Consider the following 230686-nt stretch of genomic DNA (forward strand, 5'->3'; position numbering starts at 1 on the left):
CAGCTTATAGCTTGATTCTGTTTTAGCTAGCTTCCGTAATTTTCATTAGTTTCTTATTTTAAATTTTAATGGTGATGAAGAGTACTTCAGCTTATTAGTTATCATTATTTTAGTTCTCCCTTATGCCCTCCAAACGGGTATACTTTCATACACAGGACCAAATTCAGTATTGAAATCACACTACTGAAATTCACCTATGAAAATTCATCAAAAAAGGAACACAGGATAGATTAAATAGAGTTTCTGAACCTGCGTTTCTCATATATTTTGAAATTTTCTTGATTTATTAAAGTATCTTCGGCGAAGATAACAAATAAAGATTCAAAATGCTTTGGCTTTATAATTTTGGTATTTTCTTTTATAGTCTTATAATTAAAGTCTTAGCGAATTTTAATCCCAAGGCAAAACTCTTCATCCAGGGAAGACAAAAATTATTCCAAAGGATCAGTCAGGAAGTTTCTCCTGAACATAAACACATCTGGTTCCATTTTGCATCCCTGGGGGAATTTGAACAAGGCAGACCCGTTCTGGAAAAGGTAAAGGAAAAATATAAAGAAAAAAAAATCATTATAACTTTTTTTTCTCCCTCGGGTTACGAAGTCCGCAAAAATTATCCCGGAGTTGATGGGATTTTTTATTTGCCCCTGGACACTGCCAGCAATGCTGAATTATTTATCTCTTTGATTAACCCTGAAATTGCCATTTTCACTAAATATGAATTTTGGTACCATTATTTTCACCTTCTTCAAAAAAAAGACATCCCCCTTTTTTTAATCTCGGGAATATTCAGACCTGATCAGATCTTTTTTAAGTGGTACGGGGGTTTTCAGCGAAAAATATTAAAATGTATTACACACCTCTTTGTTCAAAATGAAACCAGCCTTCATTTATTGGAAAAGATCCACCTAAAAAACATAAGCCTTAGTGGAGATACCCGCTTCGACAGGGTTTTTGAAAATGCATCCTCTGTAAAAGGAGTCCCTCTTGTCGAAGCTTTTGTTGGTAAAAATCCCGTATTTATTGCTGGGAGTACCTGGCCACAGGATGAGTTTTTACTCCAGTCACTCATTGCTCAATATCCCGATTGGAAAGTCATCATTGCCCCTCATGAAATTGGCAAATCACATCTCTCCCAGCTGGAACAATTATTTCCATCTGCTATAAAATATTCCCAATTGCAGAACGCTTCTGTGACGAGCAATATTCTGATCATAGACAATATCGGTTTATTATCGGGATTATACCAATATGGTAAAATTGCGTACATCGGTGGAGGCTTTGGCGCAGGCATACACAACACACTGGAAGCTGCTGCATTCGGTTTACCCGTTATATTTGGGCCCGAATATCATAAATTTCAGGAAGCAAAAGACCTCATTTCCTTAAAAGCAGCCATTAGCATTCGCAACGAGTATGACCTGGTCAAAGCTTTCGAAAATTTCAACAGCAGTAATCAATACGGTAAAACAGCAAAAGCCTATGTGGAACAAAAAAAAGGCGCCACAATGGGAATCATGCTGGAAATGGAAAAATACCTGAGCTAGTTTTTGGAAAGCTCTACCATAGCCTCTATCCATTTGGGATGGTCATTAAGACTGGCCACCAGTTGAACCTGTTCACCACCAAGTGCCTTAAACTCCTCATGATATTCCACACTAACTTCATAAAGCGTTTCCAGGCAATCGGCCACAAAAGCAGGACAAAATACCAGCAGCCTTTTTTTACCCTGGGCAGCCAGCTCTTTCAGCACTTCACTGGTATACGGTTGCACCCAGGGCTCTTTGCCAAGCCTTGACTGGAAACAAACTGAATATTTTTCGGCAGGAATGTCCAGTTCTGCAGCGATTAAACGGGCAGTATCATGACATTGAGCAGAATAGCAAAATTTATTCACATCTGTCAGACTCGCGCAACAATTTTCTTTTTTCAAGCAATGCTGACCTGAATGATCACATTTGATGAGTTGCCGCTCAGGAAGTCCATGAAAACTAAATAAAATCTGATCATAATTTTCCGGATGGTATTTCCTTGCATTATCAGCAAAGGTTTCAATCATCAGCTTATTATCATGAAAAGAATTCACAAAACTCACAGGAGGAATTGTTGGCCATTTACCCACAATTTCCATCACGTTCTGAATAACTGAACCTGTACTGGCAGAAGCATACTGAGGAAACAAAGGCACAACATGAACACTTTCAACCAGGGCAGATTTCATTCTTTCCAGGGCAGCAGGAATGGATGGTCTCTGATAACGCATTGCCAGCTCGACATGATAGTCATCCCCCAGCTTCTGCTGCACCATTGCAGCCTGAATTTTACTAAAATAAAGGAGTGGTGAACCATTTTCATCCCAGATTTCCTTATATAGCTTAGAGGTTTTAGGGCTTCTGAAAGGAACAATAATTCCTTTAACCAACAGGGTTCTGTTAAAGGCGGGAATATCGATTACCCGTTCGTCCATTAAAAACTGATCTAAATACCTTCTAACATCAGCCACTTCCGGACTATCAGGTGTCCCTAAATTAACTAGCAAAATCCCCTTTTTACCCATATATTAACGTATTCAATTGAGCGTCAAATATCGTGTTTTTATTATTTTTTACCTACCCAAATACAGGGACAACAGAACATTTTTTAGTAAAATTTTAGGCAAGATCACTACTAGAAGCTTTCCAGTTTGGTTTTTACCTGTTCCATCAACCACATTGGCGTAGAGGTTGCCCCACAGATTCCAACCTTATCAATTGGATTAAACCAGGAAATATCCAGTTCTTCTATATTGGAGATGAAATAAGAATGTTCATTATATTTTTTACATACATCGTACAGCACTTTACCATTTGAAGATTTTTTCCCCGATACAAAAATGATCTTATCAAAGTTCGCAACAAATTTCTCCAGGTCATCATAACGGTTGGATACCTGACGGCAAATCGTGTCATTTGCTTTCACCTGGTAACCCCGGCTCAATAATTCTTCTTTAATGTGATAAAACTTATCTGTGCTTTTGGTCGTCTGACTGTACAAGGTAAATTTTGAAGGCAACTCAACCTGGTCAAGCTCTGCCAGGTCCTGAAAAACAATAGCCTTTCCATCGGTCTGTCCCTGCAAACCAATAACCTCTGCATGGCCATGTTTACCAAAAATCAGAATCTGTTCCTGGTCATCATGTGAATTTTTGATCCGATTTTGCAGCTTAAGAACAACCGGACAGGAAGCATCTATCAGGGTCAGGTTATTTTTCAATGCCAGTTCATAAGTAGAAGGCGCTTCACCATGGGCCCGGATCAACACCTTTTCACCATGCAACTCATTTAACTCCTCATGACCAATAATTCTTAAACCCTTGCTTTTTAAACGCTTGACTTCTTCATCATTGTGAACAATATCACCAAGGCAATACAGATACTCTTCCTGATCCAAAATATCTTCCGCCATTTCAATGGCATAAACCACTCCAAAACAAAATCCGGAATCCTTATCTATCGTTACGGCTAAATTATATTTCATATCATGCTCTTCAGACATTCTCTTATTGGACCTGACACTTAAAATCAGATCATTTACAAAAATACACAAAAACGATTGCTCTGATCACTGTGTATTGTAAAAATAAATTCCTGTTCAGGCGGTAATTTTAGCTTGGGTTTTCAGGGCCTGCTCATAATGTTTATTGTACTCACTTTTCAACAACTGAAGACTCACATACTCTTCTGCCTGCCAATTACTCAAATAGCTATTTGCCCGAGGTTTTTTACGGTCAAAATAATCACTTAAGGTAGCTGAAAATATAATCTGAAATTTTTTCCCCGAAGCATTAATCAATTGCAGCAGTCCTTTCTCAAAAGCTATTTTCCCAACATAACTCGAATATAGTTTTCCCTGAGGAAAAACCAGCACCAGGTTCAATGGATCATCCAAGAGTCCCCCTGCATACAACAATGTTTCCACCACATCTTTACCTGCCGGACCAGGCGCAAAGGCGCCCAGGTATTTTAAAAACCAGTGTTTTCGGTAATCTTCCTCAGTGACTAAAACATGGAACTGTCTTTTAAACAAACGCTTATTCAACTGGAACATGAAAAAACCATCCCACCAGCTAAAATGGTTCGCTAAAAGTAAAATCGCTTCTTCTCTTTTCAAATCAACATCAGAATGAGAATAAGAGAAAAAGCCCCGTTTCAGCATATAATCAATATACCAGGAAAAAATCTGATGTATTACTGAGTTCTTACGGGACAGGTGCATTCCCTAAAATGAGAAAAAATCAGGTCAAAAGCAAATGACTAACTCAAATAAACACAGTCCTGTTTTCCATCCACATCTAAAACAACATCAACATGCTCTTTCAGCACAGTAGCCATCTGTAGTCCTACAAAATCAGTTGCTATGGGAAATATTTTATGACTCCGGTCTACCAGGACAACTGTCCGTATTTTTTTATGTGGTGTATTTAAAAAAACGCCCAATCCGTAGGCAAGAGTTTTACCACTGTTCAGCACGTCATCGACCAGAATAATTACCTTGTTTTTCCATTTACTCTCCTCCAGATCAGTGCTGGCCACCAACCGGCTGTTGTCTTTTTCCAGATCTATCCGCAGCATAGTAACCTTCAATTCTGAGATATCAGACAAGACCGCTTTTAACCTGAGGGCCAGTTTATACCCTCTGTCCCAGATTCCGGCAAGTACAATTTCCTTTTCACCCAGGTTATCCTCCAGGATCTGGTAGGCCATACGGTTAATTTTTTGCTGTATTTGTACTTTATCAAGAATTATCAATTGAGAATCCGCCATCTGTATAGTTTATTTGAGCTACAAAAAGAACCATTTTAAGATTCATAATCAAATATTTAAAAAATATTTTCTGATTGTTGCAACGTTTTCCTTTTCCAGGAGTCTAATATTAACAAAACCTATAATCAAATGAAACAATTTATACAAAGACCGGTATTTTTATTACTTGTGCTGCTCTCTTTTGGCAGCCTGGCCGCAGTGGCACAACCCAGTAAAAACTTTAATATCAGCGACTTCAATGAAATTGTCGTATCCAGTGGAATAGATCTGTATCTTACCCAGGCCGGCTCAGAAAACATTAAACTTGTAGGCGATGAAGAACTGATCCAAAATATAGAGGTTGAAAAAAAAGGCAATACCCTAAGCATTAAATATAAAGAAGGCATGACCTGGCGTAGAGTTTTTAAAGGAAAAAGTGCAAAAGCCTATGTTAGCTTCAAAAATTTAAATTCTCTGGTTGCCAGTGGAGGCAGTGATGTTTTTACTCAAAATGAGATCAAATCGGATAAACTCAACCTGAGGGCTTCTGGAGGTTCCGATCTGAAATTAAAAGTAACAGTCCGAGACCTTGACCTAAGGGCTAGCGGAGGTTCTGATGTCAATTTAAGTGGTTCTGCCACCAATATGCAAATCAGCTCCAGTGGCGGAAGCGATATTAATGCTTTTGACTTGATTGCCGAAAATGCAAAGGTTACCTCCAGTGGAGGTTCCGATGCAAACGTACACGTAACCAAAGCTTTAGAAGCCACCGCAAGTGGTGGTAGTGATATTCATTATAAAGGAGATCCTTCTGTTCGAAACAACTCTCCTAAATATAGTGGAAGTGTGAAGAGAATAAGATAAAAGTTTGTTTAAAATCCTGTAAATTGTTCAGCGAATTAAATAGTTTCAGGGTGATTTCAAACAGGCTATTTTTTTTAGTTTTGATCCCTGCTGAGGACCCCCTCCCTGGCAGGGATTTTTTTAATGTCTTTTCTGATAAGGGTAATATACAAAATTAGCCCCCTGTGGAACAACAACAAACAGACACATATAATCCTCAGGTTTCTTATAACTTTTCAGGAACAATTCTTTCCTATCAGGGTGTATAATTCCTTTTTGCACAAACTCTTCAAGCGTAGAGGCCTGTATCGTCCAGTCTGTATTGAGCTCCTCCCTGTTCAGAATCATTTCTCCGATACTGACAGTATGCTGATGGGCAACAAATATAGGATGTGCAGAAATGCCTTCTACCATGATTTCAACAGCAACCTCCTTGATGGACTCGGTGTACAATTCAAGATCTTTTTCCAGACTAATTAAGGGGCTTTTTTTCTCTTCATTTTTTTGCCCTTCGGGTTGCTGGGGCATTAATTCTTCTAAATCCATTTTAAACTACTTGATCAGTTTCAATAAAACCACATTTTCAACATGTTGTGTATGAGGGAACATGTCCACAGGTTTAATTCTTAACACTTCATATTTTTCCTTTAACAGAAAAAGGTCTCTTGCCTGTGTCGCCGCATTACAACTCACATAAACAATCTTATCCGCTTCCATCTCCATTAAACGCTCTACAACATCAGCATGCATGCCAGCTCTGGGAGGGTCTGTAATGACCACATCAGGTTTGCCATGCGCAACAATAAACTCCCTTGTGAGGATATCCTTCATATCGCCTGCATAAAAGATGGTATTATCAATTCCATTCAGTGCAGAATTGAACTTTGCATCCTCAATGGCAGTTGGGACATACTCGATTCCAACAACCTGTTTTGCATTCCGGGCCACAAAATTGGCAATTGTTCCTGCCCCGGTATATAAATCATAAACCAGTTCCCCTCCTGAAAGACCTGCAAATTCACTTGTAATTTTATACAGTTCATGCGCCTGCGCAGAATTGGTTTGATAAAAAGATTTTACCCCAATTTTAAACTGCAAACCATCCATCTCTTCAAAAATATGGTCCCTTCCGGAATACAGCACGACCTCTTGGTCAAAAATGGTGTCATTCTTTTTCTGGTTGACGATATACAGCAAAGAAGCAATCTTAAAGTTTTCTTTAAGGTATTCCATTAAACCATCAATTTGATGCTGTTCTGCATAAGCAAAAACCACAGCGACCATCACTTCTCCTGTCGAGGAAGTCCTGATGATCAGATTACGCAGATTTCCTTCATGCATGCGAAGGTCATAAAAACTCAAACCTGCTCTGATGGCATATTCCCTAACACCGTTCCTAATGCTATTGGACGGTTCTGCCTGAAGGTAACAATGCTCAATATCAAGAATCTTATCAAAGCGGGAAGGCACATGAAAACCAAGCGCATTCAATTCCAGGTCGTCCCGGTCTGTCATATCCTCTTTTTCCAGCCAGCGTTTATTGGAAAAAGTATATTCCAGTTTGTTGCGATAATAAGTATCTGCTACAGAACCAAGAATCGGTTCCATTGCACCAGTATCTATTTTTGCCAGCCGTTGTAAAGCCGCTTCCACATTTTTCGCTTTAAATTTCAGTTGGGCATCATATTGCATATGCTGCCATTTACAACCACCGCAGGTTCCAAAATGTTTACAAAAAGGGTCTGTTCTATACTCAGAGGCGGTGTGCAGTTCTTGTATAACCGCTTCAGCAAAGTTTTTTTTCTTTTTGGTCAGACGGACGTCCACAACATCCCCAGGCACTGCCTTATCCACAAAAACCACCAACTCGTCAGCTTTTCCAACACCTTTACCTTCTTCGGCAATATCAACGATATGCAAACTGGGAAGTATGGTTACCGTCCCTGATTTTCTCTTTCTACTCATTATCCGGCAAATTTACAGATTTTCGGCAAGTATTTTCGACAATTGAACGGGAATGAAAAGCTTTCACTTTAAGACACATGGTAAACAGAGACGATTTGACACAGATCAGCCCCGAAATTTGCCAAATCAAAAATAAACAGATGGCTTTATCTGCCGAAAATTTTCAGGATCCAACCCAGCAACCCTTCCACCAGGTTAAAATTCACATCAAATTTTTCTTCTACCAATACAGAAAATTCTAAAACTTCTTTACTCATTGTAGTAGACCTTATACAAACAAATATAAAGGTTTTTGTACCGAATAACAAAACGGTATAGATTAAGAAATTATAAACTCTGTACGATCCCTCAGCGGGTTATAAAGCAGCCTTTACCAAAAAAGGCAACAATTCTTTTTGAAAACTAACAAAGTTTTTTCGAACATCCGCATCACTTACCGAAGTAAAGGCAAAAGAGAAAACAATACTTTTACTCGCCTTCAAGAGAAAGGCCAGACCTTCCTTACGGGAAGGATTATTCTTAAAATGATCCAGCTCAAGATAGGCAGCAAGCAGCAGTGATTCCAGCTGATCAGAAAGGTGTTTTAAAAACTCCTGAGAATTTGCGTTTTCCCTAACAAAATCCCACCCAATAAATTCATTGCAAACTGTAAATGTCAGCCTGCAGGTTTTCATAACCAGAGCCTTAAGGTGTTCTTCTTCGTCGGCAAACTGCGCTTTATTTTTCAATATCTCTCTTAGATTCAAATCCAGATAATCCATTAAGATGGCATCCAGAACATGTTCTTTACTGTCAAAATATTTATAAATCGTCGCTTTGGCAATCCGGGCTTTTTTGGCAATTTCATTTACGCTGGTTTTATGATAACCATACTTTCTGAACAGTTCCTTAGCCGCTTTGAGAATACTATCTTTAATTTTTTCTGGCTCCATTAATTCGTTATGTGTAAAATCTGACCACCTTGAATGGACACATTATAAGATCTTAAATTGCGTACTGCAGGTGCTTTTACCGGACTCCCGTCTAAAAGGGAAAATTTCGCGCCGGTGCAGGGATCAGTAGCGCTTACCCCGCTTTCATCTGGGGTCACCTGACACCTGTTTTCCGGATTAACAGAGCTGCAACGGTCATAGGCCATATAGGAGCCATTAAAAGGAGAATATACGATGAGGATCCCGGCAACCCCCTGGTTAGGCACAATCAATACATTGTTTACCGCATAAATTTTAAACTCAGCTACACTCTTGATTAAGTCTACAGGGACATTGGGAACGTAAACACTTTCCTTCCCGCAACTCGCAAAAACCGATAAGGTGAGTAATAAAAGAGCTATTTTCTTCATCGTTTCAACACTTAGAATACCTATATCAATGAGGACTTGTACTGTTTAAGGAAACGCACATCATTTTCCGAAAATAAACGCAGGTCCTTGATTTCAAATTTCAAATTGGCAATTCTTTCAATTCCCATTCCGAAAGCAAAACCACTGTATTTTTTGGAATCTATTCCGCAATTTTCCAGCACATTGGGATCTACCATTCCACAACCCAGAATCTCTACCCAGCCGCTGTACTTACAAAGCTGACAACCTGCACCTTTACAAATCGTACAGGAAATATCCATTTCTGCAGAAGGCTCCGTAAAAGGAAAATAGGAAGGACGGAAACGCACCTTTGTGCCTTCTCCATACAACTCCTGGACAAAATAAAACAAAGTTTGTTTCAGGTCTGCGAAAGAAACATTTTCATCCACATATAAGCCTTCTACCTGATGAAAGAAACAATGTGCCCGGGCAGAAATGGCTTCATTACGGTATACCCTTCCTGGCATAATCGCTCTGAAAGGTGGTTTACCCGCTTCCATCATTCTCACCTGCACAGAAGAAGTGTGCGTACGTAAAGCAATATCTCCCTTTTCCCCTCCTTTTTTGATAAAGAAAGTATCCTGCATATCCCTTGCAGGATGTTCTTCAGGGAAATTAAGTGCGGAGAAATTATGCCAGTCGTCCTCAATTTCAGGCCCCTCTGCTACGACGAAACCAAGTTTATTGAAAATTTCTACAATTTCTCTGCGCACCAGCGCCAGTGGATGACGGGCCCCGATTTCAAAACCTTCTCCAGGCAGGCTCAGGTCCATATCCTTATCTTTAGATACGGATTCTGTCGCTGTCTGTTCTTTTATGGACTGATATTTATTTTCAGCCAGTTGTTTAAACTCATTTAAAACTTTACCCAGCGTCCTTTTTTCCTCTGGTGAAACAGCCTTAAACTCATCAAAAATATCTTTAATAATGCCTTTTGTACCTAAAAATCTGATCCTGAACTGCTCCAGTTCTTCGGCATTTTCCGTTAAAAACGCATTAATCTCTTCCGTGTATTGTGTTATCTTATCTTGTAACATATGCAAATATACAGCTATTTCGGTAATATTGCTTATCACCTAAACTTCCAAAAACAAGCCTTCTGCCTATTTCCTTAATGAAAATGAACCCGGTCAGGCAAAAAAAGAGGGTAATCTTTAGATTACCCCGAGTGTTTTTCCAACTTTGGTGAAAGCCGCAATTGCTTTATCCAAATGGTGTTGTTCATGCCCTGCAGAGAGCTGCACGCGAATCCTGGCTTTACCTTGAGGGACCACAGGATAATAGAATCCAATTACATAAATTCCTTCATCCAGCATTTTTGCTGCAAATTCCTGTGCAAGTTTTGCGTCATAAAGCATCACCGGAACAATCGGATGCACCCCTTCCTTAATGTCAAAGCCAGCGGCCGTCATTTTTTCGCGAAAATACCTGGTATTACTTTCAAGCTTATCTCTCAGTTCAGTGGTTTCACTCAGCATATCCAATACAGCAACTGAGGCCCCTGCTATAGCTGGTGCCAGTGTATTGGAGAACAAATAAGGTCTGGACCGCTGGCGCAACATATCGATGATTTCTTTTTTACCAGAAGTAAATCCTCCTGAAGCCCCACCCAATGCTTTGCCCAGTGTGCCAGTAATGATATCAATTCTGTCGATTACATTAAAATGTTCATGTGTCCCACGACCTGTTTTACCAATAAATCCCGTACAATGTGATTCATCGATCATGACTAAGGCCTCGTACTTATCAGCCAGATCGCATATTTTATCCAGTGGTGCCACTACTCCATCCATAGAGAATGCACCATCTGTTACAATAATCCGGTGTCTGGAATCTTTGGCTGCAATAAGTTGCTGCTCCAGGTCTTGCATATCTGCATTTTTATATCTGAAACGTTTTGCTTTACATAAACGCACACCATCAATAATGGAGGCATGGTTCAGCTCATCGGATATAATTGCGTCCTGATCGTTAAATAAAGGTTCGAAAACACCACCGTTCGCATCAAAAGCAGCCGCATACAAAATGGTATCTTCTGTGCCCAGAAATTGGGATATTTTGGCTTCCAGTTCTTTATGCACGTCCTGCGTTCCACAAATGAAACGAACAGAAGACATCCCATAACCATATTGGTCAATAGCCTTTTTTGCGGCTTCTGTAACCTTTGGATGAGAAGATAAGCCAAGATAATTGTTTGCACAGAAATTCAGGACTTCCTGTCCAGTGCTTACCTTAATGTCAGCTCCCTGAGGGGTAACAATGATCCTTTCTTTTTTATATAATCCGTCTTTTTCTATTTGTTCAAGTTCTTGCTGAAGAACAGGCTGCAGTGTTTTATACATTTTATTTTAAATTGATGCAATCAAAGTTAGGAAAATATCGGCGCTCAGAGGTAGTGCATTAAGGGAACATTTTATAAAATGTAAGACGAAATGGACATTTCACTGCCTTTCCAGCAATCTGAGCAAAAAATCGAAAGCTTATCTTTACCGTTCTAAGAAAAGTTTTCCTTTCTCGTAATCCGATAGGCGCATCTTCTTGCCCCTGCAATGATGTGGTCTACGCGGTCAACCTGAACCTCATTTCCCAGTACAGACCGAAATGTGTTTAACTCAGAAACGCAAAGTCCCTGGCAGGTTTTTGCTGCGGCACAAATCGGGCAATGGTTTTCGACCAGCAGATAACCATCAGATTCTTTTATATACTCTGCCATATAGCCCTCTCTGGTCCTGATTCCGGCAAGTCCCGAAATTCTTTCTTCTAAAGTTACTGCAGCCTCGAGTTCAGCCAGATACTTTACCTTTCCTGATTGCTCTGCAGCATCAATAACTTTTTGAAGTGCATCCTCACCCAAGGTGTTTTTGACCAACCCGATCAATTTTACAGTCAACTCTGCATGGGTATCCGGAAAACCAGCATGTCCAAGCTCGGTAAGGCTAAATAATTGCTTAGGCCTGCCTACCCCATTGGATTCATGAGCAGAACTGACCAGTCCATCTTCCATAAACTTGATCAGCTGTAGCCTTGCCCCCTCACTGGTGATACCCAGTTCCTTTGCAATTTCTGCAGCAGTCAGGGTTCCCCTTGTTTTCAGCAGCATTAAGAATCTGTTTGTCTTCATAATCTAATAAAACAAGTCAAAAGTTGTTTTATTAACAAAAGTACTAACTTTGCTAAACTTCTAACAACAATCCGCACAAAATCTTCCTTGCAAGGAAGTATTTAGTTCTATAAAAAATTTCAAAAAATGGAAGAAATCAAAAACAGAGTAAAATTAAGCGGTATACTGACCCTTGACCTGATGCAGTATAAACCGACAAAAGATCAATACCTGACTTTTGATCTTGTACCCTTTTTATTCCATGAATACCTTCTGCAGGAAAAAAACTTCCGGGCAGAAATGTTAGCCATAGACTGGAGCAGATACAGTAACAAAGAGGTCATTTTGTGTTGTTCAAATGACGCCATTGTCCCTTATTGGGCCTATGTTTATGTGGCTTCTTTACTGTCCCTCTATACGGACACTGTTCTATATGCCGATCAGCGGGATCACCAGGAGCTCTTGTGGGCCGAAAGGATCAAAAAAATAAATTATACATTTTTTAAAGACAAAAAAGTGGTTCTTAAAGCCAGCTCTATGGTACCTCCGGACTTATTTGTTCTGGTAACCTCCCATCTGATGCAACAAGTGCAAAGCCTGATGTGGGGCGAAGCAGGTGCTCCTGTGATGATCTACAAAAGAAATCATTAAACATAAAAATCTTACTCCAACTCTAGAGCTTGTGCTCACCTAGTGCACACCTGGGTCACACTTTGTTCACAAAAAGATACCCATTTGTGACTTAGGTGTGAACAAGGTGTGAGCCAGGTGTGAAGAAGCCCTCTTTTTGTGAAGCGCTTCATTGCCCCTGTGGATATTGAAATTTCTTTCGTATTTTTGCAAAAAACATTAAACGCCGTATGCAACGGTATCAATGCATTATGAAAAAATTCCAGACATTACTTTACTATTGTTATAGTCCAATAGCTAATGCAGAACAATTTGCTGCAGACCACCTTGCTTTTTGTAAATCCCTGAACCTTGTGGGCAGGATTATTGTTGCCGACGAAGGACTGAACGGTACCGTATCCGGAAGCCGGGAATCCTGTGAAACTTATATGGCCTCGATTAAAGCTGATGAACGTTTCGCCAAAACAGATTTCAAGATCGATGATGTAGAAGAACCTTCTTTTATTAAGATGCATTGTCGTTACAAATCGGAAATTGTGCATTCGGGCTTAAGAGACCCGAAGATCATTGATCCGAATAGACAAACCGGAAAACATCTTGAACCGGCCGAATTCCAGAAAATGATAGATCAGGATGATGTAGTGATCCTTGATGTGCGCTCCAATTATGAACATAACCTTGGGCGTTTTAAAAATGCAGTTACCCTGGACATTGAGAATTTCAGGGATTTTCCTGAAAAGATCAACGAGCTTGCCCAATACAAAAATAAAAAAGTTCTTACCTATTGTACCGGAGGAATAAAATGTGAAAAAGCCTCTGCTTTGTTGCTTCATCATGGGTTTAATGATGTCTACCAGTTACATGGCGGTATCATTAAATACGGAAAAGAGGCCGGCGGCGAAGACTTTGAAGGCAAATGTTATGTATTCGACAACCGTATTGCAGTTGATGTCAACACGGTTAATCCCAAGGTAATTTCCACTTGCTACAATTGTGGGAAAGTTACCCCTAAAATGATCAATTGTGCCAATCCGGAGTGTAATGAACATATTACGCAATGCGATGAGTGCGGACATGAATTACAGGGCTGCTGTTCAACGGCTTGTATTTCCAATCCCCGTAGACGTCCCTACGATGGCACAGGTTATTATGTAAAAGTCCCTCAACCGGTTAATAAGGTTTCATGATCAAAGGAACCCTGAAGTATTTTCTGTTATTTGTTCTGTTCTTAGGAGCTTTGAGCACCCAGGCAGACGACATCAAAAGCATCGGGGTACCTTATATACAAAACTATCCTAAATCGGTCTATTTATCCGGAAACCAGAACTGGTCAGTCGCCAAGGATAAAAATGGCATGATGTACTTTGGCAATACCGAAGGTTTGCTTGTTTTTGACGGCAAGTACTGGCAACAGTATAAAATGCCAAATGGGCAAATTGTTCGTTCTGTGGCCACAGATTCTAAAGGAAATGTTTATACAGGCGGTTTTGGGGAGTTCGGCTTCTGGAGAATGGAAGGTAAGCACCTTAAATACACATCTCTGACCGGACTGATCCCCGGCAAATCAAAAATTACGGATGAGATCTGGAAAATCTATGTGGACGGAAACAGAATTATATTCCAGTCTTTTAAAGCTGTTTACATTTACCAGGACAACAAAATCAGCATCATAAAGAATTCATCAGATTTTTTATTCCTCTATAAAATTGACAAAAGATTTATCATAGAAGCCCTTGGTAAAGGACTCTTTGAACTGAGCGGTAATAAATTAATCGCCCTCAAAAACACAGGGGCACCCCTTCCTGGCAATGTGTTGTCCATTTTACCTTACAAAGAAGGGAAACTACTTATCGGAACCAGCAAATTTGGGCTATTTGTTTACGATGGTGAAAAATACAGCCCTTTTATTAGTCCTGCAAACGCCTTTTTACAAACCTATCAACTCAATAACGGAACACAAGTCTCCGGAAAATATTATGCCTTTGGAACAATTCTAAACGGGGTCATTATCATAGACGAAAATGGTGTAATTGTTCAACAGATCAATAAATCCAGTGGCCTGCAGAACAATACCGTGCTTAGTATCTTTGCAGACAATGAAAAAAACCTTTGGGCAGGCCTCGATAATGGAATTGACCGGATTGAGCTCAATTCTTCCCTTTATTTTTATTTTGACAAAACAGGTTTATTCGGGACAGTATATTCCAGCTTGATTTATGGTGGTAATATTTACCTGGGTACCAACCAGGGTCTTTTTTACAGTCCCTGGGCAGCTGGACACTCCTTCAGTTCTTTTGATTTTAAACTCGTTCCAAAATCACAAGGACAGGTCTGGGAGCTCAACGAAATTGATGGGCAATTGCTCAGCGGTCACAATGATGGCACATTTAGTGTAAAGGGAAATGCCATTGAAAAAATTTCAGGTCTGAGCGGTGGATGGACCATCAAAAAGCTAAATGACGACTACCTCATTCAAGGGGCATACAACGGACTTGTGCTCTTTAAAAAAGATGTTACGGGTAAATGGAAGTTTGATGCTAAAGTGGCCAATTTTGCGCAACCCTCCCGTTATGTAGAAAGAGATGCCAAAGGAGACATCTGGGTAAGCCATGCCTATAAAGGCCTTTACAAACTAACCTTAAGCCCGGATTTTAAAACAGTAACCAGCACCAAATACTACGATGAACACAACGGCCTGCCAAGCAGCTACAACATCAACTTGTTTATGCTGGAAAAAACCCTGTTGTTTTCCTCGGACCAGGGTTTTCTCACCTATGACGAGATCAGCAACCGTTTTACAAAATACCAGTCGCTCAATAAAGCCCTTGGCTCTTTTTCTAGGTCCAATAAAATCATCAATGCCGGACAAAAAAAATACTGGTTCATTAACCATGGGAAAATGGCCCTGGTCAATTTTAACCAGCCCGGTAAAATCGAAATAGACTCCAATCGCTTCAGTGTCCTGGATGGCAGGATGGTACAGTATTATGAAAACATCAGCAAAATCAGTGACCAAATGTACCTGATCAGTGTGGATGATGGCTTCGTAATTTACAACAGCTCACAGCAAAACGACCGTAAAAAAACCACATTACCTGCGGTACTTATCAGAAAAATTGATGACATTACCGACACTTACCAAACCATCAGTGAAGCAGGCAGTACAGCCCAAGGTATAGAAATCCCTTTCAGCAGAAATAACATCAGGATTTCTTACGCTCTTCCCTATTACAGACAAGCAAAGATCAAATTTCAATATTATCTGGAAGGCTATTCCAGAATCTGGTCAGACTGGAGTGCGGCCTCTCAAAAAGATTTCACCAACCTTGGAAGGGGCAATTATAAATTTCTTGTCCGGGCAAAAATAAACGACCAGACCATCAGTGAAATTACTTCTTTCGAATTTACCATACTTCCTCCTTTCTATGCCAGCAACTGGGCCCTTGCTTTTTATTTCATTCTGATTATTGCCTTGTTGATTTTAGGGAAAAAACTCTACGAGAAAAAACTGCTTAAAGACCAGACTTCCATTACTGAAAAACTCCAGGCAGAAAAAGAAGCCTATCTTAAAAAGGAAGCTGAAGCAACTGAAAAGCAAATCATCAAATTACAAACTGAAAAATTACATGCAGAACTGGCTGGTAAAAACAGGGAACTGGCAAATTCTGCCATGAGCCTGGTTTACAAAAATGAATTGCTGCAAAAGATCAGTGAAGAGATTCTGAAATTAAAAGATGAAAATGGAAAAAAGCTTTCGGAAGACCAGTTGCGAAAAATTCAAAAAGTTATAGATGAAGGTATGAATGATGAGCGGGACTGGAACTTGTTTGAAAGTAGCTTCAATGAAGCTCACGAGAGTTTCTTTAAAAAGCTAAAAGCAAACCATCCGGACCTGGTACCAAATGACCTTAAACTCTGTGCCTACCTGCACATGAACATGAGTAGTAAAGAAATGGCGTCACTGTTGAATATTTCCTTGCGGGGGGTCGAAATCAGGCGTTACAGGCTGAGAAAAAAGCTCAATGTCCCACATGATAAAAACCTTGTAGAGTTCCTTATGGAGCTCTAAGTACTACTACATTACCTCTCATAGATCAAAAAAAACATCAAAAAAATTCTTGATTTTCCCTTGGCCTGATGTAGTCTCAATATTCTGCAATACAAGTCAAAACATGTGTTTTTGAACTAAAAACGACGATTGTATACCAGCATGAGATAGTTCTTTTTTTGTCTTTGATGTATTAATGTTGAGGTGGCCAGACTTGTAATAGCAAATAATCTAATAGAGATTTAACAAACAATTAAACAAAACTTATACGAGCATGAAAAGAATCTTTACAAAATTTTCTGTTTTAACTTTTCTTTGTTTGCTTTTTATCAACGCTGCCTTTGCACAGAATATTACTGTGAAAGGAGTAGTTACCGATGGTCAGGATAAATCCACGATCCCCTCGGTAAGTGTGATGGTAAAAGGCACAACAACCGGCGCGCAGACAGACGTCGCCGGAAGGTACACGATCAGTGCACCTGCCAATGCAACCCTTGTATTTACCTATGTAGGGTACATTACCAAAGAGGTTCCTGTAAATAATCAAAGCACCATCAATGTCGTTCTGAACTCCTCATCCCAGGATCTGGAACAAGTTGTTGTTGTAGGATACGGAACCCAGAGAAAAATTGATGTAACTGGTGCAGTTGCAACAGTTAAGGGGGAGGATATTTCAAAACAAGCATCAACAAACCCGGTGAGTGCTTTACAGGGTAAAGTTGCAGGTGTATCGATTTCTAATAACGGTGCCCCTGGTTCTGCCCCGCAAATTACCATTCGTGGTACGGGTACGGTTTATGGAAATACAAGCGTATTATATGTTGTTGATGGTGTCTGGTTTGATGACATCAATTTCTTAAATCCTGCAGATATTGAAAGTATCAGTATCCTTAAAGACGCATCGAGTTTATCAATCTATGGTATCCGCGCAGCAAATGGGGTTGTTCTTGTCACAACCAGTAAGGGTAAAAAAGGAGATCCGGTAATCAACTATAACGGAAGCATCGGTTTTCAAAGCGTCACAAATGCTGTTAAAATGGCTAATGGAACCGAATTCGCAACAATGATCAATGAATTGAGTACATCTGCTGGGAATGCCCCTTTGTTCAAAGATCCTTCCATTTATGGCAAAGGCACAGACTGGTATGGACAAGTTCTTCGTAATGCAATGGTTACCAATCATCAGTTATCTATAAACGGGGGTACGGAAAAAAGTAGTTATAACTTTTCCCTGGGTTACCTAAATCAGGACGGGATCGTTAAAAACAATAATTACAAAAGATATACAGCAAGATTATCCAATGACTTTCAATTGTATAAATTTTTAAAAATTGGATACAATGTTGCCGGAACAGCAAGCAAATCAAATGACATTAATAATAGCATATTTCATCAGATCTATGCTGCCGGACCGATTGTTCCTGTATATTATGCAGATGGAACCTATGGCGACCCTAATGATTTTGGTTTAGGTGGAGGTAATAACTTCAACCCACAGGTTACCCTTGATTTTTATAATAACGTTACTAAAAACTATCGTTTAACTGGTAATGTATACGCAGAGTTAAACATTCTGAAAAATTTAACTTTCAAAACCAGCGCTGGTGGCGATTTCGGTCAGCTAGAGGCAAGGGGTTATTCTCCGGTATATAAAGCTACTCAGGGGCAACAAAACGATATAAGTTTATTAAATATCGATCGCACAGAAGATAGAAACTGGATTATTGAAAATACCTTAACTTATAAAAACACTTTTGGTGACCACAACCTGACTGTTCTAGCCGGGCAAACCGCTCAGCGTTACAAGCAAAATTACATTAACGGGACAGCAAGAAATGTACCTTTCTCCAGTGAAGGCGATCTTTATCTGGCTTTGGGAGACGCAGGAACCCGTACGGTAACCAATACAGGTTCATTGAGAACTGCAACCTCCTACTTTGGAAGAGTTAACTATTCCTTCAAAGACAGGTACCTGTTAAACGCCTCCTTCCGTGCAGATGCTGCCTCGCAATTCTATGGAGGAGGTGAATTATGGGGTTATTTTCCATCCATCGGAGCCGGCTGGGTGATTTCGAATGAACCCTTCATGAAAGATCAGACTGTATTTAGCAATTTAAAATTAAGGGGAAGCTGGGGTAAAATTGGAAATGCAGGTGTCCCTTCAAATCCAACAACTCTTACTGTTTCGCAACCTGGAGGCTATGTAATTGTTTTTAATGGTGTTGCTTACACTGGAAAAAGTATTGATACAGCGGTCCCTACTTTCCTAAACTGGGAACGCGGTGTAGGTACAGATATCGGTCTGGAAGCTGGTTTTCTGAACAACAGATTAAATATCGAAGCAGATTATTACATCAAAAAAACCCAAAATGCAATTTTTGGAATTCCGGTCCGCCAGGATATTGGCTTAAAAGACTCTAAACTAATTGGTAATCAAGCTGATTTTGAAAACAAGGGTTTTGAATTGCTAGCCACCTGGAAGGACAAAACTGATGGCGGTTTGACCTATTCTATCAGTGGTAACTTTGGTTACAACAAGAACAAAGTAACTTCTGTCGTCACTGGTTTGAATCCTATATATGGCGGTGGTGATGGATTAACAAACGGTGCTTTAGCAACCCGGACTGTTCTGGGTGGTTCAATAGGAGAATTCTACGGCTATAAAGTTGCTGGTGTTTTTCAAAACACAGCAGAAATTGCCAAGTCTGCACAACCTAATGCAATTCCGGGTGATTTTAAATATGTTGATCAAAACGGAGATGGTGTAATTGATGGAAAAGACCGCGTAAGCCTGGGCAGTCCAAATCCTAAATTCAGCTACGGATTAAACACGAATTTTGCCTATAAAAATTTCGACCTGACAATTGATATCCAAGGTGTTGCTGGTGTCGATGTCTATAATGCGAATCTGGGCTTAAGATATGGAAACGAGAATTTCACCAAGGATTTCTATGACCACAGATGGCACGGTGAAGGCACATCCAATACTTATCCGTCAACAAACATCGGATCAGGTGCAAATTCAGCACCAAACTCATTCTTCGTAGAAAGCGGTGCCTATATAAGGGTCAGAAACCTACAATTGGGCTACACCTTGCCTAAAGCATTAATGGGTAAATGGAAAATGCAAAGAATCAGGGTATTTGCCAATGCGCAAAATCCTATTAACCTTTTTGGGTACAAAGGCTTCAGTCCTGAAATCGGAAAACCAACCGTTGGAACGTATTCACCTCTCAGCAGAGGCATAGATGCCAATGTATATCCGCTTTATGCAACTTATAATTTAGGTGTTAACGTTACTTTTTAATTGATACGACGATGAAAATTTATAAAAATATAAACCTGAAGAGTATAAGCACCGTAGTTTTAACAGGGGCCCTTTTGTGTACTACTTCATGTAAAAAAAGCTTTCTGAATGTACCACCTCAAGCTCAGCAACCTAGTGTAACTTTCTGGAAAACGCAAGACGATGCAACAGCCGCTGTAAATGCCATTTATGGAAATCTGCGCAGCTGGGCAAATACAGCATTTCCAGCTATAGCAATAGAGAGCATGGGTGGAGACGATGCTGAAAAAGGAAGCTCTGCCAATGACTCAAGTTATATGAATTCTTACGATGGTTTTACAGTAACCTCCACAGAAGGACAATTGCAGGGATTTTGGCAGGGACAATATCAAAACATTAACTTATGTAACCAGGTGTTAGATAATGTACCGAATATCAGCATGGACCAGAACCTGAAAACCAGATATCTGGCAGAGGCCAAATTTGTAAGGGCTTACTCTTACTTCAGATTAGTTCGTGCCTTTGGGGATGTTCCACTTCGTTTAACCGTACCCAAAGATGCTTCTGCATTTAACATTCCAAGGACCCCTAAAGCTCAGGTTTGGGCAGCAATAGAAAAAGATCTTGCGGATGCCGAGGCTGTACTACCTCAGACCTATCCAGCCTCAGATGTTGGCCGGGCGACAAAAGGTTCTGCACTTGCTTTGCATGCTAAAGTAGCTATGTACCAGAAAAAATGGGATCAGGTGCTTTCTTTAACCAATTCAGTAATGACATTAGGTTACAGCTTAGTTTCTGATTTTGAGGCTCTTTTCCGCTTAAATAACGAAAACAGTAAAGAATCGGTTTTTGAAATCCAATGTGATTACCGTCCAGACATCAAAGATGCCAGTAACAGTCAATACGCGCAAGTACAAGGCGTAAGGGCCCAACAAGGGTATTGGGGTTTTAACGTTCCGACTCAGGCTTTGGTAAATGCTTTTGAAGCTGGCGACCCACGTAAGGATGCAACTATTCTTTTTGTCGGAACAACGACGATCCAGGGTGATGCGATTACTTCAGTTGCGGGAGATCCGACTATGTACAACCACAAAGCTTATGTGCCTTTCAACACGCCCTACGACAATAACAATCCGAGAGGATCACAACAAAATGTTAGGGTCTTAAGGTATGCTGATGTTTTGTTAATGAATGCTGAAGCCGCAAATGAACTCGGCAATTCTGCTCAGGCCATTTCTTCATTGGAGGTCGTAAGAGCAAGAGCGAGACAGGGAAATGCAGCAATTCTTCCCAAAGTAACTTCTACCGACCAGGGTGTACTAAGAACGGCAATCTACCACGAAAGACAAGTTGAGCTTGCAATGGAGTATGATCGTTATTTTGATGTCATCCGTCAGGGACGGGGAACAGCTGTTTTTGGGCCAAAAGGCTGGAAAGCAGGAAAAAATGAAGTTTGGCCGATTCCACAGTCAGAAATTGACTTATCAGTGGGTGTTCTTACTCAAAACCCAGGTTATTAATTGATTTAACTGACATAAAAATGAAAACAAAAATATCATATATATTGACGTTGGCAGCAGCGATTTTAGCTGTTTCTTCCTGCACCAAGAAATTTGATCCTTCAAGTTATGCTCCGGCATTAAGCATTGGTGGGTACACCAGTGCAAAGCAAATCGCGCCAGGCAACCTGGTTGCCTACTGGTCTTTTGACGGCAGTATGGTAGACAGCATATCCAAAACATCCGGTACCAATGTAGGTACAACTTTTGGTGCCGGAGTTAAAGGGCAGGCGCTGCAGGGTGCTTTGAATTCTTATGTGACTTCTGCAACGCCCGCAGCTGTTCAGAACCTAAAAAGTTTTACCCTAACTTGTTGGATCAATATGCCTCTGAACGACAAGGGTATCGTTGGTCTGGTCGATGTTGCCAACAGTACTGATTTTTGGGGAAATCTGACCATCTTCATGGAAAACAATGGCGATGCCACAACAGCAAGAATTGTAGCACGCACTTATGCAGGTGTCGTTAATAATGGGGGAGATAATTTCGTTAAAGCAACCAATATCTGGAACAAATGGACCCAGGTTGGATACAGTTACGATCAGACGACCTCCACATTTAGCGTTTTTATTAACGGATCAAAAATTGGCGGAAAAACCATTGCAAACCTTGGTGCATTAACTTTTACCAATGCGAGCCAAATGGTTTTCGGAACAGTACAGTTTCAAACGACTCCAAGTCTTACTTCAGGTACTGGTAAACAGGACTGGGCAAGTTATTTAACCGGAAAACTGGATGAAGTCCGAATTTACAACAAAGCATTGAGTTCAGCAGAAATCAGCGCCCTTGCCATACTGGAAGGCAGAGGAAAATAACAAATTGCATTTTTAAATGCTTTACAGAGGTTGCTTGTGCAAGCAGGCAACCTCTTTTACTTTAACCAGAATAAAGTCAATGCAATGATTAAAAAAAATCTCTCCCTATTGTTTCTGCTAACCGTGCTGGTATCGGCCTGTTCTAAAAACGAATCCGGTACACCAGATCCGATAAAACCACCTCCTGGAAACTCGTCTTTTAGTTTCACCCAATTAAAGGTTAATGATACTTTTAATGGTTTTAGCTATTATGGTCTAAACTACAAACCTGTTTTTAAAGTTTCCTTTTCTGCTCCTGTAGATAAAAATTCTATTGCTGCAGCAGTCTTTGTTAAAGATAAGGACGGCAAGGCTGCTGACTTGACCATTAGCTACCAGGACAGTGACAACACCATTATCATCACACCTACGACCAACCTAAACCCGCTGACAAAATATTTTCTGGATGTTCAGTCCAATCTAAAAACGGTAAGCGGAGGAAATCTACTTTCTCCTATTACATTAAATTTCATTACACAATATGATCCGGCAGATAAGTTCCCGGTCATCTCGGATGATGCTTTACTTACGCTGATCCAGAAACAAACTTTTAAATACTTCTGGGACTTTGCCCACCCGGCCAGCGGCATGGCCAGAGAAAGAAATACCTCCGGCAATACGGTAACCACAGGTGGTTCCGGATTTGGTCTGATGGCCATTGTTACAGGCATCAACAGGAATTTTATTTCCAGGGCTGACGGTCTTACCAGAACACAAAAAATTGTAGGTTTTTTAAAGAATGCCGACCGGTTTCATGGTGCTTATCCACACTGGTTGGACGGAAACACAGGAAAAGTGCTTCCTTTTAGCACCAAAGACAATGGTGGAGATCTGGTAGAAACCTCTCTTCTGTTTGAAGGGCTTATTACGGCAAGACAATTTTTTAATAGTGCTGATCCTGCCGAAGCTGCCCTAAGAAACGATATTACCGCCCTTTACAACTCCGTGGAATGGAGCTGGTATCAGAAAAACAATTCTAACACCTTATACTGGCACTGGAGTCCAAATTACAATTGGGATATGAATATGCCAGTTAAAGGCTGGAATGAAGCCCTGATCACTTATGTACTGGCGGCCTCCTCTCCAAATTACGGCATCCCAAAAACAGTTTACGACAATGGTTGGGCGGGCAATGGAAACATGAAGAACGGAGCAAGTTATTACAATGTTCAATTACCGCTTGGTCCCGCCAATGGCGGTCCTTTGTTTTTTGAACACTATTCCTTTCTGGGAATCAATCCTATCGGTTTAAATGATGCCTATGCAAACTATGAAACACAAACCAAGGCGCATACGCAGATCCAGTACAATTATGCCAAAGCAAATCCTAAAAACTTTTATGGTTATGGTGAAAATTGCTGGGGATTAACAGCCAGTGATGACATTAATGGCTATATGGCCCACGAAATCAATAACGATAACGGTGTAATTTCTCCCACAGCGGCATTGTCTTCTTTTCCCTATACTCCAACAGAATCCATGCAAGCCCTTAAATTCTTTTATTACAAACTTGGTGATAAAATTTTCACAGATTATGGCTTTGTAGACGCCTTTTCTTTACATGATGCCTGGTTTGCAAACTCCACACTGGCTATTGACCAGGGCCCTATTATCATCATGATTGAAAATTACAGGACTAAACTGCTCTGGAATTTATTTATGAGTGCACCTGAAGTAAAGTCCGGCATGCAGAAACTGGGCTTTAGCAGCCCTAATTTATAAACACGAAAAATAAACCGGGCCAGACATGGCCCACCATATAAAATACATTTTAATGAGAACTACTTTTTTTACCTGTTTGCTAATAACTATTGCCTGTACTGCTACAATAAGTTATGCACAGCAAAAAACAATGGGCACCGCCCCAGCTATGAAAACCAAAAAAAAGCTTAGCGATCAGCAGTTGCTCGACCTGGTGCAAAAACAAACCTTCCGTTATTTCTGGGAAGGCGCAGAACCTGTTTCAGGAGCAGCCAGGGAACGTTTTCATGCAGATAACATCTATCCCGAAAATGACAAAAACACGGTAGCAACGGGTGCCACCGGATTTGGACTGATGGCCATCTTATCGGGAATAGACCGGGGTTATGTGACCAAAAAAGAAGGCTTTAACAGGTTGAACAAAATTTTGGATTTCCTGGCAAAGGCAGATCGTTTTCATGGCGCCTGGTCGCATTGGATCGTTGGTGAAACCGGAAAAGTTAAACCTTTCGGACAAAAAGACAATGGAGGCGACCTGGTTGAAAGTTCATTTGTTGCACAGGCCTTGGTCTGCATTAAGGAGTACTACAAAAATGGAAGCCTGGCAGAAAAACAACTGGCAAAAAAAGCAGACGGATTGTGGAAAGGAATAGATTTTAACTGGTACCGCAATGGACAAAATGTATTGTACTGGCACTGGTCCCCGGAATACCAATGGGAAATGAATTTCCCTGTTAAAGGCTATAATGAATGTCTAATCATGTATGTGATGGGCGCAGCCTCACCTACACACAGCATTCCCGCAGCTGCCTATCATGAGGGTTGGGCCAGAAACGGAGCCATCAAAACCGATATAAAAGTAGAAGGCCATCCCATCCATCTGGATTACCAGGGCGCCAAAGGCTCTGTAGGTCCTTTATTCTGGGCACATTATTCCTACCTGGGCTTAAATCCAAAAGGCCTGAAAGACAAATATGCCGATTATTGGGAAAACAATGTCAACCAGACCCTGGCCATCAGAGATTACTGTATAGCCAATCCAAAAGGTTTTAAAGGCTATGGAGCAAACAACTGGGGACTTACCGCCAGCTATTCAGTAAATGGTTATGCTGCCCACAGTATTCAGGAAGATCTCGGGGTCATTTCACCTACCGCAGCGATCTCCTCCATCCCATACACGCCTAAAGAATCCATGCAGTTGATCCGGCATTTATATGAAAACCTGGGTGATCGTGTATGGGGAAAATATGGTTTCTATGATGCTTTCTCCGAAACTGCAAACTGGTATCCCAAAAGATATTTAGGTATAGACCAAGGTCCTATTGTGGTTATGATAGAAAACTACAGAAGTGCTTTATTATGGAAACTATTTATGCAGAACAAAGACGTACAAAATGGATTAAAAAAACTGGGGTTTCAATACCCTGAAAAGTAAGGCCTGCAGCATTGCAGAAGTTGACTATAAAAATGTTTAGCCATAATTATATTATTTAATCTTAAATCTTACATTATGAAAAAAATCATCTCCACGCTGACAGTACTATTGCTAATTGTGCTGATCAGTCCTGCGAATCAATCTTCTGCAATGAATGCAAATCCGGTAAAAGCTGGAAAACCAAAAAACAATAAAAAATTTGCAACCATTCCACTCCGGGCCACCAATTCTACAAGCGATGGTGTGTATGTGGCATTGGAAAACAACAGTGGCGGGCCAAGTTACAATTTCTTTATTCCACCAAATACTCCATCCAATACAACAATCGGACAGATTGTTGAAAGCAGTGACAGCTATACAGTTAAATTAAGTTCTACTGGTGGCGCCCATGACATGTGGGTCTATTGGGAGCACCGGCAGCATGTTACCGGCCTGAGCGTTTCAGGTATGTCTATCGCTTGTGGCAGCTGCGCGGTAATTAATATCTTCAACTAGAACCTTATGGCTAAGCATTTTACAAAAATATTCATTATCCTTCTGTTTTGCGGCACCCTTAGCTTCGCCCAAAACAAACAACTGACCTATTGTAATCCAGTCAACCTCGATTATGGTTATGCCCCTATTCCAAATTTTACCTTACAGGGAAAACACCGCGCTACTGCCGACCCTGTTATTGTAACTTATAAAGGTGACTATTATTTGTTTTCCACCAACCAGTGGGGCTACTGGTGGAGCAGCGACCTCTACAACTGGAACTTTGTTTCCAAATCCTTTCTCCGGCCGGAGCATAAAGTGTACGATGATCTTTGTGCCCCTTCTGTATGGATCCAGGGAGACACCATGCTTGTTTTCGGCTCCACCTATTCCAGAAATTTCCCCATCTGGATGAGTACAAACCCAAAAGGTAATGACTGGAAAGAAGCGGTCCACAACTTTGAAATCGGCGGCTGGGACCCTGCCCACTTCCTAGATGAAGATGGTAAATTATACATGTATAATGGTAGCAGCAATGTCTATCCTTTGTATGGCGTAGAACTCAACAGGAAAACATTTCAGCCCATTGGAACCAGAAAAGAGCTATTGCTGCTTAACCCCCAGCGCTTTGGCTGGCAACGTTTCGGAGAACATCTGGACGACACTTTTCTGGATCCTTTTATGGAAGGCGCCTGGATGACCAAATACAAAGGAAAATATTATCTGCAATATGGTGCACCTGCCACAGAATTTAGCGGTTATGCCGATGGGGTCGCAGTAGCAAACTCTCCACTGGGTCCATTTGAACATCAATCCCTGCCTTTCTCCTACAAACCCGGAGGTTTTGCCAGGGGTGCCGGGCATGGCGCAACCTTCCAGGACAAATGGAACAATTACTGGCATGTATCCACCATGGTCATTTCTGTTAAAAATAATTTTGAAAGGCGCATTGGCATTTGGCCCGCCGGTTTTGACCAAGATGACCTGCTCTATATGGATGCCGCCTTTGGAGATTACCCTCATTATCTGCCTTCTGAAAAAACCGATCATTTAAAAAGTGGTTTTACAGGCTGGATGCTGCTCAATTACAATAAACCGGTGCAGGTTTCTTCCGTATACGGCGGCTATCAGTCGAACAATGCCGTAGATGAGAACATCAGAACCTACTGGAGTGCTGCTACAGCACAAAAGGGAGAATGGATCCAATCAGATCTGGGCGCACTTTCCAATGTACATGCCGTTCAAATCAATTATGCCGATCAGGATGCTGAATTCCTGGGCAAACAACAGGGAATCTATCATCAATACAAACTCTGGTATTCTGCCAATGGGCACAACTGGAAAATTTTAAAAGACAAAAGTGCCAACAAAACGGATGTTCCTCACGATTATATAGAACTGGAACAACCTGTCAAAGCCCGCTTCATTAAATTGGAAAACATTCATATGCCGACCGGTAAATTTGCCATCAGTGGGTTAAGGGTATTTGGAAACGCCGGTGGATTAAAACCGGAAAAAGTAAAAGACTTTATTGTCCTGAGAACGGAAAAAGACAAAAGAAGTTCCTGGATCAAATGGCAGACGGTTAATGGTGCTTATGCCTATAACATTTATCTGGGTACAGAGCCGGATAAACTATACAACAGCATTATGGTCTACAATGCAAATGAATATTGGTATAAAGGCATGGACAAAGACAAACCTTATTATTTCAGCATAGAAGCACTTAATGAAAACGGGGTATCCGAAAGAACGCCGGTCATCAAGGTTAATTAATACACATATGAAGCGATTTTATTATTTATTTTTCCTGCTCTGTACAATTGTCTTCGCAGGATATGCTCAACAAAGGCCAGCTTACTGGAAAGAAATCCAGGATTTTAAACATAAAGACAGCATCTCCATGCCCGCAAAAAACGGGATCCTTTTTGTGGGCAGCTCTTCTTTCACCAAATGGACCGATCTGGAAACTGTTTTTAAAGAATATGGCGCTATAAACAGAGGCTTTGGAGGCTCTACCCTCGCCCAGGCCAATGGCTACATTGCGGATCTGGTTTATCCTTATCAGCCCAGACAAATCGTCATCTATAGCGGCGAAAATGATATTGCAACCGATGGAGTGAGCGCGTTGGAAACCTTAAACCGTTTTGCTACTTTCTTTACCAACATCCGCAATAGGTTTCAGGATGTACCAGTGATGTATATTTCCATCAAAAATAGTCCCTCCAGAGTTAAATACGCGGAAGCCATGACCCATACCAACAAACTGATCCGGGAGTATCTGAGCAATTATAAAAACACCCGTTTTGTTGATGTCAACACTAAAATGTTAAAAGATAAACAGCTTAGACCAGAACTTTTTCTGGAGGATATGCTGCATATGAAACCTGCAGGTTATGACATCTGGATAAAAGAAATTAAACCTTTCCTGATCCCTCCTTCAAAGGACAAATAGTTATTGAACACACAAAACAAATCATACACTAATGAAACCATCAAGAGTTTACCCATATAAAATACAATGCCCAAACTCATGATTGCTTCATAACCATTTAAAAACAATACACAAATGAAAAAAGCGACTTCCTTATTTTTAGTAGCTGTACTTTTTAGTTCCGGTACCGTACTGGCACAAAAGAAAAAAACAGCTGTCAGTGCCGATCAAAAAATGAACACCTATATCAGCAACCTGATGTCAAAAATGACATTGGATGAAAAGATCGGTCAATTGAACCTGCCATCAGTGGGTTTTGACATTACAGGACCTATATTGAGTCAGGGAGTGGAGGAGAAAATAGAAAAAGGACTCGTTGGCGGCGTATTTAATACTTATACACCTGCTGCAGTAAAAAAATTGCAGGACCTGGCCCTTAAAAAGTCCCGTTTAAAAATACCTTTGTTATTTGGTTATGACGTTGTGCATGGTCATAAAACCATTTTCCCTATTCCGCTCGGCTTAAGTGCAACCTGGGACATGAGCCTTATTGAAAAAAGCGCCCGTATTGCAGCAAGAGAAGCTAGTGCAGATGGTCTGAACTGGACCTTTTCACCTATGGTCGACATTGCCAGGGATCCAAGGTGGGGGCGCATGTCAGAAGGCTCTGGAGAAGACCCCTATCTGGGTTCTTTAATTGCCAAAGCCATGGTCAGGGGATATCAGACTAATAACCTGTCCAGCAGGGATGCCATTCTTGCTTGTGTAAAACACTTTGCACTATACGGTGCGGCTGAGGCCGGAAGGGATTACAACACCACTGACATGAGTCCAAACAGAATGTACAATGAATATTTTGCTCCATACAAGGCTGCTGTAGATGCCGGAGCAGCTTCAGTGATGGCTTCCTTTAATGACATCAATGGTACACCAGCTACAGCCAACAAATGGTTAATGACAGATGTGCTTAGAAAACAATGGGGCTTTAATGGATTCGTGGTAACAGACTATACCGGAATTCCGGAACTGATTGCACATGGTTTAGGCGACCTGAAAACAGTAAGTGCCCTTGCCCTGAATGCGGGTGTGGATATGGATATGGTTGGAGAAGGTTTTTTAACAACCCTGAAAGAATCCCTGAAAGAAAACAAGGTTAGCATGGCGACCATCGATCAGGCCTGCCGCAGGATCCTGGAAGCAAAATATAAACTGGGCCTGTTTGAAAACCCTTATCGTTACATCAGTGAAGAACGTGCTGCAAAAGAAATTTTAAGTGACGGAAACAGACTTGATGCAAAAGCCATTACCCGTGCATCCCTGGTTTTACTGAAAAACAACAACCAGGTTTTACCCCTTAAGGGAAATGCAAAAATTGCATTAATTGGCCCTTTGGCAGATAATAAAAGAGATATGATTGGCAACTGGAGTGCAGCGGGCGACTGGAGAAAATCGGTAAGTGTATTGGAGGGTTTAAAAAGATATGCACCTCAAATGGAAATCACTTATGCCAAAGGTGCAAACCTTGTAGATGATGCCCATATTTTGAAACAAATTAACAATAACGGTGCGGATATCGTAGCAGATGAAAAATCACCGGAGCGTCTGATTGAGGAAGCGGTTTCGGCAGCAAAAAAATCCGATGTTGCGGTAGTGGTATTAGGAGAAAGTGCTATTATGGGTGGTGAGGCGACCAGCCGGACCAATCTGGACTTGCTGCCGAATCAAAAAGCATTATTAAAAGCCATAACTGCGACAGGAAAACCTGTGGTATTGTTGCTCATGAACAGTCGTCCACTTACTCTTGAATGGGAAGATGCAAATGTGACCGCTATTCTGGAAACCTGGTTCGGTGGCACAGAGGCAGGAAATGCGATTGCTGAAGTACTGGTCGGCAATTACAATCCGGCAGGAAAACTGACAGCAACTTTCCCGCGCAACATAGGTCAAATTCCAATTTACTACAACCATAAAAATACAGGCCGTCCCTTTGATGGCAATGAGCTCGATAAATTTAAATCCCGCTACATTGACAGCCCTAATGATCCGCTGTACCCTTTTGGCTATGGCTTAAGTTACACTACTTTCAGCTACTCTCCCCTTAGCCTTAATGCCAAAGTGATGAGCCCGGCAGGCAAATTACAAGCATCCGTACAGGTAAGCAACACCGGCAATTATGATGGTGAAGAAGTTGTACAATTATACATACAGGATATTTATGGTTCTATTACCAGGCCAGTGAAAGAATTAAAAGGTTTTCAAAAAATCTTCCTAAAAAAGGGAGAAAGCAAAACCGTTACCTTTTCTATCGGAATCAACGATCTTAAGTTTTACAATGCTGATCTTAAACATGTTGCAGAACCGGGTGATTTTAAAGTCTATATTGGAACAAACTCAAGAGATGTGGTCGGATCTACATTCACTTTAGTTAAATAGTTTCGGTATTTGTTTAAATTGGTTGATAAACTGCCGGTATTCCCGGCAGTTTTTTCTATTTTTAGACCTGTGAAATCATGGTGATTAAAATAAATATAAACAGATGAAAACAATCCCTATTGTTCTCCTGATTCTTTTCGGTTTAACCGGACTCCAAACTAAAGCACAGGACTTTAGCAAATATGACAAAGGAAGTTACATTAAAGACAAAGACAGTATTTATTATAGAATCCTGTTCCCGGAAAATTTTGATGCCAAACAAAAATACCCCGTTCTGTTTTTTTTGCATGGAAGTGGGGAAAGGGGCTCCGACAACCAAAAGCAATTGGCCCATGGCGGAAGTTTGTTTTTGAATAAAGACAATCGAAAAAAATTCCCTGCTATTGTTATTTTCCCACAATGTCCGGAAAATGACCGCTGGGCAAATGTTCGTTTTGTAGATGGAAAAACAGGTAAAGAACGGTTTGTTTTTACCAAAGGGGGTAAGCCAACCAAAACCATGCATGCTTTGCTGGCCATGATTGATAATATTTTGGACAAACCTTATGCAGATAAAAACCAGGTGTATATTGGGGGCTTATCCATGGGGGGTATGGGTACTTTCGAGTTGCTCAGAAGACAACCTAAAACCTTTGCAGCAGCATTTTCCATCTGTGGGGCAGATACCATAGCAAATGTCAATAAATATAAAAAAGTCCCCATCTGGATCTTTCATGGTGGTAAAGACGATGTCGTGCCACCCGACTTTTCCAAAGAAATTGCAGATCATTTGAAGATCATCGGACGTGAAGTTAAATATACCCTTTATGCCGATGCCAACCACAATAGCTGGGACCCGGCTTTTGCAGAGCCTCAACTTCTGCCCTGGTTGTTTTCCCACAGGAAAAATTAGAGCTAAAAAAAGGGTTTATGCAAATGCATAAACCCTTTTTTTAGCTTATTGACCGCCCTCTTATTCTTCCATATTGTGATAAACCGCCTGCACATCATCATCCTCTTCCAGTTTATCAATCAACTTAAATACATCAGCAGCCTGTTCTTCAGAAACAGCCGTATGTGATAAAGCGATTCTTTCCAATTTCGCACTTTTCATTTCCATGCCCAAATCTTCCAGGGCCTTCTGCATTTTTCCAAAATCTTCAAAAGCAGTTTGCACAACAGCAATATCGTTTCCTTCTTCATCCGCTTCCAGGTATAATTCTTCAAGACCCGAATCAATCAATTCAAATTCCAGCTCTTCCAAATCTTTTTCTCCTGGTAAAAAGCGGAAAATAGATTTTCTATTGAAAATGAAATCTAAAGATCCAGTTTTTCCCAGGGTACCTCCCGTTTTGTTAAAATAACTGCGCACATTTGCAACGGTCCTGTTGGTATTGTCTGTAGCCGTTTCAATCAATACAGCTACCCCATGCTGGGCATATCCTTCGTAAACATACTCCTCATACCCATTCTCATCTTTATTTGAAGCCCTTTTAATCGCAGCATCTACCCTATCCTTTGGCATATTCACTGCCTTTGCATTTTGAATAGCTGTCCGCAAGCGGGAATTGGTATCCGGACTTGGACCGCCATCTTTAACGGCCATTACAATCTCTTTACCAATACGGGTAAACTGAACGGCCATTTTCGCCCAGCGCTTAAATTTTCTTTCTTTTCTAAACTCGAATGCTCTTCCCATTGTAAGCCTTATTTGTTTTTTAAGTTATCCAACATGTCTGTGGTCATTTTCGCCAGATCAAACTCTGGTTTCCAAGCCCAGTCTTTAACAGCAAAGCTGTCATCTATAGAATGCGGCCAGCTGTTTGCAATGTGCTGGCGCGGATCATTTTCAGTGTAAGTTAATTTAAATTCCGGAATATGTTTCCTGATTTCTGCTGCAAGTACCTCTGGTGTAAAACTCACTCCGGTAAAATTGTAGCTTGAACGTATAGATATCTTACTGGCCTGAGCATCCATCAGTTCTATTGTTCCCCGGATAGCATCATCCATATACATCATTGGTAATTCTGTTTCTGCATTCAGAAAGGATGCATAACTTCCTTTTTTCAATGCATCATGAAAAATATGGATGGCATAGTCCGTGGTCCCCCCTCCTGGCGCGGCCTTCCAACTGATCAGCCCCGGATAACGGATGCTACGTACATCCAAACCATATTTCTGGTGATAATATTCACACCATCTTTCTCCCGCAAGTTTACTGATTCCATATACGGTATTCGGATCCATAACACAAAACTGCGGAGTCATGTCTTTAGGAGAGTTTGGTCCAAAAACAGCTATAGAACTTGGCCAGTATACTTTTGCCGTCTTATAAATCAGCGCCAGATCAAGAATATTAAGCAAACCGTTCATGTTCAGGTCCCAGGCCAACTTAGGATTCTGTTCCCCTGTCGCCGATAACAATGCGGCCAGTAAATAAACCTGTGTAGGTTTATATTTCTGAAAAATACTGTTCAGCGTATCTTTCTCCAACACATTTACGAACTCAAAAGGTCCGGCATTCTTGATGTCGTAATCGGGCCGGCGAATGTCGCAGGCAACCACATTACTTTCGCCATAGGTCTTTCTCAAAGCAGTGACCAGTTCAGTACCGATCTGTCCGTTTGAACCTAATACAACTATTTTTTCACTCATTAAAATACGGTTTTGGCAAAGGTAAAAAAATGGAGCATATTTTATTTATACCCCGGCCTGTCTTTTATCAATCCCTTAAAACACATCTCTTTTAAAGCACTAAGCAGCACCCCGATGAACTTAAAAAATCAAGTTTAAAACGACAAATTATTTAGAACAATTCTATTAAGTAACAAAATCATTATATAAAAAATGATTTGGTGTAAATAATACACTTTCTGTTCAATTTTCTTATTTTAGAAGGACTAAAAGACATTTAGCACCTATATTTTAAAACCAAATTTAAATCAAATGGATAGAAGAGACGCAGTCAAAAGTGTAGCTTTTTTACTCGGGGGCGCACTTTCTGCAACCACCATCGGTGTATTTCTGGAGGGTTGCCATTCATCCGGCACAAAAAACAGTGCAAACCTGTTCTCTGCTGAACAGGAAAAGCTCATTACCGAAATCGCAGATATCATTATCCCTACCACTTCCACACCAGGCGCTAAAGCAGCAGGTGTTGGGCCTTTCATTTCCATGATGCTCAAAGACTGTTATCCGGAAGAAGCCCAGAAAGCATTCGTTAAAGGGCTTGAAGATGTGGAAGCCCGGTCAAAAAAAGAATTCAACAAGTCTTTTCTTGACATAGATGCTAAGGAGCGTAGTAAAATATTAGGTGTCATCAGGGATGAAACAGTAGCTGCGCAAAAAGCAGAAAGCGACAAAACAGAAGCCGAAAGAAAAGCAAAAGAGAACACCATTTCTAAAAAATCCGAAAAAGAAGAGGCAGGCAAACCAATGGCAGCCAAAGAACGTGGGAAAAAACCAGCTTACTTTTTTGCAATTGCACGTGACCTGACCCTTCTGGGCTATTTTACTTCCGAAATTGGCGCTACCCAGGCCTATGCCTATCTGGATATTCCGGGGCGCTATGATGGTTGCGTGGACCTGAAACCAGGTCAGAAAGTTTGGGCTACATAATCCTCTAAATGAAAAAACAATGAGTAATTTAAATACTAAAGCTACTGCACAAAATACATATGATGCCATCGTTGTCGGATCTGGCATCAGTGGCGGATGGGCCGCCAAGGAACTCACAGAAAAGGGATTAAAAGTCCTGATGCTGGAAAGAGGGCGTAACATCGAGCACATCAAGGATTACACAACGGCCATGAAAAAACCCTGGGAGTTTGAACACCGGGGCTGGCTTACCGAAGAACAGAAAAGGACGCACCCCGTACAGAAAAGGGATTATCCTTATCAGGAATACAATGAAAGTTTTTGGGTAAATGACCTGGAATGCCCTTATACCGAGGTGAAACGTTTTGATTGGTACAGGGGATTTCATGTTGGTGGGAAATCTTTAATGTGGGGCCGTCAGAGTTACCGTTTAAGTGACCTGAATTTTGAAGACAATTTAAAAGATGGCCATGGAAATGACTGGCCGATCCGCTATAAGGATATTGCACCATGGTACGATTATGTAGAAAAATTTGCCGGGATCAGCGGACAGGCCGAAAACTACCCTCATTTTCCAGACGGGCAGTTTTTGCCTCCTATGGAAATGAACTGTGTAGAAAAATCTGTCAAAAAAAGAATTGAAGACCACTGGAAAAAAGCCAGGATCATGACCATAGGAAGGACAGCAAATCTGACTGTTGAACATGGGGGCCGTGGCAAATGCCAGTACCGTAATCTTTGCAGCAGGGGTTGCCCTTTCGGGGCCTATTTCAGTACCCAATCCTCTACCCTGCCTGCAGCCGTAGCGACCGGGAACCTCACTGTACGGCCTTATTCCCTGGTTAATCAAATCCTTTACGATAAAGAGAGTCAGAAAGCAAAAGGCGTTCTGGTTATTGACTCCGAAAGCATGGAGCATATTGAATACTATGCAAAGATCATTTTTGTAAACGGTTCCACTTTAGGTTCTACATTCCTGCTCCTTAATTCTGTTTCCAACGAATTTCCTAATGGCTTGGGCAATGGCAGCGGACAACTGGGCCATAACTTAATGGACCATCATTTTCGCTGCGGGGCTTCCGGCAGGGCTGAAGGCTTTGATGACAAATACACCTATGGCCGAAGGGCCAACGGAATTTATATTCCCAGGTACCGTAATGTGGGCGGTGACAAACGTGACTATGTGCGTGGATTTGGTTATCAGGGTGGTGCCGGAAGAGGCAACTGGCATGCTGAGGTTGCTGAAATGGCTTTCGGAGGAGAATTTAAGGATCAGATGACCGTTCCAGGTGCCTGGAATATGGGACTGGGTGGCTTTGGAGAATCACTTCCTTATTATGAAAACCGGGTGTACATTGACAAAACAAAAAAAGACAAATGGGGTCAAAATGTTCTGGCCATTGATTGTGAGTTTAAAGAAAACGAGCAAAAAATGCGCATTGACATGATGAACGATGCAGCTGAAATGCTGGAAGCAGCGGGTATGAAAGATGTCAAGACCTTTGACAACGGTTCTTCACCAGGTATGGCCATTCATGAAATGGGTACTGCCCGCATGGGAAATGACCCGAAAAACTCTGTTTTAAACAAGTGGAACCAGATGCACGAGGTGAAAAATGTCTTTGTTACAGATGGCTCCTGCATGCCTTCAGCAGCTTGCCAAAATCCATCTCTGACGTATATGGCACTGACCGCAAGGGCTGCAGATTACGCAGTAAGTGAATTGAAAAAAAATAATATTTAATGATTCAGGAAAAAATCAGAATGGGTATGATCGGTGGTGGAAAAAATGCCTTTATCGGGGCGATCCACCGCATTGCTGCACACATGGATGGCTTAATTGAGCTGTGCTGCGGGGCACTGAGTTCAAACCCGGAAACCGCTAAAGCTTCTGGTAGGGACCTATTCCTACCGGAAAACCGAAATTACGGCAGTTATAAAGAAATGATCGAAGCAGAAAGCCGGCTTCCGCAGCACATCCGTATGCAGTTTGTGAGCATTGTGACGCCAAACTTTGCGCATTTCGAACCTGCCATGCTGGCCCTGGATCATGGTTTTCATGTGTTGATTGACAAACCCATTACTTTTACCCTCGAAGAAGCAAAACTACTGGAACGCAAAGTAAAGGAAACCGGGCTTCAGCTGTGTCTGACGCATACATACTCTGGCTACCCTATGGTAAAACAGGCCAGACAAATGGTTAAAGAAGGACAATTTGGAACCATCCGTAAAATATGTGTGGAATATCCCCAGGGCTGGCTGAGCAGTGCATCGGAAAAAGAGGGCAACCAGCAGGCTGCCTGGCGGACCGATCCGGCCAAAAGCGGAAAGAGTGGCTGTATGGGTGATATTGGTACCCATGCCGCCCAACTCGCTGAATACATCTCTGATCTTCAGATCAGTAGAATCTGCGCAGACCTGAACTGGGTGGTGAAAGACCGCCTGCTCGATGATGACGGGAACGTCCTGTTGAAATTCAACAACGGGGCCAATGGAATCCTTATGGCTTCGCAAATCGCAGCAGGAGAAGAAAATGCCCTATCTATAAAGATTTATGGAGAAAAAGGAGGCCTTGAATGGCATCAGGAAGAACCCAACACCCTAAAGGTAAAATGGCTGGATGCCCCTGCGCAGTTGTACAGAACAGGCCATCCCTATTTATCCTCTTTTGCAAAGCACAACAGCAGAACCCCGGCAGGTCACCCCGAAGGCTATCTGGAGGCCTTCGCAAATATTTACAGAAATTTTGTCCTTACCCTAAGTACCCTTCACATTGGCGGCTCACCAAGTCCTGAAATGCTCGATTTTCCGACAGCTGCAGACGGGGTAAGAGGAATGGCTTTCATAGAAAATGTAGTTGCTTCAGCTCACTCCGATCAGAAGTGGCATGACTTTAAAATATAATACATGAAAACAATTAAAGGACCCGCTGTTTTTTTAGCCCAGTTTATTGGAGACAAAGCCCCTTTTGATACTCTGGAAGGCATATGCCAATGGGCGGCCGGACTGGGTTTTAAAGGGATACAAATGCCGACGCTTGACAGTCGCTTTATTGACCTGCAAAAAGCTGCCGAAAGTAAAACCTATGCAGATGAACTGAAAGGAAAAGTTGCTGAATATGGATTGGAGATTACTGAACTCTCTACACATTTACAGGGCCAGCTGGTTGCTGTAAACCCAGCATACGACCTTTCTTTTGACGCTTTTGCACCGGAAGCATATAAAAACAACCCGGCTGCTAGGACTGCCTGGGCTGTGCAGCAGCTCAAATATGCTGCAAAAGCTTCAAAAAACCTGGGGCTAGCAGCGCATGCCACTTTCAGCGGCTCGCTGCTCTGGCATATGTTCCACCCCTGGCCACAACGTCCCGAAGGTCTGGTCGATGCTGCCTTTACAGAACTTGCCAAACGATGGCTACCCATTCTAAATGAATTTGACCAGCAGGGTGTAGATGTTTGTTATGAAATCCACCCCGGCGAAGATCTTTTTGACGGCATTACTTACGAAATGTTCCTGGATAAAGTAAAACAGCACCCGAGGGCCTGTCTGCTCTACGATCCCTCTCATTTTGTCTTACAGCAACTGGATTACATTCAGTATATCGATTTTTATCACGAAAGAATTAAAGCCTTCCATGTTAAAGATGCGGAATTTAATGCCACAGGAAAACAGGGAACATTTGGAGGCTATCAAAGCTGGGCCAACCGGGCCGGACGCTATCGTTCTCCTGGGGACGGGCAGGTGGATTTCAAAACCATTTTCAGCAAACTGGCCCAATATGATTTTACAGGCTGGGCGGTAATGGAATGGGAATGCTGTATTAAAGATGCTCAAACCGGGGCCAGAGAAGGTGCACAGTTTATCAAAAACCATATTATTCCGGTAACGGACAGGGCTTTTGATGATTTTGCAGCTTCGGGAGGAAATGACGATTTTAACAAAAAAATTCTGGGTATAAGCTAAAACAACCCGGGCACACGAAAACAACAACATCAAATGAAACCGAAATTACCACTTGTGGTCATCCGAGGTTCCATTTGGCCAACACAAAAACAACAACATCAAATGAAACGGACACTTTTTATTTTAAGCTGCATTAGTCTTGCGCTAGCTTCATGCGGAGGAAACGACACTTCCAAAACCAACGAAGAAAATTCCACGGCAACAACACCCAGCACCACGGCAACCGCCCCAACTACTGCCACCGGACCGGCATTACCCGGCGAGAAATTAATTGCAAAAGCCGACTGCATTGGCTGTCACAACAAAACCCAAAAAGTAATTGGCCCATCCTATGTAGATATTGCTGCAAAATACCCTTCAAATGACGCCAATATTGCTTTGCTGGCAGACAAGATCATAAAAGGAGGCAAAGGCGTATGGGGAGAAATTCCAATGACCCCGCATGCCTCCATGAGTCAGGATGATGCCAAAGAAATGGCCAAATATATTTTATCTCTGAAAAATTAATCTCCTTAATCCCCCAGCCCATGGAAGAGAAAGTTAAAGCCCAGGAAACCACAGACAGAAGAGCATTTATAAAAACGGCTGCCATCGCTTCGGCAGCATTTATGATCGTACCCCGTCATGTACTTGGCGGTAAAGGCTTTCTTGCACCAAGCGACCGCCTGCTGATTGCAGGTGTAGGTGTTGGGGGTAAAGGTCAGTCCGATATCAGCAGTTTTGATAAAAGCGGAAAAGCAGGTATTGCTTTTCTTTGCGATGTAGACAGCAGAAGAGCTGCAAATTCAGTTAAAGCCTTTCCCAAAGCCAAATTTTACAAAGACTGGCGGGAAATGTTTGACAAAGAGCATAAAAACTTTGACGCTGTCTCTGTCTCTACCCCTGACCATAACCATGCCATCCAAACTCTGGCGGCTATGCAATTGGGCAAACATGTGTATGTACAAAAGCCTTTAACACATGACATTTATGAGGCCAGAATGCTCACCGCCGCTGCAAAAAAATATAAAGTAGTAACTCAAATGGGTAATCAGGGGGCTTCCAATGATGGTCCGAGACAAATGAGGGAATGGTACGATGCAGGTTTGATTGGGGATGTGCATACCGTTTATGCCTGGACAGACCGTCCAGTGTGGCCTCAGGGTATACAATGGCCCCAGGCCAAAGCAGAGGTACCAAAAGAGCTCGACTGGGACCTCTGGCTGGGCACAGCGCCTTATAAAGACTTTGTGGAAAAGCTAGTACCTTTCAACTGGCGGGGTTGGTGGGATTACGGCACGGGCGCACTCGGAGATATGGGTTGTCACTTACTGGAAGCCCCTTTTAGTGTATTAAACCTTAAATATGCCAGTGAAGTACAAGCCAGCGTAGGCTCTGTCTATGTAGATGAATTTAAGCGGGGTTATTTCCCCGACAGCTGCCCACCTTCCAGTCACGTGACTTTAAAATTCCCTAAAACAGATAAAACTAGGGGACCGGTTACCGTTCACTGGATGGACGGGGGAATACAACCGGAAAGACCTGAAGAACTACAGGCCAATGAAACTTTTGGAGATGGTGGAAATGGAACCCTATTTATTGGAACCAAAGGAAAAATGATGAGCAGTACCTATAGTGCAAACCCTCGTCTGCTTCCTTTGAGCCGCAATAAAGACATCCAGGTACCTGAAAAGTTTGCCCGCGTAAAAGATGGTGCAAATGGTCATTATGCCCAATGGGTAGAGGCCAGTATTGCCGGATACGGCAAACAGGCCGTCAGCTCTCCTTTTGAAATTGCCGGCCCGCTGACAGAAGCCTTGTTAATGGCAAATTTAGCCATTAGAGGGGTAGACATTCAGCGGAAAAATGCAGAGGGTAAAGCCTATTTCCCGGGAAGGAATATTAAACTGCTCTGGGACAATGACAACATGAAGATCACCAATTTTGATGATGTCAATCAATATGTAAAACGTGAATACCGTAAAGGCTGGACATTAGGCCTGTAACTTAACCTAAAAACACATACAATGAAAAAGCAAATTCTCTCCGCAATAGTATTCACCGCCCTTTTCGGCGGAAATGTAGCCATGGCACAAAAAAGCAATAAAGGCTGGGTAAAATTATTTGATGGAAAAACAACCCAGGGATGGCATACTTATGGGAAAACCACAGTTGGCCAGGGATGGAAAGCCGAAAACGGTGTACTTCATTTTGATCCCAAAGCTAAAAACAATGACGGAGGCGATATCGTAACCGATAAAGAATACAGTAATTTTCATTTGAAGCTGGAATGGAAAGTTGCACCAAAGAGCAACAGCGGTATTCTTTTTTATGTGCATGAAGAACCTGCCAAATACAAACAAACCTATAGCACCGGGCCCGAAATGCAGGTTTTGGACAACGATGGCCATCCTGACGGAAAGATCACCAAACACCGGGCAGGGGATTTATATGACCTGGTCAAAAGCAGCTCAGAACCCGTAAAACAGGTCGGGGAATGGAACCTTGCAGAAATCATCAGCAATAACGGAAAACTGGAGTTCAAACTCAATGGGGTAAAAGTCGTATCGACCACCCTTTGGGACGACAACTGGAAAAAACTGATTGCAGGCAGCAAATTTGCCAACTGGGAAAATTTTGGAACTTTTAAGTCAGGTAAAATTGCACTTCAGGACCATGGTGATGAAGTCTGGTACCGCAACATTTCCATCAAAGAACTTTAAACCTCTAATCAAGACCTGATCAAATATGAACCTAAACAACCGTATTAAATTATCCGGCATGATGTTCCTGGAATTTTTTATCTGGGGCTCCTGGTTTGTGACCCTGGGTACTTTTCTGGGCAACAATCTAAAGGCATCTGAATCGGAAAGTGCAGCTGTATTCTCTACCCAATCCTGGGGTGCCATTATCGCGCCCTTTATTATCGGATTAATTGCCGACCGGTATTTTAATGCAGAAAAAATTCTTGCTGTTTTACACCTGATCGGCGCTGTGCTGATGTACCAGATGTATACCGCAACAAATGTTTCCGTATTTTATCCTTATGTGCTGGGTTACATGATTTTATTTATGCCAACCCTGGCCCTGGTCAATTCCGTTTCTTTTAACCAGATGAAAGACCCGGAAAAAGAATTCTCTTCTATCCGGGTATGGGGCACCATCGGATGGATCGTAGCGGGCTTGCTGATCAGCTATGTTTTCTTCTGGGATGCGAAAGAAGCTGCAAATGCAGGACTGCTAAAAAACACCTTTCTAATGGGAAGTATTGCATCTTTGGTCCTTGGACTTTTTAGCCTTACGCTGCCTAAAACACCGCCAAAAGGCGCCGGAGAAGAAAAAGTTAAAATCGGGGAAATCCTTGGGTTAGATGCACTTAAACTACTGAAAGACAAGAATTTTGCCGTATTTTTTATTTCAGCCATATTGATTTGCATTCCACTGGCCTTCTACTATCAGAATGCACATAAATTTTTGTCGAATATAGGTGTAGAGGGACCTACCGGAAAAATGGCTATAGGACAAATTTCCGAAGCCTTGTTTCTCTTGCTGATCCCCTTCTTTTTCAAAAAATACGGATTTAAAAAAACCATCCTGGTGGGCATGCTCGCCTGGGTAATCCGTTATCTTTTATTTGCTTACGGAAACGCTGGGAACCTAAGCTTTATGCTGATTGTTGGCATTGCCTTACATGGAATCTGTTACGACTTTTTCTTTGTTTCCGGACAAATTTATACCAATTCCAAGGCTGGTGAAAAATATAAAAGTTCAGCACAGGGCCTCATTACCCTGGCTACTTATGGGGTTGGTATGCTGATTGGTTTTGAAGTTGCAGGAATAATTACCGAAAGCTATAAAGTGGCCGATGGTTCATTCGATTGGAAAATGATTTGGATGATCCCATCAGGAATCGCCGCTATTGTCTTTTTATTATTTACCCTTTTCTTTAACGATAAAGACAAAGTACAAGAAACCGCAATTTAAATTCCAGTCATGAAAACAGAAAACGGCAGAAGAAATGCACTTAAAAATATCGTTGTGGGCAGCATGGCTTTAGGGGTCTCCGGAAGCCTGCAAAGCTTCGCGGCTACATCCGAAAAAAAAAGCGCAGCGCTAAAAGGAAACATCAATCATTCGGTATGCAGGTGGTGCTTTGGCAGTATGGACCTAGATAGCCTTTGCCTGGAGGCGAAAAAAATTGGCATTAAGGCCATTGATCTGGTAGGCCCTAAAGACTGGCCTGTACTGCAAAAACATGGTTTATTCTCCTCTATGTGTAATGGTGCCGAAATCAATCTGGTGGATGGCTGGAATGATCCGGCTTTTCATGAAACCCTGGTCAAAAACTATACGGACATGATTCCAAAAGTGGCAGCCGCAGGTTACAAGAACCTCATTTGCTTTAGCGGCAACCGTAGGGGTAAAGACGATGAAACTGGCTTAAACAATTGCGTAGAGGGCCTGAAAAAGGTTATTGGCCTGGCTGAAAAACACAATGTTACTTTGGTTATGGAACTGCTCAACAGCAAAGTCAACCATAAAGACTATCAGTGTGACCATACTTCCTGGGGCGTGGAGCTGGCAAAAAGACTGGGTTCTGAGAATTTTAAACTCTTATATGACATCTACCACATGCAAATTGACGAAGGTAATGTAATCAGCACTATAAAAGACAACCACAATTATATTGCCCATTACCATACCGCAGGTGTTCCGGGAAGAAATGAAATTGACGACACCCAGGAACTTTATTATCCTGCGATTATGAAAGCCATCTATGAAACAGGCTTTAAAGGTTATGTAGCACAGGAATTTATCCCATTACGTAAAGACAAAATTGAATCCTTAAAAAAAGCAGTGCAGATCTGCGATATCTAAGCTTATGAAATCAAGAAGAATCTTCATCAAACAGGCAGGCCTGGCGGCTGCAGGAGTCTTTTTAATGCCTTCACTGGCTTTTAAACCTTCCAAAAAGAAAATAGGCATCCAATTGTATACTTTAAGGGAACAACTCCCTAAAGATGTAAAAGGAGTGATCCGCAAAGTGGCCGATGCAGGTTATACGGAGGTGGAAACTTATGGTTACTCGCTCAAAGATAAATTCTGGGGCCTGGACGCCCCTGCTTTTAAAGCTTTGCTGAGCGAAAATGGGCTTAAAGCGCCTAGTGGCCATTATGGAATAGACCATTTTATTCAAACCGGCAACACGGAAGAATTAAAAAGCTATATTGAGGCCGCGAACATTACCGGAGGCAGCTACATCACCGTTCCATGGCTGGGCGAAGAATTAAGAAAAAATCTGGATGACTTTAAAAAGATTGCAGCAAAACTAAACCAGGCGGCAGAATTGTGTAAAGCTTCGGGCTTGAAGCTAGCGTATCATAACCACGATTTTGAATTTAAGGCTTATGGAGACACCCATGGATATAACATTCTGCTGAAAGAAACAGATCCTAAGCTGGTCCGCTTTGAACTGGACCTTTACTGGGTGGTCCGTTCGGGCCAGGACCCGGTTAAGCTCTTCGAAGCCCATCCGGGACGTTTTCCAATGTGGCATGTAAAGGACATGGATAAAGTCAATCCAAAAACCAATACTGAAGTTGGAAATGGCAGCATCGACTTTAAAAAGATTTTTGCACAGTCAAAACTGGCCGGACTGAAGCATGCCTTCCTGGAACAAGAAAACAATTATGTACCGGATGCTTTTGGGAGCATTAAAAAGAGCTATGATTACATCAGCAGGGAATTAATCCCGAAAGACTAATTAAAATCACATAATTTTTCGCCATATTTGGAACCTTAAGACAGATCAAATCAATTAATTAATTAAAAAACCAAGAACAGAATTTATTCAATGAAAGTCGCAGTAGTAGGTGCCACAGGCTTAGTAGGCACTGTTATGTTAAAAGTGTTAGAAGAACGTAATTTCCCATTAACCGAATTAATCCCGGTTGCATCAGAGAAGAGTGTTGGCAAGGAAATCACTTTTAAGGGTAAGAAGTACGCTGTGGTGAATATGGATACTGCTATTGGTATGAAACCAGATATTGCTTTATTTTCTGCCGGTGGAAGTACTTCGTTGGAAAGTGCACCCCGTTTTGCTGAAGCCGGAACAACAGTAATTGACAATTCTTCCGCATGGCGGATGGATCCTTCCAAAAAACTGGTGGTTCCCGAAGTGAATGCAAATACCCTGTCTATTGACGATAAAATTATTGCCAACCCGAATTGCTCCACCATACAGATGGTCGTGGCTTTAAAACCATTACACGATAAATACAAAATTAAACGTGTGGTTGTATCCACTTACCAAAGCGTAACCGGTACAGGCGTTAAAGCGGTGGAACAACTGATGAATGAACGTAAAGGCATTACAAACGGACCAATGGCCTATGCCTACCCGATTGACCTGAATGTTATTCCCCAGATTGATGTATTCCAGGAAAATGGCTATACCAAGGAAGAAATGAAAATGATTTTGGAAACCCGTAAAATTATGGGCGATGACAACATCAGGGTGACCGCAACAACGGTACGCATTCCTGTTATGGGTGGCCATTCCGAATCTGTAAACATTGAGTTTGAGAACGATTTTGACCTGAAAGAGGTCAGGGACTTGCTGGAAAAAACGGAAGGTATCATTGTTGTAGACGATATTGCAAACCTGAAATACCCAATGCCAAAGGATGCTCATGAAAAAGATGAAGTATTTGTAGGCCGGATCAGACGCGATGAGTCTCTGCCAAATACACTGAATATGTGGATCGTTGCCGACAACCTTCGCAAAGGCGCTGCAACAAATGCTGTTCAGATTGCAGAATACTTATTGAAGTCGGAACTTATTTAATGACCATACCTGATCAGGTGTGATGTTCCGGCAAGAGAATTGCCTGAACATCACACTTTTTTTTTAATCTTTTTACCATGAGCTTTAAGCATGTTTCGTTCTTTTTTTTCTTCATGTTGCTTCGCAGCATCAGTTTTGCACAAAGCCCCGTTCAGAAACTCGAAAGGGCCTACCAGGAACTGACAAGCGATCCGCAGGCAAAATATGCCATTACCTCTTTGTGCGTCCTTGATGCAGAAACAGGAAAGACCCTGTTCGGCAGAAATGAACATATAGGCCTTGCGACCGCCTCTACCCTCAAAACAATTACCTCTGCTACGGCTTTTGGTTTATTGGGAAAGGATTTCCGTTATCAAACCATACTGGCTTACAGCGGTACCATCACTGCAGGCGTATTACAGGGAGACCTGATCATTGTGGGGGGAGGAGATCCTTCGCTGGCCTCCTGGAGATATGAAGGCAGTAAAGAAAAACAGGTGCTCAATGAATGGGTTACAGCCGTTAAAAACGCAGGGATCAGTAGAATTGAAGGCCGGATTATTGGTGATGACAGCGCCTGGGGTAGCTCAACAACACCTGAAGGCTGGATTTGGCAGGACATTGGAAACTATTACGGTGCAGCACCTTCTGCCTTAACCTGGCGGGAAAATCAATTTGATATTCATTTAAAAGCCAGTCCTTCCCAGCAAAATCCGGTGACCATCCAGGAAATTGTCCCTTCTATGCCCTATGTTAAAATTGTAAATGAGCTGCGCGCCGGAGCGGAAGGTAGCGGCGATAATGCTTATGCCTTTTTACCACCCTTATCCAATATAGCTTATTTAAGGGGCAGCTGGGCACTGGGTATCCGCAAAGCGGGTATAGCGGTCGCCCTTCCTGACCCTGCTTACGAAGCTGCCTATCGCTTGCAGGATACTTTAAAACGTCTTGGCATTCCAACCTCAGCAGAAGTGACTACAGCCAGACAGCTATTGGCAGACCACAAGCCCCTTCCCCAGCCCTCCGTGAAACTGAGCACCCACAATTCCCCGGCTTTATCTGAGTTGGTGTACTGGTTTAATAAAAAAAGCATTAACCTTTATGGAGAACACCTGATCCGGACCCTGGCCTGGAAAGCCGGTAAAGCGGCAACTACCCGCAATGGTGTAAGTGTAGAACTCAGCTACTGGGCTGCCAAAGGTTTTGACACCGCAGCGATGAACATCATTGATGGCAGTGGACTTTCCCCAGGAACCAGGGTGACCACTGGCGCCATGGCCCAGGTTTTATTTCTGGCGCAGAAAGAAAGCTGGTTTGCGGACTATTACAAATCCCTGCCGGAAAACAATGGAATGCAGCTAAAAAGTGGCACCATTAACGATGTTTCTGCCTATGCCGGTTATTATACCGATCCAAGAGGAAAAAAATATATTATTGTCATTAACATCAATAATTATTCAGGTTCTGGCATCAGTAAAAAACTTTTCCGGGTACTGGATGCTTTAAAGTAACTTGCCAGGACCTGCGAAACCATTTATTTTTTTATTAATAAATTGCGCCTTTTACAATAAAACTCCAATGAAAAGAATTTTTCCAGTCTTCTTGTGTTTGTTCCTTTTCCAACAGGCAACTGCCCAGAATATGTCTGCTGCACCAACTTCCGCTACTTCAGCAGAAGGCACAGCAAATATACCGGTGCCTGAAATTTCCATTATTCCCGAACCTGTGTCTATGATCAAAAACGGTGGTTATTTTACCCTACCGGAGAATGTGACCATACAGGCTGTTGCTACGCCTGAAATGAAAGCAGTGGTAGACCACTTACAGGAAAGGCTTTCCACACCAACCGGAAGTTTTGTGGCCACATCGGGGATGAACAACCATCCGGCCACCATAAAATTAATTTTGAATGACAGACAAAATCCACAACTGGGTAAAGAAGGTTACCAGCTTTCGGTCAGTCCAAGTCAGATCCTGATCAGAGCCAACCAGGAATCAGGCCTGTTTTACGGTGTACAAAGCCTGATCCAGCTTTTCCCTAAAGAAATTGAAGCCAAAGAACTGGCCAGAGGCGTACAGTGGAAGGTTCCCTGTGTTGAAATTACCGATTATCCCAGGGTGGGTTGGAGGGGCTTAATGTTTGATGTGGCCCGTCATTTTTTCACCAAAAATGAAGTCAAACAATACATAGATGCCATGGTGCGCTACAAATACAATGTGCTGCACCTGCATTTAACAGATGATGAAGGCTGGAGACTGGAGATTAAAGGTTTACCCAAGCTGACTGAAGTCGGTGCCTGGAACGTAAAAAAAACAGGGACTTTCGGGGACTTTATCCCTCCTACAGCAGATGAACCCCGAAACTATGGTGGCTTTTATACCCAGGATGATCTGAAAGAAATTATTAAATATGCCAAAGAAAGGTTCGTTAACATTTTACCAGAAATAGATGTTCCGGGACATAGTCTTGCTATTATTGCTTCTTATCCGGAACTGTCCTGCACCCCTGGTGCGGAGAACTATAAAGTCCGTTCCGGAGAAAAAATCATGGACTGGTCCAGGGGAGCCCCTCCTTTGGCACTGGTAGACAATACCCTTTGTCCGGCCAACGAAAAAGTATACCAGTTTCTGGATACCGTTATTACCCAGGTGGCGGCTTTATTCCCCTTTGAATACATCCATATGGGCGGAGATGAAGCGCCTAAAAACTTTTGGGAAAAGAATCCTGCTGTACTGGACCTGATGAAAAGAGAAGGGTTGAAAAACATGCAACAGGTACAAGGTTATTTTGAAAAGAGGGTACAAAAAATTGTAGAATCTAAAGGCAAGAAATTTATGGGCTGGGACGAAATCATGGAAGACGACCTTTCGGAAAACGCAGCTGTAATGAGCTGGAGAACGGTCAATGCCGGTATCCAGGCCTCTAATAAAAAGCACGAGGTGGTGATGAGCCCATCGGCTTATGCCTACATTGATTATATGCAAAGTGATGTCATTGCAGAACCTAAAGTTTATGCCAGCCTGCGCTTAAGCAAAGCTTACGAATTTGACCCCATTCCTGTGGGAGCTGACCCTAAATACATTAAAGGGGGCCAGGCCAACCTCTGGACAGAACAGGTCTACAACATCAGACAGGCAGAATATATGACCTGGCCAAGGGCCATGGCCATTTCCGAATCTGTCTGGTCACCAAAGGAAAAGAAAAACTGGAACAGTTTTTTTGCAAAAGTAGAGCAGCATTTTAAGCGTTTTGACCTTTCCGAAACCAAATATGCCCCAAGTGCCTATGACCCTATATTTAAAGCCAGTAGAACGGCCGACAGGCAGCTTTTGATTGACCTGAGTACTGAAGTGGAGGGTTTGGACATTTATTATAGTTTTGACAATTCTTATCCCGACCGCTTTTATCCAAAATACACCGAAAAACTCGTTCCGCCAAAAGACGCGACCTTGCTTAGGGTCATCACCTATAAAGGCAAGGAGCCTGTTGGGCGTATGCTAAGTATGCCCATAGATGAACTAAATAAAAGAGCAGGTAAAAGATAAGACATTGAGGTATTTTGTTCATATAGGTTATCATGGGCTCCATTATGGAGGCTGGCAAAAACAACCTGGTGTGTTAAATGTGCAGGGTGTTCTTGAAAAGGCACTGACCCAAATTTTTAAATGCCCTGTATTTATCAATGGATGTGGGCGAACAGATGCCCAGGTGCATGCCAGCCAATTTTTTTTTCATATGGACCTGGAACAAAACTGGGACTTTGACCTGTTGTTCAGGCTCAATAAATTACTGCCTTACAACATTGCCGTTTTTGACATTATCCCTATGGAAGGACTGCCTCATGCCCGTTTTGATGCCGTCATGAGGTCCTATGATTACTTTATTCACACCTATAAAAATCCCTTTTTACACGGATTGAGTTCTTACTACCTGTTAAAAGACCTTGACCTGGATCAGATGAAAAAAGCTGTGGACCTGCTCCCCAGGTACAAGGACTACCGGGCGTTTTGTACCAGCCCGGATAAATACGAACACACCATTTGTAACGTCATGTCTGCAGGCTTGCTGGTAGATCAACACGGAGACCGCATCCGTTTTCAGATCTCCTCTAACCGCTTTTTAAGTAAAATGATCCGGATCATCATGGGCCAGCTTTTAAAGATTGGAAGAGGGGTACTTAGTGTAGATGAGTTTGAGCATAATCTTTCCAGCAGGCAAACTCCCGAACTCATTACACCTGCCCACCCCCAGGGGCTTTATTTGTCCAGGGTAGTTTATCCTTATCTGAACCTGCAGCCCAGGGCAGAGTTTTCAGCGGTCCCCCAAAACCAATCCGACAAACTCTGGAAACTACTTTAGAAAACTGTTTTTCAACAAATTAGCACTTGATTTTATTCTTTTTATTGCTTAACTTTAATAGAGGACTTCGCTAAAATGAAGGAATTCCATGAACGTTATTCATAAAATTGAACAATGGGGAGATGTACACCGCGCCAAATGGCTGGACATTGTAAGAATTGCACTCGGACTACTCATCTTTTTTAAAGGCATTGCCCTGATCAGCAATACCGCTGCCTCCCAGGACCTGTTGCTGGAACACAACGTCTTTGGATTTTCGGGAATGATGGCAAGTCTGGCCATACACATTGTAGCCTTTGTGCATTTGGTAGGCGGGATTTTAATCACCATAGGCCTGGTTACCCGTTTTGCGGTCGTCATACAAATCCCAATCCTTCTTTGCGCCATATTCTTTGTCAACATTTCCAAAGGTTTCAGCATGCTGAATTCAGAGCTCTGGTTATCTGTCCTGGTATTACTGCTGCTGATCCTGTTTTGGGTGGTGGGCTCAGGGCCTTTCTCTGCCGACCAGTCTATGAAGAGAAAAACCAGATAAAGTCTTATTATTACCCTGGCGTGAGATGGACTGACTGCAAAATCCATAATTTTGCCTTAAAAATAAATTATGAATTTTCACACCAGAAAATGGGTTAAGCCAGAAGACCTGAATCCTAACGGAACATTGTTTGGCGGCAGTCTGCTCCGGTGGATTGACGAGGAAGCAGCCATCTATGCCATCGTGCAACTAGAAAACCCACATGTGGTCACCAAATATATTTCAGAAATCAATTTTGTGAGTTCTGCAAAACAAGGGGATATTATTGAAATGGGCATCACGGCCACCGATTTTGGAAATACATCCTTAACCATGCGCTGTGAGGTCAGAAACAAAATTACCAGAAAAAGTATTCTGACCATTGATAAAATGGTTTTTGTCAATGTAGACCGGGATGGTAACCCTGCTCCGCATGGAAAAACCCAAATTAAATTTATAGAGGAGCAATTTCAGAACGAGGACCACTGAGTTTTTCACGGATCAGCTTTTCCATAGAGGCTGCATCAAGGTTTACGCCGCTGACGATCAATTGCGCCTGATGGTACCAGAGCTTTCTTTCCTGGAGCTTTTGCCCAATAAAATGCAGGATCCCTGCCTGGTCCAGATCTTTTAAAAGCGGACGTTTGGCTTTTCCTTTCTCCAGTCTTCTGGCCAGTGCTGCAGGAGCCATTTCCATATAAATGGTTAATCCCTGCTGGTTCATCCATTCCATATTGTCGAAATGACAGGGCGCACCGCCTCCAGTGGCAATAACTGCATCAGCCATATAATCCATGGTTTTAAGGGTTTCGCTTTCCAACAGCCGAAAGGCATCTTCCCCATGAGCAGCAAAATAAGCACCTATAGGCATGCCTGCTCTTTTTTCTATTTCCAGGTCCAGGTCCAGCAGCTGATAAGACAGCCTGGATGCCAGCTTTTTGGCCAGTGTAGTCTTCCCACAGCCCATAAACCCAATTAAAAATATCTTCATCTTTTAAGCCAGTTTAACCCTCGGATCTACAAAAGCATATAATATATCCACTAAAATATTAATCAGTACAAATATAAGGGCAATAAACAGGATCGAGCCCATGACCACCGGAAAATCTGACATTTCCAGCGCATTGACCGTTGCTCTCCCCAGGCCATTATACCCAAACACATATTCCACAAAAAAGGAACCCGCAAGCAAAGAGGCAAACCATCCTGAAACAGCCGTAATAATGGGGTTTAAGGCATTTTTAAGAGCGTGCTTATAAATGATCGACCCACGGGACAAGCCCTTCGCCCTGGCCGTACGAATATAGTCCTGGGAAAGGACCTCCAGCATAGCACTGCGGGTAAGCTGTACAATAACCGCCAGGGGGCGGAGCCCTAAAGTGAACATGGGCAGCCATAAATTCTTCCAGGTCATTACTTCCCCCTTAAAAGGATCGTAATTATACAAACTCCCCGACATATTTAAACCTGTATACTCACTGAGTACAAAACCAAAAAACCAGGCAATAATAATCCCTGCAAAAAATGCAGGTGCCGATATTCCCAGGATGGCAAAAGCATTGGCTGTTCTATCGATCCAGGTATCTTTATTGACCGCAGAAATCACGCCCAGAAATACACCGGTAACCGTAGCAAAAATCATAGCTGTCAGGGCCAGTACAAAAGTATTTGGTACCGTTTCCCAAAGGATGGTTGTAACATTTCTTTTTGTCTGGTAAGACCTGCGCAGGTAAGGCCATTTCAAAACAAAGGCCTGTTTGCCAAAAGAAAAGACTTGCAGAAAATGGTACTTCTCCTTGTTTTCACTGTTATTTTCATAAAAACTTAAGGGAGAAAGGTCATTCAGGTATAAAAAAAACTGTACAGTTTTGGGTTTGTCCAGTCCAAATTCTTTTCTGACCGCTTCCAGTGACTGCAAATCTGAACGCTGTCCCATGGTCATCCTCGCCGGATCACCAGGCAGGATATTAAACAATACAAATACGACGATCACCACCCCGCCCATGACGGCAAGCCCATATAAAAATTTTCTGAGGGCATAGCGGAACATTTTTATTTGCTGAAATATTTTTCCGACAAGCTGTCAAAAGAAGGTACCGCATGGTAATGCCATTTGCCGATCACTACTCCATTTTTAAGAAGCAAAACCCCCGGATTCGCACGGACCATACTTTTTAGAGGTATCGCATCCGCATAAAAGATCTCCGTAAACAATTTCATTTTTTTACTGAAGGCCTCTGCATCCTGGGCAGAATTTGAGGTCAGTAAAACCGTTCTGATGTTGAACTGTTCAGTCGCATTTAAAGCCAGGGCATTCAGTTTTGAAATGGCATCCTGATTGGTATCTTCCAGATTATAGGCGACAATAACCAGGTTATAATAAGGGTTCTCCATCAGTTCTTTGGTATAGTCCGTACCAGAGGCATCTTTGATCACCAGGTCCTTGATTTTTGGTTCATATCCTTTTTTGATCAACCGGCTTTCTGTATCCTTTCCAACTTCCCAGTTGGGGTCTTCCCAGATTTCTTTCGCTTTCAGATAATCCTTATCAGACATATCCTTCTTCTCTTTCGTCTTTTTATTATACAGATGATAAATGATTTCGTACTGATCCGGCATGGCTCCTGGTGGAATCCGCATTTCCCCTGGAAGATCCGCTCCAATTTTATAAGGCAAAAAATCCATTACAGGAAGATAATTATAGGTATACAACGGAAAAATCAAAGTCGCAATTGTCACAAAAACAGCAGTGCGCTGCTGCATTTTAAGACTGCTAAAAAGCGGCTCTATGTATGCCCTGTACCTAAACAGGTAAATGATAAAGGCCAGCAGGACTAAATCCTTGCTAAAGGACTGCCAGGGCGTTAAAGGAATAGCGTCCCCAAAACAGCCACAGGAAGTGACCACTTTAAAAACCGCAGAAACAAAAGTCAGGAAGGTAAAAAAAACGATGATGCCCAATAACCCCGCAGCAACCTTTTTACCCCAGAAACCCAACAACAGCAAAACGCCCAGCAATACTTCCAGTACACATAAAAATATGGCAATACCCGTTGCTATCCCATTTAGAAAAGGGATATGAAAAACCTCAAAATACTCCTGCAGCTTATAACCAAATCCAAGAGGGTCATTGGCCTTAATTAATCCGGAGAAGATAAACAGGATCCCGACAAATAAACGGGAAAAGTTCAGTAAAGTTCTTTGTTTCATCTGTAGTTATTTTTTCGGGGTGACCAAAGGTGATTTTATTCCTTTTAAATTTTCAAACAGCCTTATTTTAAACCCATTTTAATCAATGCAAAAACAGAATAATTAAGCATATCCTGGTAGTTTGCCTGGATGCCTTCGGAAACAAGGGTCTCTCCCTGGTTATCCTCTATTTGTTTTACCCGGAGAATTTTCATCAGGATCAAATCGGTAAGGGAACTGATTCTCATTTCCCTCCAGGCCTCCCCATAGTCATGATTTTTCGCAAACATCAGTTCCTTGGTATGATTAACCTCTGTATCAAATAAAGCCTCCACCTTTTCAACATCCAATTCATAAGGATCTTCCGGGCTCAGAGCCAGTTGCATGTTGGCAATGACGCAATAATTAACAATCCCAATATATTCAGAGGTAATGTCCTCTCCTACCTTAGAGACCTTTTTTTCTTCAAGGGTCCTGATGCGCTGGGCTTTGATAAAAATCTGATCTGTAATCGACGAAGGCCGCAGGATTCGCCATGCTGTACCATAATCTTTCGTTTTCTTTATAAAAAGCGATTTGCAAACCGCTATAACTGAATCGTATTCCTGTGATGTATTTGCTGCCAAAACAATTAAAATATTTAGGGTCTGTTTAAAGCTGTTTTAATACCTTATTTTTGCATTAAAACAATGGCTAAAGATACATTTTTAAACCGAAACCCCACACCCACCCTAAAGCTTGGTACCGGATTACTGGATCTGAGCAAGGCTGCTGTGATGGGCATTATAAACATCACCCCGGATTCCTTTTTTGAAGCAAGCCGGCATACAGAACTGGACGCTGTTCTGAAAAAAACGGAACATTTTCTCAAAGAAGGCGCAAAATTTATAGATATCGGAGGTTATTCTTCAAGACCAGGTGCCAGAAATATAACTGGTGATGAGGAATTGCAGCGCGTTGTTCCGGTTATAGAAGCCATCAGTAAAAATTTTCCGGAAGCCTTTTTATCCGTTGACACTTTCAGGGCTAAAGTTGCCCGGTACAGCGTCCAGGCCGGGGCACACCTGATCAACGATATTTCCGGTGGCGAACTGGATCCTGAAATGTTCCCCACTGTCGCTGAGCTCAATGTTCCCTATGTACTGATGCACATGAAGGGTACGCCTCAGAATATGCAGGATGCCCCGTCTTATGAAAATATTACCCTGGAGGTGACCGACTACTTTCAGAAAAAAGTACATCAGTTGCGGGAAATGGGCGTAAAGGACCTGATCCTGGATCCTGGCTTTGGTTTTTCAAAAAACCTGGAGCACAACTACAAGCTGTTGCAGGAAATGGAAGACCTTCATATTTTTGAACTGCCCCTGTTGGTGGGGTTTTCCAGAAAATCCATGATTTACAAAAGCTTGAATAGTAGTCCCGATCAATCCCTAAACGGCAGTTCTGTTCTCAATACTATAGCCCTGTTAAAGGGTGCAAAAATTTTAAGGGTGCACGACGTAAAAGAAGCTGTCGAATGTATCACATTGATTGAAAAGATGCAATCGGCTTAATCTATTTTAAAATTTCCTAACTTGGCAGAGATGAAAAGTTTTGACTTCGATTTCTTAAAACTAACGGTAACAGATGTGGTGGACATTATTTTTGTCGCACTGCTGATTTATTATATCTACAGCCTGATCAAAAACACCCTTGCTGTAAACTTATTGCTGGGTATGTTCATTATCCTGCTGATTTATTATGTAGTGGATGCCCTACACATGACCCTGCTCTCCACCATCATCAATAAGTTCATGAGTGTAGGAATCATTGCCCTGATTGTCATTTTCCAGCCCGAAATCAGGCGTTTCCTGCTGCTGATCGGTAAAAATACTTTCCTTCAAAAAAACAAAGCCTGGTGGGGCTACCTCTTTGGAAGTAAAGAAATTGAAAGAGATAACCTGGTCCGCATCAAACCCATTATTGATGCCTGCAAAAGCATGAAAAAATCAAGAACGGGAGCACTCATAGTTTTTGTTAAATTTTATGACGACCAGCTTTTCGCCAATAGCTGTGAGGTGATAGACTCTAAAATATCGAAACGACTACTGGAAAGTATCTTTCAAAAAAACAGTCCGCTTCATGACGGCGCAGTGGTTATTGCAGAAAACAAAATCAAAAGTGCCAGCTGTATCCTTCCCCTTACAGACAATGACAACCTTCCGCCGCAGTTTGGTTTAAGGCACCGTGCGGGCATTGGTATTTCAGAAAATACAGATGCAGTAGCCGTCATTGTATCTGAAGAAACCGGGGAAATTGCTTATGCCAAACAAGGACGTGTACGCATGAATGTTTCTTTTGGCGAGCTGGAAAAATTATTAAATAAGGACTTTTAAACTTATTTTTCGTCTCCATACCAGCCTGAAAAATAGCCCTGAATTATTGAGAAATCTTTATTAACTTGGGTATACAAACAAACCAACACAAAAAAACAAAAATTATGAAGATCTTAAAAGGAATTCTGTTCCTGGTCCTGGGACTCATTGTCCTGGCCCTGATTGTGGCCCTGTTCGTTAAAAAAGAGTACAGCGTAGAACGGGAAATTACCATCAACAAACCCAAACAAGAGGTTTATGATTACATCAAATACCTAAAAAATCAGAATAACTTCAGTAAATGGGCAAAAATGGACCCTGCTATGAAAACAGAGTTTAAAGGCACTGATGGTACCGTTGGCTTTATTTCTGCCTGGGAAAGCAATCAGAAGGATGTGGGCAAGGGCGAACAGGAAATTAAAAAATTAACCGAAGGGCAGCGGCTGGACACGGAGATCAGATTTATCAAACCGTTCGAGTCTACCTGCACCGCCTATATGACTACAGAAGATGCTGGCCCGGCTGCCACAAAAGTAAAATGGGTTTTTAATGGTAAAATGAATTATCCGATGAACCTGATGGCACTTTGCATGAATATGGATAAAATGATCGGAGGCGATTTACAAATCGGACTGGAAAATCTGAAAGGCATTATGGAAAAAATGTAAAACCGAGTAAAAAAAGAAGGGCCGATAAATTATCGGCCCTTCTTTTTTTACAGCTGCTCCCTAGCAATATTGCTCAAAAGCACCAATCAGACTGTCTGCGATCATTTGTGCCGGACGGCCTTCAATCTGATGACGCTCGATCATATGAACCAGCTTACCATCTTTAAACAAAGCCATAGAAGGCGATGATGGTGGGAAAGGCATCATATAACCTCTGGCCCTGTCTACGGCTTCTTTTTCCATTCCTGCAAAAACAGTCACCAGTTTATCTGGATGTTTTTCATTTGCCGCAGCCATTCTTGCTGCAGGACGCGCATTGGCAGCCGCACAGCCGCAAACAGAATTGACAACAACAAACACTGTTCCTTCAGTTTTGATGGCATTATCAACCTCTTCTGCGGTTTTCATCTCTTCAAAGCCAACTTTGGTGAGTTCAGCACGCATCGGTTCAACTAAATATTCAGGATACATATTTTTATATTTTTGGTTATTTTAATCTTAATATTATACAAAGGTACTCTACTGCTGCTTAGCATCAAAACAGCGGCCCAGTTTTTACCTTCAAATTACTTAGCATATCCAGTCCATAAATTTAAGCCGGGACCGATAAATTTAATTTTTTCCTTTTTTTAATGAAAGAGATTCCCTAATATTGCAGCCGCAAAAAGGGATAGCCCCTTTTTAACCGTAGAATCCCGAATAGCTCAGCCGGTTAGAGCATCTGACTGTTAATCAGAGGGTCGCTGGTTCGAGCCCAGCTTCGGGAGCAAAAGCCTCACAGAAATGCGGGGCTTTTTTTACGTCTTTTATTTTTGGGTCAAGGCCTGAAAACCAACACAGCAGGACTCCCCGCTTAAAGTTTTGCACAAAATCACTTTAACTAGTTTCCACTGTTTAAAACAATCCTAACTTTATTTGTATCTTAGCCAAAAGCGATTAAACAGCACAGAATTCTACACATTAATGCATGTTGAACATGAAAAAATACATCCTATCCTTCCTTCTTTTGATTTCCTTTTCGGGATTTGCCCAGAATACCATTAACAATTACAAATATGTAATCGTGCCCGAAAAGTTTAGTTTCCTCAAACAAAAGGATCAATACAGGCTCAATACACTGCTAAAAATTTTCCTTCAGGAAAAAGGATTTACCAGTTATTTTGACAATTCAGAATTACCAGCAGAGCTTGCGGGCAACAGGTGTAATGCCTTAAATGCAGATGTATTAGAAAAAAACGGCATGTTTACCACAAATGTTACTGTTGTATTAAAAGATTGCAAGGGCAATATTCTTTTTACGAGCAAAGAAGGAAAAAGCAGGGAAAAAGAATACAACACCTCTTACAACCTGGCTTTAAGAGATGCGCTCAGTTCCTTTAATGAGATTCAGTATGCCTATAGCGGACCCGCTACGGTACAAACGGCTGCCGCATCAACTACTTCAACAATACCAGCTGGCCCAGCAGTAAGCACCCCCATGGCAACTACGGCTTCTGTTCCGGCAAAAGTGGCTACCCCAGAACTTAAACAGCCTGAAGGCACCCTGTATGCCCAGCCAACCACTAAAGGTTATCAGTTGATAGATACGACACCAAAAATTATTTTAACCTTGCTTACAACTTCTTCGCAGGACTATTTTATAGCAGAAAACAGCAACTCTCATGGAATCGTTTTCAAGAAAAACGGCACCTGGTTTTATGAATATTATCAGAATGGCAATTTAATTGCTGAAAAACTATCCATTAAATTTTAAAAGTATTCCAATGCCCGGCAGAGCCGGGCATTGGAATACTAAAAAGGTATTTCCGCTTCGTTAAAGCCCTTTCCTTCCAACTGAAGGGTTGTATGTACCACATTAAAATTGTCTTTAATTTCCTTTTGAAGGGCTTCCAGAACCCTGTTGTAAACCGCAGCCTCTTTTACCACCACATGGGCACTCATGGCATTTACCCCCGAGGTCAGGGTCCAGACATGCAGGTCATGAACAGACTCCACCTCATCGAGTTCCAGCATTGCTTTTTCAAGCGCAGCAATGTCCACATCCTTAGGGGTGCCTTCCAGTAAAACATGGATCGACTCCTTCATCAGGATCCAGGTCCTGGGTAAAATCAGTAAACCGATTCCTGCCGAAAGTAAAGGGTCGGCATAATACCAGCCCGTAGTCAGCATAATAACCCCTGCAACAATCACCCCAATAGAGGTCAGCATGTCAGAAAGTACTTCAAAATAAGCGCCTTTCATGTTCAGACTGTCTTTGGAGCTTTTTCTTAAAATCATCATACCCGCCACATTTACCAGCAGACCAATCGCGGCCACGACCAGCATTTCTTTACTTTCCACCTCCGGAGGGTTCAAAAAACGCAGATAGGCTTCATAAAGAATGTAAACAGAAATACCAATCAACACCACCGCATTGGTCAATGCCGCAAGTATTTCTGCACGGTAGTAGCCATAGGTACGCTGAGGGGAGGCTTTTCGCTCTGCCAGGCTGATGGCAATCAGAGAAAGGGCAAGTCCGCCCACATCTGTCATCATGTGTCCGGCATCGGCCAGCAAAGCCAGACTTTTGGTCCAGATCCCACCAATGACTTCAACGATCAGGTACAAAGAGGTAAAACCCAGTACCAGTTTTAAACGGCCCTTATGCAGGGCCGATTGCGAAACAACGGTTTGTGTTGCCATAGGATGAATATTAATTATTCTTCTTCACTATTTTTCATTTTTGAGATCAGGTCATAAGCCCCCTTTGTTACAATCTGAGCTTTGGAAAGGTCAATTCCATCAGGCAATTCAATTTCAACATAACCCGCTTCTGCTGCACCTGTTTTAACCGCAATCTTCTGAAAATGATAAGAAGCCGGCTGGCCGGCTGGTATATTCTTTTCTGACCTGTTTGCTGCAGTTTGGATGAAAATATACTTTTTCCCTTCGAAGTCAACCACTGCACTTTCGGGTAAGGCATCCACCTTATTGCTGCCTGTTTCTATAAAAGCCTGCAGGTAGGCCCCAGGCAAAAGGCTTCCACTGCGCGAATTGGAAATACAATGCACGGTAACGGTTTTGTCCTGGTTAATTTCCCTTCCCACAAGGGTTACCGTTGCCATTCTTTCTTCGGGATCATTAGACAAAGAAAAACGGACCTTCTGTCCTTTTTTCACCAGTTCTGCATCCTTTTGGAAAACTTTAAGCTCCACATGCAGGTTTGCACTGTTCACAATTTCAAACATCACATCGTTGGGTGTTACGAATTTACCAGTATTTACATTAACTTTTGTCACATAACCAGTTACGGGTGCATAAATATTAATGGTACTGCGGATATTACCGGCCGTTAGTCCCGCCGGACTGATGTTGATCAGCTGCAGCCTCTGCTGCAAAGCACTTGATCTGGCCAGCATGGTCTGGTATTGCGACCGGGCCTGCTGCAATACTTTCTGGGCATTGATGTTTTGCCTGGACAGCTCCTGCTGACGTTTGTATTCCGCATCGGCCAGTTCCAGCTGGCTTCTGTTTTCCAGGTAATCCTGCTGCAGCTGTACATAATCCTGATTTTGCAAAACGGCAATCACCTGGCCTTTACTCACCAGACTGCCCTGAAGCAGGGGTGTTGACTTTACAATTCCCCCCATCTGGGTGGTGATGCTGATCAGGTTTTCAGGCGGTACATCTATAAACCCATTAACCTTCAACACGCCGCTAATGGGTTTCTTTTCCAGGATGCCCAGGGTGATCCCTGAAGTTTTATACTGACCGGCACTGAGCTCTACTGCATTGTCATCTTCTTTGACGGGAACCGCTGCTGTTTCTGTCTTGCTTTCCTTTTTCTCCCCACCGCAGGAACTCAGCAGCACCGTTAACGGAAACAGCACATAAAGGAAGGAACTAAATTGAATCTTTTTCATCATTTTATTATTTTAAACCAATGAGGTATTGAAGCGTGTAAATAGATTGATTGTATTGATTAAGTGCCTGCAGGTAACTGAAGCGAATGTCCGAATAGGTCCGCAGGGCCTGTGAAAACTCCAGATAGCCAATGTCCCCGCTTTGAAAAGCAATTTGTGATTGTTTTAAAATGAGGTTGACATTTGGAAGGGCACTTTTTTCATAGTATTCAATACTTTTTGAATTTTTAAGCTGCCCCTGCCAGGCCTGCTGATATTGCGCCTGAAGATTGTTTTCGAACAAACTGAACTGTGTCTGTGCAATTTGCTGCTGGACCTTGGCCGCTTTGATCCGGCTGGAAAAAGGCTTGAAGAACAAAGGAAGCGAAATTCCCGCCTGCACCCCCTGGAAACGTTTCGTAGCTCCAAAAGACAGTTCCTGACCATTGACCGTCTGACTGCCTATGATGGACTGGTTAAAATAACCCAGGGAAAAATCCGGACCAGCTTTGGAACGTTCCAACTCTACAGATCTTTTTGCAATCTCAATCTGCTGTTGCTGCAAGGCCAGTAACGGATTGCTTTTCAGGCTATCGGTCAGGCCCTGGGTCCACTCCTCTTTATGCAGGTCTTCCTGAATAACGGTAATGGCTTCGCGTGTATTTAAAAGCCGTTGAAGTTCGGAAGTATAAATGGCCACATCCGAGCGGTTTTTTTCCAGCTGGTTGCGCACTTCATTGAGTTGGGTTTCGGCAGTAGTCCTTTCCAGCATATTGGTCTCTCCGGTCTGATACCGCAGCGAGGAGGCTTTCAAAAAGTTACTAAAAATAGAATCCTGGCTCTGATACAATTTCTGCAGGGCATTAAAATAACCCAACTGGGCATAAGTGCTCCTCACCTGGTAAATCAGTTCATTCTGACTAACGGAAAGGTTCAGTTCCGAGCCCCGTACCTGCGCCTGGTAAAGCTGCTTTTGTTTGACCATCAGACCAGGATAAGGGATACTTTGCTGAACTGAAATATTGTTGTCCCTTTTAATGCTGTTCATCTGCCCGTACTGGATGCTGAAACTGGTTTTGCCCAGGTCCATTGCCGACCCCTTTAAAGCATTTTGCTGGTCTATTTGCAGCTGCGAAGTTTTAACCATTTGATTATTGGCTAAAGCCATGTCCACAGCCTGCTGCAAAGTAAGGGACTTTACAGCAGCGCGACTTTGTGCCTGGACCGGGGCTGGCATAAAGGAAAGACCAGCTAAAAAAACAAGTACGGCAGCTGCAATACTTTTTTTAACCCGCTTAAAGCTTTCAAAATAAGTGTACAACACCGGAAGAACGAGTAAAGTTAAAATGGTAGAAGTAATCAATCCGCCAATCACAACTGTGGCCAGCGGTTTTTGCACCTCAGCACCTGCCGCCGAAGAAAGGGCCATAGGCAAAAAACCCAAAGAGGCAACAGTTGCCGTCATTAAAACCGGCCTTAAACGCAGGGCTGTTCCTTTCAACACAATTTCTTTCAGGTCGGAGATCCCGCTTTCTTTTAAACGGTTGAACTCTGTAATGAGCACAATACCATTTAAAACGGCTACACCAAACAGGGCTATAAAACCGACCCCTGCCGAAATGCTAAAAGGCATTCCCCTGAGCAGCAAAGCAAATACCCCTCCTATGGCCGCCATAGGAATGGCAGAAAAAATAAGCACAGATTGTTTCACCGATCCGAAAGAAAAATACAACAACAGTAAAATCAACAGTAAGGCAATCGGAACCGCGACAGACAAACGCTGTGTCGCTGCCTTTAAATTTTCAAACTGTCCACCATAGGTAATGTAATACCCTGCCGGAAATTTGATCTGCTGCGCAATTTTTTCTTCTATTTCGGTCACCACGCTGGCAATATCCCTGCCCCTGACGTTCAACCCGACAATGATCCTGCGCTTGGTATCTTCCCGCTGGATCTGATTGGGCCCAACCTGGAATTCCACAGAAGCCAGCTGCGACAATGGAATTTTACTGCCATCTGCAGCGGAAATGTAAATGTTTCTGACATCATCAATGCCCTGACGGTTTTCTTCGGAAAGTCTGACCACCATATCATATCTTCTTTCCCCTTCATAAACCAATCCGGCAGACTGGCCTGCAAAAGCTGCATTAATGGCCTGGTTCACGGCTTCAATATCCAGACCGTAACGGGCAATCTGGTCCCTGTTAATTTTCACCACAATTTGTGGCAAACCTGTAGCCTGCTCCAGATACAGGTCTTTTGCACCAGAAACCGTGTTTACAATTTTTCCAACTTTTTGAGAAAGGTCAGTCAGTGTCTGCAGGTCATCTCCAAAAATTTTAATCCCGATGTCCTGTCTTACCCCCGAAATCAACTCATTGGAACGAAGTTGTATGGGCTGCGAAAAACCAAAGGTCACCCCCGGAATATCGGCCAGGGCTTCTGCCATTTTATTGGCCAGCTCTTCCCGGCTTGCTGCGCTGACCCACTCTTTTTTATTCTTCAAAAGAATCGTCAAATCACAGGATTCCATCGGCATAGGATCTGTAGGAATTTCTGCTGCGCCGATCTTTCCGATGACTTCTTTAACTTCCGGAAATTTTTTCATCAATATAGAAGAAGCCTGATTGACCTTATCTATGGTCTGGCTTAAAGAACTTCCGGTGAGCAAACGGGTTTCTACCGCAAAATCACCTTCTTCCAGCGTAGGAATAAACTCTCCCCCCATTCTCATAAAAAGAAAAACACTGATCACCAACAGAACAACCGACAGTAATACTACTGTTACACGTTTGCGCAGGGCCCCATTGATCATCGGACTGTAGTACTTCTGGAAAAAATCCATCATACGGTCCGAAAAATTCTTTTTGTGTGCAATTTTCTTGCTGAGCAGTAAGGAAGACATCATAGGCACATAGGTCAGGGACAACAGGAAAGCACCCAGAATTGCAAAAGACACCGTTTGGGCCATTGGTCCAAACATTTTGCCCTCAATACCGACTAAAGCCAGAATAGGTAAATAAACAATCAGGATAATGATTTGACCAAAAGCGGCCGCACTCATCATTTTTGTAGCCGATTGTTCTACCTGCTCATCCATTTCTGTCTGGGTCAGCCTTTCTTTTCCTTTGTTCATGCCCAAAAGGTGCATCGTCGCCTCCACAATAATGACAGCGCCATCGACAATTAAGCCAAAATCAATGGCCCCCAGGCTCATTAGGTTTCCCGAAACGCCAAAGACCTTCATCAGGGCAATGGCAAACAACATAGACAAAGGAATTACGGAGGCCACCACCAGTCCGGCCCGGAAATTACCCAGGAAAAGCACCAGCACAAAAATAACAATTAGGGCCCCTTCGATTAGGTTTTTGGCCACTGTGCCAATGGCCCGGTCTACTAAGGCGCTCCGGTCCAGAAAAGGTTCCACCTCCACACCTTCGGGTAAGGTTTTATTGATTCTGGCAATTTTTTCCTTAACCAAAGCAACGACATTATTGGCATTGGAGCCTTTAAGCATCATCACAATCCCGCCTACGGCCTCCCCTTTTCCATTTCTTGTCAGCGCGCCATAACGGATAGAATTTCCGATCTGTACCGTGGCAATGTCCCGCACCAGCACGGGCAGGCCATTACTCCCGTTTTTTACGACAATTTTATTAATGTCGTCTATATTTCCAACCAAACCTTCACTTCTGATGAAGTAGGCATTTGGTTTTTTATCGATATAAGCCCCTCCTGTATTCTGATTGTTCTTTTCCAGCGCAGTAAAGACATCACTGATGCTTAAATTAAAACTGTTCAGTTTGTCGGGGTTAATGGCAATTTCATATTGTTTGAGCAAGCCACCAAAGCTATTGACCTCGGCAATGCCAGGTGTACCCAACAGCTGACGACGGACAATCCAGTCTTGTATGCTCCGCAGTTCCCTGGCATCATATTTTTTTTCAAAGCCAGGTTTAGCGTGAATGACGTATTGATAAATTTCACCAAGACCTGTGGAAATAGGTGAAATCTCGGGATTTCCAATTCCCGGAGGGATGTTGTTTTTGGCTTCTGATAATTTTTCATTGACTTGTTGTCTGGCCCAGTAGATGTCTACATTGTCGTGAAAAACAATTGTGACCACCGAAAGACCAAAACGGGAAATAGAACGGACCTGTTCAATTTTAGGAATGGTCGACATGGTCTGTTCAACAGGAAAAGTTATTAAACGTTCTACTTCCTGCGTGGCAAGGGAAGGGCTCAGGGTAATGACCTGCACCTGGTTATTGGTAATGTCAGGAACGGCATCAATAGGCAGTTCCTTCAACGAATATAAGCCCCAGGCAATCAATGCAAGGGTAAATAAACCAATCACAAGTTTATTGTGAATGGAGAATCTGATGATCTTATTTAACATTTTTTTTGTTTAAAATGAACAGTTTAAGCATCCCTTTGCAGCGGCAGACAGGAGACCAGGACAGACCTGGTGTACTCTGGGCAAAGGGGTAATCATGAAACTTCAGCAGTATTTTTTTTCAAAGCCAGAACACAAGGCTTTAAAAGCCTGCGGCCGACCAGTGCGTTAAAAAAACACAGGAAGCAACGAAAAGATTAATGCAACTGAGGGGGCTGCCAGACCGGAAGACTGACATCGATAAATTTTTCTGTGCTTTGAGGCCTGTATGCCTGCCCCTGATCAGAAAAAGGAACCAGTTTCAATGTTGAAAATACAATCAGTGAAGAAGCAGAACAGCAGCTGCAGTGACAGAAAGGACTGCAGGCATCGGCTGACTTTTCTGCATGTTGATCTGCTGAACGAAGTTCTGTTTTAAACGGGGCATTCATAGCCACCACATCAGAGCAAGGCACCATATTCAGTGCCAGTACAAAAATGATTGCTATGATGGATGCCAGTTTCATCTGTTTAATAATTGATGTCCGATGGATTTTCCCGAAGGATTCATCTTCCGGAAACAAAAGTAAAAAGAATTCACGGAACTCTCCTTTATTTTAAAAGAATGCAATCCGATTGCAAGGCAGATTTTTAACCGCCCCCAGAGTATGCCTTTAGTTGTTGGAAAATGAATCCGATATTGATGAAATATGCTTGCCTTATGAGTCCCGTTTTTTAGATAAAAATCCGCAGTCAAACTGCATTCATATCGGACTCATCCCGGACTCATCCTATAGTTGACCAACCGGCAACTTTCAATTTGACCTGTCTTTTTCTGCGGCGGATCAGAAGGAAAAGAAATCTTCAAAACTATTAATGAGGGAACCCAGTCCGGACTGCCGGGCTCCTTTCAGAGTTTCATCTGGAAAAAGGGGGCTGTTTTCACCGAAACATACATCCCGTTTTCTTTATCAACGGGTTTACTGGTAAAAACTATAGATCAGGTCTTTAAAAAGCTCACGAGCGGGCCTTCTTCCCGATGGAATTTCAGCATCTTCAAACCAATTGCTGTCCGCTTCCGCATGGGGGCCGGTCAAAATGACAAGTCCACTCCCGTAGGAATACCGTGCGGCGGCCAGATCTCCATTTTCATAGGTCGCAATTTTTGAGAACTTCGGATCATTACTTTTGGAAAACAGATAGGGTCCATCCTGAAAAAAAATGTTTTCCTTATGACCTTTCCAATACACAACAACTGATGCGTCTTTATCGGTAGTGACCGGAAAGCCCGGACGTCCCACTTCTCCATCAAGGTCACCATCAATCAGGCCCAAATAGGATTCTCCGGCAAGATATGCCCCCATGCATAAACCAAGATAATAGCCCCCGCTCAAAACATATTTACGAATCGCTTCGACACGTTTGTTGCCCAAACTCTTAAATGCACCAGGGATATCCTGTCCTCCTCCAGGTTGGACATAGATATCATAACGGCTTAGCGTTTTAGTCGTTATGTCAATCTGTTCATTTGGCCCAACAAAATCAATCCGGAATTTGACACCCATTTTCTCGATCGCTGATTTTACAGTTCTGCTGCAGCGATCACAGGAAGCAGCACCTCTATAGACGGCCACACGGAGCGTATCACCTTTCTTTAAGTCCTTACTTTCGAAAGGAACGGGTGTTTCGGAGTGGCTTTTGCTGCAACTGGCTAAAGTAATTGCGACCAGTAAGGATAAAAGGAGTTTAATACGATGCATCAGCTTTTTATTTATTGTTCATAATAATGAACTGGTCGGTTACCAGAAGTTATTTAACCCTTTTTAAAATAAGACAAATGAAAATCTGAAACGTCCTATCTATTCGGTTGTAAAAAGTAATTGAAACGTATAATTTTGAGTATGCATTGATACATATCATGTTTGCATTTATTATTCACATCTATTTTATGTATTTTTGTGGCACATTGGAAGTGTCTGCAAATTTGTTTACAAAAGCAACATGGAAAATCGTTAGAATATTGAAAAACAAATAATTAAAAAAAACAATATGTCATCAGTAGAGACAACTTTCGTTCCTTACAAAGTTAAGGACATTTCACTGGCAGAATGGGGCCGTAAAGAAATTGAACTTGCAGAGGCTGAAATGCCCGGTTTAATGTCCCTTCGTGCAGAATTCGGACCTTCAAAACCTTTAAAAGGTGCCCGTATTGCCGGATGCCTTCACATGACCATTCAGACAGCCGTTCTAATTGAAACTTTAGTTGAACTGGGTGCAGAAGTAACCTGGTCTTCCTGCAATATTTTTTCTACCCAAGACCATGCTGCTGCGGCAATTGCTGCAGCCGGTATTCAGGTTTATGCATGGAAAGGTTTAAATGAAGTTGATTTTGACTGGTGTATTGAACAAACTTTACACTTCGGACCAGAACGTCAGCCATTAAACATGATCCTGGATGATGGTGGTGATTTGACCAATATGGTTTTTGACAAATACCCTGAACTGATTGCAGGTATTAAAGGTCTTTCTGAAGAAACGACGACTGGTGTTCACCGCCTGTATGAGCGCATGAAAAACGGAACATTGCATTTACCGGCAATTAACGTAAACGATTCAGTGACCAAATCTAAATTTGACAACAAATATGGCTGCCGTGAGTCATTGGTGGATGCGATCCGTCGTGCAACCGATGTGATGATGGCGGGTAAAGTCGCTGTTGTTGCAGGTTACGGTGATGTGGGTAAAGGTTCTGCCGAATCTTTAAGTTCACAAGGCGTGAGGGTAATCGTTTCTGAAATTGATCCGATCTGTGCCCTGCAGGCTGCAATGGAAGGTTATGAAGTTAAAAAATTCGCTACAGCGGTAAAAGAAGCTGATATTGTGGTCACCACTACAGGTAACTGCAACATCGTTCGTCCGGAACACTTCAAAGTGATGAAAGACAAAACCATCGTTTGTAACATTGGTCACTTTGACAATGAAATTGATGTCGCCTGGTTAAACAAAAACTATGGCGATACCAAAGTAGAGATCAAACCTCAGGTAGATAAATATACCATCGACGGAAAAGACATCATCCTGCTGGCCGAAGGCCGCCTGGTGAACTTAGGTTGTGCAACCGGACACCCAAGTTTTGTCATGTCGAATTCTTTCACCAACCAGACTTTGGCACAGCTTGAACTGTGGACAAATCCGGAGAAATATGAGAATAAAGTATATGTACTTCCAAAACACCTGGATGAAAAAGTAGCACGTTTACACCTGGCTAAAATTGGTGTGGAGCTTGATGTTTTAGATCAGGATCAGGCAGATTACATTGGTGTTCCTGTAGAAGGCCCGTTCAAACCGGAAACCTACAGATATTAAAATAAAACTCCCTATAAAAAAAGCCGGATGATCATCCGGCTTTTTTTATACCCTTACTTTTGCCCGAATTCTTCCTCAACACTTTCCCGCAGGTCATACATCAGCCAGGTTTTGCCAGTAACCGCTTTTTGCTGGGTTTGCAGTAGTTTTATAAAATCTTTTACGCCAAGGGGCTCATTTCCGTTCCCGTGGATCAGCACAATACTCCCGGAGGCAGCCTTTTGACCTTTGGCCAGCCAGGCATCACTACCCACCGGTATTATTCCGTAGGTTAACAGTTTGTCTACCACCTGCTGGTCCGAAACCAGTCCTGGGAAGCGGAAAAACAGCGAAGGCAGAAGCCCGTGCTGCAACATGGCCAGTTCGGTGCCCAATATTTCAAAATTAAGATCTGTTCCGGGTTCCAGTAAAAAATTGGTTTTTAAAGGTGCCGATGCGCTGACCCTATGGTTATAGGAATGGTTAACCCAGGTCACCGTAATTTCACCGTTTTTAACCAGGTTTTTTAACCAGTTCAAATCATCTGTATGACTCAGCATCCAGCGGCCTGTAATGGACACTGCAACGGGAACAGGTTGCTCAATCTTTTTAAATTCTGCAATCAGGGATGTAAAAATAATCCGGTCCAGTGCTTTATGCGAAGGACAAAGATCTATGGTCAGGGTCACTCCTTTTTCTTTTGGAAAACCATGAATAATCCCTGCATCCTGTAACGCAGCAGCCCGCTGCCGCACTGCATTAATGGCATTCATGTAAGGACTTTCCTTAAACTCATCCAGGCTGGCAGCCAACCCTTTGTTTTTAACAACAAGCCCCTGCGAAGGAAGCAGGAGCGTAGTCATTTCCTGCGGATCGGCAGCCAGATAATTCAATTTTCCATTTTGCTCAAAACTTCTCAGCAGCAGCAGCTCTTTGTCCTGATACCGGATGGTCCCAAAAAACTGCCGGTAATTGCTGATGCCCTCCTGGGCCAGGCATGACAGGCTCGGGACCGTTAAAAAACAACAGCTAAAAAACAACTGCCGGAGAAAAATAGCAAGACCTTTCATTAACATATAATTTTATATTTGTACATGGCAAAACTATCTGTAAATATCAATAAAATCGCCACGCTTCGCAACAGCCGCGGCGGCAATAACCCCGACCTGGTCAAAGTCGCACTGGATTGTGAACGTTTTGGCGCTGAAGGGATCACCGTACACCCAAGACCTGATGAAAGACACATCCGTTATCAGGATGTTTTTGACCTGAAGGCCGTTATTGCAACAGAGTTTAACATTGAAGGCAATTGCCGGGAACAAAAATTCATAGACCTGGTGCTGGCCAATAAACCCGCACAGGTTACCCTGGTCCCTGATGCCCAGGGACAGCTGACCTCCAACCATGGCTGGGACACCCTTAAACACAGGGATTATCTCCGGGAAATGGTGGCTTTGTTTAAAAAAGAAGGCATCAGGGTATCGATTTTCGTAGATCCCGTAGAAGAAATGATCACCGCAGCAGCAGATACAGGAACAGACCGCATTGAACTGTATACAGAAGCATATGCAACAGAATATGCACAGGATAAAGCCAAAGCGGTTGCTCCTTATGTTGAGGCAGCTAAAAGAGCTCAGGAACTGGGATTGGGCATTAATGCCGGACACGACCTGGACCTGCACAACTTAAGTTATTTTGCCGCTCAGGTCCCTGCTTTGCTGGAAGTCAGTATTGGCCATGCCCTGATCAGTGACGCCCTGTATTTAGGACTGGAGAATACCGTCCAAATGTACCTCAGACAATTGAAAAATTAAACCTTTACCTCCACCATGAAAAAATCTGTTTTGTTCTCTCTTGCTGCCTTGTTTCTTTTTTGCCTGGGCAGTTGTAAAAATGCAGCTGTTTTAGATGAAAGCACTGCCGCTGAGGTCGTTTCAGCATACCTGAAATCCAACCCGGAGTATGAAAGCGTTAATGTAGACCTGGGTGAAGTCAAATTCAGGACTAAAAGCGACCTGGCGGAGCTGGCCAAATATAAAATTCTGGCACAGAAAGGTCTTATTGAGTTGAACCTGGACCATCAGAAAAAGAAATTCCTTTCCAGGGACAGTGTTTATATTTACCTGATCAGCCTAACCGACAAGGCCAAGACATTTGTACTGAAACAGGATGAACACAAAGCAACGGTAAAAGCAATGGATTATGCTTTGGATGAAGAAAAACCGGTTAACCTGATTAAAGCCAACGGGAGAATTGCCAAAGTTACCGTTACCTTGAAAAAACAGTTGAATGATTTTTCCGTCTTTTTGAAAAATACTGCCAGCAAAAGTAATTTCATTACTAAAACCTATAAATTAAAATTCAAAAAAGAAGAGGGCTGGACAATGGTTGGAGAATCGTAAAATCTACAGCGATAATCGTTTTAGCCAACCACCAGTAAGGGTATTTTTATTACCTTTGCGAAAAATTATTCATAAGATTTCATGAGCTTAAATATTCATTACAAAGAAGAGTTTAAAGACCGCCACATTGCACCCAATTCTGAGGATACAAAAGCAATGCTGAACACCCTTGGTCTGGGTTCTGTTGACGAATTGATTGCACAAACGGTTCCACAGGGCATCCGGTTAAAACAGGCTTTAAATTTGCCAAAGGCGAAGTCTGAAAAAGATTACCTGAGCAGTTTAAAACAAACGGCTTCTTTAAATAAAGTTTTCAAATCTTACATTGGTCAGGGTTATTACGACACCATTACCCCGGGGGTAATTTTACGCAACGTGATGGAGAACCCAGGATGGTATACCCAATATACACCATACCAGGCAGAAATTGCCCAGGGCCGTTTACAGGCCCTGCTGAATTTCCAAACCATGGTCATTGACCTGACAGGTATGGAAATTGCAAATGCCTCTCTGCTCGACGAAGGTACTGCTGCAGCAGAAGCCATGTTCATGCAGTTTAGTCTGCGTAAAAATCAGCAGGCTAAAAAGTTTTTTGTATCAGAATTGCTGTTCCCTCAAACTATTGATATTTTAAAAACACGCGCCAACCCTTTTGGCATTGAACTCAGTATCGGTGACCACCATACAGCCGAATTGAATGAAGAGTTCTTTGGTGCCATTATTCAATACCCTGCCGGTAACGGAGAGGTATTTGATTATACTGCTTTTGCGGCTAAGGCACACCAGCAAAATGTAAAGGTAACCGTTGTCGCAGATTTACTAAGTTTAACCTTACTGACGCCTCCGGGTGAATGGGGCGCCGATATCGTAGTGGGTACGACACAGCGTTTTGGTATCCCAATGGGATTCGGTGGCCCACATGCTGCTTTTTTTGCCACTAAAGAAGAATATAAAAGATCTATTCCCGGTCGGATCATTGGGGTAACCATTGACAGCCATGACAATTATGCGCTTCGTATGGCCCTTCAGACCAGGGAACAGCACATCCGCAGGGATAAAGCTACATCCAACATTTGTACCGCACAAGCCCTTCTGGCTATTATGGCTGGTTTCTATGCGGTATACCATGGCCCTAAAGGCTTAAAACTGATTGCAGAACGCACCCATGGACTGACCGTTACCCTGGCAAAATCACTTGAAAAAATTGGTTATAAACAATTGAACAAGGTTTATTTTGACACCATACAGCTGGATCTGGCCGATTTGACAGATTCCATCCACAGGGAATGTATTGACAACGAAATCAACCTGAATTATAACGGAAAAACGGTAACCATTTCCCTGGATGAAACCGTTTCTGCAGAAGATGTAAAACTTTTGGTAAAAATCTTTGCTAAGGTAAAAGCCATTGCCGCCGATCAGGTAGAACTGGAAGACCAGCAGGTGGAAACTGTAATTCCGGCAGAACTTCAGCGGACTTCTTCCTACCTGAGCCATTCGGTGTTTAATGCGCACCATTCTGAACATGAAATGCTGCGTTACATCAAATCCCTGGAAGCAAAAGATCTTTCTCTTTGCCATTCTATGATTGCTTTAGGATCATGCACCATGAAGTTAAATGCAACCACAGAGATGATCCCGGTCACCTGGCCGGAATTTGGAAAAATCCATCCATTTGCACCTGCTGATCAGGTTGCAGGTTACTATACTGTATTTAATGAACTGGATAAATGGCTTAGCGAAATTACTGGTTTTGCCGCCATGAGCCTGCAACCAAATGCGGGTGCACAAGGTGAATATGCTGGTTTAATGGTCATCCGGGCTTACCATCAGGACCGTGGTGATCACCACCGTAACATCGCGCTGATCCCTTCATCTGCTCATGGAACCAATCCGGCTTCTGCAGCAATGGCCGGAATGAAAATTGTTATTGTTAAATCTCTTGAAAACGGAAATATAGATGTAGAGGACCTTAAAGCTAAAGCCCAGGAGCACAAAAATGAGCTTTCCTGTTTAATGGTCACTTACCCTTCTACCCATGGTGTATTCGAAGAAAGCATTATTGACATCTGTAACATCATCCATGAAAATGGAGGACAGGTTTATATGGATGGTGCAAATATGAATGCACAAGTAGGTTTAACCAGTCCCGGACACATCGGTGCTGACGTTTGTCACCTGAACCTGCACAAAACTTTTTGCATTCCACATGGTGGTGGTGGTCCTGGCATGGGTCCTATCGGTGTTGCAAAACACCTGGTTCCTTATTTACCCGGACACGCTGTAGTTGACATCAGTAAAGGCAAATCCATCCATGCCGTTTCTTCTGCACCCTGGGGATCTGCCTCTATCCTGGTGATCTCTCATGCTTATATCGCCATGATGGGTTCAGAGGGCCTGACCAATGCGACCCGTTATGCCATCCTGAACGCCAACTATATGAAAGCACGCCTGGAACAACATTACCCGGTCTTGTACTCGGGTGCAAATGGCCGCTGTGCGCATGAAATGATCCTGGACTGCCGTGCTTTTAAAAATGCAGGTATAGAGGTCGTGGATATTGCCAAACGTCTGATGGATTATGGCTTCCACGCCCCAACGGTTTCTTTCCCGGTCGCAGGCACCCTAATGGTTGAGCCAACCGAGAGCGAGCCGAAGCATGAACTGGATCGGTTCTGCGATGCCTTAATCGCAATTAGAAAAGAGATCAGTGCTGTGGAAAACGGAACATCGGACAAAACAGACAATCCTTTAAAAAATGCACCACATACTGCAGCAGTTGTAACTGGCAACGACTGGAAACATGGTTACAGCAGACAAACTGCAGCCTTTCCTTTACCTTATGTTGCTGCTTATAAATTCTGGCCTTCAGTCGGCAGGGTAAATGATTCTTACGGAGACCGGTCACTGGTTTGTGCCTGCCCCCCAATAGAAAGTTATATGGAAGAAACCACAGTCTAAATCATAAACCAATTAATCAACACAAAGAATGAAATTAAAAATTGCTTCCCTGGCTTTACTGTTTATTGCAGCAGCAGCCACTGCCTTCAAGGCCCCTTCATTTAAAGGAGACACCTATAAGGTAGATGTTCAAAAGTCCTCCATTACCTGGACTGGTAAAAAATTTGCAGGATCCCATAATGGAACAATCGATCTAAAATCCGGGTCACTTGGATTTAATGGTAAAAAACTTGCAGAAGGTAATTTTACCATCGATATGACCAGTCTGAAGGATGCCGACAAAAGCGCGAATCTGGAGAACCATTTGAAGTCCGATGATTTCTTTGGCTCCTCTAAATTTCCAACTTCAACTTTTGTGATTAAAAAGGTAACTGGCGGCAGCGGGAACACTGTAAACGTGAGCGGAGACTTAACTATCAAAGGTGTTACACAAGCAATTTCTTTCCCGGCTACCCTGGCATGGAACGGCAATACCGTTACTGCCACAGCAGATAAGATTGTTGTTGACAGGACCAAATATGGCATCAAATTCAAGTCTAAAACCGTTTTTACTGATATCGGTGACAAATTCATCTATGACGAATTTGAACTATCAGTTAAACTGACTGCCACCAAATAATAAAAAAGAGATAAAAAAAAGGCCATTTTACTATAAATGGCCTTTTTTTATTTTAAAGGTCGGGCATCTATATTCCATATCTATTTTATATCTTTAATGTAAAATAAGGCTCTCTTTACTTAACCAAGATGGATTCTAAAATAAATTTACTTGTTATTGATGATGATGACATCAATATATTCATCATAAGAAAAATTGTAGAGAAGACGGGTTTTGCAGTAAATATGATTGCAAAAACCAACGGACAACTGGCCATCGATTTTCTCCTGGAAAACAGGGAAAATGCTGAAGTATTTCCTCACCTTATGCTTATAGACATCAATATGCCGGTCCTGAATGGCTGGGAGTTTATTGAGGCTTACGAAAAAATGGACATCAGCCAGAAAGTGGACATGTACATGCTTTCTTCTTCCGTTTATGAAAACGACATTGAAAAAGCCAAAACCTATAAAATAGTAAAAGGATTTATTTCTAAACCCCTTTCCATAGAACGCTTAATCGAGCTTTTTAAAGGGCTCGAAGAACAACCTTAAATAATATTAAAAGTACCATCGGTATAGGTTACATGACCTGTAGCTTTGGTTTTTGCATGGTAAAACAGGCAGTTCCAATTTTCCAGGGCTGCTTTTTTACCATATTCTTCCCGGAGCTCCATAGCCTTTCTTCCATCATAATCGTATTTTGCAATAAACCTCCGGATCAATTCTTCCGGTTCAGGGAGAACATCACCTCCAAAAAAAGCTTTTTCTGTTCCATCTGTTAAAAGAAAAACCTGGTGATACGGGGTATGCGCACCCGTAAGTTCATAATCTATACCCTCCAGGAACTGACCGTTCCCCTCAATAAAATTCAGTTGGGCATTGCGTTGTAAAAATTCGAATATTTCTGTTTTGTAAGAAGAGGAAGTATTGGTGAAAGCACTTTCCCATTCGCCTCTCTGGACTACATAGGTTGCATTTGGGAAGCTCAGTTCCATTTGGTCATTGTAATGGTGCACCATTCCTCCGGAGTGATCAAAATGTAAATGTGACATCAGTACATAGTCTACATCTTCAGGTTGAAACCCAGCTTTTTTGATGTTTTGATGAAGGATGAGCGCCCCTTTGTCATCACTGTAACCCAGACCTGTATCCAGCAGCAGCAGCAAATTATTCATTTTGACCAGAAAAGGTTGTACATGGATAAATAAAGATGCTGGTCTGTCTTTTGCCTGGTGCACAGCCGGATCAAAGGGTATAAATTTCTTGCTGGCGTCTACAGAATAAGAACCTTCGTATAAAGTAAAAACTTGTAATGACATAGGTGTTTTAAGAAGAATAATTAAATGATATCTTTACGAATTGCTAGGCAAAGATAGGGAACCTATTTCAACTTAGCACCAACAAAGCAGTCCGGAAAAGTGCAGCAGCATTAGGCCTGCATTGCAGATCAAACAAAACAGATAAAAGCCGGAAAGCGCTAAACGAATTAAATATTAATGGAAAAAAGATGGGTACAGGCCGGGTGGGCTGATCGGAAAACAACAGATTTGCTTGTACAACAATTAAATATAGATGAAAGTTTAGCACAGATACTCGTTCAGCGGGGAATCACTTCTTTTGATGCAGCACGCGATTTTTTTCGTCCTGACATGAAACATTTACACGATCCTTTTTTAATGAAGGATATGGATACAGCAATCCGGCGGATAGATCTGGCCCTGGAACATCAGGAAAAAATACTGATCTACGGAGATTACGATGTAGACGGCACCACTTCTGTTGCACTGGCTTACAGCTTCTTCAAACAATTGACAAACCGGCTGGAATATTATATCCCGGACCGGCATAAGGAAGGTTATGGCATTTCCACTGAAGGTATCGATTATGCGAAATCTGCAGGATGTACACTGATCATTGCGCTGGATTGTGGCATTAAATCCAATGATAAAATTGATTACGCCCTTTCAATGGGCATTGACTTTATTATTTGTGACCATCACTTGCCTGGAGAAACCCTACCTGCTGCCGTTGCTGTACTGGATCCCAAACGCGCGGATTGCCCCTATCCCTTTAAAGAGCTTGCGGGCTGCGGCATAGGTTTCAAACTGGCACAAGCCTATGCCCTTACACATAATATGGCCAAAGAAAGCTATGAACAATACCTGGATCTGGTGATGATCAGCGTGGCAGCCGATATTGTGCCTGTATTGGATGAAAACCGGATTTTTGCTTATCACGGCCTGCTCAAACTCAACACTAGTCCTTCTCTGGGCTTAAAAGCTTTAATGCGCAGCACAGGAAGAGATAAAGATTTTACCTTAACAGACATTGTATTTTCTATTGCGCCCAGAATCAATGCGGCAGGTCGTATGGATCATGCCAGTGAGGCTGTTAAAATGTTGCTTTGTGATGAAGACCTTTCGGCAGATGAACAAAGTTCTTTTATCAATTTACAAAATACGGAACGCAAAACATCAGATCAGCAGACCACAGCTGAAGCACTGGCCATTATCGGCGATTGTGAAATACTGATCAACAGAAAAACAACGGTTGTATTTAATGAACACTGGAATAAAGGGGTGATCGGTATTGTGGCTTCCAGACTCACAGAAAAGTATTATAGGCCGACAGTGGTTTTAACTGCATCAAATGGCTTATTGACGGGATCTGCCCGTTCTGTTGCCGGTTTTGACCTTTATGAGGCTTTAGCAGACTGTGCAGATCTGTTGCTGCAGTTTGGCGGGCATAAATTTGCAGCCGGCCTAACCATGGATCCTAAAAATTTTGATTCCTTTTCCCAGCGTTTTGAACAAGTGGTCGCCCGGAGCATTCCCGAAGAATTATTGTGTCCTGAACTTCAGATCGACACAGAAATTTCTTTTCAACAAATCAATGCAAAATTTCAGCGCATCGTTGCCCAGATGGCGCCTTTTGGTCCCGGAAATCCTGCCCCAGTCTTCGTCAGTCATAACGTATTTTGTGTGGGAAATCCATATATTGTTGGAACAAAACACTTAAAATTGAATATAAAACAACAAAATTCCGCTACTTTTGACGGCATTGGTTTTGGGCTGGCCGATTTACAACAGGCAATCGTTCCGCATAAACCCTTTTCCATGTGTTACACGGTAGAAGAAAATATATGGAAAGAGCAAAAACGCCTGCAGCTGAACATTAAGTCTATCAGGATGGATAATTGATATAATCAATGATATTAAGAGCAGAAAATCTAATCAAAAAATACAAACAGCGTACAGTTGTTAATGACGTCTCCTTTAATGTAAGCCAGGGTGAAATTGTCGGTCTGCTGGGGCCCAACGGAGCAGGTAAAACCACTTCTTTTTATATGATCGTAGGTCTGATCAAACCCAATGAAGGCAATATTTACCTGGACGATCAGGAGATCACAACTGATCCCATGTACAAAAGGGCCCAAAAGGGAATTGGTTATCTGGCTCAGGAAGCCTCAGTTTTCAGAAAATTAACGGTGGAAGACAACATTATGGCCATCCTGGAGATGACTAAAATGAACAAGGAAGAGCGTCATGAAAAACTGGAAGAGCTGATCAACGAGTTTAGTTTACATAAAGTGCGTAAAAACAGGGGGGATTTACTTTCGGGGGGCGAAAGAAGGAGAACCGAAATTGCAAGGGCCCTTGCCGCAAGCCCAAACTTCATTTTACTGGATGAACCTTTTGCAGGGGTAGATCCGATTGCTGTTGAAGAAATCCAGACCATTGTCGCCAAACTCAGAAATAAAAACATTGGCATTTTGATTACAGACCACAATGTTCAGGAAACCCTTTCCATTACCGACCGTGCTTACCTGCTTTTTGAAGGGAAAATACTGGAGTCGGGCACGCCTGAAGTACTCGCTGCAAATGAAATGGTCAGAAAAGTATATTTAGGTTCTAATTTTGTATTGCGAAGTAAAAATTTATAATTCATATAGAGGATCATGGCAATTGTAAATTCTATTTTCACCTGGTATATGAAAAAAAGAGTTCATCAAATAGAACTTTTTATAAAATATCCCTTTGATGTGCAAGATGAATGGTTTCATACCCTAATATCGAGTGCTGAAAACACCGAGTGGGGAAAAAAATATGATTATAAATCGATAGAAACTCAGGAGCAGTTCAAAGAACGGGTTCCGCTACAAAATTACGATACTTTAAAACCTTATATTGAAAGAATGCTGAAGGGGGAACAGAACATCCTCTGGCCTTCAGAAATCAAATGGTTTGCCAAATCATCCGGTACCACCAGTGACCGGAGTAAGTTCATCCCGGTATCAGAAGAATCTTTGCAGGAATGTCATTTTAAAGGTGGCAAAGACCTGCTTTCCATATTTTGTAACAACAGACCAGGCAACCAGATCCTGACTGGTAAAGGCCTGGTTCTTGGTGGTAGTCACCAGATCAACCAGTTGAACGAAGACTCTTTTTATGGAGACCTTTCAGCAGTGCTGATCAAAAATCTTCCCCTTTGGGCAGAATATTACCGGACACCCGCCATTTCCATTGCCCTGATGGATAATTATGAGCAAAAAATGGAGAAAATGGCAGAAGCAACCATCCGTGAAAATGTCACAAACATATCCGGGGTACCCACATGGACAATTGTTCTGGCTAAAAAAGTCCTGGAGATTACCGGTAAAAAGAACTTGCTAGAAGTATGGCCGAATCTGGAACTCTACTTCCATGGGGCTGTAAATTTTAAGCCTTACCGGGAACAGTTCAAAGAACTGATTCCGAGCGAGGATATGTATTATCTGGAAACCTACAATGCTTCTGAAGGTTTTTTTGGAATACAAGATCAGGTGAATTCCGAAGAACTTCTGCTCATGCTGGATTATGGCATTTATTATGAGTTCCTCCCTCTGGAACTCCTGGAAGAAGAAAACCCAAAAACACTTTCCCTGGAGGAAGTAGAGCTGCATAAAAATTACGCCATTATTATCTCTACCAATGGCGGGCTCTGGAGGTATATGATCGGAGATACCATTCAATTTACTTCCCTACACCCCTTCCGCATTAAAATCACTGGCAGGACCAAACACTTCATTAATGCTTTTGGAGAAGAGGTCATCATTGATAATGCCGAACAAGCCATCAGCGAGGCCTGTAAAGCCACCAACGCCGTTTTTACTGACTATACCGCCTGCCCAATTTATTTTAAAGGCGAAAAAGCGGGGGGGCATGAATGGATTATAGAGTTTGACCAGCAGCCCAATGATTTTGAAAAATTTATTGACGTCCTGGACCAGACCCTGAGAAAGATCAATTCTGACTATGATGCCAAGCGTTTTATGGATATGGCTTTATGTCGTCCAAAGGTGCATAACGCACCTAAAAACACCTTTTATGAATGGTTAAAATCCAAAGGTAAACTGGGTGGCCAACATAAAGTACCCCGCCTGGCCAACGACAGAAAATACGTCGAGGAAATCCTTAAAATCATGTAATTCAAGCGATCGCAAAAAAAACATTTGCGAATATGACATTCAAAATATAATTTTGTCTACTTATCCCATAGACTATAAATTATATGACTAGAATTTTACCTTCTTTAACTGCTCTTCCATTGCCGAACCTGTGTAAAGAACAAAGTTGTTGTTGTCCCCTGCAGTCTTATAAAAGACCCGCCCTGTTGACAAATCCTCTTTACAACTTTCACAGTTTCACTATTCCAACATGAAGAATCCAAGCCAAAACAGCAAACTATTTCTATTTACATTATTTTTATTTTTCACACTACAAAAAGTACAAGCACAGGAAAACCAGCTCATCGAAATTAGCGGACAGGTCACCAGCCAGGAAAGCAAAGAGCCACTGGCCGGTGTCAGCGTTTCGGTCAAAGGAACCATCAATGGCACCACTTCAGATCAAAACGGAAAATTCAAACTCCGCTCCCGCCTGAAATTTCCTTTTAAACTTTATTTTACCAGCATCGGGTTTCAACCACAGGAATTTGAGGTCAAAGAACCAGGTGCACAGCTGAACATCGCTTTGGCCACCCAAACGATTTTAGGCAATGAGGTCGTAATTACGGCCTCCCGGGTCGAAGAAAGCATTTTAAAATCACCAGTAGCGATTGAAAAACTCGACATCAGGGCCATCCGGGAATCTCCTGCCCCAAGTTTCTATGATGCCCTTGAAAACGTGAAAGGGGTACAAATGACCACTTCCAGTTTAACTTTTAAAATTCCCAACACCAGGGGTTTCAACATCCCAAGCAATTACAGGTTTATGCAATTGGTTGATGGCGTGGACATGCAGGCCGCCACACTGGGTGTGCCGCTGGGCAACGCTATTGGCCCTACCGAACTGGATATTGCCAGTGTCGAGATTACCCCTGGAGCCGCTTCGGCTTTATATGGAATGAATGCCATTAACGGGATGTCCAACCTGCTGACTAAAAGCCCATTTCTTTACCAGGGCTTAAGTGTTTATCAAAAAACCGGTTTAAACCATGTAGGAGGAACTGGTCGGGAGCTCAGTAACCTCACTGAAACCGCTGTCCGGTATGCCAGGGCTTTTAACAATAAATTTGCTTTTAAGGTCAACCTCAGCTACCTGAGGGGAACAGACTGGCTTGCAGATACAAGAACGGACCAGAATCCCAACAACTTAAAAAGTGCAAATCCTTCCTTTCCCTCTTTAAACGGAGAGAACAATGTTGCATTTGATGGCTGGAATAAATATGGTGATGATGTACTTGCGGGGAGCAACACCGTTTCTGTAAGTGGGTTAAGCATCAATGGCAAAGCAAATCAGACCCTAAATGTAGCCCGTACAGGTTATTGGGAAAAGGACCTGGTGAACCCTAATGTAGACAACCTGAAGTTCGACGCCTCCCTGCATTATCGATTTAATGATTTTCTGGAATTATCTTATGATTACCGTGTTGGAAAAATGGATGGCGTATTTCAGCGTGGGAATAAAATCCAGCTCAACAATGTGGTCATTCAAAATCACAAAATAGAGCTTAAAGGGAGTAATTTTTTAATCCGTGCCTATGCCTCTCTGGAAAATTCCGGGGACTCTTATAATGTAAAACCTCTGGCAGACAATCTGGACCTGGCCAGCGGTGGCAGCAACTCAGCATGGGGAACAAAGTTTAAAAATGCCCTTGGTGCTTATGCAACAGCAAACGGTGCTTTAACCGATGCCAATCTGGCGGCGGCAACAAAATACGCCAGGCAACAAGCAGATGCGGGCAGGGTTGAACCTGGGACACAGGCCTTTCAGGACCTAAAAAACACCATTATTGGCATTAACAATTGGGACATCAAATCTTCCACCATTCCCGATGCACCGGTAACTGGCGGCGCTGCCCTGGTTCAGAAAAGCCATATGTACCACGCAGAAGGCCAATGGGATTTATCCAAACCGGTTAAATATTTTGACTTACTTGTTGGAGGGGATGCACGCATCTATGAAATTATTCCCGATGGCAACAGTTTTGTCGATTTCAGCAGGCCCATTGCAGACCGGGGTAAACAGCTCCCCGACGGAACTTATGGTAAAAATGTATACTATAAAAAATTCGGGGGCTTTGCACAGGCCACCAAAACCTTTTTTGACGAAAAGTTAAAGATTTTTGCCTCACTGCGTTTTGACTACAATCCAGAATTCGACCCTAAATTTACGCCAAGACTGGCTGCGGTATATTCTCCGGATGAACACAATAATTTCAGGATCACTTATCAGCAGGGCTATCGTTTCCCCGGCTTATTTGAAGCATTATCCTATGTCAACAACGGGCGGGTAAAAAGAGTAGGTAGTCTTTCTTACATCAATGAAGGTTTAGGTTATCTGGACAACAGTTATACCCGTGCTTCCGGGGTTATCTTTAACTCAGCGGTTAACGCTGCTGTAGCCGCTGGTGCAGACCGCAATACCGCAGCGCTGGCCAACCGGGATTTACTGGTAAAAGCAGACCTTCCCAAAGCACGTCCTGAACAAATCAATTCCCTGGAAGTGGGTTACAAAAGTGTCTTTTTGGACAATCGTTTAATTCTGGATATTGACGCCTATACCAATACTTACAATGGCTTTCTGGGTCAGGTCCAGGTTGACGTCCCCAAAGGGGCAACGGTGGGCTCGGATGCGGCTGTTTTAAATATGCTTGATGCCAATCGTGACGCTGGACAAGACCGTTACAGAGTCTACACCAATGCCAAGAATAAATACCGCAACTATGGCTCTGCTTTTGGACTGACCTATAATTTTTATAAAAAATACACCATAGCAGGAAACGTGAGCTTCAACAAAATCAAATCCAATGAAAATACAGATTTGTTTGTCACCGGTTTCAACACACCCGAATGGGCAACCAACCTGACCTTTGGAAACCGGGAAATTGTAAAAAACCTGGGTTTTAGTGTGGTGTACAAATGGCAGGATGCCTTTTTGTGGGAAAGCCCTCTGGTTACCGGACGGGTAGAACCCATTCACACCTTTGACGCTCAGGTGAGCTATAAAGTTCCCCAGGTCAAATCAACTATAAAAATCGGGGGCACCAATATTTTTAATACCCCTTATATCCAATATGCCGGGGGGCCTACCCTCGGCGCGCTTTATTACGTGGCCATTACTTTTGAAGGCCTGCTCAATAAATAAAAAAAGCCGGAGGAAATTTCCTCCGGCTTTTTTTACAATGGTTTCAATAAAAGCTTATCTATTTTATTCATCACATGAGCGATGTCAAAAGGCTTTCCAATATAGTCATCCGCGCAAGCCTGCACGCTCATTTGTTTACTTCTTGCATTTGCAGACATCACAATGACCGGAATATTCCTGGTGGCAGACTGGGCTTTCAAATCTTTGCAGACGTCAATTCCATTGGCATCGGGCAGCATCACATCAATCACAAAAAGGTCAGGGACCGATTTTTTCAGCAGTTCTTTCAACTCACTAAATGATGAAGATAACTCGAGTTCATAACCTTCTTCCTTAAGAAGGAGCTCAAAAACGTCCCTGATGTCGTGATCATCTTCAAGTACAAATATTCTTTTTGCCATATGAAATATGCCCTTAATAATATCTTATTTAAAGAGCAAACATTATTCCATAGGCGATTAAAAAAATAAAATATAATGAAATAATGACATACCGCTAAGGACTTAACTTAATTTTAAAGATCAGCTAACCTTAATCCGCTGAATACGCACCGCATTGAGTATAGCCAGCAAAGCAACACCAACATCTGCAATTACAGCTTCCCAAAGTGTAGCTACTCCACCAGCCCCAAGAATCAGCACAATTATTTTAACCCCCATCGCCAGTGCAATATTTTGCCACACCACACTTCTGGTCAGTTTACCTATTTTTATCGCCGTAACGATTTTCATGGGCTGATCATTCTGGATAACGATATCAGCGGTTTCTATTGTGGCATCACTGCCCAGCCCGCCCATGGCAATGCCTGCATCAGCCAAGGCAACAACCGGTGCATCGTTCACTCCGTCACCCACAAAAGCAATCCGTCTTTCTTTGGCCTTCAAGCCTTCTACTTTTTCCACTTTACCTTCCGGCAATAAGCCCCCGAAAGCCTGGTCCATTCCCAACAATTTCGCCACCCGGTCTACGACACTCTGTTTGTCTCCACTCAACATCACCGTTTTAATATCCAGCTCGTGCAAAGCCTTAATTGTTGCTCCTGCATCTTCTTTAATTTCATCAGCAATGGTAAAATAACCGGCATACTGTCCTTCTACCGCAACCATCACAATTGTATCTTCTTCCTGCTCTGCCACAGGATCATAAGTGATATTGTACTTTTTAAGCAGTCCGGCATTGCCCGCCAGGACTGTTTTTCCTTCCACTTTTCCTTTTAATCCCATCCCGGCAACCTCTTCCACATTTTCTATTTTCAGGCCTTCTGTTTGATTTCCTGCATACTGGCTAATGGCAAGGGCAATAGGATGTGTCGATTTACTTTCCAGGCCGGCAGTTAAACGGATCAGCTCCTGCTTATCAAACGATCCTGTAACAACTTTTTGAACATTAAAGACACCTTTGGTCAGCGTTCCGGTTTTGTCCATTACAATTGTATCAATTTTGGTCATGACGTCCAGAAAATTAGATCCCTTAAAAAGAATTCCATTTTTGGACGCCAGGCCAATCCCTCCGAAATAGCCCAAAGGAATGGAAACCACCAGCGCGCAAGGACAACTGATGACCAGAAAAACCAGCCCCCTGTAAAACCAATCCTGAAAAACGTAGTTCTGTACAAAAAAGTAAGGCAGCACAACAACCATCAGCGCCAGCAGAAAAACGATTGGGGTGTATACTTTTGCAAAACGGGAAATAAACAACTGGGTCTGCGACTTTCTGGCAGTTGCATCCTGCACCATCTCCAGTATTTTACTCAGTTTGCTATCCTGAAAAAGAGACTTTACTCTAATTTCTGTCAGGGTATTGAGGTTAATCATTCCGGCCAGCACCTGCTCTCCTTTCAATTTGGTATCGGGTTTACTTTCACCCGTCATGGCTGCCGTATTGTACACGCCTTTATCGGAAAGAAGAATACCATCCAGAGCTACCTTCTCTCCTGGTTTGACTTGTATAACCTCTTCAATCTCTACTTCAGCGGGCTTAACATGGATTGCTTTTCCTTCTCTTAACACAGTCACCGTGTCTGGTCTAATGTCAAGTAATGCTTTAATGTTGCGTTTTGCACGGTTTACCGCCGCATCCTGAAACCATTCACCTATGGAATAGAACACCATTACCGCTACCCCTTCACTGTAAGAGCCAATGGCAAAAGCGCCGATGGTCGCTACGCTCATTAAAAAAAACTCATTAAAAAAGTCGAGACGAATTGCTTTTCTGAAAGCCAGTGCGAGCACATTATAACCGGCAAGCAAATAAGCAATTCCAAAAATGATCAGCTCTGTAAGGTTACCGAATTTAATTTTAAAGCCGTAATCCAGACTAAGCATTATAAAAAGAATAAGCAATGCAGAAAGCAAAGGCCAGTGCGATGTCCAGCCCTGTTGTTCACCATCACCATGGTTATGTCCGTCATCATCAGAATGAACGGATATAGCATCATGGTCATGACCACAGCAATGTGACGCTGTATGAGGTTTATGTGCTTTAATTACGGGTTCTTTTATTGTTGTATTTTCCATAGTACCAGTTTCTTTGAAAACAAAAATAAGGTACACGGCCTTGCAATGCTATTGCAAAGTTTTTATTTCGCACTGGTCACAGATGCCTTTGACCACAACGTTGATTTCTTCGGAACGAAAATGGACAGGCAGCGTGATTTCAGGAATAGGTGTTTTTGAAAGGCAGTAGGTTGCCTGGCATTGATTGCAAAAAAAATGGAGGTGTACATCATGATGGCTGCCCTCTTCACATTGCTCTTTACATAATGCGTACTTGGCAGCGCCGGTACCATCTTCAATCTGATGCACCAGCCCCTTTTCTTCAAACACTTTTAAAGTCCTGTACAGGGTGATCCGGTCGGCCGGTTCCATGCCTTTTTCCAGATCATTCAGACTGATTGCTGAAATTTGTTTCAACAAAAAATCCAAGACCAGCAGTCGCATGGCTGTTGGGTTAATGTTCTTTTTAACCAGCCGCGATTCTAATTCTTCTGTCCTCATTATATGTTACAGCCTCCTGAGCCTTTCTATTTTTCCGGATGTTTAAAGATACGGTTTTTATCTTTAAGCCATTGGGTCAGCCCACCTGCAGAAAGTACACATTTAGGTAATTTTTCTTTCGTCAAGACACTACAGCAATAAACAAGATATTGTCTAATAAAAAGGTTCATCTGAATTTTTGTGATAGACGCTTACGGGGAAAAATATATCCATAACATTCAAAAACAAAAAAAGCCTTGCAACAAATGTTACAAGGCTTTTCCTTAATGCTCCCGAAGCTGGGCTCGAACCAGCGACCCTCTGATTAACAGTCAGATGCTCTAACCGGCTGAGCTATTCGGGATTCCGGCTATCCTAAAAACGCTTCTGGATTTATTTAAGAACACAAATCCTTGTTCGTTTTGGGAATGCAATATTAGGGGTTTTAATTTATTTATGCAATATTTGCAGTGAAAAAAATTATAAAAAAAACAAGATTCAACGTATGAGCCTGATAATCATAGGAACTGTAGCATTCGATGCCATTGAAACTCCTTTTGGAAAAACGGATAAAATAGTAGGGGGAGCAGCAACTTACGCTGGCCTGGCCGCATCTTATTTCTATAATAAAGTCAAAATTGTTGCCGTTGTGGGTGATGATTTTCACAAAGAAGACATTGAAACATTCGAGCAACATGGGATTGATACAGAAGGATTGCAAATAAAAGCGGGTGAAAAGTCTTTTTTCTGGTCAGGAAAATACCACAATGACATGAACAGCCGGGATACTTTGGTTACAGACCTTAACGTGCTTGCAGACTTTGATCCGGTTATTCCAGAAAATTACCAGGATTGTGAATACCTGATGTTGGGCAACCTGACTCCTCAGGTGCAGCAAACGGTTATTAAGAGACTTAAAAACCGCCCGAAACTTATTGTTATGGACACCATGAACTTCTGGATGGACATTGCAATGGACGACCTGCTTGAAACCATAAAATTGGTAGATGTACTGACCATCAACGATGCTGAAGCCCGTCAGCTCTCCGGAGAATATTCGCTGGTAAAAGCAGCAAAGAAAATTTTAACAATGGGACCAAAATATCTGATCATAAAAAAAGGAGAACATGGTGCCTTATTATTTGATGAGAACCAGATCTTCTCCGCTCCTGCCCTACCGCTGGCAGAAGTATTCGATCCAACGGGTGCAGGCGATACATTTGCAGGTGGATTTATAGGCTATATGGCTAAAGTTGGCACTGTTAATTTCAACAACATGAAAAATGCAATTATTTATGGTTCCGCCCTGGCTTCCTTCTGTGTTGAAAAGTTTGGCACTGAAAAAATCCTCAATTTACAAGAGGAAGACATCGCAGAACGTGTAAAAGAATTCGTCAACCTGAGCTCTTTTACCATATAGTTGATATAGGCAACAAAAAACATCAAGTTTATCTAATAAAAAAACAAGCCTGGGTATTTGCCCAGGCTTGTTTTTTTATACACTCAATTTTCCCACCACACAAAACCGTTCAAAAACCGCTTCTGTATGAGGCGCATCAGAGAGCTCATCGGTCAGGTCCTGCCCTGCCCAGTGCTCATAATGCTTGCCATTTCTCCATAACCGGCTTTCTGTAACCTCATAAATCAAACCTCTGTAAGCGACCCAGATTTCGGGTTTGTCTTGTCCGTTACGAAGTGCAAGCTGTTGTCTGCTATATAGGGGAAGGTCTATCATTCATTCAAGATAAGTTTCAAAAATAGGTTTTTGATTTTGCTTCCCTAATGCTTTGAAAATAAAAAAGCGCGTTGATGATTGATCAACGCGCTTTATAAAATTTAGAACAACTAGGCCATTTCTGCACCCAATATATCTTTTGAATATGTTTTTAAATATTTTTTTAAAATCTGACGTGCCACATGAATTCTGGTTTTCACTGTACCAATCGGAATCTCCAGCATATCTGCAATCTCATGGTATTTATATCCTTCAAAATATTTAATAAAAGGCACATAATATTCCGGTTGTAAAGTAGCCAATGCCTTATTGATGTCACCTATAACGAATTTACTGTCGCTGGTATTTTTAGTTGCACTGTAATGCAGATTTGCAGAAGAAATATCTTCAGATTTTGTAATCAGTGCATTGGTTTTAACCAGGCGCCGATAATTATTAATGAAAGTATTTTTCATTATCGTAAACAGCCAGCCTTTAAGATTGGTCCCCTCTTTAAACTTACTGTAATAGGTTACGGCCTTTAACATCGTATCCTGTACCAGGTCGTTTGCATCTTCAAGATCTTTGGTAAAATTTAAAGCGAATGACTGTAAAGAAACTGAATGATCATGCAGCTGGAGGTTGAATTCATTTTTTGTCATAATGTTTTAAGTTTTAAGTAGTTAAAAAAGCAAACAAACAGGATCTTAAACGTGGCGCTATCGAGTTTGTTTAATATTACATACTAAAGCTTATACAACATATGTACCAAAAAATAAAGTAAAATTTAATTAAAAATAATTATGATGCTAAAATGTTCAAATCAAGGCCTGTCACAGTATATTTACCTCACGTTCCAGTTTTAGGCCAAATTTTTGGCAAACGGCATTGATGATCTGTTCTGAAAAACTATACACTTCCTGTCCTGTTGCATGTCCAAGATTAACAAGTACAAGTGCTTGATTTTTCCAGGTACCTGTTTGCCCTTCCGTTTTTCCTTTAAACCCACAACTTTCAATCAGCCATCCTGCCGCAAGTTTTACCTGCCCCTCTCCAGCCGGATAATGCACGATATCCGGAAAAGATTTATAAAGCTCATCAAACTGTTGTCTTGGAATTACGGGGTTTTTAAAAAAACTTCCTGCATTACCAATGGTTGAAGGGTCCGGAAGTTTACTCACCCGGATCTGCGAAACGACTTTAGAAACATCCTGTATGGTAGGCTGGGCAATTTCCCTTTTTGAAAGTTCAGTTTGAATTGCTCCATAAGTCACATTTAGCGCTGCAGAAGTGTGCAAGCGGAAACATACGGAACTAATGATATATTGTCCCTTGAATTTGCTTTTAAACACACTGTCCCTGTAACCAAATTCACATTCTTCTTTATCAAAAATTTTCTTGAGCCCCGTTTTTATTTCGAAAGCTGTACAACTGTGAAAAACATCTTTAAGTTCGACACCATAAGCCCCAATATTTTGTATCGGTGAGGCGCCCACCGTTCCAGGTATCAGACTTAGATTTTCCACACCCGATAATCCGGAGTTTACACAAAATTGTACAAAATCATTCCATACCACCCCTGCACCTGCAGTAACGAATAGATCATCGCCACGGACTTCGGTTTTTAGCCCGCCTATATTCATTTTAACCACAACTCCCGGAAAGTCTTTAGTAAACAAAACATTACTCCCTCCTCCCAGAATGAGCAATTCTTTTTCATTTAGAAAACCAGAAGACAACAGTAACTCTAGGTCCGATTCACTAAAAATTTCAACAAAATACCTTGCATTTACTGAAATGGCAAAAGTATTGAATGGTCTTAAAGAGATGTTTTCCTGGATAACGGGCATGCAATTTTTTTTATATATGCTGCAAATGTAGTTGTTAACACGTGTAATAAATATGTTAAAGTTAATATTTAAAAAAAATGCATAATTTACATCTCAATTTTTCAATTCTGTGCACAGCACAAAAACAGAAACAAGGGGATTAATTTAACATGGATAATCAGGATAAGAAAAGAATTTTAATTATAAACGCCGCCCTAAAAAGATTTGCCCATTATGGCTTGGCCAAAACAACTATGACCGAGATCGCGAAAGACATTTCTTTTTCTAAAGCCCTTTTATATTATTATTTCCCTGACAAACTTAGCCTATATGTGAGCGTTATAGAGCACCTGATGCACTCTATAAGCAAAGACCTCATTAAGTCTGTAGAAAAAACAGCCAATTCTTCTGAAGGTATTATGATGCTGCTTCAAAAACGACAAGGCTATATCCAGAAGTACTATAATCTGATGGAATTTTCAAAAATGATTGGCCCGGAATTACCTGCTGACTTATTTGAGAAATTCAGTAAGGCAAAAGATTTTGAACTTAAAATTATCACCTCTCTACTCAATCGCGGAGTAGCCAACGGAGAATTTAACCTGGAAGACACCTCTTATGTTACCGAAATATTTGTTGAGGCCATGGCGGGAATCCATTTTAATATTTTAAATAAGGACAGGAAGATTTTCCCTAGTAAAGAACAGTTTAAAGAAATTTTCGTGAAAGAAAAACGATTTGCTGAAATCTTCTTACTAGGATTAAAGCCAAATAAAGTGTCATAAAAAAGTCATTTTAAATCAATTTTACCGTTAATTTTTTATATCCCACAACTGCGCTGTACTTTTGACCTTATTAATAAAAAAGTCAGAAAGTAAAAGAGTAGAATGTTAGAGACAGACAAAAAAAGAGAATTGATCATTGAAGGGGCTATTAAGCGCTTTACTCATTTTGGAATTAATAAAACTACAATGAATGAAATCGCAGATGACCTCTCGGTTTCAAAACCATCGCTTTATTATTACTTCCCAGATAAAAGCAGCCTCATACTTGGCGTTATCAATAAGATTTTCGATGACTATTTTGAAATTCTTGGAAAAGAAAAACCTTCTTCCAGTTCTCTTGAAGATACCCTTGCCGGATTTATAGAAGTTAAACACCGGTTTTTCCAGAAATATTATATGCTGCACCTTTCTTCGGGCAGCAATGATGCTTCCCTAAATTCCGAACAACTCAGAAACCACGTATTGCAAATGAAAGCAAAAGACGTGGCTTTCCATTCTGTTATATTTCAGCAGGCAATTGATCGCGGGGAAGTTGAAGTCAGTGACCTGAACAAGATTACAGAACTTTATCTGGAAAGTCTTGCCGGCATCACTTCTTTATGCGTCATGCATGGCAACAAAGAACTCATGCCCAGCAAAAAAGACATGAAGGTCATGCTGGAAAAACAACTCAACCTTTCAAAAATATTTATTAAAGGATTAAAAAAGTAAAAACCTCAAATACGAGAAAATGAACCAGAACCATAAAAGCATAAAATTAATCCCGCTGCTGCTGCTTGGCCTTTGTTTAAGCAGTTCCCTAAAGGCCCAGCAGGTCCTTACATTGAAAGAAACCTTGAATTACGCCATTCAAAACAGTGTCAAAGTACGCAAAGCAAAACTCGACATAGATGGTGGAAAATACAAAACACAAGAAGTAAGGGCGCAGGCCTTGCCCCAGATTACAGGTAATGCCGGTTTAACCTATAACCCGATTATAGGTCAGTTGGTTGCTAATTTTGGAGGGACCACACAAGCCATTAAATTAGGCCAGAACTGGAATTCAACTGCAGGTATACAACTTTCCCAACAACTGTTCAATCAACAGGTTTTTACCGGATTACAGGCGGCAAAATCCAGTGAAGAATATTACAACCTCACTGCTCAATTGACAGAAGAACAAATCATTGAGCTGGTTGCCAACAACTATTATCAGGTTTTGGTCAATAGGCAACAGTTAAATGTGGTAGACAACAACATCAAAAATGTAAAGGTTACTGAAAAAGTCATATCTAATCAATATGAAAATGGCTTGGCAAAAAAAATTGATGTAGACCGGATTAAAGTAAAACTTACCAATTTATTGACCCAACGCGAGCAAACTTCCAATGCAATAACCCAGTTGGAAAACCAATTGAAATTTGCAATGGGTATGCCCGTAAGCACGCAGATTACCTTACCTAAAACGGAACTTACCGAAGTCACCAGCTTACCGCAGTTTACAGATTCCCTTTCTCTGGACAACAGAACGGAAATCAAATTGTTAAATAGCCAGGATAAACTTTTATCGCTCCAACGTAAAGCTTATGTAGCAGAATACTATCCAAGCTTAGCGTTAACTGGTAACTATACCTATTCAAGCCAGAGTGGTGGATTTGACTTCTTAAGCTCCAATGCCGCCGCTATAGGTTATGGCGCATCGGCCGTAGGTCTGACCTTAAAAGTACCAATCTTTAACGGCTTCTTAACCCGCTCAAAAATCCGTCAGGCGGACATTGACATCAGAAAAGCCAAAGAAGATAGAAGAGAATCTATAAATTCATTGAATATGGCCTATGAAAATGCCAAAATTCAATTAAGAAACAGCTTAACAACGATCATCTCCCAAAAGCAAAACGCAGAACTGGCAGATGAAATTTATAAAAGCACTCAAAACAATTACAACAATGGTTTGGCAACCTTAACTGATCTTCTGGATACTGAAACCGCATTAACTGAGGCACAGAACAGTTATACACAAGCATTGCTGAATTATAAAATCGCCGAAATACAACTTATAAAATCAAACGGAAATATAAAATCACTATTAAAATGAAAAGAGGAATTATTGTAGCTATCGTTATCATACTTGCTATTGCGGGAATAGCTTTTGTACTCAACAGCAATAAAAAGAAGAATGAAGCCGTAACTTCTTTTATTGCCCAGGGCAGTGGTGCCGTCAGTGTTCGTGTTGCAACGATAAAAAAAGACACTGTAAACCTTGATTTTACTGCAAACGGAAATTTTATTCCTGTTGCAGAACTCAACCTGCTGAATGAAAACTCCGGACGTGTGAGCAAAATTTATGTAAAAGAAGGCGATCACGTCAGCAAAGGCCAGGTCCTTGCCCGCATCGATGCAGAAATTCTCAATACCGACAAAGAAACTGCCGAAGCTACGCTTCAAAATGCATTAAGGGACGAAGCCAGATACAGCAGCTCATTTAAAACCGGAGGTGTTACCCAGCAGCAATTGGACCAGGCAAAACTCGCCGTAGAAAATGCAAAACTAAGGTTACAAGCTTCCCAGCGTAAGGTTAGTGATGCCAATATTAAATCCCCAATCAATGGTGTGGTGAACAAAAAATACATAGAGGTTGGGGCCTTTGTAAACGCCCAGGGCACTCAATTGTTTGAGCTGGTTGATGTAAGTAAACTGAAATTGAAAGTAAATGCAAATGAAAGTCAGGTAGCCAACCTGAAACTTGGAAATACGGTTCAGATTAAGTCCAATGTTTTTCCTACAGATACCTTCATTGGAAAAATCACATTCATCGCCTCTAAAGCAGATAACGCGTTAAACTTTCCTGTAGAAATCCTTGTGGAAAACAATAAGGCTAATACCATAAAAGCAGGGATGTATGGAACAGCCGTTTTTCAATTTCCTAAACAGGCGCCAGCCATTACCATTCCCAGAACTGCTTTTGTGGGCAGTGTAAGCAGCAATCAGATTTTTGTTCTCGAAGATGGTAAAGCCAAACTTCGTCATGTAATTGCCGGCAGAATATTGGGTGATAGCGTAGAAATTCTGGACGGTCTGAAAGAAGGAGAAATTGCAATTATAAGCGGACAAATCAACCTCACAGATGGCACACCTGTAACCACTGTAAAATAAGATAAAAATGAAGATTACAGAAATTTCCATAAAGCGTCCAACCCTTGTTATTGTGGTTTTTACCGCATTAACACTCATGGGCTTACTGAGCTACTTTTCGTTGGGATATGAGTTATTGCCTAAGTTTTCCAACAACACCATATCCATCTCTACTATATATCCAGGGGCCTCTCCAAATGAGGTAGAAAATACGGTAACCAAAAAAATTGAGGACGCGGTTTCTTCTTTGGAGAACATCAAAAAACTAAACGCAGTCTCTTTTGAAGGACTTTCCACAGTTACCATTACCCTTACAGATAAAGCAAATATTGATTTGTCTTTAAATGATGCGCAGCGTAAAGTAAATGCCATCCTGGCAAATTTACCTACGGATGTAAAACCACCTTCCTTAAATAAGTTCTCTCTTGACGACTTACCCGTAATCACCATGTCTGCCTCTGCCAGTATGGATGATGCCACATTTTATGACCTGATGGACAAACGGATTGCTCCAATCCTCTCCCGGGTAAATGGCGTTGCCCAGGTGAATCTTATTGGCGGTCAGGAACGAGAAATTCAAGTCGGTCTTGATGCAGATAAAATCCAGGGATACGGATTATCTGTTCCCCAGATTCAGCAGGCGATCCTAACTTCAAATCTTGACTTTCCTACCGGAAGCGTGAAAACAAACAAACAGGAAATCCTGATCCGTTTATCCGGTAAATACAGAAATGTTGAAGAACTGAGAAATCTTGTTGTGGCAACCAGCAAAAGTGGTGCACAGGTTAGGCTGAAGGACGTTGGTGATGTACAGGATTCCCAAAAAGATGCAAAAAAAATAGCCCGTATTGACAGGAAGGGCGCTATTGCCGTGCAAATCATTAAACAAACTGACGCCAATGCGGTAGAAGTGAGTAAACAGATGCATAAAGTTATCGAGACACTTCAGAAGGATTACCAGCCAAATAACCTCAAAATAAAAATTGTCAACGACAGCTCTATTTTCACCTTAGAATCTGCTGATGCGGTAATCCACGATTTGATCCTTGCGATTATCCTGGTGGCCTTTGTCATGTTGTTCTTCCTGCACAGTTTACGTAATGCCGCTATTGTAATGGTGTCTATTCCGGCTTCACTGATTGCCACCTTTATTGGCATAAGTCTGTTTGGCTATACCCTGAACCTGATGTCTTTATTGGGCCTTTCCCTTGTGGTTGGGATCCTGGTGGATGATGCCATCGTGGTTTTGGAAAACATCTACAGGCATATGGAAATGGGTAAAAACAAGGTTCGTGCAGCATTTGATGCCACAAAAGAAATTGGTTTTACTGTTGTTTCCATCACTTTTGTTATTGTGGTCGTGTTCTTTCCAATCACAGTAAGTACCGGACTGGTATCTAACATTCTACGCCAATTCTGCGTGGTGGTTATCATTGCAACCCTACTATCCCTTGTTGCATCATTTACCATTGTACCTTTATTGTCTTCCAGGTTTGGTAAACTCGAAAAAATAGAAGGTAAAAATATCTTCGGGCGTTTTATCCTATGGTTTGAAAAACAACTGCACACCTTTACCAACTGGATTACCGGTATTTTGACCTGGACTCTAAAACATAAAGCAATAACCATTGGAGGCGTTTTCTTACTACTTATTAGTTCTTGTGGATTAACCAAATATGGTTTTATTGGGACAGAGTTTTTCCCTAAAAGCGATAAAGGGGAGTTCCTGGTCCAGATTGAACTGCCAAAAGATGCTTCCCTGGAAGCGACCAATCAGATTACTCAAAAAGCAGAGGCATTTTTATCAAAAAAACCTGAAATCGTGCAGACCATCACTACGGTTGGACAAGCTTCAGGGGATTTTGGAGGAACGCAGGCAACAGCCTATAAATCAGAGATTGACGTCATGCTTGTAGACCGTTCAAAACGTAAAGATCCATCCAATATCTTTGCGACTAAGCTGAGCAGGGAGCTTTCGCATTACCTGGTTGGGGCAAAAGTAAAAACGGTTCCGATCAGTATTTTGGGTATTGCCGAGAATGCACCGATTCAACTTGTGGTAATGGGTCCGGACCTGGAAAGTGCCATGAAATATGCAGAGGGCGCTAAAAGTGTGCTTGCCGGAATTAAAGGATCTGCGGAGTTAAAATTATCGGTTGAGAAAGGAAGCCCGGAAATCAACGTTCAGGTAGACCGGGATAAGATGTCCGCTTTGGGCCTTACCCTTCAAACGGTAGGTACCACCATGCAAACGGCTTTCAGCGGAAATACAGATGGTAAATTCCGTCAGGGGGAATATGAGTATGATATTAATATCCGTTATCAGACTTTCAACCGTAAGAATATAGATGATGTCCGGAACCTGATCTTTATCAATAATGCCGGAGAACAAATTAAACTCTCGCAGTTTGCAGACATTAAAGAAGGTTCAGGGCCAAGTCAATTGGAGCGAAGAGACAAAAGTACTTCTGTGACCGTACAAGCCCAATCTATTGGACGGCCAACCGGTACCATTGTTTCCGACTTTAGAAACAAGCTGGATGAACTTGAAAAGAACGGAAAACTTAAAAAACCAACCGGCGTAAGTTATAAATGGGGCGGGGACGAAGAAAATCAGGGTGAAGGTTTCGGAACCCTGGGTATTGCCTTACTGGCTTCCATTATTTTGGTTTACCTGATTATGGTGGCCTTATATGATAGCTTCATTTATCCACTAGTGGTTATGTTTTCTATCCCGCTTTCTGTCATCGGAGCTCTGCTTGCGCTCGCGCTTGCCAACCAGTCCCTGGGTATCTTTACGATATTGGGTCTGATCATGCTCATTGGTTTGGTGGCTAAAAATGCGATCATCCTGGTTGACTTTACCAACCAGATGAAGGCAGAAGGAAAAACCACTCATGAAGCGTTGATTCTGGCCAACCATGCACGTTTACGTCCAATTTTGATGACCACCATCGCCATGGTGATCGGTATGCTTCCAATCGCATTGGCGAGTGGTGCCGGAGCAGAATGGAAAAATGGTCTGGCCTGGGTAATTATCGGAGGTCTAACTAGTTCCCTGTTCCTTACACTGATTGTTGTTCCGGTCATGTACCAGGTATTTGACAACATCCTGGAACGTTTAGGTTTCAACAAAAAAGGAAAAACCATTGAGGAACTCATGGTCGAACCATACACTCATAAAGATGTAAAAGAATACGACCTGGACCATTAACATCCAGGTTCAATAAAAAAGAAGCCCCCGGAAAAATTTCCGGGGGCTTCTTTTTTATTATAATTTATAAAGAAATTACATGTGAATGGCCCTATTATCGGTAGCGGCCATCGCTGCTTCCTTAATGGCTTCTGTATAGGTTGGATGGGCATGACAAATTCTCGCAATATCCTCAGCCGAGGCACGGAATTCCATTGCCACCACAGCCTCAGCAATCATATCTGCTGCACGTGGACCAATCATGTGCACCCCAAGAATTTCATCGGTTTTAGCATCGGCCAGTACTTTGACAAAACCATCTGTATCCATGCTGGCTTTTGCACGTCCGCTGGCTTTAAAAGGAAAAGAACCCGCTTTATAGGCTACACCCTTCTCTTTCAACTGTTCTTCCGTATAACCCACCGATGCCACTTCCGGCCAGGTATAGACCACACCCGGAATCAGGTTATAATTGATATGTGGCTTCTGTCCTGCCAAACGCTCGGCAACATAAACACCCTCGTCTTCCGCTTTATGTGCAAGCATAGCACCTTTGATGACATCTCCAATTGCATACACACCTGGTACAGCCGTTTCCAGATGTTCATTTACCGGAATTTTATTTCCTCTTTCTTCGGTTTTAATTCCGATGTTCTCCAGCCCCAGTCCGTCGGTATAAGCCACACGGCCAACAGCCACAATGCAATAATCTGCGTCCAGTTTTACCTGCTCGCCTTTTGCATTGTCAGCAGTTACGGTTACGGTTTTCCCTTTTACACTTGCCCCGGTTACTTTATGGCTCATGTAAAACTCCATGCCCAAAGATTTTTTCAATACACGCTGTAATTCCTTACCCAATCCTGCATCCATAGTACCGATAATAGAGGGCATGAATTCTACTACAGAAACCTTCGTTCCCAGGCGTGCATAAACCGATCCCAATTCCAGGCCGATCACGCCACCACCAATCACCACCATTGTTTTTGGAACCTCGGTAATATTTAAGGCTTCCGTTGAGGTAATGATTCTTTTTTTATCAATAGGAAGAAATGGAAGTGCTGTAGGCTTGGAACCTGACGCAATGATCACATTCTTTGCAGTAATCTGTTCTGAGGAACCATCTGCTTTGGTTATTTTAATCGTATTTTTATCGACAAAAGAACCTACTCCTTCGAAAGAATCAATTTTATTCTTTTTGAAAAGATAGGTTATTCCCGCCGTATTTTGTGCAACAACATCATTTTTGCGCGCAATCATCTGCGGCATATTCACTTTTAAATCTTTAAGATCTATACCGTGGGTACCAAAAGTATGTGCTGCATTATGAAAATGTTCTGAAGAATCCAGTAAGGCTTTTGAAGGAATGCAGCCTACATTAAGGCAGGTTCCACCAAAAGTTTTGTATTTTTCTATAACTGCGGTTTTCATACCCAGCTGGGCACATCTGATGGCGCCTACATAACCGCCGGGACCAGAACCTATAACAACTACATCGTATTGCATATATTAAAAGTTTTTTATGTTAAGCAAAGTTAATCATTCGATTATAAATCCAGCATAGGCTATGGCTTATTCTCTATTTTATGAGTATCACCTGACTTGTGGTCAAAGCCCCTTCTCTGGTATGATGGTTCAAAAATTTACCTTTTAATTTGGTAATGTGGTAACCTTTAAAATTTTTAAGTACCTGTCCCTTGATTCCTTCATTTTCCAACAAAGGAACAACGTCGGCTTCCGTATAAATCAAATAAGGCCTGGCGGGAAGTTTATTTTGTTCGCCCAATCTGTAATGATAAATTTCATCATTTGAATAAAACTCCACGGCATAGGCAAGGCCGTTAAGCACCCGGACTACGGGCAGATTTTCTTTATTATTGACATTCATCCAAAAAGCGGCTTCACTATCCGACTGATAAGTCAGTAACTTTGGATAAAAAGCAATATTAAAATACAGTTGTACAAAAAAAGCAATTGCGGCCGACTGCATCCATACCTTAAATTTCCCGGCAGAAGGCATCCTCCATACAGCGACAATCAGTATAAAGGAACCGGCCAGCAGCAGCAATGCCAAAACAGAAAGATCAGGTCTGAAGTAAAACTGCAAAAGGCCAACCGCCACAAGCATTAAAACAAGGATTGCCTGTTGCATAACACGAATTCGCGTAAAGATTTTTCCAGCTTCCAGTTGTACAATATAACCCGCCGTCAAAATGGAAAAAAAAGGAAAAATGATCGTAATGTAAAAAGGCAACTGGAATTTTGATGCCGAAAAAATCAAAAAAGTTAACCCTGCCCCACACAGGTTAAACCACTCCACATTACGCACCTTTTTATACCCCTTTCGGATGTACTGTACCACAGCAATATAAAACAGAAAAGACCAGGGCAGATAAGCCCAAAGAATGGTATGCAAAAAGAATGTAGGATCCCCTGGAGATTTTTTAATCGGCCCGCTGTTAAAAAAACGTCCAAACTGGCTGTCCCAGAAAAAGAATTTCACACCGGAAACCCCATGCTTTCCGAAAACAAGTTTTTCCGGGTGCAGGTCAAATTGTTGGTACAAACACCAAAGTTCGGGAAGGATAAAAACCAAAATCAGTAAGGCAGCCACCAGCCAGCGCAGGTTAAACAACAGTTTCCATTGACGGGTCAAGATAAGATGGCCAGCAATAGCCCCCCCTACAGGAATTAATGCAAATATTCCTTTGGTCATTACAGCACAAGCTGCAAAAAGGGCACCAACAAGTACCTGAACAAACCAGCCCTTCCCCAGTCCCTTATAAAAGTGATATACCGCCGCCATAATAAACCCCGTCAGGTAAGGCTCGGCCCTGACATCCATATTAGAAATCACTGTATGTTGTGCCGTTAGCAGGATCAATGCTGCCCAAAGTCCGGTTTCTTTAGTGTACAGATCTTTTGCAAAACGATAAGTATATGCCGTTCCCATAAACATCACCAGCAAAGCTGGCAGTTTATATGACCAGGTATGCACGCCAAATATTTTAAAAGCAATTGCAGCAGCCCAAAAAGGGAAATGTGGTTTGTCCAGCCAGTCCCTTCCCTCCACAAACAACTCCGAAAAGTTATTTCTGAGCAGCATGTTTTTGGCTATGGATGCATAAAGTGCACCGTCTGGTTCCATAATGGTCACAAACAGGCCGCTAAGATTAACCAAAACAGCTATAGCTATAAAAAAATACAGCCACTGAATTCTTTTTTCCGGAGAGCTTTGTTCCATGGTTTCCAAACTGGTCAGCGTATATTAAGTTTTCGAAGTTTTAAACACAAAGAAATAATTTGCACTGAAATTCCAGAAAAACACCAGAACAACAGCGATTGCCTTGCTAAGGTAAAAATTAAGCAACAATTGACTGTTAAACAAATAGATAAAGAAGGAGTTCAGCATCAGACCAATTAGCGAAACCAAAATAAATGCAGCCAGTTGTTTGCCTATTTTATCTTTGTTTTTAAAGGTCCACAACTTGTTGATAAAATAATTACTGATCACCGCAGCTGTAAAGCCAATACCATTAGCCAGAAATTTATTAAAATGTAAAACGTCCTTAAAAAACCAGGTCAGGGAGAAATCAATCACCAAACCAGATGCTCCGGTTATCCCAAATTTGATCAGGGACAAAAGCCGTTCCGGTACAAGGGATAAAAGATAAGAAAAACTGAATTTTTGTCCAGGCATTTGCGCTGTTTACATATTAATTTCTAAAGGTACAACGATTTTACATTGCACCATAGGCTTTGAGCCCTATTTTTTGTAGGTTTATGTTTTGAACCATACCTTCATCATGACTCCTTTAAAATCTCTTTATGCTGCTGTCCTGCTTGTGATTTGTACAGTAAGCACTTACGCTCAGCAAAGCGACTCTGCTTATGTCCGCGAAAACTACACTAAAATAGAACGCCTGATCCCCATGCGGGACGGAGTAAAATTGTTTACCTCCATTTATATTCCGAAGGATAAGAACCGGAAGTATCCCTTCATGATCAGCCGCACCCCCTACACCGTTTCTCCCTATGGAGAAAACAATTACAAAACCTCTTTGGGCCCCTCTGCTCTTTTCCTGAGGGAAGGTTTTATTTTTGTATACCAGGATGTAAGAGGAAAATGGATGAGTGAGGGAGAATATGAAGACATCAGGCCCCAGATCAGCAATAAAAAGGGGAAAAAAGATATTGACGAAAGTTCCGACACTTATGATACCATCGACTGGCTACTCAAAAACATTCCGGGAAACAACGGAAAGGCAGGAATTTCCGGTATATCCTACCCTGGATTCTATTCCACCACTTCTTTACCAGATGCGCACCCGGCATTAAAAGCGGTATCTCCTCAGGCCCCGGTAACCGACTGGTTTCGTGGAGATGATTTCCATCACAACGGCGTGCTTTTTCTTGCAGATGCTTTTAGCTTTTATTCTACTTTTGGCGTCCCACGTCCTAAACCCATTACCCCCGATAAAGGCCCAAAAGGATTCCAATTTCCAATTAAAGACAATTACAGGTTTTTCCTGAATTTAGGAGCACTAAAAAATGTAAAACAAAAATACTTTGGCGACAGCATCAAATTCTGGAACGACCTGATGGCCCACGGTACCTATGACAACTTTTGGAAAGCAAGGGACATTCTGCCACACCTGACCAATATCAAGCCTGCTGTTTTAGTGGTTGGGGGTTTCTTTGATGCAGAAGACGCCTTTGGAGCCCTGCACACCTACAAAGCAATAGAAAAACAAAATCCGGACACCAAAAACAACCTGGTGATGGGCCCCTGGTTTCATGGAGGATGGGCAAGAAGTACAGGGCAAAGTTTTGGTGACATTCAGTTTGGACAGCCCACCAGTACCTGGTACCAAAAAGAAATTGAATTTCCTTTCTTTATGCATTATTTGAAAGACAGCCCCGAAAGCAAACTGGCAGAAGCCACTATTTTTCTGACTGGCAGCAACCAATGGAAACATTTTGAAACCTGGCCTCCCAAAGACACCGAATTAAAAACACTGTATTTTCAACCGGATGGTGGTTTAAGTTTCACAAAACCCGCTGCGACCAACAGCTATGATGAGTATGAAAGTGATCCCTCCAAACCTGTGCCTTATCAGGATGGAATACAAAGCAAAAGGACAAGGGAATACATGATCGACGACCAAAGATTTGCAGCAAGAAGACCAGACGTGAAAGTATACCAATCGGAAGTCCTTTCAGACGACATTACCCTTACCGGACCACTAACTGCTGACCTGGTGGTTTCCACCACTGGAACTGATGCAGATTATGTGCTGAAATTAATTGATGTTTACCCTGAAAATGAAGCAGATCCAAAACCAAATCCTAAAGGGTTGATTATGGGCGGTTACCAAATGCTGGTCCGCGGAGAAATTATGCGTGGAAAATTCCGCAACAGCTTTGAAAAACCTGAACCCTTTGTACCTGGACAGGTTACCGAAGTAAAATACAATATCCCGGATGTGGGCCATACCTTCAAAAAAGGACACCGCATTATGATCCAGGTACAGAATACCTGGTTCCCTATTGCAGACCGTAATCCCCAAAAGTTCATGGACATCTATACCGCAGAAGATAAAGATTTTCAAAAAGCAACCCACCGGATTTACCATGACAGCAAACAGGCTTCAGGATTGGTGGTTACGGTACTAAAACCATAAACCAGGAGGCCTCATGAAAAGATTTCTGTACTGCTTAAGTCTGTTGCTGTGCTCTTATACCCTTTGTATTGCCCAGCCCCTGCACAAAGCACAGGGTTTAAGCAGGGCAGATACCTTAAGGGGAATGTTAAGCCCTTTAAGAAGCTGTTATGATGTCAATTATTATCATTTGGATGTTAAAGTAGATATTGATCAAAAATCCATTAGTGGCAGTAACCAGTTTAGCTTTACAGCCACAAAAGATTTCAATAAACTTCAATTTGACCTGTTTGCCAATCTTAAAGTAGACAAAATTGTTTACATGGATCTAGAGCTTCCTTTTACAAGGGAATTTAATGCAGTTTTTGTGACTTTTCCCCGAACCATAAAAAAGGGGGCAAAAGATCATTTTAAGGTTTTTTATTCCGGAAATCCAGTCGTCGCAAAAAGGGCGCCCTGGGACGGAGGATTTATATTCAGTAAAGATAAAAATGGAAAACCTTGGGTTTCGGTAGCCTGCCAGGGCCTGGGTGCAAGCTCCTGGTGGCCAACCAAAGACCACCAGAGTGACAAAGCCGACAGCGTACTGATCAGTATAAGTGTTCCGGCAGGCTTAAAAGAAATTTCAAATGGACGCCTGAGAAATACAGTACAACTACCGGATGGTTATACCCAGTTTAATTGGTTTGTCAGTAATCCGATCAACAATTACAATGTTACCTTTTATATTGGCGACTATGCACACTGGACCGATGAATATCCTGGTGAAAATGGCCCGCTGTCCATTGACTACTGGGCATTAAAACAGGACAGCCTGCTGGCCAGGCCGCATTGGGACGCAGACGTAAAGCCCATGCTGAAATGTTTTGAATTCTGGTTTGGCCCCTATCCCTTTTATAAAGATGGCTATAAACTTGTACAAGCCCCTCATCTGGGTATGGAGCATCAAAGTGCCGTGGCTTATGGAAACCAGTTTAAAATGGGGTATCTGGGGAAAGATCTGTCTGGTACAGGCTGGGGCTTAAAATTCGATTTTATTACCGTTCATGAAAGCGGACATGAGTGGTTTGGCAATAACATCACCTCCAAAGACATCGCAGATATGTGGATCCATGAAAGTTTTACAAATTATTCTGAAGCTCTTTTTACAGAATGCCAACAAGGAAAAACAGCCAGCTCTGCATATGTAGCCGGGATACGGAAGAACATTGCCAACGATATTCCTATTATAGGCCCTTACAATGTAAATAAAGAAGGCTCTGGTGACATGTATTATAAAGGCGCAAATATGATCCACCTGATCCGCCAGTTGCTGGACAATGACGAAAAATTCCGGATGATCTTAAGAGGCCTGAACAAAAAGTTCCATCACCAAACAGTAAGTACTGCCCAGGTAGAGCACTACATCAGCACCCAGAGCGGCCTTAAACTGGATAAAATTTTTGACCAGTATCTTAGAAACAGTCAAGTCCCGGTTTTGGAATATAAAATCCTCAGAAACCAACTGATTTACCGCTGGAAGTCAGCAGTCAAAAAATTTGATATGCCGGTAAAAGTAAGCCTGAATAAAAACAATTTTAGCTATATTTATCCTTCAGACACCTGGAAATCAACTACAATTGGTTCCGAAATTCAAGAAGACACGTTCAGAGCAGATCCTAATTTTTACGTCCTTGTACAAAAGGTTAAATAATTCCAGGCCAGGTGCAACTTTAAGGAAGAAAAAGAGTCTATTTATAAAAAGCTAAACATATGAAAAGATCCCATACCATTTTTTTTGCAGCAGTCCTTTTGGCCACTTCAGCTGCAAACCTTGCTTTCAGCACTAAAAATGTACATCCTGTAACTAAAATGACCCGTTTTCAGGTCAGTGGTTATGATGGTGTTGCTATAGGCGGCCCGCTTAAGGCTTATATTAAAATAGGAAACCAGGAGAGCATTCGTTTTGAGGGAGATCAGGATGCCATTGCAGAACTGACTACTGAAGTCAAAAATGGTGTACTGGAAATTAAACCAAAAACCAAATGGAATGAATGGAACAAACTTTTCCGCAATGCAAAAGTTCAGGTTTACATTACAGCAAAAAAGATCAATAAACTCGTCATGAGCGGTTCGGGCTCCATTGATATGGAAAGTCCGGTAAACGGCACAGATCTTAATGTGATTTTAAGCGGCTCAGGACACATTAAAGCAAATGCAAATGTCAATGAATTAAAAGCAGTCATTAGTGGCTCAGGCGACATTTCTATGAGTGGAAAAACAGACCATTCCAACGTGGTGGTCACCGGCTCCGGGAATTTTGGCGGAAAAGGAATTTCCGCAGAATCCCTTAAGGCGGTCATTAGCGGTTCCGGAGAAATCGCCATGAGCGTGAGTAAAACCCTCACTGCAACCATTACCGGATCGGGAACGGTTCATTACAGCGGAAATCCCGAAATTCATAAAGTCATTGTCGGTTCGGGAAGTATAACCAAAGACTAAGAGATCAGATTTAAGCATAAAAAAAGCCCTTTCAAAAGAAAGGGCTTTTTTTATGCAGATTTTCTTAAAACTGGTAACCTAAAACCAGGTAATTTTCAAGATAAGTTATTTTCTGACTTGCACTATCGTATTCATTTCTTCCGGTCGTATGAATCCTGGTCAAATTGATCCAGCCTACTTTATTGCTGTTTTGCAAATAAAGTCCCTTAGTTACATAAAATTTAAATCCAAGTTTGGCAGAGACTCCATATCCGGCAAGATTCCAGTAATTGTTCTCTCCAACATTAAACAAATAAACTTCGCTTCTGGGAATAACCGCACCCACACCAATCCCCGTTTCCATGGTCAGGGAAGTTTGTTGTGACCGGGGTACCCAAATGTCATCGTGACGTTCTATCTCCACGCTGGCATAGTTCAAACCATCGGTATGCTCAAAGCGCAGCATATCCGGATTAACGGTAAGCATTTGACCATTGTATTTTCCTGCATAAGGACCAGTCGGAATACCAGGATTTGAAACTGTAGGATCAATATAACCATCTATCTTTACGGTCTGCGGAATGTCCATTACATATTTCATGTGGTCCCAACCAATGGAAATGCTATAATTGTCCTTAATAAAATAACCAAAATGAAAATTAAACTGTGGGATAGTCAGTTCGCTTGGTTTAAGATACTTCCAGGTCAGTTCTGTCTGGCGGTCATGGGCAACAACATCTCTTAAGGTAAAATTATAACCAGGCCCTTTAAAATTGATATCACTTTTATTATACCAGGAATGGTTATAGCCCCAATGAACAAAAAAGTTTCCCTTTCTGGAGAAATTTCTCTTCACTTCATTGGAGAAAATACTTTTGCCGATTTTAGGCGTTTCCTCCTGGCCAGCAGGAATCTGCTGTGCATTTAATTTTCTAGAAAAAATTAACAAAAAAAATAGTAAGTATTGTTTTTTCACGGTCCAAAATAATTAATGTAATTCACTCTGAATGAGCAGCGTAAAATTATGACTTATAAACGGATTTATTCAAAAAAAGAAAGACCTGCCAAAGCAGGCAGGTCTTTCTTTATATATTCCTGACATTAAACCCCCAGCAACAAACGAGCAGGGTCTTCCAGTAATTGTTTTACACGAACAAGAAAACCAACCGACTCTCTTCCATCGATAATCCGGTGGTCATAAGAAAGGGCCAGGTACATCATTGGACGAACTACAACCTCCCCTTTTTCAGCAATAGGGCGCTCAATAATATTGTGCATACCTAAAATTGCCGATTGAGGTGAATTGATAATCGGGGTTGACATCATCGAACCAAATACACCACCATTGGTAATGGTAAAGGTACCACCGGTCATTTCCTCCAGCGACAATTTACTGTCACGGGCTTTAGTGGCCAGTTCAATCACTGTTTTTTCAATCTGTGCAAGGCTCATGCTTTCTGCATTACGAATAATTGGCACAACCAGTCCCTTAGGCGCAGAAACCGCAATAGATACATCCACGAAGTCATTATAGACCAATTCCTCTCCTTCGATACGTGCATTTACAGCAGGGAAATCTTTTAAGGCCTCACATACCGCTTTTGTAAAGAAACTCATAAAGCCTAAGCCAACACCAAATTTTTCTTTAAACTGGTCTTTGTATTTGGCGCGTAGGTCCATGATTGGCTTCATGTTCACTTCATTAAATGTAGTTAGCATCGCCGTTTCGTTTTTAACTGCAACCAAACGTTTGGCAACAGTTTTACGCAATGGGGTCATTTTTTGTCTGCGCTCATTTCTAGAACCCGCAGGGGCTGCAGGAGCCGGGGTTGAAGGAGCCGTACTCGCAGGAGCAGGCTTAGCTGGTGATTTCTGCGCATTTAAAGCATCCTCTTTTGTAATCCGGCCGTCAACGCCAGTACCTTTAACTGAGGCTGCATCCACACCTTTTTCTGCAAGGATTTTACCTGCTGCAGGAGAAGGTGTTCCTGTTGCATAATTTTCAGAACCTTTTTCAGCTACAGGGGAAACCGATTTTTCTTCGATCACCACTTTTTCAGCCGCTGGTGCTTCTTCTTTAGCTTTTGGCGCTGGGGCTGTACCTGAATCCTCTATTTTACAAACAACAGCACCAATGGCTAAGGTATCACCTTCACTGGCAACTGTTCTCAAAGTTCCTGCCTGCTCAGCGGTCAATTCGAAAGTTGCTTTATCTGATTCCAGTTCAGCAATAACCTCATCCATTTCAACTGCTTCACCATCGTTTTTTACCCAACGGGATAAAACAACCTCAGTGATTGATTCACCAACCGGCGGAACTTTTATTTCTATACTCATAACTGATGTATTATATTTCTAATCTACCTTAAATACTTTATCTACTGATTTTTTCGCAATGCTTTTTTCCTTTTCTGTTACAGGGACTTCAAATGCTTTTGCCAAAATATAAGCCTGTTGATCTGCATGTTGTTTTGCAAATCCAGAAGCGGTACTGCTGCTTTCTTTTCTGGAAATCAGTTCAATCTCACTAAAGATTGTCCTTCTCAGTTTACGGAGCAGATAAGGCCATGCACCCATATTTTCTGGTTCTTCCTGTACCCATATTGCCTCTTTGGCATTTTTATAGCCTTTATAAACACTCTCCATCTGCTCAAGTGGCAATGGATACAATTGTTCCAAACGGACAATCGCTACATTTTTAATTTTATCTGTTTGTTGTTTTTCCAGCAGTTCATAATAGATTTTTCCACTGCAGAAGACGACCCGGGTTACATCTGATGCCTTAACATTGACATCATTGATTACCTCATGAAATTTACCTTCTGTAAATTCTTCTAATTTAGAAACACATAAAGGATGGCGCAATAGGCTCTTAGGTGTAAAAACAACCAAAGGCTTTCTGAAATCACGTTTAAATTGTCTGCGCAAAACGTGGAAAAAGTTAGCCGGAGTGGTACAATTGGTCACCTGCATATTGTAATCTGCGCAAAGTTCCATAAAACGCTCAATTCTTGCAGAAGAGTGTTCCGGTCCCTGTCCTTCATAACCATGTGGCAATAACATCACCAACCCGTTTTCTCTTTGCCATTTCGTTTCTGCACTGGCAATATACTGGTCAACTACAATTTGGGCACCGTTAAAGAAATCACCAAACTGCGCTTCCCAAATGGTCAATGCATTCGGATTGGCCATCGCATAACCATATTCAAAACCCAGCACACCATATTCGGATAAATGCGAGTTATAAATATCAAATGGAGCCTGTTTACTGGAAATATTGGCCAGTGGGATGTATTCTTCTTCTGAATCTTCCAGGGTCAACACCGCATGGCGATGAGAGAAAGTACCACGTTCCACATCCTGTCCACTCAAACGTACCCGTTTGCCTTCTTCCAGTAAAGTTCCATAGGCAAGTTGTTCACCCATGGCCCAGTCAAAGACATGGGTGGTGTTGGCCATTTTACTACGCTCCTCGAAAAGTTTTTCAATTTTTTTGAAGAAACGTTTATCTGAAGGTAGGGTGCTGATCTTTTTAGCAATCTCCAGCAAGGTAGATTTTTTAACAGCCGTATCCGGAGAGGCGTCAAAATCTTTGGCTGTCGCAATGCGCATATCTGCCCAGGCTCCTCCAAATTTCACATCCTGATAAGTTGAAGTCAGTTCTTTGGCTTCGTTTAAACGTTCTTGTAAAATGCCCCTGAACTCCTTTTCCATTTCCTTGGCAAGACTGGCTTCCAATTTGCCTTCACTGATCAGTTGCTTGATATAAATATCGCGTGGATTTGAATGTTTTTCAATTGCTTTATACAATAAAGGCTGCGTAAATTTAGGTTCATCAGACTCATTGTGTCCAAACCTGCGGTAACATAGAATGTCTATAAATACATCGTTCCTATATCTTTGACGATACTCCATAGCCAGGTTAATGGCATAAACCAGGGCTTCCACATCATCTCCGTTCACATGGAACACCGGTGAAAGGGTAACCTTTGCAATATCTGTACAATAGGTACTGGTACGGCCGTCCTTATAATTGGTAGTAAAGCCAATCTGGTTATTGATCACCAGGTGGATTGTTCCTCCGGTTTTATACCCATCCAGACCAGCCATCTGGATCACTTCATAAACAATACCCTGTCCAGCCACTGAAGCATCACCATGCAACAGAATTGGTGCAATCCGGGAGTTATCACCCCCATATTTAAAATCAATTTTGGAACGGGTCATCCCTTCGACCACACCATTTACGGTTTCCAGGTGAGAAGGGTTAGGACAAAGGCTTAGGTGGACACTTTTTCCGTCGTTTGTTGTTACATCTGTAGAATAACCTAAATGGTATTTCACATCACCTCCAAAAGGAGATGCTGCACTATAGCCCTTACCTTCAAATTCTGCAAAAATATCTTTATAGGTTTTTTGCATGATATTGGCCAGCACGTTTAAACGGCCACGATGTGCCATACCAATTACAAATTCTTCAATTCCGAGTTCCGACCCTTTTTCAATAACAGAATCAAGAGCAGGGATCAGGGCTTCGGCACCCTCCAGAGAAAAGCGTTTCTGGCCCAGAAATTTCGTTCCCAGGAAGTTTTCAAAACTGACTGCCTCATTTAGTTTTTTAAGGATGCGGCGTTTTTCTTCAATAGAAAAACTGGCCGTATTACGGGCACGCTCCATTTTATTCTCAATCCAGCTCAACACCTCTGGCGTGCGGACAAATTTATACTCAGCACCAATAGAACGGCAATAGGTTTGTTCTAAGAAAGCGACAATATCGCTCAACTTAGCTGCTCCAATACCAATTTCCACACCCGAATTAAAAACAGTATCCAGATCAGCCTTACTTAAACCGAAATTTTCAAGGTCCAGAGTAGGCAAGTGTTTACGCCTTTCCCTTACCGGATTTGTTTTGGTAAAAAGGTGTCCCCTTGTGCGATAACCGTTGATCAGGTTCAGCACATTTACTTCTTTCAAAAAATGCTCCGGGGTTTCTTCTGTAACAGAAGAACCTGAGGCTGTTCTTCCAAAATCAAAACCCTCAAAAAATTTCTGCCATCCGAATTCAACCGAACCGGGATCTTGTTTATAAGCTTGGTATTGGGAATCTATGTATTCGGCATTTTCGCCGCTGAGATAAGATAAATTATCCATTATATATGAATTTGCTATAAGTGTAGCAAAATTAGGATTTTACCTAATAAAACAGGCAAATTTCTTTATATTTCTTCGAGAAATTCAACCATATCACAAACATTCTTCAAGGGGACCAAATGGTCCTTGACCAGAATGTCAAATTCCGAGATCAGACTGCCTGCAACCAGCAAAGGTACATCCAGACAATCCATCACCTTTTCAATAATTTTATTCACATCCTTACCCAGGTTCAGCGAGGTTAATACAATAAAAGCATAGTCGGGTTGGTAAGAACCAATCACTTTTTTTATGTCATTATAGGGAATTTCCTGTCCCAGATACAATGTGTCATGGCCGCATTTCTTCAACAGATAGCGGGTAAAAAGCAAGCCTGTCTCATGCATTTCGGCCTCAGGGAGAAAAAGCAGAAATCTTTTGGGTTCTTCTTTATGCGGCTTTTTGACTTTATCGATGCAAACAATAATCTGGTCCCGGATCAGATTTGATGCAAAATGTTCATGAGAAGGATCGATTGTCCCGGTTTGCCACAACATCCCCACCCGCTTCATAAAAGGAAACAAAACAACATCCATCGTTTTAATCAATCCCATTTCTTTAATGCAGCCAGAAAGGATTTTAGAAAAATTTTCCTCATCATATTTCAGGGTTGCATCCGCCAGGTTCAATACCTGCACCTGATCATTGTTCCAGTCTGTTTTTAGCTGGGTAACCAGATCGCTGATCTGCTTCAGGCTCATTTTGGCAATTTTGCTGATCTTATAGCCATTTTCATTAAGAGCTACAATATTCAGAAGCATTTTAAGATCTTCTTCATCGTAGAACCGGATATTGGTTACAGTTCTCTTCGGGGGCACCAGGTTATACCTTGTTTCCCATGCCCTTATGGTATGCGCTTTAATACCGATCAGGCCCTCTATGTCGCTAATTGAAAATCTTCTCACTTTAGTATTTACAACAAATGTTAAACAACTTTGTTTAAAATACAATTATTGTTGAACATTTATTAAAAACATGGCCACACATGCCCCTAAAGTGGGCTAATTAAAGGATCAGGAAAAATATTCTGCAGATCAGTTTACCAAAGGAGAATCTTCCGGATCCAGATTCAACAATTTAAACTGTTTCTCCAGATCAAAAGCATTTTTCCCCGAGCGTTGGTCTTTACCCCCGCCGGCCACAATAGCCCAGTTACACCAATTACTGGCCGGGGCATAATCGATCAGTTTATCCTGAAAGTACGCAGCGCCCCTTACCCAGCTGATCTTTAAGATATAAATCAAAAAAGTAGCCGTAAGCAATCTTGCAGGATAAGGAATAAAACCCGTTTCGTTGAGTTCCTTCATGTAATTGTCTACCACCGGATGCCCGGTACGTCCCTGCTTCCACTGATCCAGCAAATCTTTTTCTTCTTGCTCAGGACTGGATTGCTCAAAATCCAACTGGGCATCATTAAAGAAATCGAGTCCATGTTTTTTAAACATAAACCTGAAGTAATCCCGCCAAAGCAAGCCTAAAAGAATCTGGTTAAAATTTTGATTAGTTCCGAATTTATCTTCCGCATCTTTCACCAACCAGTACACCATTCTTGGGGAAAGACAGCCATGGGCCAGCCAGGCTGAAAGTTTTGAAGAGAATGCTGGTAAACCAGCCGCTGCCTTGCCTTGTATTTTTTGATAAACCAAAGAACCTTCTTCCAGCAAAGCATTCAGATGTAGCAAACCTTCCCGCTCTCCGCCCCTTAAAAAAGGATCTTCGCCACCAGCATCATTCAGCAAAGGCAGTTCACCCCAATCTTCCAGTTCGGTAAAATTAATTACTTCAGGAGCAAGGAAACATGCTTTTACGATGGCATCCCGCTCGGTTTTCTTTTTAAACTGGGTAAAAACATCAGGAATGTCCTTAATTGGAAAAGGCAGGTCCTCTTTATTGTATAAAGTATGACCAATAAAATGTCTCAGATTAATTCTCAATTTCCAGAGCTGGTCTTCCACATGAGCAGAAATCTCTGTTTCCTCAGGTCCAACCTCCCGATGGTGATAAACCTCGGCGATGTCGTAGCGTTCCACAAGTTCAGGTAACAATTCCTCGGGCCTACCTTCAAGAACCAACAGGTTTCCTCCAAGCTTTTGAAAAGAAGATCTCAAATCAGCAATACTTTCCCTTAAAAACTTTTGACGAAGCAGGCCTGATTTCAATGTCCCATGTGTGGTCTGTTCTACGTAACGGGGATCAAAAACATAAACCGGCAAAATACTATCCGATTTAGCAATTGCCTCCACCAGCATTTCATTGTCATGCAAACGGAGGTCGTTTCTAAACCATACCAATATTTTCTTGAGTTTAATCAAAGCAGGAACTTCTTATCAGGTAACTCACAAAAATAAAGTATTCCATCTCCTAAAACTAACGGCAAGCGTAATATTTACACTAGTAAAACAAATTTTCAGTTATAAAAAACAAAAAACCTATTCATTGGTTATCCATGCACATAAAACCATGCATGTCCGGATGATTATATTTACAAAAATATTCAATGGTCTAAAATGGACGATCTCACGAGTTTCGCGTACCAGTGATCATAGCCTTATTCGCTGAACGCTAAAAAAAATGTCATGGAAAAACATATTTTAATAACAGGTTCGACTGGAATGGTCGGAAAGGCGCTTTTAAAGACTTTGTTAAAAAGAGGGCACCGTGTTTCCGTACTTTCCAGAAAACCCTTAAAAATAAAAGGGGTCACTGTTTACCTTTGGGATGTTTATGAAGAAAAAATAGACAAAAACTGCTTGAACGGTATCGATACCATAGTGCATCTGGCAGGTGAAAATATCGCAGAAAAAAAATGGACAAAGGAACGAAAAAGGCAAATTATAGAAAGCAGGACCAAATCGGCCGCCCTTCTTTACAAAACCATACTTGAACAACCCAATCAGGTTAAAAGTTTCATTTCCGCTTCTGCGGTAGGTTACTATGGAGACTGCGGCGAAGAGATCCTGACAGAAGAAAGCGATAATGGCTATGGCTTTTTAGCATCCTGCTGCAGAGAATGGGAAAATGCTGTAGATAAGGGAAAAACATTGAGTTTAAGAATTGTGAAACTAAGAACAGGTTTCGTCCTTCAGAAAAATCAGGGCGGATTAGCCGCTATGGAAAAACCCATTCGTTTTTTTGCGGGCGCTGCCCTTGGAAACGGTCAACAATGGGTTCCCTGGATCCATATTATAGATATGGTGCGCATTTATTGTTATGCCATAGAGCAGAACCTGATGATGGGCAGTTACAATGCCTGTGCACCTTATCCGGTCACAAATAAAACCCTGACCAAAAGCATTGCTAAAAATCTTCACCGTCCTGTTTGGCCATTTAATGTCCCTGAAAGCCTCCTTAAAACCATTCTTGGAGAAATGAGTATTGTTGCACTGATGAGCACGAATACTTCAGCCCAAAAATTGCTGGACTCGGGATTTACATTTAACTTTACCCAACTGGACACCGCTTTAAAAGACATTTATCATTCCTGACCCATTTTTGGCTTCGTCGATATTGGCCAACCCATAAGTATGAAAAAACAAATCAGCATCTGCTGGCTGCGAAGAGATCTTAGACTACACGACCATGCCGCTTTATATCATGCCTTAAAAGATAAACAGCCGGTACTGCTCCTGTTCATTTTTGACACAAAAATTTTAGACCGCCTGGGACAGAAAGATGATCCCAGAATCAGTTTCATTCATCGGACACTGGAAACGATCCACCAGGAGCTTGGAAGCCTGGGCTCTTCCTTGTTAGTAAAATACGGCAAGCCTGAAAAGATTTGGGCAGAGGTCCTTGAAGAATATGAGGTTAAAAAAGTTTTTACAAATAAAGACTATGAACCCTATGCAAGGGAAAGAGATGAGCTGCTAGCCGAATACCTGAGGTCGGAAAATATCCCTTTTGAAACTTTCAAAGACCAGGTCCTGTTTGAAAACAAAGAGATCCTCAAAGAGGACCAAAAGCCCTATACTGTTTTCACACCCTATTTCAAAAGATGGCGGCAAAAACTTGATCCATTTTATCTGAAAGCCTACCCGGTTAAAAAATACCTGAAAAACCTTGTCCAGATCGAAAAACTACCTTTTCCCAGCCTGAAAGAAATTGGCTTTCAAAAATCCGATTACAGCTTTCCCAATATTAATTTCGAGCATAAACTTTCCGGATATGAACAAAGAAGGGATTTTCCGGCAGACGACGCCACTACCCATATTGGTTTGCACCTTCGCTTCGGAACCCTGAGTATACGCCATGCTGCAAAAACAGCCATCCAGCAGGGGGCTGAAAAATGGCTTTCAGAACTGGCCTGGAGAGACTTCTACATGATGATCCTCTGGCATTTCCCACATACTGCCCACAGCGCATTTAAACCTGCTTACAACAGGATCCGGTGGAGAAATAATGAAACAGAATTTGAAGCCTGGTGTAAAGGGACTACCGGGTACCCAATAGTTGATGCAGGAATGAAGCAACTCAATCAAACGGGCTATATGCACAATCGTGTCCGTATGATTGTGGCCAGCTTTCTGACCAAACATTTGCTTATTGACTGGAAATGGGGAGAAGCTTATTTTGCAGAAAAACTACTGGATTACGACATGGCAAGTAATATAGGTGGCTGGCAATGGGCCTGTGGATGTGGCAATGACGCCGCCCCTTATTTCAGGGTTTTTAATCCGGAACTTCAGGCTAAAAAATTTGATCCTGAAAACAGGTACATACACCAGTGGGCACCAGAATATAAAGAAAAAAAGCATGCCCAACCCATAGTTGAACATGCTTTTGCAAGAGAAAGGGTTTTGAAAGTCTTTAAAGAAGCCCTTAATGAAACCTAAATTCTTTTTTAGTTGGTGACCCCAATAAGCTGCAGGTCAAAATCAAGAATAGAATTGGCAGGAATAGATACCCCTCCAGCGACTGTAGTTGGCCTGGCTGTTGTACCGTAAGCCTGTGCTGAAGGTGCAATAATCCGTACCTTTCCACCTTTCTGAATCAGCGGAACAATTTCTCTCCATGCAAAGACCAGACTACCCAATGGACTGGAAAAAGACCCATCAGATTTTCCGTCAAATACGGTTCCGTCGATCAGACGCCCTGTATAATTGGCATTGATGGTTGTGCCATCATTGATCACATCCGACCCACTTCCGGGATCCGTGATGACATAATAGGTGCCTGAAGCTCTTTTCACAGCGCCGGTAATTCCTTTAGCAGCAATAAAAGCCTTGATCAAACGATCATCCAGATCAGCTTGCTTTTTTTCAGGAAAAGTGGTTATGGTCAGATCGATCAGTTCATTCGAAGGCACATTCAGTGTCGTATTCCCATTTCTTCCAAAAGCCAGGTAAGAAGGCAACAGGATTCTGGCTGAACCACCTGGTTTGAGCAATTGCAAGACTGTGCGAATGGCCGGAATACTTAAGCCCCCGTAATTCGTCGTAACCGATGTCCCGATCACCTGAACTATAGGATAGGTAAAACTATTGGTATAGCCCACATAAGTACCCAAATTGGCGGTTGCAGGGCTGGAATAATAAACATTTGAACTGGAAAGGGATTTTAAGCTAATGTTATATAAAACCGAATCTGTGGTTTTATACAAATCGCCGGTACCAGCATTGGTAATGGAGTAATAAAACCCACTGTCATCTTTTGGCCCCACATTCAGTTTGTTTGCAGAAATAAACTGCTGAAGTTTTGCATCGTCAGTATCCTGAATATTTTCATATTCTTTTTTACAGGAACCTAGGAGAACGATCAGGCCAACTAAGACCAGTGTATAGGATGCAGATATCTTTTTAAGCATTCTTTATTATTTTATGGTTTTGGGTTATTTGTGTTTGGTTCAATTCTCGGTTTTACATCCACCAGATTAATGTTAAAATCAAGTACAGAATTGGGTGGTATGGTCCCCACCTGACGGTTAATATAAGCCATTGTTGAAGGGATGATCAACCTCATCTTCCCTCCTTTTCGGATCAGTGGAAAACCTTGCTCCAGCCCCTGGAACAAACTTCCCAATATAAGTATACGCGGGGTTGTGGTTGCCACAGAATCAAACGCCTTTGGCTGTCCCAATACACGGCCATCATAAAACACCGAAAGTGTATCTTTCACCTTCAGTACATCGGTACCTGTCCCTGGGTTTATGATCTGGTAAAACAATCCGTTACTTTGTTTAAACTCTGTTAATTTCTGGTCTGCTATGTATTGTTGGATAATTTTTGTGTCGATTTTCAATTGCGCTGCCCTGATATCTTCATATTCCGTCTCATCTTTTCCACAGGAAGATAATACCATTGCAAATGCAATCGCAACAAATAAAATCTTGTTTTTTAACATAGTGCACAAAAATAGTCTTTTATTAGGGATAGAACAATTTTTAACCATTTTTAACAATTCCATAAAAAAGGCGTTCCCGGAACCCAGGAACGCCTTGTCACAATTCTCTTTACTGTTAATAACAATATTTATTAGCTGCAATCAGTTCTTGCGCCACTTTTTGACGCAATTCTTTCACATTAAAAGCCTCCATTTTAGTGAACCTGCGAAGTCCGACCATCATCATCCTCAGCTCATCCCCTTCAGCAAAAGCCCACAAAGCTTCTTTACCTGCTTTTTGCAAGGCATCCACTGCTTCCACAAAATAAATGCGCATCAGGTTCAGCTGGCCTTCACAAGCTTGCTCGCCTTTCTGGCTCACCAGCTTTTCCGTTCTCAGCATCGCTGATTCCGCCACATAGACATAACTGGCCATATCGGCAATGTTCATCAAAATTTCCTGTTCCTTAGACAGGCTCATCATTAATTTCTGAACCGCAGCACCAGCTACCATTAAAGTTGCTTTTTTCAGGTTTTTCAGAATTTTCTTTTCTGCAGCAAACAACGTATCGTCTTCTTCTCCAAAATCAGGAATAGACATCAGCTCCCCGGCTACTGCAGTTGCAGGCGTCATCAAATCGAGTTCTCCCTTCATTGCCCGTTTCAACATCATATCCACGGTCAGCAAACGGTTAATTTCATTGGTACCTTCAAAAATACGGTTGATCCTGGCATCGCGATAAGCCCTGTCCATTGGCGCCTCAGCAGAAAAACCCATTCCGCCATAAATCTGAACCCCTTCATCTACCACATAATCCAATGCCTCTGAGCCCCAAACTTTCAGAATAGCACATTCTACGGCAAACTGTTCAGTAGATTTCAGTTTTGCCTTACTCGCGTCCATTCCACCAGCAACCAGTGCATTATAAGCATCGTCGATATTCTGCCCTGCCCGGTAATTTGCCGACTCTACCGCATATACCTTACTTGCCATTTCTGCAAGTTTATAACGTATGGCACCATATTTTGAAATCGGCCGGTCAAATTGTATCCTTTCATTGGAATAGTTCACCGCAGTACTAATGACCGCTTTGGATGCACCAACAGCGGCCGCAGCCAGTTTAATCCTTCCGATATTTAAAATATTTACTGCAATCTTAAATCCATTCTGACGCTCAGAAAGCATATTTTCCACAGGCACCGGACAATCGTTAAAGAATACCTGACGGGTAGAAGAACCCTTAATACCCATTTTATGTTCTTCCGGGTTCATGGTGACCCCTCCAAAATTACGTTCTACGATAAAGGCCGTTAAATTGGCGTCATCATCAATTTTAGCAAAAACAATAAACACATCTGCGAAACCACCATTGGTGATCCACATCTTTTGTCCATTGATCAGATAATGCTTGCCATCGGCACTCAGTTTTGCTTTTGTTTTACCCGAATTTGCGTCAGAACCTGAATTGGGTTCAGTGAGGCAATACGCGGCTTTCCATTCCCCGGTTCCAAGTTTAGGAATATATTTCGCCTTCTGGGCTTCATTTCCATAATACAGAATCGGTAAGGTACCAATACCCGTATGGGCAGATAAAGCCACAGCAAAGGAGTGACCCGCCCCAATGACATCTGCAACCAGCATAGAGGTATTAAAATTTTTGCCAAAACCTCCGTACTCTTCCGGTATAGATACACCCAGAATACCTAAAGCACCCGCCTTATCCATTAGTGAAGGCATTAAACCTTCTTCCTGGTTGTCAATACGGTCCAGGTTAGGATAAACCTCTGTGCTTAAAAAATCACGGCAGGTCTGTGCGATCATCTGCTGTTCTTCATCAAATTCTTCAGGAATAAAAACCTCCTGGTAAGTGGTATCCTTAATCAGGAATTCACCACCTTTAATCGTTTGTTTTTCTGTAGTTTCCATATTAACTTATCTTCAAAGTACGGCCCGGGGGCCCGGTCCTGTATCTTTATTTAACTTTTTACAACATTTCAAAAATTCCTGCCGCGCCCTGGCCACTGCCCACACACATGGTCACCATGCCATATTTCTGTTTGCGTCTTTTAAGTTCATTGAACAATTGAACAGAAAGTTTCGCACCGGTACAGCCCAGGGGATGTCCAAGGGCTATGGCGCCACCATTTACATTCAGGATCTCTTTATTAATACCCAGTTCCCTAACCACGGCCAAAGATTGGGAGGCAAAAGCCTCGTTCAGTTCAATGAGTTCCAGTTGATCCAGTTTCATTCCTGCCTGTTTCAAAGCCTTTGGTATGGCATAGATGGGACCGATTCCCATAATTCTTGGAGGCACCCCAGCAATCCCATAACTCACCATTCTGGCAATTGGCTGTACACCGAGTTCTTTTAATTTACTTTCTGAAACGACCAGCACAAAGGCTGCCCCGTCAGAAGTCTGGGAAGAATTACCTGCCGTAATACAACCATCTGCAGCAAAAACAGGCTTCAATTTGGCCAGTTTTTCTATAGAAGTATCTGCTCTGGGCCCTTCATCGGTATCCACTACATAACTGCGTGTCTGTTTCTTTAAATTGGCATCCAGATAATTCTCTGTCACTGTTATGGGCAATATGCCCTCTTTCAAGTGTCCGTTTTGAATCGCTTCCACCGCCTTGCGGTGAGAATGATAAGAAAATTCATCCTGATCCTCCCGGCTCACTTTGTATTCTGTTGCGACTGCTTCGGCCGTTAAACCCATACCCCAGTACCAGTCAGGGTTCTTTTTAGCAACATCGGCATTGGGAACGACTTTCCAGCCACCAAAAGGCATACCTGACATCACTTCTACCCCACCAGCGATAATACAATCGGCCATGCCACTTCTGATTTTAGCCACGGCGGTGGCTATGGTTTCCAGCCCCGAAGCGCAATACCTGTTCACGGTTACCCCGGGTACCTTGTCTGTATCGAGCCCCATCAGGGAAATCATTCGGCCCACATTCAGGCCCTGTTCTGCTTCCGGGGTCGCATTACCGACAATCACATCATCGATTTGCTCTTTATCCAGGTTGGGCACAGATGCCACCAGTTCCCTGATCACTTCAGCGGCCAGATCGTCCGCTCTTGTAAAACGAAATACACCCCTTGGAGCCTTGCCCACGGCTGTACGATATCCTGCTATAATATATGCTTCCTGCATGTTTATGTCTTTTTAAAATAATGAATTAGTTTCTCAGTGGCTTGCCCTTGGTTACAATACTCTGTATGCGTTCCAGGGTTTTTCTTTCCCCGCAAAGTGACAGGAATACTTCTCTTTCCAGGTCCAGCAAATACTGTTCGGTAACTTCTGTTGGTGAAGAAAGGTCCCCCCCACACATGACCCAGCCTAGTTTTTCTGAGATTTTTTTATCATGTTCCGAAATATAATGACCAGAATACATGGTATTTGCACCAGCATACACAATTCCCAGACCTTGTTTACCCAAAACCCGGATGTCCTTGCGCCTAACTGGCTGGGTATACCCAGCTTCTGCCAATTCAATGGCCTTCGCTTTGGCATCAGCGATTAAGCGGCTCCTGTTCATACTGATGGAATATTTGTCTTTCTGTAAGTAGCCCAATTCAAAGGCTTCAACGGCCGAAGTCGATACTTTTGCCATTCCTATGGTTAGGAAACGGTCTTTAAGTGTGTTCTGTACAATCTGATCTTCTTTATATTCATCCGAAGCACGCAGGGCAAACTCTTTGGTTCCACCCCCTCCAGGAATCACGCCCACACCAAATTCAACCAGCCCCATATAGGTCTCTGCATTTAACTGCACATGGTCTGCATGAAGGCTAAATTCGCAGCCTCCGCCAAGGGTCAGGTTATGTGGCGCGACCACGACCGGAACAGAAGAATAACGGATGCGCATAGAAGTATTCTGGAAAGTACGGATCGCCAGGTTCAGTTCGTCCCATTCCTGTTCTACGGCCATCATAAAAATCATTCCCACGTTAGCCCCGGCAGAGAAATTAGCCCCGTCGTTACCAATCACCACGCCCCTGTATTCTTTTTCGGCCAGATCAATGGCCTTATTGATGGCCTGCAGCGTATCCCCTCCAATGGTATTCATTTTTGAGTGGAATTCCACGTTCAATATGCCATCGCCAAGGTCAATAATGGAAGCACCTGAGTTTTTCCAGATCGTTTTATTTGCACGAAGGTTATCCAGTACAATAAAATCTGCAGCACCCGGAAGCGCTTTATAACTTTTGGAAGGAATATCATAATATTTTTTTATCCCTTCTTCGACCTTGTAAAAAGAATCATGACCAGCGGACAACATGTCCAGCACCCAGGCTGCAGGTTCATGGCCATAGCCTTTCATTCCCTCAACTCCGGCCTTAACGCCAACAGCATCCCAGATTTCAAAAGGACCTAAATCCCAGCCAAAACCAGCCCGCATGGCGTCATCAATACGGTAAAGCTCATCGGAAATTTCGGGGATGCGGTCCGAAACATATTCAAAAAGACCAAAGGAAGAAGCCCTGAACAATTCCGCTGCTTTATCTTTTCCTGCTGCAAAAACCTTCATCCGTTCCTTTACATTTTCAATAGTTTTGGTCAGGTCCAGCGTTGCAGATTTTACTTTTTGCTGAGGGCGGTATTCCAGTGTCTTCAGATCCAAGGCCAGAATCTCTGTTTTACCTGAAGCATCCTTGGTTTTTTTATAAAAACCCTGGCCGGTTTTATCTCCCAGCCATTTGTTTTCATCCATTTTCTGTACATAAGCCGGAAGCTTAAACAGGTCATGGGCTTTGTCCTGCGGACAATTGTCATAAAGGCCTTTGGCTACTTTGACCATGGTATCCAGTCCAACCACATCGGTCGTGCGGAAAGTCGCCGATTTAGGTCTTCCCAGGGCAGGGCCCGTAAATTTATCCACCTCTTCTACGCTCAGGTCCATTTTTTCCACCAGGTGTAATAAGGCCATAATGGAATAAACCCCAACGCGGTTGGCAATAAACGCAGGAGTATCTTTACACAATACGGTTGTTTTTCCAAGAAACTTATCTCCGTAATGCATTAAAAAACCTACAATTTCCGGTTTAGTGTGCGGAGTTGGAATGATTTCCAGTAAACGGAGGTAACGCGGCGGATTAAAAAAGTGCGAACCACAGAAGTTTGCTTTAAAATCATCCGATCGGCCTTCGGCCATCGAGTGTATGGGTATACCTGAGGTATTGGAGGTCACCAGGGTACCCGGCTTGCGGTGCTGTTCCACCTGCTCAAATACTTTTTTCTTAATGTCCAGGTTTTCGACCACAACCTCTATAATCCAGTCGTAACCTGCAATCCTGTGCATATCATCTTCAAAATTACCAGTGGTAATTTTATTCAATACTTTTTTTGAATAAACCGGGGACGGATTGGTTTTCACAGCCGATTGTAAAGCTGTATCTACAATGCTGTTCCTCGGGCCCTCTTTGGGCACAATATCCAGCAACAATACCTCGACACCTATATTCGCAAAGTGACAGGCAATACGTGAACCCATAATACCAGAGCCCAGAACTGCTACCTTATTTATCTTTTTGTTTATCATCATCTGTAGTAATTGTATATGCTAAAGTAAGTTTATTCAATTTTTGCAGGGTCGCAATCAGGTTGTTCTTTTCCTGTATGCTCAAATTTTCATTCAGGTATTCATTAAAAGAAATAACCACTCCTTTGGCCATCTGCCTCTTTTGCCGGCCGAGCTCAGTCAGGAAAACTTTTACAGAACGCTTGTCCCCTTCGGAAGTCTCCCTATAAATCAACCCCATTTCTTCCATATTGTTTAACATTCTGGATAAACTTGTTGCTTTTACCCCCAGCAAGCCGGCAAGCTTGGAAACCGCCGTACCTTCCTTTTCGATATTAATCAACACATAACCAATGGCTTGGGTAATTCCAAATCCCGAAGCAATCTGGTTATAGGCGTTAGAGACGTTTTGCCAAACGACCTTTAAAAAATAATCTACTGTTTCCTGCTGTTTCATTAATTATTATGCTTGCATAACAAAGCTAATGAATATTAACTTTTAAAGCAAGCATAATTTTGTCAAAAAAAAGCATAAAAAAAAGCTGCATCCTTTCAGATGCAGCTTTCTAAAACTGTTATTTACAGACTAGTATAAAGTAAATTCTACCCTTCTGTTTTTCTGACGTCCTGCAGCAGTTTTGTTTGTTGCAATTGGTTGGTTTGGACCATAACCAGTCGCTTCAATTCTGGAAGGATTTGCACCCTGAGAAACCAGGTAAGCTTTCACAGACTCTGCTCTGTCTTTAGACAATCTTAAATTTAAAGCCATAGAACCAGTGTTATCGGTATGACCAGCCAGTTTAAGGCTAAAGTTTTTCTCTACCAATAAAGCAGCTACCCTGTTTAAAGTTGGATAAGATTTTGCTCTGATGGTTGCTTTTCCTAAATCAAATTCAAGATTTTTGATCGCTTCATTAACGATTTTTCTATCGGCTTCTGTAACGATTACTTTTTCTTTGATCACTGGAGCAGGAACCACTAATGGACAACCTGAACCATCAACAACAGTTCCTGAAGGTGTATTTGGACATTTATCCAGTTTATCAGCAACACCATCACCATCGCTGTCTTTCAATAGGTCAGCCATTTCTGATCTTAAACGTGCATTGTCTGCTTTTGCAGCATCAAGGTCACCTTTTAAAGCATTAGCAGTTTGTTTTGCCGACAAAGCTTCTTCGTAAGTTAAAGCTACCGGATTGTGCCAAGCCAATTGTTTTCCGCTACCCAGAGAGAATTCTAAACCTGCATAAGCGTAATTGTATTTGTCATTAGCTCTTCCCTGACGTACACCGTCCAGGTTGTCACCATCCACAAAGTTCACAGTCCAGCCTAAATCAAAGTTGATTTTTTCAGATACCCTGAATTTAGCACCGATACCCACCGGAATAATTAATTCTTTAATGGTTTTACCACCTGCATAATCAACCGTTGTTCCGGCATTCGAAGTAACTTTTGGTTTATAACCCGCTAAACCGGCACCACCAGAAGCATACAATTGTAATGCATTTTCTTTCTGGAACATGTCAATATTAAACAGGTTCACCACAGCATTTAAACTTCCTGACCAGGTTAAATTGGTTTCAAAACTTTTGATACCGTTGTTGTTAACTGCTCCACTTTTGTAAGCTTCAGAGTTGTCTCCTTTTAATTTACCTCTTACCCCGTCTAATCTCAAAGAGAAATAAGGTGTAAATTGTTTTTTGATATACAATCCGTAACCAAGGCTGCTGGAGTGTTTAGAGAAATCATTTTCTCCGCCCAATGGAGAAATAGGGGTAAGCACACCCGCGTTTACGCCTATTGACCAGGTATTTAACGTGGCCGAAGATTTAACCGGTTCCTGCGCCTGCGCGGAGTTACCGATCAATATTGCAGCTACAGCTACTGGAAGGCATTTAAATAGATTTTGTTTCATAATTAATTTTTTCTTGGTATATGAATAAAAACCGTACCAATTCTCAAAAATTAGTGAAACTTGTTGAAATGTTGAAATCTTTTACCAGCCTATCGCCGTATCATCGCCTCTTGGGTCTGCCCCTCCCTGATAGTAGCCCCATGGAGTGTGCAAAATAGCATCCACTCTTCCAATCGGGCCCCTGGGTTTGATCAAGTAACCTTTTGCCTTTAATTTTTGTTCCGTCAGACTGTCCAAAGCATTGTCTTCAGTTTCGATATCGTCCGGAAGCCATTGGTGATGAAATCTTTTTGCACTTACCGCCGCCTGCATGCTCTTATCGAACTCAATAACATTCAGTATGGTTTGAAAAACAGAAGTAATAATGGTGGAACCTCCCGGCGTTCCAACGACCATAAAAAGTTTTCCATCCTTTTCAATAATCGTCGGGGTCATGGAACTGAGCATCCGCTTGCCTGCTGCAATTGCATTGGCCTCACCGCCCACCAGACCATACATATTCGGTGCACCTGGTTTAACCGAAAAATCGTCCATTTCATTATTCAGCAAAAAGCCCGCGCCTTTGACCGTTACGCAGGCACCATAAGAACCATTTAAGGTCGTGGTAATGGAAACCGCATTTCCTTCCCGGTCCACGATGGAATAATGGGTCGTCTCTTCATGCTCTGCCGGGCCAATTTCACCGGCTTTAACCACCGTGCTCAAATCTGCCTTGTTCCAGTTAAACCCCGACATGCGTTTTTTGATATAAGCCTCACTCGTGAGCGCTGTCTGAGGCACTTTATAAAAGTCCGGATCTCCCAGATAACTGGCCCGATCTGCATAGGCACGGCGTTCTGCCTCCACCATCAACTGTACCGTAGAGTCGGCATTATGCCCCCATCTCTTCAGCGGATAAGACTCCACCGATTTCAACAACTGTACCAGTGCAATACCTCCACTGGAAGGTGGCGGCATTGTAATGATCTTGTAGCCTTTATAATTACCGGTAACCGGCTTCCGCCACACAGCCTGATAATTTTTTAGGTCCTGGGCGGTAATAATCCCTCCGCTGCGTTTCATTTCTGCAACAATAGAATCGGCTACAGCCCCCTGGTAAAAACCTTTTCTTCCCTGGTCTCGGATCAGCTCCAGGGTATGTGCAAGTTCTTTCTGCACCAGTTTATCCCCAGCGGCCCATTTTCCTTTTTTCACCAGTGCCGTTCCCAAAGGGTTCAGCTCGGTAAAACGGTCATGCAGCTCATTTAATTCCCGGGCCTGTCTTTCGCTCAGCTGGAAGCCATCGGCCGCAAGTGCTATGGCTGGCTCCAGAAGTACTGCCCATTTTAATTTCCCATATTTCTCATGGGCCTCCACCATACCGGCAACCGAACCCGGTACACCGGCCGCAAGGCCTCCGTATAAACTCTTATCTACAATGGGCTGTCCCTGGGCATCCAGGTACATATCCCTTGATGCCCCTGCAGCTGCTTTTTCCCGATAATCCAGTGTATTGACTTCTCCTTTAGCCGAACGGTATACCATAAATCCACCCCCGCCTATATTCCCCGCATTAGGGTACACTACTGCCAGCGCGAATTGCACCGCTACTGCCGCATCCACAGCATTTCCACCTTTTTTCAAAATGTCAACCCCGACCTTGGAAGCTTGCTCTTTTGCAGAAACCACCATTCCGTTGCGGAACTCTACACTATTTTTTTGCCCCAGCTGCCCGCCCGCACAACCTGGAAACACCACTGGACCAACAAATAAAACTGCCCAGAGGACAAAAGAATTACGCTTTATAATTTTCCGCATCTTTATAGATTTTCTCAATAACCGCACTGTTTTTTTCCAGGATCACTTTTCTTTTCAAACTGAGTTTTGGTGTCAGCTCCCCGCCATCAATGCTCCACTGTTTTTCCAGTAAGGTAAAACGCTTCACCTGTTCCCACTTGCCAAAATCCTTGGAACTGAAGGCCACAATCTGCTCAAATTTTTCCATGACCTGCGGATTTTTAATCATTTCCGCATCTGTAGTGTAGGTAATCCCCTTTTTTCCGGCCCAAGTTTTTAAGGCTACAAAATTTGGGACAATCAGTGCTGCTGGAAATTTACGGTTTTCTCCCAACACCATTACCTGTTCCACCAAAGGTGTTTCTTTGAATTTATTTTCCAGCATCTGGGGTGCTACATATTTACCCCCCGCGGTTTTAAAGATTTCTTTTTTTCTGTCTGTAATTTTAAGGAACCTACCCCCTACAATTTCACCTATATCCCCAGTATGGAACCAGCCATCTGCATCAATGGTTTCGGCAGTCAGGTCATCCCGCATATAATACCCTTTCATAATATCATGTCCACGGGCCAGTACTTCACCGTCTTCGGCAATTTTTATTTCCACACCTTTAATCGCAGGTCCCACCGTTCCAAACATGGTGTTGTCAAAGTGGTTCACCGTAATCACCGGAGAGGTTTCTGTCAACCCGTAACCTTCAAAAACCGGCATCCCCGCTGCCCAGAAAATCCGGGCCAGCCTGGGATTTAAAGCTGCACCACCCGATACAATGACAATGATGTTACCACCCAGGGCTTCCTGCCATTTTTTAAAAACGAGTTTACGGGCAATGCCCAGTTTAAAATCATAAAACCAGCTTCTTTTGGTTTCAAATTTTTCAGCCAGTGCTACAGACCAGAAAAAGATCCCCCTTTTGATTCCTTTGAGCTCTTTTCCTTTTTCCATGATTTTTTCATATACCTTTTCCAGTAAACGGGGTACTGTAGAAAAAGAATTTGGCTTCACGTACTGAATATCGGCGACAATGGTATCCATGCTTTCTGCATAATAAATGCTCACATTCGAGTAGATATACAGATAGACAATCATCCGTTCAAAAATATGCGATAAGGGCAGAAAACTTAAACCTTTTTCCAATCCCTCGGGCAATAGTACTGCTGAGTTTTCAAAATTTTTGACCAGGTTATCATGAGTCAGCATCACTCCTTTAGGTGTGCCGGTTGTCCCCGAAGTATAAATCAAAGTCAGGATATCATCTGCGGTAACCGCATTTCTATAACTGTCCAGATCAATTTCAGGATGTTGTGCACCAGCTTCAGTAAGTTCTTTCCAGTGTGCTGCGCCTTTTACTTCATCTATGGTATAGATATCTATTTTTTGTCCTGATTCTGCAACAACAGCTTTAACTTTGTTATAAAGTGCTTCATCGGCTACAAAAATGACACTGACTTCAGCATTTTTAAGAATAAATTGGATGTCATGTTCTGCTAAAGTCGGGTACAACGGGATCTGATAAGCCCCAATCTGCATGATGGCAAAATCGGTCATGTTCCATTCAGGCCGGTTGTGTGACATGACTGCAATACGAGAACCTTTACCCAGTCCCTTATGTACCAAACCCCGGCTCAAATCGTTTACAATATCCACAAACTCACGTGTACTGTAGCTTTGCCATTTACCTGCTGTTTTTCCGCTTACAAAATCATCTTTAGGGAATTTATCCAAATTGTATTGGAGGAGATCGAATACTCTTGTGATGCTTACTGACATAAAATTTTAACTAAGTTGCTTCTCAAATCTAGGAAATAAAATTCTCTATTTCCGCATCACTCCAACTTTAGTTCCATTCCAATCAGGAAACAATACTTTGTCATTATTTAAAGACAGGTGCTGGTCTGCCACCTCACTAAATACAGCCCTGAAGTCAGTGGTAACGGGCAAATCCCTTCCATCTTCCAGGTTCTCCACCGCCAGTTCTGCCACTTTTCCGTGCACCAGTCCCCCATTAACATCATTACCCAAAATAAAATTACAGGAGCCCCGGCCATGATCAGTTCCACCTGTTCCGTTCTGGTGAACCGTTCGTCCGAACTCGGTCATACTCATTAGGGTCACATCGTCCTGATAAGTCCCCAAATCTGTCCAGAAAGCTGTAATACAGTCGCTCAGGTCTGTTACATTTCTTGCAAAAATGCCTGTATCTGCCCCCTGGTTAAAATGGGTATCCCAACCCTGCGACTCTGTAAAAGCAACCTCCAGCCCTACATTCATTTTAATCAGCTGGGCAACCTGTTTGAGGGAATTTCCCAGGGCTGAATTTGGATAGACAGCTCCTCCTGATGGCTTATAATTTTTTGTATCTGCTTTCTGCAGCATTTTCATCGCTTCAAAACTTTCTTTACCAGTATCTTTTAAAAGATCTGATGAAGTCTGGTCGTACAGGTCTTCAAAACTCTGGGAAACCAGGGTATTCCCTTTAGGGTTGCCCCGCATCTGTAGTGCAAAATCCTGTAAATTGCTCACTGCGACAGCCTGATTATCTCCATAAAAAGACCGGGGCAGCGAGGACGTAATGCTCACCGCAGTGAAGGGGGTCGTCCCCGCCCCGTCATGGCCCAGCAAGCCTACCGCCCGGTTGAGCCAACCACTGGAAGTCCCTTTACGGAAAGGTGTTCCCGATTCCATATAATCCTGTGCATCAAAATGGGACCTGGAATTATTGGGCGACCCGATCCCATGGACAATGGCCAAACGTTTATCGCGGAATAAAGGCTCCAGGGAAGCCATGGCCGGGTGCAGGCCAAAACGTCCGTCCAGATCGATCAACGGTTTTGTTGCTGCTCCTTTAGCCGCCGAAACAAATAAGGTCGGCCTTGCTGCCTGCAGGTAGGAATCGGTAAAAGGGGTTACCGCCATCAGTCCGTCCATCGCCCCCCGCTGAAAAATACAAACCAGCGTTTTTTTGCCTTTATATAAATTTTTAGCTTTTTCACTGGCTGCCGCTTCCGCGATAAAGGCTGGAATTCCACCCATTAAGCCTATACCCAACAGGGCCAGTCCACCTGATTTTAAAAATCCTCTTCTAGATGTCATGATGATTTGCTTATGATTTACAATTAACGTCTTTGAAATTCCGGGGATCCAATTAGAATACCCACTACCTGCGCCAGCACATTGTTATTGAGTACCGGTGCCATTTCTTTCTTTTTCTCATTCATTTCTTCTGCACCTGAAACCGCATCCATACCCGAAAACTTATTGGAGACAGGACTCAGGGGAGCAGAGCTGACCGGGACATTAGTGCCCGGACCGTTTACTTTAGCCCCCACATCAGGAATTTGCAACAAAGGGACCAGTCTTTTATAGGTTTGGTCCATATTCCGTTCCGGCATCATAATTTTACTATAGGTCATCATGGCCGCCTCTGCATTTGTTGCAGTTTTATCCGGGTTCAGTGCCCCCAGGTTCAGCAGCACCCCTGGAATACGTCCGGAAGCCAGTGCCAGACCAAAATTCATCCGGTTCAGCAGGGCTCCTGTATTGATCCAGTACTGTCCCCTGTCCGGAAAACCGGTAGGGGCCTGGTAATAATAAATTCGTTGTCCCATTCTGGAAACCCAGTTGAACAATTGATAGGGTTGTTGTATATCGGCATTTAATGCCCTTACACTACTAATTGCCAGTTCAAATGGTGATTTTGTTTTTTGTCTGAGCGCTTTTGTATCCCAGAATTCAGGTGCACTGACCATGGTCATTAGGACCGCACGAATGTCTCCATCTTGTGTGGTAAATGTTTTTGCCATTTTATTGATCAGGCTTGCCGGAGGGTTATCACTTACAAAACGGACGGCCAGTTTTCTGGAAATAAATTTGGCTGTAGAGGGATGGTGGGCCAGCATTTCCAGCAAGCTTACCCCCTCTTCATAACCGCCATTGGCTTCAAAATGTTTACCCAATACCGTTTTTTCACCTTTATCATGCCGGTTTGGTGTAAATAAAAAATCACCCTCATGCACAAAGCCTTTCGCCGCCAGATTGTTTTCTCCAATTTTAGTCACCAGGGCTTTCATGGCACTACCGTAACCAATACTGCTGATCGGATAAATGGTCCAGCCTGTCAATACCCGGGCGGCCTGGGTCACATCTGCCTGGGTATAGCCTCCGTCTACGCCCAGGGTATGCAATTCCATCACTTCCCTGGCATAATTTTCATTAAGCCCCGGAACATTTTTAGGTTTTGCGGCAGGGACCGGCTGCGCCTTGTTTTTTGCCTGTGCGTCTGTAGCCATCATCATATTCATCGCCGGGGCGGGCGGGGCTGGCGCACCCTGAGAGGTAAAATTATCCAGAAAATAAAGCATGGCCGGAGATTTGGCAGAGGCCAGCAGCAACTGATCAAATTTACCTGCGGCATTTGGCCGGATAATGTCCCGTTCATAAGCCGGTATAAATTGCGCACATTCTCCTTTGGTAAAGGAAACATTAAAGTGATTGAACCAAAAATCTGTCAGCACTTCCTGTAGCTGGTTGTTGCTATAGGCTGCTCTTAAAATATTCTGGGATATAAATTGTTTGTAGAGTTCCTGATCAGATTTCAAGCCTTTTTTCACCATATAGGCTTGAATCTGGTTGTTGTATGCTTTTTTATCAACAGCCTTTCCAACAGAGTCTTTGCTGATCACACTGTCTTTAAGTGCCATCTGTACAACTACAAAACCCGGAGGATATTTACTCAGCACTTCTGCATTGCTTAAATTCAGTGCATCGTAGCTGCTTAATCTTTTATTCAGTGAATCGTCTGGTAAACCGGCATCCAGTTGTTGGTTAAACCAATTTTCCAGGCCCATTGAAAGCACCTGGTCAACTTGTCCTGGCTTTGCTCCATAGGTAAACCGGCTCAGTAAATAGGCCGCTGCCTGCCGTTTGTTTAAACCGCCATGTTTATAAGGGAACGATACTGCCCTTTTTGCGGATGATGGTCCCGACAAAAAGGAAGACAACAACAGGACAGACAACAACAGCAGAAAAACGGAGCATAGAAATTTGGAAAATGCTTTCATTTTAGGATTCTTTTGAATTTAACCGTTAGATCGTTTTTTAACACCTGAGATTAAGACAATTAACAAAGCAAATGGTTTAGCCAATTTCTATAAACGATTTTAAATTTAAGATATTTTAAAAGGCAGCACCTTCATTTAATTGAATTTAGAGGCTTCCTTTTGCTTGCAGCGGCACAATATTTGTTTAAAGGCTACAAATTAAAAAGGGATTAAATTTCAATTTTTACATCAACAGCTCATTGAAAGCCTTCCCCTAACGTAAAAAACAACCCCAAAAAAATGAAAAAATTCTTTACTATCTTATGCCTGACTTTTATTGCCACTGCAGCATTTTATTCCTCTTCCAATGCACAAAATTATAAAAATGCAATCGGGGGACGCTTCGGGGCTGCAAATGGGGTAACTTTTAAAACCAGTGTTGGAGCAGACAAAATGCTGGACATTATTGCCAATTTCAGATCCACACACGATTACAATTACTTCCGTTTAACTGGTTTATACGAAATCTACAATCCGATTGCTGATGCTCCGGGTTTGGGCTGGTATTATGGTTTTGGTGGTTCCCTGGGTTCTGTAAAATACAAACCAACAAGTTCAAGTGATCTTTATCTTTCTGTCGATGGTGTTTTGGGCCTGGACTATAAATTTAAAGATGCCCCCATCAATTTGTCCCTGGACTGGAAACCAGCTTTAGAGCTTGCCCCGGATACAGGATTCGACGCTTCCGGACTGGGTTTATCCATCCGTTTTACCTTTTAGAAAACAAAGCTTTACAGACAAAAACAGGACGCTCAAAAGGCGTCCTGTTTTTGTATAGGAAAGTTTAGAAGTCGTCTAAAAAAAACTAGGTGGTAACAAGGTGCTAACAGGGTCTTAACAGGGTGGTAACAGGGTCATTTATATAGTTTTTGTTGTGTTGTTACCTTGTAATTATTCTATTGCCACCTAGTTTTTTCAGAAGAATTCTTAAACTTTCGATTCTTTAACATTCTGTCTGCGGTCATAAAAAAAGAGGGCTGCAATGCAGTCCTCTTTTTTTATCTTTTATGTAAAATCTGTAGCAGGTTATTTTCCCATCCAGGCGGCCCTTACTTTTAATTGTTCCGGGCTTGCGTTTTCATCCGCCACGGCCAAAAGGTTAATATTTGGATTGGCTTTTAAGGTAACCGGAATTGTCTTTTTGAAACCATCCCGGATCACATCAACCTGAATAATATCCCCTGGTTTTTTACCAAGAATAGAAGCAGATTTCTCTACACCCAATTCTGCGGGAATCCCATCTACACCAATCAGCTCATCGTTTACATTCAGACCGTCCACCCAGGCAGCTGAATGACGCGAAACTGCAGAAATAAAAATTCTGCCCTCCTTTTTAACTGATGCAATGCCCAGATAAGCAGTCGATTTTCCTTCGTTTTCATTCCTGACCTTTATCCCGGCATAGCCAAAATACTGCCCATAGGCCGTCTCCTGTGTTCCATTTACATATTTTGCCCAGAAATCAGTAAAACTGATTCCACTGATTTTTTCGACCATAGTTTTAAACTCGGCATCCGTATACCCTCTTTTCAGGGTTTTACACTGCAGATACATGGCTTTCATGACATCGTCCAGGCTTTTGGTGCCACCGGTTGCCTTTGCAATTTCCAGGTCCATCAGCAATCCAACCACTTCACCTTTGCTGTAATAGGAAACACCGGTATTATTCGAGTTCTCATTAGGACGATAATATTTGATCCAGGCATCATAACTGGAAGCCGCCGCAGACTGGATTTTCGCACCGGGTGTATTCTCTACATCCGAAACTGCCTTTGCCAAAGTCTGCACAAACACTTCCGGAGAAATAAATCCGGCACGCAACATGAATTTATTTTCATAATAAGCCGTAAAACCTTCGGCTACCCATAAATTGGTGGTGTAATTTTCATTGTCATAATCAAAAGGCCCCAGAGCAACCGGACGCAGGCGTTTGACATTCCACAAATGATGGTACTCATGGGCCACCAGACTCAGAAAGCCCAGGTAACCTTTTTCAGTATTGTACTGGTTGCGTGATGCCCCTAAAACGGTCGAGTTGAGGTGTTCCAGTCCGCCTCCGCTTTTTTCATAATTGTGGACAATAAACGTATAGTGTTTGTTCGGGTTCTCCCCATACACAGCGGTTGCCTTTTCCACAATTTTTGCCATATCTGTTTTCAAACGGGCCGCATCGTAATTTCCGCCCCCATACATGGCCACCTCATGTTTCACACCCGCAGCTTTAAACTCAAAAACATCCTGGTTTCCAACCTCAATCGGGCTGTCAAACAAAATATCAAAATCAGCGGCACGGTAGGTGAATTTTTTTCCTGAAACCGGCTCCAAGCCAGTAGAGACCTTATCCCAGCCCTTGAAAGGAACAATTTTCACTGTGCTCGGCAAATGAAGCATTCCTTCTGGATACATAAAAATCCCTGTTGAAGATAAAAAAGCATGCGTATCATCAATAAAAGGGGTACGCACAGAGATTTCAAAGGCATAAACCCGGTAGTTAATTTTAACCGCTGCAGCCTTTGCCAGATGTACCCTCCAGATGTTCTTTCTTACCTTTTCAAATTTCAGGGACTTTCCTGCTGCTGAAGCATTAAAACCTTCTACCTGTTTGGCAAATTCCCTAACCAGGTAAGAGCCAGGGGCCCATACCGGCATTTTTACATCCACATACTCTTTATTCAAACCGGAAATGTTCATTTCCACTTCTGCATAGTGTGCCTGAGGCTCTTTAAAACTTACCTCAAAGCCGATTTTAACCTGTGATCTTGCTGTCATACCCATAGCTAGCAATACTACTAATCCTGCTAATGATTTCTTCATTAATACCTGTTTTTTATTCGTGTTATTGATTATCTTTCCCCTTGCATATTCGTTTATGCTTCTCCCCGGCAGGCACAAATTTAGAACTTATTATTCTTTTTGACCTGAAATACTTTGATGCGCTGTAACATACTTAATACAAGCACAACACAGTAACTTATTTAAATAATTTTGCAGTTTAAAAATGGATAAACACTTGTATGAAACTTAAATATATCATCTATGGCTTATTGACAGCCGGACTCCTTTATCTGGTCTATTACCGCATCTCGGCCAACAAAAAACTGGAGGGCGATGGAGCAACAGGAGGTAAAGGTTCAGCAAAGGGCGCATCCAAAGGCAAAGGCGGTGCCGGACAAACCCTAAATGTAAATGGAGTTGTCGTCAGGACCACCTCCTTTAACAGTGACATAGAAGTAACCGGTTCCATAGACGCCAATGAGGCCATTACTTTACAAAGCGAGGTCCCGGGCCTGGTGACCGGTATTTATTTTAAAGAAGGCACAGAAGTTCGTAAAGGGGCCTTACTGGTAAAAATTAATGACCGCGATATACAGGCACAATTGCAACAGGCGCTTACCAAGGAGAAACTTTCTGCAGCCAATGAAAACCGCGCAAAACAGCTGCTGCAAAAAGGGGCCATCAGCCAGGAAGAATACGACACTTCCCTGGCAGACCTTTTGTCCCTGAAAGCACAAACTCAACTGATCCGTGCCCAGCTGGCAAAAACCTCTATATATGCGCCATTTAGTGGCAAAATAGGTCTTCGTTCTATTTCTTCCGGGGTTTACATTACACCAACAACTGTTATTGCCAACCTGCTGAGCACCAATCCGGTTAAAATCAGCTTTTCTGTTCCGGAAAAATATGTGGGTCAGATCAAAAACAATTCAGACATTTCCTTTAAAACCGAAGGGGCAGCCAAATCCTATACCGGTAAAGTATTTGCCATAGAACCAGGCATCAACACCCAAACCCGTACCCTGCAAATCAAAGCGCTGGCCCAAAATCCGAAAGGTGAACTTTTACCCGGGGCTTTTGCAAAAATAAAACTTTCCCTTTTGACCTTACAGGATGCCATTCTGATTCCTAATGAAGCCATTATTCCCGTCCTGAAAGGAAAAACGGTGTACATCAGTAAAAATGGAAAAGCCAAACAGGTTCCTGTTGAAGCGGGCACCCGTACTGCCGATGCGATCGTTATCACCTCGGGACTTCAGCCGGGCGATACCGTTTTAACCACCGGTGCCATGGCACTCAAACCCGATGCAGAAGTAAAAGTAAAGCTGGTTAAAAACTAAGACCCTCCCATGAGCATATCAACCACCAGCATAAAAAGACCGGTTCTGGCCATCGTGATGAACCTGATGATCCTCCTTTTCGGGGTGATCGGTTATAATTTCCTTGGGGTCAGGGAGTATCCGAATATTGACCCCACAGTTGTTTCTGTAAGGACTTCCTATCCGGGGGCGAATTCAGACATCATCGAATCACAGATCACCGAGCCACTTGAAAAATCCATTAATGGAATAGACGGGATCCGGAACATCTCCTCCTCCAGTAACCAGGGCAGCAGTAACATTACCATTGAGTTTAACCTGGACAAAAACATTGACGATGCAGCCAATGATGTAAGGGACAAAGTTTCACAGGCCGCCAGAAGTTTACCCAAAGATATAGACGGCAATCCGGTGGTGAGTAAAGCCGATGCCAATTCAGACGCGGTGATCACCATGACCATTCAAAGCGATCAGCGCAATGTGATGCAACTGAGTGATTATGCAGAAAATGTCATTGCCGACCGTTTTCAGACCATTACCGGTGTGAGCACCGTGCAAATACAGGGGCAACGGAAATATGCCATGCGGATCCGCATTGACCCGAATAAATTGGCCGCCTATGGTTTAACCTCCCAGGATATTGTCGCTGCGCTGGACCGGGAAAATGTAGAGCTGCCTTCCGGAAAAATTACCGGTGCAAGTACCGAACTGGTGGTCAAAACCCTTGGGAAGCTAACCAATGAAACCGAATTCAATAACCTGATCATTAAAAACGATTCTGATCATGTGGTCCAGTTAAAAGACATCGGTTATGCGGTTCTGGGTTCAGAAAATGAGGAAACCGTTTTAAGGGAATCCGGCAAACCTATGGTGGCCGTCGGACTGGTCCCTCAACCCGGTGCGAATTACCTGGACATTTCCAAGGAGTTCTATAAACGTTTTGAACAACTGCAAAAAGACATTCCAAAAGACATCAAACTCAACATTTCACTGGACAACACCAAATTCATCAAAAACTCGGTGACAGAGGTAGCTGAAACCATTATTCTGTCACTGGTGCTGGTAATTTTGATCATTTACCTGTTTTTCAGGGACTGGGCCATTGCTTTCCGTCCGCTGATCGATATTCCGGTATCCCTGGTGTTCACTTTTTTCATTATGTACATTTTTGGATTTTCCATAAATGTATTGTCCTTGCTGGCCATTGTACTGGCTACCGGACTGGTGGTGGACGACGGGATTGTGGTCACGGAAAATATATTCAAGAAAGTGGAGGAAGGTTATTCTCCTTTTGAGGCTGCCATTAAAGGTTCAAATGAGATATTCTTTGCAGTAATTTCCATTTCCATTACACTGGCCGCGGTATTTTTACCCGTTATTTTCCTGCAGGGTTTTGTGGGCCGGCTGTTTCGGGAATTTGGAATTGTCATTGGTGCCGCGGTACTGATTTCGGCTTTTGTATCCCTGACGCTTACCCCGATGCTGAATGCTTACCTGATGAAAAAAACAGGGCATAAAAAATCGAGGTTTTATGAAGCTACCGAACCTTATTTCATTAAACTGAACGACGCTTATGCCGAACGGTTAAACCGCTTCCTGAATAAAAGATGGCTGGCCGTACCGATCCTGGTGGTCTGCGTGGGCCTGATTGTTTTGTTCTGGAAAATTCTGCCTAAAGAAACCGCGCCATATGATGACAGAAGTGCCATCAACATGAACGTAACCACGCCTGAAGGCGCCTCCTTTGCTTACACGGATCAGTTTATGATGAAAATTTCACAAATGGTCCAGGATTCGGTACCAGAGAAAAAAGTAAACATTACCATTACCTCACCAGGGTTCGGCGGCTCGGGTTCTACCAACAGCGGTTTTGTAAGAATGGGTCTGGTCGATCCGGGTGACCGTCACCGCTCCCAGGCAGAAATTGCAGCAAAACTGACCAAAACCACCAAAAAATATACAGAAGGGAAGGTCGTGGTGACGCAGCAACCAACCATTTCAGTTGGCCGCAGGGGTGGTCTGCCGATCAATTATATTATTCAGGCACAAAATTTTGCCAAACTGAGAGAAAAAGTCCCTCAGTTTATGGAAGAGGTTTCCAAAGATCCGACCTTCACCACCTCAGACGTCAACTTAAAATTCAACAAACCTGAAATTGACCTGATCATTGACCGGGCGAAAGCCAAAAACCTTGGGGTTTCTGTTCAGGACATCGGACTGGCCTTGCAGTTGGGTTTAAGTGGACAACGTTTTTCTTATTTTTTCATGAACGGGAAACAATACCAGGTGATCGGGCAGTTTGAGGTTTCCAACCGTAAAGACCCCCTTGACCTGAGTTCTGTTTACGTAAGAAACAATAAAAACGAACTGGTACAGATCGACAACCTGGTGAAGGCCACAGAAGAAAGCAGCCCGCCACAATTGTATCGGAACAACCGTTTTACTTCTGCAACAGTGTCTGCGGGCCTTTCTCCGGGTAAAAGTATCGGAGAGGGAATTGCAGCCATGGACAGGATTGCAGACAAAGTCCTGGATGAGACTTTTTCTACAGATCTTGGGGGGGAATCCAGGGACTTTAAGGAAAGTTCGTCCAACACCTCTTTTGCCTTTGGCCTTGCCCTGTTATTGGTGTACCTGATCCTTGCTGCACAGTTTGAAAGTTTTAAGGACCCGGTTATTATCATTTTAACTGTACCAATGGCCGTTGCCGGTGCTTTCTTGTCTCTTTGGCTGTTTGGACAGAGCTGGAACATTTTCAGTCAGATCGGAACCATTATGCTGATCGGGCTTGTGACAAAAAATGGTATTCTGATTGTAGAATTTGCCAACCAGCTCAAAGAGCAGGGCAAAAGCGTGCAGGATGCCATCCGCGAAGCTGCTGTATCCAGGTTAAGGCCTATCCTGATGACCAGTCTGGCCATCGCTATAGGTGCCTTGCCAATTGCCATGGCCCTGGGCGCTGCCGCAAAAAGCCGCATGGGTATGGGAATTGTCATTGTGGGTGGAACCGTCTTTTCATTGGTCCTGACCCTTTTTGTGATTCCTGCCATTTATTCCTACTGGTCTAAAGAACACAAAGAAAACAGCGAACTGAAAGATTCTTTAAAAGCAGCACTAGAAAGCGAACAACATGAAACGATTTAATTTTACCCTGCTGGTCCTGTTGGGTATTTTCATACAGACGACGGTACGGGCACAGGAAAAGCTCAGCTTAAAAGAAGCGATTGCCATAGCCCTGCAGAACAATTATGACATCAAACTGGTCAGCAACAACCTGGAAATTGCAAAAAACAATGTCAATCCTGGAAATGCAGGTTTCCTTCCCTCCCTTCAAGGTACTTTTAGTGGTGGGGGAAGCAAACAGAATACTGTGCAAACCACTTCAACAGGGGCCGAGAAGGTAGCCAATGGCGTTCGGAATACGAATATGAATTATGGGGCCGCCCTGAACTGGACCATTTTTGATGGCTTCAAAATGTTTGCGACCTATGACAAACTAAAGGAACTCCAAAAATTGGGTGAAGTCAATAGCAAAGCCGCCATATTAACCACGATAGCCAGTGTGGTGAATGCCTATTATGCGATCACCAGGCAACAGAGCCTGGTCATTGCAACGGACAGTGCACTGAACATCTCCAGGTTCCGTCTGCGCATTGCCCACAACAAGCTTCAAATTGGAAAAGGTTCCAGGCTGGACGTACTTTCAGCAACGGTAGATTATAATACCGACACCTCTGCTTACCTGCAGCAAAAAAACCTGCTTCGCAATGCTATGGTTAACCTCAATCAGGTGCTGGCCAGGGACCTGAGTATTTCGCTGAGCACCCAGGAAGAAATAGACATCGACAGGAACATCAATTATACCTTGCTCCAGCAACAAACTTCCACCCTGAACCCGGATCTTCAGAATGCATTTATCAATAAAAAAATTGCTGAACTTAGCCTCAAAGAGGTGCAGGGGCAACGTTACCCTACTGTTGGGCTGAACAGCGGCTATGAGTTTTCCAGGAGTACCAACCCAACGGGCTTTAACCAGAAGTTCAGGGGACAGGGTTTCACCTATGGGGTAACTGCCAGTATGAACATCTTTAATGGTTTTCTGCAACGTCAGAATGAACGCAGTGCAAAAGTGCAGATCAGCTCTTCTGAGCTGACCCTGGAAAAGACCAAGCAGAACATACAGGCGCAGTTGCTGACCACCTATCAAAATTACCTGACCAATCTGGATTTACTGAAAGTGGAAAGCACCAATGTAGAGATCGCCAAACAAAACCTGGACATTACCTTGGATAAATACCGCCTGGGAAGCATTTCACCCCTGGAGCTTCGGGAAGCACAAAAAAATTCCATTCAGGCCATCACCAGATTTTTAGATGCTCAGTATCAGGCCAAACTTACTGAAATCAGCTTAAAAGAAATCAGCGGGACTTTGAATATCCAATAAGATGTTTAAATTTATCAAATGATTTTAGTCGCAGACAGCGGTTCATCCAAGACAGACTGGATGGGATACACCTCAGGGGAACCTGTTAGATTTAACACACAAGGTATTAATCCTTATTTTCTGAATGCCCAGGATATTTTTAAGCTTTTTTCAAAGAAAAAAGACCTGGGTTTTAATCCTGAAGAAGTAAAAGAGATCTACTTTTTTGGATCTGGATGTTCTTCTCCGGATAAACATGAAGTGATCTCCAATGGTCTTTCACTGTTTTTCACAAAGGCTTTTATCAGTGTTGAACACGACCTGATGGGTTCGGCTTATGCAACTTGCGGGGATCAGGAGGGTTTAACCTGTATTCTGGGAACCGGTTCCAATATTTCTTATTTCGATGGTACAACAGTGCACAACAGCAGACACGGATTGGGTTATGTCCTTGGCGATGAAGGCTCCGGCACCCATTTCGGCAAAAAACTGATTACCAGTTACCTTTATGGCCATATGCCACAGGAACTGGGTGTGCTTTTTGCAAAAGAATACAATATCAATAAGGAAACGGTGATCAACAATGTTTATCAGAATCCTTTTCCGAATACCTATCTGGCCTCCCTTAGCCGTTTTATGGTTAACCATACCGGGCATCCTTTTATTGCACAGCTGATTTATGATGTTTTTCAGGAGTTTATCCAAAGCAATGTCAAAGGCTATGAAAACTACAGAAATATGCCTTGTCATTTTGTAGGTTCTATTGCTTATTATTACCAGAATATTCTTCGGGAAGTTTGTCAGGCCAATGAGGTAAAAGCAGGTAAAATTCTTCAAAAACCTATTGAAGGTATTTACAATTATATATTAAAGAAAGAAGGGATCCTCGCTTAAATCAGCCCCCTTTTGCCTTTTAAACTCAGATAAAAGTATTTTTAGCCAGTTCTGCCGGGATCGGAAACAATTCTTTCGGGATTTTCCGTTCACTCAGAAAACTGATCCGCTCTACTTTATACTCATTGAGCTTGATCATGTCATTCGATTTCAGGCAAATCTCTATAATCAAGTTATAGGCCCAGATGCAGTTAATGCTCAGGTCATTTCTTTTGGCCACCGTAATGGCCTCTTCTGCATAGAGCATGCCCAATTGGTAATCGCCTCTTTGCTTGCAAAGTTCTGCATCCAGCATCATCAGCAAGAGCTCTGAGTATTTTGTAAACAAACAATGGTGTTTTCCATCGGAAAGTTTAAAGATAAACTGTCTGATTTTTTCCATTTTACCACAATGTACGGACTTGCTGGCATTGATGGCCAGCATCAGCAACAGGTAGGCAGAAAAGGGAGCGCGCTGGTAAAAAATCCTTGGGTGCAGCTGATGAATAGATTCAATAATTTTAAGCGCTTTTTCGGCTGTTCCAAACAGGAAATTAACCGACAGGACCATGAGGTACATCAAGCCGCTGCGGGTATCAGGGTCCTTGCTTTCATTGCGCTTAAAATTCTCCCCCGAAAGGATAAATTCATCTATTTTATTTAAAAAACTACGGGGATCGACCGGAATATTACGGCTTTTCCGGTAAGCCAGATGCAAGGCTTCCAGGGGATTAAACAGGGAACCCGAGCAAAGCACCTTATGCTCTTCAAGCAGGAGGATCCTCGCTTTTATTTTATCCTGGTCCAGGCTTAAAATATCCAGCGTGCTCAAAATAGACTGGTAGACCAGCCAATTTTCTTCTGTATCGCAAATATCAATTAACACAGAAATGGCTTGTTTATAGCAGGAATCAACAAAATCGAAGCTAATCAGTTCTGCAATAATGGCCTCATGCAGCTGCTGCTCCTGCAAAACGGTTTTTAATTCCGGATGCAGGTTAATAACATATTTCAGGTTTTCCGCAATAAACAGGATCAGGTAATTTCTTTCATAATTGTTCAACTCCAGTTTGAACACATTACTCAAACCACTGAAATCGGCAATTTTCGCCATATAACGAATGGTCCATTGCAGTAAAATAAAACGTACATGGTTGCTGCTATACGTACTGTCTATATCCTGCAGAAAATCAGGCCCCACGTTCAGGTTAAATTTTTCCAGCAATTCGATGAACAGAAAATATTCGAAAATGTGCGGGTGTACAAATCTGACAAATTCTTTGGGGTGCAGGTTTTGGTAACGTTTCTCCTCCATCAGAATGCCATCAGAGACCAGCTCCATATAGGCATTTTTAAAAGCAGACAATTCTGCAATCAGCAGATCTTTGGCCACAAAATTCTGAGATTGACCGTAATTGGTCAGTTGAATGATCTTCTTTAAAAATAAGATCTTTTCGGTGTAATAATTGGATTTATAAATTTTCTCTTTGATGAACCTGGAAACGAGTTCGTAAAAAGCAATATTGGTATAATAGCTGATAAAAGGATCTTCTTCTTTGAGCTGATAATACAAATGGATATGGAAGGGAAATTTCAATTGTGCCTTTAGCTTTGGATTGATCCGTTCTGTATCGAAATGACCGGTATTTGAAATGATCTGTTCCACTTCCTTTTCTGTAAGCGGAGGAACATTGGACACATCATTGACATCAAAATAATTCCCCTGGAACCAGGAAGCTTTAAGATAGGATGAATGGCGCATCCTTTCATAAAAACGGATCCAGGTATTGGATCGCATACTCAAAACCACTTTAATCAGTTCTGTATTGTCTAAGGCACAAATGAAACTAAGTATGCTGTCAAAAAGCTGGTTTTTCTTTTCTTTATTGAGCACCATTTCAGCAAAACCATCTATAATCAGGATAAATTTTCCTCCGTTATTCTGATGGAGCTGGTGAAGGTAACTGAAGAGGTCCTTTTTGTGCGATATTCCCAGGGCGGTCCGGACCTGTTCCTCCAGACTGAAATAGGCACTGTCTTTGTTGAAAAAACTATCGGCTTTGACAAAAAGAATGGTTGAATTTTTATAAGGTGCGTGCTCTTTTCTGAAAAAATCCTCTACCAAATGGCCAAGTAAAGTCGTTTTCCCATAACCAGGCTGAGAAATAAATGACATAAAACTATGTTTACCAGCATAAAATTCTTCGAAATCATGTTCAGCAAACTTTCTGCTAATGGTCATGTGATAGGGTAAGGCAGACCTGTTCTTTATGCTTTTGAGGCTAAAGTCTGTGACTTTATGGGCATAGTAACGCAGATTTTCCCAAGCCCCTTTTTCACCTTCAGGCCTGGGCTTTTCTTTAGTGAGCATTTTCATCATTTTCTCACTGTCGGCATATTCAAACAGGGTTGTGAGCGTAAACTGGGAGAAATGATGTTTAACTGCAGCAAATCCAAAAAGCCTTTTAATGGTGGTTTCGCTTACATTTTTATTTAATGTTTTACTGATTTCTATAGAGATGCGTTTGCAATCTCCAGGAGTCACTGTTCGAATTCCCGCTTTTGAGAGTATCAGGGATTTCAGTTCATTTAGTATAGATATTTCATCCATAATAATGTGATAGGGGGCGTTAACAATAAGATTTAACTAATATATACTAAAGAAATTAAATATTGGTTTTCTTAAAAAAATTGAAAAGGTCAAAATTTTGACACTAAAGCTTTATCCACCAAGTTTTTATCATCATTAAGGGATTTTTTAGGGATGATAATGAACAAAATGAATGAAAACCAGCCCTGAAATTCCATAATGAATAAATCGAACGGGGCTTTCGACCTAATCTATCTTTAAACTTGTACTAATAAAATTAGACAATCTCAATCCCTACCTCTCATGAAGTGGACCTCTACCCTTATTGAAAAGTTTGTTATTTTACTAATAAGCTTTCTGAGTATAACGCTCATCAATTCAAAATCGTATGCGCAAGCCCGGGTTTATGCCAATCAGGTGACGATTGGAACCGCAGCCGGGGACCATGTAGACAACCCAAATAATGCACTTGGGGCAGATCCGACAAAGTTTGCGACCATAAATTCTTATGGAGGCGGTCTTTTAGGGCTTGGCGCTTACAATGGTCAACTGGAGCTTAAGTTCCCGGGAACCCTGGCCGCAGGACAAACTTCCTATGTCAGGATTGATTTCAGTGCAGGTGCACTGAACGCCTTACTGGGCGGAAACCTGGGTACCCTGCTGGCCAATGTTTTAGGCTCGGTGGTATTGGGTAACCATTACTTTAACATTGAGGCGCGGAATGGCACAACGACGGTTTTATCAGGTAGCAGTTCCACAGGCTTCTCTGATGCCGCGCTCCGTCTGGTCCAGGATGCCAATGGCTTTTACTATTTGGCCGTAACTCCAAATCAGGCTTATGACCGCATTTATATCAATGACATTACCAATGCCTTGCTCCTCAGCGGAAATTACAGCATGAATGTATACAGTGCTTTTTACACAGCTCCAAATGCCGATCCTTGTGTGCAGGCTTTTGCAACAGGATATGAAGGCAGCGGCCTGACCCTTGACCTGCTTGGCCTGGGAAAAGCCGGGGTGACCAATGCACAATATGCCATTGATGCCGACCCAACCAATTACTCCCAGCTCAGCCTTGGGGCGCTTGGTGTTGCAGGCAGCATCAGTCAAAATATTTATTTCGAAAATTTATCCAATGCGGGGGATGACTTTAATGTAAAAATGCAGCTGAGCCCGGGTTTGCTTAACCTGGGTGTGGCCAATAACATTACCGTCACCGCCTATAACGGTACGACCCAGGTCTATAGCGCCAATACAGGGGCACTGCTAAGCCTGGATCTGCTTGGCCTGCTCAACAACGGCCAGGCAGTGAGCGTGCCATTTACTTCCCCCTTACCTTTTGACAGGGTAAAAGTTACTTTTTCTTCTTTGTTAAATGTAAACCTGACACAGACTGTTTATTTATATTCTGTGATCCGTACTGCAGGAAGACCAACATTCACTGCCCCATCCAGCAATGCGGTCAATGCCTGTTATGGTTCTACCGCAAGCCTCACCGCCACCACCTCTTCAGCCAATCAGCTGGTCTGGTACGATGTGGCCACTGGCGGAACAGCACTGGGTACTGTTGCCTATAATGCCGCATTTGTAACCCCGGCTTTAACTGCAAATAAAACTTATTATGTTGCAGCTAAAAAAATCGGCTGTGTGGATGAATCCGCACGTGTTCCGGTAAACATAACGGTTAATCCGGCCATTACCTTTGCCACTACAACTTTAAAAAATGCAACTGCGGCCGCAGTTTACTCAAAACAGATTACAGCAGCCACCGGTGGAAGCCCTGGTTTTACGTATGCTTTAGCTACAGGGTCCAGCCTGCCAACAGGCCTGGCTTTATCTTCTGCCGGTCTGATTGGCGGAACCGCCACAACAGCGGGTACTTATACCTTCTCCATAACGGCCAAAGACACCCAGGGTTGTACGGTCACAGTTCCATATACACTCATTGTCAATGGGGCATTGACATTGCCTACCGCGAATTTGCCCAATGGAATTACGGGTGTGCTTTATGCACCCCAGACCTTACCGCAGGTAACCGGAGGCAATGGCCCATATGTGTACTCGGCACCAACCCTTCCACCAGGACTTTCCTTTGATCCGGTAACGCACATCATATCCGGAACACCGACCAAACCAGGAACCTATAGTATCCCTGTAACGGTAACGGATGCGGATGGCAATACAGTTAGTACCACATACAGCATTACGGTAAAAGACCCATTGACCCTTCCTACCACGAATTTGGCTGATGGTACAGTGGGGACGGTTTATCCTACCCAAGTGATTCCACCTGCAGCAGGTGGGGATATCCCTTATACCTATACAGCCACTGGTTTGCCTCCGGGATTAAGTTTTAATGCCCAAACAAGGGAAATTACAGGCACACCGACACAATCCGGAAACTATACTGTAGCCGTTACTGCCAAGGATGCAGGCAGTCAGACCATCAGCACCAATTACAGCATCAAGGTCCTTGATCCACTGGTTCTACCGGCCAAAGTACTGGGCTCGGGAACAGTGGGTGTGGCTTACAATACGGAAACCATTCCGTCTGCCACCGGAGGTACAGGCCCATACACTTATGCCGCTGTTTCACTTCCTCCGGGATTAAGCTTTAACAACACCACCCTTCAGATTACAGGGACACCAACCCAGTCTGGGTCTTATAACACCACGGTTACTGTAACTGATGCCAGTGGAAAAACAGCCGCACAAACCTATAACATCAGGGTTAGCGGGGTAATTGTTCTTCCGGGAGCTTCATTGCCTGGCGGAATTGTAGGCACCGTTTATCCTACCCAGACTTTACCTGGTGTAAGCAGCGGCGGCACAGCGCCCTATACTTATACCGCAACAGGGCTGCCTCCAGGACTAACCTTTGATCCGGCTACCCGTCAGATCAGCGGAACCCCTACCACAGGTGGGACCTATACTGTTACCCAGGTTGCTAAAGATGCCAATGGGGTTACCACCAGCACAGATTATACCCTTGTGGTGGATGTCGCTGATCCTGTAGTTTCTAATGTGACCATTTGTGCCGGAACTTCTGCCACACTTACGGTCAGCAATGCACAAAATGGCGTGACTTATAACTGGTATGCTTCCGCAGGAAATACCCCTATATTTACCGGTCCTGTTTATCAGACCGGAGTACTGAACGCTTCAGCAACTTACTATGTGCAGGCGAGCTCCGGATCGGCCAGCAGCAACAGGATTCAGGTCAGCGTCAATGTAACACCAGCCCCTGCCCTGCCGGTAGTGACCACGAATAACCAAATTATCAATGCGGGTCAGACCACTGTACTACAGGCCACTGCCACCTCAGGAAATACCATTAAATGGTATGGTACTGCAACAGGCGGTGTCGCCCTGGCAAATGGTCCAAGCTTTACCACGCCTGCACTGAGCACCACCACCACTTACTATGTAGAAACTCAGGGAAGCTCAGGCTGCGTGAGTACCAGCCGTACCCCTGTCACTGTTACGGTAATTACCGGGAATACCAATCCGAACTGTAATGCAGCCAAAAGTCAGGAAACTGGCATAGATGGCCTGCTTTGCCTGTTGTGCAGTATTGACGGCCCAGGTAATTCTACAGATGCAGACCTGAATAACTTCACCAAAATCAATCTTGCCGTTGGCGTTGGCGCAACTGGTTACCAGCGCCTCATTTTCCCGGCGGTTGGTGCCGCTACCGATAGCATCCGTCTGGATCTGGAAACCCCTACCGGGCTGCTGGATTTGAATGTACTGGGAGGTATTACAGTAACGGTGTTAAATGGAACAACAGTAGTTTCTACCTACCCACTGAACTCTTCACTGATAGACCTGAGGTTACTTGCCGGTAACCGCTTCAAAGCGACTGTACTTGCAGGCGGCCCTTATGACCGAGTAGAAGTCAGGTTCGGTGCCGTGGTTGCAGCCTTAAGCAACCTGAGTATTTATGGCGCAGAGATCATTTATCCAAATCCAACACTAACTTCTGGAAACCAGACCATTTGTTCGGGTTCAACAGCAAACCTTACTGCTGCACCGAATGGTGGCACTACGCTGGCCTGGTATAGTGATGCAACTGGCGGAACGTTATTGTCCAACACCAATAACTATACAACTCCTGCCTTAACTTCAACCACCACTTACTATATAGAAATCAGCAAGGCCGGTTGTGCGAACCCTCAAAGACTTCCGGTTACCGTTACGGTGACCCCGGCTTTTGTTACACCTGTTATTACCGGTACAGGCACTGTTTGCCCTGGTTCTTCAGCGGTATTGGCCGTGACCACCCCGCAAACTGGTGTAACCTACAACTGGTACACCACTTCTACCGGTGGTACACCAGTATTTACTGGCCCTTCCTTTACCACTCCGGCAATCACTGCCAACGTCACTTATTACGTAGAAGGTGTCAATGGTAGCTGCATCAGTCCTTCCAGAACTGCCGCCGCCATTACGGTGAGCCCTGCCTTAGCACTTCCGCAGGTGCAGGTTTCGGCCAGCACAATCAATCCTGGTCAGACCGTCATTTTAACAGCAACTTCAACAGACAGCAATGTTAATTTTAACTGGTACAGTTCTGCCACAGCAACTACACCGGTATACAGCGGCTCTACCTATGTAACCCCTCCGCTCTCTACCACCACTACCTATTACCTGGAAACCAAATCGACAGTTACAGGTTGCGTTTCTCCAAGTCGTGTACAGGTCACCATTACTGTAAATACCGGTGGTGTACCCAACCCGGTTCCTTGCGAAGCGCCAACGACTCAAACCAATGATGTGATCAATGGAATTGCCTTATTATCCGGCGTATTTAACCCTGAACTTGCCATTGATAATGATACCCAAACCGGATCATCACTCCTGATGCCAGTGGGCCTGCTCGGTGCTTCGGTTTACCAACGTGTCGGATTCACTTCACTTTCCAATGTCGGCGATACCGTAAGGGTATTGTTAAGTGCACCTGGTAAACTACTTTCTTTGGGCGTATTGTCCAATATTCAGTTGAGTACTTATAATGGCAATACCAGTAACAACGATGCAATGACCCTGAACAATTCCCTGATCCAATTGCAATTGCTCAGTGGAAACAGCCAGGCACTCATTAGTTTTGTACCAACTGCAGCATTTGACAAAGTTCAGGTGAGCCTGAATTCTGGTGTAGCAGGCGTACTGACCAGCGTGAACCTCAATTATGTTCAGCGTGTGGTTGTTGCACCTACACTTTCTGCTTCTACCATTGCAGCCTGCGCCACTCAGACCGTACAGCTGCAGGTCAGCAACCCGAATCCGGGCATTACCTATACCTGGTATGATGCCACAGGCAGCACTGTAATCGGAACAGGTGCAACCATCACCAGTCCTGTATTAACAGCCACTACTAAATTTTTCGTGGAAGCCAAAACAGCTTCCGGTTGCACCAGTTACAAAACACCTTTAAATGTAACCGTGGCCGCTGCTCCCAACCAACCTGTTCTGGCTTCAAGTACAGTAAATGCCTGTACAGGAGCAGGTGTGGTTCTTACGGTCAGCAATCCGCAGACAGGAGTCATTTACATCTGGAAAGACAACAGCAACACAGTTGTCCAATCCGGTCCGGCTTCCACTTATACCACGCCTCCAATTATTGGCACCACAACTTATACCGTTACAGCACAAAACAGTTGCGACGTAAATTCCGCAGCCACTACTGCAACTGTAAATATCGGTACACCAACTCCACCGGTAATTACACCTTCGGCCGTTACGGTAACCAATGGTTCAAGCGCCTTACTGACGGCAACCTCTACCATTACGGGCGCAACTTTCAGTTGGTATGCGACAGACCCTTCTGTTCCGGGAGCCGTTGTGATCTCTACCCCAACAAATGGGCTGAATGGCACCTATGTAACTGATCCGCTTTCCAACCCAGGCGCAACAGCCATCACCAAAACCTTCTGGGTAACCAGCAGCAGCTTGACCTGTACTTCTGCAGCAGCCACTGTAGTGGTGACCATCTTGCCAAGTTCTGCACCTCAGAGTGTTCCTTGCGAAGCGGCTACTACTGAACTTCACGATGTAGATGGTTTGATCTCTGTACTTGCAGGTGTAGACAACCCAGGTTTCGCAGTTGACAATGACATCAATACCGGATCCACACTCAGAATGCCGGTTGGTGTTGCAGCTTCTGTATACCAAAGGGCCATTTTCACAGGGCTTTCCACCATAGGTGATAAAGTCCGTCTGAAAATTGTATCGCCCAATACCTTACTCAACCTGGCTGTTGTTCCTAGTATTCAGGTGACCACTTATAATGGTGCCAACAGCAATAATGATACAAAAACACTCAGCAATCCGCTGATCCAGCTGCAGATTTTGCCGGGAAATACAGAGGCACTCGTTGAGTTTACTCCAACAAGCGTTTTTGACCGCGTGGAACTCCGACTGAACTCGGGTCTGCTTGGTGCACTGACTTCCATTAACTTTAATTATGCACAGCGGGTTCTTGCCGCCCCGGTAGTCCCTGCTGTGGCCGTAAATATATGTGCAGGCCTTCCAGCCACTTTAAGTGTTTCGAACCCGGTAACTGACGGTTCTGTTACTTACAAATGGTATATCGGCACCGCTACGACTTCTGCAGCCAGCGGCGCGACATTCAATACAGATCCAGCTCTTGCGGTGGGCGCCTATGACTATTATGTAACGGCAACCCGCAACGGCTGCGAAAGTGCAAAAACGAAAGTAACCGTAACTGTATGGCCAGGCCCTGATGCCCCTGTCGCCTTAAGCGGTAACCCATCAAAAACCTGCGCCAATGTTCCGGTGACTTTAGGGGTAACCCAGGTTACAGGAGTTAGTTTCAATTGGTACGATGCCCTGACAGGGGGTAATGTTCTGGCTTCCAATTCCAGCACCTACACCACACCGGCCAGTCTGGCTCCGGGGGTTTACAACTTCTATGTGGAAGCTGTAAACAGCAATTCTTGTGTCAGTACACTGGCCCGTACCAAAATTACCTTAACCGTAAATCCACCGGCTGTAGCTGCCGACATTACCGTTGCCGGTGCAACAGATCCTTTGTGTAAAGGCAGCACGGCTCAGCTTACGGCCAGCAGCACCACGGTGACCAATCCGGTATTTACCTGGTACAGCGACGCAGCCTTAACGAGCGCCGTATTTACAGGCCCTGTTTTCGCTCCGGTCGTGAATGCAACAACGACTTATTATGTAACTGTTTCCGGTGACAATAAATGTGCTAACAATGCGGCCAATGCAAAAGTGGTCACCTTAACCGTGAATCCACCAGCTGTAGCAGCTGACATTACTATTGCCGGCGCCTCTACACCTTATTGTCTGAATGCTATAGCACAGCTTACCGCAAGCAGCACAACAGTCACCAATCCGGTATTCAGATGGTACCGGGATGCAGCATTGACAGACCTGGCCTTTACAGGGGCTGCTTATAGTCCTGTCATCACTGCAGCAACAACTTTCTATGTAACAGTAAGCGGTGACAATAAATGCGCAAATGCGGCAGCGGATGCAAAAGTAGTTAGCATTACCGTGAATCCACCAGCGACTGCCGCTGACCTGAACGTAAGTGGTAATGATAAACCATTCTGTGCAGGAAGTACCGCACAGTTGACCGCCAGCAGCGTGACGGTGATCAACCCGGTATTCACCTGGTACAGTGATGCGGCTTTAACGACCCCGGTATTTACCGGTCCGGTATACAGTCCGGTGGTCAATGCCACTACGACTTATTATGTTACCGTAAGAGGGGCGAACAAATGTGAAAATGCTGCTGCCGATGCAAAAGTGATCACCTTGAATGTGAATCCTCCAGCTACTGCGGCAGACATTAATGTAACTGGTGCCACTAAACCGCTCTGCGCAGGTACCATCGCCCAGCTAAATGCAACCACCACTACAGTAAACAATCCTGTGTTCACCTGGTACAGTGATGCCGCATTAACCAATGCTGTATTTACCGGAGCCACTTATACACCCGTCATCAATGGCAATATCACCTATTATGTCACTGTCCGTGGCGACAACAGGTGTGAAAATTCCGCAGCAAATGCAAAGGTGGTCAGTATCACCATCAATCCGCCAGCTACTGCGGCAGACTTAAGTGTAAGTGGAGCCGGCAATGCACTTTGTGTAGGTGCAACGGCACAACTGACGGCCACAAGTACCACAGTGATCAACCCGATATTTACCTGGTACAGCGATGCAGCCTTGAGTAACGTCCTGTTTACAGGAGCAATTTACAGTCCTGCAGTGCATTCTGCAACCACCTATTACGTGACCGTACGTGGAGACAACAGGTGTGAAAACGCGGCTGTCGACGCGTTACAGGTGAACATAAACATCAATCCGCCTGCAACTGCTGCAGACATTACCGTCAGCGGTGCAGATAAAGCTTTCTGTAACGGTGTTACCGCCCTGTTAACTGCGAGCAGTACAACGGTCACCAATCCGGTATTCACCTGGTACAGTGACGCCGCATTAACCAACGCCGTTTCTTTCTCTGCAACGTATAGTCCTGTTGTTACCGCCAGTACGACCTATTATGTTACTGTAAAAGGAGACAACAAATGTCCAAATGCGACCGCAGATGCAAAAGCCGTAACCTTAACCATTAATCCGCCTGCAACTGCAGCTGATGTATCGGTATCTGGTGCTGCCAATGCTTTCTGTATAAACGCTACAGCAGAGCTGACCGCCAGCAGCACGACAGTGACCAATCCAATATTTACCTGGTATAATGATGCTGCATTAAGTAACGCAGTGTTTACCGGTGCGGTTTACAAACCTGTTGTTAACGGTGCAACCACTTATTATGTAACCGTTAAAGGAGATAATAAATGTGAAAATGCAGCTGCAAATGCCAGAACGGTAACCATTACGGTAAATCCACCTGCAACAGCAGCAGATATCACGGTAACTGGTGCCGAAAAACCATTCTGCGCCGGTGCAACTGTTCAATTGACTGCAGGCAGTACAACAGTCAACAGTCCTGTGTTTACCTGGTACAGCGATGCTGCTTTAACAACAGCGCTATTTACCGGAGCGGTATATAGTCCTGTCGTCAATGCGACAACCACTTATTACGTTACTGTTAGCGGCACCAATAAATGTGCAAATGCTGCTGCCGATGCAAAAGTGGTAGTTGTCAATATCAATCCTCCAGCTTCTGCTGCAGACCTGAGTGTCAGCGGAAATGCAGCAGCCTACTGTGCCGGTTCTACTGCACAGTTGACGGCCAGCAGTACAACGGTAACCAATCCGGTATTTAGCTGGTATAGTGATGCAGCCTTAACCAGTAAAGTATTTACAGGAGCTGTTTACAGCCCAGTGGTCAATGCAAACATCACTTATTATGTAACGGTCAAAGGAGACAACAGGTGTGAAAGTACCGCAGCTACAGCGCAACAGGTAAGCATTACTGTAAATACTCCGGCTACAGCCGCTGACCTGAGTGTTTCGGGTGCATCAACCGCCTACTGCGCAGGGGCTACCGCCCAGTTAACAGCCAGCAGTACCACAGTGACCAATCCGGTCTTTACCTGGTACAATGATGCGGCATTAACCAGCAAAGCATTTACTGGTGCTGTTTATAGTCCGGTTGTCAATGCAAACACAACCTATTATGTAACAGTTAAAGGAGATAACAAGTGCGAAAATACTGCAGCAAATGCACTGGTTGTTAATATTACGGTTAACCCACTCCCAGAAACCCCAGTTGTTTCCAGTACAGGCCTGAATGTCTGTATGGGCGACAACACGGTGGTGAGTATACAAAATCCAAAAGCAGGAATTACCTATAACTGGTATGCAACTTCAGCAAGAGGTGCGATTCTGTATAGTGGAAGCAGCTACAGCATAACCGGACTGAGCAGTACAACGGATTATTATGTTGAAGCAGTAAGTGCTGCCGGATGCGGAAATGCAAGCGGCCTGGTTAAAGTTACAGTAACTGTAAGCCCTAAACCAACTGCCCCTGCGGTAACCGCTGCTGCTGTAACGACCTGCACAGGTAGTACTGCTGTCCTCTCTGTTTTCAATCCTCAGAATGGATTTACCTATAACTGGTATGCAACCGCAACTGCAGGAACCATTCTGGGTACCGGATCCAGCTTTACCACTCCGGCAGTGAATGCAAATACTACATTCTATGTAGAGGCCGTTTCTGCTGCAGGTTGTGCCAGCACCAGCCGCACAGCGGTCAATGTGGTCATTTCTGCACCACCTGCTGCGCCGGCTTCGGTCAGTGCAAGTGTAAATCCGCTTTGTTCGGGCAGCAACGCCGCATTGAGTGTCAATAATCCAGACCCTGCATTAACCTATCGCTGGTACGCCGTACAAACAGGTGGTACGGTACTCACTACCGGTACAACTTATGCTCCGGCTGTGACCGCAACCAGCACTTATTATGTGGAAAGTGTCTCTGCAGCAGGTTGCTCCAGCAGCACCAGGACCCCGGTAACGGTTACCGTATTGCCGGTACTGGCTGCCCCTGCGGTAATTGTTCAGTCGGTAACAGCAACCAGCGTAACCTTCGCCTGGGCACCGGTAAATGGCGCCACTATTTATGAAGTGTCTACAGATGGCGGCCAGAGCTGGAAACAGCCAAGTTCTGGTCCTTCCGGCCTGACCCATGTGATCAGCGGATTAAAACCAACCAATGTGGTCAACATCAGGGTAAGGGCAAAAGGACAACTGGATTGCCAGACCAGTGCGGCTTCCAGCTCGGATGGAACGGCAGACAATCCACTCAAAAATGGTGTGTTTGTACCAAACACCTTTACACCAAATGGCGATGGCAATAACGATGTATTCTACGCTTATGGAAATACCATTGCGAAATTGAAGATGAGGATTTACAACCAATGGGGCCAGTTTATATTCGAGTCCCAGAACATACAAACCGGATGGGACGGCACCTATAAAGGCCAGCTTCAACCAACGGGCGTATATGTTTACCTCCTTGATCTGGAATTCACAGATGGAACAACAAGCACTAAAAAAGGCACAATAACCCTATTACGTTAACAGCAATAACCTGAAGAACAAAATAAGATGGAAAAATTAGGAAAAATAATAGCAATAGGATTCATATTCAGCTTGTGTATTTTCAAAGTCTCTGCCCAGATAGATCCTCACTTCTCTCAATACTATGCGAACCCCCTCTGGCTGAATCCCGGCCTGACGGGGGTCACCGATGGAGAGTACAGGTTTAACCTGAATGTAAAACAACAATGGGGTTCCCTTTCTAATGGCTACCTGACCGGGGGCGCTTCTTTTGATATGGCTCCGGTTAAAAATTTTGCTTTTGGCGCCATGATCCTCAACCAGAATGCGGGTGACATCAGCTACAATAATTTAAGTGCCCTGGTATCGGGTGCTTATCGGATCCGTTTTGGCCAGGAAGGAACCAACATCATTAACTTTGGGATCCAGGCGGGAATATTAAACAGGAGTTTTGATGTTTCAAAAATTACAACCGGAAGCCAATTCAATCCGGTTACAGGTTACGATGGAAGTGTTCTGATCAATGAAAATTTTTCTGCCCACAATACCCTGGTTCCTGATGTCAATGCAGGTGCCATGTATTTTGACGGAAGCCCCGATCAGACCATTAATACCTTTCTGGGCGTGAGCGTCAATCACCTGACCAGACCGGTTGATAAATTTCTGGGATCTAATGTAAAAATGCCCATGCGTTATACCGCTCACGGAGGGGCCCGTATTAAGGTTTCCGATATCCTTGACATTACACCCAACGGCATTTATATGAAACAAGGCAATTCCAGGGAAATCGCTGCAGGGGCTTATGCACAAATGATGTTAAACAACGAATCCGATCTGATGTTCGGGGCCAATTACCGGGTCGACGATGCGGCAATTGCTTTTTTCGGACTGCACATTAAAAATATGGTCTTCGGCTTAAGCTACGATTTTAATACCTCTTCCTTAAACCGGGCAACGGGCAGTAAGGGAGGTCTGGAATTATCTATTTCTTTTACCAGCAAAAAAGGAATATCCGGTCCTAATTTCTTCTGTCCTCGTCTATAATAAAATTATAACCTACATAAAGATGAAGTCTTTTAAATTACTACTCTTGCTCAGCTTCGTTTCAACAATGGCTTTCGCCCAATTTGCAACGAGTAATAAGCGTGTGGCCGACGTCTATTTTGACAATAAAGAGTACTATGCAGCTGCGGCCTATTATAAAAAATCCCTTCAGATTTCCTCTGACAGTGCGGGCTTTGTAGTACCCTATGGTTTTGACAAAAAAATTAAAGAGGAAAACCCAAAAAAAGAAGATTATGAGTATTCCGTTTTTCAACTGGCGACTTCCCTGCGCCTGTATAAGAATTATACCGACGCAGAATCCTGGTATGCAATTGCCAAGAATTTCAGCAATCCTAAATACGTTCTCAGCGGGTTCTGGTATGCGGAAACTTTAAGGGCCAATCAACGTTTTGCCGATGCCATTGTTGCATTTAATGAATTTTTGGCCAAGTATAATACTTCTGACTCTTATACAGAGAAAACCAGGCAGGAGATCGCTTCCTGTAATTTTGCACTTTATGAAAATAAATATCCAAGATTATATACCTTAAACAGGCTTAACAATGACATTAATCAGTTGGGGTCTAATTATACGCCCTACCTGTCGGGCAATAACTTTTACTTCACCTCTTCCCGACCAGTACAATCAGGGGGAAAAAATGTGGTGATTGAAGAAGGGAAAAAAGGTGCCAAAGTGATCCGCAAGGAAAGTCCTTACCTGAATGCCGTTTATGAAGTTTCGGGAAACCTTCAGTCAGACCGTGTGGCCATCAAAAAGTTAAATATCGGCCAGGTAAAAACTGGTGAATTCGCCTCACCGGCAATACATCCCAATGGGAAAACAATGTTTATCACCAGCTGGACAACAAAAGGTACCCGAAAAATCAGTAAACTCAACCTAAAGGATGGCAGCTGGTCTGATCCTGTAGACCTGGGTGGACAAGTCAACGCCGATGGTTACAATTCGATGCAACCATTTGTAAGCGGTGATGGAAAATACCTCCTCTTCTCTTCGGACAGGCCTGGAGGAAAAGGCAAATACGATTTGTGGTATTGTGTGATCCGAAGTGATGGTTCTTTAGGCCAGCCGGTAAACATGGGCGATAAAATCAATACTCCGGAAGACGAACAGGGGCCCTATTACAATTACAAAACAAAAAGACTACTCTACAGCAGCAATGGAAAAATTGGAATGGGCGGGCTGGACTTCTATGAGAGTGAAGGTAATTTCATCAACTGGACCGAGCCCAGGAACCTTGGCTTTCCCTTTAACTCTTCTAAAGATGACATCTATTTTACGCCCGTTGGTGAGGGGGACCAGGAGGGGTACATCAGCTCCGACAGAGAGTCCCTTTGTTGCCTGGAGGTTTTTCATCTCAAAAAGAACTACCTGACCGTTCAGGGCATACTTACAGATTGTAAAACCTTAAAACCCCTGGCAGGAGCAACGCTCATTCTAGCCGATTCCGCCGGACAAATGAAGGTAAACTCAGATAAAGATGGCCGTTACAGTTTCAAGGTCGGTTCCAACAGACAATTAAAGCTGTCTGCAGAAAAACAGGATTATTTTACAAAGAGCCTTAATTTCAGTTATGACTCTTTATCCAGGGATACCTTGTTTAAAGCAGATTTCTGCCTGACTTCCTACAAAGTCAACGTACCTATTGTGCTTAAAGATGTCTACTATGAGTTTGACAGTGACAAGCTCACCGATGCTTCAAAAGAGATTCTTGACAAGTTGTACACCATTATGGTAGATAATGACAACATCAGTATAGAACTCAGTGCGCATACGGACAATATCGGCACAGAGGCCTACAACCTGGACCTTTCCAACAGAAGGGCAAAATCCTGTGTGGATTACCTGATCAGCAAAGGTGTAGCTGAATCAAGGATGACCAGCAAAGGCTATGGCTTTAGCAAACCAGTTGCACCCAATCAGTTTCCTAATGGGAAAGACAACCCAGCCGGCAGGCAGCTGAACAGAAGAACTGAATTTAAGGTTACAAAACAATAAACATCATCAGACAAGCCTTTCGAGTTTTTCCCTCAAAACCGGGAGATCGAAAGGCTTGTTTACATAATCGTTAATCCCAGATAGCTTGAGTTTCATGCGGGTATCTTCCAGAACTGAGGCCGTTAAAGCGATAATTGGGATATCGCCCTGCTCCTGCCGGGAAAGTGCACGTATCCTGGAAGCGGTTTCGTACCCGTCCATAACCGGCATATGAAGATCCATTAAAATCAAATCATATTTGTTCCGGACCAATAAATCCAGTACTGCTGTCCCATTTTCTGCAAACTCCGCATTTATACCCCAACCGGTGAGTATTTTTCGCATCAGCATCTGGTTCATTTCATTATCTTCGGCAACCACAATCCTAAGACTGCTGATGTCTTTCCATGCATGATCTGCCCTGGAGACCGATGGCTGCAGCTCGGCTAAACTAAAAATCAGGTCAAAGACAAAAGAAGTACCCTCCCCTGGCCGGCTCTCCATTTGTATGCGGCTCCCGAAAAGTTCCACCAGGCGCCTGACAATAGCCAAGCCCAAACCTGTTCCACCAAAGTTTCTTGCTGTAGAATTCGATTCCTGTACAAAAGGTTCAAAAATGGCCTGCTGTCTTTGCGGATCAATTCCTATCCCCGTGTCCCGAACGGAGAACTGAACTTTAATCTGTCTGGCGCTTCGTTCAAGTAAATGGACGCCGATGGTCACAGAACCCTTTGTGGTAAATTTAATTGCATTTACAATCAGGTTGCTTAAGATTTGGGCCAGGCGCATCGGATCACCAATCATTTCCAGGCCATGCAAATTTTTATCAATTTCAAGATTTAAATCCAGCGCTTTCTCTTTTGCTTTAATTCCCAGACTGGCCGAAATGTTAAGGATCAGTTCTTTTAAATCAAAAGGAATATTTTCCAGCTCAATATGACCGGCATCGAGCTTATTAAAATCCAGTACTTCGTTGATCAGGTGATGAAGCCCAAGGGCTGAAAACCGCAACATCTTCAGGTTGTCCTCCTGTTCTGGTCTGTGAGGTTCTGTCGTGAGCAAATTTGCAATTCCAATGACCGCATTTAAAGGTGTCCGGAGTTCATGCGACATCATCGAGAGAAAATCGGACTGGAATTGCGCAGCGTGCTCTGCCTCTTTCAATGCGACATTCAGCTGTTTATTGAGCATTGACTTTTCCTCTATGCTGATCATGTAGGCCTGATAAAAAAGATAATGGGCGATAATAATGGTCACAAAATTAAGCAGGATTAAAATCTCGTAGGCCGGTGAGGCCAGTTCATGGGCAGCATTAAAGAAACTCAAAAAGTTATTTCCCCTGGACAGTACCCAAACCATCAATGGAAAACAGCAGCAGATGGAATAGAAAACCCCAAATTTTTTCCCCAGCAGGTAAAAACTGCACAGGATCACCATATACGTAAATTGCAGGGTCAGGATATTTACTGATCCCGAAAAAAAGAAAATATTCGTATTCACCAGCAAAACACCACCGCAAATTAAAAAATGCGAAATCCCTTTCAGTTGGTCCGGCCTGGACAGCAACATTTTCATTAAAGAAAAATACAACAGGAAAATAAAAATGGCCCTGATCAACTGAAAAGTTTCACCTTGTACCATCATCGCCGGAACGGCAATACTTACCTTAATCAACGAAAACAGAAGGATACAGAAGATGATTTTGATCCTTGCCCTGTTGAACGCATCTGTTTCACTTTGAAGCACTTTTTTTAGTGACCAGTTGAAAAAACCCAATCCTGTTGCCATGAAATTTTCAGCTAAGCTAATTAAATTAAAGAGCGCTTGTCAAAAATTTAGTATAAAATCAGATCGGGCCCAAACTGCGCAGGTCACAGTCCAGGGCTTCACGGTCCCAGCCTGCACTGTTTGCGGCAGCCTCATAGGTACTTTCTAAAAACTGCATTAACACATTTTCCGGTTGCTCAGCTGAACTTACGACAGCATAAGGAAGAATAAACTCTCCCATTTCCTGACTGTAAAATGCCTGCGGGGGCAATACAGGTTGCTTGCTGAAATTTTCCGGAACAGGGTAACAATAAGCATAAAAAACAGCCTGAGGGAATTGAGGGCTTCCTGGCCAGAAGCCACAGGAACTGACTTCATGAGAATAGGCTTCCTGCATCACCTTAAGAGACATATTCGGAACCCCGCCCTGATGTACAGGTGCAGTTCTGCCGGAAAACCGGGTTACAGCAAGGTCAAAAGCGCCCCAGAAAAGGTGCACAGGGCTACATTTGCCCCTGAAGCGGGCCCGGAATTTTACAAAAACAGGGTGAATTTTGATCAGTACCTGCCAAAAATTATAAATCTCCTGTGCATCGTAAGACTGATGAAGGACATCTTCCGCAAATGGAATTGCTGGCTCCAGTTCATTGGGGCTTGCATAAATCATTGTGTTTATCCCCGCTGCTTCCAGCTTTTCCATGAGTTCTGCGTAGAAACTGGCCACGGTCCTTGGATATAAATGGATCACCTCGGTAATTCCGGTACTACAGGTCAGCAGGAGTTCATGACGGATAAAGTTAAAATCGAGCTGAAAGATACCTTGTTCGAAAGGCACACTTCCCGTACTCAGGCCCGTTGAAGACACATATAAGGTGACGTGCCAGGAATGATTGATCCAGGGACTGTTGACGAGTCTGATTTTCCCGACAATCTGTGTCCAGAGCTGAACGGTCATCAGGCTATCTCCACATTTGCTGAATTCCAACTCAGGCCACCCGCCTGGTATATAAACCTTCCCTTTATTCATCACAAAAAGCTTTGATTATTTATTAAATATAACCATTATTTCTTTTTCTTGTTTAAACTCTTCATCGCTTTGCCAAATAAATCTTCTGCCGATCTTGTGGACTGAAAGTCATATCCCATTCCACACACACTTTTTACTCCGGATTCACCTTACTTTTGAGTTCAGGCTTTGATAAAATAAAATCTCCTATACTGATGAAGAAGCAATTAAAAAACATTCCCTTTTCTGTGCTGGATCTGGCGACAGTGATAGAAGGGAAAACCCCTGCCGATACATTTAAAAACAGTCTCGATCTTGCCCAGCACGCCGAGAACTGGGGCTATACACGTTACTGGCTTGCAGAACACCACAATATGATCAGTGTGGCAAGTTCCGCAACATCTGTTGTTATTGGATATATCGCAGGTGGAACAAAAAAAATCAGGGTTGGCTCCGGAGGGATCATGCTTCCAAATCATAGTCCGCTGGTGATTGCCGAACAATTTGGAACACTTGCTTCTTTATATCCTCACCGGATTGATATGGGTTTGGGCAGGGCACCTGGTACAGATCAGCTTACCGCAATGGCCATTAGAGGAGAGCGTTTTAATGCAGCAAACGACTTTCCCCAAGATGTATTGAAGTTACAGGCCTACCTTTCGAGTGACAACAGTACCAGCAGCGTCAGGGCCATCCCCGGCGAGGGCCTGGATATTCCCATCTGGATATTGGGCTCAAGTACAGATAGTGCACGCTTAGCGGCAGCACTTGGTTTGCCCTACGCTTTTGCCAGCCATTTTGCACCGGCTCAATTTCTTTCTGCAATAAATATATACCGGCAAAACTTCAAACCCTCTGTGCACCTGAAAGCGCCTTACATCCTTGCCTGTGTGAATGTGGTCGCAGCTCATACAGATAGAGAAGCCAATAAACTGGCCACCTCCCTGTATCAGTTGTTCCGGGGAATTGTAACGGGAAAAAGAAAACTGCTCCAGCCACCTGTGGAAAGTATGGATGACATTTGGACGCCTTACGAAGAAGAACAGGCAGGTCAAATGCTCGCCTGTACCTTTACAGGGAGTAAAGGCACTTTACAACGGGACCTTCAACAATTTCTGGACCAGACACAGGTGGATGAGATTATGGCCACCTCCCATATCTTTGATCACCAGGCCAGAATGCTCTCCTATCAACTCCTGGGTGAAGTATTTAAAGAAAATATATAATTAGTTTAAAGCGGAAATGCGTTTGTTCAATTCCGCTTTAACCATATCTGCAATGCAGGTTAATTTCTTTTTTTCCCAGTGCCCAAATTTTCTTTTCATTTTATCAACAATACAGATGGTACCTATCCTTAAGCCTTCGGTAGTGGTGATGTCCGTTGCAGCATAAAACCTCCACCCATATTCTCCAGCAACCAAAGGATCAGAAATCAGCACCGGATCAGCTACAGATTTCTCAAAAGAGGCCGCATAACCTTTAACAATTGCAATAGAACATAAACTGGATTGTTCCAGGCGAATACTATACCTGTCTATGAAATTGATCATAGCGACAGGAACATCCAGTAAAGCGGCTGCGATTCCCGCCAACTGATCAAATACAGGCTCGGACCTGGTTCTCCAAATTTTGTAATTCTTTAAATTCTCCAAACGATCCACCTCATTGAGCTGGATAACATTCCCTTCAAATATGTTTTTCAATTTTAGCTGATTTAAGGTATTTAAGTGTGTATTCCCACCGGGATAAGACAATTTTTATACCTTTATACCAGAAAAGCACCAGTAGCGTCCCAGGGGCCCAAAAACAAACACATAAACCTCTATTTCAAATATTTGACCCCAAAACCACAATTTCAGCTATTGAAAATATTTCATTAAAAGAGTAAGGTTGGGGAGTTCATTACTCAAGTCCCAAACGGACTGTTAAGATGGTTAGAAAATGTAACTTGCCTCGAGGAGTTTTTCGATTTTCCTGATCATTACAGATACTTCAAAAGGTTTTTCCAAATAATCCCCATAATCCGGATTATCTTTCATAATATAATCTTCTTTAAATCCTCCGGAAGTCAACATCACCGGGATTGGCGCAGTTTGTTGATTAGACTTGAGCTGTTGAAAAATCGCTCTTCCATCCATCCCATCCAGTCTGATGTCCATCAGGATTAAATCTGGCTTAAAAGTTTCAATAATTCTAAAAACAGGTCTCCCGGTCATCAACGGAAAAACTTTATATCCATGTTCTTTTAAAACGGTCTCGAACATGTCTAAAACATCCGGATCGTCTTCCACTACAAGTATTCTCTTCATTTGTCGGATTCCTAACAGCACCCCAGTCTGGTCAACTTTTATGCCAGTAACAAAAAAACGTCTATACTTGCAGCATAAAGTTTTTGTACATGCTTAAAGAAGAACAAATTAAAATGATAGCAGATACTTTGCTTCCTGGCTTCCTGCCAAAAGAACCAGTTGAAAGTGAAATTTCTTTTCATTTTACTGTACCACCAAACCAAACATTTAAGGTATGGTACCAGAAAAAAGGACAGGCCTGGATTTTCCAGAAATATCAAATCATAACTGCGCAGGAACTATAGGTCTTAGCATTCAAGGTGCTTTATCAGCAATATTGATCAGCACTGCATCCAGTTCTTTTGCCGAACTGGACAGGTACTCCAGCATTTTTTCGTAATCATTATCTGGCTGGTCATATTTAATCAGGTCAACCAGGGCCATAATTCTGGCAAGGGGCGCCCGGACCATATGAGATTGCATCCATGCAATTTCCTTAAATTTCTTATTCTGTTCTTCAATGGCACGGATGTATTCCTTACGTTTGGTAATGTCTTCAATAGCACCGATCATCCGTACCGGGCTGCCCTTTTCATCAAAAAGTACAAAGCCCCTGTCAAAAACATAACGATAAGTCCCATCACCGCAAATAAACCGGTATTCATCCTGCCACCGGGCAATTTTATCATCCAGATGTTGTTTAATTTTAGACAGCACCCTCTTTCTGTCTTCAGGGTGAATGTGATTGCTCCACCAGTCTGCGGTAGTAGTATGGTTAACAATATCTTTATGACCAAAAATGCCTTTTATCCCCCTGTTCCATATAATTGTACCCGCAGAAAGGTTCCAGTCCCAAATGGTATCACTGGTTGCCTTGGAAACGATATTAAAGCGTTCGGCACTTTCCATCATCTTCCGTTCACTTTCAATCCGTTCTGTCAGGTCTGTCACCAAAGAAAGTTGCCCAGGCTTTCCGTGGAAGGGCATAGGGTTACTGATGACATGCACATACACAACTTCTCCGTTTTTTTTTCTCAATAACTGTGTTTCTTTATCCATTGCCGTCACAATAAGACGTTCAATACTGTTTTCCGGACCGGAAATTTCCTGATAAATCTGAACGGTATTCATCCCAAGAAACTCTTCCCTGCTGTATCCAAAAAAGTTCACAGCGGCCTGGTTTACGTCAAGAAATGCATGGGTATTGAGATCATAAATCCACATAGGAAGTGGAGACAACTGGAAGAAATCAATTGTAGAGGTCATCTTATAAGATTCGGACGCTGTTCAGGTTAAGAAATCGGTGCATTGTTGTAATAATACGAAAAATACAACGATAAAAAAAGAAACAAAAAAACCCTTCCCGAAAAGGAAAGGGTTAAAATTACGGGTTAATGATGTTCTTTATTTGGTTTCTGCTGCCAGCTTTAAGGCATTATAGACGTTAACAATTCCTCCGGTTACGCAAAGATCCGAAAAAGGAACAGATTTGGTTTCTTCCCCAACTTTGAGATTTACGTTGTGATTCACTTTTACCACAGATTTCAGGATAATATCCTTTACCTGCTGGGCAGAAAATTTTGGATAATAGGAGCGGATTAATGCCGCCAGACCAGCTACCGCCGGAGAAGCCATACTGGTTCCGTCTAAATTCTCATATTTTGAGTCGGGCACGGTAGAATAAATTTTCACCCCCGGAGCAAAAACATCGACCGTAGTTTTACCATAGTTGGAAAAACTGGCCTTAAGGCTTTCGTCATCCTTCCATCCTGAGGCACCAACAACAATAAATGCTCCAGCCTGGCCACCATCGTTATACCGCCTGTCCGGAAAATTCTTATCTACATCAATATTCTGGTTTTCATTTCCAGCGGCCTGCACGAGCAATACATCTTTGGACATTGCATATTTAATGGCATCGTCCACTACAGCCTTATCCCAGGAATAAGCCTTTCCAAAACTCATGTTCAAAACCTTAGCCCCATTGTCAACCGCATAGCGGATCGCATTGGCCACATCTTTATCCCGTTCATCCCCATCTGGTACAGCACGTACCCCCATAATGAGTACGTTATCTGCAACCCCTTTTATACCAAGGTTATTGGTTCGGTCGGCAGCAATAATTCCGGCAACATGGGTTCCGTGCTTAGCATCCGGTCCTTTTATGTCATTATTCCCATAAAAACGTTCTCTGCTATCGGCATAATTGTCGCCAACAAATTCTGCTCTGGGGTCATAAGTCATGTTCAGGTTATAATCAATTCTTCCCTGGAAATAGGTAATTCCTTCAACCAACTGGGCTTTGTAAAATTCTTCAAAGCGCTGGTCTTTCAACTGGTCCAGTAAAATATTTCTCACCCTTCCTTCCAGTTCATTTTCAGGCTGATAGTTTTGAATATCGGTGGATGATGGATTTTCTTTGCCCATTTTCTTTAGCATGGCGTCCACAACCGACTTAAAGCCAATTGTATTTTCAAGTCCGGATTTAGCTTCTGCGAGCTTATCGTCGTAATCTGCTTTCATTTTCTGATAAGCCTGAAATGCCGGAAGATCTGCTGCAGCCACTGAGCTTGCATCTGCATTTGCGAATTTGGCCTGATCCCTTCTTAACAAACGGGTCAACTCCAGGGCTTCATGATCAACAGATCCTTTCGCCGAACCAATAAAATTCCAACCCCGTACATCATCTATATAACCATTTTTATCATCGTCTATTCCATTGTCCGGTTTTTCTTTTTTATTTATCCAGATTATTCTTTTCAGGTCTTCATGATTATAGTCTACCCCACCGTCCAAAACACCAACGATAACCGGCTTGGATTTTTTGCCTTTCAGCAATTCCTGATAAGCTTTTTCTGTACTCATACCAAAGGTAGAATCGGCCTTAAGGTCCAGGTTTTGCCAATTGGGCTTTTGGGCAAAAGTAAAAAATGGCATTGCAGCTAAAAGAGCAAGACCTATAAATTTCTTGGAAGAAAAATGAGCATTTATTTTATTCATCTGTGTATATTTATTTATTCTTTTTCAGCAGTATCCTCGCTCCTGTTTTCCGTCAGGCAGATTTTAGCCCAAGTAAATCCAGTAAAATACAAAAGTACCTGATAACTCCCTTCTAAACGTTGTAAACCTTTATTTCTTATGCAATAAAAAAGCCAGAAATGAAATTTCTGGCTTTAGAACTACTATTCATATAATTTAAGCAAAACGATGGGCTTATTCCTGGGCAAGCAGATGATAAAAGTTTCTGATGGGAGAAAATAAAGGATGAAGGGAAACGACATTCCCAAAAACCAGCAATGCCGGGGATACGATTTTCTTTTCTTCAATCAATTCTGCAATGGTATCAACGATGCCAACAACTACATTTTCCTCCGCGGTTGACCCATTTTGTATTACGGCCACCGGAAGCTTATTTTTTCCTTCCTGTTGAAATATAGCAGCAATTTCGGCTATTCTTTCAATTCCCATTAACACTACAACTGTTGCTGCCGACTTTGCAGCACCAACCAGGTCAGGTGAAATTTCACCCGAAGCATTTGTCCCTGTCAGTACCCAGAAGCTTTCGCTGAGCTTGCCATAAATCATAGGGATTTTGTGCAGTCCCGGTACACCGGTCGCACTGGAAATACCAGGAATAATTTCAGTCTGTACATTATAGGATTCTGCAAAATCCACTTCTTCAAAACCTCTTGCAAAAACAAAAGGATCTCCGCTTTTCAATCGAACAACATGTCCGTAATTGAGGGCATAATCAATCATAAGTTTATTTACAGCATCCTGAGAAAAGGATTCATCACCAGAATTTTTGCCTACAAAAATTTTAATCGCCTTTTGCGGTGCGTGATTTAAAAGGGCTTGATTAACCAATGCATCATATAACACGACATCTGCATCATTTAATGCTTTTACCCCCTTTAAGCTAATCAAATCCGGGTCGCCCGGGCCTGCACCAACCAGGGTAATCCTGGGTTCTTTGACGCTGTTTTTAACTTTACTCAATATCATATTACGACTGCTTAAATAAACTGTTAATTCCTTGTTACTTCACAAAGATATATAAAGTCTATATAAATAGTAGTTTTTTATTGAAATATTTTAAGACCTTGTTTAAATTTATAAAGTAAAATTGGTTATGGTTTATTTTTTAGCGAAACGATGCAAATTTTGCAGAGGTAGCGGAGCTTCTACCTCGAAAAACGAGCTTGTCGAGTTCTTGAGAACAAAAGAAAACAACAGACAATCCGAAAAGAATTTAAAGAAGTTGCAGCAGAACAATCTTGAGCTTATACAAAGTTTACAGAAACAGCTCAAGATTGCTTGAGAACCGATAAAGAAAAATACACAACTCGAAAAAAGGAGCCATAAACAAATCATTAGATAAATTGTAAACAGGGTCTAAAACTGCAGAGGATCAGCCTTTTCCCTGGCAATAACATCGGCTACAGAAGTTTGTGTAAGGATTTTCAGTGTAGCATCCCGAACATCAATAAAAGTTTTCCGGATTCCGCAGGTAACCTCATCATGGCACTCATCACATTTTCTGTAAAATTTTAAACTGGCACAGGGCACCATTGCAATCGGACCGTCTGTAATACGCAGGATATCCACCAAATAAATGTCTTTTGCATCTTTATTAAGGCTATACCCTCCACCAGCACCTTTTTTACTATACAAATAGCCCGCATTTCTCAGGTCTAATAAAATTTGCTCCAGGAATTTTCTCGGGATCATTTCCTGCTCTGCCAGCCTTACAATTTGCATAGGCGGATTCTCTGCATTTTTCCCCAGGGCTACCAGCGCCTTTATTGCATACTTGGTTTTCTTTGACAACATATTATAACAAAGCTAACAAAGATTTAGGTATTCTAATAAGGTAATTATTTCAGGGCATTGTTTATTTCTTCTTCCGGAGCCGCCTGATCCAATCCTTCATCATTTTTCACCATAGCCATAACTGCCGTAAATTTTTTTTCGTAATATTCTGAAGCATCCCTGAACTGCTGTATTTTATCTGGCAATACCTGGTCTGAAGGATGGACAAGTGTGTCAATCTTAGCCTGAAGATAATTTTTATAATTTGCCGAAGCCCGGTCAGCAAGAGTTTGCAGAAGTTCTTTATAAGTCATAAAAAAAGATTAGTTGTTTCTCCTAAACGATTAACTCTTCAAATTGTTCACACCATAAGGCTTGATTTCTTTTTTAACATATTACCTAAAGTTTTGGTAATATTGAACTTAGGCAAAACAAAGTCTTTTATTTTCAATTCCAGATGTACAATCTTGCTAAATTTTTCTTTTATTTTTTGCTGCTAGACCTTTTGCCAGTCAGGGCCGGGGCATTGCCATCAGCTGATCCGATTCAATTCTACTTTCAGCAAATGGATAACAGAAACGGCCTCTCCAACAGCGCGGTGAATGTTGTTTTTCAGGATAAGGACCAGTTGGTATGGGTAGGTACCTGGGACGGACTGAACATGTACGACGGAACGGATTTTAAGGTCTTCAATTACAATAGGGAAAACCAACATCAAAGCATTGGAAACAATGTTATTCAGGACATCAAAGAAGACAAGAGAGGGAACATTTGGATCAGCACCATTGGTGGTATTACCCGTTTTGAAAAATCAAATGGAAGGTTCTACAGATACTTTTACAACCTGAACAACAAATCAAAAATTGCAGAAAAAGAATACGCGCTGGCCATCGATTCTTCTGGAAATGTTTTTTGCTACAGCAAAACCGGTGGTTTAAGCAGGTTTAATACAGCAACAAATCAGTTTGAGGCCATCGCCTTGCCACGGATGATGAAATTCATAAAAATGGAGGCAGACAAAAATGGTCAATTGTGGTTTCTGAATGACCTGGGGAGTTTAATTGTTGCCAAAGTGGCCGCTTCCCGTCTGCATATTCTAAGACAACACTCCGCTGTGGGGGCCACCAATTTCTTTCTAAGCAACAACCATCTGTTTCTTGCTGATGTCAGGGACATTCACATCACAGACTTTTGGTTTAAAACAATTAGAAAAATAAGCAATCAAAATAAAATAAAGGCCTTAACCTATTACAAAGCCAATTACATTATTGCGTGGGAAACACAGGGTATTTCTACTTACGATGAAACATTCAAACCATCAGACCTATTGGACCTGCAGCTCAGAGAATTGTCTGGCACGAAAATTATTTCCTTAAATAGTGCCAGAAACGACGTACTGTGGATAGGAACAGACGGCAAAGGCCTAATTAAAATCTACCCCAGAAATAACTACTTCGGACTGGTTAATAAAGCCGGCGCCTACAACCTGGACAAGCCAGTGAGAACATTCACGGAAGAAAATGGAAACCTGTGGATCGGCACAAAAGGACAAGGCATACTCAAGATCCATAATTTCTGGAAAACCAACGCAGAAGAAACAAAAACCAGCTTGTTAAACACTGGGAATGGCCTGGAAAATAATGCCGTATTTTCCCTTTACAAGGGTTCTAATTCTTATGTATACATAGGAACAGACGGACCTGGAATCAACATTTACGATCTTCGCTCCGGAAAAAACATCTGGTGGAAAGACATCAAAGGAACGGCTTCTGTTCCGGCTTTTGGCTCGGTCTACGCAATTATACAAGACCCGGACAGCACCCTTTGGCTTGGCACAAGCGGCAGCGGACTGATCAAGCTCCGGTTAAAAAAGCAAAAATCCGGCGCCCTGGAACTGAGCCATTTCAAGCAGTATTTATCGGGCAGCAACACCGGGCCGGCAAACGATATCATTTATGCGCTTGCTGACGGACAAGACGGAAAACTATGGATTGCGTGCCGCTATGGTGGCTTAAGTTTACTGGATAAAAAAACAGGTCTGTTTAAAACCTTTAAAGCTTTTGCCTATAAAAACAGCCTCTCCAATAATGACGTGCTGTCTCTTTATTTAGACCATCAAAAAAATCTGTGGATAGGAACAAGCTACGGGCTGAATTGCCTCAGGACAACTGAAGCTTCTAAAGCTCAGCCAAACTTCATTAAATTTACAATGGAGCAGGGGCTTCCCAACAATACCATTCACGCCATTACTGAATCTCCTTTGGGAACATTATGGTTCAGTACCAATAAAGGCATGGCAAAACTGGATCAACAGAGCAAGGCCATTGCCAGTTTTATGGAAAGCGATGGCTTGCAAAGCAACGAGTTCAGTGATGGTGCGGTCTGGAAATCCGAAAATGGATATTTGTTTTTTGGAGGCATTTATGGTTTCAATTATTTCAACCCTCAAAAAATCAAGGGTACCAATCTCCAGCCCAATCTTCTGGTGACTTCCTTTCAGATGGGTGGAAAAACCGTAAATGAAAATAAGATACTGGTTCTGAGCAGCGATCAAACCAATGCACCGGCCTATATCCTTGAACGCAAAAGCAATTTCTTCAGGATCAGCATAAAATCCATGAGCTATCTTAATCCTGCTAAAAATGAGTTTTCCTATAAACTGGAAGGTTTGGACAAAAGCTGGAATTACTCGGGTGCACTGGGGCAGATCAATTACAACAACATCCCGCCCGGAAATTATACCTTACTTGTTAAATGGTCCAATGGTGAAGGGAGATGGACAAAAGCCGTAAAAATCTTTGAACTCCGGGTCAATCAGTACTTCTGGCTAACCTATCCGGCCTTATTCATTTACCTGATCGTCCTGTTGATTTCAGGTTATGTTTTTCATCTGTACAGGAAAAACAAACTCCGTATGAAATATCAGCTGGAAGTAGAACACCTACTGCGTCAGAAAGACGAAAGCCAGCACCAGCAACGCCTTAACTTCTTCACCAATATCGCTCATGAAATCCAGACTCCACTGACCATGATCATGGGTTCGGTCGAACATTTTATGCAATCCAAAAAGAATGGATCCCTGAAAACAGGTGAAAGTCATTATTTTTTATCTATGGTCCATCAGCATACGGTCAGGCTCAGCTACCTGGTCCAACAGCTTATGGAATTCAGAAAAGCGGAAGCCGGTTATTTGCAAAGAAAAGATGACTACGTGGACATCAGTAAAATGCTAACCAGCCTTAGCGCTCTTTTTATACAGGAACGGGATGTTAAACAACAGGTTTACCTGAGGGAAATAGCAGAGGGCATGGCCGGATTTATTGACAAAGATAAACTGGAAAAAATCATTTTCAATTTACTATCCAATGCTTTTAAGCATTCCGGGCCGGAAGACACCATCATTTTTAAGGCTTCCTTTAATCAGGAATCCAATGTCCTGAGCATTGGCGTATCCAATTCAGGTTGTCATTTAAATCAGTCCGATCTGGACCAGCTGTTTGACCGCTTCTTTGCAGGGGCCCAGCAAAAATTCAGCACAGGAATAGGGCTTGCCTTCAGCAGGGAACTTGCGCTGTTGCTGGGTGCAGAAATTAAAGTCCGAATGGAAGCAGACTGGATACATTTTAACCTCAACATCCCAATGAAGGTCCTCTCTGCAAACCAGGAAGCAGAAATTATTCCTTCTACGCCATCAATAGCTTTTAATTCGCTTCTGGCACATTATCCCCAGCCATCTGCTGAAGAAGAAAACAAAAACAGTCTGATTAATGACCTTCATGAAAATAAAAAAGCCAGCATCTTACTGGTCGAGGATGAACCAGAACTCAGGTACCTGCTAAGAAACATTTTAAAAGAACACTATGTCGTTTATGAAAGCGGAAGTGGAACAGAGGCTTTACTTTTTTTACGAAAAACAATCCCTGATCTGATTATAAGTGACATCATGATGCCTGATATGGATGGATTACAACTGTGTCAGCAAGTCAAAAACACCCCCGCCCTGATGCAGGTCCTGTTTATTCTACTTTCTGCCCGGGGAGCCCTCGAACACAAAACAGAAGGTTATGAAGTTGGGGCAGATGCCTATATCCCCAAACCTTTTCACATCAGTTATCTACTGGTCAGAATCAAAAAGCTATTGGATGCCCAGCACAAAATGCAGGATTTAATAAAAGATCAGCACATCGGCAGTCAGTTTATTGATGCAGGACTTGCAGAAACAGATAAAAAGTTTTTGGAAATCCTCTTAAAAGCTATTGAAGAAAATCTTGATGAACCCGAATTAAATTCTGCGAAACTTGAAGAAGTCCTTTCCATCAGTAAAATGCAATTGTACAGACGGCTAAAGTCGCTGACGGGAATGACGCCTGCCGAATTCATAAAAAGAATCCGTTTAAAACATGCTGCAGATATGCTGATCAGTTCTCAATATACCGTTTCTGAAATTTTTTACCGGACCGGCTTCAACAACAAATCCTATTTTTTCAGGGAGTTCAGAAAAATTTACCATTGTGCACCAAACGAGTACCGTTTACAGCAACACGAAGTAAAACCCTCTGTTTTGTAATTATAGTAGTCCAATTTGTAATCATAGTACACCAACAACCCCTGTTCTGAAGATAAATTTGTTCTGACCAAATATTTATACGATGAACCACAAAACAGCAGATAAGCCCTTGCGGGCTGCTCTTTCTATTTTGCTTTTTATTTTACTGACCTCTTTTCAGGCGTCGTATGCACAGGAGCTTCATATGAGCGTTGTAGGAGACAGCATCAAAGGATTCAAAGTTGACATTTATAACGGGCATCAATTATTATTGAACAATTCTGAAGAATTCTCTCTTCTGCTGTCCAATACAGATTTAAGTGAAAAAACAGTCCTGACTGGCTGGAAAGGAAAGATCTGGAAAGGGAACGACAGCAGTATTACCTTAAGCAGGACAAGTTACCTACCTACTTTTGACCTCAACCTGACGGCTGAAGTTAATTACACCATCATAAACAAACACCTCATTAAAAAAACCATCTCCTTATTTCAGCCAGGGATGCCTTTTTTGTATTATACCCTGAAAGAAAAATTTATTCCTGCCAAAATACCTGCAAGGTACCTGACTTTTGAACACGATCATTTTCCTGGTGGATTTGCACATGAAATGTTCCCTTCTGCTGCTTTTATTGATAAGGATCAGGTATTAACCGGATTCTTGCTGGACGCCGGTTACAAAAACCAATACACCAGAACAACACGCCGGCGGTTCAACGGACGCGGTGGTGGTTTTGTCGGCATGCGCAAACTTCCCGATCCGCAGCTGTTGACTGTAGCCACCGCTGCGGAACAAAGCCTGGGAAAGCATTATATACAGCAAACTTTTGGTGAGATGTACGACCTTGATGCAGGCCAGGCAAAAACGATGACCCTTTCCGGCCATTATACAAAAACCGGGAATGCAGTGGTCCATAAAAACAAAGACCTGATTATTATAGAGGGCAGCTCATCTGGTCAAAGCGGCATCAAAATGATTGCCCCCTTGAAAGGGCAGCAAGTATACACCATTTCCTTTCTGGTAAAGGGGAATGCACCCCTGGCCCTTAAACTGTTCAGAATCCGTCATGGCAAACAGACCATAGAGCTGGAACATGGGATAAAATACATCGATAATTTTAAAGTTCATCCAAAGGATTGGACCTTGTTTAAGGGTAGCGTATTGGTCCCTTATATAGGAAAAGACAGCATATCCATGTTTATCGGAAGCCTATCGGGCAAAACCTTCCGGCTAGAGATCAAAGACCTCCTGATCACGAAGCACGAACCGAAAAAAGAACCCTATAATGTGCTCCAAATAGGCAAAAAAACCACAAAGACCAGCTTTATTTTTGCTGAGCCCTGGAAAGACCATCGACAGTTTATGATCTCTTCCCAGACCAGACTTGCCGAGGGAACGGGTTTCAGGGGCTCCCAAATGGAGAAAATGCTATATGGAAACCTTCAGATGCTCAGCTGGATCAGGGGCATTAATGATTTTAAACCATTTAATGTACCCAATATGAATTATGCGCCCGATATGTACAACCGGGATTCTTTCTTTTCTGCAGTTTCCACGTATAATAAAACATTGAATTTAGGTCTTTGGGATCAATGGGCTGCCACACAAACCTCTAAGGGAGGCATAGGAACCATTATAACACCCTATATGGGTTCTGTAGAAGCCAAAGACAATGAAGCCACCATAGAATGGCTCATCTGGGCCATGCTCAACAAAAGAAGATTTAACGTAGTACTTCCTGAAGACAAGATCAAAAAAGCAGTTGATTATGTACGCAGCGAATTTGATGCTGGAAAAGATGGCAAATGCCGTTCCCACTTTTCCATGAGCCAGGTAGATATTATTGATTACCAGCCAAAGACAGACCGTTTGGCGGTTAATCAGGGTATGCTTGCTATTGCTTTAAGAACCATTAAAGAACTTGGCTTTGCGGTAGAAGAAAGCTATATCCAAAAGGCAGAGCAGGAGTACAGAAATTTTTATGACCCTCAAAGAAAACACTTATTGTTTGATCGTAATTACCCGGACCTGATCAGTCTCACCGATCTGGAGCCGGAGTTTTTCTCGCTGTGGTTGTTTAACCGGCCAATCCTCACAGACGAAATGGTGACCAGCCATCTGGAACAAATTCCTCATCTGAATAAAACAGCGGCGGCACCATACCCGGAATTTGGTACTACGGCGCCCATTTGCGTCCGACTAACCAAAAACGGATTCAGTTACCTGACTGCCGGTTATCAGCCCTTTGGTGAGTTTGGTGCAGCGAATTATGCAGACGGCAAAAATGATGGCTTTTATTATAATGGTGGCAGCTGGTTCAGGGCTGAATACTGTGCCTATGTGACGGGCCTGAAACATGGTTGGGGGAAAGCATCTAAATTAATGCAAAACAGAATCTGGGCAGAAATCAACCTTCATCCTGGATGGCCATACAGTAAAGAATTCATCCCAACCAAATGGACAACAACAGACTCCTGGTGGCCTTCTACACAAGGCTTGTGCTGGAATGTCTTTATCCTGATGGCCAATGAACTTGCAGGATTGCGAAGCCCGGAAATGGATCCGGACTATAAAAAATAACCAGATAAAATCTCAACATAACACAAACCAAAAACGAACCAAATGAATCCAAAAATTAATCAGGTATGGCTTATTCTATTGCTCATTGCACTGACAAGCCAGAATCTTTATGCCCAGACTAAAATTTCCGGGACGGTTAAAGATGTCAATGGACTGGGGCTCCCAGGAGTAAGTGTTTTGCAGGAAAACACCCAGAACGGCACGATGACCGACCAGCAGGGGAAGTATAACCTGGTCCTGAAAGAAGGGAGCAAACCGATTCTCCATTTCAATTACATCGGTTATTTAAAACAGACCATAGCCTTTACCGGAAGTACAACAATTGATGTCATACTGAAAGAAAACCAGGAGTCCCTGAACGAAGTCGTGGTTTTGGGTTACAACACCCAAAAAAAATCTGACCTTAGTGGTGCGGTAACCAATGTACGAATGTCTGAACTGGAAGACCGAAGGGTTGCAGATGTAGCACAGGTATTACAGGGACAAGTTGCGGGGGTGCAGATTACCCAAAGTACCGGCGCACCTGGAGAGCCCATCAACATCCGCATCCGTGGAGAAGGGACCTTCGGTGACAACAGCCCCTTGTTTATTGTTGATGGAATACCCTCCAGAGACATTTCTTTTCTCAATCCATCGGATATGCAGTCCATCACCGTCCTTAAAGATGCTTCTGCTGCCGCCATGTATGGTGCCCGGGCTTCCGCAGGTGTAGTGGTCATTACCACCAAAATTGGCGCTGCAGGAAAATCGAGCATCGACATCAATTATTTTAATGGGATCCAAAAGGTCAGCCGCCTTCCTAAAATGCTCAATACCACTCAGTATATGAATAAAATGGAAGAGTCCTGGAACAATTCCGGTTATTCTGGCACAAACCCCTATACAGCTGATAAAGGCAGAACCGATTTTGCCAACACCAACTGGCTGGACGAACTCTTTGAAACCGGCCGCTCGCAAAACCTGCAGTTAACGGCTAGTGGCGGGAGTGAAAAAACAAAATACTTGTTATCAGCGGCTTACTATGGTCAGGATGGGATTGTTGTTTATAAAAATGACAAATACCAACGTTTTACTTTCCGGACCAACATCACCAGCAATTTAAGTGACCGCTTTACAGTTGGATCCAATTTACAGCTTTCTTATGCCAAACAGGACAAACTCTCCTCCAAAGGAGATGCGCCCGGAATTATCCGCCATGCCTTCATCCGGCCCCCTGTGATCCCTGTTTATAAAAATCCAAATGATCCGACCTGGTCCGCTGAAGACCCTTTTACAGATCTTCCCTTTTACAAAAACAGCGATCAGGCCAATGGCGGCTATCAGAGCAATAAATATGAATACAGCAGTAACCCGGTGGCGCTCGCTTATTTTACCAATGACAAAAGGTACATTTTCAAAACTTTCGGCAATGTTTACGGGGAATATGCTCTGCTGAGAAACAAAGAATTAAAGTTCAGAACCAACATAGGGGTTGATTTAAATTTCACCCACAACAAGGCTTTCAATCAAAATTTTGGGGACGATGATGGTGGTGGGGACCTGCCTGACAAAGGCCTGGGTAGAAAAAACCGCCCCAACTCCTTAAATGAAGACCGTGGACAGGAAAGTACCATTACCTGGAACAATACCCTGAACTACAACAAGACCATCGGAAAACATGCCATTACAGCTATGGTCGGAAGCGAGTACATTACCAACCATTCTTCGGGAGTTGGTGGCAGCAGGATCCGTTTCGAGTACACCCAGCCTGAATTCCAGTACCTGGACTATGGAAATGATCAGACAAAACTATGGAACTCCGGTTCGGGTGCGGAATGGACTTTGTTTTCTTTATTTGGTACAGCCACTTATGTCTATGATTCAAAATACATGATTACAGCCAATATGAGGGCGGATGCTTCTTCCAGGTTTGGGCCAAATAACAAATGGGGCTATTTCCCTTCTGTATCTGCTGGCTGGAAGATTTCCCAGGAAGCCTTCATGAAGGATATCCACTGGATCTCGGACCTTAAACTCCGCTTGAGTACAGGAAAACTCGGAAATCAGGAAATTGGTAATTATACTTACCTGACCCTTTACACTAAGGATGCAAATGGCATCAGGCTATTGCGCTATGGCAACCCTGACTTGCAGTGGGAAACCACCACCCAAAATAACATTGGACTGGATATTGGTCTGTTGCAGAATAAACTTTATTTCACCGCGGATTATTTCAAAAAGAAAACAACAGGCGTGCTGTTGCCCCTGTCCCTGCCCCGCTTCGTTGGTGATGTACAACCAACAACTGTAAATGCAGGAGAAGTCAGCAATTCCGGGCTCGAAATTTCAGCAAGTTACCGCAACAATGAAAGGGCCTTTAAATACAGCATCAGTGGAAATATAGGAACTTTAAAAAACGTGGTGAACAAACTTCATCCAAACCTCCCAAACCTAACCGGGCAGGTGACCAGAACTGAAGCAGGCCATCCTTTAAATGCTTTTTATGGCTATGTCATGGATGGAATTTACCAAAACCAGCAGGAAATCGACCGTCATTTATACGGCACACCTGGTCATACCGAAAAACCCGGGGACATCAAATTTAAAGACCTAAACGGAGATGGGGTCATCAATGACAAGGACAGGGATTACCTTGGAAACCCCAATCCAAGATTTTCTTATGGGCTAAACCTTTCAGCCAGTTATAAAGGATTTGATTTTTCGGCCTTGTTCCAGGGTGTGCAAGGTGTAGAGAAATACAATGACCTCAAAAAAATTATTGATTATGATACCAGGCCTTTTAACCATTCGGTAAATACCCTAAACAGCTGGCACGGAGAAGGAACAAGCAACACGGTCCCCCGCTCTACTTTTACAGATAATGGCAGCAGCAGGATCTCCAGTATTTTTGTGGAAAATGCATCTTATCTGCGCTTAAAAAACGTAGAGATTGGTTACTCCTTAAAATCTCTGTTGGCCAAATCAAAGTTAGGTCTTCAAAATGTACGCCTGTATTTGTCCGGACAAAATCTCTTTACCGTAACCAAATACACCGGTCTGGATCCGGAATCTACGGACCTGCTGGATATGGGCACTTATCCGCAATCCAGGGCATTTCTGTTTGGCATCAATGTTAAATTCTAACCATGCACTTTAAAACAAAAGATATGAAACCCATATATATTTTACTCGTTGCATTACTGCTAACCGGCAACCTGAGCAGCTGCAAAAAAGCATTGGATAAAGCACCTATTGGGCTGATTACTTCCAATCAGGATGAAACAGATCCTAAACTGGGTACCGTCACTTCGTCGGTTACCGCCTCCTACAAATTACTGTCCAGTACCCTGAACATTATTGGTCAATGGGGCTGGGACGATGGTACGGTATTGAGAAATGATTTCATCCTACAGGATATTGCCAGCGGGGACATGCAAAAAAAATGGAACCCAGACGGGGACCAGGCCTGGATGGATGAATTTTCGAAATTTAGTTTCACCGCATCAAATGGTGGATTCAATGGGCAGTGGAGTTATGACTATGAAGGCATTTCAAGGTGCAACAGGTCCATCAAATATTTAACCGATCAAACTGTCCTGGATAAAATCGGAATAGACAATACCCTAAAGAACCGCCTGTTGGGCGAAGTTTACTTTCTAAGGGCTTTCTACTATTTCGACCTGGTGAACAATTTCGGAGATGTCCCCCTGCTGCTGAAACCCCTTAAGGATTTTAACGATGCTTACAATGTTGCAAAGAGAAGTCCCAAAGCCGAAATATGGGCGCAAATCAACAGCGATCTTGCACTGGCCAAACCTCTATTGCCCGCAACCAAATACGCAGACAATACCGATAAATGGAGGGTATCAAAGGGAGCCGTTATTGCCCTTCAGGCAAAAGTGGCTTTATACAATCAAAAATGGACAGATGTACTGACAGCGGTAAGTGAACTTGAAGGCTTAAACTTTTACCATCTGAACGCAAATTATTTTGATAGTTTTAGCGTTGCCAAAGAGTTTAATGAGCAGGAAGTGATCTTTGCTTATGACCACCGCTCTGCCGAAACACCCGCCAATGGAAATGGAATCTGTGCCCTGGCAGGCTGGGGGTTTATTGCACCAACAAACAATTTCATTACTGCATTTGAACCTGGTGATCCCAGACTGGGCTATACAGTAGATGTTGCGGGACAAAATGTATACAAAATATTTGGTGCACTCAACAGCAGCAATAAAGGAAATGAAGATTCCCCTAGCAATAAAATCTATATCCGATGGGCCGATGTATTGCTCTGGAAAGCAGAAGCATTATTAGAAACAGGGGCCTATGCACCGGCAATCAACCTGATCAACAGCATCAGGAGCAGGGCAAGAAACAGTGTTGCTGCAGATGGGAACTTGCCTCCTGCAGGAACCTTGCCTGACAGAAATGTGGCTTCCAGTGACAAAAACCAGATCAAAGACTGGCTGGTAAAAGAAAGACGTGTGGAACTTGGTTTTGAATGTCAGCGTTTCAATGATCTTAAAAGATGGGGAATGGCCAAAGACTTCCTGAGGTCCCTGGGTACAAACTTTCAGGACCGCAATTATCTCTATCCTATTCCTCAGGGAGAAGTAGACAAATCCGGTGGAACCATTACTCAAAATCCTGGTTATTAAATTGAAATATCTTCTTATATGAAAGACCTCGCAAAAAGATTTCCTCAAAACCCTTTGCTTCGCCCGTCAGATCTGAAAGCCAGTATGGAGGGGCTGGAAATCACCTGTCTGCTCAATCCTGGCGTATTTATTTTTGAAGAAAAAACATGGCTGCTGGTCAGGGTCGCAGAGCGGCCCCAGCAGCAAAAAGATGTCATTTCCTTTCCTGTACTGACCCCTTCAGGCGCAATGGAAATCATCTCGATAAAAACCCAGGATCCCGAGCTCCTGGCTACAGATCCCAGGGTGATCCACTACAAGGGACAGGATTACCTGACAACCCTGTCCCATCTTAGACTGCTGTGCAGCGAAGATGGGACTCATTTCTATGAACCTGAAGGTTACCCTGTTCTTAAAGGTGCTCAGCTCCAGGAAAGTTTTGGCATTGAAGATTGCCGGGTGAGCCATATAAATGGAACCTATTACCTCAGTTATACCGCCGTATCGGCAAACGGTGTTGGTGTAGGCCTCAGGACAACAGAAGACTGGAAAACATTCAGACACGAAGGAATGATCATTCCTCCCCATAATAAAGACTGCGCCATTTTTGAAGAACAGATTGGCGGGAAATTCTATGCCTTGCACAGGCCCAGCAGTGTAGATCTTGGCGGAAACTTTATTTGGATTGCAGAATCTCCGGATGGTTTCCACTGGGGAAAACACCGTTGTATCATTACGACCAGAAAAGACAAATGGGACAGTAAAAGAGTGGGCGCAGGGGCCTCTCCAATTAAAACATCAAAAGGTTGGCTGGAAATTTACCATGGTGCGGATGCCGCTCATCGTTACTGTCTGGGGGCCTTTCTGATGGACCTTCATGACCCCTCTCTGGTACTGGCCAGAACAGATGACCCGATTATGGTACCTCTGGAAGACTATGAACTCCATGGCTTCTTTGGCCAGATCGTTTTTACCAACGGACATACCATTAAAGGTGATGAGCTCACCATATATTACGGTGCCGCAGACGAATTTGTTTGTGCAGCCAAATTTTCCATAGCGGAAATTTTATCCTCCTTAATTTATACAGATGCTGAATAAACTCAGGACCGAGCTGACCCATTTTAAAAGCCAGTCCCATAACTTCAAAACACTGACACTGACCAACCTGATCTATAGTGTGGTTTTGCCCGTTATCGATATTTTTGTTGCAGCCTACGTCATGCGGAGCTCCAATGACCCGACCAAGGTCGTGGTCTATCAGTTAACTATTTATACAGGCATACCCCTTACTTTTTTGATCAACGGCTGGTTGCTCAACCGCTTTCCAATCAAAATCCTTTATTCTTTAGGCATGGTGCTGAGTGCGGTTTCTATGATGATCATGATGTCCTTAAAAACACTGGATATTACAGGTATTGGAATTGCAGGCATTGTGATGGGGATGTCATTTGGCTTTTACTGGGCAAATCGCGATTTTCTTGCCCTGGCGACAACCAATGATAAAAACCGCAATTATTACTATGGCCTTGAAACCTTTTTCTATACCATAATCGCGGTGGTTATTCCTGTATTTATTGGTTGGTTTATTGAATTTTCGGCCCATGACGGGAATGCAAAATCTGCTTATAAAATGATTACAGGTCTTGTATTTTTGATTACCATTGGCGCCTCTGTGATGTGCTTTAAAGGCAAATTTGAAAACCCCGGCAATAAAAAATTTATCTATTTTAAATTTGATCCTTACTGGTACAAATTACTGTTCCTTGCGGTTTTAAAAGGATTGGTCCAGGGTTTCCTGGTTACTGCTCCTGCTATGCTGATTATGTTGCTGCTGGGCAAAGAAGGGGCACTGGGTACTGCGCAATCTGTTGGGGCCATATTTGCCGCCTTACTGATGTACGTCATTGGCCGCAACACTGGTCCGCAGCACCGCATCTATGTTTTTGGAGCCGGTCTTGCTCTTTTTACCATTGCAGCCCTGATCAATGGCATTCTGTTTAACCAAACCGGGGTCATTTTGTTTATGCTGTTTCTTTTGCTGGCAAAACCACTCCTGGACCTGGCCTATTTCCCGATACAGTTTAGCGTCATAGACATCCTCACCCGTAAAGAAAACAGGAGCGAATTCGCCTATATCTTAAATCACGAAGCCGGTTTGTACCTTGGCAGGTTAACTGGAGCAGGTACCTTTTTAATTTTAGCCTATTGTTTTTCCAATGAAATTGCTTTGCGCTATGCCATTATAATCGTCGCTGTTTTGCAACTCAGTTCTTATTGGGTAGCGAAAGGCATTATTAAACAAGGAAAATCTATGACAGCCCCTGGTCCAGCTCAAGAAACATTACAAAATAGCCCTGTTGTTCCAAACACTTTATAAGTTCAAACCATGAAACTTTTTCTAAAGACATTTTTTTTATTTTTAGTTACAACCAACCTCTGTTATGCCCAGGTCAAGCAAAAGACGATTCCTAAGGTCAATGAAATGGCCCGTTTACCTGCCCCCCTTAAGATCATTGACTGGAAACAAATGGCAATGAATTTTGACCGGACAGTATATGATTTTAAGGCAAAAGGCCAGTACTGGCCTTTAATCTGGATGGACAGTACAGGTAAAAATTTCAACCAGCCCGTAATAGGCATGTATACCGCTATTGGTGATGTAAGACAGGGGCCCGCAAACAACAAGGGCATGTTTCATGAAGCGCTGGCCAATATGGGGGCTGTTCTAGGGGCCTCCCTTGTGGGCATAGATAAAAGTAACCAACAGGGCATCAATTACGTAGCCATGCTGAAGAATTATTTCAACAGCGAAAATGGCTGGAACATTATGATGAACAATACTGCCCCGGAAGTCGCCATGCTTGGTGGTGGCTATGGCCGGGACTGGTGGTACGATGTCTATCCCAACCTTCTTTTTTATGCCCTTTATGATCGGTATCCGGCAGAACCCGGTTTCGAACAACTGGCCAGAAAAATTGCGGAACAGTTTTTTAAGGCAGATTCCATTCTGAATGGCAATTACAATTATTCCTATTTTGATTATGGAAAAATGCAACCCATGACAAATAAAATCTGCGCCCAGCCTGATGCCGCGGCAGGACATGCTTATGTGCTGTATATGGCTTATAAAAAATTTGGTGACCCGCGTTATCTCAAAGGAGCACTCCGTGCAATGAAAGCGCTTGAAAGTCAGAAAATCAATCCGACTTACGAGTTATTAATGCCTTTTGGAGCCTACCTGGCGTCAAGGATGAATGCAGAACAGGGCACCCATTTTGATCTTCAAAAAATGCTGGACTGGACTTTTTCCGGAACAGCAGTTTGCCGGGAAGGTTGGGGATTTTTAGCAGGAACCTGGAACGGAATAGACATTTCAGGCACAGTTGGCAGTACAGTAGACCATGGAGGCTATAGCTTTTTGATGAATACATTTGATGCGGCGTGGCCCCTAGTCCCACTGGTTAAATACCAGCCCGAATATGCCTCGGCTATTGGAAAATGGATGCTCAATGCCGCAAATGCATCCAGGTTATTTTACCCTCAGTATATGCCTTCAGAGCATCAAACCATCCCTGAATTTGCAGAAGTGACAAAAGGGGTTATTGCCTACGAAGGCATAGCCAAAGCCTCCACTTTTGATCACAAATACAGCGCTCTAAAAGCACCTGTTGCTCAGGGCGACGGACCAAAATGGGTACCAGGTAAAAATCCGGAAGTCTCGCAATTTAGTGTCTATGGCAGTGGGCATGCTGGTATATTCGGAAGTATAGTTCGTAAAACAAATGTGGAAGGCATACTACAACTGGACCTGAATGCAACAAATTTTTATGCCTCAAAAGACTTTCCAGCCTACTTGTTTTACAATCCTTATAACGGTCCGAAAACCGTATTTTTCAAAAATCCATTGAGCAAAAAAATTGACATCTATGACGCTGTGCGCAAAAATTTTATCGCAAAAAACGTTGGTTCTGTTCCTTGCCCAATAAACGTTGGTGCTATTCAATCCCTGGTATTGGTCTGCGTTCCTTCAGGGCTTAAAACCAGCATCAAAAACAACAGGTTATATGCAAATAAACAAATCATAGACTACAACTATAATCCTAAACAATAATATAGATTATAAATATAGAAGCAAAAAAAACATCATCTAAGTGCTTTTTTTGCTTCTTCATTTTCAGGGTCAAGTTCCAGGGCTTTCATATAACTTAGCCTCGCATTTGGCAAATCACCCAAATTCAAAAAGGCTTCACCGCTTAAATAATAAAGATAGGAACTGGCAGGATACTTCTGGATCATCCTGGCTGCCAGCTTCAATGCTTCCTCATTTTTGTTGATCTGTATCAGGCCGCGAACGGCATTATACCAATCTTTTTCAGAAAAACGGAATGCCTCAAAAAAAACGCTTAAATCTTTACGTCCCGAAAGCATAAAAAAGGCGGACAAATTCTCCTTCCATTCGGCATTTTCTTTCATTGCCTTTTTAATGAAATCGGCGGCTTTATCTTCCTCACCAGCAAGAATTTCGGCCTGAACAACTTTGGTATATAGACCGTCCCAACCCTCTACCATTGGAATTGCGGTGGCCAGCAGTTGTTTCCCGTGTTGCCTATTACCATTTCTAAGCATAGATAAAGCCTGGTTGATCCTGATCCGGCCATAATGATAATTCAACAATCTCTGTAAATCTTCAAAAGGGCTTTTAGAATGATCAACACGCAAATCAATCTGATTATACCAATCTTGTTTTGTGCCCTTTACCACCAATGCAGCAGATTGTTTTCCGCTAATTTGTCCCCCCGCACGCTGTCCTGCAATCAGACTTTTCAACAACCGCTCTGCCAAAGTGCCTTTTGCCTTTTTATAGCTTTCCGACATGGCACTCAGCACGCTGTCGTTCAACTGGTTTCCCATCACTACATAAGCTTCCCCCAACAAATGGGTAGATTTTCCTTTCCAGTATTTAAGTGATGCCCCTGTAAAAGCATACACATTTCCTTTTGCGTCTATTCCTGAAACCTGTCTGAAGTTTGAAGAGCTATCTCTTTTCATTGTGTATTGAATTGCCTGCTCTATTTTTTCACCCAGTTTCAATTGCTCAAACCCATTTTTCGCATATTCAGGCTCCGTTTCTGCAATAACAGAAAATGCCCCTAATCCTGGCTGGATATAAATTGTTGAGTTTCCCACATAAATATTGTTTGTTGCTACAGCAATTCCCCATTCCTGACTTTCTTTATCATAAGCAAGTATGGAAAATGTTGAATTGATGTTTTTGCCCAGCAAAAGACTGGGAAGGTTCTGTCCCAAGCCATAAAGAGTGGAAAAACCCAATATAAAAAGAGATAATAATTTCCTGATCATAAAGACGGTTTAATGATTTGCCTTCTATAAGACACCATAAAAAATAAATAGTTGTATTTTTAGAACAAACCTTACCTGGACAAAACATGAATATAAAGGTACTGCTTACGATGATGATGCTGATTATGGGCTATAGCACCTCAAAAATTAATCAAAAACCGGCAAGACAAGCACTTGTACCACCAGAAACCATACTTAAAGACTTCATGAGTTTACTTCAGTATAAACGTGATCACTTGAGGTTATCTGAACCATTTACAGCCCTGGATGAAAATTCAGTTGCCCTTTCCAAAGCCCAGTTCTTAAAACAATTGAGTACAGGAAATTACCTTCCGTTACGGCTGCGTTCAGCAGCTCATGAAGCAATATACAGTCTGTACAAACTGCCACTTTCTGTGCAAACAGACCAGCGGAACACTTTACAGTACTGGGGAGAAAATTATTACAACCACTATAAAAAAGAAGGTCAGCCTTTCCCCGGTTTCAATTTCAGGGACCTGAATGGTAAATTATATACTTCTGCGAATACCAAGGGCAAAATTGTTGTTGTGAAATGTTGGTTTATACATTGCATGCCTTGTATTCAGGAAATGCCAAAGCTCAACCAACTGGTTGAAAAATATAAAAAAAGAAAGGACATATTGTTTTTAAGCCTGGCCAATGATGATGAAAAATCATTGGCCATTTTTCTAAAAAAAACAGCATTCACCTATGCTGTAGTTCCTGCTGCCGAAAATTTTATCTCCGGAAAACTAAAGATCAACGCCTATCCTACACACATCCTGATCAACAAGCAAGGCTTGATCGTAAAGGAAACGGACGAAGCAGAAGAACTGATCAATGCCCTGAAAGCTTACTAAGACATTCCGGAACTGCCGCCGGCAGGGGCAGTTCCGTTTTTTATCTAAGCAAGTATAGTTTGCAGATCTGCAGGAGAATAGTTAATAGATTTAAGGGTTTTATGGTCTTTGGTCCTGTACACCAAAAACAATCCGTCTTCTTCTTTGAAATAGGACTCACTCTGATCTTTCTGCTGATAATGGTTGATTGTTTGTTGTGCTTCTTCTACAGATGTACAGGCTTTACTCATATTTGACCTGTGCACTTCATCAAAAAGTGTTTTAAACTTTTCTCCCAGTCCAAATTCCAGAATGGCCCCCGCAAGCACGTATTGAAGATCACATAAAGCGTCGGCAACTTCTACCATATTGTTATCCTCAATGGCTTCTTGCAGTTCTTTGAGTTCTTCTGCAAGAAGAGATACCCTTAACTCCGCCCGTTCCTTAGAAGGCATAGCAGGTGAAGCGACAACTGGATGTTTAAAGGTTCTGTGAAATTCTGCAACCTGGTTTAATGCATTGGTATCTTTCATATAAAAATTGATTTTTATTGATTACAAATCTACATTAAAAGCCATTGTTTTTTTTAAAAAACAGTGCCTAAAATACAAAGCCTTCTGATTTTTCAAAAACAATTTGTTTAAAAAAAATAATATTTTACCTTTGCGCCCTCAGCAGAATAAGATCACCAAACAGGTCTTATTTCCAATTAAAAGCCTCCTTAGCTCAGCTGGTAGAGCAACTGACTTGTAATCAGTAGGTCATTGGTTCGATCCCGATAGGAGGCTCTTTAATTTCCCGGATGTCATGCGGATACAAGTTTATATCCAATGCCCCGGATGTTCATAATCTGCAGGCCAGGTTCGTCTTTTAAAAGTTTACGCAGGTGCGTTAAAAACACATCCATACTTCTGGTATTATAATAACTGTCATCACCCCAGATTTTCAGCAAAATAACTGCCCGCTCCAGGACCTGATTTTTATGCAACAACAGTATTTCCAGTAAAGCGGCTTCCTTAAAGGATATCGCATATTCTCCGGCCGTGGTTTTCAGCACTTGTCTGATCATATCTAACTGGCAGTTGCCAAATGCATAAACAGTCTGTTTATCTTTCAGCTGCTGGTCCTCTACCCGAACCGCTCTTTGCAACAGGGAGTCCATTCTCACCAAAAGTTCTTCAATGCTAAAAGGTTTTTTCAGGTAATCATGACCTCCGCTTTTAAATCCTTTAACCACATCTTCTGTCGTATTCTTTGCACTTAAAAAAATAATGGGAACAGCTGAATTTATTTTCCGGATGTCGGTGGCCAGACTATAACCATCCTTCATTGGTAACATAATGTCCAATATGCAGATATCAGGTTGTTCATTGATGTAGCACCGGAGGGCCTCCTGGCCATCGTGTGACAGAATCACTTCATAGCCACTGCTCCTTAAGCCATCACTGACAATCTGTGCCAAAAACGGTTCATCTTCCACATATAAAACTTTTATTAATGCACTCATATTGCGGGTATGCTGATCTTAAATGTAGTTCCTTTTCCAATTTCACTTTTCATGCTGATCTTTCCCCCATGCTCTTCCACAATTTCCTTTACATAGTGTAAACCCAGACCCGATCCCTTTACATTATGAACATCCTGATCCGGGATCCGGAAAAACCTTTCAAATATTTTATTCTTATAGATTTCCTCTATACCTGGGCCATTATCCCCCACAAAAACAACTATATTTTCTTTTTCCCTAAAACAAGAAATCTCAATTACAGCATTAGGAGATGCATATTTTAAGGCGTTATCAATAAGATTATAGAACACACTACTGAGCTGCAGGGCATCAGCCATAACAAAACAAGGCTCAGTTCTGTCTGGTTGAAAACGCAGAACAGCCCGGTAATGTTCAGTTTGCACTTTCAAAGAATCCAGCACTTTATCGATCCCATCTATAACATCATAGGGGGCTTTATGAAAAGTCAGGCCATCTTCATTCAAATGCAATACCTTTTCAATCATTATGTTTAACCGTTGCAGTTCTGAAAGACTAATGTCCAGATAATTGTTCAGTTTCTCAGGTTGCTGACTCAACTGATATTTTTTAATAGATTCCAGTGCAACTGCCACAGTTGCAACAGGCGTCTTAAACTCATGCGTCATGTTACTGGTAAATGCAATTTTTGCATCCGCATACAAACGCTGGTTCTTCATCAATCTCAATATAAAGTAAAAAGCCAGTGCAGTAAAGAAAATCATCAACGCAGAAGAAAAAACATAATAACGCATGGTATACAACACGAACCAATTCAGCCGGAGAACAATGAGCTGGTACTTATGCAAATGCTTCAAATTGTAAGAGTAAACACCACTACGATAAGCCGCATGCTCAAACATCTTTTTGGGAACGGACAAATGAACCAGTGTATCCCGTCCGTAGTCATAAAGGGCATAACCTATTTTTTGCCATAACCCTGTTTTTCTTAAAGTGTCATTGACCAGGCTATCCATTAAAGTTCTCGAACGGAATTCGGCAGCTTGCTGGACCTGCTCCGATTGATTATTAAAATGAATATTTGCCGGCAGATTTTTCTTCCCAGGGACATTGCTAAAATTAAACTTCATTGAAATAACCGTACTGTCGTTGTCAATATTATAATCAAAGCGGCTGCGCAGACCATCCACTTTAAGATCATCATAAGCCCTGCGCATCTGCATCCATTGATCGGACATAAAAAAGGACTTTAACCTCCCCAGTTGATCAAAACGTTTATGGGCACCCGGATCAGCAACAACAGAGTGATACATTACATTTTTTGCAGTGGTGCTGACGATGACTTCTAAATTCTGTTTCAATAACGCCTTCTGGGATATAAACAATTGTCGTAGCCAAACAGCCTGAAGTACTATACTCAATACCAGCGACAGCACCATCAAAGGATACGCATATTTGGAAGAAAGCCATTTCATAATCCAATTTGGCAATAATCTTAGAAATAGAACTATAAATTTTACGATTTAACTCTATTTAACGGAGTTTAACTTTGGTTTAGACAACAATAGCAGATGTTTGAAGAAAAAACTCAAATGTCCAGACTTCTTTCCTACCTCTTTTTCATTCTTCTGTTTCCTCTTGTGGCCACCGCGCAAAAAATGGTGCTCAACGGGATCATTTATGACCAACAGGGCAAAGTCCTTGAAATGGCTACCTTGAGCCTTAGTAAAGATGGAAACCTGTTAAACACCATCCGCAGCGAAAAGGGCCTGTTCCGTTTTGAAGGCTTAAATGCAGGGAATTATCTTCTGCTGGTCAGCTCCATAGGCTATGAAAGCCAGAGGCTACAACTCAGTCTGCCAGCAGATACTTTAAAAATCATGATGAAAACTTCGAGTACCGGATTAAAAGAAGTGGTCATTGACAAACAAAGACCTGTCATTGAACGCAAAGCAGACCGGGTGATTTTCAACCTGGAAAACAGCATCTCTGCAAACGGGATCAGTGCATGGGACGCCTTAAACAAAACGCCCGGTGTTCAGACTACTTTTGACGGAAATGTAAAAGCTTATAACAAAGGGGTATTGGTGTATCTTGATGACAGGCCCATCCGGCTCTCGGGCGAAGATCTGGGCAACTACCTCAAAAGCCTCCCTTCAGAACAAATCTCTTCCATTGAAGTCATTCCCAATCCGCCATCCAGATACGATGCACAGGGGGCGGCTGTTATAAACATTGTCTCCCGGAAAATAAAAGCACAGGGGATCAATGTGAACCTCAATAGCGCCTATACTCAAAGCAGGTATGGCAGTTATACTTCCGGAACCAATTTCAATTATCGAAAAAATAAATTAAACATCTATGGCGGTTACAGTTTTGGTGACAGTAAAAAACAGCAAACCGAGGCAGAATACATTATTTTTAGTACCCCTTCCAATTATGCTTACTGGGACAACAATAAACAAGGTGCCCGTGCAAGGGTGTCCAGTAATTATAAGGCAGGCATAGATTACAACCTCAGCAGCAATCAGGTAGTTGGTTTACTCTTTGGGGGCTTTAATGGCAAGGGAAACAGAACAAACCAAATCGGGACACAGATTTACAATGATCACCACATACTTCCAGACTCCAATTTAACAACCAATAACCAAACCCGTAACACCACCAGCCAATATAGCTTTAACCTCAATTATAAAGCTAAACTGGATACGCTTGGTCAAAGCCTGAACATAGACCTCGATTATATTCCTTACCGCAACAGCAGTAACCAGGCGGTCAATAGCTCGACCCGTTTTAGTGATGGGAGCACATCTGTGCCCCCTTACCAAATCAGTACTTACTCTAAGCAACGCATCAACATCTGGTCTGGGAAAACGGATTACAGTTATGTTTTTAATCAAAAATGGTCTTTGGAAGCAGGCTTAAAATACAGCAGCATCACCACCAATAACCGTTTCGATTTTTTTAACGCTTCGGGCCCTGCCCTAATACAGGACAACAGTAAAAGTGATGAATTTGAGTATAGTGAAAATACAGCTGCCGCCTATATGAGCTTTAAAGGCAAAACGGGAAAATGGAATATAGAAGGAGGTTTACGTGCCGAGCAAACCCACACCGTGGGAAACTCCATCGCTTTAAACATGGTAAACAAAAACAATTATTTTAAAATTTTCCCCACCTTGTTTCTTACTTATGCCCTGGACAAGGATCATGAATTCAACAGCAATTACAGTTATCGTATAGACCGTCCCGGATATTCGAGGTTAAACCCATTTAAATATTATACCAGCCCATATACCTACCTGGAAGGCAATCCTGCCCTGCAACCTGCCTTTATACACAATATAGAACTGGGCTATACCTACAAACAACTTTACAATTTCAGTCTTTTTTACAGAGAATCCAACGGTTACTTCAGTAACATTACTGTTCAGGACAATATAAATAAGATCTTTTACGACACCCAGAGAAACCTTGACAAGAGTTTGGAAAGCGGATTTTATTTATCTGTCCCATACCACCCTGCAGACTGGTGGGAAATGAACAATTTTGTACAAGGTTCTTATAAGCAGGAAAAATCCGGATACCTGCAAAGCAGTTATGACTACCATACCCTGGGCCTTTATTTGAACAGCAGTCAGGCTTTTGTACTGGATAAGGAAAAAGGCATCAAAGCAGAAGTCAGTGCCTGGTATTCTACACCGGGTATTCAGGGAATTTACAAACTGGCCAGAACATTTGATCTCAGTGCCGGATTAAGGAAAACGGTTCTTAATAAACAGGGCACCATCAGGCTTGCTGTCAATGATATTTTTTATGGTAATGCTTTCCGGATCAATGTAGATTACCTGAATCAGCGTAATGGTTTTTATGAGAAAAACGACACCAGATCTGTATCCTTAAGTTTTTCCTATAAACTTGGAAAAAACAAAATCACAGAAACACGAAAAAGAAGCACTTCTGCAGACGAAGAAAAAAAGAGAACAGGAGGTTGATATCTTAAAGCAGAAACCCGACCCTACGAAGGGTCGGGTTTGTGTTGATCTGTAAAAAGGATCAGGTTTAAAATTTAAATAAACATGCTCAAACGATACGGCTTTTTACTGCTTCTCCCAAAAACAGAATTTCAATGTGGAAGTTTATCCTTAATCACACCATACAGATAAGTCCCGGCCAATGCACCGACAATGACAACCAGCATGGCCAGATAACCATAACCCAGATTGACGAACATAGGCCCCGGACAAGCTCCTGTTAAGGCCCAGCCAAGCCCAAATATCAATCCTCCAATGAGGTACCTGAGATAAGGTTTATTTTTATCGGCAAATACGATAGGGTGCCCCGAACTATCCTTTATCCGGAATCTTTTGATCACCAGCACCGAAATAACCCCCAGGATGACCGCTGTTCCAATGATCCCGTACATATGAAAAGACTGAAAGCGAAACATTTCCTGTATCCGGAACCAGGAAATGGCTTCTGATTTACTCATCACAATTCCGAAAAGAATCCCCGCCAGTATGTATTTTAAAGTTTTCATTTATCCGTTTTTATTTTATTTATAAAAGCAGTTTCCCGGTTAAAAAATATAGGGCATTATAAAAAAAGTCATGATCAGTCCTCCTATAAAAAAGCCGATAACAGCAACCAAAGAAGGCAACTGTAAATTGGAGAGGCCTGAAATGGCATGCCCGGAAGTGCAGCCCCCGGCATACCTGGAGCCAAAACCAACCAAAATACCCCCAGCTAATAAGAGCAAAATTGTTTTGGGCTGAGATAAGGCTTCCAGCGAAAAGAGCTCGTCCGGATTTAACCCTCCTTTAAAAGAGATTCCGAGTTTGGAAAGGTCCCTGATGGTCGATTCAGACAATTCCAGATCCGCAGGGTTGGCCAGGTAATGGGAAGCAATATATCCACCGGCAATTGCGCCCAGCAAAAACAAAAGGTTCCACTGCTGGGTTTTCCAGTTAAAATCAAAAAACTTTAGCTTTTTTCCGGCACCCGTCATAGTGCATATTGTCCTTAAATTGGAAGAAAATCCAAAGGACTTCCCCCAAAACAACAGCAGCAGCATAACAACAGTAATCATGAGGCCCGAAAAGTACCAGGGCCAGGGTTGTTTAATGAATTCCAGCATGGTACAAAAGTAAGAAGTTTAGCCCGGAAAGCCTCAATAATCCGCTGCGCAGGCAGCCTAACTATTTTTCTTTTTCCGCTTCTTCGGCCACCAGATGATAAAGCCTGTAATGGGCAGGGACAAGCCAATGAACGAAGCAGTAAAAGCCAGTATTTTTCCCGGCAGGCCAAAAACAGAACCAATATGAAGATCGTAGTTCATTTTGCGTAATTGTACTGCTGCACTGGAATGATAATAATCCTGGGCATGAATCCCTTTATCTTTAAATTGTTGCAGGCTATACCGGTCGTACGTATAAGACCTCAGGTCATAAAATTTACCCCTGGTCGGATAACGGAAAAAATTAATCGTTGCTCCATTATCTTCAGGTTTGGGATAAGCATAATAAAAACCAAAATCATTTTTTCCATTGGAAAATTTATCCCAGGCTTTGTCCATCTGGTCAATGATATGCAACCCTGGTTTCATTTGCGTACTGTCAGAAAGTAGTCTTTCCTGCACAGGAAGCTGTTTTCCCATTGAAGTTGACCAGAATAGACTTTTGCTCCACCATTGTAAACCATAAACAACCCCTGTTGCACTAATAATCAACAATACAATTAAGGCATAAAAACCCAAAACATTATGAAGATCGTAGTTGATTCTTTTTACCGAAGCCCCCCACTTGATACTAAAGCTGCGTGCTCTGGTTGATTTGTTCCATTTTTTTGGCCACCAAAGGACTAGTCCTGTCAAAAGCAGGAGCATAAAAATCAATGTACTGTAATTGACAACAGGCCTGCCTATTTCAGGAGAAAGCCATAAAAAACGATGTCCTTTTAATACCCAGTCAAAAAAATTAAAACTACCTTCTTTAGCGGGCTGCTGGATCACCTTTCCTGAATAAGGGTTTACACGTACAGAAAGACCTTCTCCTCTTTTACCAAGAACCAGGTAAGCCGCCTGCTCATGCTGATAAAGCACATAGGAAAGTGTTTTCTCCGGGTTTATTTCTTTTGCGACCCTCTGAAAATCGGAAGGTTTCAAATAAGGTTTATCCTGCTTTTCAATCTTCAGGGCCGGGTCCAGCATCACATCGATTTCTTCCTTAAAAATCCATAAACAACCAGTAAGGCATACAATAATCATCACAATACCAGTAGCCAATCCCAGCCAAAGGTGTAACCATGCCGAAATTCTGTAAAAAACGGAGCGGTTTTGTTTTTTCTTATTTGGGTTTCTTTTTAACATTTTTATAACGAATAATTCCGGAGGACCGTGGTCCTCCGGAATACATTTTCACTCTTTTAAAAACCTTATTAAAATGTATAGGCAACAGATAAGCGGAAATTGGCCGGTGCCAGCGCCCTCCAGCCATAATGTTTATAGCCCCATGCGCCAGGATAAAAACCGGTATAATTGTATCTGTCCGTCAGGTTATTCACCAGCAATGAGATGTTATAGTTTTTTTTAACATAAGATGCCCCTGCATCCAGTGAAAAAAAGTTATCCGGCAGATTTTTGTTTTCCACAACTGGCCAGCCTGCACGCCCGGCTTCATACTGGTAACCTACAGAAAATCCAAGTCCGGCAACTTTGCCATCCTGAATCCGGTAAGTCGCCCAGCCATTGCTGATGTGTTTGGCCGTACCATCAAGGTTGTTGCCAATGCGGGCCGGATTACGATCTTTACTCACTTTCGCATCCGTATAGGCATAATTGAGCATCAGGTTCAACCCGCTAATCACCTCCCCTTTCAAGTCAAACTCCACTCCCCTGGAACGTGCCTCTCCTGTCTGGATCATAATTCCGGGAACGGTTGGGTCCGCCTGGGTCAGCAAATTGGTCTTTGTAACCTCATACACAGCCAGGGACGTCAGCCAGCGTCCGCCAAACCAGGAGCGCTTTGCACCAATTTCTTTATTACTGCCCAGTGAAGGTTTTGCAGCACCACCATCCAAAAGTGTTCCCACCTGTTCCTGGAAAGACTGGTCATACAAAGCATAAACCGTTGTTTGCGGGGCTACTGTTGCACTTAAGCCTATTCTTGGTGTAAAAGCATCATTTTTAACCCTGGCCCCATTGTCTGCAGCGCTTGTTTTGCTGGTACTTGTATAACGCAAGCCTAAACTCAATCTGATCCGGTCTGAAAAAAAGCCCATTTCTTCCTGTAAAAAGGCCGAACTAAAATTGTATTCAGTCAAATAAGCAGCACCTCTTTCCCGAAGACTACGGCTCCTGTCGTAAAATGGTAAATCGGATTTTTTTAATTTTCCATATACCGGGTTATAAATGTTAAACGCAGGGCCTATATTGTCTGGCAATGCAGTCCAGTCGGCCACATAATATTTAGAGCCCAGATCGAGCCCGGCAAGTATCCGGTGGTTTACCTGACCCGTTTCAAATTTTCCATTGACAAAAAACTGCCCCAGGGTAGAGGTATTCAAGGCATCATTAATAGATAAACCTCTGATGACATCTCCTTTATCATTCAGTGTATTGTATTTGCTGTATAGCGAAGCTCCCTGCATGCCCGAATTCAAATAGGCCAGCTGCCCCGTAAACTTCCAATCTTTGGACAACTGGTGGTTTAATGTAACAAAAGCACTGTGGTCTTTAATTACTGTCGGATCAATGATCGGATCTGAAAAGCTGAAAGATCTCGCAATATCTTTAAAACCTTTCAAAGAATAGGTATATTTGGAAAAACCTCCGGTAAAAGCATTCTGGGAATAGGTGTATTCCGCAGTAAGTTCTGTTTCATCAGAAAATTTATACCTCAGTGATGGATTGATTCCCCACAACTTGTTGTCTGAATATTGTACAAAGGAACCCACTTTGCCTGCCATGGCATTTAAACGGAACAACAACTTTCCGTCTTTGCTGAGCTTGCCGTCCACATCGAGCTCAGACCTGTAGGTTTCAAAACTACCCAGGGTCATTTTTACTGAAGTTTTTCCCGTCCCCATTGGTTTTTTGGTCACCACATTGTATAAGCCCCCGGGCTGGGTATTTCCCATCAGAAAACCAGCAGGCCCCTTTACAAATTCTACCCGTTCCACGAAAGCAATATCCTCACGCAAGGGACCAAAAGATCCGCCAACGCTCATGCCATTGCGCAGGTTTGTTGCACTAAATCCCCTAACGTAAATACCCACACTGGCTTCCTCCTGGTGTGCAATGGTCCGAACCCCGCTCACATTCCTGGTGATCCCACTCGAAGTATTAAAAGCCTGCTGCTCTTCCAGTAAAGATTTATTCACGATTTGGATGCTTTGGGGAATTTCCAGCAAAGGCCTGTCCAGTTTCAAAGAGGGAGATACCTGACTGGTATGGAATGTTTTGGATTTGCCAATTACAGTTACAATATCAAGGCTCTTTTCTGACAGGGTCAGTTTAAAATCTACCTGCGAAATTTCATTCGCCTTTACCATGATCCTGGAAGACTGCGCCCTCCAGCCAACATGGCTTACCTCCAGCGTGTAGGCCCCCTCCGGGACTTGTTCAAAACTAAATTCACCTGATTTATGGGTGGCCGTTTTTCGGTTTAATTCTTTAATTGTTACGGTGATTCCCTTCATTAATGTGCCGTTATCGGTACTTGTTCGTCCTTTAATGGCGCCCAGCTGCTGAGCAAAGCCAGAAAACGAACACAAAACAAGTAGCACAGCAGCGAGTAATGCGGTCGCCCGAATTCTTATAGTTTTAAAAGATAAAAGTCTGCTCATTTATTAAGATTAATTTTAAATAATGTTATTTTTACGGCGCAAAAGTATAAGCGCCTATCTTAAAAAGGTATTGAGATCAGGAGAAAAACTATTCTATCCGGAAGTAAAATGAGTCAAAATAGATTAGAACCTGGCAGTTCGTTGCACCAATATTATGATTTGTGCAGGGTAAAAAAGAAAATGGAAGAGCAACAAAGCCTTTGGCTGGATACCGTTTACGAAGGAAAAATGGGGCGGGTCAATTCTTCTTATACCGACGGAGGTACAGAATTTACTTTTGCGGATTACCGGCAGCAAATCCACACAGACACTTTAATCCATAGCCAGGTATCTGAACACAGTTCTGTAGAAATGACTTTTCTGCTGCATATGGATAAATTAATGGATCAGATAGATGGGAAGTTCAATTCCTATCATTCCATGCAGCAGAACATACACTATGTTGCCCCTGGTTCACAGGTAAAGCTTTTCTGCGAAAAAGGAAAAAGATACCATAATTTTGATGTTTATATAGACCTTAAATCCCTGATCAAATGGGAACTTCCCTATAAACCGCTTGATACATTTATCAATGCCATTTTGAACAGGAAAACAGCCAAGCTCTTTCCGGAAGACCTTCCGGTGAATGCTGCGACTATGGCTTTACTCCATGACATCCGCAACTGCAGGATGAAAGGAGTTGCCCGGGATATTTATATGAAAGCAAAGGTATTCGAGCTCCTCTCCCACCAGATTGACTGTCATGAAAAAAGAAAAAATGAACCCCGGCAGCAGCTGATTAAAAACAAATACCAGCTTGGGCCCTATGACCTGGACCTCATTCAGAAAATTGCGGGGTTCCTGGAAAAACATGCAGATGCCTTTACCAGTATCCAGGAGTTGTCCAGAATTTACGGGATGAATGAACACAAATTGAAAAATGGTTTTAAAGCCGTTTACGGAAAGGCCCTTTTTGAATATGCACAGGACATCCGGATGAACAGGGCAAAAAACCTGTTGCTTTCTACGAACAGATCGGTCAAAGAAATCGCTTATGAAACCGGCTATAAAACCCCTGCTGCTTTTACGGCTGCCTTCAAGAGATATTTTGACCTACTGCCCAGGGACCTAAAGGAACAAAACCAGCTGTTGAAATTGTAAAAGGCTGTTTATTATTCCCGGCCGAAATGCTCTAGATTTCCTTCTGCATTAAATCCAATGGCATACCGCTCACGGCTCCCTGAAATGCCAACAGGAAACCATCGTATTTCGTTTTTCCATATCGAAATATAAGTATTGTTCAGGGGCACCGCTCCTTCAATTTCCATTGCCTTCTGGTTATACACCCGGGCAACCCTGGCCACATACACAAATTTTAATTTTGTCAAAGGGATCAGCCTGCCCTGTACATCATCCATGACAGACAATTGCTGCGGCCCGGCTGCAGACCACTTCCCATTCCCATACTGATAATTATCAACATATTTTGGATTGAAGGGGTGCTGAAGCATAATAAAAATACGTCCGTCATCAAAAAAGGAAATGGTAGAATAGATGTACATCTTTTTTCCAACATACCTGGGGAGTTTTTTTAAGGCCCTTTCTGCCCGGAGCAATCTAATTGTATCGGTTAAAAAGCCTGTAATCTTTTGTTCCATATGCCGCAAAGAATGTTTGGTGGTATGGCTTGTTATTATACTTATACTGCTGCTCACTATTTTTGTAATCGCACTGGATTCAGCTTTGGTAAAGCCCATCACATCTCTATCGGCTGGGGATGTAGCCGGCTTTTGTTTCACTGAGGCCGAATCCGTACTAAAAGTCTCTTCAATACTTTTGGATAAGGGCCTGCAACTAAAAAAGAGCATTGCAAAAAAAACGAAGCTTATTAATTTCATCATTTGATCAATTGATTTCTTCCAGATCACTTGCAAAAGCAATTCTGGAAGGATCTTCTTTAAGGTAAAATATATCTATATATTCTTGTCTGGTCATGTGCAGATCCAGCAGGTCGACAATTCTTTTAAAACTGACCTGGTGTACCTGCTGTTGCTCATCGGTATATTCCAATAAGAATTCGACATTGGGCTGTTCATTGATGTAAAGCCCGGTTTGTCTTGCATTCAGCAATCGTGCCCTTGCCCTGAGTCCTTTAAATTTAATGTTTACCGCCTGTTTGGTCTGGCCACTGAAACGGCCAATCAAATAGCCTAAAAGGCCATAGAACACCAGTATAACCGGGCAAAGCAACAGCGGGTGTCCAAAGCTCATAAAGCGCCATCCTGCCCCATGACTTTCCAGCTGATATGAAAAGAGATAATAAGCCATAATGGCCATCAGAAGACTCAACCATCCTATAAAAATCATACCGATGATACCTTTTTTGATGCGCGCTTCTGTACTTGAAAATATAAAATAAGGAATGCCTTTCAAATCCTTGTCCAACAGCAGATCAACTTTTTTACCCACTTCAAAACGATGTTCATAAGGCCTGGCATCATTTACACCTGCCACTTGATTGATTTCTGTTCCGGCCAGGTTTTTAAAAGAAAGCATCAGCTCATAGGTTTCATACCTCGCTCCTGCTTTAGATAATTGAACTGCCTTTAAAATTTTCGCTTCCCGCTGCAACCCTTCCCTTTTTAATTTTTCTATGTTGTGCTTTGACCTGAAAACGTTTAGGATCCATTTGTTAAAAAAACGAATCAAAAGAATAATCCACAACAGTACTGAAAGTCCTAAAATCCCTAAAGCCAGCCAGGGATCTTCCTGCTTCAATGCACTGACATCCACATCACTATTTATCGTATAGTACAAGATCATAGGAAATGGAATGGCAAAAAAAAGAGAAAAAAGTATCCAGAAGTTAAATGATCCCTGTTTCATTTTTTAGTTTTTATGGTTCATTTGTTTAATAAAAACTCCCTTATCATTTATGTTAAAAACAACCAGGCTCAGGGTTGTTGAGGTCTTTGTACAGCCAGGATATTAACCCTGCGGTTTTTGTCATGACCCGGGTCTTCAAAACCCGAAAACCTAAGGTCCTTTAGGGCATAAGTGAACGGATTGGTTTCATCAAAATCTTTAGCGGCCAGAGACAAATCATTCCAGGTTAGGTCCCCAGAATCCTTAAAATGCCGCAAGACAGTTATTTTATCGGCCGCTTTATCAATCGTTTTCACTTTAAACAGGGTATACTTTGTCTGCCCGGCACCCGGTCCTTCCATCACCACAACCTTGTATATGTCCCCTGCTTTGGGATCCTTTAAATAAAGTGCCGTATTTTCGCGTTCTTTCTGGTAGGGCTGTTCGTCCTTATTGCCCAGCAGTCCTAATCGATCAGCAGCAAAAATACCACCAACCAAAAGAAAGCAGCCTAAAGCCACCCCGATCACCCGCTTTCCATAAGCACTCAGTTTAACTGAGGTGAGCACGGGAATACTTTCTTTTTCGCTTTCAAAAAAATGTTTCAGTTCCTCATTCCATTGCCCCACAGGGATAGATGTTTCGCAAATATTACAGCGTAGTGTCCCAGAAATTTTAGGAAGCCGCTGGGTGACCACGCCATTCTGCTCCATTTGCAGAAAAGTCATTTCCAGACCTCCCTTTCTCAGGCAGGAAGGACAAACACAAGCCACCAGTGGAAGTGTTTTCAAAGGAATGTAATTTGTGGTGAATCCAAAAATCATAATCTGATGTTTATTTAAATGTGCTTAAAAATCTGCCTTCTGCAGTCGTTTGATCTGCCTGTATTGCAGTACACCTTTGCGGATAAAAACAAGACCAAGTATCCCCATGAATACCAGTATTCCCCATTTACCAATAAGCTTATACAATAGCGCTGTTCCTTCGTTCATGGAAATGTGGCCTCCATTTATTTCCCATTTCTGTATCTGGAAAAATTCCAGGATACCGGCGGTTGCAAAAAAGACCCCAATCAATATATTGGCTATCGCTTTGACATAAGATTCTCTCTTAGATCCGTTATACATGGACCCTGCTTCAAAGTCGGTAAGCCCTGCTCTTTTTTCATTTTTCATTGTCTTAACGTTTTTTTGATGCTGCTTAATGTAACCAGATTTTAAAATCCGGCCTTAAATCTGTCTTCCGGCAAAGGGTCTGATTTCTAGTCAAGAAAAGAAAATTTATGCTCGAAAGCTTTTCCCAAAATGGGTACAGGTTTCAGCGCACCATTTGCCGCATTGATCATCCCCAAAATCCAAAACACCAAAATGACCAGGCCAAAGACACCGAGAAAAGAAAGCGCCGGAACCACCGAGGCAATCACCTGAAGTGCTACGCTGAAAATAATGCTCACAATAGCAAGGCCTAAAGCTTGTTTCAAATGATATTTAAGCAGATCATCTGCTTTTTCCTTTCCTGAAAAATAAGCGATCAACCAGCCGATCAGTGTCACATAGGATACGATAGATAAAGTTTTGTTGTTCATGATACTTTTGTTTAAATTGTGATGACCACAAAGTTCAACCTAAACATCAGCCGGTTCCAAATCCAGGCCCCCTACAATACATCTACGCCTGTTTCATCGAGTGTCTACAATGCGACTACAAACTAAAACAACTATCTGAAAAACAAATAATTAAGACATAAACCAAAACTTAAAATTCCTGTATTTTCCTTAGCCTTTCCCAAATTATTGAGTAGTTTTGGGTATATGAGATCTACCCTATGTTTATGTTTTATCTGTTGTCTTTTGCTGTCCAGGTTCCTGTTTGCCCAAAGCAGGCTTTCGGACAGCTTGCAATCTGCCCTGGAACGGCCCCATGTTACCGGCAAAGAAAAGGCAGAGCTGCTCATCAGGCTTGCAGAAATTTATCGCGTAGATAAGAACTTCAAACTTGCAACCGAAAAAGCCAGACAAAGTGCCACAGTTGCCCTAAGTCATAAAAACTACACTGAAGCTACAAAAGCTTATACGATGCTGCTCAACATTAAAACCAGCACACAGCAGTTTAAAACTTTAAAATCAACAGCAGATTCTGCCCTGTTTTTTGCAGAAAAGTCGGGTAATCCGGCTGCAATGGCATCTGCTTACTATGCCCAGGCCTTACTTTATAAAGCATTGGATAATGCCGATGATGTGGTCAAATATTGTAATCTGGGGTTAAAGCAATTGGAAAAATCCCCTGATCCTTATATAGCCGCTAAAATTTATTACCGCTTGTATGCCGTCCATAGTGCCTGGAATGATCAGCCTAAAGTTAACGAATATGCCCGAATGGCAACAGAAAACGCGCTAAAAGCGAAAGATTATAATTTATTAAGCAATTGCTATACAGCAATGTCCGTGGCAAAGTCCAATCCGGACAGCATCCTGTTGTATCTTAAAAAGTCCGAATTGCTTTACCAGCAGTATCCCGGACAAGTTGCCGATTATACTTATGCCATTGCTTGCATCAATCTGTCCAGTGCTTACCTGAAGTATTTTCCCCCTACAGACTTGCTGGCAGAAAAACAAGGTATCTATTATGCCACACAAGCAAGGGCTGTACTCAAAAACACAGAAAACAGTCAGGAAGTTATTGCAAGCAGTCTGGGTATCCTGAGTGAATATGCCAAAAGAGATGGCCATCTGGCCCAGGCAGAAAGTTATCTTTTAGCGGCTTATAAAGTCATGCAAGGTCAGCAAACACCTTATTATCATACGATGATCAATGTGACACAGGCCCTTGCTGATTTTTACGGACAGCAGCAAGATTATAAAAAGGCCGCCCATTTCCAGAAAGAAGTGAACCAGTACAGTCAAAAAAACTTTAACCAGGAACAAGCCACAACAGCACAAAAACTGGAAATACAATATGAAACAGAACGAAAAAACAATGAAGTAAGAATTCTAAAAGAGAAAGAGAAAAACCGCAGGATTCAAAACTACCTCTATGGCTGTATTGCCATCGCCTCCCTGCTGGGCCTGCTCTTCATGTTCAGGTCTTACCATTTTAAACTGCGTTACTCCCTGCAACGGGAAAAACAGCTTCAACTGGAAAAACAGGATTCCGAATTGCAGTTAAAACTGGAACAGGAAGAGCAGGCCCGGCTAAAGGCAGAGCAACTGCTTCTTGCCGCCCAGCAAGAGCAGCTCAAAAAAGAGGCCATGGCCAATGCCTTGCAATTGGATCACAAGAATCAAATGTTGCACAGCATAAAAAATAAACTCAGTGACGGAGCCCCAGTGAACATGCATAAAATCCTGAAAGAAGAAATGATACTCGACAGCGATTTTGAACAGGCCAAACTTCAGATCCAGCAGGTACACCCTGATTTCTTTCACCTGATCAATGGGCAGGCGCAAAAAAAACTTAGCCCTCTTGACTTAAAACTTTGTGCCTACCTGTACCTTAAAATGGATACCCGGCAAATTGCCCAGCTAATGCACATTGAAGCAAAAAGCGTTCGAATGAGTCGGTACCGGATTAAACAAAAACTGGGATTGGAAAAGCAAGACGACTTAAATACCTTTCTTCAACGTCTGGGCAACTCATGAAGCACGCTTGTGTTTCCACCTTTTATGGCTCCACAACCAATAAGCAGGCTCTTTATTGATCATGTCCTCCAGGAAGCGGGTATGCAGTTCTGTAATTTCAAATTCAGCAGTTTGCTCTGGATGCAGGCAAAGCGGAATACAGTCCACCGTATAATACCCCCTTTTGACATAATTGATTTTAAAGTAAAAAATAGGCTGTCCGGTTTTTTTTGCAATCTTTTCTATTCCAAGTTGTACAGCAGTTTGCTGGTGCAAAAAAGTGGTCCAGTAATTGGATTCACCCGTTGAAGGGGCCTGGTCATTGCCAAAACTAAACATGGTAGACGTATTTTTACTCTCCTGTATAGCCCTAAAAGTTTGTCGCATGGCAATTAATTTATTACCAAACCGGCTCCTCACAGTTTTAAACCAATTGTCAAATACCGGGTTGCTCAAAGGTTTATAAATGGGGTAATGAGCCGCCTTAAAATTCAATCCGATACCTAAAGTACCCCATTCCCAGTTCCCGTAATGTGCAGAGCAAATCAGAATACTTTCCCCCCTTTCCAGGTAAGCTTGCACCTGCTCTTTATTTTTAAACACAAAACGTTTTAGAACTTCCTCTTTCGAAATGCTGTTCATTTTTACAATTTCAACAATCAGTTCAGCCAGGTACCTGAAAAACCGTTTTTCAATAGAAGCAATTTCTGTTTGTGTTTTTTCAGGAAAAGCCAGGCTTAAATTTTCCCTCACGACCTTTCTCCGGTATCTGAATACCCGGTACAGCAGGATATACAATACATCGGCCACAAAATAAAGCACGCGCAAGGGGATCAGGGACAACAGGCATAAAAAAAATACGCCCAGCCGGGAAAAAAACTTGTTGATCATCGCAGGTGTAGTTGTTAATGCCGCAAAATTAAATGACACATTAAAAAAATCTGCCATTGAAATGTAGAATTTGCCGTTAAAAGGTTCCCGGAAAAGAATAAGGACAATCAGCGCACTGAAATTCAAGATTCGCTCGCGTAGTTTTTTACACGCTGCATAAAAGCTTTTAAACAAAAAAAAGTTGGTGTCCGGCGGTATCGCCTTAAACCAACTTTTTACTTTTTATGTAGCCCGTAGGGGAATCGAACCCCTGTTTCCAGAATGAAAATCTGGCGTCCTAACCCCTAGACGAACGGGCCATTAAAATAAAGCACTTACCGTGCTTTCCAGGTAGCGGGGACCAGACTCGAACTGATGACCTTCGGGTTATGAGCCCGACGAGCTACCAACTGCTCCACCCCGCACTATATCTTTTCAATAAAAACCTCCATCGCTGCAGAGATTTTAAGTAGCCCGTAGGGGAATCGAACCCCTGTTTCCAGAATGAAAATCTGGCGTCCTCACCCCTAGACGAACGGGCCATTAAATAAAGCATTTACCATGCTTTCCAGGTAGCGGGGACCAGACTCGAACTGATGACCTTCGGGTTATGAGCCCGACGAGCTACCAACTGCTCCACCCCGCACTATTTACAATTTAAAAGCTTAAAAGAACTATTCTGTGTTGTTTTTAAATTGGTCTGCAAAGATATATTTCGTTTCTTTGCAATGCAAATTTATTTTAAAAAAAATTCCATGACCCATAAAGCAGGTTTTGTAAGTATAATCGGGAAGCCAAATGTTGGCAAATCGACCCTAATGAACGCCCTGATCGGCGAAAAACTTTCGATCATTACACCTAAAGCACAGACCACCCGTCACCGCATTTTAGGTATAGTCAATGAAGAAGATTACCAGATTGTCTTTTCCGACACCCCGGGAATCATCAAACCGCGCTACGGACTGCAGGATTCTATGATGAGTTCTGTCAATGGCGCGCTCTCGGATGCAGACCTTATTTTGTTCGTGACCGACATCAATGAAGAGCACGATGAAAATGATGTATTAGAGAAAATAGAAAAAACAACCATTCCCCTGATCGTACTGATCAATAAGATCGACAATGCCACTCAGGGACAGGTCGAAGAAAAAATGGCATACTGGACAGAAAAATTAAATCCTAAGCACGTTTTTGCTATCTCAGCTCTTCATCAGTATAATTTAAACGGAATTATGGACACCGTGCTCGATTTTTTACCAGAGCACCCGGCTTATTATGATAAGGAAGACCTGACAGACCGCAACCAACGTTTCTTTGTTTCTGAGATCATCCGGGAAAAAATCTTTAATAATTACCAGAAAGAGATCCCTTACAGTACCGAAGTTGTGGTTACCGCCTTTAAAGAAGAAGAAAAAATCACCAGGATCAGTGCAGAAATCATTGTAGAACGGGATTCCCAGAAAAACATCCTTATTGGAAAAGGAGGCTCGATGTTAAAAAAAGTAGGGATGGAAGCCCGTAAGGATATTGAGAAATTTTTGGATCAGAAAGTTTTTCTTGAAACCTTTGTAAAAGTATTGCCGGACTGGCGCAGTAAAAAGAATTATTTAAAAAGTTTCGGGTACGAAAATTAAACCTACCTTTGCAACCCCTTAATAAGGAGCCTGTTTAAATTTAGGCGATCAGATTGCATAAACGAAATAACACTTAAATTTAAACAGATTCAAATACAATTCACACAGCATATGAGTAATATTATCGCAATCGTCGGAAGACCAAACGTAGGCAAATCTACCCTTTTTAACCGCTTAACAGAAAGTCGCAAAGCCATTGTGGATGATTTCAGTGGTGTAACACGTGACCGTCATTATGGCCTGGCAGAATGGACAGACAAAAACTTTACCGTTATTGATACGGGCGGTTATGTGGCAAATTCCGAAGATGTATTTGAAGCGGCCATCCGTGAACAGGTGGTCATTGCCATTGAAGAGGCCACCGTTTTATTGTTTATGGTAGACGTAACTACCGGCATCACCGATCTGGATGATGAAATTGCAGCTTTGCTGAGAAGGAGTAAAAAACCAGTCTTTATCGTTGTCAATAAAGTAGACAACACTTCCCTGGAAAATGATGCCTCTGTGTTTTATGGTTTCGGTCTTGGTGAAATCTATTCCATTTCTTCCATGACTGGTTCAGGGACAGGAGATTTACTCGATGAGGTCATTAAACATTTTGAAGATGTTCCTGAGGAAGAAAATTCGCTTCCCAAACTCACCATTGTGGGCCGTCCGAATGTTGGAAAATCTTCTCTGATCAATGCACTGATTGGTAAAGAAAGAAATATAGTAACCCCAATTGCAGGCACCACCAGGGATTCCATTCATATCCACTACAACCAGTTTGGTCATGAGTTTATGTTCATTGACACGGCCGGTTTACGTAAAAAAACCAAGGTAAAGGAAAACATTGAGTTTTATTCTGTAATGCGGACCATTAAAGCCCTGGAAGAGGCAGACGTGGTGATCCTGATGCTTGATGCAACCGAGGGACTGGAATCCCAGGACGTAAATATTTTCCACCTGGCAGAAAAAAACAAAAAAGGAATTGTGATTCTGGTCAATAAATGGGATTTAATTGAAAAAAACAATCAAACTGCAAAGGTTTTTGAAGAGCAGATTCGTCAGAAATTACAGCCTTTTACAGATGTTCCGATTATTTTCATCTCTGTTTTAAATAAACAAAGAATTTTCCAGGCCATAGAAGTAGCACTGGATGTTTACAAAAACAGAAGCAAAAAAATTCCGACTTCCAAACTGAACGATGTGATGCTGCCAATTATTGAAAACAATCCGCCGCCATCGCTGAAAGGCAAATACATTAAAATCAAATACGCCACGCAGATCAATGCCAGCTCTCCGATGTTTGCTTTCTTCTGTAACCTTCCGCAATACATTAAGGAACCTTATAAACGTTTCGTAGAAAATAAACTCCGGGAGAATTTCGATTTCAGTGGCGTACCCATCCAGATTTATTTCAGACAAAAATAAAAGAGCATCATGATTATTGCAGGCTGATCAGGGCCTGCTTAATCATACTGTCGTTTTGGTTCAGGGCTTTGTAGTAGCCCGCCTCTCCTAAATGATATTTATACAGTAAAACCCTCAGATCGTTACTGATCACCGGTTTTGCTGCATTCAGCTGCGGAATATCGATCTGGATTTTCTTTTGCCTGATGTACCGGATCAGGTTTTCAAAATCTTCAGGACTGATGCTAAAGTTGCTCATGTTTTGCTCCAGGTAATGGCCATTATATTTGGCCGCCAGCACATCAAACACAAAGTCAAAAAGTACTTTTTTAGAAATCAGGACATTGTAAAACTTATTGACACCAACGGTATCCATCTTTACAAAAACATCAGGTTGTATTCCCCCGCCACCAAAAACTTTTTTACCGGCAGCGGTAACATAAACCGTACTTTTTTTCACTGAATCTCGTGGCTTGGCACTTTTATCCGTCAGTTCCCCATCATTAAAACGCTCTTCGAGTTCATTCTGATAAGCAGTATATCCCTTTTTATAAGATTTTTGAATGCTTCTGCCCAAAGGGGTATAATACCTTGCAATAGTCAGGTTTAAAGCCGAACCGTCACCAAAAGAGAACTGCTCCTGTACCAGGCCTTTTCCAAAAGAACGACGTCCAATGATCACCCCCCTGTCCAGGTCCTGAACCGCACCCGCCAGAATTTCACTGGCCGAAGCCGTATTTTCGTTAATCAGCACGGCCAGTCTTCCATGTTCAAATTCTCCGCCGCCTGTGGCAATATAATCTGTTCTGGGTTCATGTTTGCCTTCGGTATAAACAATCAGTTTATTTTCAGGAAGGATCTGGTTGGCCAGTCCCGTAGCGGCAGTTAAATAGCCACCACCATTGTCGCGCAAATCGAGGACCAGTTTGTTCATCCCTTTTGCTTTAAGGGCCCTTAAAGACTCCGTAAAATCGACATCGGTATTTGCCCCGAACTTACTGATTCGAATATAGCCCGTCGAGGGGTTAAGCATATAGGAAGCATCTATACTGCTCACCTGTACCCTACCCCTTTTAATGTTCAGCACCAAAGGCTGGCTTATGCCCGGACGCAGGAGCTGCAGTTGTACCGGGGTCCCTTTTTTACCTTTGATCCGGCCGGTCATTTGTTCCCTTGGCAATTGCCTGCCGCTAACGAAGGTACTGTCCACCTTAAGAATTTTATCTCCGGCTTTCATTCCTGACTCAAAAGCAGGTCCGTCCTTAATGACATTGGTCACCAGCAGTGTATCATTTAAAATATAATATTCTATACCGATCCCCTGAAAGTTCCCTTCCAGTGCATCAGACTGTTCTGTTGCTTTTTCGGGCGGCAGATACATGCTGTGAGGATCGAGCTGGTGCAGGATACTGTCAATAGGCAAATGGTTCAACGTATCCGTATTGACCTCATCGACATAGTTCTTATCAATCAAATGGATAATTTCATCCACTTTTTCCTTATTGTTATAGGCTTTTACCGGCGGTTTTTGAAAATTATATCCCTGGTCCTTCAGAAATTTATATCCGAAGAACATCCCGCCTATTAAAGTAATTGAATAAGTGAGGGAAATCAGGAGATTTTTACGCGTAATTTTATTCATGTAGCCGATGTACTGCAAAGTTAAATAATAACCCTGTTAATTACAGCATTAAGCGGTCCCGTTTTACAAATTTTAACGCTTCCCGAGAACGTTCTGAACTATTTTTGTTACCGGACAGTACATTTTTTGGCCGGAGATATAAAAATGCAGGGATTTGCGTTAAGATTTCTAGTTTAGAAAGAAATTGACGAATTTTATCAAAAAATATAATATGATAAGAGTAACCGAGCAAGAGTCCAGGTACAACGATATTGATAAAATGTCTGTTCTTGAAATTTTGGAAGGGATTAATAATGAAGATAAAACCGTTGCCACAGCTGTAGAAAAGTCTATTCCACAAATAGAAAAGCTGGCTTCGGCTGTTGCGGAACGTATGCAAAATGGTGGCCGTTTATTTTATATCGGTGCCGGCACCAGCGGTCGCCTGGGTGTCGTGGATGCTTCAGAATGTCCACCTACATTTGGTGTACCATTTGATTTTGTAGTCGGAATTATTGCCGGCGGCGATACCGCCATCAGAAAAGCTGTCGAAAATGCAGAGGATGATGACAAGCAAGCCTGGATTGACCTGCAGGAATACCAGATCAACGAAAAAGACTGTCTGATTGGCCTTGCCGCTTCCGGAACAACACCTTATGTAGTTGGCGGATTAAATACAGCCCGCCAGCACGGCGTGCTGACCGGTTGTATCGTATGCAATGAGGGCGGTCCTATTGCAGCAGAGAGTGATTTCCCGGTAGAAGTTGTTGTCGGACCTGAATTCCTGACCGGATCTACGCGCATGAAATCGGGTACCGCTCAGAAACTGGTCCTGAATATGCTCAGTACCACCGTGATGATCAGACTAGGCCGTGTAAAAGGCAATAAAATGGTAGATATGCAGCTGACCAACCATAAATTGGTGGACAGGGGCACGCAAATGGTTATGGACGAATTGAATATCGATCATGACCTGGCCGCCGACCTGTTAAACCGTTATGGAAGTGTCCGTAAAGCCGTGGAAGCCAGCCATAATAAATAATGTATGCACGAGATCGAACCTTATTATCAGTGGCGGGACGATTACATCGCAGCAGAAGATGAGCGTTCGCCTTTTTACAGTACAGAATACTCAGAATTTTATTTCGACAAACAGCTGTACAATTTCCTGATCCATCCCCAGTGGGATGATTTTGGTTCGAATACCCTGTACCTAAAAGTTCTTTATGCAGATTATGACCGTGGTTATACCATCATAGAGTTTATAGGGGAATGGAATGATGCCATAGGAAATGATATCATGCTCCTGAAACGGGAAATCCTGGAGCTGATGATGGATGAAGGCATTAATAAATTTATCCTGATCGGTGAAAATGTATTGAATTTTCATGCTTCTGAAGACAGTTATTATGAAGAATGGTTTCAGGAAGTGGAAGACGGCTGGATCAGCGGGCTTAATTTCAGCCCTCATGTAATTGATGAATTCCGGAGCGGTGGTATCGACTATTACATCAATTTTGGTGGTGAACTTGACGATTTGGCATGGAGAACCCTAAAACCATTACAAATTTTCAAGAAAGTTGAAGAAATACTGACAAAAAGACTAGGGGCATAGCTTTTGTATGAACCAAACAATCCTTATCTTTAATTATTAAATTTAAAACACATGGATAACAACAATAATTACAACTGGGCACAACAATCTGTTTTTACCCAGGAACAAACCGGAGGCGTTGCAAAGAAATTTTTCGCCAATGTTTTTTTATGGATGTTTGTTGCCCTTGGGGTATCTACCCTGGCAGCATTATTTATGGCAAATAGTCCTGCAGCCTTGAGTTACCTTGTTAATGCTCCTACTGAAACCAGCAGGGGCGGTTTATCAATGCTTGGCTACATCGCCATGTTTTCGCCATTGGCGCTGGTCCTTTTAATGAGTGCCGGACTGAGCCGTCTTTCTTATGGTGCTCTTGTGGGTGTTTTTGTCCTTTATTCGGTGTTAACAGGAATTAGTTTAAGCTTCATTTTACTCATTTATACAGCAGGTTCTGTTGTGGCCTGCTTTGCAGCCGCAGCGGGTATTTTTGGCATTATGGCCTTTTTAGGTTACACCACCAATACCGACCTGACCAAATTCGGGCCTATTTTAATGGTAGGCGTAATTGGTCTGGTGATCGCCAGCCTGATCAACATGTTCTTAAAAAGCCCTGGCTTTGATTACATTATGAGCTTTGTTGGGGTGGCCATCTTTACCGCTTTGACAGCTTATGACGTTCAAAAATTAAAAAGAATAGGTGCAGGTATTGAAGAAAACGGAGATCAGATTGTTGCTACCGATGCTAAAAAATTAGCAATTATGGGTGCACTTTCCCTTTATCTTGATTTCATCAACATCTTCCTGTTTTTATTAAGAATATTCGGAAGCAGAAAATAATCTTCCGTTCAAAAAAAGAAAAGAGGCTGGCCAAAAACCAGCCTCTTTTTTTTGTGCTTAAATTTTTAAAAAACCAGAAGCAGGATTTTGACAAAGTACCAGATGAGTCCGGTATGAGTCCGGTATAAGTCCGATAAGACTCCGTTTTTTTTGTAAAAAATCCGGAGTCCTATTGGAATATAATAACAGTTTTACCGGACTCTTTTTTAAACTTGCCTCCCGGCCTTATCCATCCTTAACCTGCGGCTTTTCCCGTCCGGGAAACACCCATCATTTCAGAATATAATTCCGGATCCGGGACATCATCTTCTGTGAATTGCAATTTTATTGGCTTTACATCCTGTTTTTTTGGAAATGATTTTTCTTTGTTGCATTTTTGTAGCGCTTATAGAGAAAGACGGAGGGATTAGACCCTGCGAAGTCTTAGCAACCTGTGCTTACAAGGTGCTACATTCTACTGGAACAAAAACCAATGTTCCCGAAAGATAAGTTGAACATCGAAGTCCTCACCGGAATCTCGAATAAGCCCTTTTCGTATTGCCATGTAAACCAGGCCTGTCAAACACCTGCCCACATGCTTTGCGCCAGAATGAAAGAAGAAGAATGAGCATCAGAGCAGAACTAGAACGAAGAATATTAATTATAGATGGTGCCATGGGTACCATGATCCAGCGTCATGTACTGACCGAAGAAGATTTCAGGGGAGAACGTTTTAAAAACCACCCCTGCGATGTAAAAGGAAACAATGACCTGCTGAACCTTACCCGTCCGGACATCATCAAGTCCATTCACCTGGAATACCTCAAGGCGGGTGCAGACATCATTGAAACCAATACTTTTAGTACTCAGCGCATTTCCCTGGCTGATTACCAGATGGAAGAACTGGATTACGAAATGAGTTTTGAGGGTGCCCGAATTGCCAAAGAAGCCGTACAGGAATTTATGGCTGCTCAGCCCGACAGAAAATGTTTTGTTGCCGGTGCTGTCGGACCAACCAACCGCACCCTGTCCATTTCACCCGATGTCAATGACCCTGGCTTCCGGGCACTGACTTTCGATGAACTGGTCGATGCCTATGATGCACAGGTCCGGGGACTGGTAGACGGTGGTTCTGATCTTTTGCTGATTGAAACCATATTCGATACCCTGAATGCAAAAGCGGCCATCTATTCCATCAAAAAATACGAACAGGTCATTGGCCGGAAAATAGAGATTATGATCTCCGGAACCATTACCGATGCCTCCGGGAGGACCTTGTCCGGCCAAACCGTAGAGGCTTTTTTAAACTCCGTTATCCATGCAAACCCCTTAAGCATCGGTTTCAACTGCGCCCTTGGAGCACAGGAAATGCGTCCGCACATTGAAGAACTGGCTGCTAAAGCCGGCTGTTATGTTTCGGCCTATCCGAATGCCGGTTTACCAAACGAATTTGGGGCCTATGACGAAATGCCGCACGAAACGGCCCATTATGTGGAAGATTTTATTGAACATGGTTTTGTGAACATTGTTGGGGGTTGTTGCGGGACCACACCCGAGCACATCCTCTGTATTGCAGAAAAAGCCAGGAACATTGTTCCCAGAAAAATCCCTAGCCCAGAATCCTTTCTGCGCCTGAGTGGTCTGGAGCCAGTTACCATTACCCCCGAAAGCATATTTGTCAATATAGGGGAAAGGACCAACATCACCGGATCTCCAAAATTTTCAAAACTGATTTTAAGCGGCGATTTTGAAACCGCCTTAACCGTTGCCCGTCAACAGGTAGAAGGAGGTGCGCAGGTAATCGATGTGAATATGGATGAAGGAATGATCGATTCGGAAGCTTCCATGACTAAATTCCTGAACCTGATCGCTTCAGAACCGGACATCTCCAAATTGCCTATTATGGTCGATTCTTCAAAATGGACAGTCATTGAAGCCGGCCTGAAGTGCCTTCAGGGCAAAGGAATTGTGAATTCCATTTCCTTAAAAGAGGGGGAAGACAAATTCAGGGAAAGTGCACGTAAAATCATGACCTACGGAGCTGCTGTGGTTGTAATGGCTTTTGATGAGCAGGGACAAGCCGACAACTACGAAAGAAGGATACAGATCTGTAAAAGATCTTATGATATTTTGGTGCATGAAATCGGTTTTCCGGCCCAGGACATTATTTTCGACCCGAACATTCTGACCGTTGCCACAGGTCTTGAAGAACACAACAACTATGCGGTAGATTTCATCAACGCCACCCGCTGGATCAAGGAAAACCTGCCTTATGCCAAAGTCAGCGGCGGGGTATCCAATATTTCCTTCTCCTTCAGGGGAAACAATACCGTCCGGGAAGCTATGCATTCTGCATTTTTGTACCATGCCATCCGTGCCGGACTGGACATGGGGATTGTCAATGCAGGAATGCTGGAAGTTTATCAGGAAATTCCGCCTGAACTGCTGGAACGGGTGGAAGATGTGCTGCTCAACCGCAGGGAAGATGCCACCGAAAGACTGGTTGAGTTTGCAGACACCATTAAGTCCAAGGGAAAAGAAGTGGTAAGGGATGAGCAGTGGCGCAACGCTCCTGTAGAAGAAAGGCTTTCCCATGCCCTGGTGAAGGGAATTATAGAATACCTGGATGCCGATGTGGAAGAAGCCAGACAAAAATACGACAGGCCTATTCAGGTGATCGAGGGTCCTTTAATGGACGGGATGAACATCGTCGGAGATTTATTTGGGGCTGGTAAAATGTTCCTTCCACAGGTGGTCAAATCGGCCAGGGTGATGAAAAAAGCAGTAGCCTATCTCCTGCCTTTTATTGAACAGGAAAAACTGGATAATCCCGACGGGAACCAAAACTCTTCAGCAGGCAGGGTCCTTATGGCAACCGTAAAAGGTGATGTTCATGACATTGGAAAAAATATTGTGGGTGTGGTGCTGGCCTGTAACAACTTTGAAATTGTTGATATGGGGGTTATGGTACCCGCACAGGAAATCATCAAAAAAGCAAAAGAAATCAATGCCGATATTATTGGATTAAGTGGTCTGATTACCCCTTCCCTGGATGAAATGGTCCATTTTGCAAAAGAAATGGAGCGTGAGGGCTTTAACATTCCCTTGATTATCGGGGGCGCCACGACTTCCCGGATCCATGCGGCGGTAAAAGTTGCCCCAAATTATTCCGGACCGGCAATCCATGTACTGGATGCTTCCCGCAGTGTAACCGTTTGCAGCACTTTAATGAACCCCGACACCCGGGAAGATTACATCAAAGGCATCCGTGAAGAATATGACAAAGCCAGGGAAGCACATTTGAACAAACGTTCAGACAAACGCTTTAAAAACATAGAAGAAGCCAGGCAGGAGGGCTTCAAAATAGATCCGGCCCTGATCGCACCGGCGCCTTCCTTTACCGGCACGAAGGTATTTGAAAATTACCCACTGGAAGAGCTGGTTCCTTACATTGACTGGACCCCTTTTTTCCAGACCTGGGAACTCCGGGGCAGTTATCCGCGTATTCTGGAAGATAAAGTCGTCGGTGATGAAGCCAAAAAACTTTTTAATGATGCCCAGATCTTATTGAAAAGGATCGTAGACGAAAAACTGCTCACCGCAAAGGCGGTAATCGGGTTCTGGCCTGCCAAAACAAATGGTGACGACATTTTGCTGGATGTAGACGGCAAAGAAGTGGTCATCCACACCCTGCGTCAACAGGCAGAAAAGGTTGCCGGACAACCTTATTATGCCCTTTCGGATTTCATTGCAACTGCCCAGAGCGGGCTGCCAGATTATTTTGGCGGCTTTGCCCTTACTGCAGGGATTGGCTGCGATGAGCTGGTGGCAGAATTTGAAGCTGTTTATGACGATTACAACAGCATTATGGCCAAAGCATTGGCCGACAGGCTTGCTGAAGCTTTTGCAGAAAGAATGCATGAGCTGGTGCGTAAGGAATACTGGGGTTATGCCAAAGAGGAGCATTTAAGTAATGAAGACCTCATTAAAGAAGAATATGCAGGCATCCGGCCCGCACCAGGTTATCCGGCCTGCCCGGAGCACACTGAAAAAGGCACTTTATTTGAATTGTTGGATGCAGAACAGAAAATTGGCCTTCATTTAACAGAAAGTTATGCCATGTACCCTACTGCAGCAGTCAGTGGCTTTTATTTCGCCCACCCTCAATCCAGGTATTTTGGCCTGGGCAAAATCACCAAAGACCAGATTGAAGACTATGCCGGGAGAAAAAATATGCCGGTGGAGGAAGTAGAAAGATGGCTGAGCCCTAACCTGGCCTATTAAAACAACCTTTATCTAAAATAAGACCAATGCAAATCCTAATACGTAAACCAAACCATGAAGATTACAGAACACATTAAAAACGCAAAAGGCAAAACCTTATTTTCATTCGAACTCCTACCCCCGGTAAAAGGACAAAGTATCAAAGGTATTTTTGATGCCATTGATCCTTTAATGGAATTCAATCCGCCTTTTATTGATGTGACCTATCTGCGGGAGGATTATATTTACAAACAGCATTCCAATGGTCTTCTGGAAAAAGTGGCTTACCGCAAACGTCCAAGTACAGTCGCAACCTGTGCGGCGATTATGAATAAATATAAAGTGGATGCTGTACCCCACCTGATTTGCGGGGGCTTTACCAAAGATGAAACAGAGAACGCTTTAATTGACCTGCAATTTCTGGGTATAGACAATGTTCTGGTGCTGCGTGGGGATGCCAGAAAAAGCGACAGTTCCTTTATTCCAACACCTGAAGGCCATAGTTTTGCTTCGGACCTGGTGCAGCATGTTGCCGACATGAACAAGGGTAGATACCTTCATGAGGATATGGATGATCCAGAAAAAACTGACTTTTGTATTGGTGTGGCGGGTTATCCGGAAAAACACTTTGAAGCCCCCAACCTGGATACAGATTTCAAATACCTGAAACTAAAAGTAGATCTGGGCGCAGAATTTATTGTTACCCAAATGTTTTACGACAACAGCAAATACAAACAATTTGTTGAAAAATGCAGGGAAAATGGAATCCATGTTCCTATTATTCCAGGATTGAAGCCCATTACCAGCAGCAAACAACTGGTCAGTTTGCCAAAAACCTTTCACCTGGACATCCCACTGGAACTTAGCGAGGCCATCACGGCCTGTTCTTCTGAAAAAGAGGTCAGAGAGGTTGGAATTGAATGGATGATTGAACAGTGCAGAGGGCTGAAAGAACTGGGTGCCCCGGTACTTCATTTTTATACCATGGGCAATTCGGGGCCAACTAAACGCATTGCACAGGCTATTTTTTAAGCCCAAAAACCAGGAGTATTTTCTTTATGGAACGTTCTTTGTGCGCCCAAAGGCTAAACATCAATGTTATGAAAAAAATATTTATCCTCACTCTGTGTTTAGTCTCTGTACTGTTTGCCTGTAACACCATGAAAAACGGCTCTAAAAAAAATGGTGCTTCCAAACTGGATGGCACCTGGGAACTGGATTACATTTCGGGTCCGAGAATTGCTTTTGATGGGCTTTACCCCAACAAAAAGCCAACGCTGGTGGTCAATACGGCCGAAAAAAGGATCAGCGGAAACAGCAGCTGCAACAACTATAACGGGCCATTGGTGGTCGATGGCCACAACATCAGTTTTAAAGGCCCGATTGCTTCTACCAAAATGGCCTGCCTGAACGGAGGCAATGGAGAAGCCGTTTATTTTAAAACACTGGAAACCGTCACTTCTTATGATGTGGTCGGAGACACCACCCTTAACTTGATTATGGGTGATATCGCTGTCATGCGTTTCAAAAAGAAATAAATCTGTACCTGTTAAACCTTAACGGTTTAACAGGTACGTTTTAAATGCTTCAAAATCCGTTTCCATAGCCAGGGCATGCTTTGCTTTGGAGCGAAGTTCTTCCACCTGTGGGGGTACTTCTATGGCTGCTGCAATGTCCTGAGGAAAAACATCCGGGAATTTACATGGATGGGCGGTTGACAGAAACACACCGGCAAAGGCTTCATCAGGGTGTTCACTACTGTACTTTTCTAAGGCCAGCCATGCAATTGCTGTATGCGGACAGGCCACGTAATGGTATCTTGTATAGATGTCTGTAATGGCCTGCAAAGTTTGTTCATCATTATAAGTGTATCCGCTTACCTTTTCCAGCAGCTGTTCACGGTCCTGGTTAAACAAATCCATAATGCGCACCCAATTGCTTGGTGCACCTACATCCATGGCATTGGCATAGGTCTGTACCGAAGGCCTGGTCTGGTAAATTCCGCTTTCCAGAAAACGCGGAACCGTGTCATTGGCATTGGTAGCGGCGATGAACTGTTTTACAGGAAGGCCCATCTTTTGGGCCAGCAAACCCGCAGCAATATTTCCAAAATTACCACTGGGTACAGAAAAAACAACCTTGTCCTTTCCCTGCTTCTGCAACTGGGCGTAGGCATAAAAATAATAAAAGGTCTGCGGGATCAAACGGGATATATTGATGGAATTGGCCGAGGTAAGCCTTCTTTTTTCTTTCAGTTCTTCATCAGCAAAAGCCTGTTTCACCATATGCTGGCAATCGTCAAAAGTACCATCTATTTCCAGGGCATAAATGTTCTGTCCGTTGCTGCACAATTGTAATTCCTGGATCTCGCTCACTTTTCCTTTTGGATATAAGATGGTCACCCGCGTATTGGGCACGCCCAAAAAGCCCAGGGCAACTGCACCTCCGGTATCTCCTGATGTCGCGACCAGTACATCCAGGACCTCTTCTCCGTCTTTTAGAAAATAAGCCATAATGCGGCTCATAAAACGGGCCCCAAAATCTTTAAAGGCCAGGGAAGGCCCGTGAAAAAGCTCCAGTACGTAGGTGTTTTTATCCAGGCGGTTCAGGGGTGCATCAAAATTAATCGCCTCCTGGACAAGGTGACGAAGCTCGGGAGCAGGGATGGCTTCCTTCAGCAAAGCAGAGGCCACTTTAAAGGCAATTTCTGCTAAGCTATACTGCCCGATATTTTGTATAAAGTCCTGCTCCAGGCTGGGAATGTGCTCTGGCATGTACAGGCCCTTGTCCAGCGGCATACTGTTAAATACGGCTTCGGGAAAAGCGACACTTAAATGGTGGTTATTGGTGCTGTATAATTTCATGGTTTGCGTTTAAGGTTGATGAAAAATTAATCCAGTAAGACCGGACCGGAAGGGTTAACAGGCGAAACAAAACTGAGGCTATTGATGTTCAGGTTTTTGAGTTGCTGCTGCAAAAGCCTTGTAATGGCATGGGCTGTTTCGGGCTCCCTGCAAAGGGCAAAAACCGATGGTCCGGATCCCGAAATACCAAAACCAATAGCACCAGCTTCCAGGGCCAAGCTGCGCATTTTATAAAAGTCCGGGATCAGAATGGAACGTGTGGGTTCAACCAGCACATCGGTCATACTCCTTCCGATCAGTTCATAATCTTTCAGAAAAAGACCACTCACCAGTCCGGCCACATTACCCCATTGGGTTACCGCATCTTTCAGTAAAATTTTTGAACGGATCATTTGCCGGGCATCTTTGGTGGGCACATCGACCTCAGGATACACAATGGCCACATGAAGTTCTTCGGGAAAGGGCAGGCTGATCACATCCAAAGGCTCATAGCTTCTGATCAATACAAACCCACCTAAAAGCGCCGGTGCAACATTATCTGCATGTCCGTAACCACAGGCCAGCTCCTCTCCTTTCATAGCAAAGGGGATCAGTTCTTTATTGCTGAGCAGGTTGTCCATTAAAGTATTAACGGCAAAAAGGCCTGCTACCGTACTTGCAGAGCTGGACCCCAGTCCACTGCCAATGGGCATTTTTTTATGAAGCTCTATGTCCAGGCCAATGTCTGCACGCCCGATGTGTTGCAGGTAATGCTGTACACTTGCACTAACCGTATTTTTAGCCGGGTCTAAGGGCAATCGGCCCTGGTCTCCGGTGATTTTGGAAAGAAAAACACCGGGCCGGTCTGTTCTTCTCATCAGTACCTGATCACCGGGTGCATTCACTGCAAAACCCAGCACATCAAAACCACAAACCACATTGGCAACTGTTGCCGGGGCAAAAACTTTTACTGAATCTCTCATTTTTTTCCAACATTTATAATGTCTGCAAATACACCTGCTGCAGTAACCTCTGCACCTGCTCCTGGGCCCTTGATGACCAATGGCCGCTCTTTATAACGGTCTGTACAAAAAGAAATAATGTTGTCGCTGCCCGAAAGGGTAAAGAAAGGATGACTTTCCTCTACCATCTGCAGGGAGATTTTCACTTTACCTTCTTCCAGTTTGCCGATATAGCGAAGTGCCCTGTTTGCAGCAGTGGCTTCCTTTTTTAAGCCCTCAAAATAGTCCTTGTTTTTTTCCAGTTCCTGATAAAATTCAGCTACGCTGGAAGCATTCAAACAGGCCTGGGGCAACATGCTTTCAATTTCCACTTCCGTTTCTTCCATTGGGTAACCGGCATCCCTGGCCAGGATGAGCATTTTTCGCATAAAATCTTTCCCGTTCAGGTCATCGCGCGGATCTGGCTCCGTAAAACCAAGGTCCTGTGCTTTTTTTACAATTTCATGGAAAGGGGCCTCTCCTTTAAAGTTGTTAAAGATATAAGATATGGTACCCGATAAAATAGCTTCTATGCTGCTTACCTTGTCCCCGCTCATCATCAGGTCTTTTAAAGTACGGATAATAGGTAAGCCTGCTCCAACATTGGTTTCATAATAAAAATCCACCCCATATTTACGTGCTGCCTTTTTAAAAGAAACGTATTGTTCATAATCGGCAGAATTACCAATTTTATTGCAGGTTACCACAGAGATGCTGCTTTCCAGGATTTCCCTGTAAAAATTTACCGGATTGGCGCTGGCCGTATTGTCCACAAAGACACAGTTGGGCAGGTTCATTGCCTTCATTTCCTGGACAAAAAGCTTTAAATCCGCTGGTTTCGCCTCTTGTTCCATCATCTGTTCCCAGGAACAAAGGTTAACCCCTTCTTTACTGAGGTACATTTTCCTGGAATTGCTGATGCCCATTACTTTTACCTGAAGGTCATTGTTTTTGGCCAGGTAAGGCATTTGGTTCTGCAATTGCCGGAAAAGGGTTTTTCCAATATTACCGGTACCCAGACAAAAAATATTCAGGGTCTTTTTCAGGGAAGAATAAAAAGAGTCATGAACGGCATTTACGGCTTTGGACAAATCGGCTTTGGACAGGATCACAGAGATGTTGTATTCTGAAGAACCCTGTGCAATGGCCCTGACATTGACCCCGTTGCGGCCAAGTGCATTAAACAATCGCGCAGACATACCTGGCGTCCTTTTCATGTTTTCTCCTACAATGGCCAGTACCGACAAGCCATTTTCCACTTCCGGATATTCCAGTTTTTTGGCTTGCAGTTCCAGTTCAAATTCTTTGCTGATCAGGTTCAGTGCTTTAATCGCATCTGCCGGGTTTACCGCAAAAGTAATGCTGTGCTCAGAAGAAGATTGGGTAATTAAAACCACATTGATCTGTTCTCTGGACAGCAGGGAAAATAACCTTCCGCTGAAGCCCGCTTTCCCGACCATACCACTTCCTGATAAGTTGAGAATACTGATATCATCAATAGAAGAGATGCCTTTAATGGGCAACTCACAGGCGCTCACATTGTGCCGGATGTAAGTGCCGGAAAAGCCAGTATCAAAGGTGTTTTTTATAACGATAGGGATCTTTTTTAAAAAGGCAGGGATCATTGTTGGCGGATAGATGACCTTCGCCCCGAAATAGGAAAGTTCCATCGCCTCAGTATAGCTCAACTCAGGCAGGGAAAATGCTTTTTCCACCATGCGCGGATCGGCAGTCAGCATCCCGTTGACATCTGTCCAGATCTGGATTTCAGCCGCATTTAAGGCCGAGCCCCATATGGCTGCTGTAAAATCACTGCCCCCTCTGCCCAAGGTTGTTGTCCGGCCTTCCGGGTTACTGGAAATAAATCCGGTTACAAACAGCAGTTGTTCCTGTTTATCCTGATAAAAATCATTAATCAGCAATTCTGTCAAAGCCGTATTTACTTTGGCCTGCCCAAAATTACTGTCGGTTTTGATCAGTTCTGCACCGTCCACGGCCAATACATCCTCAAACCGCTGTTTGGCAATATGGCTTACCATAAAAACAGAACATTTTTCACCATAGCTCAAAATGAGGTCTTTGGTTTGTGCACTCAGCTCCCGCAGGTTAAATACGGCCTGAAGGATGTCTTCCAGCTCATTAAAATAAATTTTCAACCGGGTAAAGACCGGGTTTTGTGCACTGGCAGGCAACAGTGCCCGGACCACTTCAAAATGTTTTTCTTCAATGGTTTTCAGCTGCTGGCCATAATCTTCTGCGACCTGGGCTTTCTCCGCTGCTTCCAATAGCAGATTAGTGACACCGCTCATTGCGGAGAGGACAACAATGCAGTTTTCCTGCTTTCGGGCTTGTTCAACGATGTCCAGTAAAGCACTAATGCTTTTCACTGAACCAACTGATGTACCGCCAAATTTTAAAATATTCATGGTTTTAGGTTAAAAAAAAAGCGCCTTCCCGTTAGAGGAAGGCGCTTTTTGTGGTTTCTATGTATTTTTATTTTACACCAATAGCTTACCTCCCTCCGAGATTTCCCCGGTGGTGGTAATAATGGTAATAATTGACAATTGGTTGTTAAACATTATTGTATTTTGTACACTTACTGTGCTGGGTGTAAAGTAAAGTTATATTTTTCTAAATACCAAATGATTAGAGAAAAAAATTAAACCGGCTGAAAATTTTTCTCTAAATTATTCACTGGTCAAAGATCCTGCTCAGAGTTACTTGATTTTTTACCGAACTTAAAGCCAAATACGGATGGGGCCATGGAAGGATATTAGCTGGGCTTTTTCCGATTTGGCCATTGTTCATCATAAAATACCTGATCTTTTGACAGAACAGAACCGGGTATTTTCAGAATTTCTTACCTTTACCTCCCTATATGCAAGGATTAGTCATTAAATCAACAGGAAGCTGGTACCTGATACGCACCCCCGACGGGCAGGATTACGATTGCAGGATCAAAGGCAAGTTCCGGATTAAGGGCATACAAACGACTAATCCGATTGCTGTAGGTGATCAGGTGGAGTTTGAACTGGAACCAAATGCTTCAACTGGGGTTATTTTTAAACTTCTGGACCGGAAAAATTACATCATCCGTAAATCCATTAACCTGTCCAAACAGGCGCAGATTATTGCCGCCAATCTGGACCAGGCTTTTTTGATTGTTACCCTGGCCTCCCCAAGAACTTCCTTAGGTTTTATAGACCGTTTTCTGGCTACAGCCGAAGCTTACAGCATTCCGGCAATACTCATTTTCAATAAACTGGACTTGTTCAGTGAGGAGGGACTGGAGATCCTGGCCGAGTATAAAAGTATTTATGAGCACATTGACTACCCATGTTATGAAGTTTCTGCACTGGAAGGGACCAATATCGAACAGGTGCAAATGCTTTTGAAAGATAAAACAACCTTATTTTCCGGACATTCCGGTGTCGGGAAATCCAGTCTGATTAATGCCTTGCTTCCGGGAAGGGACATTAAAACCGGAGAGGTATCGCAATGGAGCGACAAAGGCCAGCATACCACAACTTTTGCCGAAATGCATACCCTGCCTTTTGGCGGCTATTTGATTGATACACCCGGTATCCGTGAACTGGGCATTTTTGACATCCGGCCGGAAGAACTGGGCCATTACTTCAGGGAAATGAGGGACCTGATGCATGAATGCAAATTCAACAATTGCCGGCACATCAACGAACCTGGTTGTGCAGTCATCAGAGCGGTACAGGAAGGAGAAATTGAAATCAGCCGTTACGAAAGTTATTTAAGCATTTATCACGGCAACGAAACCCGGGCATAAACGCAAATATACGATGAGAGCAGTTATTCAAAGGGTTACGCAGGCCAGTTGTACAGTAGAAGGGCAAATTACCGGGGCTATCGAAAATGGCTTATTGGTCCTACTGGGTATTGAAGATGCAGACCAGATGGAAGACCTGGACTGGTTGGCCCAAAAAATTGCCGGCATCCGGATCTTCAGTGATGAAAACGGGCTGATGAACAAATCACTGGCCGACATCAATGGAAATATCCTTCTGATTAGCCAGTTTACCTTATTTGCAGCCACTAAAAAAGGAAACCGTCCGGGTTTTACCCGAGCAGCAAGACCAGATCAAGCCATTCCTTTGTATGAAAGCATGATTGTTAAACTCTCGGCCTTAACTGGCAAAGAAGTTCAAAGGGGCCTGTTTGGGGCAGATATGAAAATCAGTCTGCTCAATGATGGTCCGGTCACCATACTTATAGACACTAAAAACAAAGAATAATGACCATCAAAGAGGCACAGCAAACCGTAGACCAGTGGATTAAAACCACGGGTATCCGTTATTTCAATGAACTGACCAATACCGCCATCCTGATGGAAGAAGTAGGTGAAGTGGCCAGAATTATGTCCAGAAAGTATGGGGAACAATCTTTTAAAAAGAGTGACCTGTCCGTAGACCTTGGGGACGAAATGGCCGATGTGCTTTTTGTACTGATTTGCCTGGCCAATCAGACAGGCATAGACCTGACTTCAGCAATGGAAAAAAACCTGCTAAAAAAAACCAAACGGGACGCCGAGCGTCATAAAAACAATAAAAAATTACAGTAACTATAACCTGAACTGCAGGGTGACCCTAGTCGCAAAATTTGAAGGTTCAAGCCCGGCCTCACTCAGGTGGTCCCTATGGGTAATGCGGTGCAGAAAATCGACCCTCACAATTTTAAGAATGTTTTCTATTCCATAACCGGCCTCCACATAAGGTACTCCCTCCATGCTCCGGTTCAGTTTTGTGCGGCCCCTCACATAAGCTTCATTGTTCTGGTCGCTCAAACTGCCCTCCAATACATTCAATACAGCAACGGTCCGTACATTCAGCTTTTTTAACAAAGGAATGCTGTTGGTAATCAGGCCTTCCATATGCTGGGTATAACTTAAGGAAACATATTTATCACTGGCAAATTCCAGAAAGCGCATGGTGTTAAAACTAAAACGGTGATTTTCCAGCAAGGGATAAGGAATTGCACTTGGAATATAACCCGCCGTTAAAGAATAATCTCCTTTTCCTAAAATACCCATAGGCGGTTTCTGCATAATGTTCAGGTGAAATTTATCGTAGTTAAAATCACCTGAAGCCATTTTAACACCACGGGTATACCTAAAAGTAATGATCGGACTGCCACCGCCATTACCAATACTGATCCTTCTGTTGATTTTTGAGGACTCCAATAAACGCCGGCCTGGGGTCCACTGAATTTCACTCTGGATTTCTGAAACATCATAACGGTCGTAGCTTTTGTTGTCTTCCTTGTCGCGGTAATGAAAGCTGAACAAGGGGTCAAAACTGCGGTGGGTAAAGGTAAGTTTTCCCTTTACGCTTGGAAAAATATCTGTTTGTACATAGCCTTTGATGATGTCCTGTAAAAATGGCCCCCTCCTGCTGATTGATCCGTTACGAATGGAAGCACTGAATACGTTGTTCTGGTTATAACTGAACTGTTCAAACTGATAACCGGTTTGCCCGATATCATGCTGGTAGGATGCGCCAGCCTGCACCCATGGCTTACGGGAAAAAATATAATCCACTCCGGCATTGTATTTAAAACGGGTATCCCGGAAACCATAACTCACAAAACCACTCAGGATCAATTTTTCACTGAAACGGGTATTGGTGGTTGCCCCAAGTCTTAAAACGGAGCCCTCCAGGTCATTATAACTGTAAGTATAGGGATAAGGTCCAAAGCTGATTTTCCCAACCTTATAATAGCCATTGATCAGGGTGGCAGCAATATCTGCATAGGTCTTTACAATTGGCAGGTTTTTAACCGTATCGATCATTTTAAACAAGGCCTTATCGGCCGCGGTCAAAGAATCTGTTCTATGGCTTACCCAGTACTTTTCATCTTTTCTGTTGACCTCTGGGCTCATCACCAGGCTTTCTTTAAAAGTACTGGAAGGATAGTCCACATTAACCTCAAAATCTTTGTTGGACAGGTAGAACTTGGCAATAAAACCAGATAATTTTTTCTGGGTTGTACCAACATTTACTACAATCCGGGTTTGCATTGGTAACCATGCACTTGTTCCCGAGGGCTGCACCATAGCCTGCTGGATCCGTACTTTATTTAAAAAATTCAGGTTGGCATCTTTGGATACATTACAGTCTATCCGATATAAAGCATAACTGTCTTTGGTAATCCACATGACCCCATCAAAGGCCAGGTCATGGGAACGTTTCGGTTTGAACTCAATTTTGTAATATTCCTTCCCATCGATCTTATCATGGGCATCTGTCAGTTCATAATTGTAAAAGGTTTTCCAGCTGTCGGTAATGGGCGAAATGAACTCTTTATTGGCCAGCCGCAGGTAATTGTTGTAAAAGTTGTACTGCAAAAAGGTTGAACCCGCCAGCTGGGAAATCAGCGTTTCATCTTCGATGCCCACCCCACTTACCTTGGTACGCAGCACATGTTCTGTTTTGCGTTCCGGGTTATTGGTGTATTTATAATTGGAAATGGTTTCCGAAGCAAAAATGGGCAGCATCGGTGTACCCTGGTCCCCTGCAATTTTCTGCAGGTCGTTCATGATTGGCATGACCTGCTTCATTACCTTGCTTTTTTTGATTTTTTCGCTCAGATTGGTTACAGAAACATCAATACGGTTATAGCTTTCATAGCCAAAACTTTTTAAACGCTTCATGTCATTCTGTGGTTTGTTCTTCACCAGGTTTTCCATGATTTCCCAGGCTGGGTTTACATAGGTTTTAGGCGTAATGGTCACTGTATTTAAAGTCCGGCTGTTCACTGCCAGCTGAAAATCGGCAACTGGTGTTGTACCACGAGGTAAAGCTTTTCTGGCCAATGTATAGCTGACATAGGTCGCATAAACAGAATCGGTAAGGATATGCTGTGGCAGGACCAAACGGTACAGGCCATCAAAATCAGAAGCTGTTGCTTTAACCCCTCCACCGACAAGTTTTACATAAATTGTGGCATAAGGAATGGCCTCTCCTGTTTGCGCATCGGTTACTTTCCCGCTAACGGCTTTCCCCTCCTGGGCCCTTAAAGCCGGGCAGTACAAAAGGTTCAGCATAAAAACAAGCCCTGCAGCGATGCAGAATACTTTGTGTTTAAAAAATAACATGGCTTGCCCGCCCCCCCTGAAATAAAAATGTAAAAAATCCGGTCTCATTAATCTACTTAAACATGAATAGCGATGTAAAAACTCATTTCATTACTCTTACATCTGTGCTGCCGCATCAATGTATAAGATATGTTTTTCTAGGGATGAAAATCTAATATCTATTAAAAAAATCAGTTGAGTGCGCCCAGGCTGGACTTCATTATGAAACAAACCTGTTACAAATATAACATTAGAATGTAAAATTCTATATAAAAAGAAATTAAGCTTTTGATTTTTTAAAATTTATTTTTAGAAAGCCTTTAAATTTCATAAAAAAAGGATGGCCAAATTGACCATCCTTTTTTTATGAAATTTAATCCTTAATCTTACAACTCCGCCCTAATCTTAGCGGCAGCTTCAGCGAGTTCTTCTGGTGAAGGGCTTAATTTAGGTTTACTGAAATTCATATCATTTACCTGATTCATTGGAATCAGGTGAATGTGTACATGAGGTACTTCCAGACCAATGACTGCCATCCCCACTTTTATACAGGGGAAAGCCTTTTTCAGGCCCCCGGCCACAATTTTTGCAAACAGGGTCAGGCCGAAATAACTTTCTTCATCCAGGTCAAAAATATAATCCGTTTCCTTTTTAGGAATGACCAGCACGTGCCCCATTGTTAAAGGACTAACATCTAAAAATGCCAGGTAATCTATGGTCTCGGCAACAATATGTGCCGGGATCTCCCGGTTAACGATTTTTGAAAAAATACTTGCCATAGCTTTGATTGTTCAGATGCTTACCTGCTGATTTCCAATATTTCAAATTCTATTTTCCCGGCAGGGACCTGGATCTCTGTTTTATCACCTACAGATTTACCCAGTAAACCCTGCGCAATTGGTGATTTCACGGAAATTTTTCCAGTTTTAAGGTCTGCTTCGGATTCGGCAACCAGCTGATAGGTCATGGTTGCCCCGTTTTTTACGTTTTTGATTTTAACGATCGACAAGGCCAATACCTTAGAAGTATCCAGTTTTGACTCATCAATTAGCCTTGCGGTAGAAAGTGTCGCTTCCAGTTTGGCAATTTTCGCCTCATGCAAACCTTGTGCTTCTTTAGCCGCATCGTATTCGGCATTCTCTGAAAGGTCCCCTTTATCCCTTGCTTCTGCAATGGCTTTAGAGATCAATTGTCTGCCGGTTGTTTTTAAATAATGTATTTCCTGTTTTAATTTTTCCAGACCATCATTGGTATAATATGTAACATCTGTCATAGCTCAGTTAATTTTAAATTCTTTACTGCTTTAATTCTCTGCAGAACCATCCTAAATGGGCTGATGATTATCCTCAGCACCACATTTATGAACAATCCCCTATAAAATACAAACAAGACTATGTCGGCATTAAGCCTGCATAGTCTTGCTTCGATTAAAACGAAGATAACAGCCAATTCTTACAAAAGCAAATCTTTTGTGATGAAATCTGCGCTTTAGTAAAAAGTCAGATATAAACTTTTACCTGCTTTATGATTCAGCCATTTTTTAATTAGTTTTAGCATCTATTCCTTTATTTATGATGTACAAGAAATTATTTAATGCGATGACGGTGCTGGTCTTATCTGCGTATGGCCTTTCCGCTCAGGAACTATATATGCCCCGCAACATAAAGGCTGCCTATAAAAAAGAAACACGGGCACTGGATGGCAGACCAGGCAAAAAATACTGGCAAAACCATGGTAAATACGACATGGACATACAGGTTGATGCCGCCACAAAAATGGTAAGCGGGACCGAGCAGATCATTTACAGCAACAACAGTCCGGATACCCTAAAAAAGCTGGCCATCCGTTTTGTCAACAACCTTCATAAACCACAGGCTCCCAGGAGCGGTTATGTCAGCAATGACTTTTTATCTGAAGGGCTAAGCATTTCTTCTTTTTCTGCCGATGGTGAAAAATACCCGATTGATACCAAAGACTGGGGTACCGTAGAGTCCGTAAAATTAAAAAAACCCTTGCCCCCTAATGCAAAGATCAGTCTGCAAATCAGCTGGAGCTACCCACTTTCTAAACAAAGCGGAAGAGAGGGCCAGATTGACAGCTGTACTTTTTTCGTGGCTTATTCTTATCCAAGAGTTTCTGTTTATGACGATTACAATGGTTGGGATGCGATTCCTCACACAGATAGAGGCGAATTTTACAATGATTTTAACGACTATACCTATTCTGTCAAGGCGCCGAAAAATTATGTGGTCTGGGGTACTGGCGACCTGCTGAACCCGGATGAGGTTTTACAACCTGCTTTTGCAGCAAAACTTAAAAAATCGTATCAGTCCGATGAAGTGATCCGTATGGCAACAGCTGAAGAGATGAGAAAAGGGCTGGTCACCAAACAAAACGCCTGGAATACCTGGAAATTCGCCGCTGCGCACATTAGCGATGTCACCTTTTCCCTAAGCAACCATTACCTCTGGGACGCAGCCAGTGTGGTCGTAGATTCCAAAACAGGCCGCAGGGCGAGTGTGCAATCTGCTTATCATGAAACAGCTAAAGATTTTCCTTTCATGACCGAATATGGCAGGCTGGCCTTACAATGGTTTTCAGGCAACTGGCCGGGCGTCGCTTATCCTTTTTCAAAAATGACGGCCGTGCAGGGTTTCGCCGATATGGAATACCCGATGATGGTCAATGACTCCAGTACCCCGGATCCCGCTTTTTCGCAATTTGTATTGAATCATGAGGTCGCACATACTTATTTTCCTTTTTATATGGGCATTAATGAAACCAGATACGCCTATATGGACGAAGGCTGGGCAACAACATTGGAATACCTGATCGGAATAGATCAGGTTGGAAAAAACAATGCCGATGAGTTTTATAAAAAATTCAGGGTAAAAAAATGGATCATGGATCCTTCTACTGAAGAAGACCAGCCTGTTATTTCCTTATCCAGTCAGCTTTCCGGACCTGGCTATGGAAACAATGCTTATGTAAAACCTTCGCTGGCCTATCTGGGCATGAAAGACATGTTGGGTGATGTACTCTTTAAAAAAGCTTTACACGAATATATGGACCGCTGGAATGGCAAGCACCCTACACCATGGGATTTCTTTTATTCGATTAACGATGCCACAAAACAAGACCTGAACTGGTATTGGAACAATTGGTTTTTCAGCAATAACTATATCGACCTGGCAATTGAAAAAGTGGCCATAAAAGGCAATCAATATACCGTCTCTATAAAAAACACCGGGGGATTTGCTATTCCTTTTGATGTAAAAGTTACTTATGAAGGTGGCAGGGAAGAAGTTTTACACCAGACCCCTGCCATCTGGAAAAACAATCAGAAACAGGTAAGTGTACAAGTCAATGCAGCCGATAAAGTACAGTCCATTGTCATCGATGGTGGAATTTACATGGATGCTGTTCCGGCAGACAACAGCTGGAGCAAGTAAAAGAACAAAAAAGGTGTTTCTTTTAAGAAACACCTTTTTTGTTTATAAGGCAGCCAGTTTGCCAGCCAGTACTTCTGAAATTTTACGATAGGAGTCAAATGTCCAGCCAGCCACATGCGGACTTAAAATCACCCTGGAAGATTCTATCAAATCCTTGTACCAGCTTTGCGCTCCAAGCAAAGGAAACTTCTCTGCCTCGAGTACATCAAGTCCTGCAGCCAGGATTTTTTTGCTGTCTATCGCATTTAAAACTGCTTTTGTATCAACAATTTCCCCTCTTGCGGTATTGATAAAAAAAATCGGCTTTTTGAAATGTAATAAATATTCCGCATTCACCATTTGTCTGGTTTCTGTGGTCAAAGGGATATGCAAGCTCAGTACATCACTGTGCCTGACAATTTCCTCCATACTCACTTCTGTCGCATAAGCATCAGAAAAGCCTGTTTTATATTTATCATAAGCAATTGTCCTGACTTCAAATCCAGATATTTTTTTTGCAAAACTCTGTCCCATAAAGCCATAACCAATTAAGCCTACTGTTTTCCCTTTTAGTTCCCAGCCCCTGTTTCCTTCCCTGTCCCATACCCCATTTCTAATCTGCCCATCCGCTAAGCGGAAGTTGTTCATCAGCGCCAGAAGCATCCCTATGGCATGTTCCCCCACTGCATCTCGGTTTCCCTCCGGGGCATTGATCAATTGGATACCTTTGTTTTTGGCATATTCTTCATCAATATTATCCAGGCCCGCGCCGGCCCTGGCTACAAATTTTAAATTTGGTGCCGCATCCATCAGTTCCTGGTCAATTCTGAATTTTGTTCTGACCGCAATTCCCGTATAGTCCGAAATGATGGCCAGCGTTTCTGCCCTGCTGATCAGTGGCTGGTCATTGACCTCATAACCCAGTTCAGCAGCTTTCTCTTTGAATACCGGATGAAGATCATCCACAATTAATATTTTACCGCCCATTATTAAATTCCAGCTGTATTTAAAACCGTAAGGTGTTTTGTAAGTGTTACAAAATCCTCCACACTGAGCTGCTCTGCCCTTTTATCAAAAAACGGATGGTTATCCATTTTATCTTTTGGAATCGTACCCGAAAGTGCATTTCTTAAGGTCTTTCTCCTTTGGTTAAACCCGGCCTTTACCGTACGCCAGAACAATTTTTCATCACAGTCGAGTTGTGCTGTTTCATTCCTGCTCAGACGGATAACACCAGAATTGACCTTTGGGGGAGGATTAAAGGTCCCTGGTTTGACCGTAAATAAATATTCTATATCGTAATAAGCCTGGATCAGTACACTCAGAATGCCGTACTCTTTGGTCCCTGACTTGGAAGCACAGCGCTCGGCAACTTCTTTCTGGAACATCCCTACCATTTCAACCACATGATCCCGGTGCTCGAGAATTTTAAAAAGGATCTGTGAAGAGATATTATAGGGGAAATTGCCAATAATGGCAAACTTGCCAGGAAAAATCGTTCCAAGGTCCAGTTTTAAAAAATCACCATTAATCAGCCTGTTTCCAAGCTGGGGATATTTTTCCTGTAAAAAATGATAGGATTCTACATCGATATCAATCAAATGGGTTTCCAGATCTTCACGCTCCAGTAAAATATCAGACAATATCCCCATTCCCGGGCCCACCTCCAATACCTGACGGTATTGATCGGTATGGATCAGGCCGTTTACAATTTTACCTGCAATATTTTTATCGGTCAGAAAATGCTGCCCCAGATGTTTCTTTGCCTTTACCAAACTCATATGCTCCTGATCTTAAAGATGCAAAATAACTAAAGTTTTACCAGTATTGGGCTAAGAACGAGGCTAAAATTCCCTAAATCACAAATCAAAGACAATTTTGTAGCAATATCTTAAGAGCCTGCACGGCTTAGAAAACGGCTTTGGGCACCGAAGAATTTACATTTGTGAACAGAAATAATTTTTAATCTGTAATTTGCGCTAAATTCTAAGTTGAGCATGAGCAATAAAGTAAAAATAGGCATTAGCATTGGAGATGTGAACGGAATAGGCCTGGAGGTTATTCTTAAAACGCTATCACACAACAGCATTCTTGATTATTGTACCCCCATCGTATACGGACATACCAAGGTTGCCTCTTACCATAGGAAAGCACTGGGCCTGAATGATTTTAATTTCAATGTGGTCAATCACGCAGGGCTGGCTAATCCTAAAAAAGCCAATATGATCAATTGCTGGGAGGAAGATGTTAAAATTGACCTTGGTGTTTCCAATGAAACCGGAGGCAAATATGCCTTGCTTTCCCTTGAAAAAGCAACCGAAGACCTGATCAGCGGTGAGATCGATGCCCTGGTTACTGCACCGATTAACAAATTTAATATACAATCCGAAACCTTCAAATTCCCGGGACATACCGAATACCTGCAGGAACGCAGCGGAAGCAACGATGTGCTGATGTTCCTGATCAGTGAGGAGTTAAGGATCGGAGTGGTGACAGGACATATTCCTTTAAAAGAAGTTTCTGAAAACATCACCAAAGAGAAGATTGTCCGTAAACTTAAACTGATCAACGACAGTTTAAAAAAGGACTTCTGGATTGAAAAACCGAAAATTGCTGTATTGGGCCTCAACCCGCATGCAGGTGACAACGGACTGCTGGGTAAAGAAGAACAAGATATTATTATACCGGCCATACATGAGGCATTTGATAAAGGTATTATTTGTTTTGGCCCTTATCCGGCCGATGGTTTTTTTGGCAATGGAACCTTTAAACAGTTTGATGCCGTGCTGGCCATGTACCACGACCAGGGCCTGGTCCCTTTCAAAACCATCGCCTTTAGCACTGGCGTAAACTATACTGCAGGGATGAAAGTGGTGCGTACCTCTCCTGATCATGGAACAGGTTATGATATTGCCGGAAAAAACCTTGCAGATCCGACTTCCTTTATAGAAGCCGTTTTTGCAGCTGTCCATATTGTCAAAAACAGGAAGGAACAGGAAGCATTGCTTGGCAATCAACTCAAAACCGGAGGCAAAATTGTAGAGACTGCGCTGGATATCAAAGATGATGCAAATTAAGCAGCCAAACATTTTTTGTAAAATGATTTTATAAATCTGAATTTAATTCATACATTTGCGGGCTAAAATTTTGTTACAATTGAAACCGTTAAAACAATTTTCAATCCCATTTACAGGCTTAAAAATTGGCAAACATCAATTTGAGTTTGAAATTGATAACAGCTTTTTTGATGCATTCGAGTACTCTTTAGTCAAAAAAGGAGCACTTAAAGCAACAGTTGAGCTCGACAAACAAGAAACGATGTTAATTTTGCAAATCCATATTTATGGTACTGTAAAATTAGACTGCGACAAATGTCTGGCAGAATTTAATGCTCCTTTG

176 protein-coding genes, 7 tRNA genes and 1 riboswitch (1 of these 184 cut by a window edge) are annotated in these 230686 nt (G+C 42.7%); of the genes, 93 read left to right on the forward strand and 90 right to left on the reverse strand.

Annotated elements, in window-relative coordinates:
* The first annotated feature begins 326 nt into the window (after window positions 1-326).
* Window positions 327-1544: a 3-deoxy-D-manno-octulosonic acid transferase gene (locus B0O44_RS21150; RefSeq protein ID WP_110834100.1), complete on the forward strand. Its 1218-nt coding sequence runs from the start codon at window positions 327-329 to the stop codon at window positions 1542-1544.
* Here the strand turns inward: B0O44_RS21150 and hemH are convergent.
* The 4 genes from hemH to B0O44_RS21170 form a co-directional block, all read right to left on the reverse strand.
* Window positions 1541-2554 (reverse strand): ferrochelatase, encoded by a 1014-nt coding sequence (gene hemH / locus B0O44_RS21155; RefSeq protein ID WP_110834101.1) that lies wholly within the window; start codon window positions 2552-2554, stop codon window positions 1541-1543. The two genes, B0O44_RS21150 and hemH, sit on opposite strands and share 4 nt — an antisense overlap.
* A 110-nt stretch (window positions 2555-2664) precedes the next feature.
* The gene (locus B0O44_RS21160; protein ID WP_110834311.1) at window positions 2665-3513 is read right to left on the reverse strand and encodes a 4-hydroxy-3-methylbut-2-enyl diphosphate reductase; all 849 of its coding nucleotides are present in this window, start codon (window positions 3511-3513) and stop codon (window positions 2665-2667) included.
* A gap of 114 nt (window positions 3514-3627) precedes the next feature.
* Window positions 3628-4146: a lysophospholipid acyltransferase family protein gene (locus B0O44_RS21165; protein WP_245943761.1), complete on the reverse strand. Its 519-nt coding sequence runs from the start codon at window positions 4144-4146 to the stop codon at window positions 3628-3630.
* A gap of 143 nt (window positions 4147-4289) precedes the next feature.
* Window positions 4290-4799, reverse strand: a complete 510-nt coding sequence (locus tag B0O44_RS21170) for a phosphoribosyltransferase family protein (protein ID WP_110834103.1) — start codon at window positions 4797-4799, stop codon at window positions 4290-4292.
* A 129-nt stretch (window positions 4800-4928) separates the two neighbouring features.
* On the opposite strand from B0O44_RS21170, the gene B0O44_RS21175 reads away from it, so the two are divergent.
* A complete protein-coding gene (locus B0O44_RS21175) occupies window positions 4929-5642 on the forward strand; it encodes a head GIN domain-containing protein (protein ID WP_110834104.1) in 714 nt (237 codons plus the stop codon).
* Window positions 5643-5762: 120 nt separating this feature from the next.
* On the opposite strand, the gene B0O44_RS21180 is transcribed toward B0O44_RS21175, so the two are convergent.
* From B0O44_RS21180 to B0O44_RS21215, 8 genes are all read right to left on the reverse strand, one after another.
* On the reverse strand, window positions 5763-6167 hold the full coding sequence (locus B0O44_RS21180; RefSeq protein WP_110834105.1) for a hypothetical protein: 405 nt from the start codon (window positions 6165-6167) through the stop codon (window positions 5763-5765).
* A 6-nt stretch (window positions 6168-6173) separates the two neighbouring features.
* A complete protein-coding gene (rlmD, locus tag B0O44_RS21185) occupies window positions 6174-7586 on the reverse strand; it encodes a 23S rRNA (uracil(1939)-C(5))-methyltransferase RlmD (protein ID WP_110834106.1) in 1413 nt (470 codons plus the stop codon).
* A gap of 146 nt (window positions 7587-7732) precedes the next feature.
* Complete coding sequence (locus tag B0O44_RS21190; protein ID WP_110834107.1) at window positions 7733-7843, reverse strand: phenylalanyl-tRNA synthetase subunit alpha; 111 nt, start codon at window positions 7841-7843, stop codon at window positions 7733-7735.
* A gap of 99 nt (window positions 7844-7942) precedes the next feature.
* Entirely contained in the window at window positions 7943-8518 is a 576-nt protein-coding gene (locus B0O44_RS21195) for a TetR/AcrR family transcriptional regulator (protein ID WP_110834108.1), read from the reverse strand.
* Window positions 8518-8928: a Rieske (2Fe-2S) protein gene (locus B0O44_RS21200; protein WP_110834109.1), complete on the reverse strand. Its 411-nt coding sequence runs from the start codon at window positions 8926-8928 to the stop codon at window positions 8518-8520. The genes B0O44_RS21195 and B0O44_RS21200 overlap by 1 nt, the downstream gene beginning before the upstream one ends.
* Window positions 8929-8948: 20 nt before the next feature.
* Window positions 8949-9986, reverse strand: coding sequence for a phenylalanine--tRNA ligase subunit alpha (pheS, locus tag B0O44_RS21205; protein WP_110834110.1), 1038 nt, complete (start codon window positions 9984-9986; stop codon window positions 8949-8951).
* Between the two features lie 117 nt (window positions 9987-10103).
* Window positions 10104-11291 carry a glycine C-acetyltransferase gene (gene kbl / locus B0O44_RS21210; RefSeq protein WP_110834111.1) on the reverse strand — a complete coding sequence of 396 codons (1188 nt, stop codon included), beginning with the start codon at window positions 11289-11291 and terminating at the stop codon, window positions 10104-10106.
* Between the two features lie 152 nt (window positions 11292-11443).
* Entirely contained in the window at window positions 11444-12070 is a 627-nt protein-coding gene (locus B0O44_RS21215; protein ID WP_110834112.1) for a helix-turn-helix transcriptional regulator, read from the reverse strand.
* A 126-nt stretch (window positions 12071-12196) separates the two neighbouring features.
* On the opposite strand from B0O44_RS21215, the gene B0O44_RS21220 reads away from it, so the two are divergent.
* The 13 genes from B0O44_RS21220 to B0O44_RS21280 all read left to right on the forward strand — a co-directional run bounded on the left by B0O44_RS21220 (window position 12197) and on the right by B0O44_RS21280 (window position 31795).
* Complete coding sequence (locus B0O44_RS21220) at window positions 12197-12700, forward strand: DUF2480 family protein (protein ID WP_110834113.1); 504 nt, start codon at window positions 12197-12199, stop codon at window positions 12698-12700.
* Window positions 12701-12930: 230 nt separating this feature from the next.
* On the forward strand, window positions 12931-13866 hold the full coding sequence (gene trhO, locus B0O44_RS21225) for an oxygen-dependent tRNA uridine(34) hydroxylase TrhO (protein WP_110834114.1): 936 nt from the start codon (window positions 12931-12933) through the stop codon (window positions 13864-13866).
* Window positions 13863-16748 carry a ligand-binding sensor domain-containing protein gene (locus B0O44_RS21230; RefSeq protein WP_110834115.1) on the forward strand — a complete coding sequence of 962 codons (2886 nt, stop codon included), beginning with the start codon at window positions 13863-13865 and terminating at the stop codon, window positions 16746-16748. The genes trhO and B0O44_RS21230 overlap by 4 nt, the downstream gene beginning before the upstream one ends.
* A 253-nt stretch (window positions 16749-17001) precedes the next feature.
* Window positions 17002-20034: a SusC/RagA family TonB-linked outer membrane protein gene (locus tag B0O44_RS21235; RefSeq protein ID WP_110834116.1), complete on the forward strand. Its 3033-nt coding sequence runs from the start codon at window positions 17002-17004 to the stop codon at window positions 20032-20034.
* A gap of 11 nt (window positions 20035-20045) precedes the next feature.
* On the forward strand, window positions 20046-21533 hold the full coding sequence (locus B0O44_RS21240) for a RagB/SusD family nutrient uptake outer membrane protein (RefSeq protein WP_110834117.1): 1488 nt from the start codon (window positions 20046-20048) through the stop codon (window positions 21531-21533).
* Between the two features lie 20 nt (window positions 21534-21553).
* Complete coding sequence (locus tag B0O44_RS21245) at window positions 21554-22387, forward strand: LamG domain-containing protein (protein ID WP_110834118.1); 834 nt, start codon at window positions 21554-21556, stop codon at window positions 22385-22387.
* Window positions 22388-22471: 84 nt separating this feature from the next.
* Window positions 22472-24148 (forward strand): glucoamylase family protein, encoded by a 1677-nt coding sequence (locus B0O44_RS21250; RefSeq protein WP_110834312.1) that lies wholly within the window; start codon window positions 22472-22474, stop codon window positions 24146-24148.
* A gap of 52 nt (window positions 24149-24200) precedes the next feature.
* Entirely contained in the window at window positions 24201-25562 is a 1362-nt protein-coding gene (locus B0O44_RS21255; RefSeq protein ID WP_110834313.1) for a glucoamylase family protein, read from the forward strand.
* 75 nt (window positions 25563-25637) lie between these two features.
* Window positions 25638-26057, forward strand: a complete 420-nt coding sequence (locus B0O44_RS21260; protein WP_110834119.1) for a hypothetical protein — start codon at window positions 25638-25640, stop codon at window positions 26055-26057.
* A 6-nt stretch (window positions 26058-26063) separates the two neighbouring features.
* The gene (locus tag B0O44_RS21265) at window positions 26064-27812 is read left to right on the forward strand and encodes a family 43 glycosylhydrolase (protein WP_110834120.1); all 1749 of its coding nucleotides are present in this window, start codon (window positions 26064-26066) and stop codon (window positions 27810-27812) included.
* A gap of 7 nt (window positions 27813-27819) precedes the next feature.
* The gene (locus B0O44_RS21270) at window positions 27820-28491 is read left to right on the forward strand and encodes a GDSL-type esterase/lipase family protein (protein WP_110834121.1); all 672 of its coding nucleotides are present in this window, start codon (window positions 27820-27822) and stop codon (window positions 28489-28491) included.
* A gap of 114 nt (window positions 28492-28605) precedes the next feature.
* Window positions 28606-30903, forward strand: a complete 2298-nt coding sequence (gene bglX, locus B0O44_RS21275) for a beta-glucosidase BglX (RefSeq protein ID WP_110834122.1) — start codon at window positions 28606-28608, stop codon at window positions 30901-30903.
* A 103-nt stretch (window positions 30904-31006) separates the two neighbouring features.
* Entirely contained in the window at window positions 31007-31795 is a 789-nt protein-coding gene (locus B0O44_RS21280) for a carboxylesterase family protein (RefSeq protein ID WP_110834123.1), read from the forward strand.
* A gap of 60 nt (window positions 31796-31855) precedes the next feature.
* Here B0O44_RS21280 and B0O44_RS21285 read toward each other — a convergent pair whose 3' ends face one another.
* Together B0O44_RS21285 and B0O44_RS21290 are read right to left on the reverse strand one after the other, a co-directional pair.
* Window positions 31856-32581 carry a YebC/PmpR family DNA-binding transcriptional regulator gene (locus B0O44_RS21285; protein ID WP_110834124.1) on the reverse strand — a complete coding sequence of 242 codons (726 nt, stop codon included), beginning with the start codon at window positions 32579-32581 and terminating at the stop codon, window positions 31856-31858.
* A gap of 8 nt (window positions 32582-32589) precedes the next feature.
* Complete coding sequence (locus B0O44_RS21290) at window positions 32590-33537, reverse strand: NAD-dependent epimerase/dehydratase family protein (RefSeq protein ID WP_110834125.1); 948 nt, start codon at window positions 33535-33537, stop codon at window positions 32590-32592.
* A gap of 291 nt (window positions 33538-33828) precedes the next feature.
* On the opposite strand from B0O44_RS21290, the gene B0O44_RS21295 reads away from it, so the two are divergent.
* The 16 genes from B0O44_RS21295 to B0O44_RS21370 all read left to right on the forward strand — a co-directional run bounded on the left by B0O44_RS21295 (window position 33829) and on the right by B0O44_RS21370 (window position 50610).
* Entirely contained in the window at window positions 33829-34500 is a 672-nt protein-coding gene (locus B0O44_RS21295; RefSeq protein ID WP_110834126.1) for a gluconate 2-dehydrogenase subunit 3 family protein, read from the forward strand.
* 19 nt (window positions 34501-34519) lie between these two features.
* Complete coding sequence (locus B0O44_RS21300; protein ID WP_110834127.1) at window positions 34520-36223, forward strand: GMC oxidoreductase; 1704 nt, start codon at window positions 34520-34522, stop codon at window positions 36221-36223.
* Entirely contained in the window at window positions 36223-37383 is a 1161-nt protein-coding gene (locus B0O44_RS21305; protein WP_110834128.1) for a Gfo/Idh/MocA family protein, read from the forward strand. Before B0O44_RS21300 ends, B0O44_RS21305 begins: the two co-directional genes overlap by 1 nt.
* A gap of 3 nt (window positions 37384-37386) precedes the next feature.
* A complete protein-coding gene (locus tag B0O44_RS21310) occupies window positions 37387-38442 on the forward strand; it encodes a sugar phosphate isomerase/epimerase family protein (RefSeq protein ID WP_110834129.1) in 1056 nt (351 codons plus the stop codon).
* Window positions 38443-38475: 33 nt separating this feature from the next.
* Window positions 38476-38949: a c-type cytochrome gene (locus B0O44_RS21315; protein WP_245943762.1), complete on the forward strand. Its 474-nt coding sequence runs from the start codon at window positions 38476-38478 to the stop codon at window positions 38947-38949.
* A gap of 20 nt (window positions 38950-38969) precedes the next feature.
* Window positions 38970-40427: a Gfo/Idh/MocA family protein gene (locus B0O44_RS21320; RefSeq protein WP_110834131.1), complete on the forward strand. Its 1458-nt coding sequence runs from the start codon at window positions 38970-38972 to the stop codon at window positions 40425-40427.
* Window positions 40428-40448: 21 nt separating this feature from the next.
* A complete protein-coding gene (locus B0O44_RS21325; RefSeq protein WP_110834132.1) occupies window positions 40449-41144 on the forward strand; it encodes a 3-keto-disaccharide hydrolase in 696 nt (231 codons plus the stop codon).
* Between the two features lie 25 nt (window positions 41145-41169).
* Window positions 41170-42405: a nucleoside permease gene (locus B0O44_RS21330; protein WP_110834133.1), complete on the forward strand. Its 1236-nt coding sequence runs from the start codon at window positions 41170-41172 to the stop codon at window positions 42403-42405.
* Between the two features lie 9 nt (window positions 42406-42414).
* A complete protein-coding gene (locus tag B0O44_RS21335; protein WP_110834134.1) occupies window positions 42415-43299 on the forward strand; it encodes a hydroxypyruvate isomerase family protein in 885 nt (294 codons plus the stop codon).
* 4 nt (window positions 43300-43303) lie between these two features.
* A complete protein-coding gene (locus tag B0O44_RS21340; RefSeq protein ID WP_110834135.1) occupies window positions 43304-44185 on the forward strand; it encodes a sugar phosphate isomerase/epimerase family protein in 882 nt (293 codons plus the stop codon).
* A 90-nt stretch (window positions 44186-44275) separates the two neighbouring features.
* Complete coding sequence (locus B0O44_RS21345) at window positions 44276-45268, forward strand: aspartate-semialdehyde dehydrogenase (protein ID WP_110834136.1); 993 nt, start codon at window positions 44276-44278, stop codon at window positions 45266-45268.
* 77 nt (window positions 45269-45345) lie between these two features.
* Complete coding sequence (dacB, locus tag B0O44_RS21350; protein ID WP_110834137.1) at window positions 45346-46758, forward strand: D-alanyl-D-alanine carboxypeptidase/D-alanyl-D-alanine endopeptidase; 1413 nt, start codon at window positions 45346-45348, stop codon at window positions 46756-46758.
* A 67-nt stretch (window positions 46759-46825) separates the two neighbouring features.
* Window positions 46826-48793, forward strand: coding sequence for a beta-N-acetylhexosaminidase (locus B0O44_RS21355; protein WP_110834138.1), 1968 nt, complete (start codon window positions 46826-46828; stop codon window positions 48791-48793).
* A 4-nt stretch (window positions 48794-48797) separates the two neighbouring features.
* Window positions 48798-49607, forward strand: a complete 810-nt coding sequence (locus B0O44_RS21360) for a tRNA pseudouridine synthase A (RefSeq protein WP_110834139.1) — start codon at window positions 48798-48800, stop codon at window positions 49605-49607.
* Between the two features lie 88 nt (window positions 49608-49695).
* Entirely contained in the window at window positions 49696-50142 is a 447-nt protein-coding gene (locus tag B0O44_RS21365) for a DoxX family protein (RefSeq protein WP_110834140.1), read from the forward strand.
* A 69-nt stretch (window positions 50143-50211) separates the two neighbouring features.
* Window positions 50212-50610: an acyl-CoA thioesterase gene (locus tag B0O44_RS21370; RefSeq protein WP_110834141.1), complete on the forward strand. Its 399-nt coding sequence runs from the start codon at window positions 50212-50214 to the stop codon at window positions 50608-50610.
* On the opposite strand, the gene B0O44_RS21375 is transcribed toward B0O44_RS21370, so the two are convergent.
* The 4 genes from B0O44_RS21375 to B0O44_RS21390 form a co-directional block, all read right to left on the reverse strand.
* A complete protein-coding gene (locus tag B0O44_RS21375) occupies window positions 50576-51112 on the reverse strand; it encodes a shikimate kinase (RefSeq protein ID WP_110834142.1) in 537 nt (178 codons plus the stop codon). The genes B0O44_RS21370 and B0O44_RS21375 overlap by 35 nt on opposite strands.
* Window positions 51113-51115: 3 nt before the next feature.
* Window positions 51116-52171, reverse strand: a complete 1056-nt coding sequence (locus B0O44_RS21380; RefSeq protein ID WP_110834143.1) for an ABC transporter permease — start codon at window positions 52169-52171, stop codon at window positions 51116-51118.
* 2 nt (window positions 52172-52173) lie between these two features.
* The gene (locus B0O44_RS21385) at window positions 52174-53331 is read right to left on the reverse strand and encodes a BT_3928 family protein (RefSeq protein WP_110834144.1); all 1158 of its coding nucleotides are present in this window, start codon (window positions 53329-53331) and stop codon (window positions 52174-52176) included.
* 62 nt (window positions 53332-53393) lie between these two features.
* Window positions 53394-53936 carry a DUF1599 domain-containing protein gene (locus tag B0O44_RS21390; protein WP_110834145.1) on the reverse strand — a complete coding sequence of 181 codons (543 nt, stop codon included), beginning with the start codon at window positions 53934-53936 and terminating at the stop codon, window positions 53394-53396.
* Window positions 53937-53999: 63 nt separating this feature from the next.
* Between B0O44_RS21390 and folP the strand changes: the two genes are divergently transcribed.
* From folP to B0O44_RS21405, 3 genes are all read left to right on the forward strand, one after another.
* Window positions 54000-54863 carry a dihydropteroate synthase gene (gene folP / locus B0O44_RS21395; RefSeq protein ID WP_110834146.1) on the forward strand — a complete coding sequence of 288 codons (864 nt, stop codon included), beginning with the start codon at window positions 54000-54002 and terminating at the stop codon, window positions 54861-54863.
* 30 nt (window positions 54864-54893) lie between these two features.
* Window positions 54894-55685 (forward strand): diadenylate cyclase CdaA, encoded by a 792-nt coding sequence (gene cdaA, locus B0O44_RS21400; RefSeq protein WP_110834147.1) that lies wholly within the window; start codon window positions 54894-54896, stop codon window positions 55683-55685.
* 104 nt (window positions 55686-55789) lie between these two features.
* Window positions 55790-56332 (forward strand): SRPBCC family protein, encoded by a 543-nt coding sequence (locus tag B0O44_RS21405; protein ID WP_110834314.1) that lies wholly within the window; start codon window positions 55790-55792, stop codon window positions 56330-56332.
* 60 nt (window positions 56333-56392) lie between these two features.
* On the opposite strand, the gene B0O44_RS21410 is transcribed toward B0O44_RS21405, so the two are convergent.
* Window positions 56393-56803 carry a BrxA/BrxB family bacilliredoxin gene (locus B0O44_RS21410; protein WP_110834148.1) on the reverse strand — a complete coding sequence of 137 codons (411 nt, stop codon included), beginning with the start codon at window positions 56801-56803 and terminating at the stop codon, window positions 56393-56395.
* A 222-nt stretch (window positions 56804-57025) separates the two neighbouring features.
* Here B0O44_RS21410 and B0O44_RS21415 point away from each other — a divergent pair.
* A tRNA-Asn gene (locus B0O44_RS21415) sits at window positions 57026-57099 on the forward strand.
* A gap of 209 nt (window positions 57100-57308) precedes the next feature.
* Window positions 57309-58085, forward strand: coding sequence for a hypothetical protein (locus tag B0O44_RS21420; RefSeq protein ID WP_110834315.1), 777 nt, complete (start codon window positions 57309-57311; stop codon window positions 58083-58085).
* A 38-nt stretch (window positions 58086-58123) separates the two neighbouring features.
* On the opposite strand, the gene B0O44_RS21425 is transcribed toward B0O44_RS21420, so the two are convergent.
* The 5 genes from B0O44_RS21425 to B0O44_RS21445 all read right to left on the reverse strand — a co-directional run bounded on the left by B0O44_RS21425 (window position 58124) and on the right by B0O44_RS21445 (window position 66348).
* Window positions 58124-59014, reverse strand: coding sequence for a cation diffusion facilitator family transporter (locus B0O44_RS21425; protein WP_110834149.1), 891 nt, complete (start codon window positions 59012-59014; stop codon window positions 58124-58126).
* Between the two features lie 14 nt (window positions 59015-59028).
* Window positions 59029-60237, reverse strand: a complete 1209-nt coding sequence (locus B0O44_RS21430; protein WP_245943763.1) for an efflux RND transporter periplasmic adaptor subunit — start codon at window positions 60235-60237, stop codon at window positions 59029-59031.
* Window positions 60238-60241: 4 nt separating this feature from the next.
* Window positions 60242-64612, reverse strand: a complete 4371-nt coding sequence (locus B0O44_RS21435) for a CusA/CzcA family heavy metal efflux RND transporter (RefSeq protein ID WP_110834150.1) — start codon at window positions 64610-64612, stop codon at window positions 60242-60244.
* A 194-nt stretch (window positions 64613-64806) separates the two neighbouring features.
* Window positions 64807-65115, reverse strand: coding sequence for a DUF6660 family protein (locus tag B0O44_RS21440; RefSeq protein WP_146229884.1), 309 nt, complete (start codon window positions 65113-65115; stop codon window positions 64807-64809).
* Between the two features lie 453 nt (window positions 65116-65568).
* Window positions 65569-66348 (reverse strand): BPL-N domain-containing protein, encoded by a 780-nt coding sequence (locus B0O44_RS21445; protein WP_110834152.1) that lies wholly within the window; start codon window positions 66346-66348, stop codon window positions 65569-65571.
* A gap of 289 nt (window positions 66349-66637) precedes the next feature.
* On the opposite strand from B0O44_RS21445, the gene ahcY reads away from it, so the two are divergent.
* Window positions 66638-67954, forward strand: a complete 1317-nt coding sequence (gene ahcY / locus B0O44_RS21450; RefSeq protein ID WP_110834153.1) for an adenosylhomocysteinase — start codon at window positions 66638-66640, stop codon at window positions 67952-67954.
* Between the two features lie 53 nt (window positions 67955-68007).
* Here ahcY and B0O44_RS21455 read toward each other — a convergent pair whose 3' ends face one another.
* Window positions 68008-69003 carry a polysaccharide deacetylase family protein gene (locus tag B0O44_RS21455; protein WP_110834154.1) on the reverse strand — a complete coding sequence of 332 codons (996 nt, stop codon included), beginning with the start codon at window positions 69001-69003 and terminating at the stop codon, window positions 68008-68010.
* 24 nt (window positions 69004-69027) lie between these two features.
* On the opposite strand from B0O44_RS21455, the gene B0O44_RS21460 reads away from it, so the two are divergent.
* The 5 genes from B0O44_RS21460 to B0O44_RS21480 all read left to right on the forward strand — a co-directional run bounded on the left by B0O44_RS21460 (window position 69028) and on the right by B0O44_RS21480 (window position 74448).
* Complete coding sequence (locus B0O44_RS21460) at window positions 69028-69747, forward strand: pyridoxine 5'-phosphate synthase (protein WP_110834155.1); 720 nt, start codon at window positions 69028-69030, stop codon at window positions 69745-69747.
* 15 nt (window positions 69748-69762) lie between these two features.
* Entirely contained in the window at window positions 69763-70335 is a 573-nt protein-coding gene (locus tag B0O44_RS21465) for a hypothetical protein (RefSeq protein ID WP_110834156.1), read from the forward strand.
* 81 nt (window positions 70336-70416) lie between these two features.
* Window positions 70417-73296: an aminomethyl-transferring glycine dehydrogenase gene (gene gcvP, locus B0O44_RS21470; protein ID WP_110834157.1), complete on the forward strand. Its 2880-nt coding sequence runs from the start codon at window positions 70417-70419 to the stop codon at window positions 73294-73296.
* A gap of 28 nt (window positions 73297-73324) precedes the next feature.
* Complete coding sequence (locus B0O44_RS21475) at window positions 73325-73915, forward strand: YceI family protein (RefSeq protein WP_110834158.1); 591 nt, start codon at window positions 73325-73327, stop codon at window positions 73913-73915.
* A 128-nt stretch (window positions 73916-74043) separates the two neighbouring features.
* Complete coding sequence (locus B0O44_RS21480) at window positions 74044-74448, forward strand: response regulator (protein WP_110834159.1); 405 nt, start codon at window positions 74044-74046, stop codon at window positions 74446-74448.
* Here the strand turns inward: B0O44_RS21480 and B0O44_RS21485 are convergent.
* Window positions 74445-75215 (reverse strand): MBL fold metallo-hydrolase, encoded by a 771-nt coding sequence (locus B0O44_RS21485; RefSeq protein ID WP_110834160.1) that lies wholly within the window; start codon window positions 75213-75215, stop codon window positions 74445-74447. The two genes, B0O44_RS21480 and B0O44_RS21485, sit on opposite strands and share 4 nt — an antisense overlap.
* A 177-nt stretch (window positions 75216-75392) precedes the next feature.
* Here B0O44_RS21485 and recJ point away from each other — a divergent pair, with 177 nt between their 5' ends.
* The 4 genes from recJ to B0O44_RS21505 all read left to right on the forward strand — a co-directional run bounded on the left by recJ (window position 75393) and on the right by B0O44_RS21505 (window position 82523).
* The gene (gene recJ / locus B0O44_RS21490; protein ID WP_110834161.1) at window positions 75393-77096 is read left to right on the forward strand and encodes a single-stranded-DNA-specific exonuclease RecJ; all 1704 of its coding nucleotides are present in this window, start codon (window positions 75393-75395) and stop codon (window positions 77094-77096) included.
* A gap of 8 nt (window positions 77097-77104) precedes the next feature.
* Complete coding sequence (gene lptB, locus B0O44_RS21495; RefSeq protein ID WP_110834162.1) at window positions 77105-77839, forward strand: LPS export ABC transporter ATP-binding protein; 735 nt, start codon at window positions 77105-77107, stop codon at window positions 77837-77839.
* Between the two features lie 15 nt (window positions 77840-77854).
* Window positions 77855-79363 (forward strand): GH3 auxin-responsive promoter family protein, encoded by a 1509-nt coding sequence (locus B0O44_RS21500; RefSeq protein WP_110834163.1) that lies wholly within the window; start codon window positions 77855-77857, stop codon window positions 79361-79363.
* A gap of 229 nt (window positions 79364-79592) precedes the next feature.
* A complete protein-coding gene (locus B0O44_RS21505) occupies window positions 79593-82523 on the forward strand; it encodes a TonB-dependent receptor (protein ID WP_110834164.1) in 2931 nt (976 codons plus the stop codon).
* 32 nt (window positions 82524-82555) lie between these two features.
* Here B0O44_RS21505 and B0O44_RS21510 read toward each other — a convergent pair whose 3' ends face one another.
* From B0O44_RS21510 to B0O44_RS21525, 4 genes are all read right to left on the reverse strand, one after another.
* The gene (locus B0O44_RS21510; RefSeq protein WP_110834165.1) at window positions 82556-82924 is read right to left on the reverse strand and encodes a response regulator transcription factor; all 369 of its coding nucleotides are present in this window, start codon (window positions 82922-82924) and stop codon (window positions 82556-82558) included.
* Window positions 82925-83044: 120 nt separating this feature from the next.
* Window positions 83045-85039 carry a heavy metal translocating P-type ATPase gene (locus B0O44_RS21515; RefSeq protein ID WP_110834166.1) on the reverse strand — a complete coding sequence of 665 codons (1995 nt, stop codon included), beginning with the start codon at window positions 85037-85039 and terminating at the stop codon, window positions 83045-83047.
* 48 nt (window positions 85040-85087) lie between these two features.
* Complete coding sequence (locus B0O44_RS21520; protein ID WP_110834167.1) at window positions 85088-85519, reverse strand: Fur family transcriptional regulator; 432 nt, start codon at window positions 85517-85519, stop codon at window positions 85088-85090.
* A 269-nt stretch (window positions 85520-85788) separates the two neighbouring features.
* Window positions 85789-85862: transfer RNA gene (locus tag B0O44_RS21525), tRNA-Asn, on the reverse strand.
* 141 nt (window positions 85863-86003) lie between these two features.
* Here B0O44_RS21525 and B0O44_RS21530 point away from each other — a divergent pair.
* On the forward strand, window positions 86004-86918 hold the full coding sequence (locus tag B0O44_RS21530) for a PfkB family carbohydrate kinase (RefSeq protein ID WP_110834168.1): 915 nt from the start codon (window positions 86004-86006) through the stop codon (window positions 86916-86918).
* Between the two features lie 75 nt (window positions 86919-86993).
* Here B0O44_RS21530 and B0O44_RS21535 read toward each other — a convergent pair whose 3' ends face one another.
* The 3 genes from B0O44_RS21535 to murB form a co-directional block, all read right to left on the reverse strand.
* Window positions 86994-87233, reverse strand: coding sequence for a cytochrome b5 domain-containing protein (locus B0O44_RS21535; RefSeq protein WP_110834169.1), 240 nt, complete (start codon window positions 87231-87233; stop codon window positions 86994-86996).
* Window positions 87234-87343: 110 nt separating this feature from the next.
* On the reverse strand, window positions 87344-87874 hold the full coding sequence (locus B0O44_RS21540) for an RNA polymerase sigma factor (RefSeq protein ID WP_110834170.1): 531 nt from the start codon (window positions 87872-87874) through the stop codon (window positions 87344-87346).
* Between the two features lie 171 nt (window positions 87875-88045).
* Window positions 88046-89062, reverse strand: a complete 1017-nt coding sequence (murB, locus tag B0O44_RS21545) for a UDP-N-acetylmuramate dehydrogenase (protein WP_110834171.1) — start codon at window positions 89060-89062, stop codon at window positions 88046-88048.
* 149 nt (window positions 89063-89211) lie between these two features.
* Between murB and B0O44_RS21550 the strand changes: the two genes are divergently transcribed.
* The 5 genes from B0O44_RS21550 to B0O44_RS21570 all read left to right on the forward strand — a co-directional run bounded on the left by B0O44_RS21550 (window position 89212) and on the right by B0O44_RS21570 (window position 96151).
* On the forward strand, window positions 89212-89826 hold the full coding sequence (locus B0O44_RS21550) for a TetR/AcrR family transcriptional regulator (protein ID WP_110834172.1): 615 nt from the start codon (window positions 89212-89214) through the stop codon (window positions 89824-89826).
* Between the two features lie 102 nt (window positions 89827-89928).
* The gene (locus B0O44_RS21555; RefSeq protein ID WP_110834173.1) at window positions 89929-90537 is read left to right on the forward strand and encodes a TetR/AcrR family transcriptional regulator; all 609 of its coding nucleotides are present in this window, start codon (window positions 89929-89931) and stop codon (window positions 90535-90537) included.
* Window positions 90538-90556: 19 nt separating this feature from the next.
* Window positions 90557-91900 (forward strand): TolC family protein, encoded by a 1344-nt coding sequence (locus B0O44_RS21560; protein ID WP_110834174.1) that lies wholly within the window; start codon window positions 90557-90559, stop codon window positions 91898-91900.
* Window positions 91897-92958 (forward strand): efflux RND transporter periplasmic adaptor subunit, encoded by a 1062-nt coding sequence (locus tag B0O44_RS21565; protein ID WP_110834175.1) that lies wholly within the window; start codon window positions 91897-91899, stop codon window positions 92956-92958. The genes B0O44_RS21560 and B0O44_RS21565 overlap by 4 nt, the downstream gene beginning before the upstream one ends.
* Window positions 92959-92965: 7 nt before the next feature.
* Window positions 92966-96151, forward strand: coding sequence for an efflux RND transporter permease subunit (locus tag B0O44_RS21570; protein ID WP_110834176.1), 3186 nt, complete (start codon window positions 92966-92968; stop codon window positions 96149-96151).
* A 75-nt stretch (window positions 96152-96226) separates the two neighbouring features.
* Here B0O44_RS21570 and lpdA read toward each other — a convergent pair whose 3' ends face one another.
* The 3 genes from lpdA to B0O44_RS21585 all read right to left on the reverse strand — a co-directional run bounded on the left by lpdA (window position 96227) and on the right by B0O44_RS21585 (window position 99827).
* Window positions 96227-97633, reverse strand: coding sequence for a dihydrolipoyl dehydrogenase (gene lpdA / locus B0O44_RS21575; protein WP_110834177.1), 1407 nt, complete (start codon window positions 97631-97633; stop codon window positions 96227-96229).
* A 73-nt stretch (window positions 97634-97706) separates the two neighbouring features.
* Complete coding sequence (locus B0O44_RS21580) at window positions 97707-99371, reverse strand: ArnT family glycosyltransferase (protein ID WP_110834178.1); 1665 nt, start codon at window positions 99369-99371, stop codon at window positions 97707-97709.
* 24 nt (window positions 99372-99395) lie between these two features.
* On the reverse strand, window positions 99396-99827 hold the full coding sequence (locus B0O44_RS21585) for a GtrA family protein (protein WP_110834179.1): 432 nt from the start codon (window positions 99825-99827) through the stop codon (window positions 99396-99398).
* A 106-nt stretch (window positions 99828-99933) separates the two neighbouring features.
* On the opposite strand from B0O44_RS21585, the gene B0O44_RS21590 reads away from it, so the two are divergent.
* The 3 genes from B0O44_RS21590 to B0O44_RS21600 are packed head-to-tail and all read left to right on the forward strand — an operon-like array spanning window position 99934 to window position 104271.
* Window positions 99934-101811 (forward strand): CocE/NonD family hydrolase, encoded by a 1878-nt coding sequence (locus B0O44_RS21590; RefSeq protein ID WP_110834180.1) that lies wholly within the window; start codon window positions 99934-99936, stop codon window positions 101809-101811.
* A 13-nt stretch (window positions 101812-101824) separates the two neighbouring features.
* Complete coding sequence (locus tag B0O44_RS21595; RefSeq protein WP_110834181.1) at window positions 101825-103483, forward strand: M1 family metallopeptidase; 1659 nt, start codon at window positions 101825-101827, stop codon at window positions 103481-103483.
* Between the two features lie 59 nt (window positions 103484-103542).
* Complete coding sequence (locus B0O44_RS21600) at window positions 103543-104271, forward strand: head GIN domain-containing protein (RefSeq protein ID WP_110834182.1); 729 nt, start codon at window positions 103543-103545, stop codon at window positions 104269-104271.
* Window positions 104272-104335: 64 nt separating this feature from the next.
* On the opposite strand, the gene B0O44_RS21605 is transcribed toward B0O44_RS21600, so the two are convergent.
* From B0O44_RS21605 to B0O44_RS21625, 5 genes are all read right to left on the reverse strand, one after another.
* Window positions 104336-105199, reverse strand: a complete 864-nt coding sequence (locus tag B0O44_RS21605) for a hypothetical protein (RefSeq protein ID WP_245943764.1) — start codon at window positions 105197-105199, stop codon at window positions 104336-104338.
* A 152-nt stretch (window positions 105200-105351) separates the two neighbouring features.
* The gene (gene odhB / locus B0O44_RS21610) at window positions 105352-106587 is read right to left on the reverse strand and encodes a 2-oxoglutarate dehydrogenase complex dihydrolipoyllysine-residue succinyltransferase (protein ID WP_110834184.1); all 1236 of its coding nucleotides are present in this window, start codon (window positions 106585-106587) and stop codon (window positions 105352-105354) included.
* Between the two features lie 18 nt (window positions 106588-106605).
* A complete protein-coding gene (locus tag B0O44_RS21615) occupies window positions 106606-109401 on the reverse strand; it encodes a 2-oxoglutarate dehydrogenase E1 component (RefSeq protein ID WP_110834185.1) in 2796 nt (931 codons plus the stop codon).
* Between the two features lie 65 nt (window positions 109402-109466).
* On the reverse strand, window positions 109467-110345 hold the full coding sequence (locus B0O44_RS21620; RefSeq protein ID WP_245943765.1) for a MerR family transcriptional regulator: 879 nt from the start codon (window positions 110343-110345) through the stop codon (window positions 109467-109469).
* Window positions 110346-110474: 129 nt separating this feature from the next.
* Entirely contained in the window at window positions 110475-111752 is a 1278-nt protein-coding gene (locus tag B0O44_RS21625; protein ID WP_245943766.1) for a DASH family cryptochrome, read from the reverse strand.
* A gap of 264 nt (window positions 111753-112016) precedes the next feature.
* Between B0O44_RS21625 and B0O44_RS21630 the strand changes: the two genes are divergently transcribed.
* Entirely contained in the window at window positions 112017-112925 is a 909-nt protein-coding gene (locus B0O44_RS21630; RefSeq protein ID WP_110834186.1) for a TIGR01777 family oxidoreductase, read from the forward strand.
* A 39-nt stretch (window positions 112926-112964) separates the two neighbouring features.
* Entirely contained in the window at window positions 112965-114272 is a 1308-nt protein-coding gene (locus B0O44_RS21635; RefSeq protein WP_110834187.1) for a cryptochrome/photolyase family protein, read from the forward strand.
* 8 nt (window positions 114273-114280) lie between these two features.
* On the opposite strand, the gene B0O44_RS21640 is transcribed toward B0O44_RS21635, so the two are convergent.
* The 11 genes from B0O44_RS21640 to B0O44_RS21690 form a co-directional block, all read right to left on the reverse strand.
* Window positions 114281-115243 (reverse strand): FKBP-type peptidyl-prolyl cis-trans isomerase, encoded by a 963-nt coding sequence (locus B0O44_RS21640; protein ID WP_110834188.1) that lies wholly within the window; start codon window positions 115241-115243, stop codon window positions 114281-114283.
* 11 nt (window positions 115244-115254) lie between these two features.
* Window positions 115255-115779 (reverse strand): FKBP-type peptidyl-prolyl cis-trans isomerase, encoded by a 525-nt coding sequence (locus tag B0O44_RS21645; RefSeq protein WP_170123386.1) that lies wholly within the window; start codon window positions 115777-115779, stop codon window positions 115255-115257.
* A gap of 115 nt (window positions 115780-115894) precedes the next feature.
* Complete coding sequence (locus B0O44_RS21650; RefSeq protein WP_110834190.1) at window positions 115895-117685, reverse strand: acyl-CoA dehydrogenase family protein; 1791 nt, start codon at window positions 117683-117685, stop codon at window positions 115895-115897.
* A gap of 58 nt (window positions 117686-117743) precedes the next feature.
* Window positions 117744-118922, reverse strand: a complete 1179-nt coding sequence (locus tag B0O44_RS21655; RefSeq protein WP_110834191.1) for an acetyl-CoA C-acyltransferase — start codon at window positions 118920-118922, stop codon at window positions 117744-117746.
* A 25-nt stretch (window positions 118923-118947) separates the two neighbouring features.
* Complete coding sequence (locus tag B0O44_RS21660; protein WP_110834319.1) at window positions 118948-121311, reverse strand: 3-hydroxyacyl-CoA dehydrogenase/enoyl-CoA hydratase family protein; 2364 nt, start codon at window positions 121309-121311, stop codon at window positions 118948-118950.
* Window positions 121289-121747 (reverse strand): MarR family winged helix-turn-helix transcriptional regulator, encoded by a 459-nt coding sequence (locus B0O44_RS21665; RefSeq protein ID WP_110834192.1) that lies wholly within the window; start codon window positions 121745-121747, stop codon window positions 121289-121291. The genes B0O44_RS21660 and B0O44_RS21665 overlap by 23 nt, the downstream gene beginning before the upstream one ends.
* A gap of 129 nt (window positions 121748-121876) precedes the next feature.
* A complete protein-coding gene (locus B0O44_RS21670) occupies window positions 121877-123205 on the reverse strand; it encodes a DUF6089 family protein (RefSeq protein ID WP_110834193.1) in 1329 nt (442 codons plus the stop codon).
* An 81-nt stretch (window positions 123206-123286) separates the two neighbouring features.
* Window positions 123287-125002 carry a gamma-glutamyltransferase gene (ggt, locus tag B0O44_RS21675; protein ID WP_110834194.1) on the reverse strand — a complete coding sequence of 572 codons (1716 nt, stop codon included), beginning with the start codon at window positions 125000-125002 and terminating at the stop codon, window positions 123287-123289.
* Complete coding sequence (locus B0O44_RS21680) at window positions 124980-126752, reverse strand: AMP-dependent synthetase/ligase (RefSeq protein ID WP_110834195.1); 1773 nt, start codon at window positions 126750-126752, stop codon at window positions 124980-124982. The genes ggt and B0O44_RS21680 overlap by 23 nt, the downstream gene beginning before the upstream one ends.
* Before the next feature lie 45 nt (window positions 126753-126797).
* Window positions 126798-128075, reverse strand: a complete 1278-nt coding sequence (locus B0O44_RS21685) for a DUF1501 domain-containing protein (RefSeq protein WP_110834196.1) — start codon at window positions 128073-128075, stop codon at window positions 126798-126800.
* Between the two features lie 23 nt (window positions 128076-128098).
* A complete protein-coding gene (locus tag B0O44_RS21690; RefSeq protein ID WP_110834197.1) occupies window positions 128099-130042 on the reverse strand; it encodes a DUF1800 domain-containing protein in 1944 nt (647 codons plus the stop codon).
* A gap of 279 nt (window positions 130043-130321) precedes the next feature.
* Here B0O44_RS21690 and B0O44_RS21695 point away from each other — a divergent pair, with 279 nt between their 5' ends.
* Window positions 130322-130801, forward strand: coding sequence for a hypothetical protein (locus B0O44_RS21695; RefSeq protein ID WP_110834198.1), 480 nt, complete (start codon window positions 130322-130324; stop codon window positions 130799-130801).
* A 306-nt stretch (window positions 130802-131107) separates the two neighbouring features.
* On the opposite strand, the gene B0O44_RS21700 is transcribed toward B0O44_RS21695, so the two are convergent.
* Entirely contained in the window at window positions 131108-132895 is a 1788-nt protein-coding gene (locus tag B0O44_RS21700) for a M61 family metallopeptidase (protein WP_245943767.1), read from the reverse strand.
* A gap of 200 nt (window positions 132896-133095) precedes the next feature.
* Between B0O44_RS21700 and B0O44_RS21705 the strand changes: the two genes are divergently transcribed.
* From B0O44_RS21705 to B0O44_RS21720, 4 genes are read left to right on the forward strand one after another with little or no spacing between them, the layout of a single operon-like run.
* Window positions 133096-134196: an efflux RND transporter periplasmic adaptor subunit gene (locus tag B0O44_RS21705; protein ID WP_110834199.1), complete on the forward strand. Its 1101-nt coding sequence runs from the start codon at window positions 133096-133098 to the stop codon at window positions 134194-134196.
* Between the two features lie 9 nt (window positions 134197-134205).
* Complete coding sequence (locus B0O44_RS21710) at window positions 134206-137319, forward strand: efflux RND transporter permease subunit (protein ID WP_110834200.1); 3114 nt, start codon at window positions 134206-134208, stop codon at window positions 137317-137319.
* Window positions 137306-138619, forward strand: coding sequence for a TolC family protein (locus B0O44_RS21715; protein ID WP_110834201.1), 1314 nt, complete (start codon window positions 137306-137308; stop codon window positions 138617-138619). Before B0O44_RS21710 ends, B0O44_RS21715 begins: the two co-directional genes overlap by 14 nt.
* An 18-nt stretch (window positions 138620-138637) precedes the next feature.
* Window positions 138638-139492, forward strand: a complete 855-nt coding sequence (locus B0O44_RS21720) for an N-acetylglucosamine kinase (protein WP_110834202.1) — start codon at window positions 138638-138640, stop codon at window positions 139490-139492.
* Window positions 139493-139517: 25 nt separating this feature from the next.
* On the opposite strand, the gene B0O44_RS21725 is transcribed toward B0O44_RS21720, so the two are convergent.
* Window positions 139518-142082, reverse strand: coding sequence for an NACHT domain-containing protein (locus B0O44_RS21725; protein ID WP_110834203.1), 2565 nt, complete (start codon window positions 142080-142082; stop codon window positions 139518-139520).
* Between the two features lie 282 nt (window positions 142083-142364).
* Here B0O44_RS21725 and B0O44_RS21730 point away from each other — a divergent pair, with 282 nt between their 5' ends.
* From B0O44_RS21730 to B0O44_RS21740, 3 genes are read left to right on the forward strand one after another with little or no spacing between them, the layout of a single operon-like run.
* Complete coding sequence (locus tag B0O44_RS21730) at window positions 142365-153095, forward strand: Ig-like domain-containing protein (protein WP_110834204.1); 10731 nt, start codon at window positions 142365-142367, stop codon at window positions 153093-153095.
* A 27-nt stretch (window positions 153096-153122) separates the two neighbouring features.
* A complete protein-coding gene (locus tag B0O44_RS21735) occupies window positions 153123-154118 on the forward strand; it encodes a PorP/SprF family type IX secretion system membrane protein (protein WP_110834205.1) in 996 nt (331 codons plus the stop codon).
* Between the two features lie 22 nt (window positions 154119-154140).
* Entirely contained in the window at window positions 154141-156135 is a 1995-nt protein-coding gene (locus tag B0O44_RS21740) for an OmpA family protein (RefSeq protein ID WP_110834206.1), read from the forward strand.
* Between the two features lie 6 nt (window positions 156136-156141).
* Here B0O44_RS21740 and B0O44_RS21745 read toward each other — a convergent pair whose 3' ends face one another.
* Both B0O44_RS21745 and B0O44_RS21750 read right to left on the reverse strand, forming a co-directional pair.
* Window positions 156142-157902 (reverse strand): ATP-binding protein, encoded by a 1761-nt coding sequence (locus B0O44_RS21745; RefSeq protein ID WP_110834207.1) that lies wholly within the window; start codon window positions 157900-157902, stop codon window positions 156142-156144.
* Window positions 157903-157960: 58 nt separating this feature from the next.
* Complete coding sequence (locus B0O44_RS21750) at window positions 157961-158908, reverse strand: DUF5996 family protein (protein WP_110834208.1); 948 nt, start codon at window positions 158906-158908, stop codon at window positions 157961-157963.
* Window positions 158909-159102: 194 nt separating this feature from the next.
* Here B0O44_RS21750 and B0O44_RS21755 point away from each other — a divergent pair, with 194 nt between their 5' ends.
* Window positions 159103-160113 (forward strand): LLM class flavin-dependent oxidoreductase, encoded by a 1011-nt coding sequence (locus B0O44_RS21755; protein WP_110834209.1) that lies wholly within the window; start codon window positions 159103-159105, stop codon window positions 160111-160113.
* Here B0O44_RS21755 and B0O44_RS21760 read toward each other — a convergent pair whose 3' ends face one another.
* Both B0O44_RS21760 and B0O44_RS21765 read right to left on the reverse strand, forming a co-directional pair.
* Complete coding sequence (locus tag B0O44_RS21760; protein ID WP_110834321.1) at window positions 160114-160590, reverse strand: GAF domain-containing protein; 477 nt, start codon at window positions 160588-160590, stop codon at window positions 160114-160116.
* 231 nt (window positions 160591-160821) lie between these two features.
* Complete coding sequence (locus B0O44_RS21765; RefSeq protein WP_110834210.1) at window positions 160822-161196, reverse strand: response regulator transcription factor; 375 nt, start codon at window positions 161194-161196, stop codon at window positions 160822-160824.
* Between the two features lie 89 nt (window positions 161197-161285).
* Here B0O44_RS21765 and B0O44_RS21770 point away from each other — a divergent pair, with 89 nt between their 5' ends.
* Window positions 161286-161480 (forward strand): hypothetical protein, encoded by a 195-nt coding sequence (locus tag B0O44_RS21770; RefSeq protein ID WP_110834211.1) that lies wholly within the window; start codon window positions 161286-161288, stop codon window positions 161478-161480.
* A 10-nt stretch (window positions 161481-161490) separates the two neighbouring features.
* Here the strand turns inward: B0O44_RS21770 and B0O44_RS21775 are convergent, their stop codons facing one another.
* The 5 genes from B0O44_RS21775 to B0O44_RS21800 all read right to left on the reverse strand — a co-directional run bounded on the left by B0O44_RS21775 (window position 161491) and on the right by B0O44_RS21800 (window position 166301).
* A complete protein-coding gene (locus B0O44_RS21775; RefSeq protein WP_110834212.1) occupies window positions 161491-162441 on the reverse strand; it encodes a PAS domain-containing protein in 951 nt (316 codons plus the stop codon).
* Window positions 162442-162579: 138 nt separating this feature from the next.
* Entirely contained in the window at window positions 162580-164175 is a 1596-nt protein-coding gene (locus B0O44_RS21780; protein WP_110834213.1) for a S8 family peptidase, read from the reverse strand.
* Between the two features lie 213 nt (window positions 164176-164388).
* On the reverse strand, window positions 164389-165180 hold the full coding sequence (cobA, locus tag B0O44_RS21785; protein WP_110834214.1) for a uroporphyrinogen-III C-methyltransferase: 792 nt from the start codon (window positions 165178-165180) through the stop codon (window positions 164389-164391).
* A 390-nt stretch (window positions 165181-165570) separates the two neighbouring features.
* Window positions 165571-166008, reverse strand: a complete 438-nt coding sequence (locus B0O44_RS21795; RefSeq protein WP_110834216.1) for an RrF2 family transcriptional regulator — start codon at window positions 166006-166008, stop codon at window positions 165571-165573.
* 44 nt (window positions 166009-166052) lie between these two features.
* Window positions 166053-166301, reverse strand: a complete 249-nt coding sequence (locus B0O44_RS21800) for a hypothetical protein (protein ID WP_110834217.1) — start codon at window positions 166299-166301, stop codon at window positions 166053-166055.
* Between the two features lie 251 nt (window positions 166302-166552).
* On the opposite strand from B0O44_RS21800, the gene B0O44_RS21805 reads away from it, so the two are divergent.
* The 7 genes from B0O44_RS21805 to B0O44_RS21835 all read left to right on the forward strand — a co-directional run bounded on the left by B0O44_RS21805 (window position 166553) and on the right by B0O44_RS21835 (window position 181841).
* The gene (locus B0O44_RS21805) at window positions 166553-170554 is read left to right on the forward strand and encodes a hybrid sensor histidine kinase/response regulator transcription factor (RefSeq protein ID WP_245943768.1); all 4002 of its coding nucleotides are present in this window, start codon (window positions 166553-166555) and stop codon (window positions 170552-170554) included.
* A gap of 82 nt (window positions 170555-170636) precedes the next feature.
* On the forward strand, window positions 170637-173111 hold the full coding sequence (locus tag B0O44_RS21810) for a hypothetical protein (RefSeq protein ID WP_110834219.1): 2475 nt from the start codon (window positions 170637-170639) through the stop codon (window positions 173109-173111).
* Between the two features lie 42 nt (window positions 173112-173153).
* Window positions 173154-176234, forward strand: a complete 3081-nt coding sequence (locus tag B0O44_RS21815) for a SusC/RagA family TonB-linked outer membrane protein (protein ID WP_110834220.1) — start codon at window positions 173154-173156, stop codon at window positions 176232-176234.
* A gap of 23 nt (window positions 176235-176257) precedes the next feature.
* Window positions 176258-177748, forward strand: a complete 1491-nt coding sequence (locus B0O44_RS21820) for a RagB/SusD family nutrient uptake outer membrane protein (RefSeq protein WP_110834322.1) — start codon at window positions 176258-176260, stop codon at window positions 177746-177748.
* Window positions 177749-177766: 18 nt separating this feature from the next.
* Window positions 177767-178828 (forward strand): glycoside hydrolase family 130 protein, encoded by a 1062-nt coding sequence (locus B0O44_RS21825; RefSeq protein ID WP_110834221.1) that lies wholly within the window; start codon window positions 177767-177769, stop codon window positions 178826-178828.
* Window positions 178818-180107: an MFS transporter gene (locus tag B0O44_RS21830; RefSeq protein WP_110834222.1), complete on the forward strand. Its 1290-nt coding sequence runs from the start codon at window positions 178818-178820 to the stop codon at window positions 180105-180107. Before B0O44_RS21825 ends, B0O44_RS21830 begins: the two co-directional genes overlap by 11 nt.
* A 9-nt stretch (window positions 180108-180116) precedes the next feature.
* A complete protein-coding gene (locus B0O44_RS21835; RefSeq protein WP_110834223.1) occupies window positions 180117-181841 on the forward strand; it encodes a glycoside hydrolase family protein in 1725 nt (574 codons plus the stop codon).
* A gap of 32 nt (window positions 181842-181873) precedes the next feature.
* Here B0O44_RS21835 and B0O44_RS21840 read toward each other — a convergent pair whose 3' ends face one another.
* On the reverse strand, window positions 181874-183091 hold the full coding sequence (locus B0O44_RS21840; RefSeq protein ID WP_110834224.1) for a DUF1028 domain-containing protein: 1218 nt from the start codon (window positions 183089-183091) through the stop codon (window positions 181874-181876).
* An 86-nt stretch (window positions 183092-183177) separates the two neighbouring features.
* Here B0O44_RS21840 and B0O44_RS21845 point away from each other — a divergent pair, with 86 nt between their 5' ends.
* A complete protein-coding gene (locus B0O44_RS21845) occupies window positions 183178-183951 on the forward strand; it encodes a TlpA family protein disulfide reductase (RefSeq protein ID WP_110834225.1) in 774 nt (257 codons plus the stop codon).
* Between the two features lie 44 nt (window positions 183952-183995).
* Here the strand turns inward: B0O44_RS21845 and B0O44_RS21850 are convergent, their stop codons facing one another.
* Window positions 183996-184463 (reverse strand): pyrophosphohydrolase domain-containing protein, encoded by a 468-nt coding sequence (locus B0O44_RS21850; RefSeq protein ID WP_110834226.1) that lies wholly within the window; start codon window positions 184461-184463, stop codon window positions 183996-183998.
* Window positions 184464-184645: 182 nt separating this feature from the next.
* Here B0O44_RS21850 and B0O44_RS21855 point away from each other — a divergent pair.
* A tRNA-Thr gene (locus tag B0O44_RS21855) sits at window positions 184646-184718 on the forward strand.
* 17 nt (window positions 184719-184735) lie between these two features.
* Here the strand turns inward: B0O44_RS21855 and B0O44_RS21860 are convergent.
* Window positions 184736-185437: a response regulator transcription factor gene (locus B0O44_RS21860; RefSeq protein ID WP_110834227.1), complete on the reverse strand. Its 702-nt coding sequence runs from the start codon at window positions 185435-185437 to the stop codon at window positions 184736-184738.
* Window positions 185434-186891: a sensor histidine kinase gene (locus B0O44_RS21865; RefSeq protein ID WP_110834228.1), complete on the reverse strand. Its 1458-nt coding sequence runs from the start codon at window positions 186889-186891 to the stop codon at window positions 185434-185436. Before B0O44_RS21865 ends, B0O44_RS21860 begins: the two co-directional genes overlap by 4 nt.
* Window positions 186892-186987: 96 nt before the next feature.
* Between B0O44_RS21865 and B0O44_RS21870 the strand changes: the two genes are divergently transcribed.
* Window positions 186988-189411 (forward strand): outer membrane beta-barrel family protein, encoded by a 2424-nt coding sequence (locus tag B0O44_RS21870; RefSeq protein WP_110834229.1) that lies wholly within the window; start codon window positions 186988-186990, stop codon window positions 189409-189411.
* A gap of 131 nt (window positions 189412-189542) precedes the next feature.
* Here the strand turns inward: B0O44_RS21870 and B0O44_RS21875 are convergent, their stop codons facing one another.
* The 4 genes from B0O44_RS21875 to B0O44_RS21890 form a co-directional block, all read right to left on the reverse strand.
* Entirely contained in the window at window positions 189543-189956 is a 414-nt protein-coding gene (locus B0O44_RS21875) for a DUF6691 family protein (protein WP_110834230.1), read from the reverse strand.
* Window positions 189957-189995: 39 nt separating this feature from the next.
* A complete protein-coding gene (locus tag B0O44_RS21880) occupies window positions 189996-190553 on the reverse strand; it encodes a YeeE/YedE family protein (protein WP_110834231.1) in 558 nt (185 codons plus the stop codon).
* Between the two features lie 57 nt (window positions 190554-190610).
* A complete protein-coding gene (locus tag B0O44_RS21885; protein WP_110834232.1) occupies window positions 190611-191783 on the reverse strand; it encodes a PepSY-associated TM helix domain-containing protein in 1173 nt (390 codons plus the stop codon).
* Window positions 191784-191851: 68 nt separating this feature from the next.
* Window positions 191852-194260, reverse strand: coding sequence for a TonB-dependent receptor (locus B0O44_RS21890; protein ID WP_110834233.1), 2409 nt, complete (start codon window positions 194258-194260; stop codon window positions 191852-191854).
* 180 nt (window positions 194261-194440) lie between these two features.
* Between B0O44_RS21890 and B0O44_RS21895 the strand changes: the two genes are divergently transcribed.
* A complete protein-coding gene (locus B0O44_RS21895; RefSeq protein ID WP_170123387.1) occupies window positions 194441-195400 on the forward strand; it encodes a helix-turn-helix domain-containing protein in 960 nt (319 codons plus the stop codon).
* Between the two features lie 11 nt (window positions 195401-195411).
* On the opposite strand, the gene B0O44_RS21900 is transcribed toward B0O44_RS21895, so the two are convergent.
* The 5 genes from B0O44_RS21900 to B0O44_RS21920 form a co-directional block, all read right to left on the reverse strand.
* Window positions 195412-196140, reverse strand: a complete 729-nt coding sequence (locus tag B0O44_RS21900; protein WP_146229886.1) for a hypothetical protein — start codon at window positions 196138-196140, stop codon at window positions 195412-195414.
* 4 nt (window positions 196141-196144) lie between these two features.
* A complete protein-coding gene (locus B0O44_RS21905) occupies window positions 196145-197125 on the reverse strand; it encodes a hypothetical protein (RefSeq protein WP_110834236.1) in 981 nt (326 codons plus the stop codon).
* 68 nt (window positions 197126-197193) lie between these two features.
* Complete coding sequence (locus B0O44_RS21910; RefSeq protein ID WP_110834237.1) at window positions 197194-197928, reverse strand: hypothetical protein; 735 nt, start codon at window positions 197926-197928, stop codon at window positions 197194-197196.
* Window positions 197929-197952: 24 nt separating this feature from the next.
* Window positions 197953-198279, reverse strand: coding sequence for a hypothetical protein (locus B0O44_RS21915; RefSeq protein WP_110834238.1), 327 nt, complete (start codon window positions 198277-198279; stop codon window positions 197953-197955).
* An 86-nt stretch (window positions 198280-198365) separates the two neighbouring features.
* Complete coding sequence (locus B0O44_RS21920) at window positions 198366-198689, reverse strand: DUF4870 domain-containing protein (RefSeq protein ID WP_110834239.1); 324 nt, start codon at window positions 198687-198689, stop codon at window positions 198366-198368.
* 264 nt (window positions 198690-198953) lie between these two features.
* On the opposite strand from B0O44_RS21920, the gene B0O44_RS21925 reads away from it, so the two are divergent.
* Window positions 198954-200741, forward strand: a complete 1788-nt coding sequence (locus tag B0O44_RS21925; RefSeq protein WP_211321431.1) for a helix-turn-helix transcriptional regulator — start codon at window positions 198954-198956, stop codon at window positions 200739-200741.
* Here B0O44_RS21925 and B0O44_RS21930 read toward each other — a convergent pair.
* The 5 genes from B0O44_RS21930 to B0O44_RS21950 form a co-directional block, all read right to left on the reverse strand.
* On the reverse strand, window positions 200736-201668 hold the full coding sequence (locus tag B0O44_RS21930; protein WP_245943769.1) for a lysophospholipid acyltransferase family protein: 933 nt from the start codon (window positions 201666-201668) through the stop codon (window positions 200736-200738). The genes B0O44_RS21925 and B0O44_RS21930 overlap by 6 nt on opposite strands.
* A gap of 170 nt (window positions 201669-201838) precedes the next feature.
* Window positions 201839-201910: transfer RNA gene (locus B0O44_RS21935), tRNA-Glu, on the reverse strand.
* 32 nt (window positions 201911-201942) lie between these two features.
* Window positions 201943-202015: transfer RNA gene (locus B0O44_RS21940), tRNA-Met, on the reverse strand.
* A gap of 45 nt (window positions 202016-202060) precedes the next feature.
* Window positions 202061-202132: transfer RNA gene (locus tag B0O44_RS21945), tRNA-Glu, on the reverse strand.
* Between the two features lie 31 nt (window positions 202133-202163).
* A tRNA-Met gene (locus tag B0O44_RS21950) sits at window positions 202164-202236 on the reverse strand.
* A gap of 109 nt (window positions 202237-202345) precedes the next feature.
* Between B0O44_RS21950 and era the strand changes: the two genes are divergently transcribed.
* Window positions 202346-203224 carry a GTPase Era gene (era, locus tag B0O44_RS21955; RefSeq protein WP_110834324.1) on the forward strand — a complete coding sequence of 293 codons (879 nt, stop codon included), beginning with the start codon at window positions 202346-202348 and terminating at the stop codon, window positions 203222-203224.
* Between the two features lie 111 nt (window positions 203225-203335).
* Window positions 203336-204637 carry a ribosome biogenesis GTPase Der gene (gene der / locus B0O44_RS21960; protein ID WP_110834241.1) on the forward strand — a complete coding sequence of 434 codons (1302 nt, stop codon included), beginning with the start codon at window positions 203336-203338 and terminating at the stop codon, window positions 204635-204637.
* 13 nt (window positions 204638-204650) lie between these two features.
* Here the strand turns inward: der and B0O44_RS21965 are convergent, their stop codons facing one another.
* Window positions 204651-206258 carry a S41 family peptidase gene (locus B0O44_RS21965; protein WP_110834242.1) on the reverse strand — a complete coding sequence of 536 codons (1608 nt, stop codon included), beginning with the start codon at window positions 206256-206258 and terminating at the stop codon, window positions 204651-204653.
* 211 nt (window positions 206259-206469) lie between these two features.
* Here B0O44_RS21965 and murQ point away from each other — a divergent pair, with 211 nt between their 5' ends.
* From murQ to B0O44_RS21995, 6 genes are all read left to right on the forward strand, one after another.
* Window positions 206470-207279, forward strand: a complete 810-nt coding sequence (gene murQ, locus B0O44_RS21970; RefSeq protein ID WP_110834243.1) for an N-acetylmuramic acid 6-phosphate etherase — start codon at window positions 206470-206472, stop codon at window positions 207277-207279.
* 3 nt (window positions 207280-207282) lie between these two features.
* On the forward strand, window positions 207283-207852 hold the full coding sequence (locus B0O44_RS21975) for a hypothetical protein (RefSeq protein ID WP_110834244.1): 570 nt from the start codon (window positions 207283-207285) through the stop codon (window positions 207850-207852).
* Between the two features lie 51 nt (window positions 207853-207903).
* On the forward strand, window positions 207904-208668 hold the full coding sequence (locus B0O44_RS21980) for a Bax inhibitor-1/YccA family protein (RefSeq protein ID WP_110834245.1): 765 nt from the start codon (window positions 207904-207906) through the stop codon (window positions 208666-208668).
* A 382-nt stretch (window positions 208669-209050) separates the two neighbouring features.
* A riboswitch (SAM riboswitch) is annotated at window positions 209051-209160 on the forward strand.
* A gap of 87 nt (window positions 209161-209247) precedes the next feature.
* Window positions 209248-212931 (forward strand): methionine synthase, encoded by a 3684-nt coding sequence (gene metH / locus B0O44_RS21985; protein ID WP_262512055.1) that lies wholly within the window; start codon window positions 209248-209250, stop codon window positions 212929-212931.
* 54 nt (window positions 212932-212985) lie between these two features.
* Entirely contained in the window at window positions 212986-213942 is a 957-nt protein-coding gene (locus B0O44_RS21990) for a methylenetetrahydrofolate reductase (RefSeq protein WP_110834247.1), read from the forward strand.
* Between the two features lie 68 nt (window positions 213943-214010).
* Window positions 214011-214448, forward strand: a complete 438-nt coding sequence (locus B0O44_RS21995; protein ID WP_110834248.1) for an META domain-containing protein — start codon at window positions 214011-214013, stop codon at window positions 214446-214448.
* A gap of 18 nt (window positions 214449-214466) precedes the next feature.
* On the opposite strand, the gene thrC is transcribed toward B0O44_RS21995, so the two are convergent.
* Genes thrC through thrA form a run of 3 tightly spaced genes read right to left on the reverse strand, consistent with a single transcriptional unit; the run spans window position 214467 to window position 219180 of the window.
* The gene (gene thrC / locus B0O44_RS22000) at window positions 214467-215774 is read right to left on the reverse strand and encodes a threonine synthase (RefSeq protein ID WP_110834249.1); all 1308 of its coding nucleotides are present in this window, start codon (window positions 215772-215774) and stop codon (window positions 214467-214469) included.
* 26 nt (window positions 215775-215800) lie between these two features.
* On the reverse strand, window positions 215801-216736 hold the full coding sequence (locus B0O44_RS22005) for a homoserine kinase (RefSeq protein ID WP_110834250.1): 936 nt from the start codon (window positions 216734-216736) through the stop codon (window positions 215801-215803).
* Window positions 216733-219180 (reverse strand): bifunctional aspartate kinase/homoserine dehydrogenase I, encoded by a 2448-nt coding sequence (gene thrA / locus B0O44_RS22010; RefSeq protein WP_110834251.1) that lies wholly within the window; start codon window positions 219178-219180, stop codon window positions 216733-216735. Before thrA ends, B0O44_RS22005 begins: the two co-directional genes overlap by 4 nt.
* A 452-nt stretch (window positions 219181-219632) precedes the next feature.
* On the opposite strand from thrA, the gene rsgA reads away from it, so the two are divergent.
* From rsgA to B0O44_RS22025, 3 genes are read left to right on the forward strand one after another with little or no spacing between them, the layout of a single operon-like run.
* A complete protein-coding gene (rsgA, locus tag B0O44_RS22015; protein WP_110834252.1) occupies window positions 219633-220553 on the forward strand; it encodes a ribosome small subunit-dependent GTPase A in 921 nt (306 codons plus the stop codon).
* Window positions 220554-220566: 13 nt separating this feature from the next.
* Window positions 220567-221019: a D-aminoacyl-tRNA deacylase gene (gene dtd, locus B0O44_RS22020; protein WP_110834253.1), complete on the forward strand. Its 453-nt coding sequence runs from the start codon at window positions 220567-220569 to the stop codon at window positions 221017-221019.
* The gene (locus tag B0O44_RS22025) at window positions 221019-221345 is read left to right on the forward strand and encodes a nucleotide pyrophosphohydrolase (RefSeq protein WP_110834254.1); all 327 of its coding nucleotides are present in this window, start codon (window positions 221019-221021) and stop codon (window positions 221343-221345) included. The genes dtd and B0O44_RS22025 overlap by 1 nt, the downstream gene beginning before the upstream one ends.
* Here the strand turns inward: B0O44_RS22025 and B0O44_RS22030 are convergent, their stop codons facing one another.
* The 3 genes from B0O44_RS22030 to greA form a co-directional block, all read right to left on the reverse strand.
* The gene (locus tag B0O44_RS22030) at window positions 221346-223925 is read right to left on the reverse strand and encodes a DUF5686 family protein (RefSeq protein WP_110834255.1); all 2580 of its coding nucleotides are present in this window, start codon (window positions 223923-223925) and stop codon (window positions 221346-221348) included.
* Between the two features lie 317 nt (window positions 223926-224242).
* Entirely contained in the window at window positions 224243-224635 is a 393-nt protein-coding gene (locus B0O44_RS22035; RefSeq protein WP_110834256.1) for an HIT family protein, read from the reverse strand.
* A gap of 20 nt (window positions 224636-224655) precedes the next feature.
* The gene (gene greA / locus B0O44_RS22040) at window positions 224656-225129 is read right to left on the reverse strand and encodes a transcription elongation factor GreA (RefSeq protein ID WP_110834257.1); all 474 of its coding nucleotides are present in this window, start codon (window positions 225127-225129) and stop codon (window positions 224656-224658) included.
* A 298-nt stretch (window positions 225130-225427) separates the two neighbouring features.
* Between greA and B0O44_RS22045 the strand changes: the two genes are divergently transcribed.
* Window positions 225428-227308 (forward strand): M1 family metallopeptidase, encoded by a 1881-nt coding sequence (locus B0O44_RS22045; protein ID WP_245943770.1) that lies wholly within the window; start codon window positions 225428-225430, stop codon window positions 227306-227308.
* A gap of 42 nt (window positions 227309-227350) precedes the next feature.
* On the opposite strand, the gene B0O44_RS22050 is transcribed toward B0O44_RS22045, so the two are convergent.
* Together B0O44_RS22050 and rsmA are read right to left on the reverse strand one after the other, a co-directional pair.
* Window positions 227351-228274 carry a 2-hydroxyacid dehydrogenase gene (locus B0O44_RS22050; protein ID WP_110834259.1) on the reverse strand — a complete coding sequence of 308 codons (924 nt, stop codon included), beginning with the start codon at window positions 228272-228274 and terminating at the stop codon, window positions 227351-227353.
* Window positions 228275-228276: 2 nt separating this feature from the next.
* The gene (gene rsmA, locus B0O44_RS22055) at window positions 228277-229068 is read right to left on the reverse strand and encodes a 16S rRNA (adenine(1518)-N(6)/adenine(1519)-N(6))-dimethyltransferase RsmA (RefSeq protein ID WP_110834260.1); all 792 of its coding nucleotides are present in this window, start codon (window positions 229066-229068) and stop codon (window positions 228277-228279) included.
* 216 nt (window positions 229069-229284) lie between these two features.
* On the opposite strand from rsmA, the gene pdxA reads away from it, so the two are divergent.
* Window positions 229285-230364 carry a 4-hydroxythreonine-4-phosphate dehydrogenase PdxA gene (gene pdxA / locus B0O44_RS22060; RefSeq protein WP_110834261.1) on the forward strand — a complete coding sequence of 360 codons (1080 nt, stop codon included), beginning with the start codon at window positions 229285-229287 and terminating at the stop codon, window positions 230362-230364.
* 79 nt (window positions 230365-230443) lie between these two features.
* Window positions 230444-230686: the start of a YceD family protein gene (locus tag B0O44_RS22065; RefSeq protein ID WP_110834325.1), read on the forward strand. 291 nt of this gene lie beyond the right edge of the window; the window shows 243 of its 534 coding nt (coding positions 1-243); its start codon is at window positions 230444-230446; its stop codon lies off the right edge, out of view.

It is taken from the genome of Pedobacter nutrimenti (assembly GCF_003208655.1).
In the GTDB taxonomy this organism is placed as follows: Bacteria; Bacteroidota; Bacteroidia; order Sphingobacteriales; family Sphingobacteriaceae; genus Pedobacter; species Pedobacter nutrimenti.

What these genes read in the sequence shown, in the direction of transcription:
- B0O44_RS21330 (WP_110834133.1), top strand. Translation starts at nt 41,170, where the DNA reads ATGAACCTAAACAACCGTATTAAATTATCCGGCATGATGTTCCTGGAA.
- B0O44_RS21425 (WP_110834149.1), bottom strand. Translation starts at nt 59,014, where the DNA reads ATGGCAACACAAACCGTTGTTTCGCAATCGGCCCTGCATAAGGGCCGT.
- B0O44_RS21810 (WP_110834219.1), top strand. Translation starts at nt 170,637, where the DNA reads ATGAACCACAAAACAGCAGATAAGCCCTTGCGGGCTGCTCTTTCTATT.
- B0O44_RS21340 (WP_110834135.1), top strand. Translation starts at nt 43,304, where the DNA reads ATGAAATCAAGAAGAATCTTCATCAAACAGGCAGGCCTGGCGGCTGCA.
- B0O44_RS21750 (WP_110834208.1), bottom strand. Translation starts at nt 158,908, where the DNA reads ATGAATAAAGGGAAGGTTTATATACCAGGCGGGTGGCCTGAGTTGGAA.
- B0O44_RS21410 (WP_110834148.1), bottom strand. Translation starts at nt 56,803, where the DNA reads ATGTATCCTGAATATTTAGTTGAACCGATGCGTGCTGAACTCACCAAA.
- B0O44_RS21200 (WP_110834109.1), bottom strand. Translation starts at nt 8,928, where the DNA reads ATGAAGAAAATAGCTCTTTTATTACTCACCTTATCGGTTTTTGCGAGT.
- B0O44_RS21295 (WP_110834126.1), top strand. Translation starts at nt 33,829, where the DNA reads ATGGATAGAAGAGACGCAGTCAAAAGTGTAGCTTTTTTACTCGGGGGC.
- B0O44_RS21645 (WP_170123386.1), bottom strand. Translation starts at nt 115,779, where the DNA reads ATGTTAAAAAACAAGATTTTATTTGTTGCGATTGCATTTGCAATGGTA.
- B0O44_RS22025 (WP_110834254.1), top strand. Translation starts at nt 221,019, where the DNA reads ATGACCATCAAAGAGGCACAGCAAACCGTAGACCAGTGGATTAAAACC.
- rlmD (WP_110834106.1), bottom strand. Translation starts at nt 7,586, where the DNA reads ATGAGTAGAAAGAGAAAATCAGGGACGGTAACCATACTTCCCAGTTTG.
- B0O44_RS21265 (WP_110834120.1), top strand. Translation starts at nt 26,064, where the DNA reads ATGGCTAAGCATTTTACAAAAATATTCATTATCCTTCTGTTTTGCGGC.
- B0O44_RS21795 (WP_110834216.1), bottom strand. Translation starts at nt 166,008, where the DNA reads ATGTTGTCAAAGAAAACCAAGTATGCAATAAAGGCGCTGGTAGCCCTG.
- lptB (WP_110834162.1), top strand. Translation starts at nt 77,105, where the DNA reads ATGATATTAAGAGCAGAAAATCTAATCAAAAAATACAAACAGCGTACA.
- B0O44_RS21150 (WP_110834100.1), top strand. Translation starts at nt 327, where the DNA reads ATGCTTTGGCTTTATAATTTTGGTATTTTCTTTTATAGTCTTATAATT.
- B0O44_RS21280 (WP_110834123.1), top strand. Translation starts at nt 31,007, where the DNA reads ATGAAAACAATCCCTATTGTTCTCCTGATTCTTTTCGGTTTAACCGGA.
- B0O44_RS21635 (WP_110834187.1), top strand. Translation starts at nt 112,965, where the DNA reads ATGAAAAAACAAATCAGCATCTGCTGGCTGCGAAGAGATCTTAGACTA.
- B0O44_RS21595 (WP_110834181.1), top strand. Translation starts at nt 101,825, where the DNA reads ATGAAAAGATTTCTGTACTGCTTAAGTCTGTTGCTGTGCTCTTATACC.
- kbl (WP_110834111.1), bottom strand. Translation starts at nt 11,291, where the DNA reads ATGTATAAAACACTGCAGCCTGTTCTTCAGCAAGAACTTGAACAAATA.
- B0O44_RS21815 (WP_110834220.1), top strand. Translation starts at nt 173,154, where the DNA reads ATGAATCCAAAAATTAATCAGGTATGGCTTATTCTATTGCTCATTGCA.
- B0O44_RS21510 (WP_110834165.1), bottom strand. Translation starts at nt 82,924, where the DNA reads ATGGCAAAAAGAATATTTGTACTTGAAGATGATCACGACATCAGGGAC.
- B0O44_RS21465 (WP_110834156.1), top strand. Translation starts at nt 69,763, where the DNA reads ATGAAAAAATCTGTTTTGTTCTCTCTTGCTGCCTTGTTTCTTTTTTGC.
- B0O44_RS21365 (WP_110834140.1), top strand. Translation starts at nt 49,696, where the DNA reads ATGAACGTTATTCATAAAATTGAACAATGGGGAGATGTACACCGCGCC.
- B0O44_RS21655 (WP_110834191.1), bottom strand. Translation starts at nt 118,922, where the DNA reads ATGCAGGAAGCATATATTATAGCAGGATATCGTACAGCCGTGGGCAAG.
- B0O44_RS21995 (WP_110834248.1), top strand. Translation starts at nt 214,011, where the DNA reads ATGAAAAAAATATTTATCCTCACTCTGTGTTTAGTCTCTGTACTGTTT.
- ggt (WP_110834194.1), bottom strand. Translation starts at nt 125,002, where the DNA reads ATGCGGAAAATTATAAAGCGTAATTCTTTTGTCCTCTGGGCAGTTTTA.
- B0O44_RS21375 (WP_110834142.1), bottom strand. Translation starts at nt 51,112, where the DNA reads ATGAAGATATTTTTAATTGGGTTTATGGGCTGTGGGAAGACTACACTG.
- B0O44_RS21930 (WP_245943769.1), bottom strand. Translation starts at nt 201,668, where the DNA reads ATGGCAGATTTTTTTAATGTGTCATTTAATTTTGCGGCATTAACAACT.
- pheS (WP_110834110.1), bottom strand. Translation starts at nt 9,986, where the DNA reads ATGTTACAAGATAAGATAACACAATACACGGAAGAGATTAATGCGTTT.
- B0O44_RS21650 (WP_110834190.1), bottom strand. Translation starts at nt 117,685, where the DNA reads ATGGAAACTACAGAAAAACAAACGATTAAAGGTGGTGAATTCCTGATT.
- rsmA (WP_110834260.1), bottom strand. Translation starts at nt 229,068, where the DNA reads ATGAGTTTGGTAAAGGCAAAGAAACATCTGGGGCAGCATTTTCTGACC.
- B0O44_RS21435 (WP_110834150.1), bottom strand. Translation starts at nt 64,612, where the DNA reads ATGTTAAATAAGATCATCAGATTCTCCATTCACAATAAACTTGTGATT.
- B0O44_RS21980 (WP_110834245.1), top strand. Translation starts at nt 207,904, where the DNA reads ATGGATAACAACAATAATTACAACTGGGCACAACAATCTGTTTTTACC.
- B0O44_RS21780 (WP_110834213.1), bottom strand. Translation starts at nt 164,175, where the DNA reads ATGAATAAAATAAATGCTCATTTTTCTTCCAAGAAATTTATAGGTCTT.
- B0O44_RS21555 (WP_110834173.1), top strand. Translation starts at nt 89,929, where the DNA reads ATGTTAGAGACAGACAAAAAAAGAGAATTGATCATTGAAGGGGCTATT.
- ahcY (WP_110834153.1), top strand. Translation starts at nt 66,638, where the DNA reads ATGTCATCAGTAGAGACAACTTTCGTTCCTTACAAAGTTAAGGACATT.
- B0O44_RS21885 (WP_110834232.1), bottom strand. Translation starts at nt 191,783, where the DNA reads ATGTTAAAAAGAAACCCAAATAAGAAAAAACAAAACCGCTCCGTTTTT.
- B0O44_RS21230 (WP_110834115.1), top strand. Translation starts at nt 13,863, where the DNA reads ATGATCAAAGGAACCCTGAAGTATTTTCTGTTATTTGTTCTGTTCTTA.
- odhB (WP_110834184.1), bottom strand. Translation starts at nt 106,587, where the DNA reads ATGAGTATAGAAATAAAAGTTCCGCCGGTTGGTGAATCAATCACTGAG.
- B0O44_RS21715 (WP_110834201.1), top strand. Translation starts at nt 137,306, where the DNA reads ATGAAACGATTTAATTTTACCCTGCTGGTCCTGTTGGGTATTTTCATA.
- B0O44_RS21660 (WP_110834319.1), bottom strand. Translation starts at nt 121,311, where the DNA reads ATGATAAACAAAAAGATAAATAAGGTAGCAGTTCTGGGCTCTGGTATT.
- B0O44_RS21700 (WP_245943767.1), bottom strand. Translation starts at nt 132,895, where the DNA reads ATGAAGAAATCATTAGCAGGATTAGTAGTATTGCTAGCTATGGGTATG.
- B0O44_RS21180 (WP_110834105.1), bottom strand. Translation starts at nt 6,167, where the DNA reads ATGGATTTAGAAGAATTAATGCCCCAGCAACCCGAAGGGCAAAAAAAT.
- gcvP (WP_110834157.1), top strand. Translation starts at nt 70,417, where the DNA reads ATGAGCTTAAATATTCATTACAAAGAAGAGTTTAAAGACCGCCACATT.
- B0O44_RS21320 (WP_110834131.1), top strand. Translation starts at nt 38,970, where the DNA reads ATGGAAGAGAAAGTTAAAGCCCAGGAAACCACAGACAGAAGAGCATTT.
- dacB (WP_110834137.1), top strand. Translation starts at nt 45,346, where the DNA reads ATGAGCTTTAAGCATGTTTCGTTCTTTTTTTTCTTCATGTTGCTTCGC.
- B0O44_RS22035 (WP_110834256.1), bottom strand. Translation starts at nt 224,635, where the DNA reads ATGGCAAGTATTTTTTCAAAAATCGTTAACCGGGAGATCCCGGCACAT.
- B0O44_RS21405 (WP_110834314.1), top strand. Translation starts at nt 55,790, where the DNA reads ATGAAGATCTTAAAAGGAATTCTGTTCCTGGTCCTGGGACTCATTGTC.
- B0O44_RS21460 (WP_110834155.1), top strand. Translation starts at nt 69,028, where the DNA reads ATGGCAAAACTATCTGTAAATATCAATAAAATCGCCACGCTTCGCAAC.
- trhO (WP_110834114.1), top strand. Translation starts at nt 12,931, where the DNA reads ATGAAAAAATTCCAGACATTACTTTACTATTGTTATAGTCCAATAGCT.
- B0O44_RS21730 (WP_110834204.1), top strand. Translation starts at nt 142,365, where the DNA reads ATGAAGTGGACCTCTACCCTTATTGAAAAGTTTGTTATTTTACTAATA.
- B0O44_RS21835 (WP_110834223.1), top strand. Translation starts at nt 180,117, where the DNA reads ATGAAACTTTTTCTAAAGACATTTTTTTTATTTTTAGTTACAACCAAC.
- rsgA (WP_110834252.1), top strand. Translation starts at nt 219,633, where the DNA reads ATGCAAGGATTAGTCATTAAATCAACAGGAAGCTGGTACCTGATACGC.
- B0O44_RS21485 (WP_110834160.1), bottom strand. Translation starts at nt 75,215, where the DNA reads ATGTCATTACAAGTTTTTACTTTATACGAAGGTTCTTATTCTGTAGAC.
- B0O44_RS21530 (WP_110834168.1), top strand. Translation starts at nt 86,004, where the DNA reads ATGAGCCTGATAATCATAGGAACTGTAGCATTCGATGCCATTGAAACT.
- B0O44_RS21695 (WP_110834198.1), top strand. Translation starts at nt 130,322, where the DNA reads ATGAAAAAATTCTTTACTATCTTATGCCTGACTTTTATTGCCACTGCA.
- B0O44_RS21500 (WP_110834163.1), top strand. Translation starts at nt 77,855, where the DNA reads ATGGCAATTGTAAATTCTATTTTCACCTGGTATATGAAAAAAAGAGTT.
- B0O44_RS21745 (WP_110834207.1), bottom strand. Translation starts at nt 157,902, where the DNA reads ATGGCAACAGGATTGGGTTTTTTCAACTGGTCACTAAAAAAAGTGCTT.
- B0O44_RS21515 (WP_110834166.1), bottom strand. Translation starts at nt 85,039, where the DNA reads ATGGAAAATACAACAATAAAAGAACCCGTAATTAAAGCACATAAACCT.
- B0O44_RS21285 (WP_110834124.1), bottom strand. Translation starts at nt 32,581, where the DNA reads ATGGGAAGAGCATTCGAGTTTAGAAAAGAAAGAAAATTTAAGCGCTGG.
- B0O44_RS21480 (WP_110834159.1), top strand. Translation starts at nt 74,044, where the DNA reads ATGGATTCTAAAATAAATTTACTTGTTATTGATGATGATGACATCAAT.
- der (WP_110834241.1), top strand. Translation starts at nt 203,336, where the DNA reads ATGAGTAATATTATCGCAATCGTCGGAAGACCAAACGTAGGCAAATCT.
- B0O44_RS22005 (WP_110834250.1), bottom strand. Translation starts at nt 216,736, where the DNA reads ATGAGAGATTCAGTAAAAGTTTTTGCCCCGGCAACAGTTGCCAATGTG.
- B0O44_RS21255 (WP_110834313.1), top strand. Translation starts at nt 24,201, where the DNA reads ATGAGAACTACTTTTTTTACCTGTTTGCTAATAACTATTGCCTGTACT.
- B0O44_RS21800 (WP_110834217.1), bottom strand. Translation starts at nt 166,301, where the DNA reads ATGACTTATAAAGAACTTCTGCAAACTCTTGCTGACCGGGCTTCGGCA.
- B0O44_RS21250 (WP_110834312.1), top strand. Translation starts at nt 22,472, where the DNA reads ATGATTAAAAAAAATCTCTCCCTATTGTTTCTGCTAACCGTGCTGGTA.
- B0O44_RS21310 (WP_110834129.1), top strand. Translation starts at nt 37,387, where the DNA reads ATGAAAACAATTAAAGGACCCGCTGTTTTTTTAGCCCAGTTTATTGGA.
- B0O44_RS21570 (WP_110834176.1), top strand. Translation starts at nt 92,966, where the DNA reads ATGAAGATTACAGAAATTTCCATAAAGCGTCCAACCCTTGTTATTGTG.
- lpdA (WP_110834177.1), bottom strand. Translation starts at nt 97,633, where the DNA reads ATGCAATACGATGTAGTTGTTATAGGTTCTGGTCCCGGCGGTTATGTA.
- B0O44_RS21975 (WP_110834244.1), top strand. Translation starts at nt 207,283, where the DNA reads ATGCACGAGATCGAACCTTATTATCAGTGGCGGGACGATTACATCGCA.
- B0O44_RS21670 (WP_110834193.1), bottom strand. Translation starts at nt 123,205, where the DNA reads ATGAAACAAAATCTATTTAAATGCCTTCCAGTAGCTGTAGCTGCAATA.
- B0O44_RS21245 (WP_110834118.1), top strand. Translation starts at nt 21,554, where the DNA reads ATGAAAACAAAAATATCATATATATTGACGTTGGCAGCAGCGATTTTA.
- B0O44_RS21840 (WP_110834224.1), bottom strand. Translation starts at nt 183,091, where the DNA reads ATGATCAGGAAATTATTATCTCTTTTTATATTGGGTTTTTCCACTCTT.
- B0O44_RS21455 (WP_110834154.1), bottom strand. Translation starts at nt 69,003, where the DNA reads ATGAAAGGTCTTGCTATTTTTCTCCGGCAGTTGTTTTTTAGCTGTTGT.
- B0O44_RS21740 (WP_110834206.1), top strand. Translation starts at nt 154,141, where the DNA reads ATGAAGTCTTTTAAATTACTACTCTTGCTCAGCTTCGTTTCAACAATG.
- B0O44_RS21370 (WP_110834141.1), top strand. Translation starts at nt 50,212, where the DNA reads ATGAATTTTCACACCAGAAAATGGGTTAAGCCAGAAGACCTGAATCCT.
- era (WP_110834324.1), top strand. Translation starts at nt 202,346, where the DNA reads ATGACCCATAAAGCAGGTTTTGTAAGTATAATCGGGAAGCCAAATGTT.
- B0O44_RS21890 (WP_110834233.1), bottom strand. Translation starts at nt 194,260, where the DNA reads ATGAGCAGACTTTTATCTTTTAAAACTATAAGAATTCGGGCGACCGCA.
- B0O44_RS21520 (WP_110834167.1), bottom strand. Translation starts at nt 85,519, where the DNA reads ATGAGGACAGAAGAATTAGAATCGCGGCTGGTTAAAAAGAACATTAAC.
- B0O44_RS21860 (WP_110834227.1), bottom strand. Translation starts at nt 185,437, where the DNA reads ATGAGTGCATTAATAAAAGTTTTATATGTGGAAGATGAACCGTTTTTG.
- B0O44_RS21915 (WP_110834238.1), bottom strand. Translation starts at nt 198,279, where the DNA reads ATGAAAAATGAAAAAAGAGCAGGGCTTACCGACTTTGAAGCAGGGTCC.
- B0O44_RS21735 (WP_110834205.1), top strand. Translation starts at nt 153,123, where the DNA reads ATGGAAAAATTAGGAAAAATAATAGCAATAGGATTCATATTCAGCTTG.
- B0O44_RS21430 (WP_245943763.1), bottom strand. Translation starts at nt 60,237, where the DNA reads ATGATGAAAAAGATTCAATTTAGTTCCTTCCTTTATGTGCTGTTTCCG.
- thrC (WP_110834249.1), bottom strand. Translation starts at nt 215,774, where the DNA reads ATGAAATTATACAGCACCAATAACCACCATTTAAGTGTCGCTTTTCCC.
- B0O44_RS21895 (WP_170123387.1), top strand. Translation starts at nt 194,441, where the DNA reads ATGGAAGAGCAACAAAGCCTTTGGCTGGATACCGTTTACGAAGGAAAA.
- B0O44_RS21765 (WP_110834210.1), bottom strand. Translation starts at nt 161,196, where the DNA reads ATGAAGAGAATACTTGTAGTGGAAGACGATCCGGATGTTTTAGACATG.
- B0O44_RS21175 (WP_110834104.1), top strand. Translation starts at nt 4,929, where the DNA reads ATGAAACAATTTATACAAAGACCGGTATTTTTATTACTTGTGCTGCTC.
- B0O44_RS21600 (WP_110834182.1), top strand. Translation starts at nt 103,543, where the DNA reads ATGAAAAGATCCCATACCATTTTTTTTGCAGCAGTCCTTTTGGCCACT.
- B0O44_RS21990 (WP_110834247.1), top strand. Translation starts at nt 212,986, where the DNA reads ATGAAGATTACAGAACACATTAAAAACGCAAAAGGCAAAACCTTATTT.
- B0O44_RS21260 (WP_110834119.1), top strand. Translation starts at nt 25,638, where the DNA reads ATGAAAAAAATCATCTCCACGCTGACAGTACTATTGCTAATTGTGCTG.
- B0O44_RS21685 (WP_110834196.1), bottom strand. Translation starts at nt 128,075, where the DNA reads ATGACATCTAGAAGAGGATTTTTAAAATCAGGTGGACTGGCCCTGTTG.
- B0O44_RS22030 (WP_110834255.1), bottom strand. Translation starts at nt 223,925, where the DNA reads ATGAGACCGGATTTTTTACATTTTTATTTCAGGGGGGGCGGGCAAGCC.
- B0O44_RS21630 (WP_110834186.1), top strand. Translation starts at nt 112,017, where the DNA reads ATGGAAAAACATATTTTAATAACAGGTTCGACTGGAATGGTCGGAAAG.
- cobA (WP_110834214.1), bottom strand. Translation starts at nt 165,180, where the DNA reads ATGATATTGAGTAAAGTTAAAAACAGCGTCAAAGAACCCAGGATTACC.
- B0O44_RS21640 (WP_110834188.1), bottom strand. Translation starts at nt 115,243, where the DNA reads ATGCTTAAAAAGATATCTGCATCCTATACACTGGTCTTAGTTGGCCTG.
- B0O44_RS21755 (WP_110834209.1), top strand. Translation starts at nt 159,103, where the DNA reads ATGAAGAAGCAATTAAAAAACATTCCCTTTTCTGTGCTGGATCTGGCG.
- B0O44_RS21585 (WP_110834179.1), bottom strand. Translation starts at nt 99,827, where the DNA reads ATGCCTGGACAAAAATTCAGTTTTTCTTATCTTTTATCCCTTGTACCG.
- murQ (WP_110834243.1), top strand. Translation starts at nt 206,470, where the DNA reads ATGATAAGAGTAACCGAGCAAGAGTCCAGGTACAACGATATTGATAAA.
- B0O44_RS21335 (WP_110834134.1), top strand. Translation starts at nt 42,415, where the DNA reads ATGAAAACAGAAAACGGCAGAAGAAATGCACTTAAAAATATCGTTGTG.
- hemH (WP_110834101.1), bottom strand. Translation starts at nt 2,554, where the DNA reads ATGGGTAAAAAGGGGATTTTGCTAGTTAATTTAGGGACACCTGATAGT.
- B0O44_RS21770 (WP_110834211.1), top strand. Translation starts at nt 161,286, where the DNA reads ATGCTTAAAGAAGAACAAATTAAAATGATAGCAGATACTTTGCTTCCT.
- murB (WP_110834171.1), bottom strand. Translation starts at nt 89,062, where the DNA reads ATGCCCGTTATCCAGGAAAACATCTCTTTAAGACCATTCAATACTTTT.
- B0O44_RS21565 (WP_110834175.1), top strand. Translation starts at nt 91,897, where the DNA reads ATGAAAAGAGGAATTATTGTAGCTATCGTTATCATACTTGCTATTGCG.
- B0O44_RS21665 (WP_110834192.1), bottom strand. Translation starts at nt 121,747, where the DNA reads ATGAAACAGCAGGAAACAGTAGATTATTTTTTAAAGGTCGTTTGGCAA.
- B0O44_RS21820 (WP_110834322.1), top strand. Translation starts at nt 176,258, where the DNA reads ATGAAACCCATATATATTTTACTCGTTGCATTACTGCTAACCGGCAAC.
- B0O44_RS21345 (WP_110834136.1), top strand. Translation starts at nt 44,276, where the DNA reads ATGAAAGTCGCAGTAGTAGGTGCCACAGGCTTAGTAGGCACTGTTATG.
- B0O44_RS21590 (WP_110834180.1), top strand. Translation starts at nt 99,934, where the DNA reads ATGACTCCTTTAAAATCTCTTTATGCTGCTGTCCTGCTTGTGATTTGT.
- B0O44_RS21170 (WP_110834103.1), bottom strand. Translation starts at nt 4,799, where the DNA reads ATGGCGGATTCTCAATTGATAATTCTTGATAAAGTACAAATACAGCAA.
- B0O44_RS21850 (WP_110834226.1), bottom strand. Translation starts at nt 184,463, where the DNA reads ATGAAAGATACCAATGCATTAAACCAGGTTGCAGAATTTCACAGAACC.
- pdxA (WP_110834261.1), top strand. Translation starts at nt 229,285, where the DNA reads ATGAGCAATAAAGTAAAAATAGGCATTAGCATTGGAGATGTGAACGGA.
- B0O44_RS21240 (WP_110834117.1), top strand. Translation starts at nt 20,046, where the DNA reads ATGAAAATTTATAAAAATATAAACCTGAAGAGTATAAGCACCGTAGTT.
- B0O44_RS21445 (WP_110834152.1), bottom strand. Translation starts at nt 66,348, where the DNA reads ATGCATCGTATTAAACTCCTTTTATCCTTACTGGTCGCAATTACTTTA.
- B0O44_RS21720 (WP_110834202.1), top strand. Translation starts at nt 138,638, where the DNA reads ATGATTTTAGTCGCAGACAGCGGTTCATCCAAGACAGACTGGATGGGA.
- B0O44_RS21710 (WP_110834200.1), top strand. Translation starts at nt 134,206, where the DNA reads ATGAGCATATCAACCACCAGCATAAAAAGACCGGTTCTGGCCATCGTG.
- B0O44_RS21300 (WP_110834127.1), top strand. Translation starts at nt 34,520, where the DNA reads ATGAGTAATTTAAATACTAAAGCTACTGCACAAAATACATATGATGCC.
- B0O44_RS21270 (WP_110834121.1), top strand. Translation starts at nt 27,820, where the DNA reads ATGAAGCGATTTTATTATTTATTTTTCCTGCTCTGTACAATTGTCTTC.
- B0O44_RS21910 (WP_110834237.1), bottom strand. Translation starts at nt 197,928, where the DNA reads ATGATTTTTGGATTCACCACAAATTACATTCCTTTGAAAACACTTCCA.
- B0O44_RS21920 (WP_110834239.1), bottom strand. Translation starts at nt 198,689, where the DNA reads ATGAACAACAAAACTTTATCTATCGTATCCTATGTGACACTGATCGGC.
- B0O44_RS21535 (WP_110834169.1), bottom strand. Translation starts at nt 87,233, where the DNA reads ATGATAGACCTTCCCCTATATAGCAGACAACAGCTTGCACTTCGTAAC.
- B0O44_RS22045 (WP_245943770.1), top strand. Translation starts at nt 225,428, where the DNA reads ATGATGTACAAGAAATTATTTAATGCGATGACGGTGCTGGTCTTATCT.
- folP (WP_110834146.1), top strand. Translation starts at nt 54,000, where the DNA reads ATGGCTAAAGATACATTTTTAAACCGAAACCCCACACCCACCCTAAAG.
- cdaA (WP_110834147.1), top strand. Translation starts at nt 54,894, where the DNA reads ATGAAAAGTTTTGACTTCGATTTCTTAAAACTAACGGTAACAGATGTG.
- dtd (WP_110834253.1), top strand. Translation starts at nt 220,567, where the DNA reads ATGAGAGCAGTTATTCAAAGGGTTACGCAGGCCAGTTGTACAGTAGAA.
- B0O44_RS21380 (WP_110834143.1), bottom strand. Translation starts at nt 52,171, where the DNA reads ATGTTCCGCTATGCCCTCAGAAAATTTTTATATGGGCTTGCCGTCATG.
- B0O44_RS21505 (WP_110834164.1), top strand. Translation starts at nt 79,593, where the DNA reads ATGAAGAATCCAAGCCAAAACAGCAAACTATTTCTATTTACATTATTT.
- B0O44_RS21725 (WP_110834203.1), bottom strand. Translation starts at nt 142,082, where the DNA reads ATGGATGAAATATCTATACTAAATGAACTGAAATCCCTGATACTCTCA.
- B0O44_RS21845 (WP_110834225.1), top strand. Translation starts at nt 183,178, where the DNA reads ATGAATATAAAGGTACTGCTTACGATGATGATGCTGATTATGGGCTAT.
- B0O44_RS21315 (WP_245943762.1), top strand. Translation starts at nt 38,476, where the DNA reads ATGAAACCGAAATTACCACTTGTGGTCATCCGAGGTTCCATTTGGCCA.
- thrA (WP_110834251.1), bottom strand. Translation starts at nt 219,180, where the DNA reads ATGAATATTTTAAAATTTGGCGGTACATCAGTTGGTTCAGTGAAAAGC.
- B0O44_RS21385 (WP_110834144.1), bottom strand. Translation starts at nt 53,331, where the DNA reads ATGAAACAAAGAACTTTACTGAACTTTTCCCGTTTATTTGTCGGGATC.
- B0O44_RS21880 (WP_110834231.1), bottom strand. Translation starts at nt 190,553, where the DNA reads ATGCTGGAATTCATTAAACAACCCTGGCCCTGGTACTTTTCGGGCCTC.
- B0O44_RS21870 (WP_110834229.1), top strand. Translation starts at nt 186,988, where the DNA reads ATGTTTGAAGAAAAAACTCAAATGTCCAGACTTCTTTCCTACCTCTTT.
- B0O44_RS21305 (WP_110834128.1), top strand. Translation starts at nt 36,223, where the DNA reads ATGATTCAGGAAAAAATCAGAATGGGTATGATCGGTGGTGGAAAAAAT.
- B0O44_RS21190 (WP_110834107.1), bottom strand. Translation starts at nt 7,843, where the DNA reads ATGAGTAAAGAAGTTTTAGAATTTTCTGTATTGGTAGAAGAAAAATTT.
- B0O44_RS21160 (WP_110834311.1), bottom strand. Translation starts at nt 3,513, where the DNA reads ATGAAATATAATTTAGCCGTAACGATAGATAAGGATTCCGGATTTTGT.
- B0O44_RS22050 (WP_110834259.1), bottom strand. Translation starts at nt 228,274, where the DNA reads ATGGGCGGTAAAATATTAATTGTGGATGATCTTCATCCGGTATTCAAA.
- B0O44_RS21865 (WP_110834228.1), bottom strand. Translation starts at nt 186,891, where the DNA reads ATGAAATGGCTTTCTTCCAAATATGCGTATCCTTTGATGGTGCTGTCG.
- B0O44_RS21290 (WP_110834125.1), bottom strand. Translation starts at nt 33,537, where the DNA reads ATGAGTGAAAAAATAGTTGTATTAGGTTCAAACGGACAGATCGGTACT.
- B0O44_RS21420 (WP_110834315.1), top strand. Translation starts at nt 57,309, where the DNA reads ATGAAAAAATACATCCTATCCTTCCTTCTTTTGATTTCCTTTTCGGGA.
- greA (WP_110834257.1), bottom strand. Translation starts at nt 225,129, where the DNA reads ATGACAGATGTTACATATTATACCAATGATGGTCTGGAAAAATTAAAA.
- B0O44_RS21195 (WP_110834108.1), bottom strand. Translation starts at nt 8,518, where the DNA reads ATGGAGCCAGAAAAAATTAAAGATAGTATTCTCAAAGCGGCTAAGGAA.
- B0O44_RS21900 (WP_146229886.1), bottom strand. Translation starts at nt 196,140, where the DNA reads ATGATGAAATTAATAAGCTTCGTTTTTTTTGCAATGCTCTTTTTTAGT.
- B0O44_RS21615 (WP_110834185.1), bottom strand. Translation starts at nt 109,401, where the DNA reads ATGGATAATTTATCTTATCTCAGCGGCGAAAATGCCGAATACATAGAT.
- B0O44_RS21875 (WP_110834230.1), bottom strand. Translation starts at nt 189,956, where the DNA reads ATGAAAACTTTAAAATACATACTGGCGGGGATTCTTTTCGGAATTGTG.
- B0O44_RS21215 (WP_110834112.1), bottom strand. Translation starts at nt 12,070, where the DNA reads ATGAAGACAAACAGATTCTTAATGCTGCTGAAAACAAGGGGAACCCTG.
- B0O44_RS21830 (WP_110834222.1), top strand. Translation starts at nt 178,818, where the DNA reads ATGCTGAATAAACTCAGGACCGAGCTGACCCATTTTAAAAGCCAGTCC.
- B0O44_RS21965 (WP_110834242.1), bottom strand. Translation starts at nt 206,258, where the DNA reads ATGAATAAAATTACGCGTAAAAATCTCCTGATTTCCCTCACTTATTCA.
- recJ (WP_110834161.1), top strand. Translation starts at nt 75,393, where the DNA reads ATGGAAAAAAGATGGGTACAGGCCGGGTGGGCTGATCGGAAAACAACA.
- B0O44_RS21560 (WP_110834174.1), top strand. Translation starts at nt 90,557, where the DNA reads ATGAACCAGAACCATAAAAGCATAAAATTAATCCCGCTGCTGCTGCTT.
- B0O44_RS21680 (WP_110834195.1), bottom strand. Translation starts at nt 126,752, where the DNA reads ATGTCAGTAAGCATCACAAGAGTATTCGATCTCCTCCAATACAATTTG.
- B0O44_RS21690 (WP_110834197.1), bottom strand. Translation starts at nt 130,042, where the DNA reads ATGAAAGCATTTTCCAAATTTCTATGCTCCGTTTTTCTGCTGTTGTTG.
- B0O44_RS21540 (WP_110834170.1), bottom strand. Translation starts at nt 87,874, where the DNA reads ATGACAAAAAATGAATTCAACCTCCAGCTGCATGATCATTCAGTTTCT.
- B0O44_RS21580 (WP_110834178.1), bottom strand. Translation starts at nt 99,371, where the DNA reads ATGGAACAAAGCTCTCCGGAAAAAAGAATTCAGTGGCTGTATTTTTTT.
- B0O44_RS21550 (WP_110834172.1), top strand. Translation starts at nt 89,212, where the DNA reads ATGGATAATCAGGATAAGAAAAGAATTTTAATTATAAACGCCGCCCTA.
- bglX (WP_110834122.1), top strand. Translation starts at nt 28,606, where the DNA reads ATGAAAAAAGCGACTTCCTTATTTTTAGTAGCTGTACTTTTTAGTTCC.
- B0O44_RS21440 (WP_146229884.1), bottom strand. Translation starts at nt 65,115, where the DNA reads ATGAAACTGGCATCCATCATAGCAATCATTTTTGTACTGGCACTGAAT.
- B0O44_RS21705 (WP_110834199.1), top strand. Translation starts at nt 133,096, where the DNA reads ATGAAACTTAAATATATCATCTATGGCTTATTGACAGCCGGACTCCTT.
- B0O44_RS21325 (WP_110834132.1), top strand. Translation starts at nt 40,449, where the DNA reads ATGAAAAAGCAAATTCTCTCCGCAATAGTATTCACCGCCCTTTTCGGC.
- B0O44_RS21475 (WP_110834158.1), top strand. Translation starts at nt 73,325, where the DNA reads ATGAAATTAAAAATTGCTTCCCTGGCTTTACTGTTTATTGCAGCAGCA.
- B0O44_RS21775 (WP_110834212.1), bottom strand. Translation starts at nt 162,441, where the DNA reads ATGACCTCTACAATTGATTTCTTCCAGTTGTCTCCACTTCCTATGTGG.
- B0O44_RS21235 (WP_110834116.1), top strand. Translation starts at nt 17,002, where the DNA reads ATGAAAAGAATCTTTACAAAATTTTCTGTTTTAACTTTTCTTTGTTTG.
- B0O44_RS21220 (WP_110834113.1), top strand. Translation starts at nt 12,197, where the DNA reads ATGGAAGAAATCAAAAACAGAGTAAAATTAAGCGGTATACTGACCCTT.
- B0O44_RS21355 (WP_110834138.1), top strand. Translation starts at nt 46,826, where the DNA reads ATGAAAAGAATTTTTCCAGTCTTCTTGTGTTTGTTCCTTTTCCAACAG.
- B0O44_RS21905 (WP_110834236.1), bottom strand. Translation starts at nt 197,125, where the DNA reads ATGAAACAGGGATCATTTAACTTCTGGATACTTTTTTCTCTTTTTTTT.
- B0O44_RS21825 (WP_110834221.1), top strand. Translation starts at nt 177,767, where the DNA reads ATGAAAGACCTCGCAAAAAGATTTCCTCAAAACCCTTTGCTTCGCCCG.
- B0O44_RS21805 (WP_245943768.1), top strand. Translation starts at nt 166,553, where the DNA reads ATGGATAACAGAAACGGCCTCTCCAACAGCGCGGTGAATGTTGTTTTT.